Here is a 229,885-nt window from a genome sequence, read left to right on the forward strand (position 1 = left end):
CCCCGGACCTGCCGTTTCAGGCACGGTCCGGGTCGAGCGATTTCAGCGCTTCTTGGGAGAAGCGGCCTCTGCACTCTTGATCTGCGTGGTGAAGGTCGAAACCGGGGTCGCCGCCGGCTTGGACTTGTCCTGCTTCGGCTTTCTTACTTCGCGGTTCGAACGCTGTTGGCCTTTAGCCATGATGTGCTTTCCTTTTTCGGGGTGTTTGCAGGAGCCGTCGTCCGGGCGGATGCCTTGCTGCGGCTGGGATCAATATCCGTTTCTGCGATGCAGCGATCAAAGCTCTCGCTCTCGAAGCGGACGCGGTACTGGCGGCTTCCCCCGGTCTCGGGAAGGGTCGCGAGCACCTTGCAGGAGCCATTGCTGCGGGCGAGGCGGACGGGGCCATCTTTCAGCGTCACTGTGTCGCCGATGGAATACAGGTGTCTGGTCATGGGGATCTCCTGCAGCTGGGAGGCTGCGGTCGGGACAGACATCCTTGTGACTTGCGGGTCGGACAAAACGTCCCGCCGGTCTAAAGGAGCCTGCCGTTATACGAGGCATTGCGGCCGGACCAATTGGTCCAGACTGCGAATATGGGGTCGAGGAGAAGGTCGGTGATGTCCGGAGCCCGAAATTCCGTCCTTGCGGATGGGGCACTTGCAGACGGACACGCATCAGCGTTCATGGAATACAGCCTGTCAGATTGCCGGGAAAATACAAGCTATTTCTGGTAAACGGGCTACAGCCGCACCTGTGCTTGCACCCGGTCAGATGCGTCATTACTTTGCCGCCGAAGATGAACGAGGCTCAGATACGATGCAGTTTCAGGGTACCGCAGACTATGTGGCAGACAAGGATCTGATGATTGCGGTCAATGCCGCGATCCGGCTGGAGCGGCCTTTGCTCGTCAAGGGAGAACCGGGAACCGGCAAGACCGAGCTTGCCCGACAGGTGGCCGCGGCGCTCGGGCTCGATATGCTGGAGTGGAACGTCAAATCGACCACCAAGGCGCAGCAGGGGCTCTATGAGTATGATGCCGTCTCGCGCCTGCGCGACAGCCAGCTCGGGGATGAGCGTGTCAATGACGTGAAGAACTACATCCGCAAGGGCAAGCTCTGGCAGGCTTTTGCCACTGACACAAAATGCGTGCTGTTGATCGACGAGATCGACAAGGCGGATATCGAGTTTCCCAACGATCTGCTGCAGGAACTCGACCGGATGGAGTTCCACGTCTACGAGACCGGGGAGACGGTCAGCGCAAAGATCCGGCCGATCGTCATCATCACCTCGAACAACGAGAAGGAACTGCCGGACGCCTTCCTGCGGCGCTGCTTCTTCCACTACATCCGCTTCCCCGAGGCAGAGACGCTGGAGCGGATCGTCGAGGTTCACTATCCCGGGATCAAGAAGACGTTGTTGCGCAACGCGCTGACCCAGTTTTACGAGATCCGCGAGACCCCTGGGCTGAAGAAGAAGCCGTCCACCTCGGAGGCGCTAGACTGGATCCGGTTGCTCGTCGCCGAGGACGTCGACCCAGCCGATCTGCGCGGTGAGGCGAAGAATGCCTTGCCGAAGCTGCATGGCGCGCTTCTGAAGAACGAGCAGGATGTGCATCTGTTCGAGCGCCTCGCCTTCATGGCTCGCCGGGATCGCTGAGTTCGCGGCTGCGCGGAGACGCTGAGAGCCGCGGTAGTGTAAATTCGCACAAACGAAAAAAGCCCCGCAAGCGGGGCTTTCTGGAAGAATGGAACGCAGTTTACTCGGCAGCGTCGGCGGAGTCCGCGTTGAGCTGCCCGTATTTTTCTTCGCCGATCTTGGAGAGAAGCTCGAGTTGGGTCTCGAGGAAATCGATATGGCCTTCCTCGTCGATCAACAGCTGTTCGAAGATCTTCATCGAGACGTAGTCGCCTGCCTGATAACAGATGTCGCGCGAGGCCTTGTAGGAGGTGCGGGCGTCGTATTCGCCGGCGAGGTCAGCTTCGAGCACTTCCTTGACATTCTGGCCGATGCGCAGCGGTGCAACCGTCTGGAGGTTGGGGTGACCTTCGAGGAAGATGATCCGATCGATGATCTTGTCGGCGTGCTGCATTTCCTCGATCGACTCGGCCCGCTCCTTCTTGGCGAGCTTCGTGTAGCCCCAATCGTTCAGCAGGCGGTAGTGCAGCCAGTACTGATTGACCGCACCGAGCTCGAGGAACAGCGCTTCGTTGAGCCGTTCAATGACCTTCGGATCACCCTTCATGATGTTCGTCCCTTGTATGAATTGAATGACGCAACTCTAGCGCCAGCGCTGTCGCCTGTCGAGCCTTTTTTAGAAGTATTCTAATTCTTGGCGGTGACGCGCAGGTTTCAGCGACCGGATCGACAGCGCAGATTCCCATCTGCATGGTGTCTGAGAACTGGGGCGTGACGGGTAGGGAAATGGTTCTGGCGGCCTAGGTGGGCAGCCGATGCCGATGCAGGCGTCTCAGCCGGCAGCGTGTCGGGCCGTCAGTGTTGCCTGGCGCCGTTCGGCCAGCGCTGCCTTCTGCTCCTCGTGGAACTGCTTGAGGCGTTCCATGAAGTTGATGACCTTGGTTTCTTCGGTCTGACGAAGGGCGTGATATTCTTCGGTGGTGCGAATGATCAGGTCGACGACATTCGGAAAACAGCCGCAGCAGCGGCCACGCTTGTTCATGGCGTGGTAAACCTTGCCCGGAACAATCAACTGCCAACAGTCTTCGTCCAGCATCTCGTTGATGACTGACTTGATGTCTTTGTCGGTGATGTAATTGCAGCTGCAGACCAGCATGGACGGGGCACTCGTCAAACATGACATTCACTGTCGCCTTTGTCGTAAACCAGATGGCCTTTGTCAAGAAAAATCGCGGATAGGGCATCAGATGTGATCGCTCCTCGAGGTGTCGTACCGTCAATGGAAGTTGCGTCCTTTCGGCATCAGGTCCGCCATGGCGCTGCGGCGAGGATGGCCGGGCGGAGGGGCGGCCGGCGGAGGGAGACGCGGGACCTTTTCCCGTTTCGCCTGTCGCTGATCGACGCCCGGGCGACGAACTTCATCCGCATGGGCGAGCGTGTCGAAGGTCTTGAGCTCTTCGAGCAGCAGACCGAGCCTGGAGCTTGCGTCGACCAGATGGTCTGCGACCACATGGATGACGCCATGCGCCTTCTGCAGGCGTCCGCGCAGGGCGACCAGCCGCGCGCCCATGACGATCGGCCGGTAACGTTCGAACACCTTCGGCCAGACAATGACATTGGCTGTGCCCGTCTCGTCCTCCAGCGTCATGAAGATGACACCCTTTGCCGAACCCGGCCGTTGGCGGACAAGGACTAGGCCTGCAATCTCAACCTTGGCGCCATGGGAAAGACCTTCGAGATCGGTTGCCGATTTGAGGCCGGCCCGCTGCATGGCCTGGCGGAGGAATGAAACGGGATGTGCCTTCAGGGAGAAGGTCAGGCTGCGGTAATCACTCAAGACCTCTTCGCCCGGCAACATGCGGGGGAGGATCATTTCGGCCTCGTGCTGCAGATTTTCCTGTGGGGCTGCCTCGAAGAGCGGCAGGACTTCGACGGCCGCCTCTCCATCCAGGGCCCGAGCCGCCCAGAGTGCCTCGCGACGCGACAAGCCAAGAGAGGAAAAGCAGTCGGCATCGGCGAGTTTCTCGATGACGGGGCGGGCAAGTCGTGTGCGCAGCCATAAGTCGCGAACGGAATCATAACCCGCACCCCGTCTTGCAACGAGGATATCCATGGCCTCCTTCGGTATGCCCTTGATCTGGCGAAATCCGATGCGAACTGCCTTATTCGACCTGATGACGCCGGCCATGGACCGATGACGGCTGGCGATGCGGGCGGGATCGAAATCGTCCGCCTCTTCCCCTTCTAGCAGGCAGTCCCAGGTCGAGTGGTTGATGTCGACCGGGCGAATATCGACGCCGTGATCACGGGCATCGCGCACGAGCTGGGCGGGGGCGTAAAAGCCCATGGGCTGTGAATTCAGGATCGCGGCACAGAAGACATCCGGATAGAAGGCCTTGAACCAGCAGGAGACATAGACGAGCAGGGCGAAGGAGGCGGCATGGCTTTCGGGGAAGCCGTATTCGCCGAAGCCTTCGATCTGGCTGAAGCAGCGGGCGGCGAACTCAGGATCGTAGCCATTGGTCACCATTCCCTCGATCATGCGTTTCTGGAAGCTGGAGACCTGGCCGGTGCGGCGAAAGGTAGCCATGGCACGGCGCAGCTTGTCGGCTTCTCCCGGGGTGAAGCCGGCAGCGGTAATGGCGATCTGCATCGCCTGTTCCTGGAAAAGGGGCACACCCAGCGTGCGCTCCAGCACGGTGCGCAGTTCATCGCTCGGATAGTCGATCGGCCGGCCGGCCAGCAGGTCTTCGCGCCGCTTCAGGTAAGGATGGACCATGTTGCCCTGGATAGGGCCTGGCCGGACGATCGCCACCTCGATGACCAGATCATAGAACTTGCGCGGCTTCAGCCGCGGCAGCATGCTCATCTGGGCGCGGCTTTCGATCTGGAAGACGCCGATCGTGTCGGCGCGGCAGATCATGTCATAGACTTCAGGGCGCTGGTCTTCGTTAATCGAGGCGAGTGTCTCCTCGACGCCATAATGGGCGGACAGCAGCTTGAAGGCCTTGGCGAGGCAGGTGAGCATGCCAAGCGCCAGGACATCGATCTTCAGGATCTTCAACGTGTCGAGATCGTCCTTGTCCCATTCAACCATGTAGCGTCCGTCAGCCGTGTTCATGATCGGAACGACCTCGTCGAGGCGGTCGCGGGTGATGACGAAGCCGCCGACATGCTGGGAGAGATGGCGGGGAAAGCCCTGCAAGGCCTGGGCGTAATCAAGCACGCGCCGGGTCGTGGCATCCTTGAGGTCGAGGCCGGCAGCCTTTGCCTGCTCCTCGGTGAAATCGCTGGTCCACCAGCCCCAGATCGAACCGGCAAGGGCGGACTGCACATCCTCGGACATGCCGAAGGCCTTTGCCACTTCGCGGCCTGCGGAACGGGCGCGATAGCTGATGACGGCCGCTGTCAGGGCGGCATGCTGGCGACCATAGGTTTCGTAGATGAAGCGGATCACATCCTCCCGCTTCTCATGCTCGAAATCGACATCGATATCCGGCGGCTCGTCGCGTTCCGTCGAGATGAAGCGGTCGAACAGCAGCGTCGTCTTCTGCGGGTCGACTTCCGTGATGCCGAGGCAGAAACAGACGGCAGAATTGGCGGCCGAGCCCCGGCCCTGGCAGAGAATGCCTGCCTCCCTGGCGTGGCAGACGATCCGGTAGACGGTCAGGAAGTAGGGTTCGTAGCGCTTCTCCGCGATAAGCTTCAGTTCGTAGTCGAGGAGACCGAGGACCTTTTGTGGAATGCCCTCCGGATAGCGGTTGCGCGCGCCTTCATAGGTCAGCCGCCGGAGGGCCAGAGGCGGGGGTTCTCCGTCGAAGATCTCATCGGGGTACTGGTGCGACAATTCATCGAGAGAAAACTGAAGCCGGCTAAAGAAGTTGATATTGTTGTCCAGGGCCTCCGGCCAGGCCCTCAGCAGCCGGGCCATTTCCTCTGGGCTTTTCAGGTGTCGTTCGGCATGCGCGTGCAGGCGGAGCCCGGCTTCGGCAATCGTCACATGTTCGCGGATTGCGACGACCACATCGGCAACCGGCTTGCGATCCGGGGCGTGGTAAAGAGCGTCGTTGGTGGCGATCAGGGGAAGACCGAGCCGTTTCGAAATCCCACTCAGCTCCGCGAAATTCCTCTGGTCGGCGCCATCATGACGGGGAACGAGGGCGAGATACAGACGATCCGCCAGGCGAGGGCGGAGAGAGGCGAGCCGGTTTTCGAAGGTTTCGACATCGGCATGGCTCGACAACGGGGGTGGCATGGCGATGAACAGAAGATCCTCGCACCATGCCAGAAGATCCTTTTCCCATAGCGTGCAACCCCCCTTTTTCGAGCGCAGATTTCCCTCGCTCAGCAAACGACAGAGATTGCCCCATCCCTTGCGGTTCAAGGGATAGGCGAGAAGTTCAGGCGTTTCGTCGTCGAAGATGAGGCGGGCGCCGGGGCGGAATTCGAGACCATTCAATTTTGCAGCGGCATGCAGACGGACAACACCGGCGACCGTGTTGCGATCGGCGAGGCCAAGGCCCGACAGGCCCAGAAGCAGCGCTCGTTCCACCAGTTCCTCGGCATGGGATGCGCCGTCGAGGAAGGAGAAATTGCTGCGCAATCCGATTTCGTAAAACCTCTGCATCGTCACGGATCCTGCCTCACGCGAAGAAGCCCTGAAGGAACCAGCTCGGCGTCACGGTCCGCCGCTCATAAAGACCCTCGCGATACAGCCAGAAGCGCTGGCCGTCGCTATCTTCGATGCGGAAATAATCGCGTGGCGGAGCATCCTCGCCATCGGACCACCATTCCGGCGCCAGGCGCTCCGGACCTTCGGCCCTGAGGATACGCCGTTGCACACGGCGCCAGCGAAAGCTGGCCGGTGGACCATCCGGGACCACGGACATGACCTCGACCTCTTCAGGTCGATGGAGGAGGCGCAAGGGACGCAGGGCGCGCGCCGATCTCGCCGCCGTCCGGGATCGAGGCAAAGAGAGATCTGCTGCCTTGAGCGCATCGGCGGCCGGGGCATGTACCGATGCTCTCTCCGGCCAGTGGCTGGCCAGCGGCACGGGCAGGCGAAGCGCCCGTTCTCCCAGGCGGGCGGCCACCTGATCGAGGAAGCGTGTGAGATCTTCGCCGCCGTCCTCCTCGTCGGCAAGAGCGGACTGGCGGACTTCAAAGGCCTCGCTCAGGAGGACATTGAGACGCACGAGCTCGAAGCCGAAACCGGCATCGAGTTCGTCATGGATGACGGAAAGGCGTTCCTCGAACAGGGCCCGGATGCGGCCCGGATCACGCAAGGGGGCGGAGGCCCCGACCTCGATCCGAAAGACCTTGCCATCGACCCGGAAGACCAGAAGTTCGAACAGCCGGCCCCCTTCGCCACGGGCTTCAAGCGAGGTTTTCAAGCCCGCAGCCAGGCGGCCCGCGAGATCGAGGACCTGATCTTCGGTCATGATCGGTTCTGCGAGACGCCTTTCGGCCGACAAAAGCGGCAGATGGCGTCGCGGCGAAATGGGCTCTCCCTCGCGTCCGAGCGCCTGATCGAGACGCAGAATCGGACCCGCACCGAAGCGGCGGGTGATCGGTGCGCGCGGGGCGGCGAGAAGATCCCCTGTTGTCTTCAAGCCGACCCGGGCGAGATTCATGACGATCTGCGGTTCGAGCCGGAGAGCCGCGATCGGCAGGGGAGCGAGTGCGGCTGCAGCCTCGCATGGTGCGACGCGCCTGGGGCCGTCAAAACGGCTGCAGGCACGGGCGAGGCCAGGGGTCGGGCCGACCGCGATCTTGACCGCAAGGCCGAAGGCGGTCATGCGGCGATCAACGTCCTCGATCAGCCTTTCCTCGCCGCCGAAGAGATGGGCGCAGCCGGTGATATCCAGCATCAGTCCGTCATCGCCGTCGAGCGCCACCAGCGGCGTGTAGCGGTCACACCAGTCGGCGATGGCATCAAGAAGAGTGCGGTCGGCGGCCGGATCCGCTTCGATCACGTCGAGGTCTGCACAGATGGCGCGGGCTTCCGCCAGTCCTTGTCCGATCCGCAGGCCGTAGCCTTCCGCCATGTCATCCAGTGCGGTGATCCGCATGGCATTGGCGGAACGGCCGGCGCAGGCCAGTGGTGCCCGGTCAGGATGCGCGGTCGAGCCGGGGTGCAAACGCCACGAGAGACCCCAGCGCCGCCGGGCGATGCGGTCGGTCGGGAGCCTTGGGAAAAAGAGCGACAGAATGCGGCGATCCGAGGCTTGCGGGTTCTGACTGTTCGAAAAGTTGAAGGCGGCGGTCATCGGAATTCCACTCCAGAATGAGTTCGGGCGAGCCCGGAATGCGGGATTTCTCAGGGGTTATGCGAAAGACTGGTGACCCGATGCTGCCGCCCAGCAGGGACCCGTCGGCGAGAGATCGCGCCGCCGCCGGCGCGGGTTCGACAAACAGGCGAAGAAGGGCGCTTGACGCCTCTTCTTCGCCCGCCTGGCGGAGGATCAATAGTCTGCCACCGGTGGCGCGCGCCTTGAGGCTCAAGCGCCGGCTCTCGGTGAGGCCGAATTTCTTCGGATTGCCCTGTACTTCCAGGAGCACGGTGGAAAAGGCCCGGGAGGCAAGGGCTGCCTCGGCCAGCCAGAGCGCGTCCTCGACCCTGCGAGGCAGGGCATGCACCAAGGCGGTCGACGACAGGCCGAAATCGAGGAGGCCAGGGCCATAGGCGAGACCCGCTTCCCGGACGACCTGGGGATCGGCGATGAAGAGGAGGCGCTGCCTCTGCCTCTGGTTTTTCTCCGCCGCCATCAGAGCAAGCGCCACTCCGAAACCGGTCACGGTTCCCGCCTGTTGCAGCCTCTGTCCCCTCACTTCGATCAACGTTCCTAGGGCGAGGCTGTCACCCACAATGCTGCCGAAGAGATCCTGGTGTTCGAGCCTTTCATTCACAGCCCTCTGTTTCGTTTCCGGGCCCGTAGTCTGGACCGTCAGACGCGCGGCATGGTCGGGCTTTCCCTCGATCCGGGCAATCGCCTCTCGCAAGGCAAAAAGCGTCTCGCGCGCCTGAGGGCTCTCGCCCATGACGATGTCTCCTGATGAATTGTTCTCTATTTGTTCCTATGGATTCCAGAGCTTCATAAAAGAGTCAACCGGATTCAGATGAGAATTTATTCCTTGGTTGAATTCACTCTCGAAATACCGTCGCAAACATCCTATATCTCCGGGCAGTAAGGAGTATTCATGGCCCGCATAGACCAGAGCGAGGATTGGCGCGAACGACACGCCCCGACGATCAGCACATTCGAGTCGCTGGCGATCGAGGCTTATGGGCACCTGCCGCAGGAGTTCCGCGACCTGAGCCGCGATCTCATCATCGAGATCGCCGATTTTCCGACCGATGAAGTGTTCGAGGATATGGCGCTCGAGACGCCCTTCGACCTGCTCGGCCTGTTCGAAGGACGCGGGATTTCCGAGCGTTTTTCGATGGAAACCGGCATGATGCCGAACCGCATCATCCTCTATCGCCGCCCTATCCTCGACTACTGGGCCGAAAACGAGGAAACGCTGGGCGATATCATCACCCATGTGCTGATCCATGAGATCGGCCATCATTTCGGCCTCTCCGATGATGACATGGAGCGGATCGAGGAAAGCGCCGAAGAGGCCGCCGCTGCTGAGCGGTAAAGCCAGGTTTTTGCTTTTGTGACGGAATGAGCCCTGGACGGCCCGGCAAGAAACGGGTGGGCCGGGCATATCCCGATTGCCTATGACCGACCTCCATTCAAGGAGGTTCTCATCATGCAAACACTTAACGGCCAAGTCGCGATCATCACCGGTGCTTCATCGGGTATCGGGCTGGCGACAGCACGTCTTTTCGCTCAACATGGGGCTGCTGTCGTCCTCAATTCACGGGGTGCAGATGCGCTCGAAAATGCCGCCGTCGAGATCCGGCAGGCTGGCGGGACGGTTGTTGCCGTGGCCGGTGACGTCGCTCTTCCAGAAACGCATGCACGGCTCGTGGATACGGCCCTGCAGCGTTTTGGCCGGCTCGATATCGCCATCAACAATGCCGGTACCGTTGGACGGATTGCGCCTCTCGCTTCTCTCGAGCCCAATGACTGGCATGATGTGCTCACGGGCAATCTCACCTCGGCCTTTCTCGCGGCCCGCGCCCAGATCCCAGCCATGCAGGCGCGTGGAGGGGGTGCGTTGGTGTTTGTCTCCAGCTTCGTTGGCACAAGCGTCGGTCTGCCTGGAATGTCTGCCTATGGTGCGGCCAAGGCGGGGCTGATGGGGCTCGTCAAAGGGATTACGGCCGATTATGCCGCCGAAGGCATCCGAGCCAACGCCTTGCTGCCTGGTGGAACGGATACGGCCATGGCTGGCGATCAGGCTCAAAAGGATTGGGCTGCTTCGCTGCATGCGCTGAAGCGGATCGCACGGCCGGAGGAAATCGCGGCTGCAGCTCTTTTCCTTGCTGGTCCCATGGGCAGTTTCGTTGCGGGGTCTGCCCTTTACGCCGATGGCGGCAACGCCGCCGTCAAATAAGCGGTCAGTGCCCCGATTGTGCCATGCCTCACGCGCTTTGCCCGAAGCGGGCCCGGTAGGCGGCGGGGCTGGTTTGCAGTCGGGTGCGGAAATGATGGCGTAGGGTCGCCGGTGTGCCGAAGCCCGATGCGACCGCGATGTCGTCGAGTGACAGGCTTGCCCTGCGCTCCAGTAAGTCACAGGCGTGGCGCAGCCGGCGGGTTAGCAGGAATTCGCCGGGGCTGTGACCTGTCAGGTCGCGGAAGCGGCGCTGGAAGGTCCGGCTGCTCATCCCGGCCCGTGCTGCCATTTCGGCCAGTGTCACCTCGCGCTGCAGATTGGCCTCGATCCAGTCGATCAGCGGCCCCATCCGCTGTCCTTCGCGTTCCTGCGGTACCGGCCTCTCGATAAACTGCGCCTGTCCGCCTTCCCGATGCGGCGGGACCACAAGGCGGCGGGCAACGCTGTTGGCGGCATCCGCGCCGAAATCGCGGCGGACGACATGCAGGCACAAATCGATGCCCGCAGCACTGCCTGCAGCCGTCAGGATCTGACCCTCGTCGACATAGAGTACATCGGGATCGAGATGGATTTCGGGATGCCTTTGCAAAATTGTGTCGGCATAGCGCCAGTGGGTCGTGGCTTTCCGGCCGTCAAGCAGCCCGGTCGCGGCCAGCACCGCTACGCCGGAGCACAGCGACATCAGACGCGCACCCCGGGCATGTGCTGCCCGCAGCGCCTCGATCAAGGAGGCCGGAACAGGCTCATCGATCCCGCGCCAGCCTGGCACGACGATCAGATCTGCTTCCTTGAGGAGTTTCAGTCCACCTGAAGCGCTGACCGTCAGGCCGCCAGCAGCGCGCAGAGGGCCCTGCTCGATCGCCGCCGTTGCGTGACGATACCAGCCCTCTCCCATTTCCGGTCGCGCAAGGCCGAAGACCTCAACGGCAACCCCGAATTCGAAGGTGCAAAGGCCGTCATAGGCGAGCGTTACGACGCGTGGTCCTTTAAGCGGCGAGGATGTGAAAGGCGATGCCGATGTCATTGGCGTGATCTTTACGCATGTTGTCATTCACGCCAGTTTTCCGAATTCCCGGAAAAAGGCAAGGTCTAGTAATCAACGACCGAACAGGAGCCTGCCATGCCAAGCCTCGTCAGTGAAATTCCCGCCGCCGATCCGGCCCTTGTCGCTCAGCATTATCAGGCGCGGCTCGCCTTCGAGACCGACTGCTGGGATGTGCATGAGGTGATGAGCCGCGGCGAGGCGGACTTCGTGCTTCTCGACGTGCGCGGACCGAAGCTTTACGAAAGGGGGCATGTGCCCGGCGCGATCAACCTGCCGCATGGCAAGATGACCGAGCGGAAGATGGCGGAATGGCCCGAAGATACGCTGTTCGTCGTCTATTGCGCCGGACCGCATTGCAACGGTACCGACCGCGCAGCGCTTCGGCTTGCGCGGCTCGGGTGTCGGGTCAAGGTGATGATCGGCGGCATGGCCGGCTGGGCGGATGAAGGGTTTGAGATCGCAACCGGCGCCTGAGCCGACCGGGTCGTGTTTCACCCCGCCAGATGGGCGAACTCGGCGACGACCTCTTCGTAAACCCGGCGCTTGAAGGGCACGATGAGACCAGGCAGGTCCTGCATCGGTTTCCAGTCCCAGGCGTCGAATTCCGCTTCGTGCCCACCGGGCGGTGGGTTGATGGCGATCTCGCTTTCGTCTCCTTCGAAGCGGAAGGCGAACCAGCGCTGGGTCTGGCCGCGGAACTTGCCGCGCAGGCCAATCCCGATCAAATGCGCCGGCAGGTCGTAATTGATCCAACGGCCGGCTTCGGCGAGCAGGGAGACGGATTTCATGCCGGTCTCCTCATAAAGCTCGCGCATGGCGGCCGGTAGCGGATCTTCGCCCGGATCGATCCCACCCTGCGGCATCTGCCAGAGCTGGGGCGAACCGTCATATTCCGAATTGCCTTCGGAAAGGCGGCGTCCCGCCCAGACGAGACCCTCGCGGTTCAACACCATGATCCCGACACAGGGGCGATAGGGCAGATCTTCAGCCTTCACCTGGGGCTTGGTCGATTGGGGCTCGGTCATGATATCCTCAGGGGCTGTTGTCGTTGGCGAGCACCGAAACGCCGACGAATTCGATGCCGCGGGCGACTGCTTCATTACGCCATTCGGCGACCGCTGCAATGGTCTCGTCAAAAGCCGCACCGACGCCGATCGCCTGGCCGTTGCGCCGCGCAATACGCTCCAGTTCGTCGAGCTTCGCCAGGATCGCCTGGCGATCCACCTGCGCGTCGATCATCACGTCCGCATAGGCATGCGGGAAGCCGATCGCCTTGGCGAAATCACCCGACAGCGAGCGCGCGGTGGAGCCGTCGTCGAGGAACATCAGCCCGCGCTTGCCGATATCGCGCATGACAGGGTCCATGGCCTTGTCGTCGGCGAGGAAGCGGGCGCCCATATAGTTCATGATGCCGGTGTAGTTGGTGATCTGCGCCATGGCCTGGTGCAGGTTGGCGATATTGGTCGCTGCCGTCTTCTCGGCCAGCAACGCGCCGCGCCCCGGATCGTTGGCCGGATAATCGAAGGGCTCCATCGGCACCTGAAGAACGATCTCGTGTCCCTTGCGGCGCGCCTCCTGCATCCAGCGCTGCAGGCTGTTGCCCGTTGCGGCGAAAGCGAGGGTGATGTCCTCGGGCAGTTCGCGGATCGCCTTCTGGCTGCCGGTCTGGCTGAGACCGATGCCGCCAATGACGATCGCGATCCGTGTGCCGCGTGCGCCGGACCAGGGTCTTGCATAGAAATCGACGGGGCGGAGGCCGGAAGTAGACACGACAGGAAGTTCGCCCGCATCGGTGAGTTCGATCAGGTCTTCATTGGGCTGGCCGGCCAGTCGCGGATCCTGGGTCGATGCGCTGCCGATGATTACCGGCCCCTGTCGACCCGTCGGGCTGAAGGTCGTGACGACATTGCCGTCTGCGGTGGTGGTGCGGCGGAGCACGGCTCCGTCGTTCGGACCGCTCCTGACGATGCCGGCTGCCTCATTCTGCGGTTCACTGCTTGCCGGGGTGTCTGGTGCCTGGGCCGTTTCCGGTGGTGCAGGGGCGAGATTGATCGGCGGGACCATGCGCAGGTTTGCCGGGGACAGGGCCGTCCATGCGGAAAAGCCTGCAAGGGAGACGACGGCAAGAACAGCCGCAAGGCTGGACAAAGCAGAGCTGCCTTTGCCCGGCTTCTTGTCCTTGCGCTCCTGACCGAGCGGTGCATGAAGATCCATGCGATACTTCCAGTGATGTCGGCAGTCCGGATACAGAAAGACCGCCCGCGCATCTGTGATACGCGGGCGGTCAGATCAGATGCTTACTGCAGAGCGGCCTTCTGCGGATCGGCGGGGAAGGCCGGATCGGTCTTCACGCCACGCAGCAGATCGAGTGCATGGTTGAGCTGGACGTCGTCCTTGGCTTCCGGCGGCACGTAGGCAACCGAGCCGGAGCCTTCCTCGTTCTCGTTCTGGCCCTTGATGTGGCCTGGAAGAGAGGATTCGCCTTCGGTCCGCACCTTGCCCTGGAGCTCTTCCGGAAGCGGCTGCTCGACCTTGATGTCGGGCTCGATGCCGGTTCCCTGGATCGAACTGCCGGAGGGTGTGTAATAGAGTGCCGTTGTCAGGCGCAGTGCGCCCTTGTCGCCCATCGGGATGATGGTCTGCACGGAACCCTTGCCGAAGGAGCGGGTGCCGAGCACGGTCGCACGCTTCAGATCCTGCAGCGCGCCGGCCACGATTTCCGATGCCGATGCCGAACCGCCATTGATCAGTACAACCACCGGCTTGCCGTCGGTCAGATCGCCTGCGGTGGCGTTGAAGCGGCGGGTATCCTGCGGATCGCGCGAACGGGTCGAAACCACCTCGCCACGCTCCAGGAAGGCGTCGGAGACGTAGATTGCCTGATCGAGCAGGCCGCCCGGGTTGAGACGCAGGTCAAGGACATAGCCCTTCAACTTGTCTTCCGGGACTTCCTTCTTGATCTTCTCGATCGCCGCTTCCAGATCGTCATAGGTCTTCTCGGTAAACGAGATGACGCGCAGATAACCGACATCGCCCTCGACGCGCGACTTGACGGCGCGGATCGCAATGATCTCGCGGGTCACGGTGATGTCCAACGGCTTGTCGGCACCCTCGCGCAGGATGGTCAGCTTGATCGGGGTGTTGACCGCCCCACGCATCTTTTCGACAGCTTCCTCGAGCTTCAGGCCGCGCACGCTTTCGCCGTTGATTTCGGAGATGAAGTCGCCAGCGAGAATGCCGGCCTTGGAGCCGGGCGTGTCGTCGATCGGCGTGATGACCTTGACGAGTTCTTCCTCCATCGTGACTTCGATGCCGATGCCGCCGAATTCACCGCGCGTCTGGGTCTGCATGTCGGCCGCATCCTTGGCGTTCATGTAGACGGAGTGCGGATCCAGCGAGGTCAGCATGCCGTTGATGGCACTTTCAACCAGCTTGTTCTCGTCCGGCGGTGTCACGTATTGGGCGCGAATGCGCTCAAAGACATCGCCGAAGATCGACAGTTCACGATAGGTGGAATTGCCCGCAGCCTGCGCCGGAACACCCGCCGAATAAATGACGCTCATCGCGGTTGCGCCCATCAATGCGCCGACGAGGAGAAGAGAGACCCTACGTATCATTCTGTGCCTTTCCAGAATCGCCTCCGACCCACCAGGGACGGGAATCAACCGGTTTACCGTCTTTCCGAAGTTCAATGTAAAGCGTCGGCCGATCGGTTTCCAGCGCCAATACTGTCGCGCTTGCTACTCTTTTCTCACCCATGGTCGCCAGAGGCTCCCCAGAGAGGACGAACTTGCCTTGGCTCGTGCTGATCCGGTCCATGCCAGACAGCACCATATGATAGCCGTCGCCCGTATTCAGAATGATCATCTGGCCGTAGCTTCGGAAATTTCCAGCAAACACTACCCATGCATCGGCCGGTGCGGTCACCAGCGACCCGGGCTGTGAGGCAATGACGATGCCCTGCGCCTGGTGGCCTGTCCCGTCCGGATCGCCGAACTGTCGCAGGGTTTCGCCGGCAACCGGCAAGTCCAGTTTCTGCTTCAGCTCAGAGAACGGATATGCTGGCGCAATGCGGTTTTTATCGGGCAGTCCAGACTGAGCGAGCTCCAGCGCGCGGGCTCTCTGCTCCTCGCTCATCTGGCTGCGCCTTGCCTCTTCGGCGCGTGCAAGTTCTGCCGCCTGGCGCACCGAAGTTATCTCGCTTTCGAGTGACCGGATCAGGGCCTCCATCGTCGAGGCACGTTCGGCAAGTGCCTCCGATTGCTTGCGTTCTGCCTGCAGCTGCAGCGAATTCGTGCGGGCGAGCCGATCGTTTTCGACGACGAGAAGATCCATCCGCCGCTCTTCTTCCTGGCGGTTGGCGATGGCCGCGACGAGGCTGTCCATCTCCTGCTTCCCCGCATTCCTGAGCGCGATCAACTCTTCGAGATCGGCGGCCAGCTTGTCCGTCTCGTGGCGAATGCCGGGGACGACCGCACCCAGAAGGATCGCTGTGCGGACGGAGCCGAGTGCGTCCTCGGGGCTGACCAGCAGGGCCGGCGGCGGATTGCGGCCCATCCGCTGGAGAGCGGCCAGGACCTCCGCCAGCGTCGCCCGACGCTCCCGGAAGGAGCCACGGATCTCATCCTCACGAAGGCCGATATCAGCGAGCCGCTTCTCGCCCTGGTTGATCTGATTTTCGATGTCCTTGCGGCGTTTGGCCGATTCGATCAGCGCCGTCTTCAGGCTCTCCGAGGTCTTTTCCAGCTCTGCGATGCTGTTCTCAAGTTCGGTCGCCTTTTCTTCCGACAGCTTCATGCTGGCGGCGATTTCCTGCAACTCCGAGCTCACCTGATCGCGTTTGGAACGCAGTTCGAGGGCTGGATCAGGCGCCGGATCCGGTATGATACGGTCACCCGTTGCTGCCGGCGCCGGCGGCAGCGCGCCAGTGGTGGTATCAGCATCCGCAGGCGTGTTCTGTTGCGCATGGGTCGGAAGCGGGGATGCCGACGCCAGGAGTGCCGCCAGAACAAAGGCCGCCGCCAAGCCAACCTTGCGGCGGCTGCCGTCGATCAGACGTGCATTGTCATTGGCTGCAGTGGGCAAAGGCTTCATCCGGTTCGGCGGGAAAATACGCTGATTTGCGAACAAGGCAAAGGTATGCCGCGCCGATCGTGATCGGCGCCTCAAACGCGGTGATAGGGATGTCCCGTCAGGATGGTAACGGCCCGGTAAAGCTGCTCGGCAATCAGGATGCGGACCAGCTGATGTGGCCAGGTCAGTTTGCCAAGATTGAGGACGAGGCGTGCACGATCACGCAGGTCCGGGTCGATGCCATCGGCGCCGCCGATGACGAAGGCCATGTCGCGCTGGCCGTTGTCGGCAGCGTCGCCGACGAATTTCGCAAATTCGGCGCTGTCAAAGGCCTTGCCGCGCTCGTCGAGGACGACGATCAGCGCGCCGTCAGGGATCTGGCGGGAAAGCTCCTGGGCTTCCTCGCGCTTTCTCGTGTCGGCATTGCCGGCGCGGCTTTCATTCAGCTCCACGGAGCGCGTGAATTCCAGGCCGCATTGCGGTCCGGCCTTGGCGAAACGGTCCAGATAGCGGGACGCGAGTTCCTTCTCCGGACCGGCTTTCAGCCGGCCCACGGCATAGATGCCAATTTTCATGCGGGCAGTCCCAGTTTCAGGTCACAAAACCATCTCTATCGGCAGGAAGTGACCCGCCGTGTCAATCCGGCTTCGGGACCGTCCTTGAAGACGGCCGGCCGTTTTCAGTGCAGGCGATCCCCGATATCCGGCGTGGCCCACATCCTTTCCAGGTTGTAGACCTCACGAATTTCGGGTCGGAACACATGCACGATGATGTCTCCCGTGTCGATCAGGACCCAATCTCCATTCTCAAGGCCTTCGACGCGGGCGGAACCCAGGCCTTCGTCCTTCAGGTCGGAAATGAGGTGTTCGCTGATCGCCGAGACATGACGGTTCGAGCGTCCGGATACGACCACCATGTAGTCGCCCAGCGCCGATTTTCCGGCAATGTCGATAGAGACGATGTCTTCTGCTTTCGAGTCCTCGAGGCTTGCGAGGACCAGCTCAAGCGCACGGGCTGCAGCATCGGCGCCACGTTCCATGCTCTTCGGGATAGCGCGGGAGGCGCGTCCCTTGGTGTGTACTGTTGTCAGAGTTCGTCCTTTCCTTGGCAAAACAGAACAGCACGTCTGCGATTCTCATAACTTCGATCGCAGACAAAAGGTGGCATCGATCCATTAAACTTTCAAGGCATGGTCGCAGATGCGGGGGCTTTGCGTCGTCATTGTCGCACGGTGCCGGCGGCCGCTCGGATCGCCGACGAGCTCAGCGTCGAACGTGGCCCATGAATGAAGGTCCAGGCCGGCGCCCGCTTCTGCCACAGCACGCCAGCATCCTCCTCATCGACACGCGCATAGTCGAAGGTGCGGGCCATCTTCGAGGAGAGATAGGCGAGCGTCGAGCCGGGTCGGTCGATCACGGCGATCGGGAAGGTGGTGGCGATCTTCTGCCAGCGCTGCCAGCGATGGAAACCGGCGAGATTGTCGGCCCCCATGATCCAGATGAAATGGGCATGTGGATTGCGAGTGCGGATGAACTCGAGCGTGCGTGCGGTGTAACTCGTACCGAGCGATTTCTCGAAGGCGGTGACCTTGATGCGCGGATCCGTGGCCAACTGCTCGCACGCCTTCAGGCGCTCTGCGAGAGGCATCAGCTCCGTTCGGCTCTTCAACGGGTTGCCCGGTGTCACAAGCCACCAGAGCTGGTCAAGACCAAGGCGACGCAAAGCGATCTCTGCGACCAGCAGGTGTCCCGGATGCGGCGGGTTGAAGGAACCGCCGAAGAGGCCGATCACCATGCCGCGCTCGACATGCGGCATCACGAGATGGCGATGGGCGAGCGCCGTTTCCGCCACGTCAGGGACGGACCTGGCCGGTGCCGCGGACGCGGTACTTGAAGGATGTCAGCTGCTCGACGCCCACGGGCCCGCGCGCATGCATCTTTCCGGTCGCGATGCCGATCTCGGCGCCCATGCCGAATTCGCCGCCATCAGCGAACTGGGTTGATGCGTTGTGCAGCAGGATGGCGGAATCGATCTCGTTGAAGAAGCGTTCGACGACGGCGGGGTCTTCTGCAATCACGGCTTCGGTGTGGTTCGACGAATAGCGAGCGATATGATCGATCGCACCACCAATGCCGTCGACAATGGCAACGGAAATGATCGCGTCGAGATATTCCGTGCGCCAGTCCTCCTCCGTTGCCGGCTTGAGGCCTGGCATGACCCGGAGCACTGTCGCGGAGGCGCGGACTTCGCAGCCCGCTTCGGTCAGCGCCTCGATCAGGGGCTGCAGATGGGTACCGATTGCGGCGCTGTCGATCAGCAGGGTTTCAGCCGAACCGCAGATGCCGGTGCGGCGCATCTTGGCGTTGACGACGATCTTCTTCGCCATCTCCAGATCGGCGGAGCCGTCGACATAGACGTGGCAGAGACCTTCGAGATGGGCAAAGACCGGGACGCGTGCTTCCTGCTGTACGCGCGCGACGAGGCTTTTTCCCCCGCGCGGCACAATCACGTCGATCGATCCTTCGAGGCCGGATAACAGCGCGCCGACGGCGGCACGATCCGTGGTCGGCACAAGCTGAATGGCGTCAGCGGGCAGGCCGGCGGAGAGAAGTCCCTTGACCAGGCAGGCATGGATAGCGCGCGATGAATTGGCCGAATCCGAGCCGCCGCGCAGGATCACGGCATTGCCTGCCTTCAGGCAAAGGGCTCCGGCATCGGCCGTCACGTTGGGGCGGCTTTCGTAAATCACGCCGATGACGCCAAGCGGCGTGCGCACGCGCTCAATATGCAGACCGTTCGGACGGTCCCATTCGGTGATGACAGTGCCGACGGGGTCGGGCAGTTCGGCGATCTCGCGCATCGACCGGGCGATCGCGGCGATACGATCAGAATTCAAGGTGAGCCGGTCGATGAAGGATGCGGCAAGGCCCGATTCTGCCGCATTCTTGAGGTCGATCGTATTGGCCGCGAGGATGTCGGACTCGGCCGTCATCAAGGCGTCGGCCATTGCGAGAAGTGCCCGGTTCTTCGCTTCGGTCGATGCGATCGCCAGTGGTCTTGCTGCCGCGCGGGCGCGGCGGCCGATGTCGAGCATCAGGCCTTCGACGGAGTTCTGGTTCGACACGGTATCATGCATGGGCGGCATCCTTCCGGTCACCGGCTGCGGCTTCGCGCTGGCCGAGTTCGGTCATGACGAGGTCGTCGCGATGGATCATCGCAGCGCGACCGGCATAACCAAGGATATTCTCGATCTCGTTGGATTTGCGGCCGCAGATGCGGCGCGCCTCATCGGCGTCGTAACCCGCCAGACCGCGGGCGATCTCGCGACCCTCGATCGTGACGATCGAAACCGTATCGCCGCGATGGAAGGCGCCGGAGACGGAGCGGACACCGGCCGGGAGCAGGCTCTTGCCCGAGCGCAGCGCGCCTTCGGCGCCGTTGTCGACCTGAAGCGTGCCCGCCGGCTGGAGTTGACCTGCGATCCAGGTCTTGCGTGCCGTAACGGGCGACTTGGATGCCGCAAACCAGGAATGGCGGGCTCCATTCTCGATCGATGACAGCGGGTTCATCGTCTTGCCGGAAGCGATGATCATGGCGCAGCCAGCGCTGGTTGCGATCTTGCCGGCATCGATCTTGGTGCGCATGCCTCCACGGGAGAGCTCGGATGCAGCCCCTCCGGCCATGGCTTCGATGGCGGGTGTGATTTCCTCGATCGTGTCGAGAAACTGCGCCTCAGGATCGAGGTGCGGCGGGGCGGTATAGAGGCCGTCGATATCGGAGAGCAGCACAAGCAGGTCGGCGCCGGCCATGGTGGCTACGCGAGCGGCAAGGCGGTCGTTATCGCCGTAGCGGATTTCGGTGGTGGCGACCGTGTCGTTCTCGTTGATGATCGGTATGGCGCCGATCTTCAAGAGCTGGCTGAGGGTGGCGCGGGCGTTCAGGTAACGCCGGCGTTCCTCGGTGTCGCCGAGCGTCAGCAGGATCTGACCAGCGACGATCTGGTGGCGAGACAGGCTTTCCGACCAGTGGCGGGCAAGCGCGATCTGGCCGACGGCAGCACAGGCCTGGCTCTCCTCAAGCTTGAGGGCACCGGAGGGCATGTCGAGCACGGTGCGGCCGAGCGCAATCGCGCCCGAGGAGACGACGAGAACGTCGGTCCCACGGGCTTTCAGAGCTGCGATATCGTCACAGATTGCATCGAGCCATTGCTTGCGAATTCCGGAGCCGCGATCGACCAGAAGGGCGGATCCGATCTTGATGACGACCCGCTTGACGCGGGAGAGCGAGCGGAGCCGGGTGGACATCAATCGTCGCCTTCTCCGTCGAAACCGGTTTCCAGATTTCCGTCGTCATCCCGCTTGCGGCGGTTCTTCTCGCGCTTTTCGGGCAGGGGCTGGTTACCCTGGGCAGCGACGATGATATCGCGCAGGGCACGCAGCGCATCGGTCATGCCCTTGCCGGTTATGGCGGAGAGCAGGAGCGGTGTCTGGCCGCAGGCCTTCTTCAGTTCCGCCGCTTTCTTCTTCAGTTCCGCTTCGTCGAAGACGTCGATCTGCGAGAGGGCAACGATTTCCGGCTTGTCATCCAGGCCTCCGCCATAGGCATCAAGCTCGTAGCGCACCGTCTTATAAGCCTTGCCGACCTCTTCTTCCTGGGCGGAAACGAGATGCAGGAGGACACGGGTGCGCTCGACATGGCCGAGGAAACGGTCGCCGATGCCGACACCTTCATGGGCGCCTTCGATCAGGCCCGGAATGTCGGCCAAGATGAACTCCCGCTCATCGACGGTTGCAACGCCGAGGTTGGGGTGCAGCGTTGTGAAGGGATAGTTGGCGATCTTCGGCCGAGCACGGGTGACGGATGCCAGGAATGTGGACTTGCCGGCATTGGGCAGGCCGACGAGACCGGCATCGGCGATCAGCTTCAGCCGCAGCCAGACGGTCTTTTCTTCACCTTCGAGGCCCGGATTGGCCCAGTCCGGCGCCTGGTTGGTCGCGGTCTTGAAATGGGCGTTGCCGAAGCCGCCATTGCCGCCCTTGGCGATGCGGAAACGCTGGCCCTCGACCGTCATGTCGACGATCAGGGTCTCGTTGTCTTCCTCGAAGATCTGGGTGCCGACAGGCACCTTGAGTGTCACGTCTTCGCCGTTTGCGCCCGTGCGGTTGCGGCCCATGCCGTGGGTGCCGGTCTTCGCCTTGAAATGCTGCTGGAAGCGAAAGTCGATGAGGGTGTTCAGGCCGTTGACGGCCTCGACCCAGACGTCACCGCCCCTGCCGCCGTCGCCGCCGTCAGGTCCGCCGAATTCGATGAACTTTTCGCGCCGAAATGAGACAGCACCGCCGCCGCCGTCGCCCGAGCGAATATATACCTTAGCCTCGTCGAGAAATTTCATCTTGCTGCCGTCAATTCTTCTGTCAGGTTCTGCGCGGAGAGTTGCGGCCATCGATATAGCCGCTTGGCGCGGAGGTCAAAGAGTATCGTGAAGTTCGTCAGCTACAACATCCAGTATGGTTTCGGCCAGGATGGGCGTTTTGACCCTGATCGGATCGCCGACAGCATCCGCGATGCGGACGTGATTGCGCTGCAGGAGGTGACCCGTGGCTATAGCCGGAACGGTTACGCCGATCTGGTAGAGACCTTTTCCGCATTGTTTCCAGACTACTTTACATCCTTCGGTCCGGCTTGCGACGTGCTGGTCGATCACGCGATAACCGACGGTCGCCTCCGTGAGCGGCGTTTCCAGTTCGGCAACATGGTGCTGTCGCGCTTTCCGATCCGGGCCAGCCGCAACCTGCTCCTGCCGCGCAACCGGACCTTCGACAAGCTCAATCTGCAGCGGGGGGCGCTGGAGGCCGTCATCGAGGCACCTGATAGGGCGCTGCGGGTCTATTCCGTCCATTTGGATCATGTTTCCCCGGACGAGCGGCTGGCGCAGATCGCCTATCTCAAGGAACGTGTCTGTGGCTACCTGTCTGAGGGCGGGGCGCTCACTGGCGCCATCGAATTCGCCGTCACTGATCCGCCGTTGCCGGAGGATTTTCTTGTCATGGGTGACTTCAACATGGAGCCGGAAAGCCCTGAATACATCGCCATGGTCGGGCGAAACGACGCCTATTATGGACGTGCGCCGAGAGCGGGCTATCCTGTCGATGTCGAAGCTCAACTCAAATCGCGGCCTGCGGATGGCTATAGCTGGATCAGCGAGGACGGATCGCGGCGCATGCATCTCGATTACTGCTTCGTCAGCGGCGGGCTCGTCGATCGGCTGACGGGCTGCCATGTGGATCGGTCCGCCGTCGGATCTGACCATTTCCCGGTCTGGGTCGAACTGGCGGAAGGTTGAACTCCGGGCGACTGGCGCCCGGAGCATTGTTGGCTATATAAGTCTCCTGCGGGCGGCGAAGTCTGGCTGGGCGAGGCGGAATTCGACCAGCGGCGCCATGGCGTTGCGCGCCTTGGAGAACACGTCACTCACGCCGACCGTGCGGAAGCCGCGGGCTTCCAGCAATCGGAGCGATGCCGGGTTGTCGGCAAAGGCGCCGCCGAAGATTTCGGCACTGCCCATGCGCCGGAAGAAGCGGTCAAGGGCAGCCTCGACGGCCTCGGACATCAGGCCGCGTCCCCAGTAGAAGCGATTCAACCAGTAGCCGATGTGCCAAAGGCCATGGCGGAGCTCCAGGGAGACCACGCCCACATGGACGCCATCGAGCGTGATCGCGAAGTGCCAGTCTGGCTTCAGGCCTGACGTCACCATGTTCAACCAGTCGCGTCCGTCCTCGCGATCGTAGGGAACCGGCACGCGCGTCAGCATGCGGGCGATTGCGAAATCACTCAGCGAATTCGCAATCGCTTCCGCGTCCTGCATGCGATGCGGACGAAGCACCAGGCGATCCGTTTCGATGACCGGGCAGGGTCCGGGCATGGACGTTTCGAGCACCGGTCTTTCTGCAACAAGCGCGCTCATCGCATTTCCCCCCAGCTCTTCAGGGACAGCCAGGTCTTGCGGTCAAGCCGGTACCATTCGACCGGGACTGTTCCGCCCATGGCGAGGTTGCCGACCATGCCTGTTCCCTGGAACTGGAAGCCGCACTTCTGGATGACGCGGCGCGAGGCAATGTTCGTCACCCGGCAGCGCGCATCGATGCGGCTCACCCATTCACGGGTGCGGAAGGCCATGTCGATCAGTGCATGGGCCGCTTCCGTGGCGTAACCCTTGTTCCAGTAGGGTTCCCCCAGCCAGTAACCCATTTCCAGGATGGTATCGTCGGCCGGATTGGGTTCCAGCGCGCAGCAACCGAGGAACTCGCCGTTGTCCGCTTTGGTGATGGCATAGACGCACTTGCCGATCTCGCCGATATTCGTGCGTCGCACGAAGTCGGCCGCGTCTTTTGCCGTGTAGGGATGCGGCATGCGCGCCACCATGGTGGCGATGGCGGCGTTGTTGGCGAGATGGGCAAGGGCGTCGATGTCTTCGATGTGGGGTGCGCGCAGGACGAGCCTTTGCGACAATAAGACAGGGCAATCGCTCCTCGGCCGATCGGGCCTTGGCTGCTCTTCGGGTGACCGTGATTGGTCATCCCTCAACATCAGACTTTGCATGGTTCAGTCTCCTTCGTTGGACAAGAAAAAAGGGGAGATGGCGCCCCATCTCCCCTTTTTTCTAGACTGAACCTGGTGCGGTCAGCCGGGTCGATGAGACGCCGGCTGTTAAACGCTACCGGCTTTATTCTGCTGCTTCGGCTTTCGGCATTACGGACACGTATACCTTGCCGTTCGCCTTGGTACGGTAGTTCACATTGCCAGCCGTGAGTGCAAAGAGGGTATGATCCTTGCCCATGCCGACGTTTGCGTCCGGATGCCACTGGGTGCCGCGCTGACGCACGATGATGTTGCCCGGAATGACGACTTCGCCACCGAACTTCTTCACGCCGAGGCGCTTGGAATTGGAATCGCGACCGTTGCGCGAGGAACCGCCAGCTTTTTTGTGTGCCATTGGATTGCTCCTTTAAACCTAGTTATCAGCGTTTCAGGCTGCGACGATGTCGGTGATGCGCACCACGGTGTGGTGCTGACGATGGCCGCGCGAACGCTTGGAGTTCTGACGACGACGCTTCTTGAAGGCGATGACCTTCTTTCCGCGGGTCTGTTCGACCACTTCGGCCGTAACCTTGGCGCCGGCCACGAAGGGCGCGCCGATGGTTGCGGTTTCGCCTTCGCCGACGACGAGGATCTCGGTGAATTCGATGGTTGCGCCAGCTTCGGCTTCCAGCTTTTCGATGGTCAGCACGTCGTTGGCGTTAACGCGGTACTGCTTACCGCCGGTCTTGATGACTGCGAACATTTTTTATCCTTTCATGTTCGTTCCGGCTCTCCCCTTGCGAGGGGCCGTCTTTTTGCCAGTCGGAGGAGCAGGATGTTGATCCCGCCGGTTCACTTCGCAGATCGCGAAGAACGAAAGGCGCACGTCACGCACGCTTTTAGTCGAGCGTCGCATACGTGAGGCCCTGCGGGGTGTCAAGACAAAAGCCGGAAAAACCGTCACATTCGCTCTTGCATGGGGGGTGAGTTGCCGCTATGAGACAGCCCGCGCCATCGAGCGCCGACCAATGTGACCGGAGAGGTGGCTGAGTGGTCGAAAGCACCGCACTCGAAATGCGGCATACTCGCAAGGGTATCGTGGGTTCGAATCCCACCCTCTCCGCCAAGTTGTATAGACACTCGCTACCAGCTTTTACAGCGCCTTGAATTTAAAGGCAATTCCCCGGTTCTTCACGAACCGTTACGGAGGTAATGGCAATGCGAGTAGCGCAAGATGTACACGTTACGGTATCGCGTCCGGTAACGAATCACGACGATCTCTCAACCTCAACCAGCGGCCATCCCGATGCCTATCGGCAGGGTAGCCCGGGTCCTTATCTGACGCGCTCAGGCTCCGTTTACATTTTTCAGATTAGGGTGCCCCGAGACCTTGCAGGCGATGTGAAGCCGAGCCCGATCCGGATCAGCATCGGGCCATGCCTGCATCGTCGGGCGCGCATTGTTGCTGATCTTCTCGCGGCAAGAGCTCGTTTGATGTTCGAAGAGCGGAGGGCAATGGCGTTGAGCAATGAAGATAAGGAAAATGATCCGCCGCCCCCGAGCGAACTCGAACTTGCGACCTGGCTCGGCCAGGTCAAGGGGGAGCTTGAGGTTCTCTCATTCTTCTTTCGCCAGCCTGTTGCCCCCATCACTCTTGAGGATCAGAGCAAGTTCGCCGGGATCCGGGATCTGGTTCAAATCAGCCAGCAACTCGGCGCAAGGGAGCGTGGCGAGCCCTATTCGCCGATCGTCGTGGAAAACGAAGAGGCATTGCGTCGGGCTGCTGCCGCAAAATTCAATGTTGAAGATGCTTCGTCAACGCCAACTCCGGATGCCCCGTTTGCGCCCGCGCAGATGGAACCAGCTCCAGTGCTGGAGGAGGGTAAACAAACTTCGCAGATCGTTAAGCCAGTCGAAGTTGAGCCTGTGGCTTCCGTCGCGGGTGGCATCGAGGTGTCTACACAAGAGCCGAACTTAACCCCCGAAACAAAATCGGCCGCCTTGTCAAACACGACGTCTTTGACGGGACAAGCTGACTTGCCTTCAGCTCAGCTGGCTACTCACAGTGTTTCCCGGACCGAGAAAATTCCCCTTGATGAACATGGGATGCCGATCTCTCTCGACAAACTGGACAGAAGGTTTGTTCACCGCGCACCCTCGGATGTACCCGAATTCAGCGTAGTTGCGCATCAGTATATCCAGAGCCGGATCGATGAACAGGGCGGATATGAAGGTCGGAATATCACAACCGCGAAAATGCGAATTCAAGTTTTTCTCGATCTCATCGGGGACCACCCGGCTGACCGATACAGCGGCGTGGATCTCCAGGCGTTCGTCAATCTTATGGCGCATTGGCCGGGGGATCCAAAAGAACGGCTCGAAAACGAAAGCCCATTCGACACCCTTGAACGCTCCAAGAGAACTAATTTGAAGCCGCTTGCGGATAAAACTTTGCGCGAAGGTTATTTGGCCGTTGTGAAGGCTGCTCTTCGGTCAGGGATGACCAAATGGGGCTACCCCGATCCGTTTTCTCGGGTGTCGTTGCGCTACTCGAAGGGCCACCGCAAATCCAAGCCAACCGTGCCTTTGAGTTCCATGCAGCTCAATGGCATTTTCCTTGAAGGCGTAAAAACTGGTTACATCGATAACACGCTGTTGCCATTGCTTGGACATCTGACCGGTCGTCGTATCGGGTTGCTCACATATTTGAAGGGTAGCGACATCCGCGAAAAGTTTGAAAATGTGTGGATCGCTGAAACCGACGGTATCGTCGAAGTCGATGGCGTCTGGAAGCGAGTGCCGTATAAGACTGGAGACAGCCTTAACTACTTCGTGCTTCACGATTTCCTACGGGAAATTGGCTTCATCGACTGGGCCAAGCGTAGGGGTGATCAATTCCTATTTCCGGATCTCATGCGTTTGACGGATCCCGCCGGTAGAGCATCCACTTATATGCAACGCTTGTTTGAAAAGGCTGGAATCGAAAAGGGCAGGCGCGAAGTCTTCCATTCGCTCCGGAGCGGGAAGATTGATGATATGCGGTCCAAAAAAATCGACGATCGCGCACGCAAAATGCAAGTAGGGCATGCATTGGGCGACGACGAGCACTCGAATTACGGTTCACGTGTCATCACTGAAGACCATGCGTTCGAAATTGCATTTGCGCCACTTAACGAGCGCGTCGATTACACTGTCTTCAAGGACCTCGATTTTGACAGGCTTGCTCTGAACCGACGCATGAAAGGGCATCGACAGCCCGTCGTCGAAAAGGCGGAAACGGTGCGCAAGTGTTCGGTAAAGAAAAAATCCTAAGACTGGTTTCAGGTCCGCATATTGGGCATGGACGCTTAGCCAAGCTTCACTGTGTGTTCCGGTTTTCTTGTTGGGGGTTGCGTTTCGGGTGCCGGCAGGGTGCATCGCTGAGAGTTCGCAATCCTGGACCGTTAAATACTCTTCTGCATCGATGGATGCAGAAGAGTCTGGCTCAGATTTCAGGATTGGCGCTAGAGCGCGCTTGGCTCAAGCTTTCCATCGTTAATCTGTCCCTCCCGAGATAGACGCTGATCAGGACACCGGCCCTCGAAAATCGATTCTTGGATAAACGCCGTTACACGGAGTAACGGGGGGAATAGATGCGATTGAATGGGTACGCCGTTTACGCGGACAGACTTGCGCGACCAATGGGCCGGTCGACAGCACAAAGTGCTGTCGACTCTTGGTAGCTAGATCATACACCGAGATGGCGTTTTGGCCTGAAGGGTGAAAGCGCAGGATCATATTTTTTGGCAAGCTCCCAGAAGACCTGCTCGGTTTCGTGTTCGCTGAATCCCTGCTGCACCAATTCCGTCAGCAAAGAGTCGCACACCTTGCTGAGTGCTTTCTCGGGACGCAGACGCCCCTTGGCCGCAGTGATCATCTGCCACAGCAGCACGCGTGCCAAGTCATCACGATTTGGGCGTCGCTTTTCCCGGGATAGTTTGCGCAAATTGCTCTGTCTCCTGGCCTGATTTTCCAGCTTCTGTTTTCTCGATTTTCTCATAGTCTTCTCCTGCTTGGTTGAGCCATGAGTGTTGTCGGCGCTGATGCAAGAGACAAACGGCGTGATGTTTCGCCGGCCGACGAGCGCATACGTTTCCTGCAATGTTGGCACTCCGGAAAGCGTTCTTGAGGTCAGACTGTTCTAAGCGAAACGCCCCTGCATGCAGTGCTCCACGTTCAATACTCTGTGTGATGAAATAAATCTTCGATTTCAGTTTAAAATCCATTCTATCATTACATTACTGAACTAATGATAATTATATATGAGTTATATAGTTTGACATTTATCCATTTATAGTCTAGTATGGATTATCAATATTGTAATTTCACTTATTGATTTGAATTATGGAGATGAAGAATGAAGTATAAAGTTTACGCCCAGCGCCTGAGCACAGAGGTAATGGAGCTTCCCGCTACGGATAAGTCGGAAGCCCTTAAGCTGGTCGCCGAGAAGGTTATTGAGGCAGGCGATAGCGACGTGATCCGTGTCGCGACGGTTGATGCTGACGGATGCGTCTACAGTCAGATGATACCAGAATTGCGATGGAGCGACTTTGAGTCGCGCGGCCCACAAGAGGGAAGCGAAGTGTCGCAAATCGCCAGCCAGTTCCGCTTACAGCTCGTCAAGAGCTTGAAGATCATCGATAAGGTTGCGTGCGACTTCTATTCGCTCCCCGACCTCGCAGCCGAGAGTAACTGCACCGAAGATGAGGCTCTCTCACATGTTGATATTGAAGATGAATATCGCACGCTGAATTGGCTTATCGAGATTGCGCGAAAAGCGCTCGATCTACCGGAATATCGTTTTGTCCCATCTTCAGAAGCCATCTCGGAAGGGCTGAACGACGAGGCCGACTACGAGGAAGACTGCGACTGGTGTGGTCCCAAGCGACTGGATAGTATCTTTCCTGCACGCTTCTACCGCAATCTACCCCAATCGCATCCCGACGCATGTAAGCAGACGGAGCCCGCCTGAGTTGACTAAGAGGATCCAGTGAAAATCCCTGGATCCTCCTCCCGCAAGTTACCCTGGAGAATTTAAGCCGAACTCTGTCGTTCTGAGCCGCAAGGACACCGTTTGTTGCACGATAGTGGAGTTTTCAGCGATCTGTTTTGGGTCGACGTAACCATGAGTATGGTCAAGGTGAAGACACACTGCCCAGTATCTGATGTGCCGAGCACGGATACCCGCGTTCACCAGCCGATAGCCGAACTCATGGTCCTCAGAGCCGTAGCCCATACGTTCATCGAACCCGCCGACAGCTATAGCATCAGCTCGCCAACAGGATGAGTTGTTGCCATTAAAGCGAGCGGTCGAGGGCGAAATCCTATTCAGTAGTCCATCCACACCCCAGGCGGCTCTTTCAGCTTTGTGGGATATCTGCGAACTACTTCATTGCCATTCTTGTCAAAGGCCTTTCCAGAGAGGATGTCTTGCTCGTTCAGCAAAAGACTCGTCGGCATTGGAAGCTTGCAATATGCGCCCGACAGAAACGTACGCGGTTTTGCATGGCGGGTATCTGTCCATCAAATCAACAGCAATGGGAGGTGCTCCGAGCATAGAAGGTCCAACATCCTCTTTGTCTCACCGAGGCTTGCATCAGGCCATCCGCTTTCTGGAAGCTTCATCTTCCACGTCCAAATCGCCGATGTGAGTCTCTGATCGGCCGAAGCACGTGACAGAAACCTTGACCGCTACCGGCTTCACCAGAACCTGAGTGAGTTCTGTCTATAGTCGAACGTCGTTTGCGCAGGAATCGCCGAATCCTAGATAGGAATCGACTAATCCGCATTCCGAATCGCATCAGCGTAAATTGAGATGATTTGACCTGAGTTGCCCGTAACGCTTTTCAATTCGACTTGATGTGCAGGCGACTTTGGTCGAGTTGGCTGCGAGGTATGTGACCTTGATATAGGTTTCTGAAAATTGAAGGTAGTTTCTCGATGATAGCTGCCACGTCCATCACGCCCCCTCAAATTCCTCGAAGATCTGTTGCGTCAGCGTACAGCTGGCACACATGCTCTCCCCGGCATGTGTCACGCGGTGACAGCAGGAATCGATTTTACGGAGTTTGGACACGAAAATTCTCAACCCGGAATCGCGGAATCGGCGTCTGGCAACGCCGATCTGGCGTTTAGAATCGAAGGGACGCCAATCAGAATCGCGAACACAGATCACGCCGTGACAGGATCTGCCTTCCGCGCTCCTTAAGCCAGAGCCAGCGCTTTCTGGAACTCTTCTCCCGACATGACGCCGATGTCTGCCAACTGTCTGGCAATAGCGGTCAGTGCCGTCTTGTGCCGCGTCAGCATTTCCATCGCCATGGCCTCGGCACGCTTGAGCCGAGCGTCAACCCGGTTTCGAAGCTCGGCGTCGTAGAGCAACTGCTGCTGCGCCTGTTCGGGCGAGACGTAGATCAGCGGATTAACATCGGAGAAGCCAAGCTGTGTTTCGGCCGCCAGCATCAGCCGCGTCGCCCGGGCCAGATCGCTGTTCGGGTCACCACCCGATCCAGCGAGTGTCTCGCCGAAGACCACTTGCTCAGCAGTCCTGCCTGCCAGAGAAGCCGCACAGGTGCGCATGAGCCAGTCGTCATTCTGTGGCCTGTCGTGGAAAGGCGTAAACTCGACTTGGCCGAAGCTTTGAATTGACCCGTTGAGGCTCCCACCAACCGTGACGGCGTAGACCGTTCCCGTCTCTAAAAGCGTGTAAGCCATGGCATGCCCGACTTCATGCACGGCAAGCCGATAGCGATGATCGTCAGTGAGCCTGATTCGAGACGCCATCAGCGCCGTCTCGATATCGGCCCAGGTGATGGGCCGCTGTTCACGTCTCGTCTTCTGTCGTAGTTCGCGCACCAGCCGTTCGATATCCGCTCCGGTTCTGCCACAGGCCAACAGCGCCAGCCGGGACAGTGGCGCGAGATGCAGTTTCTGATCGGTGGAGTGGTGGCTGAATCCATTTGCATATTCACTCATGCTGGAATCCTCCCGTCACCTGTCGCCTTTGCGTTCACTCGACTTTGCTGGGCACTGGATTTGGTCGCCTCCGGCTCAGCCTTGTCATCCACTTGAGCGACGCCGGACTTGTCTGGCTTCGGAGCCGTCTCGATGACTTTCGCGAGATCTGCTCCAAGATGGTGTGCGAGAATGCCAGTGAGTGCCTCGATATCCGGCCGTGGGATTTGGACATGCCGCTCCAGTCGCCCTGATCGCAGGAGTGCTGGATCTAGCTTGTCCGGCAGGTTGGTGGCGGCCACGATAATCACGCCTTCGGTCTTTGCAGCACCGTCGATCAGTTCAAGGACGCGGTTGATCAGTGACGACCAATAGTCATCGTGACCCTTATGGCCTCGGCTATCGCCAGACGCGCGTGATCCGAGATTGTCGATCTCGTCGATGAACAGGATCGCTGGCCGATGCTCGGTCGCAACCGTGAAGGCGGCATTGATCAATTTCAGTACTTCGCCAAGATAGCTTGCTTCAAGCCATCGAGCGACAGAGGTTGCAAGCAGCGGCACCTGTAACGTGTTGCAGAGCGCATTAGCAAAGGTGGTCTTGCCTGTTCCAGGTGGACCGGAGAGAAGCAGTCGGCTGCTCAGCTCACTCCAGTCCAGCAAACCCTGACGCCAGAGATCCAGATCGAGTTTGAGACCGGCCGCCCAGTCAGATGCCTCGCCATAGCCGCTGAGCGTCTCGACCCGCAGAACGGCCTCGGCGTCCGCAGGCTGCGGGCGGATGACCTCGACCGGAGCGGAACCAGTGCTCTTGCGTTTCTCTTCAGGCTTTGCACCCGATCGCCATTCCGGAACGCTCGAACTCTTTCTGCGGTTGGATGACCCGTCGGAGCCTTCGCCATCACCACTCTCCAGATCTGATGCGCGTTCTTCCCTGAGAGCCTCGAATGCGGAAATGATTTCCGCATTGGATCGCCCTGGACGGACGATGAGTGCGAGGTCATTGAGATGCAGATGATCGAGTGTCAGACCCTTCTCCTGCATCAGTTCGAGTGAATGTTTCGGCGCAATGCCGCAGCAGATCTGCAAAAGCTCTGCCAGCAGGGTGTGATCAAGGCCATCGGCCTCAAGCACAAGGTCAGCAGCATGCATGATGATTTCAGGCAGGTCCTGGTTCGTCTGATCGACCAGCAGAATGGGCGGTGGAGGCTCGCTGTTGATCGCGTCACTGAGGGCCCTGCCGAGGGCTCGATCAGAGACTTTGTGAACTTCGCTGCCCGCAATCGTCTTGATCCGCTTGCGCATTTTCCCTGGCCGTCGGTCGCCGTAGTCGCAGATCCCGGCGAGACGTACGAGTTCCTCAAGCTTCATACATGAGGGGGTGATCAGCCCGTCCTCGAGCGAACGGCCACAATGTCGCTGGAAGCCCGGGACTGGGATGCGCATCACGATGAACGGGTCCGGGCGGCGCAGGATCGCCCGCAGCGCCTCCCATCCGCCAGGGTGTGATCCGACAGCCCGGGCAATCAGCAGAGCCACCGCGACGGGTGCTGCTTTTGGAAGTGGCAGTTGTTCACGAAGAACAGCCAGTGCCTCACGCTCGGATGCGGCCCGGCGCTCAAGCTCTGTATCGAATGCTGACGAAGATACTAATGACGACGTCGACGACACCAGGGCGTCTCGAACGGGTGCGGCGGACGGCTGCTGAGACTGCCAAGCTTCTGCAAGGGAATCGCGGTGCCGGTCGGCATGGCCGAGCCTGCGTGACAGGATCTCCCGGCCTTGACTCCCAAGCGACAACAGATGCGTCAGCTCAACCGTCGGAGCCCAGCGGCTGATCAAGGTGGGGCCGGCACTGCTGCCGGCGTCATAAGCGAGTTCATCAAGCAGACCTGCGACAGCTGCATGCTGATAGAGGTCGAGAACAGCAAGACGCCGAATGCGGCGCAGGAGGTATCGCGTCACGCGATCAGTGAGGATCTCCATCATGCCTTCTCCTCGACCGTTGGCTTCGGCCCTTTGCCTTCGAGCCAGTCGCGGACCATCAGCCCTGTCGGATCGCCTGCTGCGCAGAGCTTTTCCAGATCCTTACGGATCATGACGGGAAGGCTCTTCAACGCGATCGGCCGTTTGCGTGTCCAGTGAATGGCCTGGCGCACAATGAAGGCCGGATCCACTGGAAGGTTCACGGTCTGCCGCTTCTTGAAGGCCCGGTAGGGGATGCAATTCTCGGGCGACGAGTTGCCGGGACGGGCCATCAGCGCCTCGAAGGACTGTCGGGCTCGAGATACCTTCTTCGGCGCTGTCGAAGCCAGGGGCACGGGAGGATGAGCTGTCGGAGCTGTCGTCTCCGTTCCCGATTTGGGCACAGAGGCGGGACGGATGGGGAAGGGAATGATGGTCGCAGATGGTTGTTTCGACATGACGTGTTTCCTCTGCCGCAGCATCTGAGATGCGCGGTCGCAATGACAGAATGAACGGATGGATGAATTGGGGAGACGGCCGGCGCCGGCCGGCCGATAACTCGGCCTAGCTCAGCGCCTGTGGCCGAACGCTCGGCAGACTGGCAAACCCGATGCGGATCTCAGGTCGCTCGCCAGCTCCTGAGCCCGCCACGCCAACTATTCGATCGTCACGACCAGACAGACAGCGGTCAACAGGCGCATGTCGCTTTGTGTCAGCCCAAGGCATGGCCCCTGCCCGACGCTCGTCCTCGGTCAGGTCTCGGGCTTGAGCATAGTGTTGCAGGGCCTCACGCCAGACCTGCTCGACCGCGGTCTGGAACGAGCGACGCAGATAGGCAATCGCTTTGCCCGCACCATCGACCCCAAGAAGGTGATCGAGATCGCTGACGGGCCAGATACCGGTGCTGGGGTCGCGACTGGCGTTTTGGGCGTCGAGGATGACAACGTGAACCGCTTCAACACTGAGCCGGTGGTGCTCTTGATAAAGCAGGTCGGGCACCGTGAGAGCTGCAGCGAGCATCCGCTTCTTCAGTTCCTGCAGGCGCACAGCATCGTAGGAGCTGAGGCTGCGCTTGACGTCGACAACATGTGCGATCTTGGTGACGCGGCTTACGATGATCATGTCGGGCGTGTAGCCCCGCCGACCACCGCTATCGGCATCGAGTGTTAATGACGCGTAATGGCGAGGATCGTTGCGCTCGACGACATCGAGAGCCGCCTTGCTGACTGGCAGGCGAATGTTCTCTGTCAGCACGACAAGTTCGGGATTAAGCCCCGCGATCATTTGAATACCACGCTCGATCAGGCGGCCTTCGGCCGCCGGCAGACCGCGCAGCAGGCTGGAAACGTCGGAAAGCCCCGACGAAAGCGCGTCCATCAGAGCGGCCGAGCCGAAGCTCGATGTCAGCACCTGATGGCACAGGCCATCAAGCAGCGGATGCAGCACATCCGGATTGACGGCACATGGATAGGTTGGTGCGGAAGCCGCACCGGAAACGGTGTTGGTCATGTTATGTATCCTGTTGTTGCGCGACATGAGGGCAACGTTCATGGTCCGGCTGAGGACGCCATCCGGCGCGCTCGACCACTACGAATGCCAGCGAATGTCAGAATTGTTCGTTCAGGCCTGCGGAAACGCAGACGGTGAGCCGGAGCCAGCAACGGCAAAAAGCCTAGTTGCAAGGCCACGATCTGAACGAGGATCAACAGGATCCATGAGGGGGAGTGCTTCCATCACGGAAGCGAAGCGGTTAAGGGTCTTCATAGCCCAAGTCCTTGTCACTAAGGTTGCGGGTCAGGCCCTCGTTTGGTGTTCCTAGCACCAGCGGGGGCCGCTTAAGTTCCGGAGATCGTTTATTTATCCGGCACAGCCCAGACTTAGCCCGGAGATAGCTCGCCGACAAGATGAATAGAACACATCCGGAACAAAGAGCTCCGGTATGGTTAATTTAAATTTCTGAAGTTCGGAACAAGCACGCATAACTCCGAATAGCGTGAAAATCGGTACGCGGTGAGGTTTCTGTTGTCGAATGGGCGCATGATCGTGTATCGGCTGATTGCAAGAACACACGCGGCGACAACAAGTACCAAGGTTGACGAAATTGACTAAGAAAGCACTGATTAGCGGCGTTACAGGACAGGATGGCGCCTATCTTGCCGAACTCCTCCTCTCAAAGGGCTACGAGGTCTGGGGTGTGAAACGCCGATCATCGTCTTTCAATACCGGGCGCATCGATCATCTGTACAAAGACGTACACGAGTCTGAAACCAAGTTCCGACTTGTCTATGGCGACATGACAGATTCCACAAATCTTATCCGGATCATTCAAGAAGTACAGCCGGATGAGATCTACAATCTTGCAGCGCAAAGCCACGTCCAGGTTAGCTTTGACACGCCGGAATATACGGCAAACGCGGACGCAATTGGTACGTTGCGCATGCTCGAAGCAATCCGTTTGCTGAAGCTTGCAGACAAGACTCGCTTCTACCAAGCCTCAACATCAGAGCTTTACGGTAAAGTGCAGGAGACGCCGCAGAAGGAAACTACCCCCTTCTATCCGCGTAGCCCTTATGCTGTCGCCAAACTCTATGCCTATTGGATCACAGTGAACTACCGCGAGGCTTACGGCATGCACGCCTCGAACGGAATCCTGTTCAACCACGAAAGCCCGATCCGCGGCGAGACCTTCGTGACCCGCAAGATCACCCGCGCCGTGGCGGCAATCGAGCTGGGTCAGCAGAAGAGCCTCTATCTCGGCAACCTCGATGCCAAACGCGACTGGGGCCATGCCCGCGATTACGTGGAAGGCATGTGGCGGATCATGCAGCAGGACGAGTCGGACGATTACGTTCTGGCGACGGGCGAAACCCATTCCGTGCGTGAATTCGTGGAACTGGCCTTCGGCGAATTGGGCCGCACCATCGTCTGGGAGGGCGAGGGCGTGGACGAGGTTGGCCTCGACGGCAAGACCGGCGCCGAGCTGGTGAAGATCGACCCGCGTTACTTCCGCCCGACTGAGGTGGACCTGCTGCTGGGAGATCCTTCCAAGGCAAAGGCCAAGCTGGGCTGGCAGCACACGACGCCGTTCCGTGACCTTGTGAAGGAAATGGTGGCGAGCGATCTGGAAGAGGCCCGCCGCCATGCGGGAAGCCAGCCGGCCGGGGTTTGATCCATGGCACGGATCTTCATCACCGGCGCATCCGGCATGGTTGGCCGCAACCTGCTGGATGAGCTTGCAGGCACCGGACATGAGGTGCTGGCGCCGTCCAGCGCCAGCGTCAACCTGCTGGATCAGGCGGCGCTTCTGGCTTGGCTTCAGGCAAACCGGCCGGATGTGATCGTGCATTGCGCCGGTCATGTCGGCGGCATTCAGGCCAATATCCGCGAGCCCGTCGCATTCCTTACGCGCAATCTGGCGATGGGGCAGAACCTGCTTCTGGCCGCCCGCGAGGCCAGGGTGAACACCGTGCTGAACCTCGGCAGTTCCTGCATGTATCCGCGCAACAGCCCGGATGCCTTGCATGAGGAAGACGTGCTGAGCGGCACGTTGGAGTCGACCAACGAGGGCTATGCGCTGGCCAAATGCGTCACGGCGCGCCTGTGCAGCTATCTGCGCAAGGAAGAGCCGGAGCTGCAGTACAAGACGCTGATCCCCTGCAACCTGTATGGCCGCTACGACAAGTTCGACCCGAAGGTCTCGCATCTGGTGCCGGCGGTGATCCGCAAGCTGCATGTGGCGCGGCTGACCGGCCAGCGCGAGGTGGATATCTGGGGTGACGGTACGGCCCGGCGCGAGTTCATGTTTGCGGGCGATCTGGCGCAGGCGATCCTGTTCTTTTTGGACCGTATCGAGGCGCTGCCAGGTGACCTGAACATCGGCGTTGGCACAGACCTGTCCGTGCGTGACTACTATGAAGCTGCTGCCGATGTCATCGGCTATGATGGCAGCTTCGTGTTTGATACATCCCGGCCTGTCGGCATGATGCGCAAGCTGCTGGATGTCTCCCGTCAGCTTGAACTTGGCTGGACTGCGCGCACGGACCTGCGCGAAGGCATCCGCCGGACCTATGAGTATTTCCTGAAACTGGATGACGCAAATGACCTATCCGCTGGCTAATTCGAGCTGGGACGAAGAAGAATACGCCGCGATCCGCAGCGTGACGGAATCGGGCATGTTCTCGATGGGTCCGCGTGTGGCCGAGTTCGAGCAGGCCTTTGCGGACTGGTGCGGCAGCAAGTACTGCGTAATGGTCAATTCCGGCTCCTCCGCCAATCTGGTGATGGTGGGTGCCCTGCGCTACCGCAAGGAAGCGGCGCTGTTGCCGGGGGCGGAAGTCATAGTGCCGGCCGTGTCTTGGAGCACTACCTATTATCCGCTCTACCAGTACGGCCTGAAGCTGCGCTTCGTGGACGTGGACATCAACACGCTCAACTATGACCTCGACCAACTGGCGCGGGCCATCACCCCGCAGACGCGGGCGATCATGGTGGTGAACCTGCTCGGAAACCCGAATGATTTTGCCCGCATCCGCCAAATCATCGGTGACCGGCAGATCGACATCATCGAGGACAACTGTGAGTCCATGGGTGCCACCTTCGAGGGTCGACAGGCGGGTACGCATGGCATCATGGGCACCTTCAGCGCCTTCTTCAGCCACCACATTTCCACCATGGAAGGTGGCATGGTGGTAACCGATGACGAGGAGCTGTACCACATCCTGCTGGCGTTGCGCGCCCATGGCTGGACACGAAACCTGCCGAAGGAAAACCGGATCACCACGCCGAAAAGCGATGACGCCTTTACCGAATCCTTCCGCTTCGTGCTGCCGGGCTACAACCTGCGCCCGCTGGAAATGAGCGGCGCCATCGGTCTTGCGCAGCTGCGCAAGCTGCCGAATCTCGTTGCCGAGCGCCGCAAGAATGCGGAAGGCTTCAAGGCGGTGCTGGCGGACTTCCCCTTCCTGCGCACCCAACAGGAGATTGGCGAAAGCAGCTGGTTCGGCTTTTCGATGCTGGTCGCGCCGAACGCGCCCCTCACCCGTCAGGACCTGATTGCCGCCTTTAACCGCCACAAAATTGATGTGCGCCCGATCGTAGCGGGCAATTTTGCCAAGAACGAAGTGCTGAAGTGGTTCGACTACTCCATCAGCGGCAACCTGCCGAATGCTGCGATCATCGACGGTTCAGGCCTGTTCATCGGCAATCATCACTATCCGCTGGATCAGGAATTTGCCCTGCTGCGGCAAGCAATTAATGATGCAGTGGAAACGGCGGTCAAAAGCTAACCAGCCCACAGTGCGCGATAATCCTGTGTGCATACGCTGTTCTAGTGATGGCTAATGCAGGTTGGGCAGCATCAACAAAACGCTTCCCCCAAGTATCATAACCCAACTGTTCGGCATGCACGAATGATCTTCATGTCATCTGCAGCCGAACGAAAGCAGAGAAGACGGCGATGGAGTGGCTCGGGACAATTAGACCGCGGATGGCCCAGACATAGCATCGACGGCATTACGCCCGCGCAAGAGTGGGTATACAGTAGATGGGGCATGACCTTGCCCCCAAGTTTTATCCAGTTTTGAGTTCGCTCCGGCGGTTTTGTGTTGCTGTATTCAGGGCGGTAGCGGCGTGTTGCGGTGCGGAGCCATTCCGGCTGCGCAGCACCGCATCACGTCGCGGATTGATAGTCTGAGCGAACTCGGCCGGTGTCAGCCAGCCGAGGCCGGAATGTGGTCGATGATCGTTGTAGTCGCTACGCCAGCTTGAGAGCGCTGATCGGGCATGGCTCAATGACGAGAAGAGCGTCTCGTTCAGGAGTTCATCCCGCAGTCGGCCATTGAAGCTTTCGATGAAGGCGTTCTGGATCGGCTTACCCGGCGCGATGTAGTGCCATTCCACCTTGACCTGGTCTGTCCATTGCAGGATCGCGTTGCTGGTGAACTCGCTACCATTGTCGCTGACAATCATCTTCGGCTTGCCGAGCTCCTCGATGATCCGGTCCAGTTCACGAGCAACGCGCAGACCGGAAAGGGATGTGTCGGCGACAAGACCCAGGCATTCCCTGGTGCAATCATCGACGGTCGTCAGCACCCGGAACCTGCGGCCATCGGTGAGTTGATCCGACACAAAGTCCAGCGACCAGCGATCATTGGCCGTCATCGGGACCAGCATCGGTGCACGTGTGCCGATCGCTCGCTTGCGGCCGCCGCGCTTGCGCACCGTCAGCTTCTCCTCCCGATACAGCCGGAAGAGTTTCTTGTGGTTCACATGGTGCCCCTCGCGTTTGAACAGCACGTGGATGCGTCTATAGCCAAAGCGACGGCGCTCATGCGCCAATGCTTTCATTCGCTCGCGAAGACGATCATCGTCGCTGCGCCTGGTTTCGTAACGGACCGTCATTCGGCAAAAGCCGCTGGCTTTACACGCCCGCCGTTCGCTCATCTGGTGGTGATCCATCAGATACACGACAGCTTTCCGCCTTGCTGCGGGCGTCACCACTTCTTTCCCAACAGGTCCTTCAAAGCCGCATTGTCGAGCATCGCGTCAGCCAGAAGCCGCTTCAGCTTCGCGTTCTCGTCCTCAAGTGTCTTCAACCTCTTGGCTTCGGACACGTCCATGCCGCCGAATTTGGCCTTCCATTTATAGATGCTCGCATCGCTGACGCCGTGCTTGCGGCAAAGCTCCGAGACCGGCGTGCCCGCCTCGTGCTCCTTCAGAATGCCGATAATCTGTTCGTCCGTGAAACGGTTGCGCTTCATTCCCTGGTCCTCTCAATAGGCCAGAGCTTACTTCAAAATGGATTAGTTCAGCGGGGCAAGGTCAGGCAGACACCCTTTAAACAGGTTGCTCCCGAATCGAAATAACACCGAAGTTAGTGGAACAATGTCGCCTTCGGCCCCGCTGGTACCCAAACAGCTCCATAGGGACCTCATCGTGCGCTGCGCCTAAGCTGCAACCCTAATCGCTTAAAGTTCTTTGCTCTGCTCTTCAACGACCCTTTTATAAAACGCTAACATCTCGGCCTCGAGCAAGACATGTGAAAACTCTACAGTGGCCCGCATCCGGCCTGAGCTCCCAAGCTTGTTTGCCAAGTCTGGGTCATCCAACAGAGTTTCAAGTTTCGTTGTTAGATCATTGACATCACCAGGTTCGAAAAGAAGGCCAGTTTTTTGGTCAACAATTGCATCGCAAATGCCGTAAATGCGCGAGCCGATCGTTGGTAGGCCCACCGCCGCTGCCTCGATCAAAACCAACCCGAACCCCTCGCGATAGCTCGGTAGGCACAAAATATCGGACGCAGCCATGTATCGTTCAGGGCTCTTGGTATGACCTACGAAACGCAGGCGGTCTCTATGTGACGCGCATATCTGCTCTAGCACGGGGCGCATAGCCTCCTCATCCGGTCCGACAAAGAGGAGATAGCAATCAGGATGATGCACGACCGCCCGACTGAAAGCGTTCGCGAGATCTAATATGCCTTTATCAACTGTGAATCGGCCTACGAATATTACGACCCTGCTATCAACCCCTATTGAAAGCTCTTCGCGCACTTCAGCGCGCCAAGAGCTATCTGGTTTAAACCTAGCTAGATCCACCCCGCATATTGAACCGTTTGCGAGCATTTCTAATTCGGTGATGGCCACAATGTTCTGCTCGCTAAGAAACTCTGCCTCAGATCGGCTGACCACGAGTAGATGCGTGGAGCAAAGCGCCATTAGTTTGTCCAGTGACTTGAGCAGCAATCTCCAGAGACCCCTGCGAGTGATCCAGACCTCGCCTTGAAAAGTGTGGACCCTCGCAGGCACCCGCGCCGCCCAAGCGGCAACCATCCCCAGCAAACCTGTCTTCGGAGACAATGTGTGGACCACGTCAAATCGCTCGCGTAAGAAAAGCAAAAATAATCTAACCAGCGCAACCATATCACGGTACAAAGAAACCTGACGTTCGAACGGTAGCGAAATAACCCTTACCGACTCGCCAATATCTAAGGACGCGGATCCGTCAGTCAGATTAGTGACTATCGTTAGTTCGTAGTATTTTGAAATTTTTTGGATATGTCCCTGCAAAAAGAACTGTATCGTAAGTGGACTGGCGACAACCCAGCAGACTTTCGGCTTACGAGACTTCATCATACCCACCATTGCAAAGCGCGGAAGAACTGCGACGCTGTACCAGCCAAACAAAAACTATGAAGGCGCAACATACACCGTAATACATAATCGTTTGCGTCAGACCCAACCCAAAGCTAGCTACCGTTTGGGCCGCCATCATACCCCAGAAGCTCGCAAGATATGTGTTCTGAGTAAACTGAACAACCATCCGTTCCGACTTGATTGCCAAGAAAGTGAGCGCTGAGCTTCCGAGAAATACGAAAAATAATGATCCTGTATAATAAAAGAAAGCGAACGCTCCAGGGATGCTCGCATACTGAATATGCTCTAGTTCCGCCGCGCTCAGCTTCGTTTTGGTGATCTCAGATGTAAAGAAATCCAACTTGCCCTGCTCCCGACGATCCGCAGCGGCTGTTGTTAGTAGGTCGTATCCCTTGTTGGGATATCCAACCACGGCCATTACACCTTCTAGCCCTACCCAGCGATCCACGATTAGAAACGGAACACGCTCCAGGGGGGTTAGTAGAGATGTTTCATCGGATACCGCGGAAGGGTCAGGTGCGTAATACCGGGTTTCCATGACTGATCGTAAACTTGCCACTAGGACCACGACCCACACAAGAAAGATTAATGGAACCAGATAAGCTCGCTTACTGACAGGCAACCGAAATGTGCATAGATTCCAAATGTATGGCACAGTGTGGAAAATAAACGCGGCGCGGCTGAGCGAAGATGTTGCAGAACTGTATCCCTCTAATAGAATAACGAAGAAGCCCACCAACCAGTTTTTTCTCATACGATGGTCCCATCCGACTATCGTGAGCACGCAAGCAATTAAGCCGAATCCCAATACCCAGGCAGCCAATCCACCGAACGGCCAAGGTAACACAAGTCGGGCAGCGTTTCCGGACTGCGATACACCGAGTGTGCTATTCAGATGCGGCAAAGCGACTACAGCGATGCACATCAGTGTCCATAAAGGGATTCGGACTGTGGGGTACCATGACGGTGGATTCGGCAAAGAAGTGGGGTTCGGTGAGCTTGATAGATGCTTAGCGAGGGCCATTTTGGTGGTGAATACGGCTAGCGCGCCTACGATAGCCACCGACAAAACCTCGTTCCACGAAGAAGCTGAATCGTCGAAGAGCCCCGTCGGCTCTAGATAGGGATATTGGAAAAACTCGTGCAAAGCTAACTTTGCCCAAAATCCAAGGGTTAAAAAAGCCACCAGGAAAAAGTAGGAAAAGCCGATTGGCCGAAAAATACAATCGACCGCGATTATAAAGAAAACAATTGAGAACAAAATGTATAGTTCATGCGATCCCTTAAAACTTTCAATTGAAATTGCCGTAATTGTGACCCATGAGAGCACAGAAAATACGAAAATAACTTTCCAATAACGATTGATGATTTGCATATGCATAGTCCTAAGGCAACCAAGTTACGTTTTTATTTTCCTGTACTGCTCAATCTGATCTGTAAAATCTATCAATAATTGCTATGAGTTATATTTAACAAAGAATCATAGTATAGACTATAATTCTTGCTGTTGACAAATTCTTTTCCTGCTTCACGAATTTTATTTATATCTTTGGCGCTAATTGACTTTACATATTTATCCATGTCAAGCCATGAGGCGAACTGGCGACAATCTATGTAGGCGTCATCAGGTATCAATGTGTTGATGTCGGTAGCTCCAAGATATAAAGGGACGCATCCAGCATAAAAACAATCGAAGATCTTTTCGGTAACATATCCTTCCATCGCCATGTTTTCGAAGCAAAGGCTAAATTTGTATTTCGCGAGGACATCGTATTTAGATTCGCATGCGCCTCGATAAACTGACATTAACTTTTTATAATTCATCCAATATGGTGGCCACATTGAACGATGAGACCACCAATCCGACCAACCTCGCCCATACAGGTCGACATTTTGTAGAGGTGCCAGCGCCGCCATGGCGGCGATTCGCGTGCTATATAGTTCCCGACTAAACGATCGAGGTAGATGATTTCCGTTTATTACGACGATCCGTTCGAGGCGCTCTTCCTCGCTCCAGGATGGTTGCAAAACGTCATTGAACGGCTGAGGCCAATAGAATTTCCGCAGTTTGGAGCGGTCGACACCTTTGAGTGAGTATCCATCTCCGTGCACATTGTGCAAATATACGCATTCAAAATACTTTGTGATTTCGGGGAGGGCTTTGTAAAGTCGTGGAGCAACGGCGGGCGGCTCCATGATGATAAAACCTGCCAGCTTGATATTATTGTTCCCGATTAGTTGACGGTAATTTTTGAGCATCCCAAGGGAAAAATAGCTATCGACCTTGTCGATTTTCGAATTCTCTTTCCAAGAATCGAAGGTATGGATGTCCACACCTTGCAAATTCAGTTGCGCGCGCAGACGAGCGAACGGCAGCAAGGTTCCATCTCGATTTAATCTCTTATCATCTATATCGAATAGTTTATCGCCATAGTAGTCCGGATACGAAGGATCGATGTATATAGCCATATATGTTTTGACCTTTATAGAGCCGCGTTCACTTGCCGGCGAGCTGCTTCATGCTCGCGACCAATGTCTTTCCCAGCGAATGCCAGCCTAGTGCTGTGAAAAATTGGATGGAGGTTCCTGCGATGAAAGTTGATGCGCCTCTGTAGTCCTTAAATGCGGCACGAACTGCGTCTACGGACATTATTCCGCGAGTTAGCGCGCGGGCTTGGGCAGGTTCGCCGGCTAGATAGAGGTTGACCGCCCTAATGATCCGATCCGTACGCGCAAGTCGCTCAGCGTACCGGTGGTCTTCGCATGTAAGATTTGCCTGGACCTCGGGCAGAGCCAGGTAGTGATCCAGCACTAGAAACAAGTCTGCACGATGGACACGGGATCGTAGCGCAAGTGAGCCTTGTGAACGACTTATTCGGTAATCGATCAATCTTTGCGGCAGGATTCCGATTTTACATTTCTGGAGAATCCGAAACCATACATCTAGATCCGCACTAGTCTTGAACTCAGCACCCCTCCATTCCCTAATGTGGTCAGCGTACACATCTGACCGAACCAACGCGCTGGGACATATAAAGAAGTTTGAGTGCCGCAGTACAAGGCGAAATATGCTCTGGAAATCGTAGAGATTGTTGGCTGTTTGACTGCGCTCGGGAAGGCCGTAGCGTCCGATTTCCTGTCCCTCTTCATCAATCAAATTAGCATTCACAAAAACAGCGCCAGCATCTGAATTCGTTTCCAGGAAGGCTACTTGTTGCTCAACCATTTGGGAGCTGTACACATCATCCGCATGGTAGATTGCTGTGTAAGCCCCTGAAGAAAGCTTAATGCATCGGGTGAAATTTTCTTCGGCCGGTACGTTTTCCGTGTGCTCAAGGACGGTGATTCGCGGATCTTGAAACGATCGGGCGATTTCTACAGTGTCGTCTGTGGATGCGTTATCCACCACAACGATCTCCAGGTTGCGATGCGACTGATTAACGATCGAGTCTAGCGTCTTACGGAAGTGAGCTGCCGCGTTGTAGGTCGGGATGCAGATACGCACTAACGCCGATGAGTTAGGCATTTGCCAATCCCATTTGCTGAAACGCTTTCTCGAACCGTCGCTTGAATGTATGCTCGCGTAACGTACGCCGATAGCCGGCCTCTGCGATCGAGTTTCTTAGATCGTCATGTTTCAAATAAAAGCGTACCTTGTTTAATAAATCGTCAGGATCTGTATATATTACGACCTCTTTATCTATCTCATAGCAGTTCGGAAGCCCTTCGACATAATATGAAAGTTGAAACCCCCCGCAGCCGGCAACTTCAAATAGCCGCGCTTTCAACTGTTCGCCAATTTTGTGACTTCTCACGCTGCTCGCAAACGCCCTTGGTGAGGAGATGAGATACCGTAAATCCCACGAGGCAGAGTTAGATAGATTTAGGTTTATTTTACTCCGGTTAAAAACATCTATCATATCACTTTGGCTTACCTCGCCTGATTTCCAGCGGAATCCAGCAGCGTAGACTTTGACGCCCGCTTTTCTGAGCCTTTCAATGAGCCAAGCTCTCCAAGGATGCCAAGTACCAACAAAGGACACGTCGTATTCCTTTTTCGTGTCAGGATCTCGCCTAAAGAGCGATTCATTACACCCGAAGGGAAAATGCAGGCATGTTCCTGATATATTCTGATCGTATTTCAAGCGTGCGTGTGGGTCAGGGGAGGAGAAAAAGTCAAAATATTTCGCCCAATGATGAGAGTATTCAACTCTCCAGGTATCATCGTGGAAGAAACAGAATGTCTTTGTGATTCGCCTTACATATTCGATCGTTTGTTCGTAAAACTGGTCGGTGTACAAAGAGAAAATTGCTAGATCGGGGCGGAATTCTTCAGCTTTCTTTCGTAAGGCGAAATTCATTGTTTCTTTGCCGTTCTTTCGAACGAGATCCATGTAGTCGAAAACCTCTACCTCATGCCCCATTTCCACAAGAGTATGCCAGAAATTGAAGTATTCGTATGACTTCTCTCGTTTTGGATCACCATAGGCGTGCATCATACAGCATAGGAGTATTTTCATTGTTTGGTCCCGTCGACAGTTCGAACTACTAGATGGTGGCGGAGCAACAAGAATTGGAGCGCAGCAAAAACTGCCCCGGTTAGCCCAACGGTGGCCATCTGCTGCATAAGGCTCTCCGAACCTACTACGCCCCGTATCGCATAACCGGCGGTCACAAGCATCGTTGCCATCAACAGCCCCCGCCAGACAGCTTTCGACGAGAGGATGGGGCCGGACTGATGGATAAGGGAGAGCTGCATGGCGGTCAGGCCAGCTAAACCAGACAGTGTTATAGCGGCGCCGGCGCCTAACAACCCCCAGCTTGGGACCATGCTCATACACAAGACCAGCGAGAGCGCAGCCCCTATGGCGCTTGGGACAATTAGTGCCCGAGTGTTCATCCTGACGTGTGCTGCAAGCGTGTATACACCAAATAGCGCCCGTGAGGCCTCGACCAACGCGCCCCAGACTACGAAACTCGCGGCGGGATAGAAGCGTTCGCCCAATAGCAGTCGGGTCAATTCGGGTGCTAAGCCGACAACCAGCGCAGCGGTGACAAGAAGCGGTGGTACTATTGTTGAGGCGTATAACGACCATGCTTCATTCCGCTTTACCCCTGACACGGAATTAGCGTCTCGAAACAGTTTTGGTTGAAGGTAAGCCGTTAAAACTGACTCCACACCTGAAATGATGCCGACACTCACTGTAAAGCCTGCAACGAACAGGCCCAATTGATCGAGTCCGACCCAGTTACTTACTATGTAACGATATCCTTGTGATTGCACCCATCCCAGGCCGGCCGATACTGCTACCGGCCAAGCAAAACCATACAGTAAAACAAAGTGTGCGCGGCCAGGCTTTTTCTGCTTTGAAGAAGCGTTTCTTTTGTTTTTTTTCACCAGTAGGATTGCCCCCACTGCCGCAAGAGCGGCTTGGCCAATTATCAATCCGAGGAGCCAATGGTGCGCTAGGGGGCCGTATAATTCGACAAATACTAAGGCAAAGGCGAATCCGACAACCAGCGTTAAAATGGACAAAACTAGAAAAAGGTAGCTATATCCCAATAGATTTAAAGACGGGATTACAGTTTGATTTGCGGTATTTGCGATTAGTGAAACGCATACAACAAAAGTCAGTAAAAATCCATTCACTCCAAATTCTATGCCTGAAAAACCAATGATGATCGGTAAGGAAATTGCCGGAAATAAAGACACAATAATAATGTAAAAGCAGTAGTATAAGAGGTATGTATTTGCAAAGCCACTATTGCTCCACGCGTGCAAGCGGCGATTTATGAATGTTCCAATCGGATTTATGAGGAACATCGAGTAAAAAGCAACTGTGGCAACGATGAGCGCGATCTTTCCCATTTCTTCGGGAGAAAGCAGCGATGTCGCAGCCCGCAGCATTAGAAGGGAAATTACTAATTGCGCGGACCGTCCAGCGAGAATGCCAATCAGAACCAATTTGCGACCATTTCTATGGCTCCTTCGTCCGCCTGAAACCATGCGAGTCTGATTGCACAATCCTGCAGCTCATCATGCAATGATATGTAGTGGATGATGATGATCGGTATCTGGTTTCGTACTAGCTACGACCACGTTGAAATGCAAGTCGCCAACTAGTTGCGGGATCAGCGGATCTAGAGCGCCAGGGCGAGGTGCGGAACGGACAGAGCCCATTTCCATGCCGTATATTGTGGTTTGCTTGCGTTAGGCGATAGAGCGCGCAGTGACCGGTCTTCGGGCGGGGTCAGAGGGCTGATGGGGCTCCTTTAACTGCAGGATCTCAAGACTTTGACATTTTACGGATACGATCTAGGGTGATGTGGAGCCAGTGCGGGATGTTGTCGTCTAGCCGGTGATCAACCTTCTCCTCAAAATTCGGACTTTCGGGCGAAAAGCCGCGAAACTAGAATCTCGAATCGCAGTCGGTGCTGGCGATTGGCGGCGATTTGCATTACTGACGCGTGGATCGATTTTCGGGATCCATGTCGGGCCATTCATCAATGCTTGTAAAACGAACATGCGACATCGCCGGCGTACTTCTGGCACTGATTGTATTTGCCGTGCCAATGGCAGTGATTGCGCTTTGTGTGCGTGCCACATCCCACGGGCCCACATTGTATTGGTCTCAGCGCGTGGGTCGTGGCAATCGCCTCTTCCTGATGCCTAAGTTCCGAACAATGCGAACTGACACCCCCGAGGTGGCGACCCATCTTCTCGAAGATGCATCACGATATCTTACCCCGATTGGCAGCTTTTTAAGAAAAACTAGTTTGGACGAACTTCCGCAACTTTGGTGCATCCTAAAGGGCGACATGAGCTTCGTAGGGCCCCGACCAGCGCTGTTTAATCAAGATGACCTTGTCCGGGCGAGAACGGTTCATGGTGTGCATTTGCTGTTGCCGGGGCTGACAGGCTGGGCCCAAGTGAATGGACGAGACGATTTAGCTGTTCCGGACAAGGTCGCGCTAGACGTCGAGTATCTTAAACGTCAGAACTTTCTTTTCGACTTGCACATTCTAGGGGTGACGGCCCTGAAGGTTGTGGGCGGTACCGGCGTCCGACATTAGTAGGTGAATGGCAGGATTATGCTAGCTTCTGAGTGGACCAACAAAACCTTGGTCAAAAACATAAGAGAACGGATCATCAGGACACCTCGGCTGTGGAAGAGGGTCGCCATGATCAGCATCGACATTGTGGCTTTGGTGATTGCCCTCTGGGCAAGTTATGCCATTCGCCTGTCGGTCTGGATGCCGGCGCTAACAAGCGAAAGATTGATTCTCGCTGCTTTGGCGCCACTTGTTGCAATTCCCATATTCATCAGGTTGGGTCTTTATCGTTCGGTGATCCGCTATCTGCCAGAGGCAGCCATGTGGACTATCATCAAGGCAATGCTGATCGCCACGACAAGCTGGGTGATCATCGTTTTCCTGATGGAGATGGCGGGCCAAGGCATCGTGCCCCGATCCGTTCCGTTTCTCTTCTTCATTCTCGGAACACTATTAATTGGCGCCGTGCGTTTCGCTGCCAAGTGGATCCTAGTCTCGGGTACCGGTCTTCGCCGCAACGAAGAACCGATCTTCATCTACGGAGCAGGACCCGCGGCTGCCCAACTTGCGCAGGCCCTAAGAGGTCACGGGAATCGTTATGTAATGGGGCTGATCGATGACGACCCGGCCAATCATGGGCGGGATATCGGCGGCTACCGTGTTCTTCCGTCCAGCGATCTTCCATCATTAATCGATCGCTATGGCATCAAAGAAATCGTTGTTAGCATGTCGTCCATACCTATGGACAACCGGCAGGCCGTGCTTGGGCAAGTGACGGGGCTTGGAGTTAAGGTGCGAAGCCTCCCAGCAATAGCCGATATCGTGGACGGCCGCTACATTGTGAGTCAGATACGCGAGATAGAAATCGACGAGCTGCTCGGGCGCTCATTCGTTCCGGCTGAAACGGAGTTGCTGGATCAGGCGCTTGCTGGCAAGATTGTGATGGTTACGGGTGCCGGCGGCTCGATCGGCTCTGAGTTGTGCCGCCTTATAATCCGGCGGAAACCAGAAAAACTAATCCTCTTTGAGGCAAGTGAATACGCGCTCTACCGTATCGAACAGGAATTATCAGCACTAGGAAGCCACACGGCAGTTCCAGTCCTTGGCTCGGTGACAGATGCCAAGTCAGTGGAACGAGCAATTCGAACCCACAAGGTACAAGTGCTTTATCATGCAGCGGCCCACAAGCATGTTCCGCTAGTTGAGGCAAACGTGCTTGAAGGAATACGCAATAACGTTTTTGGTACGTTAACCGTCGCGAAGATCGCTGCTGCGCAAAAAATTGAAAGCTTTGTCCTGATTTCGTCCGACAAGGCCGTTCGACCGACCAATGTTATGGGAGCAACAAAGCGTTGGGCTGAACTCGTTGTACGCCAAATGGCTATCGAGGCTCGATCAAAGCCAGAGAAGCAAATTTTTTGCGCCGTCCGCTTCGGAAACGTCATCGGATCGAACGGTTCTGTCGTGCCACTATTCAAGCAGCAGATCGCCCGAGGGGGGCCGGTGACGATTACCGATCCGGAAATGACGCGTTATTTCATGGCCATTCCGGAAGCTGCAGAGCTTATAGTACAGGCCGGCGCCCTTTCGGCTGGAGGCGACGTGTTCCTGCTAGACATGGGGGAGCCCGTACGCATTGGAGACCTAGCGGAAAACATGATCCGACTGGCAGGTTTCAACGTTAGAGATGCCGATAGTCCGGACAGCGGCATCGCAATCGAGGTAATCGGGAAACGGCCCGGAGAAAAACTATTCGAAGAATTGTTCTACGATCGCAATAACGCCCAACCTACCCGTCACCCGAAAATTATGCGTGCTGACTCCACAGGGATCGCTAATTACGACATCGCCAGTTGGTTGCGAGCGTTGGAACAAGCGGTTGCGGCCGACGACGAAGATCATGCACGACAGCTCTTGTTCGGACTAATTTCAACAGATGAAACCTCATGTCACGCCGTTCAAGCCCCTGACTGACAGCCTAGCCTTTTGGTTACATAAGACGCCGCCGACGCGTGTGGCGTACAAGAGATAAAACAGGATACCTTCGTGCGCTCTCCAGCAATGAGGCGCCGATGGAAGCCGTTGCTCGGAAGTTTCTGTGGGGCAGATCCGGCTCGATCACTTCGATCAGGATTTATGAGAGGCCATGCTGTTTGGTCTGATCTTATGTGGCATGCACAGACTGGCGGAAGAGTACCGGATGCTGGTGGCTCATTGATTGACGTGTCATGGTAAAGCGGAGAGATGCGCGGCATACAGTTGAAAGCCGGCGTACCGATGGGTTATGAGTTGGCATAACACCGCAGTGCCCAAAAATTCCGTGTCGCTCACAGGCTCGGATGAAGTGATAGCTGGAAATGCCAAAAATTACATTACCTTCAGGTCGTACTTTTGAGATGCTCCAAGGTCAATCCTTACTGGCCGCTGCAGAGGTTGCGGGTGTAAAGCTGCCTTATAGCTGTATGAAGGGGCGTTGTAGTAGCTGTAGGTGTAAGATCGACGGCAAATCAATAGCGCTCATGGATGAGGTAGGACTAAGCGCAGAAGAGCGAGCCGAAGGTTGGGTACTGGCGTGCGCCCGATCGCCGCTTGATTCGGCGTCCGTTGACATTCAAGAATTGACTGATCTGGAGTTGGTTCCGCCGCGCTTGGTGGCTACGAAAATTGACTCTTTGGAAAAGCTCTCGCGCACCGTGTTGAGAATCCGGCTGCGAACGCCACCTAGTACCGTCTTCGGTTTCGCTCCCGGGCAGTACGTAGATGTGGTCGGGCCGAATGGTATCCGGCGAAGCTACTCTCTGGCGAACGGCACGGGCAGTGGCCGACTAGAATTACATGTCCGCTACGTTGAGGATGGCGAGATGAGTAATTATTGGTTTGAAAGGGCTCAGCTAAACGATCTACTTCGGATTGAGGGCCCCAAGGGTACCTTCATCCTCCGCCATAAACCTGGCGACCGGGTGGTTTTCCTGGCGACAGGCACCGGAATCGCGCCAATAAAATCTATGCTCGAGGAAATCGCGGCGTTACCACAACTGAAGCGCCCCCAGTCGGTCTCGGTGTATTGGGGGGGGAGAACCATCCAAGATCTTTATTGGGATCCGCGAGAAGCATTCCACGATGCGCTATATGTGCCAACCCTGTCGAGGGCCGAACGTGAATGGACGGGCGTGCGCGGGTACGTTCAGGACGCAGTGCTCAATTCGGTGGGAGCTTGGGACAACGTTCAGGTCTATGCGTGCGGTTCCAGCAAGATGGTTCAGGATGCACGGAAGGCACTCACGGGGGCGGGCCTGCACAATGGATCATTCTACAGCGACGCATTTGTCGCATCAACCTAGCAGAGAGTTGAGCATGAAAGCTGTGATACTGGCCGGAGGTTTCGGAACGAGACTTGCCGAAGAAACATCAATACGTCCGAAGCCCATGGTCGAGATTGGGGGGCGACCTATACTTTGGCATATAATGAAAATATATTCGCACTATGGAATAAATGATTTTATCATATGCTGCGGGTACAAAAGTTATATTATTAAGGAGTATTTCGCTAATTATTTTTTGCATATGTCCGACGTGACGTTTGATATGACCACAAATGAAATGCATGTCCATAACCGTCGAGCAGAGCCGTGGAGAGTGACTCTCGTTGATACTGGCGATACATCCATGACCGGGGGTCGTCTTCGGAGGGTGAAGGAGCATGTGGAAGGAGATGATGCGTTCTGCTTCACTTATGGTGACGGAGTTAGCGACATAGACATCGGCGCTTCGATCGAGTTTCACCGTAAACACGGCCGAGCAGCAACGCTAATGGCGACATATCCTCCTGGCCGATTTGGCCTGTTGGAGACTATATCTGACGAAGTGACAACATTCAGAGAAAAGCCAAAAGGCGAAGCTGGGCAGATAAATGGTGGTTTTTTTGTCCTCAGCCCGAAGGTCTTTGATTATCTGATAGACGACGCGACAGTTTGGGAGCGCGAACCACTGATGCAATTGGCTGAAGCGCGTGAGCTGATGGCTTTCCACCATGACGGTTTTTGGCAACCCATGGATACGCTGAGAGACAAGCAGTTACTTGACGATCTGTGGATGTCAGGAAAGGCTCCTTGGAAAAAATGGGCATGAATCTGTTGAATCCAAATCAAAATTTTTGGTCCGGCAAGCGGATATTAGTGACTGGACATACAGGCTTTAAAGGCGGTTGGTTGACTTCGTGGCTTCTGGCGCTTGGCTCTGATGTTTGTGGGTTTTCCTTACCGCCACCAACGGCGCCGTCATTCTTCAATGAGGTAGGGTTAGCGAACAGGCTGCGCAGTGAACTCGGTGATATCCGAGAGCTCGAGCAGTTGTTGTCTGTCATGGTGTCCCATAGGCCAGAGATTATTTTTCACTTAGCTGCGCAACCGCTTGTTCGTAGATCTTACGCAGATCCGATCGAAACTTATTCAACCAACGTAATGGGAACAATCAATGTCTTTGAGGGTGCAAGACGGGCTGGCAGCGTTCGAGCGATAGTTAACGTAACCTCCGACAAGTGCTACGAAAACCGCGAATGGATGTGGGGGTACAGAGAGACCGATCCGATGGGCGGTCATGATCCCTATAGCAACAGTAAGGGATGTTCGGAACTCATTACTGGCGCGTACCGCCAGTCGTTTTTCCGAGATGAGGGTATCGCGATAGCATCCGCGCGAGCCGGCAACGTAATAGGTGGAGGGGATTGGTCCGAAGATCGTCTGGTGCCAGATGCACTGCGCGCGTTCGAGCAATTGAAGTCAGTTGTATTGCGCAACCCTATGTCGGTCCGGCCCTGGCAGCATGTTCTGGAGCCGCTATCAGGCTATTTGGCGTTAGCCGAACGGCTTTACGAAGGAGACTACACCTTTGCGGATGGGTGGAACTTTGGTCCGAGCGATGAAGGTGCCAAATCTGTTTCCTGGATCGTGGATCGGCTTGCTCAAGCGTGGGGCCTGCAAAGCATCACGCCCTGGATAGCGGACACGCAGCACCAACCTCACGAAGCAAATATGCTGCGATTAGATATCACGAAAGCGCGGAGCTTGTTGGCTTGGCAGCCAAGGTGGGATCTCGATACCGCACTGAACAAAATAGTTGGCTGGCACAGGGCTTGGCAGGCAGGTGCAAATATGGCTGAGTGGTCCTTGAACGAAATTCGCGAATATCAGCACACAGTGCCCTAACGGAAGATTACATGATTAGACAGAACTCAAACGCCTCCGAGCGCTCGCAAGATGTGATCCGAGAGGAAATTTCTCAGCTAGTCAAAGAGTTTGCAGCTATCGCTTACGCGCCCCAGCGTTTTCAGCCTGGGGTAACGCCGGTGCCTGTCTCAGGAAAAGTTCTTGGTGAGGGTGAGCTTCAGAATATGGTGGAGGCTAGCCTTGACGGGTGGCTTACCACGGGAAGGTTCAATGAGCTGTTTGAACGACGTTTGGCAGAATATCTCGGCGTTCAGTACGTTTTGACGGTAAATTCTGGATCTTCCGCTAATCTGGTGGCGTTTTCAACGTTGACGTCACCGAAACTCGGGGAAAGGGCGATTCAAAAAGGCGACGAAGTCATAGGTGTTGCTGCCGGATTTCCTACTACGGTAAACCCGATTATTCAATTTGGCGCAGTCCCAGTCTTCGTCGATGTGGATCTCTCTACTCATAACATTGATGCCGGCAAGATAGAGGCGGCAATTACTTCCAAAACCAAAGCGATTATGCTTGCTCATTCGTTGGGAAATCCGTTTAATATCGCCGCTGTAACCGCCATCTGCAAGAAGTATAACCTTTGGTTGGTCGAAGACTGCTGTGATGCTTTAGGCGCGACCTATAATGGCAAGATGGTCGGGACCTTTGGCGATATTTCGACACTCAGCTTCTATCCTGCGCATCATATAACAATGGGCGAAGGAGGCGCGGTTTTCACAAACAATTCTGTTCTGAAGCAGATCGCTGAGTCATTTCGTGACTGGGGACGTGACTGTTATTGCCCACCCGGGCGCGATAACACGTGCGGGAAGCGCTTTTGTTGGAAATTGGGTGGATTGCCAGAGGGGTATGATCATAAATACATTTACAGTCACTTAGGCTACAATCTGAAGATTACAGATATGCAAGCTGCTTGCGCACTAGCGCAGATGGATAGGCTAGACGACTTCATCAATAAACGACGTGAGAATTTTCTCTACCTCTACCAGAGACTACAGAGCTGTTCGAACTTTCTGCATCTTCCATCAGCTACGCCCAACTCTGAGCCATCTTGGTTTGGCTTTCCAGTAGTGTTGAAAGAGAGTTGTGGCGTTCGGCGTGTCGATCTTCTGAATTTTTTGGATCAGAACAAAATTGGAACGCGCCTACTTTTTGCGGGTAACCTCACCAAGCAACCATACATGCAGGGTCAGGTATATCGGATCTCAGGTGAGTTAAATAACACTGACTTGGTGATGGATCAGACATTTTGGTTGGGTGTCTTTCCAGGGCTCGATAGCGTTCATCTAGACTTCGTGGCAGACAAGATCGAAGAGTTCTTTGGAGTTGGCTTTTGATAAACCGCCAAATAGGTCGCGCGCAAACCAGAAATATAGAATACAATGCTGCGCGTTTACGCGCGACCATTCTGAAGATGGCCTACGCCGGCTCGACCGTCCACGTCGCTTGCGCGTTTTCGATAGTGGAGTTGCTGGCCGTGCTTTTCAGGGAGCACCTTCATTATCCAAATAACGACCCGAATGCGGTTGAGAGGGATTACCTGGTGCTTAGCAAAGGGCACGGAGTGATGGCGCAATATGCCTGCATGTATGAGCGCGGCTGGCTCACCTCCGATCAAATTGAAGGCTACTTTGCTGATGGAAGCGATTTGAAGGGGCTTTCTGATTCACGTATTCCAGGGTTAGAAGTAACTTCGGGCTCTCTTGGCCACGGCTTCTCTGTGGGAGTCGGGGTTGCGATGGGTATTAAGCGGCTTGGGGCAGACCAAAAGGTTTACACGATCGTTGGAGACGGCGAGATGAACGAGGGGCCGATATGGGAAGGCGCACTCGTCGCAGCACATCACAGACTTGATAATCTAATGCTAATCGTTGATAAGAATGGGTTCCAAGCAATGGGAACCACCGACGATGTGCTGTCGCTCGGAGATTTGGCGGCGAAGTTAGCTAGTTTTGGATTTGATGTGGTGAACGCCGATGGACATGACGAGCTAGCGATAGATTCGGCACTTCGCGCCCTGTGGAATAATGGCAGCTCTCAGCCCAAGGCATTGATAGCCCATACAATAAAGGGAAAAGGAGTCTCCTTTATGGAGGCTGACAACCGTTGGCACTACACTCGACTCAACGAGCAAACGTTCGCGGAAGCACTAGCTGAACTTGGGCAGGTTTGAGTTTATGAGGGAAGCGCTGTCTACCTCCTTAGTGCGTTTGGCGCAGAAAGATAATAAGCTTTTGGTTCTTACTGGGGACCATGGTTATGCTTTGTTTGACGAGTTTCGTAGAGTTTGCCCCAATCAATACATAAATGCAGGAATTGCTGAGCAAAACATGATCGGCATGGCCGCTGGGCTGGCGCGTTTAGGCTTTCGCCCATTTGTATATGGGTTAGCGGCTTTTGTACCTGTGCGGGTCATAGAGCAGATAAAGCTGGATGTGGCGCATGATGAGCTACCTGTTGTCTTTCTAGGCGATGGCGCCGGTTTCGTGTATAGCCATCTGGGGACCAGTCATCAATCGACAGAAGATATAGCCTGCACCCGGGCAATTCCCAACCTTCAGGTTTTATCTCCCGCCGATCGATATGAGATGAACGCATGCATGGATTATTCTTACAAGGTTGCCCGCCCAGTATACATTCGCATCGGCAAATCTGACCGAGGAGATGTGCATTCGGAGAAATTACACGTTTTCACCCCGGGTGGCATAATTCTAGTCCGGCAAGGCCGCACGGATCGGCCGGGAATAATCGCGACTGGATCAATGGTCTATACCGCTATGCAGGTAGCCGAAGCCTACGACGGGTCGGTCTGGAGCGCGCCATTTGTAAAGCCGCTGAGCAATAATTTGGTGGTCGACGCTGCAAAGAAAACAACAGGATTAATAACCTTAGAGGAGCACACCCGACTGGGCGGTCTCGGAAGTGCTGTGGCTGAGATTACAGCTGATGAATTCCCGACACGCGTGCTGCGTATAGGCGTTAACGATCAGTTTTCTCAACACTGCGGATCCTATGACTATCTGCTTAGGGAACACCGTATTGATGTTGATTCTGTGCGGAAAAAAGTGCTTTCGAGTTTCAATTTATAGTTCTAATGTTTTAGCGTAGATTTGTATATTAAATTGCCGATCGGTAGGATTACGTGGCCACTTTCGAAATCTTTGAACAGGATATTGAACGGTGCCATCACATTATTGGCATGGACGTTTGGCGGACATTAGCCGGAAAGAAAATATTCTTCACCGGGGGGACCGGATTTGTCGGAAAGTGGATGCTGGGTGCTCTTCTAGACGCGGATGAACGGCTTTCGCTAGATTGTAAAATTACACTTCTCAGCCGAAATCCGGAAAATTTCTTCGCTGAATGGCCCGAACTCAGTCGTAGATTAAACTGCATCCCGGGGGATGTCCGAAATTTTGCGTTGCCCGTTGATGCAGTAGACCTCGTTGTTCATGCGGCAACCGATGTTGCGAGTGCCAGATCGCCCGATCAGATATTCGACGACTGCGTCGATGGTACGCGTAGAGTGCTCGACCTGATTTCTGGTTGCGGGGCGAAAAGGGCGCTGCTGGTAAGCTCCGGCGCAGTATATGGCCCCTTTCCGCAGGGAATGAGCCATGTGTCTGAAAAGTACCTGGGTGGCCCGGATACACTTGCCGCGGCCTCGGCCTACGCTGAGGGCAAACGGGTCTCGGAGTGGCTTATGGCTCGCGCGACTGGTCATGGAGTGGAAGTCGCGATTGCTCGCTTATTCGCGGTCGTTGGTCCTCATTTGCCATTAGATAAGCACTTTGCGATCGGAAACTTTATCGCCGCTGCGTTAGCTAATAAGGCCTTCAGTATCTCAGGTGACGGTACACCGAGACGGAGCTATCTTTATGCTGCAGATATGGCTGCGTGGTTGTGGGTGGTGGCTCTACGTGGCCAATCCGGCACGGCGTACAACGTCGGCAGCGAAGACAGTATATCAATATATGACCTTGCGAAAAGGGTGGCCTATATTGCTGGCTCTGATGGAGAAGTAGAATGCGCCGAGAGAATTAGTGGCACGCTGGTTCAACATTATGTTCCAGATGTAACACTCGCTAAAAAAGATCTGTGCTTACAAGAGCCACTAGATCTGAATGAAGCTATATCGCGAACAATCCGCTGGTATCGAGAAAGACAACAGAAGTGACTGCGTTGGGGCTTATACAGTAGACTCTAAAGAAATCTGCTGGTCTTAAACATCAGGACGTCTAGACATGCTGGACGTCCGCCATCCGACACAGACGTTGGTCTAATCGCCTCGCAGAAGCTCCTCTAAATGCCGATACGATTGCGCTGTTCGGCTTCGCGAGCGCTCAGTCGCTCCTCGTGTTGCTCCGATGTCTCATCCTACAGTCTGCTGCGAGTGAACCTCAACTCCGGCCGAATTCGTCGACCAGACGGATGATGTCGTCCTCGCCGAGATAAGAGCCGGTCTGGACCTCGATCACTTCCAGGCGGATCTTGCCGGGATTGGCGAGGCGGTGGACCGAGCCCTGCGGGATGTAAATAGACTGGTTCTCGTGCAGGACGGTCACCTTGTCGTCGATCGTCACTTCTGCCGTGCCCTTGACGCAGACCCAGTGTTCGGCGCGGTGGTGATGCTTCTGCAGCGACAGCTTCTTTTCCGGATGGACGAAGAGACGCTTGACCTGGAAGCGATCGCCATTGAGGATCGACGTATAGCCGCCCCAGGGGCGAAGCGCCGTCGGGTGGTTTTCGGTCAGATGCGCCGTTTCCTTGTCGGCGGCGAGCATCTTGACGAGATTGCCGACATCCTGGGCCCGGTCGAGGCGACCGACATAGACGGCGTCCTCCGAGGCAATGACGGCGACGCCCTCCATGCCCTGGACCGCGAGATGAGCGTTGCGCGACATGATCAGCGAATTGGTGGTGTCGGCGACGGTGGCATTGCCGTTGACCACGTTACCGTTCTCGTCCCCGCCCGCGAGCTTCCAGATTGCATCCCAGCTGCCGAGATCCGACCAGGTGATGGGGGAGGGCACCACAGCTGCGTTCGGCGTCTTTTCCATGACCGCGTAGTCGATCGAGATGCTCGGGCTCTCACCGAAGCTCTCGGCGTCGAGGCGGGTGAAGTCGAGATCGCCCTTCGCCTTTTCGATCGAGGTCCGGACGGCCGCGAGAACTTCGGGTGCCAGCGTCTCAAGCTCCGCAATCATGTGGCCGGCGGAGAAGACAAACATGCCGGAGTTCCAGGCATAGTTGCCGCTCACCAGCATCTTTTCGGCGACCTCTGCCTTCGGCTTTTCGACGAAGCGCGTGACCTTGTTCACCCCATTGCCGAGGTCGTCGCCGATCTCGATATAGCCGTAGCCGGTTGCGGGCTCGGTCGGCGTGATGCCGAAGGTGACGATCTTGCCGTCGCGCGCCGCACGGGCCGCCTTTTGCACGCAGCCGCGATAGGTATCATCGACGGTGATCTCGTGGTCGGACGGCAGGATCTGGATCAGCGTGTCGCTGCCATGGCGCTCAGCGACGATGACGGCTGCAGCAGCCACGGCGGCTGCCGTGTTGCGTGCCTCGGGCTCCAGAATGATGCCGTCGAGCGCGATACCGATCTCGCGTGCCTGTTCGGCGACGAGGAAGCGGAAATCCTCATTGGTCACGATGACAGGGGCTTCATAGATCGTCGCGTCGGAGACGCGGGCAAGCGTCTTCTGCAGCAAGGTTTCTTCGCCCAGGAAGCGGATGAACTGCTTCGCAGCGGCTGCGCGCGACAGCGGCCAAAGCCGCGTTCCCTTGCCGCCGGCCATGATGACCGGCACGATCTTGATGCTCATGTTTCTATGCCTTGGTGTTGGGTTGTGCTGGTTGTGTCGTGCTGCGAGGAGGGGTGGCTATCGCAAGGCTTGCATGGAAACCAGCGTCTCGCGGGCGACGGCATTCCACGTTCTCAGTTTCGGCCTCGCCTCGTTGATACGTTTCCGAAGCTCATGCTGGAATTCGATGTTCGTCTCCAGCTCTTCTATGATCTGTGCAAGACGAGATGCATCATCAGGTTCAAAGTAAAGCGCCAGGTCCCCGCAGACTTCTCGCAGAGCCTCAGCGGTGGAGCAGACTGCAGGCGTGCCGCACCATAGTGCTTCGCCGGCCGGTAGGCCCCAGCCTTCAAGCTTGCTCGGCATTACCAGGGCGAGGGTGCCTTTGTAGAGTCGTACAAGGTCGGTCTGGTTTGGGTTATCGATGAAGATTAGCTTGTCCTGAATGCCCAAAAATTCTTGTCTCGATGCATAGCGACGCAGGCGCTTTCTGTGTGAGCCGGCGATCACGAGCTGCGGCACGGGCTTGCCGTTCGCATGCAGTTGCCGCAGGGCCTCCAACACGACCTCGATGTTCTTTCGACCGAGATTAAGCGCAACTGTCAGGATATAGGGTTCTGTCGGTACAGATACCTCCGGCGGTTCGGTTCCATCAGGACAGTGGTGGACAAGTTGCACCACACTGACGGTGCCGCGCGGTTTCGGCAGCATGCCGCTTTCGACAAAGCTTTTGAGCTCTTTGGCGGTGAAGTTCGAGTTCGTCAGAATCTGACTGGCCTGCCCGATCAGGAAGCGGTTGTCGGCCAGGAAGTTCTGGTCGAGCTTGCGAAAGCGTTTTGTCGCCCCATCATGAAGTGGCATGAAATCATGCAGCAAGGGCACGATGGTCGCTCTTGATCCTCTCTCACGGAGCACCCTCACCATGTCCACGATCAGTTTCGGCCGTGCTGCGGAGAAGAAGATGCCGCTTTCGATTGCGACGGGCTTCAGATATCCGGCGTGTTTAAGCCAACTGGCCCTGTTTTTCTTTGGCGTCGCGCTGTTCAGGAGGCGGAAGATGATTGGCAGGATGGGGTTTTTGCCGAAAAACGACCTCACCCATTTCTGGCCCACGTCCTTCGGTAGATCGAACTCTGCGCTCCCGTCTTGTCGCTTCTGCCAGTTGACTTCGTAGAATTGCTGCATGCCAAAGGAGAAGACGACGAAGCGAATGTCTTCTCTCAGCAGAGCCGCTTCCCGACCGATTTCGTGGACCGTGCGGGCGATCCCGTAGTACTGCGTGCGCTTGCCCGATGTGGAGAGCAGCGCCTCGGTCAGGTCGAAGTAAAGAGGGCCGGTCATGTCTCTGCCCTTTCCTGCATGCTGTTCGACAGAGCATAGAGCACACCGCAGAGGAGGCAGAAATAATGCGTGTAGAATTTCAGATTCAGAAATGAATCGAACATCATCGCAATCGCCCAGAAGAGTGACACTCCTGTTGTCAGGAGTAATCTGTCGGCAGTCGACAGACCCTTGGAAACAAACCAAGGGATCGCAAGGAAGATCAGACCGAGCGTAAGCTGCAGCACTCCGCCGGTTACGAGCCAGGTGAGATACTGATTGTGATTATGCTCATAACCGTAAGTCGCATGTATCAGCTTTTGGAGATAGAGAGAGCCATGGCCGAAGACAGGTCTCTCCTTGATTGCTTCAACCGACGTCTTCCACATGGCGAGCCGGTGGCCGATCGCATCATCATTGGTGACTTCTGTGGATTGGTTCGCCTCGGACGTTGATACAACAGCTGGCTCGGGGGCTTGTGGAATTTGCGACGTCGTCGGCTCAGGCTCCGATTGCGCTGGCACCGGTTGTGTCGGTGCAGTTTCCTCGCCAGCTGTCGTAAACTGCGAGGTTAACGTGCCCAAGGTCTCGAATGTCGATGAGAAACGGCTGGCTGGTCCGCAATCCGTTGCAAACCCGATCAGAGCGGAAACCACTGCCCCCGCGACTGCTGCTGAGGCCAGATGATACCAGCGTGGGATCCCCTTGCTCAAGCTGGGCAGGAAGCTCAGGATTAACAGAACGCCAAAAACGCCAACTTGCGCCACGGCCACGCCGCGGGAGCCTGTATAGGTCGTCGAGACGATGACACTAAGAGCAAGCAAGCCGACCCGAAGCCAGCGCTCGCGATTGCCAAGCCTTTCCCACCCGACCAGACAGATAAACGTCAGTGTCGAGAACAGGAGAGCAGGGATGAAAGGCCAGGGCGCCAGTCCCCTTACACGACAATGTTCCCGGATGCCGGCAAACATCATATAAGTCAAAACGGCGAAACAGGCGATGAGAAGCCATGGCATCAGTTTCCGAAACTGAGACGCCAAGTTTTTGATCTGCAGGCTTCGCACCAGGCCGACGGCCAGCATGGCGATCGCGATGGAATAGGATTCAAGGCTTGGATTGACCGGGCGTGGGTCTGAAGCTTCAAGTCCTGTGAAGAAGAAAAGGGCGAAGATGCTATATGCGAAGTAGATCCCGAACGGTGCCAAGAGCGTCCAGATCGGCACGTGATAGTGTCTGTTCTTGAGCGCATGCAGCAAGAAAGGGATGGGGAGAACGCCGGCGACGACCAACAGAGGCGTCACCTTGCTGCCGAGAAACAATGCGACGGCAAGCCCAGTGAGAAACAGGAAGTCTGAGGCTTGCCACAAGCGGTCAATATGGGTCTTCATGGTTCCGTTCCAAGTTTCTAAAGGCTCTAGGACGAGAGGGCCAGTTGTTCTGCCGGCTCGAAACGTCCTGTCACACTTGCTCAAGCGCGAAGTGCATAGGCCAGTCTTACAAGATCATCCCGTAGCCTTCGGGCATAGGTCTCGAGGCGTTTCCATTTCGGGAATTTGACGGAGCGATAGATGTCGCGTGTCGCAATTGTCGTGCCGCCGCGCGCTATGTTCGCCACATTCTTTCGTGTCGTGTAAACTAGTGCACCATGGTCCCAGCCACGTTCGAGGGCCGCGTCCCAAGGGTAGCGCATGACCGTCAGGTGTTTGATCAGGAGCGCGGCCCCCCGGCGAGACACCGCATAACAGGCCGATGAACCGAGCGGACCATGAATGGCGCGACCGATCTCGTCGCCTAGACTTGATGTGTTGGTCATTTGAAAGCCGACGACCCGGTGGTTGAAGAATTTGATCACGTCGGCATCCGGAACCGCTTCAAATGCCGCATGTACGCGATCTTTGAGGTCTGCACTCAGTTCCACATCATCTTCGATGATAAGGGCGATATCGTTGGTCGTTGTGAGCAATACGTGGAGGGCCCTGATATGGCTCCTATAGCAGCCATACTCGCCGGCGAGCATCAGGCGACCCGTGTTGCGCCGGAATGCGGCATCGTCGACTGCCTCCCGCTCTGCTTCCGCTGTCAACTTGCCATCGACTGCCGAGACGCGGGTGAGGGACAAGCCTAGTGCGCTGGCGCGATCTGCCAGGATTTCCCAGCGGTCGGCTGATCGATCCAGATTGATCGCAAAGATTTCGAGCTTCATCCGATTTCGTTCCGCTGGCGGTTAACCCGCTCACTTAACGGTGCAGGTTTGTCGCTCGGTAGCATCTGAGCGCCGATGCAGCAACAGGCTGCGCTGACCAAGATCGGGCGTCATCTGATGAATGGGTCGGCAAAACGAAACAGCGTCAAATCCAGGCGAGTGCCGCCAGTGTTTCGCCGGTCGCTACCGAGGCAGAGGCTGCGTTTGCTCGCCCCCCAATTTGCGGATTTCCACCTGGCGGAGAGTGGGTCGGTATCGTGCGCGGTACACCTTCGTGTACACCTTGGTGTAGCGCTACTCTCCCTTTTGATATAAGGACTTAGCCAAGCGCCTGAAAACGCTGGTAGCGCTTGGCCACCTGGTGGAGAGTCCCACCATCACTCACTGTGCAACAATCCCTCGATCAATTGCACAAGCTCGTTGCCAGCCAGTTCCAGATCACCACTGTTGTCGATGTTGATGACTTTCAGATCTGTGGGGAGGGGGGCAGTGGTTCGGGTGAGGCGGGCTTCGATTTCCGTGGTCGTCTCGCGCCCGCGGGCAGCGAGGCGCTTTGCGAGAACGTCGGCGCGTGCGGTCACGTTGACCACCACGAGATTGGGGAAGGCCGCGTGGACGCTTGCAAGAGCCGAGCGGGATCCGTTGACGATCAAGGTGCGTCCTTGAGCGAGGTCCGTACGGACATCGAGCGGAATGCCGTAGCCAAGGCCGTGGGCGTTCCAGCTCACGGCAAATGCTCCGGAGCTGACGAGCCGATCGAACGTTTCGGGGCTGACAGCGTCATGGACTTCGCCGCCGGTGTCTTCGGGGCGCGTAATGGTCCGTCGCACAAAGCGGACGTCATCCCGGTCGGTGAAGTGTCGGCGGGCAATGTCCAGGAGGCTGTCCTTGCCCACCCCGCTCGGGCCGACGACGACGACGAGAGTTCCGGTGGCTTTCTCCAAAGATGCGTTTGCTACGGCATGCGTCATCATGCGACCCGCCGCCCTTCTCGCCACACGGCGCGGATCACCGGTACGCCTTCGTCACGGCGCACACGCACGAGATCTGCGCGAAGGCCCGTGGCGATCCGCCCCCGGTCGTCAAGGCTCACCGTCCGCGCCGGCGTCGCCGTCACCATGGCGATCGCCTGGGGCAGAGAGATGCCGTCTATCTCATCGGCCAGCACGAAGCTCGCATGCAGCAGGCTCAGCGGCACGTAATCGGACGAGAGGACGTCGAGCACACCGCGCTTGGCAAGATCACGGGCTGCGATGTTGCCGGAATGCGACTTGCCGCGGACGACGTTGGGGGCGCCCATCAGCACGCTCATGCCTGATTGGTGCGAGGCTTCCGCGGCTTCGATGCTGGTCGGGAATTCGGCGAGCTTGACGCCATGACCCTTGGCTTCCTCGACATGGGCGAGCGTCGCGTCGTCATGGCTTGCGACCGTAATCCCGCGCTCGGCGCAGGACCTCGCGAGAGTGTCGCGATGCAGGGCTGAGTAACGCTCGGAGAGCGAAAGCCGGATTTCGACGAAGCGGGCGAACTGCTCGTCGGTCAGGCCGCGTTTGGTCTTGTAGTAGAGTGTGTACTGTTCCATCGTCTGGAACTGACGCTGGCCCGGGGAATGGTCCATCAGCGAGACGAGACGCACATGCGGATCGTTCTCGAAGTCGGCGAAATGCTCGAGCACGTTGTCGGAGGCAACTTCGCAGCGCAGGTGGATCAGGTGCTCCGCCCGCAGCCGGTCGTCGCGTTCGGCCGCCTGTATGGCATCCGCCATGTCGCGCATCTCGCCCTTGTCGAAGCCGCCGTCCTCGTCGGAGCCCATGCGCAGGCAATCGAAGACAGTGGTGATGCCCGAGGTGACGATCTGCGCATCATGGGCCTGAATGGCCGAGGTCATGTGCCAGCGCACGCCGGGGCGGGGGGAATAATGCGATTCCAGGTGATCGGTGTGAAGCTCGACCAGGCCGGGGATCAGATAATCGCCGCCGAAGTCCTCGCCGCTGCGGCTCGCGCCTTCGTCGATCGCGGCAACACGACCGTCACGGATCACCACGCTGCCGTCGACAATCCGGTCTTCGAGAACGATGCGGGCATTGGAAAAGATCTGTTCGGACATGGGGTCAGCCGTTTTGTTGGGCGGCCTTTAAGGGCAGCCATGAATGGACAAGGAAGGGGGCGCCGCGCTCGGGCTCAACAAACAGCGCGAGGCCATCGATCCGGAGGGGGCGGCCGTTGAATTCGGCGAAGCGGAGGTTGAGCACATTGGCCATGGCAGGCGACTGGGCGTCGGATACAGGCCCGGTCAACGTCATGTGGAAACGGAACTCGTCGAAGACGTAAGGGTAGCCCCACCGCATCAGGTTTTCGCGCTGGCGCGGAGGCAGGCTGTCCGGCTTGCGCCTTTCGATATCTGCCTGCGAGAGCGGCGCGCGGAAGGGCTCGAATGCCTCGACGACACTGGCAGCGAACGTCTGCAGAGGCGCATGCTGCCGTTCCGGAACCAGGGCGAAGAACGGCCCAAGCTGGCCGATGATAACGGAGGGGACTTCCAAGGACGCCGTTTTCGCGGTGAACGCGGCAAACTCGGCAAGCAAATCGGCTTCGCTCACGCCTTCGGCCAGGTGAAAGGGCGCCTTGAGCGTCGCGTGAAAGCCGTATCGCCGGGGATCGGCCGTCAGGGCATCCAGTTCTTCGGCCGGAAAATCCGTTTCGGCCGTTCTTGGATGTTCAATCCCGGTGAAGGCATCGCGTCCCAGCCAAGCCGCTGCCGTCTGGCTCAGCGGTGCGTCGGCGCAGGGTGCGAAGTATAGGGCGTAACGCAAGGGTATGTCTTTCGTGTGTAGTGGCGCGGAAACGAACCCCGCGCCCTAAGAATCAGTGGCGGCTCTTTCCTATCAGGCGTGAGCGCAGGCTATTGGAGATGGCATCGAAAATGAACACCACGATCAGGATCAGGAGCACCATGTAGGCGACATTTTCCCAGTCGGAATTGGTGCGCATGGCTTCCCAGAGTTTGAGGCCGATGCCACCTGCGCCGACCGCGCCGATGATGGTTGCCGATCGTGTGTTCGATTCCCAGAAATAGAGGGCCTGGGAAGCGAAAACCGGCATCACCTGCGGCAATACACCGAAGCGCTGGACGGCCGCTGCCGGCGCTCCGACCGACTTCACCCCTTCGCGCTGCTTGTCGTCGATGTTCTCCAGCGCCTCGGCATAAAGCTTGCCGAGCGTGCCGGTGTCGGTGACGAAGATTGCCGAGATGCCGGCAAGCGGCCCAGGGCCAAAGGCGCGGGTGAAGAACAGCGCCCAGATCAGCATGTCGACCGACCGGACGAAGTCGAAGAAGCGCTTGGTGATCTGGTTCACCGGTCGATTGCGGGTGATGTTGCGCGCTGCAATGAAGGAGAGCGGGAAGGCGACCAGCATGGCGAGCAGCGTACCCATGAAGGCCATGACGATGGTCTGCAAGAGCTTGGTCCAGACGTCCAGATGCTGCCAGGAGGCATTGTAGAGGATGTTGTTCCAGGCGAGTGCCAGGTTGCTCATCTTCGGATCGATGCGTTCGCCGGATGTTATTGTCTGCCAGACTTCACCCGAAGAGAGACCGAAGAAGGGCGAGTTGGTATCAAAGATGAAATTCTCCCAGCCGAAGAACCGCTTGCGGACGCGGACGCGATCCGAGGAGACGTCGAGCCAGCCGGCCGAGCCGAAATAGGCGATCACGCGGCCGCCTTCGAGGCGCTGCTCCACCCAGTCGGGACGTGCGCCTTCGACCGTCACGGTGTCCCTCTTCGGATCGAGCAACAGGGTCACTGTTTCTTCGCCGCGAACAAGTGTGACGCGATCACCGGCAATGTCGATACGGGCCGTGCCGGAGAGTGCCACCTGTGCTTCGGTGATCACTTCCTCGGAGGTTGCTTGAGCTGCGGCGACATTGGTCTCGATGCTCGCGGCCCCAGTTGATGCCTGCGGCGTGGGAGACGTCATGAAACTGAAGGTCGAGCTCGGCGTGGAGGTCGCCGGGGCCGGCGCCGCGGCTGCAGGGGCCTGCGGCTCGGCCCGGGTGATCGTTTCGCGTTTCGTCTCGATCCAGTCCGGGTTCGGGTTTGGTCCGATGGGATCGAAGCGCGGATAATTGATCGTCAACGCTCCGTCGCGGTCGATTTCGAATTCCGGGCGTATCTCGTAAGAGACCCAGTCGGCAAGGTAGTTGCCGGCTATGCCCCAATTGGCCTCCGACATCGTTTTGCCAATGGCGAAGAACCACCAGCAAAAGAGGAAGTAAAAGGCCAGGATGCCGAGCGAAGCCGGAATGCGATAGCGTTGCCAGAGGCTGCGCTCCAGCACCTGCGGATAGCGTTCGGCCAGACGGTTCAGTTCGGCAGCGTTCATCATGGACATCGAAACCTCACGTGACCGACTGGAAAGACTGCTCGCCGACGAGCTTGCGGCGCAGCCATGCGGAGAACTGGTCGACGGCGATGACTGTCGACAAAAGGAGAAGGATGATTGCGAGGGTCTTTGCCTCGTGGCCCTGACCGATCGACAGGCGCAGGGCTTCGCCGATGCCGCCGCCGCCGACAGCGCCGATGATCGTGGAGGCGCGCACGTTGATTTCTATGCGCAGCAGGAAGTAGCTCATGAAGTTCGGCATGACCTGAGGCGTGATGGCAAACCAGACGCGCTCGAACCAGTTGGCGCCGACGGCTCGCAGCCCTTCGTCAGGCCGCATGTCGGCATTCTCGATCACTTCGAAGAACATCTTGCCGAGTGCGCCGATGGTGTGGATCGTCACCGCGATGATCGCAGGGATGGGACCAAGCGAAAGGATGGCCAGGAAGAAGCCTGCAATGACCACTTCCGGAAAGGCGCGCAGGATCTCCATGAAACGACGAACCGGCCAGCGGATCCAGGCGCTCGGCATGGTGTTCTTGGCTGCAAGGAAGGCAAGTGCATAGCCGAAGATCATCGCGATCACGGTGGACAGGAGCGCGATATTCACCGTCTCCAGCATCTTGTGGAAGTATTCGGGGATGTAGAGGCTGTCGGTGATGTAGAACCGACCCTCCGGATAATTGTATTTCAAGCTGCCGTCGTCATAGGGGGAGGGCAGGTCGAACAGGGCCCGCCATATCTCCCAACCGTCGCGGGGGACGAGTTCGCCCACGAAGTCAAAAAGGTAGGGCAGGCGGTCGAAGAACTTGCCGGCATTGGTGTCGTTGGCGAACCAGAGCGAACCGGTCACGGCGAGGAGCAGGATCACGGCGCCAAGGCCGGTATAGATGCGCCGTTTCGCCGCCAGTTCCTGCCAATGGCGCTCGACGACCGCGCCGCGCTCGCTCAGGGTGGGCTGTGTCGCCGTCATGGCCATCACCGCAAATCCTTTGGAAAAGACTTCAAGGAAAGACCGCCGGCGGTGTCCCGGCCGGCGGTCCTATTGGTTTCGTCAGCGATCAGCCGCCGATGGTTGCCTTGCGGGCATCGATGATCGGCTTGTAGAAGTCGACGGTGACGTCGGTGTAGCCCTTGAAATCGCCGCCCTGGACAGCCGAGAAGCAGGCCGGGTCGGAGGTCGGCAGTTCCATCATGAACTGCTTGAACTTCATCTTCATGTCCTCGTTCATCGAGGTGCGAACGACGATCGGGCCGTTCGGGATCAGCGGGGACTTCCAGACTTCGACGAGGTCGTCCATGTTCAGGACACCCTTGTCGACCATCTTGCGCAGGTTGCCAGAAGAGTAACCGTCCTTGAAATCGCCAACGCCCGAACCCCAGGTGGTGCCGACGTCGAAGGTGCCCTTGACGACTTCGAGAACCAGGTTCTCATGGCCGCCGCCGAAGCCGGTGGAGGCGACGACCTGATCAACCGGAGCGCCGAGGGCTTCCGGCAGGGTGACGAGGGGGACGAGATAGCCGGAGGTCGAGTCCGCATCGGCATAGCCGAGCTTCTTGCCCTTGATGTCTTCGATCTTGGTGATGCCCGAATCCTTGCGGGCAACCATGATCGAGTAGTAGCCGCTGGAACCGTCGGTCTGGACGGTGGTCAGGATCGGCTCGACGGCGTCTTCCTTGGCGAGGTAGACCTTGGCGAAGGCCGAGGCGCCGAGTTCGGCGTAATCGAGCGTGCCGCCGAGCAGGCCCTGAACGACGCCATCATAATCGGCGGCCGGGAAGAGCGAGACCTTCTCGACGCCGAGAGCGGCCGGGAGCTTTTCGGTCATGCACTGGAAATTGCGCAGACGGTCGGCTTCGTTTTCGCCGCCGAGAATACCGATGCGGAATTCCTTGAGGTCTTCGGCATGGACGCCGGAAGCCAGAGCAACGAGAGCCGCCGTGGCGAGCAGGGTCTTCTTCAACATGAGTGCATCTCCTGTTTCGTAGGATGAGGGAGTGTCTTTCGGTATTGCCCTTGTCGCAGGGCCAGCGATCTTCGTGGCTCAGGCCTCGGCTACGGCGAGAGGGCGCAGGCCAGCGGATGGGATCTTGCGTTGTTCGTTGTCCTGATGCGCAATGTTGATGCTCGTCGAGGTCATCGTTTCATCGATGCCGGCACCATGCTGGTCGGCGCCGTAGATTTCGTGCACTGCCTCGGCCGTGAGTTCTGCCGGCGTGCCGTCGAAGACGACGCGGCCCCGCGCCATGCCGATGATGCGCTCGCAGTAGTTGCGGGCCGTATCGAGCGTGTGCAGGTTGGTCATGACGGTGATGCCTTCGCGCTCGTTGATGTCGCGCAGCGCATCCATGACGATCTTGGCGTTCAACGGGTCGAGCGAGGCGATCGGCTCGTCGGCGAGGATCATCTTCGGTGACTGCATCAGGGCACGGGCGATCGCCACGCGCTGCTGCTGGCCACCGGAAAGCGTTCCGGCTGCCTGCAGGGCTGTCTGCTCGATGCCGAGCCGCTCGAGGGCGGCGATTGCCATCAGGCGCTCTTCGCGGGTGAAGACGTTGAGGATCGAAAGGGCTGTCGACCGATGGTTCAGGCGGCCAAGCAGTACATTCGTCAGCACGTCGAGACGTGGCACGAGGTTGAACTGCTGGAAGATCATGGCGCAGTCGCGCTGCCAATTGCGCAGGGCCGTGCCATGAAGATTGGAGATCTCGAGATCGTCAAAACGGATGCTGCCCGAGGTTGGGTCGACCAGGCGGTTGATCATGCGCAGCAGTGTCGACTTGCCGGCGCCCGAACGGCCGATCACACCAACCATCTGGCCGGCGGGGATCTCGAGGGTCACCGAGTCCACGGCCTTGGTTGTCCCGAACTGGCGGGTGAGATTGTCCAGCCTGAAGAGCATTATCTTTCCTTCGCCGTCATTGATTGCGGTGCTGGGAATGCAGTAACGCGGGTCCGTGAAGCCGGAATGTCAGATTTGTGTAGGATTTGTTAAACTGTGTAAGTCTCTGAAAAATTTGCGATTAGGCGTATTTTTCGAGGAAAGCTTCAGTGTCCATGTGACGAAAATCGTCGAGTGCGGCGAACAGCCGGTCGTGATCCCAGTCCCACCACGCGAGCGCCTGCATCCGTTCGGCAACTGACTTTGGAAATCGTTCACGGATGAGCCTGGCCGGGACTCCACCGACGATTGTGTAGGGGGCTACATCTCGTGACACGACGGCGCCGGCGCCAATCACCGCACCGTCGCCAATGGTGACGCCTGGCAAGACGGTTGCCCCGTGACCGATCCAGACGTCATGGCCGATCACGACGCGGTTTTCGCGACGCCAGGCGAAGAAGTCGTGATCGTTCTCGGCGCCGTCGAAATAGTCTGCCGCGCGATAGGTGAAGTGGTGCAGCGTCGGGCGCCAGGTCGGATGGTTGGTGGCGTTGATGCGCACGGCAGCCGCGATGTTGGCAAACTTGCCGACCGTCGCACACCAGATTGAGCCGTCCTGCATGATGTAGGAGTAGTCGCCCATTTCGACTTCATCCAACCGGCAGCGATCGGCGACTTCCGTATAGCGGCCAAGCGTCGAATTCACGACGCGTGCGGTGTCGTGGACGAGGGGTTCGAGCCCGAGCTTCTTCGTCATGCGGCGGCCTTTCGCGGCGAAAACAGCATGACATCGAGGATCCGGTCGGCCACGGCTTCGCGGACTTCCTCATCGTGGAAGATGCCGAGCAGTGCGACGCCTGCCTCTTTCTTGGCGCGGATCATCGAGACGACCACGGCCCGGTTGGCCGCGTCGAGCGAGGCTGTCGGTTCATCGAGCAGCAGCACGGCATGGTCGGTGATGAAGCCGCGGGCGATGTTGACGCGCTGCTGTTCGCCACCGGAGAAGGTGGAGGGCGGCAGTTGCCAGAGATCGCGCGGCAAATTTAGCCGGCTTAGGAGTTCGCTCGCGCGTTCGCGCGCTTCGTCTACAGATATACCGCGTGCAACGAGCGGTTCAGCCACCACGTCGAGTGTCGAGACACGCGGGACGGTGCGCAGGAACTGGCTGACATAACCCAGCGTGCCACGGCGGACTTCAAGCACCGTGCGCGGGTCGGCGCTGGCAAGGTCAACGATGCGGCCGCCGTGATTGACCAGGATCTGGCCCTGGTCGACGGCGTAGTTGCCGTAGAGCATCTTGAGGATCGAGCTCTTGCCGATGCCAGAGGGGCCGCCGAGCACGACACATTCTCCGGATGCGACAGAGAAGGAGACGTTGGAGACGACCGGCAGGACGAGCCCGCCGCGCAGATGCATGGTGAAGCTTTTCGCGACTTCCGAAACGATGAGGGGCGTGGCCATTGATATCTCCGTCAGACCTGCAGTATCGAGGATACGAGCAGCTGAGTGTAGGGTTCGCGCGGGTCGTCGAGGACGCGGTCGGTCAGGCCGTGTTCGATGACATGGCCGTCCTTCATCACCATCATCCGGTGGGACAGCAGGCGGGCGACCGCGAGGTCATGGGTAACGACGACGGCCGAGAGGCCGAGGTCGTTGACGAGGCCGCGGACGAGATCGAGCAGGCGGGCCTGGACCGAGACATCGAGGCCACCGGTCGGCTCGTCCATGAAGACCAGACGCGGGCCGGTGACGAGATTGCGCGCAATCTGCAGACGCTGGCGCATGCCGCCGGAGAAGGCGCGCGGCTGGTCGTCGATACGATCGGTCGAGATCTCGACGCGCTCCAGCCATTCGCTCGCCGTCTGGCGGATGCGGCCATAGTGGCGATCGCCGACGGCCATCAGGCGTTCACCGACATTGGCGCCGGCAGAGACCGTCATGCGAAGACCATCGGCGGGGTTCTGGTGCACGAAGCCCCAGTCCGTGCGCATCAGGAAGCGGCGTTCGGCTTCACCCATGTGATAGAGCTCGCGGTACTGGCCGTCGCGCATGTGGTAATCGACGCTGCCGGTCGTCGGCATCAGCCGGGTCGAGAGGCAGTTCAGAAGCGTGGTCTTGCCCGAGCCGCTTTCGCCGACGATGGCGAGCACTTCGCCCGGCCAGAGATCAAAGGAGACGTTCGAGCAGCCGATCCGGCTGCCGTAGAACTTGGAGAGGTTGCGAACTTTCAGAAGCGGCTGGTCGCTCATTCGGCGGCCTCCTTATTCTTCGCGAGCATTTCGCCGACATGGCCCTCGGCCTGGCGCGTCTCGCAATGGTCGGTATCGGAGCAGACGAACATCCGGCCGCCCTTGTCGTCGAGTACAACCTCGTCGAGATAGACGTTGTGGGCGCCGCAGAGCGCGCAGGGCTTGTCGAATGTCTGGATCTCGAAGGGGTGATCCTCGAAGTCGAGGCTGACGACTTCAGTGAAGGGCGGGACCGCATAGATGCGTTTCTCGCGGCCGGCGCCGAAGAGCTGAAGCGCCTCCGACATGTGCATCTTGGGATTGTCGAACTTCGGCGTCGGCGACGGGTCCATGACGTAGCGGCCCTCGACCTTCACCGGATAGGCATAGGTCGTTGCGATGCGGCCGTGCCTGGCGATGTCTTCGTAGAGCTTCACATGCATTAGGCCGTATTCTTCCAGCGCATGCATCTTGCGGGTCTCGGTCTCGCGCGGTTCGAGGAAACGCAGCGGTTCCGGGATCGGCACCTGGTAGACCAGCACCTGGCCTTCCCTCAGCTTTTCTTCGGGAATGCGGTGACGAGTCTGGATGATCGTCGCTTCGCTGGTCTTGGTGGTGACGGCGACGTCTGCGACCTTCTGGAAGAAGGCGCGGATGGACACGGCATTTGTCGTGTCGTCAGCGCCCTGATCAATGACCTTCAGCGTGTCGTCGCGGCCAATGATCGAGGCTGTCACCTGCACGCCGCCGGTGCCCCAACCATAGGGCATCGGCATTTCCCGGCTTGCAAACGGCACCTGATAGCCGGGGATGGCGATCGCTTTCAGGATCGCGCGGCGGATCATGCGCTTGGTCTGTTCGTCCAGATAGGCGAAATTGTAAGTTGCGAGTTCGGTTGCCGGGGCGGTCATTCTGCGGCCTCCTTCAGGTCGGTCTGTTCGGTTCGGCTCGCCTCGTGCTTGGTCCGCATGCGGCGGACGAGATCGAGCTCGGCCTGGAAATCGACGTAGTGCGGCAGCTTCAGGTGCTCGACGAAACCGGTCGCCTGGACGTTGTCGCAATGGGAAATGACGAATTCCTCGTCCTGGGCGGGGGCGACCACATCCTCGCCGAATTCGTCGGTTCGGAGCGCCCGATCCACCAGCGACATGGACATGGCCTTGCGTTCGCTCTGGCCGAAGACGAGGCCATAGCCGCGGGTGAATTGCGGCGGAGCCTTGGCCGAACCCTTGAACTGGTTGACCATCTGGCATTCGGTGACGCGGATCTCGCCGAGTGAAACCGCAAAGCCGAGTTCCGGCACGTCGAATTCGACTTCGACCAGCCCCATGCGGATTTCGCCGACGAAGGGATGGGTGCGGCCATAGCCGCGCTGGGTCGAATAGCCGAGTGCCAGAAGGAAGCCTTCGTCGCCGCGGGCAAGCGCCTGCAGACGCAGGTCGCGGGGCATCGGAAATTCCATCGGCTCGCGGGTGATGTCGCCTGCGATATGATCCTCGGGCATCTCGCCATCCGGCTCGATCAGGCCTTCGCTATCGAGGATATCAGAGACCCGCATGACTGGATCGAGACCTTCCTCGCGCTGCTCGCCCATATCCACCGTCTCGTCATCGAGCAGCGAGGGATCGAGCAGGCGATGGGTATAGTCGAAGGTGGGCCCCAGCAGCTGTCCGCCGGGCAGATCCTTGTAGGTGGCGGAGACACGGCGCTCGACGCGCATCTCGGCCGTTTCGATCGGACGAGACGTGCCGAAGCGCGGCAGCGTTGTGCGGTAGGCGCGCAGGAGGAAGATTGCCTCGATCATGTCGCCGCGCGACTGCTTCAGGGCGAGGGCTGCGAGCGTGCAGTCGTAGAGCGAGGCCTCGGCCATGACCCGGTCGACGGCGAGACCGAGCTGGGCCACGATCTGATCGATCGTCACCGACGGCAGCGACCTGTCACCCCGGCGGCGGTCGGCGAGCAGCTTGTGGGCGTTGGCGATGGCTTTTTCGCCACCCTTGACGGCTACATACATGGCTCAGGCCTCCATCTCACGGATCTTGGTCGTGCGCGGCAGCGCGATGAAACGGCGACCCGCGGTCAGCACCATGTCGACACCGCGCGGGAACAGGGCACCATTGTCCGCCCATTGGCGCAGGAAGGTTTCGGGCAGACCTTTCGGAGCGATGACGGCGGTGTCGCGAATTCCGGGGCCTGACAGTTGCAGAGGCTTGCCGCCCTCGAGCGATGGGACCTCGACGACCAGCGTCGTCGAACGATCAGGGTATTCCTGGGTTCCCAGCGCAAATTGTGTCAGCGACGGGACCGGCGCGCCTGCTTCGACGAAGGCGAACTTGGCATCCGTCTTTGTGGACGTCAGGCTGGCGCCGGTGTGGAAGCCGATCCAGCCTGAAAGGGCGGACTTGGCGAGAACAGGCGTGACCCAGATCGGCGTGTCGTGGTCGCACAGAGTCAGCAGCAGGGCGCCAGCCGCGATACCGAGCGGGGCGGGTGGTGCAACTGCCACGTCGACCACACCGACGCTGCCGGGGCGGGCCATTGCGTCCATGATGCTGCGGAAGACCGTCTGGGCATGGGTAACGGCATCCGGGAAACCGCCGTCGAGGCTTTCAGTCACTTCGAGCATCAGTCTTCTCCGCGAACCATGGTGAAGAAATCGACCTTCGTGGCGGCCGTTTCGGTTTCGAGCTTTGCGGCTTCCGCCGCGACGCGTGCTTCGAGCGGTGCCAGGAGGCGTGTTTCAGCCAGGGCTCGGCCGGCTTCGTCCTGCGCCAGCGCGTCGAGCACGGCCGAAAGCTGTGCTGACTTGCGGTCAGTGCCCAGGCGGTAACCATGACCGATGCGTCCGTCTGCGAGCCGCACGCTTGCCCGGCTGACCGTCGCTTCGCCGAGGTTGAAGGGCGCGCCGCCACCGCCGATCCGGCCCTTGACCATCACGAGACCAGTTTCGGGTCCGCGCAGGGCGGTGTAGACCGGTGCCGGGTCGAAGGCGGTGAGGGCGTCTTGAAGTTCGGCGAGCGTGGCCCTGGCAAGCAGATCGACGATCCGCTTCCTGGCGGTCTGGGCGCCGCGATCGATGTCGGTGGCTTTTTCCATTGTCAGTCCTCGAAATGTCTAGTAATATAGACAACCATACAAGTTACTTTATGAGTAACGCGTGGTCGTGACAAGCTTGTGACAGGGGGCGGTGTTTCCGTGATGCAGAGACAGAAGGGCGTGGCCCTTTGGCGCCAGATTTCCGATCGGATCCGCGCCAATATCCTGACAGGTCTCTATGACAAGACGGGCATGGTGCCGGCGGAAACGGCGCTGGCGGAGGAATTCGGCGTCAACCGCCACACGGTGCGCGCGGCACTGGCGGCGCTTGCGCAGGAGGGCATCGTGCGCGCGGCCCAAGGGCGCGGCACGATGATTACCCAGCGTGACAAGTTCGACTTTCCGATCGGGAGGCGTACCCGCTTCAGCGAAGGCATTGGCGAGCAGGCGCGGGATCTCAAGGGGATCCTGCTGTCGTCCGCTCGCGAAATTGCCTCCGCCGATCTCGTCAAGCGCCTGAAACTCAATCCAGGCGACGAGGTCTTGCGGCTCGATGGCATCAGAAAGGCCGACGGTCGTGCCGTCTCACGGTCAACCATGTGGTTTCCGGCAGAGCGGTTTGCTGGCATCGACACGGCATTTGCCGAAACGGGTTCGATCACCCGGGCGCTCTCTCGCTGTGGTGTCGATGACTACGTCCGTGAGGTCACCGAGATCTCGGCCGTCCACGCAGAGCCTGATGACGTCGTTCATCTCGAGTTGACGCCGGGTGCGATCGTACTGGTGACCCGTGCGCTGAATACCGATCCGGCAGGCTGCCCGATTCAGTATGCGGTCACCCGTTTCCCGGCAGATCGCGTTCAGTTCACGATCCGAAACTGAGCTGAGGCCGACCGCTGGCCGACCTCAGCCAGGTCTTCAGGATCCAGCCGCCTGGTAAGCCGCGAGCACGGCGGCTATCTGGTCCGGGCTCAAGTAGTTGGACTGTGTCGTCGTGATCGCCTGAAGCTGCGCCGACGTCATGTTGGAAATCTGACTGACTGTCAGCCCGGGGATCGCCTGCTGACTGATGGCTGCCAGATCCTCGGTCGAGAAGGTCCGCAGGTTGTTCGCACCCATCGCCGTCAATTGTGCCGAACTGAGCCCCGCGACCTGTGCTGGCGTCAAGGCTTCCGCCTGGGCGGCCGTGAGGGCGCTGACCTGGGCCACGCTCAGACCGCCAATCGCCTTGGGATCCATGGCCGAGATCTGGTCCGTCGTCAGCCAGCCGACCCTGTCCGTTCCCAGTGTTGCCAGTTGGACGGCGTTCATCGCCCCGATCTGTGCCGTCGTCATGGCACCGATCTGATCCTGGGTCATCGCTCGAAGCTGGTGATAGCTCAGCGCCGCCACCTGACCCGTTGTCAGGGACGCGATCTGCTCTGGCTGCAGGGTGGCAAACACTGTCGGCGAGAGCCCTCCTACCGCGCTCGGCGAGAGGGCCGCAATGTCGGCGGAGGTCAGTGTTTCGAGTGCTGTCGGACTGAATGCCGACAACTGGGTCGCATTCAAGGCACCGAACTGCGCCGAAGTCATCGCGTCGATCTGGCTGGCGGTCAGCGTTGCGATCTGCGCCGTGCTCAAGCCGGCGATGGCCTTGGTTGAAATGGCTGCGATCTGGGTGGCGGACAGACCGGAAATGGTTCCTGCCGAAAGCGAGGCGATCTGTGTCGCCGTCAGGGCTCCGATCTGGGTCGGGGTCATGACGCCAAGCTGATCCGGACGCAGGGCGTTCAATTGGTCGAAGGTCAAGGCGCCGATCTGGGCGGCGGTAAGAACACCGATCTGCTCCTGGCTGAGGCCCGCGATGTTGGCTGCCGACAGGCCGGGAAACGCTGTGGGGGCAATCGCGGCGAGTTCGGCGTTGGAGAAGGTCGCCAGCTGTGCCGACGAAAGTGCTCCGATCTGCGTCGAGGTGAGCGCGGCAATCTGGGCCTGGCTCATGATTTCGATCTGCGTGGTCGACATCGAGGCGATCTGTGTCGCCGTCAGGCCAGGGATCGCCTTGACCGTCAGTGCCGCGATCTTTTCGCTCGTCAGAGTGGCCAGGGCGTCGTTGGTCAATGCGGCGACCTGAGTGGCGCTCAATGCTGCGATCTGGGTATTGGACAGGAGCGTGACCTGCTGGGGCGTCATCGCGCCGATCTGTGCCGGGGTCAGTCCCCCGATCTGTGCGGCCGTCAAGGCGCTGATCTGATCCGCTCCCAGACCGGCGATCTGCTGCGTGGTCAGCCCGGCAATGCCGGTTGCACTGATCGCGGCAAGTTTCGTGGCCGGCAGGTTGCTCAGCTGGGTCGGCGTCAGGGCGGCCACTTGTGTGGCCGTCAGGGCACCTATCTGTGCGGTGGTCAGGGCTTCGATCTGGATTGTCGACAGGGCCGCGATCTGGGTCGTCGAGAGCGCGGCAATCGCGGCCGTGCTGAGGCCTGCGATCTGATCCGGCGTCAGGGCGCCCAAGGCCGCCGTCGTCAACGCTGTCGCCTGCGTTGCGCCGAAGCCTGCCAGCTGTTTTGCACTCATGGCGTCAAGCTGGGTTGGCGTCAGGGCTGCGACCTGGTCCGTGCTCAGGGCGCCCAGTTGTGCCGGGGTCATGGCGGCAATCTGGTCAATGCTGAGCGCCGCGATGGTCTCTGCATCGAGGCTGCTCAACGCAGTCGTGTTGATGGCTGCGATTTCTACCGGCAGGAAGGCGAGGATGTCTGCCTTGCGCATCGCGCCAAGCTGGCTTGCCGTGAGGCCCGAGATTTGGGTCGCCGTCATGGCATCGATCTGATCGGCGGACATGGCCGCGATCTGTTCGTTGCTCAGAGACGCGATGCTGCGCGCGGAGAGGCTGGCAATCTGCTCGCGTGAAAGCGATGCGATGTTGCTCGGTGAAAGGGCCGCGATTTGCGCGGAGGTCACGGCCTGCAGCTGGGTGGAAGTCAATGATGCAAGCTGCGTGGGCGTGAAGGCGACCAGTTGCTCGCTTTTCATGGCGGAAATCTGAGCCGTGGTCAGCCTTGCGATCTGCTCGAGGCTCAAACCGTCGATCTTGTCCGCGGAAATCGATGAGATGGCGCTGGCGGAGATCGACGCAATTTCGGTCGGAAGGAAGGCTGCAAGCTGCTCCTTGGACAGGGCGCCGATCTGCGGCCCGCTCATCCGTGAAATCTGTGCCGCGGTGAGACCATCGATCTGGCTGTCGTTCAGCGCGGTGATCTGATCGGTCGTCAATCCGCTGATCGAGGTCGGTGAGACCGCAGCAAGCTGCGACGGTGACCAGACCTTCACAGCGTCGACCGACAGTGCCGACAGCTGCGCCGCCGTCAAGGCGGTGATCTGACTGTTGGTCATCGATTCGGTCTGGAACGCCGTCAGGCCGGAGACCTGGTCGGCCTTGAGGCCTCTGATCTGGGTGACAGTCAAGGCGGCGATTTGGGCCGGTGCGAGCGACGCCAGATTCTCCGATGTCAGACCGGTGATCGCCTTTGCGCTAATGGCTGCGATCTTCGCCGGGCTCATCGCCTCAATGGCCTCTTGCGGCAATGCTGCGATCTGAGTGGCATTCATCGCGCCGATCTGGCTGGTGCTCAATGCGTCCAGCTGATCCATCGACAGCTCGCCAATCTGCTCGGCCGTCAGACCGGCGATGGCGCGCGTGCTTAAGGCTGCGATCTGTTCGTCCGAAAAGCCCGTGATGACGTTCTCGGGCATGGCGGCGAGCTGTGGACCTGTCAGGCCGCGAATCTGCGTTGGCGTGAGGCCCGCGATCTGGTCTGCCGTGAAGGCTGCGACCTGCGTGGTCTTCAGCGCCGTGATCTGCGAGCTCGACATTGCCCCAATCTGACCAGGGGTCAGGGCGGAGATCTGCGAAGGCGTAAGGCCCGTGACGGCAGACGAACTCAACGCACCGATCTGGGCAGCCGAAAGACCAGCGACCTTGTCGCTCGACAGGCTTCCGATCTGGGTTGCGGTCATGGCCGCGATCTGAGAGGTGCTGAGCCCCTTGAGCTGATCGACACTCATCGCGCCGAGTTGCTCGGCATTCAGGCCAGCGACGGCCTTTGGTGTGAGTGCTGCGATCTGTGTTGCGGTAAAGCCCGCGACGGTCGCTGGCGGCATGGCTGCGATCTGTGTCGCGCTGAGCGCCCTGATCTGGGTTGCGGTGAGTGCAGCCAGCTGCTCTTCGCTGAAGGCTGACATCTGGGTGCGGGTGAGAGCGGCAATCTGAGCGCCGGTGAGGCTCGCCATCTGATCCGGCGACAAAGCCGCGATCTGGTCTACCGAAAGACCCGACATGGCGCGTGGATTGATCGCTGCAATCTGGCTTGTCGAAAAATTGGCCACCTGTTCGGTACTAAACGCGGGCAGTTGCTTCGAGGTCAGCGTTGCCATCTGCGCCGTGGTCAACGCACCGACCTTTTCATTGCCAAGACCTGCAATCTGCGTGGTCGAGAGGCCAGTCATCGCGCGCGGCGAAATGGCCGCGACTTGCGTCGCGGAGAGCGCGCCAAGCTGGTCGGATGTCAGTGCTGCAACCTGGGTTGCACTCAGGGCCGCCATCTGCTGGTTCGAAAAGGCGCCGACCTGTTGGGGCGTGAGTGCTGCGATCTGGGTTGGCGTGAGCGTTGCGATCTGGTTCGGTTTCAAGGCCGCGATCTGGGTCGTGCTGAACCCGGCCAGTCTCTCGGCAGATTGCCCGCGCAAGGCAGCCGTGTTGATCGCCGCCATGTCTTCCGGCGAAAACGTCGCGAGGTCTTCCGCGCTGAAAGCGCTCAGTTGCGTTGCGGTCAATCTGGCGACCTGTGCGGGGGTCAAGGCTTCGGACTGCTCGGAAGACAACCCGCCGAGCTGGCTTGCCGACATCGCCGCGATCTGCGAGGCGACCAGACTTGAAACATCTTCAGTCGACAGGGCGGTGATCTGGTCCAGCGTCAGGCCGGTGATCGAACGGGGCGCGATTGCCTTCAACTGCGACGTCGACAGGCCTGCGACGGCTTCCGTCTGCAGCGCTGAGATCTGGGACGACGTCAGGGCGCCTACCTGCGTGCTCGACAGCTGGCTGATTTCGTCGTCTGACCAGGAGCTAACCGTCGAGTTGGGGAGCGCCCGGATCTGGGCTGGGCTGAGCAGGGAAATCGACGTCATCGCTATCGGCCTCTTGTTCTGAAACGAATGTGCTCAAATGTGTTCCACCGGTTGGCATGCAGCCGATCGAGGCAATGCGTCTCAACCTTTTCAACACCTTCCGGCACAAAGTCTTGTCTGGCGGGTCTGAGGACATCGCGCAGGACCACCTGCTTTTAAGCCGCAAGGCTTGCCTGAGCCTGTGCTTCCACACCTCCCGGTTGGTTGTCGCCGGCAGGCGTCCGAGGCGCGAAGCCGAGGCCGGCATCGTCCAGAATTGTCATAGATCAAGGCGAGAGGCCTATCATGACGACATTCTCCCGCACGTCAGCAGATGCAGTACCCGCAAGGGCTGCCGAGGCCATTCTTCAGCGGGCCTGTTCGAGAATCGAAATGCGCAGAGGACTGGGATGAACGACAGAACCGCAGATTTTATGCCGCATGCCCTGCCGCCGCAGGTGGTGCTCCAGGCGATGGATACGGATGTCGCGGGGCTCGGGGCAGAGGAGGCCAAGCGAAGGCTGGAGGTCCATGGTGCCAATCGTCTGCCTGCAGCGCCAAAGCGCAGCCCCGTCGTCCGCTTTCTGTCGCAGTTCCACAATGTCCTGATTTATGTCCTGCTGGCTTCCGCAGCGGTCACAGGTTTCATGCAGCACTGGATCGATACGGGCGTCATCCTCGCGGTCGTCTTCGGCAATGCCGTCGTCGGTTATCTGCAGGAAGGTCGTGCCGAAGATGCGATGAATGCGATCAGGGTCATGCTGGCGCCGCATGCCGCGGTGCTTCGTGACGGCCGCCGGACTTCGGTCGATGCCGCCGATCTCGTGCCGGGAGACATCGTGCTGGTCGAGGCCGGCGATCGCGTTCCCGCGGATCTGCGACTGCTGGAAGCGCGAAGCCTGAAGGCCGAGGAGGCGGCCCTGACGGGTGAATCGGTGCCTGTCGACAAGACCGGCGAAGCCGTCTCGGCCGATTCCGTTCTGGGTGATCGCAGTTCGATGCTGTTCAGCGGAACGCTGGTTGCCACGGGGACGGGCAAGGGTGTCGTGGTCGCGACTGGCATGGCAACGGAGATCGGCAAGATCAGCGGGATGCTGGAGGCCGTCGAGTCTCTCTCGACGCCGCTCGTTCGGCAGATGGATGTCTTTGCGCGCTGGCTTACCCTCTTCATCCTCATCATATCGGGCATGCTGCTCGCCTACGGGCTGGTTGTCAGGCATCTTCCTTTCGATGAACTGTTCATGACCATTGTCGGTCTTGCCGTCGCAGCGATCCCCGAAGGTCTCCCGGCGGTCATGACGATCACACTTGCCGTCGGTGTCCAGGCGATGGCTGGTCGCCATGCGATCGTCCGACGGCTGCCGGCGATCGAGACACTGGGTTCGGTGTCCGTGATCTGCACGGACAAGACTGGTACGCTGACGCGCAATGAAATGGTCGTGGCAAGCCTCGTGGCTGCGCGCCATGTCTATGCAGTTGATGGAGAAGGCTACGCACCGGAAGGTTCCGTCCGCTGGAACGACGCCGATGTCGATCCGCAAGACCACGCCGTTCTCTCCGAATTCGCGCGTGCCGCCGGGCTCTGCAATGACGCCGTGCTGCATTCGGCTGATGGCGCCTGGCGCGTGGAAGGCGACCCCATGGAAGGGGCCTTGATGGCGCTTGCGGGCAAGATCACCGGTGGCGGCAGTGATCCCTTCACCGCAGGTTGGCGACGGATCGATGCCATCCCCTTCGATGCCGCGCATCGCTACATGGCCGTTCTTCACGTCGATGACGAGAACAACAGGCATGTCCATGTAAAGGGTGCGCCAGAGGCCGTTTTCGAGCTTTGCGCCACCCAGCGCATGCCGGATGGCTCGTCGGCAGCGCTCGACGCGCCATACTGGGAACAGATGGTCGAGGTTCTTGCCGCTGAAGGGCAGCGCGTGCTCGCTGTTGCCGTCGGCGCTCCACCAAGCGGCGGGGCGCATCTTGTCCAGGCCGAGCTTCCCGGCACGCTGACGCTGATCGGCCTGGTGGGCCTGATCGATCCGCCGCGCCCGGAAGCGATTGTCGCTGTGGCCGACTGCCATCAGGCGGGCATCCGGGTGAAGATGATCACTGGCGACCATGCTGCGACTGCCCGGGCGATCGCCGGAATGATCGGGTTGAAGAACACCGATCGGGTGCTGACCGGAGCGGATCTCGACCGCATGGACGATGTCACGCTATCGCTTGCCGCCGCCGAGACCGATATCTTTGCTCGAACTTCGCCGGCTCACAAGTTGCGGCTGGTCACCGCGCTCCAGTCCCTGGGCTTGACGGTCGCGATGACCGGTGACGGTGTCAACGATGCGCCGGCCCTCAAGCGGGCCGATGCAGGGATCGCGATGGGCGTGAAGGGCAGCGAAGCGGCGAAGGAAGCCGCCGAGCTGGTTCTGGCGGACGACAACTTCGCCTCTATTGCCGCCGCCGTTCGTGAGGGGCGCACCGTCTACGACAACATCAAGAAAGTGATCAGTTGGACCCTGCCGACGAATGCTGGCGAAGCGGGAACTATCATCGTCGCGCTCTTTGCCGGCCTGGCGCTCCCGGTCACGGCCGTCCAGATCCTTTGGATCAATCTGGTCACGGCGACTACGCTCGGATTGGCGCTTGCCTTCGAGCCATCGGAAGAGGGTACCATGCGGCGACCACCGCGCCGGCGGGACGAGCCGCTTTTGACCGGCGACCTCATCTGGCATGTTCTGCTCGTTTCCGTGCTCTTTGCCGCTGCGGTTTTCGGAATTTTCTTCTACGCCCTGGACAGGGGTTATCCGATTGAGCTCGCACGCACGATGGCGATGAACACCCTGGTCGTCATGGAAATCTTCCACGTCTTCTTCATCCGCAATATCTACGGAACATCGCTCACCTGGCAGGCCGTGCGCGGGACGAAGGTCGTCTGGATCTGCGTGATCTCCGTATCGGTTGCCCAGTTCGCCGTCACTTATCTGCCCTTCATGCAATCCCTGTTCGGGACGCAGAGCGTTCCCCTGCAGGACGGGTTGCTGATCGTCGGGATCGGGGCCGTGTTCTTCGCTCTGGTGGAAATCGAAAAGCAGATGCGTTTGGCATTCCGCAATCTGGGCTGACGCTCGTCCCGGTGCATCAAGCGCGACAGGTCATCGGGCGGCGACAGTTGCTTCCTTTAGGAAGTGCCGCCCGAGGTGGCCGACCCCATCCTGTATGTCTGCTTCGATTGCGGCCGAAAGCGCATCAGGATCCCTTGCGCGGATCGCGTCCAGTGCCTCGGCATGCCGGTCAATTCGGTAGTTTTCTTCCAGCTTGGCCGTGGCCAGGCGCATGAACGGGCCGAGACGTAACCAGACGGATTCCGTCAGATCGAGAATGACACCACTCGCTCCGGGCTCGTAGAGCGTACGATGGAAAAGAAAGTTGAGTTCCGTCGAGCGCAGCAGATCGTTCGCCGCATAGGCGTCGTCGATCGCGGTATCGATCACCTGCAGACGTTCGAGCCGTTCGGCGTCGATATGCGGCAAGGCCCTGGTCGCTGCCAGTGTCTCGAGCGCGATGCGGGCGGCAATGATCTCCTCGAATTTGGAAAGCGTCATTTCCGGCACGCGCACGCGGCGATTGTCGAGATATTCCAGGGCTCCGTCGGCCACGAGACGATGCAGCGCTTCGCGCACCGGCATGGCACTGACGGCCAGATCTTCGGCCACACCGTTGATGGTGATCGGCAGGCCTGGAGCGACCGCGCCTGACATCACACGGCTGCGCAAGGTCCGGTAGACCCGCTGCTTCAACGATTTCTCTGCCTTGCCTTCTTCAAATGCCATGGTTCAGATCGAGATCCCGCCTTTTCGCTGCTATCGTGGTCAGGGCGCGCCGAATAGCCGTGCACCCTCTTGAAATTTGATCAAACTAGCATTTGGTATAGATGGACGGAGTGCAAGGCCCAAAGGCCGTTCTTTTCGCATGTTTCAGGAAGCCCACATGACCGCCAAGACAATCGGCATTCTCGTTACGGGTCACTCACCCGCCGAACTCGCGAGCGAGTATGGCAATTACGCCGATATGTTCGCCGCGCTGCTGGGCGATTTCGACTTCTCGTTCAAGCGCTACTTCGTCGTTGACGGCGAGTTCCCGCAAAGTCCGACCGAGGTCGACGGATGGCTGCTGACCGGCTCCAAGTTCGGCGTCTACGAGGATCATGAATGGATCCGCAAGCTTGAGGACTTCATTCGCCAGGTGCATGCGGCCAAGGTGCCCATGGTCGGGATCTGTTTTGGACATCAGGTGATGGCCAAGGCACTCGGTGGGCATGTCGAGAAGTTCAAGGGGGGCTGGTCTGCCGGTCCGGTGACCTACAAGCGCTCCGATACGGGCGAAGAGCAGGTGCTGCTTGCCTGGCATCAGGACCAGGTCATCAAGGTACCCGAGGGAGCCGAAGTCGTCGGCAAGACCGACACCTGCGAGAACGCCGTCATCCGCTACGGCGATTGGGGTCTCTCCTATCAGCCGCATCCGGAGTTTTCGCCGCGCTTCTTCGAGGGACTGGCGGAGGCCCGCAAGGCTGCCATCCCCGAGCCGCTCTTCGAGAAGGTGAAGAAGGTCGACGTTCCGATCGCGACGGACCGCATCGCTCAGGAAATCGGCGAATTTCTCGGGCGCGACCGCTGACCTTGGTCAGCTGGTCCGTCCAGCGTCCCAGCTTTCCTTGATGAAGGCCTCGAAGAAGTCCGAGAAGGTCGCGACCCTCAGCGGCAGCTGTTCGTAAGGCGGGTAGTAGAGCGTCAGCCAGATTTCCGGTGTGCTCCAGTCGGGGAGCACCTGGACCAGTCGACCGGCATGCAGATCCTCTTCAACGATGAAACGCGGCAGAAGGGCGATGCCCTCGCCTGCGACAGCGAGCCGGCAGAGGAAGTCTCCGTTGTTGATCGAGAAACGGCCCTTGGCTTCAATCGTTCTCGTCTGCCCTGGCCGGCTGAGTGCCCAGGTCTCCGTCTTCAGCTGATCGTGATAGCTCAGGCATTCTAGCCCGCTCAGGTCCTCGGGCATAACAGGCATGCCATGGCGGGCGATGAAGGAGGGCGCGGCGACCAGCAGCCGAGGCACGGGGCGGATCTTGCGCCAGATCGTCGACTTGTCGGTCGGCGGACCGGAAATGCGGATCGCGAGGTCGTAGTTCTCCTCAACGATGTCGATGAAGCGGTCCGAGAGTTCGATCGCGACGCTGGTGCGTGGATGAATGATTGCAAACTGTGACAGGACCGTCGGCAGGACTTTCATGCCGAGCGACATCGGGGCCGAGACGCGAAGCGAACCGGCGGTCACTTTCTGCAGATCCCGGGTTTCCTCCGTGGCGCGGGCGAGGCCCTGGACCAGCGGTGCAACACGCGCGGCATAGGCGGCACCCGCCGAGGTCAGCGATACCTTGCGCGTGGTGCGCAGCAAAAGCTGGACGCCGAGCTGTTCCTCCAAGCTAGAGATCGTGCGCGTGACCGAGGCGGGTGTCATGCCGAGCAGGCGGGCTGCGGCGCTGAAGCTGCTCTGGCTGGCAACCGTCAGGAACGTTCTGATCGCTTCGAGCTCGCCCATCTGATTATTGCTCCCAGTGAAATAATATCCGCAACATTACAACTGTTCACATCAGAAAAGCCATGGCCCATATTCCGTTCAACAGAACAAGGCCGGCGCGAGTGCCGGGAAAGGATCAGAGCCATGCTTACCCAGATCAAAGGCCTGCATCACGTTACCTCCATGGCTGCGGATGCCCAGGAAAACAACGACTTTTTCACCAAGACGCTTGGCCTTCGCCGGGTCAAGAAGACCGTCAACTTCGACGCGCCGGATGTCTATCACCTCTACTACGGCGACGAAGTCGGCAATGCCGGATCGGTCATGACCTATTTTCCGTTTGCCAATATGGGCAAAGGTGGTCGCGGTGCCGGCGAAGTGTCGGAGACCGTCTTCTCCGTGCCGAAGGGCACGCTCGGCTTCTGGCAGGAGCGCCTGTCGAAGGAAGGCGTGAAGCAGCTCGGTTCCTATTCGCTGTTCGGTGAAAATCGTCTGCGCTTTGCCGGTCCCGATGGCGATGGCTTTGCTCTTGCCGAAGTCGATGGCGACAGCCGCGTGCCGTTTGCCGGCCCGGTTGCGGTCTCGGAAGGCATTCATGGCTTCCGCGGTGTGACCATGCGGCTGCGCGACGAAGGTGCGACGGGTGAACTCCTGAAGTTCATGGGCTACCAGCCCGTCGACGGCCAAGGTGACTTCGTGCGCTACGCAGTCCCCGGCGGTAATGGGGCCGACTATATCGATCTCGAAGTTCTGCCGGGTGCATCGCATGCCCAGCAGGGCGCCGGATCGGTTCACCATGTTGCCTTTGCCGTTGAAGACCGCGCCGCCCAGCTCGAGGTGCGCAAGGCGCTGCTCGACACGGGATATCAGGTCACGCCTGTTATCGACCGCGATTACTTCTGGGCGATCTATTTCCGCACACCGGGTGGTGTGCTGTTCGAAATCGCCACGAACGAACCTGGCTTCAACCGTGACGAAGATACCGCACATCTCGGTGAGGCGCTCAAGCTGCCGACCCGCTATCAGCAGTATCGTTCGCAGATCGAAGCCCATCTGACCCCGATCCAGGACTGAACGCATAGCGGGGCGATGCCTGACGGCGTCGCCCCTGTTGCGGAGGAACCAATATGGTACTCGATAGCTACATCCACCTCTACCAGGCGCCGCAGGGTGCCGCACCGCTGGTCTTCACATTCCACGGCACCGGCGGCGACGAGCATCAGTTTCCCGGGCTCGTGAACCGGATCCTGCCCGAGGCCGGGATCGTCTCGCCACGCGGCGACGTGTCGGAATACGGGGCCGCCCGCTTCTTCAAGCGCACCGGTGAAGGGGTCTATGACATGGCCGATCTCGCAGCGAGAACGGCGAAGATGGCGGCCTTCATCCGCGCTCACAAGGAGAAGAACCCGGATCGACCGATCTACGGGCTCGGTTATTCGAACGGCGCCAATATCTTGGCTTCGGTCCTGTTCGAGGCCCCTGATCTCTTTGATCGCGTGATCCTGATGCATCCGCTGATCCCCTTCGATCCGCCGTTACAGCCGGGGCTTGGCTCCCTTTCGGCGCTGGTCACGGCAGGACAGCGCGACCCGATCTGCCCGCTGCCGCTCACAGAGCGTCTGGTCTCCTACTTCGAGGCGCAAGGGGTGTCTGTCGAAACCTTCCTGCATCAGGGCGGCCACGAGGTTTCGCAAGGCGAGGTCGATGCGATCGCGGCCTTCCTTAAGAAGCCCTGATATCATGCACACGAAACACAAAAGGCCCGCACACAAGCTGCGGGCCTTTTTTTGTCTCGACTATCAGCCGATCTGGATCAGCGCCTTGATCAGGCCGGATTTCTCCCGCGCCCAGCGCGGCAGGTCTTCCGCCAGGTCGCTAAGCGTCGTGCGATGCGTGATCAGCTGGTCGATCGGCACAAGCCCGTCCGCAATCGACTTGCGGACATGATCGAAATCGACGCGGGTCGCGTTGCGGCTGCCGATCAGCATCATCTCGCGCTTGTGGAATTCGGGGTCGGAGAAGGTGATGTCCTCCTTCACCACGCTGACCAGCACCAGGCTTCCGCCGTGGGCGACAAAGCGGAAGGCGCGTTCCATCGAGGGGCGATAGCCGGTGGCATCGAAGACCACATCGAAGCCGTCTCCACCGGTCAATTCCGCGACCGCAGACTCGAGGCTGTCATCGGCGATCAGCCCTGATGTGAAGCCGAGGCGATCGGCTGCCATCCTCAGGCGTTCCTGGCTGGTATCGAGGAGGGTTACCTCGTGGCCAGCGATACGTGCGAAGATCGCCGTGCCGAGGCCGATGGGACCGGCGCCGATAACCAGTGCTTTTGAGCCTGCGGGAGCCATGGAGCGACGCACGGCATGCGCGCCGATGGCCAGAAATTCGACGGTGGCCGCCGCTTCCGGGGAAAGGTCGTCAGCGGGATAAAGGTTGCCCGAGGGTACCGTGATCTCCTCGCACATTGCGCCATCTGTGTGCACACCGAGCACGCGAATGTTGGTGCAGCAATTGGGCTTGTCCTTGCGGCAGGCGATGCAGGTGCCGCAGGCGATGTAGGGATTGACGATGACCCTCGTGCCGGTCGGCAGATCGACCCCCTCTCCAGCCTCCACGACGGTTGCCGAGATCTCGTGGCCCATGACGCGAGGGTATTCGAGGAACGGGTGCTTGCCTTCAAAGATGTGGTAGTCGGTCCCGCAGATGCCGACATGGCTGATGGCAATGCGGGCTTCGCCTGCTTTAGGACGTGGCGCCGGATCGTGATCGACGATTTCGAGACGGCCCGGTTCGACACATAATGCGGCCTTCATGCTTGTTCCTCTTGGCTGCCCGGCAAGGTTTGACGAAAAAAAGGGGATGCCATTCGCGGCACCCCCACCTTGGGAAATTCTCAGCGGCTGCCGCGGCGGCGCAGCTGGTCGAAATAGACGATCAGGATTATCAGGGCGCCGGTGATGATGCGCTGCCAGAAGGAGTTCACGTTCATCAGGTTGGCGCCGTTGTTGATCGTCGCCAGAATGAAGGCGCCGAGCAGCGGGCCCTGGACTGAGCCGACGGCGCCGAAGAGGCTGGTGCCGCCGATGACCGAGGAGGCGATTGCCTGCAGTTCCCAGCCTTCCGCCTGGGTGGCGTTGCCGATCCCGATGCGCGAGGCAAGCAGGATGCCGACGAATGCCGCACAGGTTGAAGACAGGATATAGGCCATGTAGATCGTGCGGTTCACGTTGACGCCAGACAGGCGTGCCGCCTCGCTGTTGGAGCCGACCGCGAAAAGATAGCGGCCCCAGCGGCTCAGGTGGAGGAAGATATAGGCCGGCACGGCGACGACTATGACCATCCAGAACAGGCTCGGTACCCCGAGGAAGTCGGCACGGGCGAAGTTGGTGAAGGCCTCGTTGGAGATCGAGATCGTCGAGCCGTTGGTGATCAATAGGCCGATACCGCGCAGCGAGGTGAGGGTTGCGAGCGTGATGATGAAGGCGGGAAGACCCATGCGTACGATGCCGAAGGCGTGGAAGCTTCCGATCGCCACACCCATCAGGAGGGTGAGGATGATCGCCAGCCAGACCGGTAGGCCGGCGGCCAGCAGCCAGGCGAGGATGACGCTGGCAAAACCGACGACTGCGCCGACCGAAAGGTCGATGCCGGCGGTGATGATGACGAAGGTCTGACCGACGGCGAGGATTGCTGTCATCGAACCCTGTCGCAGCAGATTGCTGATGTTGTTCGGCGTCCAGAAGCTGTTGGTGGCAAAGCCGAGGAGCAGCCACAGGAAGAGCAGGAGGCCGAGCAGCGTGAGGCTGAAGAGGATGCTCATGCCCCTCTTCGGTGCGACCTTGGTCTCGGTGGTGTCGGTGCTCATCTTTGTCCTCCCAGTCGTCTTTTCATATCGGTGTTTTCGGGGATCTCGTCTCAGACGCCGATCGCCTCGGTCAGCACGTCTTCATGCGATGCGGTTCGATAGTCATGGCTCGCCACCAGTTTCCCCTGACGGAAGACATGCAGTCGGTCGGCCAGTTCGTAGACCTCGGGCAGATAGGACGAGATCAGGATGATGCCTGCACCCTGCTTCAGGAGTTCTGCGAAGAGGCGATAGATCTCCGCCTTGGTGCCGACGTCGACGCCGACGGTCGGCTCATCAAAGATGAAGAGGCGCGCGCCATGGCTCAGCCACTTGCCGATGACGATCTTCTGCTGGTTGCCGCCGGACATGGCAGACGCTAGAACTGCCCGGGTCGGCGTCTTGATCTTCAGGTCGTTGATCTGCTTGTCGGCGTTTCCGGCTTCCAGCTTCGGACTGATGGTGAGGCCACGGCTCAGGCGGCCAAAGACCGGCAGGTTGATGTTGAGGCCGATCGGCAGATTGAGGCAAAGGCCCTGATCGCGGCGGCTTTCGGGGGCGAGCGCAATGCCTAGGTCCATGGCCTTGCGCTCGGTGTCGATGACGACCTTCTTGCCGTCCCAGAAGACTTCGCCTGCTATCAGTTTGTGACGGCCGTAGAGGCCGAGCGCAAATTCGCTCCGACCGGCACCGATCAGGCCATAGAGGCCGACGATTTCGCCCGAGCGGACCGAGAGCGAGACATCCGAGAAACCCGGTCCGGAAAGGCCCTTCGCCTCAAGTATGGTGGCGCCGATCGGCAGCTTTTCCTTGTGGTAGATCTGCTCGATCGAACGGTTGATCATCAGTGAGATAAGTTCGGCGTCGTTGGTCTCCCCGATCAGGCGGGTGCCGACATGGGTGCCGTCGCGCAGGACCGAGACGCGGTCGGCGAGCTCGAAGACCTCTTCCATGCGGTGGCTGATATAGACGATCGTCACGCCTTCCGATTGCAGGCGGCGGATGAGGCGGAAGAGCTGGGCAGATTCCTGACGCGTCAGGTAGGCCGTCGGTTCGTCGAAGATTATGAAACGGATACCGCGCATCGCTGCTTTGGCGGTGGCGATCAGCTGCTGTTGACCGATCGTCAGGTTGCCGAGGATCTCGCCGGCGGGAAGATTGAAACCGAGGTCGTCGAGGACGTTTTGCGCAGCCTGCGTCATGGCGCGCTGGCGCATGATTCCACCTGATGACATCTCGTCGCCGAGGAACATGTTGGCTGCGACGGAGAGATGCGAGCAGAGAACGACTTCCTGGTGCACGGCATTGATGCCGCGCTGGATCGCCTCGTTGGGGGTCGCGAGCGCAACCGGCTTGCCGCACCAACGTATTTCGCCCGAAGTGCGTGGAATGACACCGGTCAGAAGCTTGATGAGCGTGGATTTGCCGGCACCGTTTTCGCCGACGATGGCGTGAATCTCTCCGGCGAGGAAACTCACGGTCGCGGGCTTAAGGGCCTCGACGGCACCATACTTCTTCTGCAGGCCGATGAGCTCGAGGATCGGCGTTCCCGGCGGGATGCGATCGGTCTCCAGCAGTTCCGGCGCGTCATCGTGCCGGTGGCTCACATCGTGCAGCGAAGTCATATCATTCCTCCCGTAAATCAGTGGAAGCGGCCGACGCCTCCCGCGTCTGCTGTTTCCGGTTCGGCACGCGCGACGAGCGCCGCGCGTGCCGAAGTCTTGATCAGTTGACCTTCGGGTTCAGAAGGGCGTCGATCTTCGGGTCGGCCATATTGGCCTGGGTCACGAGGTTGGCACCGGTATCGACGAAGGTTTCGACCTTCTCGCCCTTGGAGACGGCGAGTGCCGTCTTCACGCCGTCATAGCCCATGCGATAGGGATCCTGGACGACGAGGCCGGCGAGCACGCCTTCCTTGAGGAAGCCGACGGTCTTCTCATCCGAGTCGAAGCCGATGACCTTGATCTTGTCGCCGAGCTTGTTTTCGGCGATCGCCTGGCCGACGCCCTGCGCCATGATCAGGTTCGAGGCGAAGACGCCAACGATGTTCGGGTTGGCGGTGATCAGGTCGGTCATCATGTTGAGGCCGGTCGTGGCCTGACCATCAGCAAACCGGTCAACCACCACGGTGATGCCCGGATACTTGGTCTTCATCTGGTCGAGGAAGCCTTCACGGCGCTGGTCGAGCGAACCGACGCCCGGCAGACTGGTGATGATGGCGACTTCGCCTTCTTCCTTGCCGGTCGCGGCCTTGATGGCGGCTGCCAGGCCGTCAGCTGCAATGCGGCCACCCTGGACGTTGTCGGTGGTCAAGAACGATGTGAAGGCCTGGGAATCCGCACCAGAGTCGATGCCGATGATCGGAACCGCCTTGGCGGCTTCATCGATCGGCTTGCCGAGGGCCTTGAACTCGGTCGGCGAGATGACGACTGCGGCCGGGCTTCCAGCGACTGCGTTCTCCAGGATGCTAATCTGACCGTTGATGTCGGATTCCGACTGAGCGCCGAGTTCAGGCACGTTGACGCCGAGGTCCTTGCCGGCCTGACGGGCGCCGGCGAGCACGATCTGCCAGTAGAAGGACGTGGTGTCCTTGACGATGATCGGAATGGTCACGTCCTGTGCAAAGGAAGCGGCCGGCATCATTGAGGTCATCATTGCAGCGCCTGCAATACCCATCAGGGCGCGGCGAGTCATGCTCTTCAGAATGGTCATTTGGGTTCTCCTCTCAACGCGTCCTGTTCCTCCGGTGAGATCGATCCGCAGAACGCAACCAGATCGATCTTTTATCGATAAAAAACATTTTATCGAGCACGCTACTCCAGCATTCTGGAGAATGCAAGCGGGCAAAAATGAGCTCCTCCAAACTCGATTTTGCCTTGAAATCCAAGGCTTCCGGGGTCTCCTCAGACCCGATGAACCTCTTCCGGATACACGACACCCTTCTTCAGGATGACGTTGCCGTAGATCCGCAATTCCGTCGTCGCAACGATGTATGCTGCTGTCTGTGCGCGCTCATAGAAGGCGAAGCGCTCAAGGCTTTCCAGCTGGACGTCGCCGGCCAGTCTCGTGATCACCGACTGGAATTCGGCGCAGATTTCCGGAACCGCATGCGGATCGCCGACGACCTGCATGCGCCAGGCCGAATCGTCCACGAACTGATCGAGCGGCATATGGGCGAGGATCGCTTCGAGGATCTCGACGGCACCGACGCCGTCTGCCCTGATAACTGGGGGACCCACTGTGCTTGCCGGAAAGTTGCCGTCGGCGATGACGACCTCGTCGCCATGACCCATAGTCGCAATGGCGTGCAGCAGGTCAGGTCCCAGCAGAGGATGGATGCCCTTCAGCATAGTGCGCTCCTATTCCCTGACAGGCGCATCGCCGAGTGGCGGTGCGACCAGCGTATGTTCCTCGAAGGGAGCAAAGGCGGAAGCCGGCAGTTCCTCTGATGTCAGCGCCATGTTGCGATGAAGGCTTTCCGGCTTTGCCGTGCCGATGATGACAGAGGCAACGGCCGGATGGTGCAGCGGGAACTGCATGGCAAACTGGGCGAGCGGCTTACCGGCCTGCTTCGCCAGGTCTTCCATCGCGCGCACCTTGTCGAGCACTTCGTCGGTTGCTGGGGTGTAGTCGAAATGCGCGCCCGGAACGGCTCCTGTCGCCAGAATGCCCGAATTGAACACGCCGCCGGCGGTGATCGAGGTGCCACGCTTTTCGCAGAGCGGCAGCAGTTCCTCGACGGCGGAGCGATCGAGCAGCGAATAGCGCCCGGCCATCAGGATGACGTCGATATCGATGTCCGCCATCATCTCCAGGCAGGCGGGTACCTCGTTGACGCCGAGACCGAAGGCCTTGATGGCGCCAGAGGATTTGAGTTCGTCGAGCGCCTTGTAACCGCCATCACGGAGCTGCTTCACATAGCGATCGTTGGCCTCGCGGCCATGTGTGTAAACGCCGATATCGTGGACATAGAGAATGTCGATGCGGTTGAGGCCGAGGCGGGCATAGCTGAAATCGACCGAACGCATGATGCCGTCATAGCTGTAGTCGTAGACCAGCTTGAAGGGGAGCGGATCGACGAAGCCGACATTCGGGATCTGGTCCTTTGGTACTGGTGCTAGCAGACGTCCAACCTTGGTCGAGAGCACATAGCTGTCTTCCGGCTTGTCGCGCAGGAAGTCGCCGACATAACGCTCGGCCTGGCCAAAGCCGTAATGCGGCGCCGTATCGAAATAGCGGATGCCGTGATCCCAGGCCGCCTGCAGCGTGCCGATGCCGACATCACGCGGGCAGGGGCGGTAGAGGCCACCAAGCGGGGCCGTGCCGAAGGAGTATTCGGTCACTTCGAGGGCGGTCTTGCCGATGCGTCTCGTCTTCATGCTGATATCCGGATCCCAGTTGTCGAGGTCAGAGCGTGGCACCGAGGTGCCACGGCACGAATTCGTTGTCGCCGTAGCCGAAGAGCTCGCTCTTGGTCTTCTGGCCCGAGGCGGTCTCGATGATCAGGTCGAAGATGTCGCGGCCAAGCCCGGAGACGCTGGCATCACCCGTGGCAATGACGCCGCAATCGATGTCCATGTCCTCTTCCATCGACTTGTAGAGCGCGGTGTTGCTCGTCAGCTTGATGGAGGGCACGGGACGCGAGCCGAAGCAGGAGCCGCGGCCGGTGGTGAAGGCAATCACATTGGCGCCGCCTGCCACCTGGCCGGTCGCCGAGACAGGATCGTAGCCGGGCGTGTCCATGAAAACGAGGCCGTGCTCGGTGACGCGTTCCGCGTAATTGTAAACGGCGGTCAGCGGCGAGCGTCCGCCCTTGGCGACCGCACCGAGCGACTTTTCGAGAATGGTGGTGAGGCCGCCCTTCTTGTTGCCGGGCGAGGGATTGTTGTCGAGGGAGGCGCCGTGCTGGGCGACATAAGCCTCCCACCAGGAGATCAGCCCGTCGAGCTTGACTGCGACCTCTTCGTTCACGGCGCGGCTGCGCAGCAGATGTTCGGCGCCATAAATCTCCGAGGTTTCGGAGAGGATCGCCGTGCCGCCGGCGCCGGCCAGAATGTCGACAGCGACGCCGAGTGCCGGATTTGCGGTAATGCCCGAAAGGCCATCCGAGCCGCCGCATTGCAGGCCGACGATGATTTCGCTGACGGAGATCGGTTCGCGGCGCATCGTGCCGACTTCGGCTGCGATTTCCTTGAGAATCGAAAGGGCGTTTTCGACCGCGCGACGCGAGCCGCCGGCATCCTGGATGTTGAAGTGACGCTTGGAGGCGCCGGCGCCGCTCTGGCCGTACAGGGTGAGCTGATTGACCTCGCAGCCGAGACCGACCATCAGCACGCCGCCAAAATTCACGTGTCTTGTGTAGCCGGCTATCGTTCTGTGCAACGTGCGCATGCCGTCGCCGGTCGAGCTCATGCCGCAGCCCTGATCATGGACGATCGGCACGAAGCCGTCGATGCCCTCGTAATGCGGCAGGATAGTGCGGTTCGCGGCATCCGCGATCGCCCGACAGACGGTGGTGGAACAGTTCACGCTGGCGATGATGCCGATATAGTTGCGGGTGGCAGCGCGTCCGTCGGCGCGGCGATAGCCCATGAAGGTGCGGCCCTTGTCGGCAGCCGTCGCCGTTTCGGGCTGGGCGAGGCCGCTGACCGAGAGGCGATCTTCATCGAAGGCGAGATTGTGGGAATGGACGTGGTCGCCGGCTGCAATGTCCGTGGTCGCCCGGCCGATCGCCTGGGCATATTTGACGACAGGCTCGCCTTTGTGGATGGCTCGAACCGCCACCTTGTGGCCGGGATCAATTTTCGCCGCTGCCGGCGCGCCGCCCGGCAGGACATGCCCGGCGTCGATTGCAACAGTGGTCACGGCAACATTGTCGTCCCGCGACAGCAGGATACAGGCTGGTTTCGACACCCGATGTTTCTCCCATGCGTCCGGCGATACCGGATCCTGTGTTTTGTCTTTTATCGGCAATAGACAGTTTCTCGTCAATGGGTATGATATCGATAAAGAACAATTTGCTCCAGCTCGGAGCGGGAGGAACACAAACCCTTGTCGAAGGAGAGGAAGGCCGCCGCAATCGGTGGTTTTCATTGCGCGGGTTCGCATCTTGCGCCAAGAGGCAAAAGACCGAAGCGCCAGATAACATCAACCAGGCAGATCCATGGCCAAGCAGAACACCGTCTTCAAGGATGCTTACAACCGCACGCTGAAGCTGATCGAGGAAACGGATACGTTGCCCTCGGAGCCGGAGCTCGGCGGTCTGTTAAGCGTCAGCCGGACCACAGTGCGGGCCGTCCTGACGCGTCTCGGTGAGGTCGGGCTGGTGGCCTGGGACAAGCGGTCGAAGACGGTGTTGCGACGGCCGGTCGAGAACGACTATTTCCCCGACGAGGAGACGAACTCGTTGTCGGAGATCATCGAGCGAAGCTTCATGCGCCGGATCCTTGCCGGTGGTGCACAGCCGGGCATGCAGATCAACGAGCTGGAACTGGCCCGCGAGATCGGCATTGGAACGACCAGCGTGCGGGAATTCCTTATCCGCTTCAGCCGCTTCGGGCTGATCGAGAAACGGCCGAACAGCCATTGGGTGCTGAAGGGCTTTACCCGTGAGTTTGCGCTCGAACTCACCGAAGTCCGCGAGATGTTCGAACTGCGCTCTGCGGCTGCTTTCGTCCATCTGGCGGCGGATCATCCGGCCTGGGCGGAGTTGAAGACCGTCGAGGCACAGCACCATGCATTGTTGGCCGAGATCGACACCCGCTATACGGAGTTTTCGGAGCTCGACGAGCGGTTCCACCTGCTCGTCCAGAAGGCCTCGAGTAACCGCTTCATCATCGATTTCTACGACATCATCGCGATCGTCTTCCACTACCACTACCAGTGGAACAAGACGAATGCGCGGGCGCGCAACCAGCGAGCGCTGGAAGAGCATCTCGACTATATCAGCGCGCTCTTTTCCCGCGATCCGGCGGCGATCCAGAAGGCCTGCCGGCAGCACCTGAAATCGGCGCGCGAAACATTGCTGCAATCCATCCAGGAGCCTGCCTGAGCCATGACGACGCCCATCCTGCAATTCGGCACGAGCCGATTTCTCCAGGCGCATGCCGATCTCTTCGTCAGCGAAGCCATGGAGGCCGATAAGGCGCTTGGGCCGATCACCATTGTGCAGACATCGGGTGATCCGGCACGCGCCGGGCGCATCGGTGCGCTGTCGGCGCCGGAGGGCTTTCCGGTGATCATCCGGGGGCTGGTGGAGGGGCAGCCTGTCGAGCGAGAGCTCAGGGTACGATCCGTGACGCGGTCGCTCTCGACCTCCAGCGACTGGGTCGAGGTCAGGCGGGTTTTCGTCGAAGAGGCGAGAGTTGTGCTGAGCAATACCGGAGACAAGGGGTACGCCCTCGTCGAGGGGGACAGTGTCGACGGGGTTCCGCAGTCCTTCCCGATGAAACTTCTGGCGCTGCTCAAGGCACGCTACGAGGCCGGCGCGATGCCGTTGACGATATTGCCCTGCGAGTTGATCTCGCGAAATGGCGAGGTGCTGCGGGACCTCATCGTCGATCTTGCGAGCCGCCATGTTCCCGACGCGACCTTCGTGTCCTGGCTTTCGGAGCGGGTCATCTGGGGCAACACGCTGGTCGATCGCATCGTGTCCGAACCGATCGAGCCGGCGGGGGCGATCGCGGAGCCCTATGCGATCTGGGCGATCGAACGCCAGGCAGGGCTGACGCTGCCCTGCGAGCATCCCTGCATCAAGCTCGTTGACGACCTGACGCCTGATGAGCGGCTGAAGCTGCATATCCTCAACCTTGGCCATACTGTGTTGGCCGATCGCTGGCTGAAGGACAGTCGCCCCGGCGGGGAATGCGTGAAAGATATTCTTGCCGATCCCGCGATCCGGTCGGAACTCGAGTTGATCTACCGGGAAGAGGTTGTCCCTGGTTTTCGCCGGCATGGTCTTGGCGACGAGGCCGAGGCCTATGTCGCGACCACGCTCGAGCGTTTTCTCAATCCCTATCTGGACCACAGATTGTGCGATATCGCTGGCAACCACGCAGAAAAGATCGTCCGCCGCATCATCGGTTTCAAGGACTGGTGCCCTGACGTCGCCATGCCGAAGCTTTCGGCGATTGCCGCTCGATAACGGGATGGCTGCTTAGGTCGGCGGCGCCCCTTTCGAGCGCATGCGACGACGGAAGGCGGTCGGCTTTTCGACAAAACGCTGGCTGAAGGCCTCGTAGAAGCGAGAGACCGATCCGAAGCCGCTTTCGAAGGCGACGTCGGTGATCGAGAGGTCGGTCGAGATCAGCAGGGACTGTGCGGTGTCGAGGCGGTGGCGCACGATCGCCTGGTTGATCGTGTGGCCCACGGCGCGCTTGAAGATCGACATTGCGTAGTTCGGGTGAAGGCCCACCGCATTGCCCACGTCATCTGCGGAGATGTTTTCGAGCGCATGTTCGGCGATGAAGCGCAGCATGCGCTCGATGTGTTCGACGCGCTCGCTGTCATTGGCGCTGAAGCTGGCAATCGCCGAGCCTTCTTCGCGCAGATCCCGCCAGCCGTCCCGTTCGATCCTGAGAACGCGTGCCGTCAATTCGTTGCGCACGATTTCGGTCAGGTTCTCGTCGCCTGCCAGAAGTTCCTCGCGCCAGCGCTGAAAGATATCACGGTCCCAGGAACGGATCTCAAGCGCTTCGATCATCGCGCCGCGAAAGACGGCATCGCGGAAACGGCTCAGATTGGCGAGGCCGAGGAAGACCGACATCGGCACGTAGAGGCAGACGAAGCGTGTGCCTTCCTGTCTGTCGATCACTTGATGCGGGATCATGCCCCAGAAGAGGCAAAGGCGACCCTCGTCCACCGTCAATTCACGGCCATCGAACCAGTAGGTCATGTGGCCCGATAGAACGAAGTTGAGCTCGATCTGGCTGTGCATGTGCGGGCCTGCCATCCGCTGGACCGTCAGATTTTCGCCAGCACAAAACCGGTGATCGCCGAAGATGACGAGCGGGTGTCGCGGGTCATGATCCGGATGGACCGGGACGGACTCGTCCTCCAGAAGCGGCTTCACATGTTCCAAATCTTAGGATCCCGGAAAAGTTCGGTGAAAACTCGGTAGATTATTACGGGTTTGAATCGGATGATCAAGCAGAGCTGAGAAATCCGCTCCGGTGGGATCCGGGGCTAGAGCTCCGGAAATGCCATGCATAACGGTCATAGGGAGGAAAACATGACCTTTTTCAAAAGCCTGAGCGCGATCGCTCTGGGTGCAGTCCTGCTGTCGTCCACCGCGTTTGCCGGTGAAATCACCCTCAACTCGAACCATTCCGACCCGGCGCCGAAAAAGGCGATCGAGGATCTGATCGCGGATTTCCAGGCGGCCAATCCCGACATCACGGTCAAGTGGAACAATTTCGACCACGAGGGCTACAAGTCCGCGATCCGCAACTTCCTGACCGCCGACGCGCCTGACGTCGTTTCCTGGTTCGCCGGCAACCGCATGGAGCCCTTCGTCAAGGCGGGTCTCTTCGAAGACGTGACCGACGTATGGGAAGCCAATGGCCTCAACGACCAGCTGAAGTCCGCTGCACCTTCGATGACCATCGACGGCAAGAAGTGGGGCGTTCCCTATACCTATTACCAGTGGGGTATCTATTACCGTAAGGATATCTTCGCCGAGCAGGGTATCGAGCCGCCGAAGACCTGGGCCGAGTTCCTGGCGGCCAGCGAAAAGCTGAAGTCGGCCGGCATCACCCCGATCACCATCGGCACCAAGGCACTCTGGCCGACGGGCGGCTGGTTCGACTATCTGAACCTGCGCGTCAATGGCTACGAATTCCACATGGAGCTGACCTCGGGCAAGGTTCCCTACACCGACCCGCGTGTGAAGGCTGTGTTCGAAAAGTGGGGCGAACTGGTCAAGGCCGGCTACTTCAATGAAAACCATGCCGCGATCGACTGGCAGGATGCAATCCCGCAGATGGTCCAGGGCAAGGCTGCCATGTATCTGATGGGCAACTTCGCCGTTGCCACGATGAAGGACGGCGGACTGAAGGAAGAGCAGATCGGCTTCATGCAGTTCCCGGAAATCACTGCCGGCATTCCGATGGCAGAGGAAGCGCCGACCGACACCTTCCACATCCCGTCGGGTGCGAAGAACAAGGAAGATGCGAAGAAGTTCCTCGCCTTCGTTGCTTCGCCGGCTGCGCAGTCGAAGATGAATGCCACGCTTGGCCAGCTGCCGGTCAACAACCAGTCGGAAAAGCCGGCTGATCCGTTCCTGCAGGCCGGTTTCGAGATGCTGTCCAACGCCTATGCGCTGGCGCAGTTCTACGATCGTGACGCCGATGCCGAAATGGCAAAGGCCGGCATGGAAGGCTTCCAGGAATTCATGGTCAAGCCTGAGCGTCTGGACGCCATACTGGAGCGCCTCGAAAAGGTTCGCGCCCGCGTCTACAAGTAAGCCATAGAGCTCCCTGCGCCGGGTGCTGTGGGTCTCCCTGGGCCCATGGCATCCGGTTGCCGTTCCCATTCCTCAGAGGTGCCGCCATGAGCAACACCGTTTCCCCGGCTTCCGGTTTCTGGAAGCGCAATCAGCAGACGCTCGCGCCGCTTCTTTTCCTCGCGCCCGGCATGCTGATGTTCGTGATCTATGTTCTGGTCCCGATCTTTCAGTCGATCTGGATCAGCTTCCACGACTGGGACGGCCTGGGCGCAATGACATGGATCGGCGTGGGCAATTACGTCGAATTGCTTGATGACGATTCCTTCTACGTCTCGCTCGAAAACAATCTCATCTGGCTGGTTCTCTATCTTCTTGCGATCCCGGCGGGCCTTGCAGTTGCCCTGTTCCTCAACCAGACGGTCACCGGAATCCGGCTCTACAAGTCGCTCTTCTTCTTCCCCTTCGTGATCAGCCAGGTGGTTGTCGGCCTGATGTTCACCTGGTTCTACGCGCCCGACTTCGGTCTGTTCTCCAAGCTCTTGGAAATGGTCACCGGCGAACAATTCGCCGTGCTCGCCGACGAGCGCTTCGTGACCTATGGTATCATCGTCGCCGGTCTCTGGCCGCAGACGGCCTACTGCATGATCCTCTACCTGACGGGTCTCAACAACATCAATCCAGAGCAGGTCGAAGCTGCCCGCATGGATGGCGCCAAGGGCCTGAAACTGCTGTGGTACGTCATCCTGCCGCAACTCGCACCGGCCACCTTCATTGCCATGGTTGTGACCGTCATCGGCTCGCTGCGCTCCTTCGACCTCGTCTCCATCATGACCGCTGGCGGTCCCTACGGATCGAGCCAGGTGCTGTCCTACTTCATGTATGAGCAGGCTCTGTCCGAATACGGCTTCCGCATGGGTTACGGGGCTTCGATCGCGGTCGTGCTGTTCCTTATCATGATGGTCTTCATCTCGCTCTTCATCGTCCGCATGCTCGCCCAGGAAAGGAACGCCTGATGTTCCCCACTCCGATCCAGAAGGCCTCGCCCTTTGCGCAGACGGCCTATAAGATCCTGCTGCCGGTGGCGCTCGTCCTCTGGCTGTTGCCCTTGATCGGCGTTGCGATCACCTCGGTTCGTCCGGCCGGCGACTTGGCTGCCGGCAACTACTTTGGCATTCCTTCCGGCTTTGCCGGTTTCGAGAACTATTCGGCCGTCTTCAACAACTCGCCGATCGGCTACTACATCCTGAATTCGTTCAAGGTGACGATCCCGACGGTGATCGGCGCGGTGGCGCTCTCCTGCCTCACCGGCTTTGCGCTGGCGGTCTATAAGTTCAAGGGCAATCTCGTCCTGTTCTTCATGTTCGTCGCCGGCAACTTCATCCCGTTCCAGATCCTGATGGTTCCGGTCCGCGACATGACGCTCAGGGCCGGTCTCTACGACACGACCATGGGTCTCGTGCTCTTCCATGTCGCCTTCCAGACCGGCTTCTGCACGCTGTTCATGCGCAATTTCATCAAGGGCTTGCCCTTTGCGCTGATCGAATCGGCGCGGGTCGAGGGTGTCTCCGAATGGCGGATTTTCCGCTACATCGTGCTGCCACTGATGCGTCCGGCGATCGCTGCCTTGTCCGTTCTGATCTTCACCTTCGTCTGGAACGACTACTTCTGGGCAACCGTGCTCGTGCAGGGCCAGCATGCCATGCCGGTGACAGCAGGTCTCTATTCGCTGAACGGCCAGTGGGTTGCCGCCTGGCATCTCGTATCTGCCGGTTCGATCGTGGCAGCGCTGCCGCCGGTCGCCATGTTCTTCCTCATGCAGCGCCACTTCATTGCCGGCCTCACACTCGGAGCGACCAAGGGATGAGTGAAATCGTCATCATCGATTCAGGCCAGCTGGCGCTGAGCCTCCGCCTGCCGGCGCTTGGCATGCCGGAGATCCTGTCCTTCGGCGCGGAACCCGTCGAAGCCGATCCGCTGTTCGAGATCGAGCGTTCCAGCCGGGTCAACGGCATGGACATTGCCGTGCCCTCGAATGTGCTCCTGCCGACGGGCGGCATGGGCTTCTTCGGCTGGCCGGCAATTGCAGGTCACCGCGGGGGCCGTGACTTCGTGGCGCAGTTCGGCGGCTGGACGGTCCTTCGCGACGGCAATCAGACGGTGCTGAAAGCTATAGATTCCGTCGCAAAGCTCGGCATTGCCATCACGCTCACCGCGCATGCGTCAGGCCTGATCTCGATGGCGACGGAGTTAAGCAATCTCGGCGACGCGGATTATCAGCTTGATCGCTGCATGGCGGCGACCGTCCTGGCGCCAGCCGGCGATGTGCAGGTGATGAGCTTCACCGGCATCTGGGGGCGCGAGTTCCAGACGCGGCGCGAGCTTCTCGGCAACGGTACCTGGATCCAGGAAAGCCGGCGTGGACGCACCTCGCATGATCGCTTCCCGATGCTGTTCATCGAAAGCGAGGCCCAAATCTTCGGCGTGACGCTTGGCTTCAGCGGCAACCATCAGATGGTCATCGACCGCACCGATGACGGTCAGCGGCTGGTGCATCTCGGCGAACTCTTCGAACCTGGCGAAATCGTTCTGAAGCCGGGCGAAAGCTATCGCAGTCCGGTCGCTTATGCCGGAGCCGACAGCCAAGACTTCCATGCCTTTGTCCGTGACGAGCTGACCCAATGGCCCGGCGGCAAGATGACTCCGCGCCCGGTGACGCTGAACACCTGGGAAGGCAACTACTTCGACCACCGGATGGACAGCCTGAAGGCGCAAGCGACCGCGACAGCCGAACTTGGCATCGAGCGATTCGTGCTCGACGACGGCTGGTTCGGCAAGCGCGACAACGACACCACGAGCCTCGGCGACTGGGATATCGATGCGCGCAAATATCCCGATGGCCTGAAGCCGCTGGTCGATCATGTCACCGGGCTCGGCATGCAGTTCGGCATCTGGTTCGAGCCTGAGATGGTGAACCCGGTTTCGGAGCTCTACAAGGCGCATCCCGACTGGGCGCTGACGATCGAGGGCCGTCCGGTCCTCGAATCGCGCACCCAGCTGGTGCTGGATCTGACGCGTCCCGAAGTCTCCGACTATCTCTTCGGCAAGATCGACGCGGTGCTGTCCAACCATGCCGTCTCCTACATCAAGTGGGACATGAACCGAGATCTGACGCATGCGGCCGGTCGCGACGGCAAGGCGAAGACTGCCGCCCAGACGCGTGCCGTCTATGCGCTGATGGACCGCATTCGTGCCGCTCATTCCAATGTCGAAATCGAAAGCTGCGCTTCCGGTGGCGGACGCATCGATTACGGCGCCTTGAAGCGCACCCATCGCGTCTGGACGTCCGATTGCACGGATGCGCTGGAACGGCTGGAAATCCAGCGCGGCGCTTCGGTCTTCGTGCCGCCGGAAATTCTCGGCAGTCACATCTCGGCCTCGCCGAACCATCAGACAGGTCGTCGCCACACGCTTGCCTTCCGGGCGCTCGTGGCCATCGCCTATCATCTCGGGGTGGAGCTCAACCCGCTCGAACTCACCGATGAAGAGCGCGACGAACTCAAGGTCTATATCGAGACCTACAAGCGGCTGCGCGATCTCTTCCATGCACCGGGCGCCAGCTTCCGAATGGAGCCGCTCGACGGTCGCTATGTCTGGGGTGCGGCTTCGGCCGAGAAGATCGTGGTCATCGTCGCCCAGGGACCGCAGATGGTGGGCGAACAGCCAGCACCTCTGCGTCTGCCCGATGAGGTCACCCAGTTCGGTGGCCGGTGGCGGATCAAGACCGTGCTGCCGGCAGAACCGCAATTCATCCGTATCTCCGATGGCCAGAAAGCGCTGCTTTCCGGTGCCGTCACCTTCGCGCTTTCCAGTGCCGGACTTGCCGGCCTGCCGCTGCCGATGCTGACGCCCGAAAGCGCTCTTCTCCTCGAACTCGAACCGATCAAGGGAGGCAAGACCCATGGCTGACGTAAGCCTGCGTGGCGTCAAGAAACAGTTCGGCGCGCTCAGCGTCATCAAGGGTGTGGATCTCGACGTCAAGGACGGTGAGTTCTGCGTCTTCGTCGGCCCATCGGGCTGCGGCAAGTCCACGCTTCTGCGCATGATCGCCGGCCTGGAAGACATTACCGCAGGTGCTCTGTCGATCGCTGGCCAGGACATGACCAGCATCGGCCCGTCCGAGCGCGGTGTTGCCATGGTTTTCCAGTCCTATGCGCTTTACCCGCACATGACGGTCGAGGAAAACATTGGTTTCGGCCTGAAGATGACAGGACATCCGAAGACCGAAATCGCGGAACGCACCGCCGTTGCCGCGAAGATGCTGCAGCTCGAGCCGCTTTTGCAGCGCAAGCCTGGCCAGCTTTCGGGCGGTCAGCGCCAGCGCGTGGCGATCGGTCGTGCGATCGTGCGCAATCCGGAAGTCTTCCTGTTCGACGAACCGCTGTCCAACCTTGATGCAGCGCTCCGCGTCCAGATGCGCACGGAGCTTTCCAAGCTGCATCAGGACCTCAAGGCGACGATGATCTACGTCACGCATGACCAGGTCGAGGCCATGACCATGGCCGACAAGATCGTCGTGCTCTCGGCAGGCCAGATCGAGCAGGTTGGTTCGCCGCTCGAGCTTTACCATCGCCCGAACAATCTCTTCGTTGCCGGCTTCATCGGCTCGCCGAAGATGAATTTCCTCAAGGTTCAGGCTTCGACCGCCGATGGTGCTGCCGTGGTGCGTCTGCCTGGCGCCGACATCTCGATCCCGACGCATGGTGCGAGCGTTCCGGCCGGGGAGCTGACCTTCGGCCTGCGTCCCGAGCATATCGACGCGACCGGCAAGGGCGATGTCGTGATCGAAGCGACCGTTAAGCTCGCCGAATATCTGGGTTCGGAGACGCTGTTCTTCGTCACACTCGCCGACGGCTCGGAGCTTTCAGTGAAGGCCGACGGCCTGGCCAGCGAGAAGCCCGGCCAGACGCTGCGCCTCGGCATCAATGCCAAGGCCTGCCATCTGTTCGACAAGGACGGCAAGGCCGTCATCAATGGGGATCTGACACGATAATGCTGGGCGTCTGCTACTATCCGGAACACTGGGACGAAAGCCGGTGGCGAACCGACGCGCGCCGGATGCGCGAACTCGGCATTTCGTTCGTGCGTATCGGTGAGTTTGCCTGGTCTCGTCTTGAGCCCTCGCGCGGCAGTTTCACCTTCGAATGGCTCGACCGGGCGATCGACGTGCTTCACGAAGCGGGCCTCAAGGTCGTGCTCGGTACGCCCACTGCGACCCCGCCCAAGTGGCTGGTGGACGAATGCCCCGATATCATTCCCTATGACGAACAGGGTCGTCCGCGCGGCTTCGGTTCGCGTCGCCATTACACCTTCTCGTCGGAGACCTGGTGGAAGGAAAGCGCCCGGATCGTCGAGATCGTCGCCAAGCGCTACGGGACCCATCCCGGCATCGTCGGCTGGCAGACTGATAATGAATATGGCTGCCATGACACGACCCTCTCGTGGGGCCCTGAAGATCTGAAGAGCTTCAAGCGCTGGCTACGCCTGCGCTACCAGTCGACCGATCAGCTCAACGAAGCCTGGGGTTCGGTCTTCTGGTCGATGGAGCTGACCAGTTTCGACGACGTGGCCCTGCCGAACCTGACGGTGACCGAACCGAACCCGGCGACGCGTCTCGACTTCTGGCGCTTCCATTCAGACCAGGTCGCAGCTTACGACCAGATGCAGTGCGAGATCATCCGCAAGCATTCGCCGGATCGCTGGATCACGCATAACTTCATGGGTTTCGTTTCCGATTTCGACCACTTCAAGGTGGGCGACAATCTCGATCTCGCCTCCTGGGACAGCTATCCGATCGGTTTCGTCGAGAAGTTCCCCTTCACGGAAGACGAGCGCAATCGCTGGGCCGAAACCTCGCATCCCGATATCGCGCCCTATCACCACGATCTCTACCGCGCCGTCGGCAAGGGCCGCTTCTGGGTGATGGAGCAGCAGCCGGGGCCGGTGAACTGGGCGCCGTGGAACCCCGTGCCGAAGCCCGGCATGGTGCGGCTCTGGACATGGGAGGCGCTGGCGCATGGGGCTGACGTCGTCAGCTATTTCCGTTGGCGCCAGGCACCGTTTGCGCAGGAACAGATGCATGCAGGTCTGAACCTGCCCGGGCTCGACGAATGGTCGCCGGGCGGCCGCGAAGCCGTGCAGGTCTCGGAGGAGCTGGCCGCCCTCGGCGCGCTTCCCGAAACGAGCCAGGCACCCGTAGCGCTGGTCTTCGACTATCAGAGCTATTGGTCGACGATGATCCAGCCGCAGGGCAAGGATTTCCGCTACGAGGAACTCTGCTTCCGCTGGTATGAGGCCCTTCGCCATCTTGGTCTGAACGTCGATTTCGTCCGTCCTGGTGCCTCGCTTGAGGGCTATCCGCTGGTCGTGGTGCCCTGCATGACGGAAGTGACCGAAGCGGCACGGGCCGAGCTTGAGAAGGCTGGGGGTGTCGTCGTGATCGGCGCCCGCACGGGTTCGCGCGACCGCAATTTCCGCATCCCTGAAAACCTGCCGCCGGGTCCGCTGGGCGCACTCACGGGCAATCGTGTCATCCAGGTCTCCTCCATGCGTCCGGGTCTCTCGGATGGCGTCTCCGGTGCAGTTTCGGGGCATGCGATCCGTTGGCGCGAATATGTGGAGACCTCGACCTCGGTGCTGGCGACCTTCGAAAACGGCGATCCGGCTCTGACCGAGAAGGGCAATGTACTCTATCTCGCCTGCTGGGCGGATGCTGGTCTCCTGGCCGAGGTGCTCGAGCTTGCAACGAAGAAGGCTGATATTCCGACAATCCGGGTTCCAGATTCGATCCGTATCCGTCGCCGCGGCGATCTCGTCTTCGCCTTCAACTACGGAATGGAAGACTGGACGCTCCCTGAAGGCGCCGATCCGGTGCTTGGCGAGAGCGTGCTGAAACCGCAGGCTGTCGCCGCCTGGCGCGGGTGATCCCGAATGTTTCAAAGGGCCGGCGTCACGCCGGCCCTGTTCATTTGCCGGTACCGATTTCCGGAACTCATCCATGGCTCACCGGTTTGACCCTCGACATCAGCAACGAGGAGATGACCCATGGCCGATTATCCGACGCCCCCATTTTCGCAGAAGAAAGTCCCGATGCCGGGCCGCACCTCGGACATGAATCCTAGGCCTGATCATGGCGAAGAAAGCTACAAGGGGTCCGGCAAGCTCGAAGGGCTTAAGGCGATCATCACCGGCGGCGACAGCGGGATCGGTCGGGCGGTGGCAATCGCCTATGCACGCGAAGGCGCCGATGTGCTGATCTCCTATATCGAGGAGGACGAGGACGCGCAGGATACCGCCCGTTGGGTGGAAAAGGCGGGGCGCAAGGCCGTGCTGGTCCGAGGGGATATTCAAAACGCTGATCATTGCCGAGAAATCGTGGACACGGCGGTTCGTGAACTCGGCGGCGTCGATATTGTTGTCAACAATGCCGCCCACCAGGCCACCTTCGACGACATCACCGAGATCCCCGACGAGGAGTGGGAGCTGACGTTCCGCGTCAATATCCACGCCATGTTCTATCTGACCAAGGCAGCAGTTCCGCACATGAAGAATGGTGGGTCGATCATCAATACTGCCTCGATCAACTCGGACAGTCCCAGCCCGCACCTCCTCGCCTATGCGACCACCAAGGGCGCGATCCAGAACTTCACGGCTGGGCTCGCACAAATGCTGGCGGAAAAGAATATCCGCGCCAATGCGGTAGCTCCTGGGCCGATCTGGACGCCGCTCATCCCCTCGACCATGCCGGAAGAGAAGGTCAAGAACTTCGGCAAACAGGTGCCGATGAAGCGGCCTGGGCAACCGGCGGAATTGCAGACAGCCTATGTGATGCTGGCAGACCCGCTGTCGAGTTACGTGTCCGGCGCGACGATCGCTGTCACAGGTGGGAAGCCTATAATCTAAGTCGGCCTTGCCTTTGGCGCGCGGCGTGGCAAGTTGCGCGCCATGAACAAAGTGATCCTGATCGTTCTCGACGGGCTGCGTTACGATGCGGCCCGTACCTGTCTCGGCTACATGGAAGGTCTCGTGGCTGCGGGCCGCGCCGATGTGCGCAAGCTGATCTGCGAGCTACCCGCCATGTCACGGCCGCTTTATGAAACCTTGCTGACAGGCCGCAAGCCGGTGGACCACGGCGTGGTCAGCAATGGCGTGGTGCGGCGCTCGGTGGGGGACAATCTCTTCGCGCGGGTTCGGGCACAGGGTGGTGTGACGGGTGCGGCCGCCTATCACTGGGTATCCGAGCTCTATGTGTCCTGCCCCTTCGACCGCAATCGCGATCGCATTCTGGTCGATGGCACTGGAGATATTACACACGGCCTGTTCTACTGGGACGACGCTTATCCAGACAGCCATCTCTTCGCCGATGCCGAATGGCTGATCCGCGCCAAGGCGCCGGACTTCCTCCTGCTCCATCCGATGAATGTCGATGATGCCGGCCATAAACATGGTGGCAACAGCGTCGGGTACCGAAATGCAGCGCGCCTGCAGGGTGATTTGCTTGCACGGCATCTGCCTGATTGGGTCGAGGCCGGTTACACGGTGATCGTCACCGCCGATCACGGCATGGGTGACGACGGCAATCATGCAGGTCCGACCCCAGAGGAGACCGAAGTGCCGTTTTATACGGTCGGATTCCGGCTTGGTCTCGATGTTGCGCTCAAGCAAACCGAGATTGCGGGGCTGATTTGCCGGCTTATGGACATCGATCCCGGCGCGATGCCGGCTTTCGACGGCGCCATCGAACGCCTCTGAGACAATCTGTGCCTGATCCGGTCTGGCTGCCTGCCGTAGTGGGTAGCACAGACCTGCAGGAGTTTTCAGATGACCGACTTTTCCGGAATGACGTCCCTCAATCCCGGCTACCGTGCGCTCGTGCTTGGGGCAAGTGGCGGTATTGGCGGCGCCTTTGCCGCTGCGATCAAGGCCGATCCGAATTGTGGCAGTGTGATCGAACTGTCGCGCAGCGTTGACGGGTTCGACATCACGGATGATGCGTCTGTCGCCGCTGCGGCTGCGCGACTTTCGGAAGCGGGCTTCAAGTTCGACCTGATCCTCTGCGCAACGGGTGCGCTCGTGATCAATGGCAATGGTCCGGAGAAGACGATCAAGGCGATCCAGGGTGACGTCATGGCTGCGCAATTCGCGCTCAACGCGATCGGCCCGGCCCTGGCGCTCAAACACTTCGCGCAGCTTCTCTCCAATGAAGGCAAGAGCGTTTTTGCGACGCTTTCGGCACGGGTCGGCTCGATCGGCGACAACAAGCTTGGCGGCTGGATCTCCTACCGCTCCGCAAAATCGGCGCTGAACCAGATCACCCGCACATGTGCTATCGAAATCGCTCGTCTTCGACCGAAGAGCGTTGTGGTGGCGCTGCATCCGGGTTCCGTTGATACCGGCTTTTCCGGCGGTTTCTCCAAGACGCATGACAAGATCCAGCCGGCAGACAGTGTCGCCATGATGCTCTCGGTCCTTGATGGGCTGGAGCCGGCACAGACCGGTGGCTTCTTTGCCTATGACGGCCAGCCGATCGAATGGTGAAGGCATCGCGCATCCATCTCGTTCTCGGCGATCAGCTCAGTCACTCGCTGTCAGCACTTGCCGATGCCGATCCTGAAACCTCGCTCGTGTTGATGGCGGAAGTCATGAGCGAGGCGACTTATGTGAAGCATCACAAGAAGAAGATCGCCTTTCTGTTTTCCGCCATGCGGCACTTTGCCGAGGAGTTGAGAGAAAAGGGTCTTGCCGTCCGTTATGTCACTCTGGACGATCCTCAGAACACGCGGAGCCTGAAAGGCGAACTTGCCCGCACTCTTGCCGACACCGGCGCAGCCTCCGTCGTCGTGACGGAATGCGGGGAGTGGCGTCTGGCGGACGAGATGCGCGGATGGGAAGCGTCCCTCGGTGTGCCGGTCGAGATCCGGGAAGATGATCGCTTTCTCTGTTCGATCGAGGACTTCCGGGAATGGCGCAAAGGCCGCAAGCAGCTGCGCATGGAGTATTTCTATCGCGACATGCGCAGGCGTCACCGGGTGCTGCTGGAGGGCGAGGAGCCTGTCGGCGGCAAGTGGAATTTCGATGCCGAGAACCGCAAGCCACCGGCGGAAGGGTTGAAGGGACCAAAGCGGATCAGCCACCGAAAGGATACGATCACGAAGTCCGTTCTGGACTTGGTCGAAGAGCGCTTCACCGGCCACATGGGCTCGCTCGCCAGCTTTCATTTTGCAGTGACTGCTGCCCAGGCGGAGATGGAGCTTCAGCAGTTCATCGACGAGATCCTGCCCACTTTCGGCGACTATCAGGACGCGATGGTGAAGGGCGAGCCTTATCTCTACCACTCGCTGATCTCATCCTACGTCAATGCCGGCCTTCTCATGCCGATTGACGTCATCCGGCGAGCGGAAGCGGCGTGGTTCGAGGGGCGGGCGCCGCTCAATGCCGTCGAGGGCTTTATCCGGCAGATCCTCGGTTGGCGCGAATATGTGCGCGGTATCTACTGGACCGAGATGCCCGACTATGCCGGCCTCAATCATCTTGTTGCGTCGCGTCCCCTGCCGCAGATGTACTGGACGGCGAAGACCGACATGGCCTGCATGCGGGGTGCGGTCGGCGACACGATCGAACACGCCTATTCGCATCATATCCAGCGGCTGATGGTGACTGGCAACTTTGCCATGCTGGCCGGGATCGATCCGGTGCAAGTCTGCGACTGGTATCTTGCCGTCTATTCCGATGCCTATGAGTGGGTTGAACTGCCGAACACACTCGGCATGGCGCTTTATGGCGATGGCGGGATCATGGCGAGCAAGCCCTATGCTGCGAGCGGCAAATACATCGACCGGATGAGCAATTTCTGCGGCGGCTGTCGCTACGATCCAAAGCTGACGACGGGATCGAAGGCCTGTCCGTTCAATGCGCTTTACTGGGATTTCCTCGACCGCAACACAGAGAAGCTCGCGCGCAATCCGCGGCTTTCCAACATGTATGCGACCTGGCGGCGCATGGATCCCTTCAAGCAGGACGCCATCCGCAAGCACGCCACTGAGGTGCTGGACAGACTCGATAGCCTCTGAACGGCTTCGAGAGCCTCAGATTGCCGGGCTTGGCTCTTCCTTCAGAAGGCCACTGGTGCGCAGGAGTGAGGTGAAGCGACCACCGAGCGCGCTCAGCTGATCGTAATTGCCCATCTCGATCACCTGGCCATGGTCGAGGAAGACGACAAGGTCGGCTTCGCGAATGGTCGAGAGGCGGTGGGCGATGATGAAGGTGGTGCGGTTCTTTCTGAGCCGGTCGATTGCCTGTTTGACGCGGGCTTCCGTTTCGACGTCAAGCGCGCTGGTGGCTTCGTCGAGCACGAGGATCGGGGCGTTCTTGAGGATCGCACGAGCAATGGCAATACGCTGGCGTTCGCCGCCTGACAGACGGTTGCCGCGCTCGCCGACATGGGTGTCGTAGCCGATCATGCGGCTTTCAATGAAGTCTGTAGCGGCGGCTGCTTCGGCCGCCTGGATGATTTCCTCCTCGGTCGCGTCCTCGCGACCAAGGCGGATATTCTCCTTGATCGAACGGTTCAGCAGGCCTGCATCCTGGAAAACAGTCGCGATCGAGTGGCGCAGCGACTTCCTGGTCACCTTGGCGATGTCCTGGCCGTCGATCAGGATCTGACCCGACTGGGGATCATAGACGCGCTGCAGGAGGTTTATGAGCGTGGTCTTGCCGGCGCCCGTTGGACCGACGATGGCAACCGTCTGGCCAGCGCGGGCATGGAAGGAAATATCGCGCACGCCCTGGGTGGTGGAGGCGAAATCGAAGGAAACATTGCGGAATTCCACATCGCCGCGAACCGGCTCCAGGTCGGCTGAACCTGCGCGCTCCTCGCGTTCCTGCACGGCGTCCTCAAGCTTGTAAAAGTCTTCGAGTTTAGATCGCGCTTCGAAGATCTGGTTCACGAAGGCGATCATCTGATCGAGACGGGAGATCAAGAGGGTGGCAAAGCCCGTGAAGGCGATGATGTCGCCTACCGTCAATTCGCCTCGCTGAACCAGCAGTGTGCCGATTACGAGGATGACGAGCATGGAGAGTGTCGAAGCGATGCGGTTCAGGGCGCCTGCCAGCGCCCACCAGTCGAGGACCGGATACTGAGCGGAGAGCAGCTTGGTCGTGTATTCTTTCAGCGCGCGCGTCTCCGCCTCGATGCGGTTGTAGCTGTGCAGGACCGAGACGTTGCTGATCGAGTCGCTCACATGGGAAAAGACCGTGTGATAGTGGCTCTCCACCGAGGCCTGGCCTTCCTTGGTCCTGTTCATCACTGTCTTGCCGATGATGACATAGAGGACAGCCAGGATGATCAGGACCGATGTGAGCCGCACGTCCATCGAAAAGGCGGTCGGGATCAACAAGGCCAATGCAACAGCTGTCGCCAGATGGGTTCGCATGAATTCCAGCCATAGCCCGAACAGCGTCTCACCCGCGCGCAACAGCGTATGCAGGGCATTCGAGGTGCCGCGCGTGTGGTGCCAGCTGAGCGGCATGGAAATGATCTTGCCGAATGATTCGGTCAGCAGATCCGCGCGGCGGCCATGGGCCAGTCGATCGGCCTGGCGCGCGACAAGCACATAGGCGACCGTGTTGAATACGCCGAAGCAGCCCCAGGCGATCAGGATTCCCGTGGCGTCCCGCTTTTCCGAGATCGCATCAATGATGCGACCGAAAAGAATGGGCTCGAGGATCGTAATGACAGCGAGAACGACGTTCGCAGCGACGACGAGTGAAACTCGTAACTTGTAACTTGCAAGGTATTTCAGGGCCTTGAAATAAACTTGTAGCAGGGACAACTGGGTTCACCTTTGCCTGATGTCGCGAAACTCGCCGAATTTTCCGCTCGCGCAGTCCGCCAGCCAGAAAGGATGCCTAATGCGACAGCCATGCCGCCGCAAGATCCCACCCATGCCAGACAGCGCTTCGTGGTCGGGCGAAGCTAGAATTCCGCACGCCGCCATAGGTTTCCAATAACCCATTTTGACGGTAAACGTTCAAATTGCTTCGCGTGGCCGAAAAAGCCGTCGCTCGTGGCTTTTTAATGGTAATTTTAGTAGCGCATTTTGGAGAGACTTTGTGAATATCAACCAATTGCTGCATTTCCTTGTCATCGTCGATGAATGCCGATCGGCAGCCGAGGTTGTTTCGGAGCTGGAGAAACTGGTTCGAGGCTATGGCTTCGAGTATTACGGGGTTGTTCGCCAGCCGAAGCCGGACGAGAACCCGATGAACCTCGTCCTGACCGGCCACTGGCCCGAGGGTTGGCCGCAGCTCTATATCGCTAAGAAATACGTTCTGATCGATCCGACGATCCGCTATCTCGGACAGGCCCATGCCGGGTTCCGCTGGCGCGACGCGCTGCACGCTTTCCGTGCCGATCCGCATCGCAAGCGGATGGAGCGCATGCTTGGAGACAGCCTGCGTTTCGGCCTGGCGGATGGCTACATCTTCCCCGTTCATGGGCGAACAGGCCTGCTCGGCAATATGACGGTCGGGGGACGTCCGGTCGATCTTTCGCCAACTGAGATCGCGCTTTTCGATGCGGTGGCGAAGAAGGCCTACTGGCGTCTGCTCGAGTTCAAGCATGCGAACGAGACAGAGGCTGCCAAGCCGATCGATACGCGGATGACGCGCCGCGAAATGGAAGTGCTGAACTATCTGGCAGATGGGCTGACGTCCAACGAGATCAGCAAGATCCTGAAGATCTCCAACCATACGGTCGACTGGTACATGAACGGTATTCAGGACAAACTGAATGCGAAAAATCGCCAGCATGTCGTGGCTTTGTCGTTCCGTCTCGGCCTGGTGACCTGAGAAGGGACGGAATCTTCTCGAGGTCGGCCAAGGCAAATTGAACTTCCTAAAACAACGCGCTATGACTTTTCTTCGCAGGTGCACAATGCCCTGGCATATCGTTTTGGGGAGATCGAATTGCCAATATCCAAGATCCTTGTCGCCAACCGTTCGGAAATCGCGATCCGCGTCTTTCGCGCCGCCAACGAGCTCGGTCTGAAAACGGTCGCCATCTGGGCCGAGGAAGACAAACTCGCGCTGCACCGCTTCAAGGCGGATGAAAGTTACCAGGTTGGCCGCGGTCCGCATCTGGAGAGGGATCTTGGCCCGATCGAAAGCTATCTGTCGATCGATGAGATCATCCGCGTTGCCAAGCTGTCGGGCGCCGATGCCATTCACCCGGGCTACGGCCTCCTGTCGGAAAGTCCCGAATTCGTGGATGCCTGCAACGATGCCGGTCTGATTTTCATCGGCCCGAAAAGCGATACGATGCGCCAGCTCGGCAACAAGGTTGCCGCCCGCAATCTCGCCATCAGCGTCGGCGTGCCGGTCGTACCCGCCACCAATCCGTTGCCGGACGACGAGGCCGAGATCCATCGGCTTGCTGCGGAGATCGGTTATCCCGTCATGCTCAAGGCCTCCTGGGGCGGTGGCGGTCGTGGCATGCGCGCCATTCGCGATCCGAAGGACCTGCTGCGTGAGGTAACGGAAGGCAAGCGCGAGGCCATGGCCGCGTTCGGCAAGGACGAGGTCTATCTCGAGAAGCTCGTGGAGCGTGCGCGCCACGTCGAGAGCCAGGTGCTCGGCGACACGCATGGCAATGTCGTGCATCTCTTCGAACGTGACTGCTCGATCCAGCGCCGCAACCAGAAGGTCGTCGAGCGGGCGCCAGCGCCCTATCTCAACGAAGCGCAGCGCCAGGAGCTGGCCGACTACTCGCTGCGGATTGCCAAGGCGACCAGCTATATCGGCGCCGGCACAGTCGAATATCTAATGGATGCCGACACCGGAAAATTCTACTTCATCGAGGTCAACCCGCGCATCCAGGTCGAGCACACGGTCACAGAAGTCGTGACCGGCATCGATATCGTCAAGGCACAGATCCACATCCTCGATGGCCACGCGATCGGGACGCCGGAATCGGGCGTGCCCAAGCAGGCTGACATCCGCCTCAACGGCCACGCGCTGCAGTGCCGCATCACCACCGAGGATCCGGAACAGAACTTCATTCCCGACTATGGCCGCATCACCGCCTATCGTTCGGCTGCCGGTTTCGGCATTCGTCTCGATGGTGGTACTGCCTATTCGGGTGCGATCATCACCCGCTACTATGATCCGCTGCTGGTCAAGGTAACGGCGTCGGGCAGCACGCCGCAGGAAGCGATCAGCCGCATGGACCGCGCGCTGCGCGAGTTCCGCATCCGTGGTGTTGCCACCAACTTGACCTTCCTCGAAGCGATCATCGGCCATCCGAGCTTCCGCGACAATTCCTACACGACCCGTTTCATCGATACGACGCCGGAACTCTTCCAGCAGGTGAAGCGTCAGGACCGTGCGACGAAGCTTCTCACCTATCTCGCTGATGTGACTGTCAACGGCCATCCGGAAGTAAAGGGTCGTCCCAAGCCGCCGGCGGATGCCGCCGAGCCGGTCGTTCCCTATATCGACGCCGATATCAAGCCGGGCACAAAGCAGTTGCTCGACGAGCTCGGACCGAAGAAATTCGGCGACTGGATGCGCAACGAAAAGCGCATCCTGATGACCGACACGACCATGCGTGACGGCCACCAGTCGCTGCTGGCGACGCGTGTCCGCACACATGATATCGCGAGGATCGCGGATACCTATGCGCGGGCGCTGCCGAACCTGTTCTCGCTCGAGTGCTGGGGTGGCGCGACCTTCGACGTCTCGATGCGCTTCCTGACCGAAGATCCGTGGGAGCGTCTCGCTCTCGTGCGTGAAGGCGCGCCGAACCTGCTCCTGCAGATGCTGCTGCGCGGCGCGAACGGCGTCGGCTACAAGAACTATCCCGACAACGTGGTGAAGTATTTCGTCCGCCAGGCGGCCAAGGGCGGGATCGACCTCTTCCGCGTCTTCGACTGCCTGAACTGGGTCGACAACATGCGGGTGTCGATGGATGCCGTCATCGAGGAGAACAAGCTCTGCGAGGCGGTGATCTGCTACACCGGCGATCTCCTCAACTCGGCGCGTCCGAAGTATGACCTCAAGTACTATACCGCGCTTGCCGCGGAGCTGGAAAAGGCCGGGGCGCATATCATCGCGGTCAAGGACATGGCGGGCCTGTTGAAGCCTGCCGCCGCCAAGGTGCTGTTCAAGGCCCTGCGCGAAGAGACGGGTCTGCCGATCCATTTCCACACCCATGACACCTCCGGCATTGCGGCTGCGACTGTGCTCGCCGCTGTTGAGGCCGGCGTCGATGCGGTCGATGCCGCCATGGACGCCTTCTCGGGCAATACCTCGCAGCCGTGCCTTGGCTCGATCGTCGAGGCCCTGCGCGGCTCCGAACGCGATCCAGGTCTCGATCCGCACTGGATCCGTCGTCTGTCCTTCTACTGGGAAGCCGTGCGCACGCAGTATGCGGCCTTCGAGAGCGACCTCAAGGGGCCGGCTTCGGAAGTCTATCTGCACGAAATGCCGGGTGGCCAGTTCACCAACCTCAAGGAACAGGCCCGTTCGCTCGGTCTTGAGACCCGCTGGCATGAAGTCGCCCAGGCCTATGCCGACGCCAACCAGATGTTCGGCGACATCGTCAAGGTAACGCCGTCGTCCAAGGTCGTCGGTGACATGGCGCTGATGATGGTGAGCCAGGATCTTTCTGTGGCCGAGGTCGAAAACCCCGCCAAGGACATCGCTTTCCCTGATTCGGTTGTCTCGATGCTGAAGGGCGATCTCGGTCAGCCTCCAGGCGGTTGGCCGGAAGCGCTGCAGAAGAAGGTGCTGAAGGGCGAGGAGCCCTATACGGCCGTGCCGGGCTCGCTTCTGCCGCCGGCTGATCTGGACGCCGAGCGCAAGGTGATCGAGGAGAAGCTTGGTCGTGAGGTCAGCGACTTCGAATTTGCCTCGTATCTTATGTATCCGAAGGTCTTCACCGATTACGCGCTTGCGGCCGACATGTATGGTCCGGTCTCGGTCATTCCGACGCCGCAGTATTTCTATGGCCTGCCTGCCGGCGAGGAACTGTTCCTCGACCTCGAAAAGGGCAAGACGCTTGTCATCGTCAATCAGGCGCTTGGCCATACCGACGACAAGGGTATGGTGACCGTGTTCTTCGAACTGAACGGGCAGCCACGCCGTATCAAGGTGCCGGATCGGGCCCATGGAGCTTCAGGCAGCGCCGTCCGCCGCAAGGCGGAAACCGGCAATACCGCGCAGCTCGGTGCGCCGATGCCGGGCGTCATTTCGCAGGTTTCCGTCTCTGCCGGCCAGACGGTCAAGTCTGGCGACGTCTTGCTTTCGATCGAAGCGATGAAGATGGAAACGGCGCTGCATGCCGACCGCGACGGGACGATTGCGGAAGTGCTGGTGCGGATTGGTGACCAGATCGACGCCAAGGATTTGCTGATCGTGTACTCGGCCTGACGGCCGGCACCATTGCGAAACAGCAAAGAGGCCCCGCCAGCGCTGGCGGGGCCTCTTTCGTTTGCTGCATTGGCTGCCTATTCGGCTGCCTTGATCTTCGGCTTGCGCGCCGGTTTCTTGGCCGGCGGCGGTGCAGGCGGTAGATCCTCACTGGTTGCCTGCAGCTTGCCATCGAGGGTCACATCGTAGCCTTCTGCGGTCCGTGTGACGGCGACAGCGACCTTTCGACCATCGACGTCGACCTTGGCCTTGAAGCCTTCCCAATGTTCGGGCAGGGCAGGGTTCACGACAAGCTCGCCGTCCTTGCGACGGATGCCGAGGAAGCCTTCGACCGCGAAACGATAGAGCCAGCCTGCAGATCCCGTGTACCAGGTCCAACCACCGCGTCCGGCATAGCCGTCGCCGCCATAGATATCGGCCGCAACGACGTAAGGCTCGACGCGATAACGCTCTGCCTCGTCTGCCGTTTTCGCGTGATTGATCGGGTTCAACATTTCGAAGACGCGCCAGGCATCGGCGAGACGACCGGCCTGGACCAGGGACAGGCCGAGCCAGATCGCCGCATGGGTATACTGGCCGCCGTTTTCACGCACGCCAGGCGGGTAGGCGCCAATGTAGCCCGGATCGATTTCGGGTTTTTCGAAAGCCGGCGTGAAGAGGCGGACGATGCCATTCTCTGCGTCTACAAGCTTCGAGACGGCGGAATCGAGTGCCTTTCCGGTATGGGCGGGATCTCCCATTCCGGACAGAACGCTCCAGGACTGGGCGATGGAGTCGATCTGGCACTGGCGTGAACCATTCGAACCGAGCGGCGAGCCGTCGTCGAAATAGCCACGACGATAATGCTCTCCGTCCCAGCCTACCGTTTCCAGGGCAGCCTTGAGCTTCGCAACATGCTCGCTCCAGCGGGCACTGCGGTCTCGATCGCCACGCTTGTCCGCCTGCAGCCTGAAGCGTTCCAATGTGGCGGCAAGCAACCAGCCAAGCCAGACACTTTCGCCACGGCCTTCGATCCCGACGCGGTTCATGCCGTCGTTCCAATCGCCACCGAGGATCAAGGGCAGGCCGTGTTCGCCGGTGCGGGCAATGGCGAGGTCGAGCGCGCGAGCCGCGTGCTCATAGAGATCTGCCGTTTCAGCGGCGGTATTGGGCAGGAAGAAGCTGTCATGCTGACCCTGCGTAAGCTGCGGTCCGTCGAGGAACGGGATCTGTTCCGACAGGATCGCCTGGTCACCCGTCGCCGAGACATACTGGTCGACTGCATAGGCGAGCCAGACGACGTCGTCGGAGATCATGGTGCGGACACCCGCGCCTGTCTGCGGCAGCCACCAATGTTGCACGTCCCCTTCTACGAACTGACGCGCAGCGGCATTCAGGATCTGGCGACGGGCGAGCTGTGGTTCCACCGTCAGGAATGCCAGCGTGTCCTGCAACTGGTCACGGAAGCCGTAAGCGCCGCTTGCCTGGTAGAAGCCGGCCCGCCCGAAAATCCGGCAGGCAAGCGCTTGGTAGGGCAGCCAGCGATTGACGAGGTTGTCGAATGCCTTGTCGCCGGTCTCCACCGAGAGCTTGCCGGTGAAGCCTGTCCAGAAGTCGCGGTTGGCCTTGAGGACCGTCTCGAACCCTGAGCCGCGAACCGTCTTCACAAGATCGACTGCGGCTTCCGCTGTCTCGGTTTCACCGAGCAGGAAGGTCATGTCGCGCGACTGACCGGGAGCAAGCTCGACATCGAAGGCAATTGCCGCACAAGGGTCGCTTTCGCTCTCGATCGAGCCCGTAAGACCCGAGGCACGGACTACGGCCTGTGGCAGCTTGATCGTGCCGTTGCGACCGATGAATTCGCGCCGGCTGGCCGTATAGCCATCAGGCTGTTCCGGTCCAGCCAGGAAGGCGAAGCGGCCCGGATAGTTGATGTCATACGGATTGGAGGCAAGCAGTGCCCCAGTCTCCTCATCGAAGCTCGACAGAATGAAGGGGGCGGTGCGGGCGGGATTGTTGCCGAGGACCCATTCTGCGTAGCCATAGATGCGGAACTTGCGTGGCTCCGGGCTCGCGTTCTTCAGCCGGATCTTCGTGAGCTTCACCGGGCGCTCGCGATCCACAGTCTGGGTCAGTTCGATCTCGAGATCGCCATGCTGGCTGACGAAGGTTGAGTAACCCATGCCATGGCGTGTCTCGAAGGTGGCCGCAGGATCGGTGTTCAGCGCGCTGACGGTCGCATAGGCGCGTCCGCTGCCAAGATCGGTGACGTAGAAGGCCTCGCCCGGACGGTTTACCACGGGATCGTTGGTCCAGGGCGTTACCTGGTAGTCGCGCGAGTTCTGGCTCCAGGTGAAGCCGGCCCCTTCGGCCGACACGTGGAAGCCGAAGTTCTCGTTGGCGATGACGTTGATCCACGGCTGCGGCGTTGCCGCAGATCCGTCAAGACGCACGACATACTCCGAACCGTCTTTCGAGAAACCGCCGAAGCCGTTCCAGAAGTCGAGGTCGGAACCGTCGATCACGCGGCCCGTTTTGGCGGGAGTCGACTGTACGGGCGGCAAGCCTGCCCATTCGAGCTCACCATCGATCGTGCGCGGAGTGGCGAAGAGCGAGACGGCGCGGTTCACCTGGTCGACGATCTTGCCGTTGCGGGTGTGGAGTACAACGCGGGCGGCTGCCAGGACTGCAAGTGTCGAGCCCTCGTCCTGCAGGTCGTCGCGGACCGTGAACACATGCTGGCGACCGCCGGGCAGGCGGTGGCGCAGATTGTCCGCCATCTGGTCGAGCGCATGCTGCATGTCCTGCGCATAGGAGGTCGCGCGCTCGTTAATGATCGCGAGATCGGCCACGACGCCGCGGCGACGCAGATATTCCAGTGCACTCATCGCCTCGCGGGCGATGTCCATGTCCATGTCGTCGTTGATGCGCAGCGCAAAGATCGGGAAGTCGCCCGAAATCGCCATGGGCCACAGCGCCGACTGCGACCTCAGCCCCTTGCGGACCGTTTCGGGATCCGCACGCAGGTGATTGTCGGGATAGGTCAGGTAACGGCCCAGATGCTGGAAGGCAGCCGCCTGCTGTGAGGTGATGCCGATGTGGCGAAGCTCGACCTGGGCACGCGTCCAGGCATGGATGAGCTCGTGGCTGAAGGCATCCGGATGACGGTAGCGTTCGATCGCCTGATCGATTTCCTCGCGGTTCGGGGCTGCCATGGTCCAGAAGATCACCTGGACCTTCTTGCCAGCCGGCACGCGCACCACGCGGCGGAGGCTGAGGATCGGATCGAGCGTAAATCCTTCCGAGCCGGAGAGGTTGGCGCCGGGGTCAAAGGCGGCTGCCTCGCCGAGGCTGCGGCCACGACCGAGGAACTTGCGGCGGTCGGTTTCGAATTCCGTCGGGCGACCCTGGCCCGCGCTGTCGACCACCAGATGGGCAACGCAGATATCCGGGTCGGACGGGCTGCGCTTGTTGCGCTCGGCGCGGATCACGTCGCGGCGACGACCGAATTCGGTCTTGACGAACATGCGCGAGAAGAGCGGATGGGCGTTGTCGCTATCCTCGTAGGCCAGCACCGGCTCGGTGTAGGACGTGACCTCGATGTAGCGGTCTTCCGTGCCGGTGTTCAGGATCGTCAGTCTGCGGCCTTCGGCATCATGCTCGGTGCCGACGATGCATTCGACCGAGGTCGAGATGTCGCCGACGGTCTTGAAGAATTCCGCCTTGTCGTCGCCGAAGATGACCTTGGTCTTTTCGTCTTCTGCGCGGCGCGGCGCCGATGTCGCCGACCACCACTCATTGGTGGCGGTATCGCGCAGGAAGAGGAACGTGCCCCAGCGGTCTTCGGTCGTGTCGGGTTTCCAGCGGGTGACGGACTGACCGTTCCAGCGCGAGAATCCGGAGCCGGTGGCCGTCATCATCACAGAATAGTGGCCATTCGAAAGGAAGACGACTTCGCGGTCCTTGGTCGCGGGATCCTCGATCGTGCGGACTTCGGCGCGCAGAAGGTCCGCCTGGCCCTTGCCCGGGGTCTGTGGCTCGTATTTCGCGCTCATGACCGGGATTTCTCGGGGCGTCTTCTCCTGCAGGAGAAGTTCTGCCGCTTCGATCACCGGATCGGCGTGGAAGAGCGCGCGCAGGCGGCCGTTGAAGGCGACATTGGCGATGGCTGCGATCGACATGCCATGATGGTGGGCATAGTAGTTGTAGACGACAGCGCATTTCTTGCCGTCCGGCAGGCGCGTCGGGGTGAAGTCGACCGCGTCGTGGAAACCGTAAGCCCCCAGCGCGCCGAGCTTGCGCAGGCGTTTGAGGTTTTCAAGCGCTGCCTCGGGGTAATACTGGCTTGCCAGGATCGAGGCATAGGGTGCCACAACGGCGTTCTGGCCGAGGCCGCGTTTCAGGCCGAGTGTCGGCACACCGAAGTTGGTGTACTGATAGTTCATCTCGTGGTCGCGGGCATTGAATGCTGCTTCCGAAATGCCCCAGGGGATGTTCAGCCGGCGGCCGTGGTTCATCTGTTCGATGACCACGAGATTGTTCGTCTGGTTGAGAATGCCACCCTGTCGCTCCTGCATGACGAGCGGCGGCATCAGATACTCGAACATCGAGCCCGACCAGGAGATCAGCGCAGCGCGGGCACCGATCGGCACGACCTGGCGACCGAGGCGATACCAGTGTTCCGTCGGCAGATCACCCTTGGCAATCGCAAACAGGCTGGTCAGACGGCATTCCGACGCGAGCAGGTCGTAGCAGGCCTCGTCCAGTTCGCGGGCGTCGACGCGATAACCGATCGACAGCAGGCGACGCTCCGGTCGGAAGAGGAAGGTGAAATCCATCGAGAAGGCGAGGTTGCGGGCGCGCTCGGAGAGCTGGCTCAGGCGCTGGCGCAGCGGATCGATGTTCGAGAGGTCGAAGGCGGTGTCGGCAATGTGGGCTTCGCAAACCGACACCAGCGATTCCGTCCAGCGAACGACTTCCGCACTCGCCTCCGAGCGAATTTCGTGGTGGAGATTTGCCGCCAGTTTTTGTGCGTCACGCGCCAGCACGGCAAGATTGATGATGCGGATCGAGGCGAATTCATGCTCGCGCTTGACGGCGGCAAGCGCCGTGTTGAAGCCGATGATGCGTTCCTCAAGACGACGACGGAGCGGACGCACCGTCTTTCGGTCGTCCGGCAGCTCGCCGAGGACTTCGAGCAGGATGCCGCCGACATCGCCGATGCCGTCGAAATTGCCCTGAAGGTGTGCGGACGGCGCCTCCGCCCATTCGCGGCAGGCCGAGGAGATCGCGATCAGATGGCCGGCGAGATTGCCGCTGTCGACCGCCGAAATATACTTCGGGCCAAGCGTGTTGAGCGTGTCCGTGTAGTACCAGTTGTAGAGATGGCCACGATACTTCTCCATCCGTTCGACGGTGGAGATCGTTTGCTCCATGCGCTCAATGGTCTGTTCGAAGCTCAGCCAGCCGAAATGGCGAGCGGAGACGACGGAGAGCAGATAGACGCCGATATTGGTCGGCGAGGTGCGATGGGCGATCAGCGGTTCCGGCGTTTCCTGGAAATTGTCCGGGGGCAGATAGTTGTCGCCGGCGGTCGTGAAGGTCTCGTAGTAGCGCCAGGTGCGGCGAGCGATCTTGCGCAGTTCGTACGAGACGTTTTCTGGAACCTCGAGGCTGTCTTCCGTTTCGGCAGACTGGCTGACATACCAGGCGAGTAGAGGCGACAGGACCCAGAGGAAGGCGAACGGAAGGCCGATCAGATAGCCATAGCCGCCGGGTATGGCCGCGACGCCGACCGAGAGGATGGCGAGGATCGGCGCATGGCGCATGTTCTCGTAATATGAGGCGATCGAGCCCTGGGCTGCCGACTGGACGCTGGCGGCCGTGCGCCATTCGAGCAGCAGCTTGCGGCTCACCAGCATGCGGTAAAGCGAGCGGGCGATGGCATCGGCCATCATGCAGGCATTGTCGGCGATGAAGACGATGCGGAGCGCGACCTGGGCGTTGATCGAGCGGACTTCCGACCACAGCGTCTGGAAATGCGCGGCCGGCACGATATCGGTCTGACGCGGGACGATGCCCGACAAAAGCGATAGGGTCGGGGCGACGAAGAGGCTGAAGATCAGAAGCAGCTGCCAGATGGTGGCGCCCACCGGCTCCATGGTGGCCCAGCCGAGAACCGAGGCGGCATACCAGGCAATCGGGGTCAGCGAGCGGCGCAGGTTGTCGACCATCTTCCAGCGGCCGAGGCTGGTGATGCCGCGGCTGGTATCGCCGATATAGGGGATGAGCTGCCAATCGCCGCGGGCCCAGCGATGCTGGCGCGAGATCTCGACCTCGTATCGGGTCGGAAAGTCTTCGACCAGCTCGACGTCGGTGACAAGCGCGCAGCGGGCGAAGGAACCTTCGAGCAAGTCGTGGCTGAGCACGCTGTTCTCGTCGATGCGGCCCTTGATCGCCGTCTCGAAGGCGTCGACGTCGTAAAGGCCCTTGCCAGTGAAGGTGCCTTCGGCGGTGATGTCCTGATAGACGTCGGAGACCGTGAAGACATAAGGGTCGAGGCCGCGGTTCATCGAGAAGATGCGCTGGAAGACCGAGGCATCCTTGCCAGTGGTCAGAGAGGGCGTGACGCGCGGCTGCAGGACGCCGTAGCCGCTGATCACGCGGCCTGTCTTCTCGTCATGCACCGGACGATTGATCGGATGGTGCATCTTGCCGACGAGCTTGGTGACGGCGTCGCGCATCAGGCGCGTGTCGGCATCGAGCGTCATCACGTAACGCACGTTTTCCGGCACCATATTGGCGCCCGGGAGATAGGAGGTGTCGCGATCGCCGCGCAGCAGCATGTTCAGCTCGTGCAGCTTGCCACGCTTGCGCTCCCAGCCCATCCAGCAGCCTTCGGCCTCGTTGTAAAGGCGACGACGATGCAAGAGGTAGAAGCGGTTCCTGCCGCCGAAATCGTAGCGACCATTGAGCTGGGCGAGTTCGCGTTTGGCGTAATCGAGGACCTCCAGATCGGCAGGGGTCTCTTCCGTCTGGCTGTCCTTCCAGTCGCTCAAGAGCGCGAAATAAATCTCGCCATGCGGGTTGGTCAGGTAGTGGACTTCGAGATTGCGGATGAGTTCGTCGACGTCGTCACGCTTGGTGATCATGCAGGGCACGACGACGAGGGTGCGTGCTTCCTCGGGAATGCCCTGCTTGAACTCGTAGCCGGTCAGGCGGAACGGTTTGACGAAGAAGGTGACAAGCGTGTTGAACAGTCCCGTCGCGCCTTCGGAAACCGGCAGCGAGACCAGGACCAGCAGGACCATGATGAGCGAGGTCGGCAGGCCGGCCTGATTAAGGAAGTAACCGATAACCGCTAGGGCTGCGACGGTGAGCGCAATGACGGGGATTGCGATGGAGAGCCAGTTCAGGCGCTTTATGCCGTCGGTCAGGATCCGGGAGAGAGGCTGGCTGTAGCCGATGGCGTTTTCCAGCTCGGTCCGTCTGTTGCCGACGAGATAGCTTCCAACATCGAGCTGTCCATCGGGTCCCGCCGATTGTGTCGCCAGATCGATCGCCGTCTGGGCAATCTCGATCTCGCTCTGGTCGCAGCGACGCGCCAGCCTTTCGATCGTGTTGCGATAGGCGTTGCGCGAGCCGAAATCGAGTTCGCGGTAATCGGTGTGCTGGCCGAGGACCCGGTCGACATGGCTGACCTCTTCGACCCAGACCGACCATTCCTTGTCGTCGATCTCGCGCAGGCCCCGCACGATGTTGCCCATCGTAACGTTGCCGGAGGAGAGACGGTTGTGTTCGGCGTCCATCGCCTCCTGGGCGGTGCGGCCGGCCGCTTCCAGTCGGCTTTCCAGCCATTCGACGGCAAAGCTCGTGTTCTGCGAGCCATTGCGCAGGCGGTACAGGAACTGTGTCGCGAAGGTGTTGTCGTCAGCCAGCTGCTCGATCTGGCTGAGATAGGTCGCGGCCGCCACAGGATCGTTGAGACGGATGATCTCGTCGGCGACCTCGTTGGCCCGGCGACGCATCCGGCGGGAGCGATCGACGCGGGTTGCGATGCGTCGGAGATTTTCGATGAGCACGAAGCGCGCGATCGACGGCAGTGCCCAGAGTTCACCGATCTCCAGCGTCCGGTGCTGCTGGTAGCCCTCGACAAGGGCCGTCATGCTTTCCTGGCTGACGGTCGAGTGGGTATGCGCGACGTAGAGCCATGCCATCGCCATTGTCCGCGGGATTTCACGGCTTCCCACCTTCATCGTCGGCAGCTGGCGATAGAACTTCTTCGGGAAGTCGCGGCGAACTTCCTGGATCGCTTCTTCGATGATGTAGTGGTTGTCGAGCAGCCACTCGGCCGCAGGCGTGATCGTGGCCCCGGCTTCGACGTCAGCCGCCGTTGCGCGATAGACGCGCAGGATCTCGCGCTCGTTTTCCTTGTGCCGGGCGAAGAAGTCGAAGTCCAGCAGGCCGGGTAGTTCATCGACGCCGTTCAGCGCCAGAGAAGCGGCGCTTTCCCGCAATTCCTCGATCGTAAAATAGGCAGATCGTATGGAATCGTTATGGTCGATCTGCTTGGTTTCGAGGTCGCGCGATGGGACATGCAGCGTCATGAAAAATTGGTTCTCGGTTCGATGGTTCAATAGAAAGCCGTTGTGGTCCGACCGTCCGGTCTTCGCCGCCGCGCCTCATTGCACAAAATTGGGTTGTTGACCAACAATCGAGGCAGAAAGAGGCCGTAATACGACGGCTAACAGAGGCGGTTGAACTCTCTTTGCGACTTTCGCATCCTGGCAGGTGAGTTGGCGTTTTTATGCCTTATTTCAAGCGGCTGGCCAAGGGGCTTGATCGCAGCCGCCGAGCATCGATCAAGCAGGTCGAAACTTCGCAGGTCAGCGATTTGTCGGTGAGGTTACCAGATCGCGAACGCGACGCGTACCGGATGCTTGTTTGCGATGCGGGTCTCATCGCTCAGTCCGCACCTCTCAAGGACAATCCGCCCAGCAGAGCCTCGACGGCATCCAGTGCGATCTGCGGCAAACGTCCCTCGTCGAAGAGGTCACTTGCGAGCGAATTCTCAAGCCACAAACCGTCGATGAGGCCGTTGATCGCGACCGCGAGATGCCGGACTTCGGAGAAGGGCGGGTTGTGCCGTCGCGCCGCCAAGACGGCTCCAACAAGGTCTTCGAGTATGCCGATGAAGACCAGATAGTTTTCTCGATGGATGCGGGCGAGTTCCTCGTCCGATCGCACCCGACCGATGAACGCTGCCCAGAGGGACAGTGCTTTCGGATCGGCAATCGGTGGGCTGACATTGGCAACGATGAAGTCGTGCAGGCGCCGCTGCGGGTTCGCCCCGGCTTCCGCCATGGCATCGACGGCGGAGCCGGTCATTCCTGCCAGCATTTCGCGATAGGCCGCCTGGACCATTTCGTCCTTGCCGGAGAAATAATGACGGATCAAACCGCCGGTCACGCCGGCTCTGGCGGCGATGTCGCGGACGGTCGCGCCTTCCAGGCCATGTTCGGAAACGCTATCCAAGGTCGCCGCTATCAGATCCTTCCGGCGCTCGGCTTCACCGGCACGCTGGAACGTGCGTCGTGTCATGGTGGTCTCTCCGGCACGGATAGGGCAGCAGATTTTCGTCAGCGATGGACGTCTTTTTATACGGTTGAACAACTGGCCGGCAAGTGCCACAGTCTGCGCTTTCATGCTCATGCCCAGACGACCGAAAGGTAATTTCCATGACGATCCACGCGCCCAATGTGATGGCTGAAGTGCTTGCGACGCGGCATCATCTGCATCGGTTTCCGGAGATCGGCCTGTCGGAGTTCAAGACGTCGGATTATGTCGCCGAACAACTGACCGCTTTCGGCTATGAGGTGACGCGCGGGCTTGCCAAGACCGGTGTGGTCGCGACACTCAGGAACGGGTCGAGCGAGCGAAGCATCGGCATTCGAGCCGACTTCGACGCTCTGCCGATCCTCGAAGAGACCGGTCTTCCCTATGCCAGCGAGATACCGGGCGTGATGCATGCCTGTGGCCATGATGGTCATACCGCAATGCTGCTCGGTGCGGCGAAGATCCTCGCCGAACGGCGGAATTTCGATGGTGTCATTCACCTGATATTCCAGCCAGCCGAAGAGAATTTCGGCGGAGCCCGGATCATGATCGAGGATGGCCTCTTCGATCGCTTCCCCTGCGATGCAGTTTTCGCGCTGCATAACGATCCGGAGATCCCGTTCGGCCATATCGCGCTCCGGGAAGGGCCGATCATGGCTGCCGTCGACGAGTGCAAGATCACCGTCAACGGCCGTGGTGGTCACGGGGCCGAACCGCAATCGACGGCCGATCCCATTGTGTGTGGCGCGTCCATCGTCATGGCGCTGCAGACGATCGTGTCGCGCAACATCCACCCGCTCGATCCGACCGTCATCACCGTCGGCGGGTTCCATGCGGGTGCGGCGAGCAATGTCATTCCGGAGCGGGCGGAGATGGTGCTGTCGATCCGCTCCTTCGATCCCAAGGTCCGCGACCAGCTCGAGCAGCGCATTCGGGCGGTGGCCGAAGGTCAGGCGGCGAGTTACGGCATGGGCGTGACCATCGACTATGAGCGGGGATACGACCCGACCATCAACCACAAGGCCGAAACCGATTTCGTCCGCGATCTCGCGGTGAGCTTTGCTGGACAGGACAAGGTCTATGACCTGCCGCGCCCGATGATGGGGAGCGAGGATTTCGCCTACATGCTCGCCAAGCGCCCGGGCAGCTACTTCTTCCTCGGCACGCAACGGACACCCAACGATCCGCCGCTGCACCACCCACGCTATGACTTCAACGACGATATCCTGCCCGTCGGGACCACCCTCTGGGTGGAGCTTGCAGAGCGCTATCTCTCGAGGTCCTGAGCGGGCATTTTGCGCCGCTGGGCAAAGAGAATGATCAGGCCTGCGCCGGCGATCAGTACGGCGCCGGCCCAGACATTCGGTCCCGGGATGTCTCCCCATATCGCGTAGCCAAGCGCGAAGGCCCAGACAAGCGCCGTGTATTCCAGGGGCGCAATCACCGAGATCGGCGCGCGGCGCAGCGCCTCGAAAAAGCTCATCTGACCAAGACCGCCGATGAAGCCGACGGCCAGCAACAGGATCTGCGTCGGACCGCTTGGGGTTGTCCAGGAGAGGATGGCCATGGGTGTCGTCAGGGCCAGGAAGAAGACATTCGTCATCGTCATCTGAACCATGCTGCTGGCGCTCTTGCTGGTGGTTCTGAGCAGCGTCGTGGCGATCGCCCAGCAGACGGCGGCGATGAGGGCGAGGTAGACGGGCCAGCCGGTCGCAAGGCCTGTCGGATTGCTGGCGACGACCACGCCTACGAAGCCGGTGACGACGGCAATCCAGCTGCTCATGGGAACCCGTTCGCCCAGAATGGGGATGGCGAGCAGGATCGCTGCGATCGGTGCGGCGAAGTAGAGTGTCGTGAGATCGGCGAGCGGCAGGTGCTTTGCCGCGTTGAAATAACAGAGCCAGGCGGCGAGCAGGAAAAGACTGCGCAGCATCATCGGGCGAAGCGCCGGCGACGTCACCGTCTCCCGCGCGAGTGAGCGGCCACCGAGGATGCAACAGCCAAGCAGGATCGCAATACTGCGGCAAAACAGGATCTGCCAGACGGTTGTCGTTTCCACGAGCAACTTGATCATGGCGTCGTGCATGGCAAAGAAGAGATAGGCGAGACTGGAGAGCAGGATGCCAGCGCCAACGGCGGTTTTCACGGAAGCGTCTTTCGGGTCGGGCGGCGCAAGCAGATGGCCGCAAGGACTATCTGTGTCAGACGCCGGCTCGTCCCTGTCAATCCCCGTTCAGAACTCCCGACAATGTTGTCATGCGAAACAAAAATTTACAGTTGGGACGCGCGGGACATGTTGTCGTTTAAATCGATTTAATTACAGTGCGCCCGACTATGGGAGCAGGACATGAATGACATAGCCCACACCATCACTTCGCCGGCCGAACCAGCGCCGATCGTCACCAGGGAGAGGGCCGCTGTCGCCCTGCTTTTCTTCCTGAATGGCCTCGTCATCGGAGCCTGGGCGCCGAAAATTCCGTTCTTCTCAGAGGCGCTCGGCTTGTCTGAGCTGATGCTCGGTGTCATGATCTTCGTCTTCGGCGTCGGTTCTCTGGTGCTGATGCCGATCGCCGGCATGCAGATCGCCCGCTATGGCTCGCGGCGGGTCGTGGAGGTGACCACGCTCCTGTTCATCCCGACCATCGTGCTCGTCACGCTGGTCGACAATATCTGGACCGGTGCCGTTGCGATCTTCCTGTTCGGTGGCCTGACTGGGGCCATGGATGTGGCGATGAATGCCAATGCCGTTGCGGTCGAGCGCAACATGCGCCGTTCGATCATGTCCTCCTGTCACGCTTTCTGGAGCCTTGGTGGGCTCTGCGGTGCGGCGACCGGCGGTTTTCTGATTGCCTCGCTTGGTGTCACCGGTCACGTGCTGCTTCTGGCAGCCGTCTGCATCGTTCTCTTTCTTGTCGCCCGCCCGATGATCCTCTCGGACGCGCCGCATCCGAGTGACGAGCCGGCCAAGGCCAAGCTGCCGATGACGCCGCTGCCCTGGCTGATCGGCACGATCGCGCTGTTCTGCATGATCCCTGAGGGCACCGTGCTTGACTGGAGCGCGCTCTACCTGCGCAACGAGCTGAATGCTTCGACCGAGATGTCGGGCTTCGCCTTCGCGGCCTTCTCCCTCACCATGGCGGTCTGCCGCTTTGCGGGCGATTTCATCCGTGACCGCTTCGGTGCCGTGAATACACTGCGCTTCTGCGGTGTGGCTGCGATCATCGGGCTTGTCATGGCGGGCCAGTCTTCCAGCGTGACCTTTGCGCTTATCGGCTTTGCCATCACCGGAATCGGGATCTCGAACATGGTGCCGATCGCGTTTTCGGCGGGCGGCAACATTCCGGGGCTTGCACCCGGTGTTGGCCTCTCGGTCGTCACCACCATGGGCTATTCCGGCATCCTCTTTGCGCCATCGCTGATCGGGTTTGTGGCCGAGCACACGTCGCTGTCGAGTGTCTACACAGCGATCCCAGCGCTGCTGATCGTGGTTCTGGCTCTCTCCAGGCTCGCGCGTCATGCGGACCGGGCGACAGGTCACTGAAAGATGTGGGGACGTCGCTTTGGACAGACTTGCGCACGCGGGCATGTGAACGCGTAAAGGCGTCTTTCAGTTGACAAGCGATCGGCTTTGATCCACCTCCATGGCGATTGAGGCTTGCAGAGAAACAGCCATGACCGCACCCCTGATCCCGCCCGCCGATGCCTTTGACCCCAAACCGCGCCGTTCGTCGGTCGCGGTGGAAGTGGGTGGCGTCATCATCGGTGGTGGAGCTCCTGTCGTCGTTCAGTCGATGACCAATACCGATACCGCAGATGTCGATGCGACCGTTGCCCAGGTTGCTGCCCTCTACAAGGCAGGCTCCGAGGTCGTCCGCATCACCGTCGACCGTGACGAGAGTGCCGCTGCCGTTCCAAAAATCCGCGAGCGCCTGCTCCGGCTCGGCATGGACGTGCCGCTGATCGGCGATTTTCATTACATCGGCCACAAGCTGCTCGCCGATCACCCGGCCTGCGCCGAGGCGCTCGCCAAGTATCGCATCAATCCCGGCAATGTCGGCTTCAAGGACAAGAAGGACAAGCAGTTCGCCGAGATCGTCGAGATGGCGATCCGTTACGACAAGCCTGTCCGCATTGGGGTCAACTGGGGTTCGCTCGATCAGGAGCTCTTGACCCGGCTTATGGACGAGAACGCGGCCAATGGTTCGCCGCTTTCGGCGCGCCAGGTGACGCGTGAGGCGATCGTGCAATCCGCGCTCCTGTCGGCCGAGCTTGCCGAAGAGATTGGCTTGCCCCGTAACCGCATCATTCTCTCGGCCAAGGTCAGCCAGGTGCAGGACCTGATCGCCGTCTATTCGATGCTCGCCGAGCGCTCGAACCATGCTCTGCATTTGGGGCTTACCGAGGCCGGCATGGGCTCGAAGGGCATCGTCGCCTCGTCCGCGGCCATGGGCTACGTGCTGCAGCATGGTATCGGTGATACGGTTCGCGTGTCGCTCACCCCGGAACCGAATGGTGATCGGACCCGTGAAGTCCAGGTTGCCCAGGAACTGCTGCAAGTCATGGGCTTCCGTCAGTTCGTGCCTGTTGTCGCGGCCTGTCCGGGTTGCGGTCGCACGACCTCGACCGTCTTCCAGGAGCTCGCTCAGAAAATCCAGGACGACCTGCGCAAGAACATGCCGGTCTGGCGTGAAAAGTATCCGGGTGTCGAGGGCCTGAACGTTGCGGTCATGGGCTGCATCGTCAATGGTCCTGGCGAAAGCAAGCATGCCGATATCGGCATCTCGCTTCCGGGCACCGGTGAAAACCCGGCGGCTCCCGTGTTCATCGACGGCGAGAAGGCGATGACCCTGCGCGGCCCGAACATCGCAGCCGATTTCGAGGCGCTGGTGGCAGACTATATCGAGAAGCGATACGGTCAGAAGTCGGCGGCTGAGTGAGCTTGCTGGCCAACTTTTTGTTGCCGCAATTTCACGGTTGACGGATTATCAGCCGAATCCTGGAGGGACACCGAGCATGATCAAGAAGTTCGCCATTCTCGCGCTGTGCGCGACCTATCTGAGTGCCTGCACCACGACCGACCCCTATACGGGGCAGCAGAAGGTGTCCAACACGGCGGGCGGCGCGGCGCTGGGCGCTGCCGTTGGCGCGCTCGGTGGCCTCGCTGTCGGCGGTTCGCCGGAAGGCCGCCGCAACGCAGCCCTCATCGGTGCCGGTATCGGTGCGCTGGCGGGTGGTGCCATTGGCAATTACATGGACCAGCAGGAAGCCGAACTGCGCGCCCAGCTGCAGGGAACCGGGATCTCGGTCACCCGCGTCGGCGATCGCATCATCCTGAACATGCCGTCGAACATCACGTTCAACACCGATCAGGATGCGGTCATGCCGCAGTTCTACCCGACCCTGAACTCGGTTGCGATCGTGCTGCGCAAGTTCGACCGGACGCTGATCGATATCAACGGTCACACCGATTCGACCGGCAGCCAGGCCTATAACCAGGGTCTGTCCGAGCGCCGCGCCATGTCGGTTGCCGGCTATCTCAACAGCCAGGGCGTCGACCCGCGTCGTGTTTCGGCTGTCGGCTTCGGCCCGAACCAGCCGATTGCATCCAACGCGACACCGGACGGCCGTGCGCAGAACCGTCGCGTGGAAATCCAGATCTCGCCGCTGACCCAGGGCTGATCTGCGATCCAAACACTTGCAAGAGGCGCCGCAACCCATGCGGCGCCTTTTTCGTTTCAGCGGAAGGTCAGCATCTTCACGCCTGCGGTCGCGAACAGGACCGCGAGCGTTCCATCGATGTAGCGACGCGCCGCGCGGTAGATGCGCAGTGCCCCGGGCGTCGAGAACAGCAATGCGTAGCCCATGAAGACAATGAAGCCGGTCACAAGGCAGCCGCAGACGATGATCGCAACGGCAACCGGTGTGGCATTGGCCGGCAGGCCGAGGGAGATGATGGCAAGCCAGGCAAAGATCGCCTTGGGGTTCGTCAGGTGGATCGCATAGCCCATCAGAAAAGTGCGTTTCAGGCTCGAAGCGGCCTTGGTCAGGGAAAGCGGGTCAATGCTGCTCGCGGCGGAGCGGAAGGCGCGCCAGGCGAGGTAAAGCAGGTAGAGCCCGCCGAGGATGCGCATCAGGATCAGTGCCTGTGCATATTGCGACAGGATGGCGGCCAACCCCAATGATGCTGCGATTGCCCAAGTCATGGACCCGCAAAAGATGCCTGCCGCAATCGTCAGGCCATGCCTCCGTCCCTGGCCAAGTGAGGCGGAAGCGATCGCCATGGTGGCCGGGCCGGGGCTCAAGACCGCCACGAGGTAGACGAGATAGGCGGTCACGACCTGAGGCCAGTGTTGCAGGATTTCAGTCACAGGCACGCTCCGGTTCTCACTAAAGTTGCAGGAGCGTAGCGCTTTCCGACGCGGACGACACGTCAGATGATTTGATCGATCGCGTCCATAAACTGATGGCATTCCTCTGTCGTGCCGATGGTCACGCGGAGGAAGTCCGAAATGCGCGGCTTGTTGAAGTGGCGAACGAGGACCGCTCGCTCACGCAGACCTTTTTGCAGATCGGCACCCTGATGCGCCGGATGGCGGGCGAAGACGAAGTTGGTCGACGACGGCAGGACCTCGAAGCCACGGGCCTCGAGCGCCGTTGTCACCATATCGCGGTTGGCGATGATCTTGCCGCGGGCCTCATCGAACCAGGCTTCGTCCTCGATCGCGGCCTTGGCGGCGGCCTGGGCGAGCATGTCGACGGGATAGGAGTTGAAGCTGTCCTTCATCCGCTCCAGCGCCTCGATCAGCGGCCGCTGGCCGAGCGCAAAGCCGACCCGCAGGCCTGCGAGCGAGCGGGATTTCGAGAAGGTCTGGACAACGAGCAAGTTCTCGTAGCGCGGAATCAGCGAAGCTGCCGTCTCTGCGCCGAAATCGATATAGGCCTCGTCGATCACCACGACCTGATCAGGGTGCGAGGCGACCAGCTTTTCGATCTCAGACAGCGGGAGAGCGATGCCGGTCGGGGCGTTGGGATTGGCAAGGATGATTGCACCGCAAGGGCGGTCGTAATCGCCGATACGCACGCGCAGGCCCTCGTCCAGCGGGATCTCCTCGACCTTGACCTCAAAGAGACGGGCATAGGTCTTGTAGAAGCTGTAGGTGATGTCGGGATGGAGGAGCGGCGCGTCGTGCTTCAGCAGGCCTGCGAAGGTGAAGGCCAGCACTTCATCAGAGCCGTTGCCGACGAAAACCTCGTCCATGGTCAGGTCGAAGCGCTTCGCGATGGCCTCGCGCAGGGCCGTGGACGCCGGATCGGGATAAAGGCGCAGACGCTCACCGGAAGTGGCTGCGATCGCGTCCAGCACCTTTTGCGAGGGCCCGTAGGGGCTCTCATTGGTGTTGAGCTTGACCAGACCCGGGATCTTCGGCTGTTCGCCGGCGACATAGGGTTCCAGTGCGTGGACGGCGGACGACCAGAAACGGCTCATGCTATTTCTTCCTGTAGGCGATGAAATGGGCGGCTTCCTTGAGCGGCTCGGCCTGTTCGCCGTAGGGCTCAAGCAGTGCGTTGGCTTCTGCGACCAGCCGGTCGAGTTCGGCGCGGGCCCAGTCGGTGCCCTTGAGGCCGACCAGCGTCGCCTTGCCCTTGGCCGCGTCCTTGCCTGTTGCCTTGCCAAGGGTGGCGGCATCCGAGGTAATGTCGAGCAGATCGTCGGCCAGCTGGAAGGCGCGGCCGATGATTTCGCCAAAGCGGCGCAGGCGATCGCGGTCTTCCGCCAGGCGACCGGCGATGATGGCGCCTGCCTCACAGGCAAACCGCAGTAGCGCGCCCGTCTTCATGGCCTGCAGCGTCACGATGCCTGCTTCGTCGGGCTGATCCGTCTCGGCAGCGAGATCAAGCATCTGGCCACCAGCCATGCCGCCGATTCCGGCTGCTCGTGAGAGCTCGAGGACCAGGGCGAGTTTGGCTGTGTCGGGCAGGGGTGTTTCCGGTGAAGCGATGATGTCGAAGGCGTAGGTCAGCAGACCGTCACCGGCGAGGATCGCGGTTGCTTCGTCATACTGTCTGTGAACCGTCGGCTTGCCGCGGCGCAGGTCGTCGTCGTCCATGGCGGGCAGATCGTCATGGACGAGCGAATAGCTATGCAGGCATTCGAGCGCACAGCCGACCTGAAGCGCTGCCTCTTCGCTTCCGCCGAAAAGGCGTGCCGCCTGCATCACCAGATAAGGCCGAAGGCGCTTGCCGCCGTTCAGGGCGCCGTAATGCATGGCCTCGATCAGCCGCCGGGGGCGAGCGACTTCCGCCGAACGCGGCGTCGCGTCCAGCAGGATGTCCAGCCTCGCCTCGACGAGTGTGGCGTGGGCGTTCAGGCTTTTTTCAAAGGCATCGGCGCTTTTGGTCATTCCGGCTATTTGGCACGCTACCCCTGGTCAGGCAACGGGAAATTGAGCCGGGGAAAGAGGCGGAAGCGCGCACCCAGACTGGTCATTTGCCAAGAGGGCGGCTATGAGGGGCCATCATCGATCACGGACCCCACTTCATTGACACTGGAAGTCGAGGCATTGGAGCAAGACGAGAAGTTTGCGCCCGAGAAGAAGCGGCGGCGTCGGCCCCGGATCGTCCGGGCCGTGCTCATTGCACTCTTCATCTTCCTCGCCGCGCCCTACCTCCTCATTCTGCTCTACCGGCTGGATTTCGTCCGGCCTGTCTCGACGCTGATGCTGGCGGATCTCGCCACCTTGCAGGGCTATGATCGTCGCTGGGTGGACTTCGAGGATATCTCCCCGAATGTCGTTCGCGCCGTCATGATGTCCGAGGATGGCCAGTACTGCAATCACGGCGGGGTGGACTGGGCCCAGCTACAGTCCGTGATCGACGACGCAATGGCGGGTGAGGCGACGCGCGGCGCCAGCACGATCCCCATGCAGACCGCGAAAAACCTTTTCCTCTGGAACGGGCGCTCTTTCATTCGCAAGGGCCTCGAACTGCCCCTGGCGCTGGTGCTGGATGCTGCCTGGCCGAAGGAGCGGACGATGGAGATTTATCTCAATATCGCCGAGTGGGGTCCGGGTATCTACGGCATCGAAGCGGCTGCGCAGCATCACTTCAAGACGTCGGCCGCGAAGCTCAGTCGCCAGCAGGCGGCCCTTCTCGCCGTCTCCCTCCCAAATCCGATCGATCGTGTCGCGAGCAAGCCGGGGCCGGGTCTGAGGCGTCTGGCCGGGGTCGTCGATCGTCGTGCGCGCGCCTCGGGTGACTACATCACCTGTCTTTATGGCTGAGATCAGAAGCTTTCGTTGGTCGAAACCACTCCCACGCGTCTAGGATCGGTTCTCGACAACGCGGAGCGCGCCATGGACGACTTGATCCTCTATATCGCCAACAAGAACTATTCCTCCTGGTCGTTTCGACCCTGGATCGCGATGACGGCCGCCGGTATACCATTTCGCGAAGAACTGATCCCCTTCGGACCGGGTGCCACGCATCCTCAGTTCCGTGAGCTTTCGCCGACGGGCAAGGTGCCTGTGCTGCATCACGGCTCTGTCCGTGTCTGGGAATCGCTCGCCATCATCGAATATGTCGCCGAGCTCTATCCCTATGCCGGGCTCTGGCCTGCGGATCGGGAGAGCCGCTCGCTGGCCCGCTCCATCTCGATGGAAATGCTGTCCGGGTTCCGGGTCTTGCGTGGCGCTTGCCCGATGAACCTGCGGCGGCCCGTCAAGGCGATCTCGTTGCCCGAGGGGGTGGCGGCCGATGTCGCCCGCATCGAGACGATCTGGCGGGAGATGCGGAAACGGTCGGGCGGGCCCTTCCTGTTCGGCGCCTTTTCCGCGGCGGATGCCATGTTCGCGCCTGTCGTGAATCGCTTTGCAGCCTACGATCTGGTAGGAGATGCAGAGACGACCGCCTATATGGATGCCATGCGAGCGCATCCGGCCTGGCGTAGCTGGGAGACGGCGGCACTTGCTGAACCCTGGATCGTGCCCGAAGACGAGGCCTGAGCGGGCCTCGGTTAGATTCGAAAAAAGTGGCCCGGGGTCTGGTCAAACCGACTTCGGGCATGTATAAGCCCGCCAAATTCCGAGTTCGAGACGTGTTCTGTCCGGTCTCATCGAGGCCGAATAAACCCGTCTTGCCCGTCACGTGGAGTAACGAAAATGGCTGTACCAAAAAGAAAAACAAGCCCGTCCAAGCGCGGTATGCGCCGCTCTGCTGACGCGCTGAAGGCATCGACTTATGTCGAAGACAAGAACTCCGGCGAACTGCGCCGCCCGCACCATATCGATCTGAAGACCGGTATGTATCGCGGCCGTCAGGTTCTGACGCCGAAGGAAAGCGCATAATTCCTGCGCTTTGACTGACTAGTTTGAATGGCCGGCGCTTGCGCCGGCCTTTTCATTTGTCATTTGGCATAGTTAAATTGCGCCGCGCCCGCCGCGGAGCCGGACGGGATCGCAGTGCAAGGAAGGATTCCGCATGCTGATTGCCGTGCCGCTGATGATCGTTCCCTTCATCTTCTACAACGCCGTGATGCTCGGAAGCGGGATTGCCGCCTTCTCGACAGTGATCATGACCGTGCCGATGCTGTCGGGTGCCGTCTGGACGATGACGCTCGGCGATCTCGTCATCCTGTCGGCGCTGATCGCCCTGTTTTTCGAGGTGTTGAAAGCGACGCTGAGTACCCGGGGGTCGCTGATGAACCACATGTTTTCCATGGTGGTCTTTATCGGCTTTCTCGTCGAATTCCTGCTCGTGCGCGACGCAGCAACGCAGCTGTTCTTCAGCCTGATGGTCATCGCCTTCATCGATGTCGTTGCAGGCTTCACGATCTCCAATCGGGCCGCCGGACGGGACGTCTCGATCGGGCTCTGATCCCCAATATGAAAAAGGCCCCTTCCGGGGCCTCGCTCTTCAAAGATTGTCGAGTTTGTTCTGCAGGGAGCGCAACTGCTCCTTCAACTCGTCGATATCCTTGGCTTCCGCCTTCTTGGTTTCCTTGGCTGGCTGCTGGCCACCGAGGAAGGGCGAGAACATCTGCATGGCCTGCTGGAACATATCGGTGTTGCGTTTGACCTGCTCCTCCATCAGCTGGATCGGCATCTGCAGGTTCTTGGACAGTGGATGGTCACCGAAGGCCTTGGTCATCTGCTCGCGCATCTGGGTCTGCTGTTCGGTGAAGGCTTTCATCGAATGCTCGAGGAAGCTCGGGACGACCATCTGCATCTGATCGCCATAGTAGCTGATGAGCTGGCGCAGGAAGGAGATCGGCAGCAAGGTATTGCCGGTCTTGGATTCCTGTTCGAAGATGATCTGGGTCAGGACGGAATGCGTGATGTCGTCACCGGACTTGGCATCCTGCACAACGAAATCCTCGCCCTTCTTGACCATCTTGGCGAGGTCCTCAAGGGTGACGTAGGTGCTGGTCCCGGTATTGTAGAGGCGTCGATTGGCGTACTTCTTGATAACGATTTCGCCATCGGCTTTGGCCATTTCTGTCTCCTAACCCGTCGTTTTTCGATTGTTTTTGCTCTTCCCGAAGTCAAGTGTAAGCGCAAATTCAGTCCGGTGACAATCTCTTTGTGCGATGCAGGATCGGCATTTGACGAAAGACAGGAAAGCGCAACCAAAGAACGAGAATGTCGGGCTTATCTTGTTTGACACCGGCGGCAGTCTTTGTCAGTTTCTCCTCAATCACAAAACCCGAGGAGACCTCCATGAGCACCCCGTCCATCGTTATCGCGAGCGCTGCCAGAACCCCGGTCGGATCTTTCAACGGGGCGTTGTCATCCGTCGCAGCGCATGATCTCGGCGCCATCGCCATCAAGGCCGTGCTGGAGCGCGCCGGCGTGGAGGCGGGTGAAGTCGACGAAGTCATTCTCGGGCAGATCCTTACCGCAGGGCAGGGTCAGAACCCGGCTCGCCAGGCAGCGATGAAGGCCGGTATTCCGCAGGAGGCGACAGCCTGGGGTCTCAATCAGCTCTGCGGTTCCGGCTTGCGTGCCGTCGCCATCGGCATGCAGCAGATCGCGACAGGCGACGCGAGGATCATCATTGCCGGCGGGCAGGAATCGATGTCGATGGCGCCGCACTGCGCGCACCTGCGCAACGGCACAAAAATGGGCGACCTGAAGATGGTCGACACCATGATCAAGGACGGCCTTACCGATGCCTTCTACGGATATCACATGGGCACGACCGCGGAAAATGTTGCCCGGCAGTGGCAGCTGACCCGTGACGAACAGGACGCCTTTGCGGTCGCTTCGCAGAACAAGGCGGAGGCCGCCCAGGTTGCCGGCCGTTTCAAGGACGAAATCGTTCCTGTCATCGTGCCCGGCCGCAAGGGCGACGTCACTGTCGATCAGGATGAGTACATCCGCATCGGTGCGACGCTCGAAAGCATGCAGAAGCTGAAACCCGCCTTCGACAAGGAAGGCACGGTCACCGCCGGCAACGCATCCGGTATCAATGATGGTGCGGCGGTCGCCCTGCTGATGACCGAGGCCGAGGCTTCGCGTCGTGGTATCGCGCCGCTCGCCCGTGTCGTCTCTTGGGCAACCGCAGGTGTCGATCCGAAGATCATGGGCACTGGCCCAATCCCGGCTTCGCGCAAGGCGCTTGAGAAGGCCGGCTGGAAGATTTCCGATCTCGACCTCGTTGAAGCCAACGAAGCCTTTGCCGCACAGGCCTGCGCCGTGAACAAGGATCTCGGCTGGGATACCTCGATCGTGAACGTCAATGGTGGCGCAATCGCGATCGGCCATCCGGTCGGCGCGTCCGGCGCCCGCATTCTCAACACGCTGCTGTTCGAGATGAAGCGTCGCGGCGCCAAGAAGGGCCTCGCCACGCTGTGCATCGGCGGTGGCATGGGTGTTGCCATGTGCCTCGAGGCATTCTGATCCGGCCTCTTCGAATGGCGGCCGTTCGCCCTTGACCCGACGAATTTCCATCCCGGCTCTTGGCCGGGATGGGCAAGTCATGCCGTTGCGACGGGAACGCGACGGTGATCCAGATGGGAACCCATAGAAGAAGAACGGGGAGGACAGCATGAGCAGAGTGGCTTTGGTAACCGGTGGCACGCGCGGCATTGGTGCTGCGATTTCGGTCGCCTTGAAGAATGCAGGCTACAAGGTCGCGGCGAACTTCGCCGGCAATGAAGAGAAGGCCAAGGCCTTCGAAGCCGAGACCGGCATTCCCGTGTTTAAATGGGATGTCTCCAATTACCAGGCCTGCGTCGACGGTATCGCTGCGGTTGAGGCTGCACTCGGTCCGGTGGAGGTGCTCGTCAACAATGCCGGCATCACCCGCGACGCGATGTTCCACAAGATGACGCCTGAGCAGTGGGGCGAGGTGATCAACACCAATCTCACCGGTCTCTTTAACATGACCCACCCGGTCTGGACCGGCATGCGTGACCGCAGCTTCGGTCGTGTCATCAACATCTCCTCGATCAACGGCCAGAAGGGCCAGATGGGGCAGGCCAACTATTCTGCGGCGAAGGCCGGCGATCTCGGTTTCACCAAGGCGCTCGCCCAGGAAGGAGCCGCCAAGGGCATCACCGTCAATGCCATCTGCCCGGGCTATATCGGGACTGAGATGGTGCGCGCCATCCCGGAAAAGGTGTTGAACGAGCGGATCATTCCACAGATCCCGGTCGGTCGTCTCGGCGAGCCCGAAGAAATCGCCCGTTGTGTCGTGTTCCTTGCCTCCGACGATGCAGGCTTCATCACCGGATCGACGATTTCCGCGAATGGTGGGCAGTTTTTCGTCTGAATTACGATGAGGTTTCGACTTCAAGGCCGGCCTTGCGCCGGCCTTGTTCGTTCCTGGGAAGCGCCATGATCCAATCGGCCGTCGATATCGCGCAATTTGCCGAGCGCCTGACAAAAGCTTGGTCGCGTGAGACCTCCAGCCTTTGGTCATCGGACAATCCGGCAAGGGGCCAGTGTGGTGTCACCAGCCTTGTTGTTCAGGACCTGTTTGGCGGCCAGATCTTAAAGACGCCCCTTCAGCAGGGGCCGCACTTCTACAACCTGATTGCCGGTCGCCGCTTCGACTTCACGACAGTCCAGTTCGCTGAGCCGATCGACTACGAGGATCTGCCCTCGGACCTGGAAGAAGCGATGTCCGATACTAATGCGGTACAGTATCGCGCCTTGCGCGGAAGGCTCGGACTTCCCGTTAATGATTGAACTCAGCAGCTGCGTGCGAAATTCTTAATATCCACCGCTGCATATGGTTAACTGATTGTTATTCCACCATATATAGCAGTGAACAAACCGGGAAGACCAATGAGTCCGCGATTCGTCGTCTATTCGTTCCGGCTTTGGTCGACAGGTTAATGCAGGGCACGAAAAAGCCGCCGAACCCTGGGGATCGGCGGCTTTTGTGCAATATGCCTGTTAGCGGCAGCGTGCTTCGTAGGTCTCGCCGTAGCGGTTGCGGTAGACGCAGTAGCCGCGGCGTTCCTGCGAATTGCCGATAAGGGCGCCAGCAACGCCACCTACGCCTGCACCGATGGCTGCGCCACGAACATTGCCGGTCGCCACACCACCGATGACGGCGCCGGAAGCTGCGCCGATGCCGGCACCACGTTCGGTCGCCGTGCAGCCGGCGAGAGGTGCGATCAATGCGAGTGCCAGAAGGGTCTTTTTCATCGTCCTATACCTTTTCTCGTCGAGTTGGAGTTCAGTTCAGGTCAAATGCGACCCATCAACATCAGGATGATGAGGATGAGCAGTACGAGCCCCAGTCCCCCCGACGGACCGTAGCCCCAGCCGCGGCTATAGCCCCAGCTTGGCAGAGCGCCGACAAGAAGCAGAATTAGAATGACGATAAGGATGGTACTCATTTGGACCCTCTCCTGAGCCTGGATGAAAAACAGTTTGTTGTGCCGTCTGAACGCGAGCCGAGACGGTTTGTTCCGTTCGGCGAAGACGTAGACCCATCAGACGGAACAGATCAGCTGCGGGCTTCCCGGCTTGCGAGGTCATGTGGCGCGGCCGCTTCTCCTCGATCGTGGCCATGCCATCGACGAAAGCGCTGATGACCCCTGCCGTCAGGGTCTGGTGCTCGACCATCGGCAGATGACCGCAATTTCTCAGAAGAACCGTCTGCACCTGGGGCAAGAGCTTCGATACCCGTAACTGATGCGCCGAAGGAACGATGGCGTCCTCGGCTCCGACGATATTGAGCACCGGCCGCCGGATCTCGGATAGATCGCCGACCAGGCTTGTTGCCGACATGAAGCGAATGCAGGCTGCGATGTCCTCGGGCCGGGCTTGCTGCAACTGCAACCGCACTTCTTCCATGGCCGCCACGGCGCGTTCGTTTTGCCAGGGACAACCTTTGTCGAAGACGCATTCTATCGATCCCCAGCGGAATTGCTCGCTGGTGGAGATCCAGCGCCGGAAGAACTGGCGAAACAGGAGAGGGCCAATGCGTGGTACTCGCAACAACTTGGCTGGAAGTCGTTCCTGGCCTTCGAAACGACCGCAGGCAAAGGCGCCGATCAGAACGATGGACTTCACGAGTTCCGGGTAATGCCGGGCGATCAGGAGAGACACGAAGCCGCCGGTCGAATGGCCGATCAGCGTCACCGGCCTGCCGCCGAAGTCTCGCTGGATCGCTTCGGCGTAGGCGGAAGCGACGGCTTCGGGCGTTATCGCCTGGCCTGGCTCCGTTAGTTTCCAGGGATGATGTCCTGGCAGGGCGTAAGCGGCACTGCGCGCCCTTCGCACGACGTCTGGGGAATAGGTGCGCCAGAAGGACGGGGCCATGACCATGCCGTGAATCAGGACAAAGTCCTGCGGCAGGTCGTTAGCTCCAATCCATTCGGCAGGCGGCGGGGACAGTGTCATCAGGTTTCACCTCGGCGGCGCAACGTGAAGCTGTTCGCAATTGTTCCATCTCCGTGTCGTCGTCTCTCGGTGCAGCTCCTTGAGGTCCAGCGTTAACGTAATCCCGCTGCGCTCCTGATTGCGGCTCAAGAACAAAGCCTGAATCTGCCGGAGTCATCGATTCGTCGCTGATTCGTTCTCAGCCTGTTCCGGGTGTGCAAGGCTCTGATCGGACTCAGCTTTCTGCCGAATTCTGGGATGAATGCATCAAGCGCCTTGCCTTTACCCTCCTTCGTCGCCATGTGTTGGCCGAGGGTGCCGGTGTGCGGAAAAGCGCGGTCCCGACTAGCGGAGCGGTCTTTGAATACGCAACCCATGATCCTGAGTGGCCGCGGCGTCAGTGCTGTGCTGGGGCCAACCAATACCGGCAAGACCCATTTTGCCATCGAACGCATGGTCGCGCACGGGTCGGGCATCATTGGTCTGCCGCTGAGATTGCTTGCCCGTGAGGTCTACACGCGCGTGGTCGAGCGTGTCGGTGCACAAAACGTTGCACTCGTGACCGGTGAGGAGAAAATCAGCCCGCCGAAAGCGCGCTTCTCCGTTTGCACGGTCGAGGCGATGCCGCGCGAAACCAAGGCGGCCTTCGTTGCCATCGACGAGATTCAGCTCGCGGGCGATCTGGAGCGCGGGCATATCTTCACCGATCGTCTGCTGCATCTGAGGGGGCGCGAGGAAACCCTGCTTCTCGGTTCGGCGACGATGAAGTCGATCCTCATTCAGCTCTTGCCCGGGATCACCATCGTCGAACGACCCCGCCTGTCGCAGCTTTTCTATGCAGGCCAGAAGAAGATCACACGTCTGCCGCAGCGGACAGCCATCGTCGCGTTTTCCGCGGAAGAAGTTTATGCGATTGCCGAGCTGATCCGCCGCCAACGGGGCGGGGCGGCTGTCGTGTTGGGTGCGCTCAGCCCACGGACGCGCAATGCCCAGGTCGGTCTCTACCAGGAAGGCGATGTCGAATACCTCGTGGCGACCGATGCCATCGGCATGGGTCTCAACCTCGACGTCGACCATGTCGCCTTTGCGCAGGATCGAAAGTTCGACGGCTATCAGTTTCGCAACCTCAATCCGGGCGAGCTTGGCCAGATCGCGGGTCGTGCCGGGCGTCACATCAAGGATGGCACGTTCGGTGTGACCGGACGGGTGGCTCCCTTCGATGAAGAGCTGGTCGACCGGCTGCAAACGCATCAATTCGATTCCGTCAAAGTTTTGCAATGGCGGACTGAAAAATTCGATTTCTCGTCGATTGCTGGCCTGCAGAGAAGCCTCGATGCGGTGCCGCGTGTCGAAGGATTGACGCGCGCGCTGCCGGCGACGGATCAGCAGGCGCTGGAGTATCTTTCGCGCTATCCCGAGATCGCCGACATCACCAATCGACCCGAGCGGGTGGAAAAACTCTGGGAAGCCTGCGCGCTGCCCGACTATCGGCGCATTACGCCTGCACAGCATGCTGATCTGATTCAGAGTCTGTATTTTGATTTGGTCAGGCGGGGCACCGTCAACGAGGACTTTCTCGCCGAGCAGGTGCGCCGAGCCGATCGCACCGACGGCGAAATCGATACGCTGTCGGCGCGGATCGCGCAGATCAGAACGTGGACTTATGTGTCGAACCGGCCCGGCTGGCTTGCCGATCCGACACACTGGCAAGAAAAGACGCGGGAAATCGAAGACCGATTGTCCGATGCGTTACATGAACGGTTGACGAAACGCTTTGTTGATCGCAGGACATCTGTGCTCATGAAGCGCTTGAGAGAGAATGCGATGTTGGAAGCTGAAATCAGTGTGAACGGCGATGTCTTCGTGGAAGGCCATGCCATGGGACAACTTGCGGGGTTCCGGTTCACGCCGATCTCCGGCATGGAGGGCCCGGACGCGAAGGCCGTTCAGGCGGCCGCCTACAAGGCGCTAGCGCTGGAATTCGAGGCGCGCGCGGCGCGCCTGCACGCTTCCGGCAATAATGATCTTGCCATCGGCTCGGACGGTCTCGTTCGCTGGCTGGGCGATCCGGTTGCGCGTCTGATCGGGACGGACCACATCCTGCATCCCCGTGTCATCCTGCTGGCCGATGAACAGCTGACCGGCATGGCCCGGGATCACGTTGCCGCCCGCATCGAACGTTTCGTCAATCACCATATCTCGACGGTCCTGAAGCCGCTCGACGATCTGTCGCGCGCCGAAGACCTGCAGGGCCTTGCCAAGGGTCTGGCCTTCCAGCTGGTCGAAAACCTGGGCGTTCTGTTCCGCCGTGATGTCGCAGATGACGTCAAGACCCTAGATCAGGATGGCCGCGCATCGATGCGCCGTTATGGTGTGCGCTTCGGTGCCTACCACATCTTCATGCCGGCCCTTCTCAAGCCGGCGCCGGCAGAACTTATCACGCTCCTTTGGGCGCTGAAACATGACGGTCTGGACAAGCCGGGTTACGGCGATCTGATCCCGGTATTGGCTGCCGGCCGCACCTCCGTCGTCACCGATCCGAGCTATGAGCGCATGTTCTACAAGCTCGCCGGCTTCCGGTTCCTCGGCAAGCGTGCAGTGCGTATCGACATCCTCGAGCGTCTCGCCGACCTCATTCGTCCGCTCCTGCAGTGGAAGCCGGGTTCGCCGGCGCGTCCGGACGGTGCATATGATGGTCGTCGCTTCACCACGACGACTGCCATGCTGTCGATCCTCGGTGCGACCCCTGATGATATGGAAGAGATCCTGAAGGGTCTCGGCTACCGTGCGGATAGCGTTTCTGCCGAAGAAGCGGCCGCGTTCCTTGCGGCGCATAGTGGCTCGGCCCCCACGGAGGCCGCAGCTGCCGAAAAGAGCGAAGACGACAGCGTCGACGATGCCGATCAGGCTGGTGAAACGGCAAGCGAAGGCGAAGCCCCTGCGGCCGTTGCCGAAGAGCAGCCCGCGGCAGCAGCGGAAGATGTCGCCTCGGCGGAGCAATCTGCTGAAGCCACCGAGCCGAAGCCGGTACTCCTCTGGCGTCCAGGTGGCCGCAGCGACAACCAGCGTGGGACGGGCCGCCCCGGCGGCGATCGTCGTCCGCAGGGTCAGCGCAACCAGGCGCCACGTGAAGGCGGCGAGGCTGGTGGCGAGAAGCGTGGCGAAGGTCGCCGTGACGATCGGCGCTCGGACAATCGTGGCGAGCGTCGTGACGACAATCGCGGCAAGTTTGCCGGCAAGGGCGACCGCCAGGATCGTGGCGACCGCAAGGACCGTGGTCCGCGGCCGGAGCGCGACAACAACAAGTCGCAGCCAGCACGCTTCGAGGCGAAGCCACCGCGCAAGGAGAAGCCGCTCGATCCGGATTCGCCCTTCGCCAAACTCGCGGCTCTCAAGGAACAGCTGAAGAAGTAATGGACGACAAGCAGCCACCAAGCGGTTCGCGCCAGCGCATCGACAAGTGGCTGTTCTTCGCCCGTGTGGCAAAGTCACGCAGCCTCGCGCAAGAGCGGGTGGCTGCGGGCCATGTCAGCGTAAATGGGCAGAAGGTTCGTCAACCCAGTCATCAGCTCAAGGTCGGCGACCGTCTTGATATCGCCATGCCCGAGCGTGACCTGGTGCTGGTCGTGAAGTTGCCGGGTGAGAGGCGTGGTCCCTACCAGGAAGCGAGGCTCCTCTATGAGGATCTCACGCCGCCGCCCGAGAAGAAGCCCTTCAGTCCATCCGAGCCGGGCGTCCGAGCCCCAGGCGCGGGCCGGCCGACCAAGAAGGAGCGACGGGCGCTGGATGATCTGCGCGGCGAGCCGGATTGGTCTGCTGATTAGAAAATTTCTACAAAGGCGCCCGAATTGAGGGTGTTTATCCTTGCCTTGGCAGGGATTCCGCATTAGCTCACTTGCCGTCCGACAGAAATTTCCGGTAGGGCGCGGGCCGTTCCAAACGGGGTAGTATTCCCGTCAGAACCACCCACGTTCGTCTTTCTCCTGCCGTTCGAGAACGCCATCCTGGAGTGCCGCATGACCTATATCGTCACCGATAACTGCATTCGCTGCAAATACACCGATTGTGTCGAGGTCTGCCCTGTCGATTGCTTCTATGAGGGCGAAAACTTCCTCGTCATTCACCCGGACGAGTGCATCGATTGCGGCGTGTGCGAGCCGGAATGTCCTGCCGAGGCGATCAAGCCCGACACGGAGCCGGGGCTGGACAAATGGCTGAAGATCAATGCGGAATACGCAAAGATCTGGCCGAACATCACGGTCAAGAAGGAACCGATGCCGGAAGCCAAGGAAATGGATGGCGTCGATGGCAAGTTCGAGCAGTTCTTCTCGGACAAGCCGGGCTCCGGCGACTGAGGCCTTTCGGCGCGGCGTCGTGAGATGGAAGCCTGCCCAAAATTCCATCACTTGGCTGCGGATTCGCCGTTGCGTGCGCCATGATTGTGGCGCACTGCACTAAAATATTGATTTCCTCGTCTTTTTGTGATAGCGTCTCGGAACTGTTCCACTTTGCGGCATAGCTATGCCCTGAACCATCACGAAAGCAAACTCACTACCGCGCGATATACGTGACATCGGCGACACTTTTGTGTCGTGTCTCAGTCGCGACGAGGGTGGCGTTTGATTGTGTCGCGGACTGGATCAGGATGACAAGTCTCGCAACCTTGTCGTCTCATCCGGGCCTGACCGACCCGGCGCCGGCATCACGCCGGGAGCAAAACAGGGAGTATTTGAATAGAATGACGACCCAGCAGAAGAAGACTTCCTCGGCACGCCACGGCTTCAAGACCGGCGAGTCGATCGTATACCCGGCCCATGGCGTGGGTACCATCACCACCATCGAAGAGCAAGAAGTCGCCGGCATGAAGCTCGAGCTTTTTGTCATCGATTTCGAAAAGGACAAGATGCGTCTGAAGGTTCCGGTTGCCAAGGCCGTGAGCATCGGAATGCGCAAGCTGTCCGAGACAGATTTTGTCGATCGCGCGCTGAAGGTGGTTCAGGGCAAGGCTCGCGTGAAGCGTACCATGTGGTCGCGTCGCGCTCAGGAATATGATGCCAAGATCAATTCCGGTGACCTGATCTCCATCGCTGAAGTCGTTCGCGACCTCTATCGTGCCGAGAACCAGCCGGAGCAGTCCTACTCCGAGCGTCAGCTCTATGAAGCTGCTCTCGATCGCATGGCACGTGAAATCGCTGCCGTGAACAAGATGTCCGAGACGGAGGCCGTTCGCCTTGTCGAGGTCAACCTTGCCAAGGGTCCCAAGCGCGGCAAGACGATCGAAGAAGACGATACACAGGAAGAAGCGGCGTAAACCGCTTCGACTTTTGGTCATGAAAAAACCTCCGGCGAAATCCGGAGGTTTTTTTGTGCCTGCCGTCGGCCGAAGTCGATTGCCAGGCAAAGAAAAACCCCGCCGAAGCGGGGTTTCCCAGAGCCTGCCTTTAACCGTCAGTTCCGGTTTCCAAGGAAACGCAGGAGGAACAGGAAGAGGTTGATGAAGTCGAGGTAGAGACGCAGAGCGCCCATGATGGCGTTGCGGCCAGCCATCTCGCTCGAATTGCTCTCGTGATAGGACTCCTTGATCGACTGCGTGTCATAGGCGGTGAGACCGGCAAAGATCAGTACGCCGATCACTGAGATCGCGAAGTCGAGGGCCGAGGAGGCCATGAACAGGTTGACCAGCGAGGCGATGATCAGGCCGAAGAGACCCATCATCAGGAACGAGCCCATGGCCGACAGGTCACGCTTGGTGGTGTAGCCATAGAGCGACAGGGCACCGAACGAGGCGGCCGTGACGAAGAAGGTCTGCACGATGCTTGCGCCCGTGTAGATCAGGAAGATCGACGACAGCGACAGGCCCATCATTGCGGCATAGACCCAGAAGGTCGTCTGCGCGGCTGCGACGCTCATCTTGTGGATCCTGAAGCTCAGGAAGAAGACCATGGCGACCGGTGCCAGGATGACCACCCACTTCAGCGGGCTCAGGAAGATCGCCTGGCCGAAAGCCGTGAGTTCGCCGCCGGAAACCGCCAACTGAAAGGTTGCAAAGGCTGCGATACCGGTGATGGCGAGGCCCAATGCCATCAGGTTGTAGACCTTCAGCATATAGGCGCGCAGACCTTCGTCGATCATCGTGGCCGACTGGGTCTGACCCTGACGGCTCTGATAGTTGCGAAGTTCGGACATGTTTTCCTCTCTCAAAGCTTCGATATTGGACAGCAGAGCCCGGATGGCTCCCGCGCCGCTGCGAAGCCCAGCATGCGTGCTTTCAATATGAGAGGTTCCCCCGTCCACGACAAGGGCCACAATCTTAAATCGCGGTAATACTGCGGGCGGCGGGGTCTTGCCCGCCGCATCCGACCTTAAAGCTCGCGAAGGACAGGGGCTGCCTTCTGACCGAGGATGCGCCAGGTTCCGGCCAGACCGATACCGATCGTGACCACCAGCGCGATCACGAGGGTCATCGCTGCGACATCGGGCAGGAAGTTGGACGGCAGCTTCATGATCTGGCTGAGCACGAACCAGGCGATCCCGCCACCGGCTACGAGCGCAAAGAGCGCCGTGGCCGCGCCAAGCAGCATGTATTCGTAGGTGAAGGCGCGGATCAGCATGGCGCGGGTCGCCCCCAGCGTCTTCAGGATGACTGCATCATGGGTGCGTGCCCGGTTGCCGGCTGCCAGTGCACCCGACAGAACCAGGACGGACGCAATCAGCGCGATGGCAGCGGCCGCACGGATCGCCGTTGCCAGCTGTCCGACGAGGCGATCGACGACATCGAGGGCGTCCTTCACCCTGACGGTCGTGATTGTCGGGAACTGTTGTGTGACCGAGCGCAGGATCGAGGCTTCCTCCGCGGAGGTCGCGTCCTGGTCGATCAGCGTCGCCAGCCAGGCATGAGGGGCGCCGGCGAAGGTGTTCGGCGAGAACACCATGACGAAATTCATCGACAGGCTTTCCCATTCGACGGTGCGGAAATTGGCGATCTTCGCCGTGATGTTGCGGCCGAGGACATTGATGGTGATCGTGTCGCCAATCTTCAGGCCGAGCTCGCGCCCTTCCTGCTCTGCAAAGGAGACGAGCGGCTCCCCGGTGTAGCCGTCCGCCCACCATTCACCCTCGGTGACGGTGCTGTTTTCCGGTATGTTCTTCGCATAGGTCAGACCACGGTCGCCGCGCAAAACCCAGCGGCCTTCCGGCGGCACCTCGACCTTGGCGACATCGGTGCCGTTGAGCTCGACGATACGGCCGCGCAACATCGGTACCTCGATCAGCTTGCCTTCGGGTGCCATGCCTTCGACGAGATTGCGGAAGCCGTCAATCTCACCGCTCTGGATGTCGACGAAGAAGAAGTTCGGTGCCCGCTCCGGCAGGTTGCCGGTCAGCTCACGTCGCAGGTTGCCATCGATCAGCGCGAGCGCCACGAGCAGGCTGAGGCCAAGGCCGAGCGACAGTGTGACTGCAGGGGTCAGGGCGCCGGGGCGGTGGATATTGCCGACGGCAAGCCTCAAGGCTGCGGAATGGATCGGAGGGCTGCGCTTCGCAAGCCAGGCGATGCCCATGGCAACCACACGGAGCAGCACGAAGCCTGCCGCCATGGCGGCCAGGAAGATCGTCGCGATCCGCCGTTGCTCCGAGGTGAAGATGGCAAGCGCCGCCAGGGCGCCGAGCGCCAACGCCATGGCAAGCAGGTATGGCCAGGACGGAAGGCCCGAAGCTTCGAAGCCCTGCTCGCGGAACAGGGCCGTCGCCGGCACCTTGCGGGCATGGCCAAGCGGCAGGATGGCAAAGGCAAAGGTGACCAGCATGCCGAAGACGGCCGCCAGAAGAAGTGCGCGCGGATAAAGTGTTGCTTCGGCGGAGATCGGCAGGATGCCGGAGAGATAATTTGCGACGATTGGTGGGGCGATTGCACCGAGCACGAGGCCGGCGAGGATACCCACGGATGCCACCAGAGTGATCTGGATCAGGTAGACCATGACAACGACCGAGGCCGGTGCGCCGACGCATTTCAGAGTGGCGATGACGGTTCGTTTGGAATCGAGGAAGGCGCGAACGGCATTGGCGACGCCGACCCCGCCGACCACAAGCGCCGTGAGGCCGACCAGAGTCAGGAACTGCGAGAAGCGCTCGACATTCTCCGTCAGGGCGGGAGCCGCCCGATCACTGCTGCGGATCGACCATCCTGCCGTCGGATGCTCGGCTTGAGCGCGCTCGCGAATGGCATCTGCCGTCGGTGCGGGCTCGTTATAGCGGATTTTGTAGGCGTGTTCGACGAGGCTGCCGGTCGCCACTAGGCCGCTTGTGAAGAGGCCTTCGCGGCTGGTCAGGAAGCGCGGGGCAAAGCCGAAACCGTCAGAGATCGAATCTGGCTCTGTGACGATCGTGCCGTTGATCCGGAACCGAGCATTGCCGACGAGCAATTCGTCGCCGACCTTCATGTTCATGCGTTCAAGCAGAAGAGGGGCGACAACCGCGCCATAGGCGCCATTGTCCGCAACGAGCAATTCGGAAAGCGGCTGGTCAGGGGCGGCGATCAGTCTGCCATAGAGCGGATAGGCTTCATCAACCGCCTTGATTTCGACCAGTGACTGATCCGATCCGTCCGGCAGGCGGGCCATGGAGCGCAGATTGGTGGTGACGGAGACCGTGCCGAAGCCTTCGAGGAATGCCAGTTCGTCCGAGGTCGCCTCGCGATTGTCGAGTTCGAAACGAACGTCGCCAGCCAGAAGCGTCCGTCCTTCCGAGGAGATGGCATTGGTGATTGCTGTCGATACGGAGTTCACGGCTGCGATCGCACCGGTTCCCAGCGCAATGCAGGCGAGGAAGATGTAGAAGCCACTTAGGCCGCCACGCAGTTCGCGCAGGGCGATACGGAAGGCAATGGACAGACGCGTGCCGAAGGATGTCATGCGGACACCGAAGCGAGACGGGTCTGCTCGGTTCGGCTGTCTCCGGCGATGCGGCCGGATGCCACCTTGATCTGCCGGGTGCAGCGGGCGGCAAGCGCCGTATCGTGGGTGACGAGGATCAGTGTCATGCCGCGTTCCTGCTGCTTGGAAAACAGAAGGTCAGCGATCTGGCGGCCGGTCTCTGTGTCGAGATTGCCGGTCGGCTCATCGGCGATTAGGACAGCGGGAGACGGCGCGAGCGCTCGGGCGATCGCCACGCGCTGCTGTTCACCACCGGAGAGCTGGCCCGGATAATGGCTAAGGCGCTCCCCGAGGCCGACGGACTCCAGTTCCTTGCGTGCTATGTCGAAGGCGCCCTTCACATTGGCGAGTTCCAGGGGAACTGCGACGTTCTCGAGCGCCGTCATGTTGGCGATCAGATGGAAGGACTGGAAGACGATGCCGATGTTCTTGCCGCGGAAATCGGCGAGCCGGTCTTCACTCAGGGTGTGAAGCGGCGTGTTGCGAACGTGGATCTCGCCGCTGTCGAGGCGTTCGAGGCCGGCCAGCACCATCAGAAGCGTCGACTTGCCGGAGCCGGATGGCCCGACGATGCCCACGGCTTCACTTTCAGCGATCGAAAGATCGATGCTCTTCAAGACGTGAACGGATGCTGCGGCGTTGCCAAGGGTGAGATCGGCGCTTTTCAGTTCGATGATGCTGTTTCTCACACTCATCCATCCTATATCTGCGGGACTGAAGCTTCGCCGCACTGCGGCATTCTTGCCAATCTAGGGAAGCCACCATGACATTTAAAGCAGTGCTCCTTCATTTCGCCGTGATCCTGCTGGCCACCTTTGCCGGTCCGCGGATTGCTGCGGCCGAACCGCTCCAGCTAGTGGGCCTCGGTGACAGCCTGATGGCAGGCTATCAATTGCCACAGGAAGACGCTTTGCCGGCCCAGCTGCAGCGCGAGCTTGTGGCCAAGGGACATGACGTCGTGATCAGCAATGCCGGCGTTTCTGGCGATACGACCTCCGGCGGTCTTTCTCGCGTCGACTGGTCGGTGCCGGAGGGGACCGACGGCGTCATCCTCGAACTGGGCGCCAACGACGCACTGCGCGGTATTCCGCCGGAGCAGACCGAGAAGAACCTGGAGCAGATCATTATCCGGCTGAAAGAGCGGGATATCCCGATCCTGCTCGTGGGTATGCTGGCGCCGCCGAATATGGGTGATGACTACGGCAAGAGGTTCAATGCGATCTATCCACGGCTTGCCGAAAAACATGGTCTGCCGCTCTACCCCTTCGTGCTCGACGGCGTGATCACCGAACGCAGCCTGCTGCTCGAGGACGGGATGCACCCGAACACGGAAGGCCTGAAGCTTATGGCAGAACGCATCCTGCCTCTCGCCGAATCTTGGGTGGCAGGCATCAAGGGGCAGTCAAACTAAACGCTTGCGCCTGATGTCATTGCATGATTCGCTGTGAGCACCTGCAAAAGATTCGGGGAGCGCTCCATGCCGAGATTGTTCACTGCCCTCGAAATTCCGCGCAGCGCTGCAATGAGCCTTTCATTGCTGCGCGGTGGCCTCCCCGGGGCTCGCTGGATCGATGTGGAGAATTACCACATCACGCTGCGCTTCATCGGTGATGTGGACGGCCGAACGGCAGACGAAGTCGTCGACAGGCTCGACCGGATCGACCGCCCCGAATTCTCCCTGACCCTGAATGGTATCGGTTCCTTTGGTTCAAAGAAGCCGCATTCGATCTGGGCAGGCGTCTCTCCTGCGCCCGAACTCTTCGCGCTGCAGAGCGAGATCGAGCGCATCTGCCAGCGCATCGGCTTGCCGCCGGACCCACGCAAGTTCACCCCGCACGTGACACTTGCCCGCTTGAAGGCCTCGCGCGTCGAGGATGTCGTTCACTACCTGAGCGGCCGTGGCAACTTCCATACCATGCCATTTTGCGTTGGACGCTTCGTGCTCCTGTCGTCCCGGGAATCCGTCGGCGGCGGTCCCTATCTCACCGAGGAGATCTTCCCTCTCTACGAGACGGGTGGTTACTCGAATTTCGAGACGACCGCGCAGCAGCCCGAAAAAAGCATGCTGTAGACCCGCTCGAAATCTTCAGTTTCACCGTAGTAGGGGTCGGGCACATCTTCTTGCCTCCCGAATGCGAGCTCGGCGAAGAGATGCAGGGCAGCTGTCGCGTCCTGCGGCCGAAGCGTTTGCAGGCTTGCCAGGTTGCTTCTGTCCATCGCGACCACCAGATCGAACCGGCCGAAGTCCTGTGGCTGCACCTGACGGGCGCGCTGCCGGGAGATGTCGATCCCGTTTGCCGCCGCGGCCTTGATCGACCGGCGATCCGGCGGATTTCCGACGTGCCAGTTGCCAACTCCGGCCGAAGCGATCACGGGCTTTTCGCTGGTCCCTGCGGCAAGGTGGCGGTAGATTCCTTCCGCCAGCGGTGACCGGCAAATGTTGCCCAGGCAGACGAAGAGAATGGATGGTGCCGGCATCGGTTGATCCAGAAGGAGGAGTTTCAGCATGAAATACGAGAAACTGGATACGACGTCCATCGCAGCGCGGTTGGAGGAGTTGCATGGCTGGGCGCTGGGGCGTGATGGTGCCGCGATCGAAAAACACTTCGTCTTCCGCGATTTTCGCCAGGCCTTTGGCTTTATGGCGGAATGTGCGCTGGCTGCGGAAAAGCTCGATCACCACCCGGAATGGTTCAATGTCTATAAAAAGGTCGATGTGACCCTCACGACCCATTCTGCCGGCGGTGTGACGGAACTCGATTTCAAGCTCGCCGTTCTCATGGAACTGGCAGCTGCCCGGAACGGATGACGGTGATTGAAGTTGCAGGCTGCCATTCACATATGATTGATCGGGTCCGAACGAAAGGATCGATGGGCTATGGATGACGTGAAGATCGGTGAGATCCTGCTTCCCGGCGACGAGGAAACCCAGGAGCGACAGGAAGCGAAGGTTCGTAGCCGTTTTTGGCCAACCTTCAAAAAGGCTGCCCGACAGATACCGTTTTCGCGGGATCTTGTGGCCGCTTACTACTGTGCCACTGATCGCGAAACGCCCTTTCGTGTCAGGGGTATCCTGTTGGCGGCTTTGGGCTATTTCGTCCTGCCGATCGATGTCGTGCCAGATATTCTCGCGGTTGTCGGCTTCACCGATGACATCGCGGTACTCACCACGGCGATCGCCCTGATCAACAGGCATATCAAGGATCGCCACTATGAGGCAGCCGACGTCGTCCTGGCGGACAAGGAGAGGCGGGCCTGAACTTTGCCACAGGCTGCCTTGATGCCCAAAGCAGCCCAACTCTTGCCTTTTTCTTTCCTTCTACATCATCGGCAGGACCGAGGTCCCAAAACCGTTTTTTGCCGGATTTCGGGGCGCTAGACGGTATGCCGACACCGAATGTGACAACAAGGCGTGCGTCGTTCACCGTTTGGTAAGGTAAATTAAGTCAAACTGAACACAGGTTTTGACGATGAGCGCCCGGTCTTTTGGCTGGGTGATGGATGGAAACAACCGGCAGGAAGACATGTTCGTAAGAAGTAGCGTAACCGCACTGGCAATCCTCCTGGCGAGCAGCGGGCTCGCCAACGCGCAATCGCCCACGCGAATCGAGCAGTTCAGGGCCTGGGGTGCCTACTCCTACAAGTCGAATGGCGGCACCGTGTGCTACGTGCTTTCCGTTCCGACGGCCAAGGAGCCGGCGAGTGTCAATCATGGCGACATCTTCTTTGTCGTCTCGCAGCGCCCGGGTCAGAACATCTCGTATGAGCCACAGGCCATGATGGGGTACCCGATGAAGGGCGACTCCAAGGTGAATGTGACGATCGACAACAAGAATTTCGTGCTGTTCGTCAAGGACAGCTCGGCATGGGTCGAAAACGCAGCCGAAGAACCGGCACTCGTTGCCGCCATGAAGGGCGGCTCGACCATGACCGTCAAGGCGACGTCGGCTCGTGGCACGGCCACAAGCTACACCTACTCGCTTTCGGGGATCTCTGCCGCGCTGCAGAAGATCGAGAACTGCAGGTAAGCCTGCATTGCATGTTTGGTTTGGGGAAGGCCGGCGCAACATCGCCGGCCTCCTTCATTTCTGCATGACCGCCCTTCGTGAGGTCGGGGTGACGGAAGGCAAAAAAGCTGCTATTGGCCGCTGCAAACGAAAGCGATGGGGCCGTTCCCCTGTTCGCAAGGTCCACGAATCCATATCTGCCAGCCGGGAAAGCGCTCCATCCGAGCGTCCTTGTCCTGTGGTCCAGAGGTCCAGACGATGACTGTCACCGTGACGCTTCCAGAGCGTAGCCAGACTGCGGCCCCGCTTCGCCCGGCCGCTTCCCTTGAGAAACCGAGCCTCATCGGCCTCGATCGTGAAGCCTTGGGCGCTGCTCTGCGGGACAAGGGTGTGCCCGAGAAGCAGATCAAGATGCGCGTGGCGCAGATCTGGAACTGGCTCTACGTTCGCGGCATCTCCGACTTCGATCACATGGCGAATGTCTCCAAGGACATGCGTGAAATGCTGAAGACGCATTTCACGATCGCGCGCCCGGAAATTGTCGAGGAGCAGGTGTCCAACGACGGCACTCGCAAGTGGCTGCTGCGCTTTCCTCCGCGCGGTGCCGGCCGTCCGGTCGAGGTGGAAAGCGTCTATATCCCGGAAGAAGGACGCGGTACGCTCTGTATCTCGAGCCAGGTCGGCTGCACGCTGACCTGTTCCTTCTGTCACACCGGCACCCAGAAGCTGGTGCGCAACCTGACGGCCGAGGAAATCCTCTCGCAGCTTCTGCTTGCCCGTGACCGTCTCGGCGATTTCCCGGACCGTGAAATTCCCGTCGGCACGATGATGCCGTCGAGCGATCGCAAGATCACCAACATCGTCATGATGGGCATGGGCGAGCCGCTTTACAATTTCGAAGAGGTGAAGAAGGCGCTGCTGATCGCGACTGATGGCGACGGCCTGTCGCTGTCCAAGCGTCGCGTCACGCTGTCGACTTCCGGCGTCGTACCGGAGATCTACCGGACCGGCGAAGAGATCGGCGTGATGCTGGCGATCTCGCTGCATGCCGTGCGCGATGAGCTCCGCGACATGCTGGTGCCGATCAACAAGAAGTATCCGCTGAAGGAGCTGATCGAAGCCTGTCGCAACTATCCGGGCTTGTCGAATGCCCGCCGCATCACCTTCGAATATGTGATGCTGAAGGACGTCAACGACAGCCTCGAGGATGCCAAGGGGCTGATCCAGTTGCTCAAGGGCGTGCCGGCGAAGATCAATCTCATCCCGTTCAATCCCTGGCCCGGCACCAATTACCAGTGCTCGGACTGGGCGCAGATCGAGAAATTCGCGGACTTCATCAATCAGGCCGGTTTTGCCTCGCCGATCCGCACACCGCGTGGCCGCGATATTCTTGCTGCCTGTGGTCAGCTGAAAACGGAATCGGAGCGCATGCGCAAGACCGAGCGTCTGGCGTTTGAAGCGATGATGATCGCCAATCACGGCGAAGACGACGATTGAGGGTGAGGCGGGACGGTTGTCCCGCTTTCGATCCTACTTGGCCTGCGTCATGAAGATCTTCACCGCGAAGATCGAGAAGACGCCGGCGAAGGTATAGTCGATGCCACGCAGCACCTTGCGGTTCGTCTGCAGCCAGCTCGACATGAAATCCGCTCCATAGACGATGCCGACGCCGATCGGCAGCGACAGGATGATAGACCACATGCCGAGGAAGATCAGCTTGCCCGTCACGTTTGGGTCGGTGGCGGTGACGAATTGCGGCAGGAAGGTCATGAAGAAGATGATGACCTTGGGGTTCAGGAGATTGACCCAGAGCCCGTTCAGGAAGGCGCCCTTCTTCGAGACGACCGCATCACCATCCGCCTTGATGACGAAGTTCGAGCCGTGCCTGACAGCCTGCAGAGCGAGCCAGAGCAGATAGGCAGCTCCCCCGGTCTTCAGGAGCATAAATGCCGTCGGCGAGGCGACAATGAGGGCCGAAATGCCGAAGGCGACCAGCATGGTGTGGATCGAGATCCCGAAGCTGGTTCCGGCGAGCGTCATCAGGCCAATCGTCCGACCGTCGCGTAGGGAGCGGCTGATCCACAGCGTCATGTCGGGACCGGGCGTGATCGCTAGCAGCAGAAGTGCAAGACTGAAGGCAAGAAAGACGGGAAGGCTCGGGATAAAATCCATTGATGTCACCGCATGTCGAAGCACCCGCGACCTGCGGGTGCTTCATCCTTAGCGGCCTTCATCTACCTTGCCAATCAGCCTTTCGGGACGGAGAGATAGGTCTTGAAGGCGTCAGCATAATCGGGATGCCAACGCGACAGCGGCGGCCGGTTCTCGATGATGTCACCGGCAGCCCAGGCGATGCGCTTCTCGTCCAGCGCGCGGTTCACATCGTTATCCGGGCAGAGAATATAGAAGTCGCCACTGACAAGGCTTTCCAGCATGAACTCGACAGTCTCTTCCGGCGTCCATGCGCCGGACGGCTTCTCGGTGCGGCCGTTCGCCGTCAGGCCCGTGAAGACGAAGCCGGGGATCAGCAGGTGGGCGGTAACATTGCAGTCCGGCGTGTTGCGCAGCTCGTGCTGAAGCGCTTCGGTGAAAGCTTTCACGCCGGCCTTCGAGATATTGTAGGCCGGGTCGCCCGGGGGCGTCGTGATGCCCTGCTTGGAGCCTGTGTTGATGATGAGGGCCGCATCCTTGTGGGCGACCATGCCCGGGCCGAAGGTGCGGGTGCCATTGATGACGGCCATCAGGTTGACGCCGAGCACATTGTCCCAGTTGGCTTGCGGACCGAACAGCGCACTGCCCGGCTGGATACCCGCATTGTTCATCAGCACATGCACGCGTCCGAAACGCTGGATGACGGCGCGCTCCAGCGCTTCGAGTTCGTCCAGTTTCGACACATCTGTGCCTATTGCAACGACATCCGTGTCACCACTAGCGGAAAGTGCTGCAACCTCCAGGGCTGCCGCGGCCAGCTGGTCGCCTTCGAGGTCAACCAGAACGACGCAGAGACCCATGCCAGCAAATGCCTTGGCGGTGGCGAGGCCGATGCCCGAGGCGGCGCCGGTGATGACGGCGACATGACCTTTTTCGAGCGCGGGATGCTGGGTCGTCATGGCGAACTCCTTCAGAACCTGTAGTGTTGTGGCTGGTCGCGATATGGTACCCTGCCCTGACATCGTCAACGTGACAGCGCTCGATGGAGGCAATGCTGCCCATGAACAAGTTTACGACCGTCACGGTCTCGGGGGAACTGGCGGAGTTCATCGAAGCCAAAATTTCTGCTGGAGATTATGCCTCGGAAGCCGAGGTCATTGAGGCTGCCCTCGCATTGCTGCGCGATGAGGTGGATGGCCTGGCCGCTATCCAGGCTGCTATCGATGAGGGTGAGGCCTCTGGTCAGCCGCAGCCGTTTGACTTTGATGAGTTCATCGATCGCAAGCCTCGCCGCTCCGCCGCCGAATGAAGCCCCTGATTGTTTCGCCGCGGGCTGCTCACGACCTCGACGCGCTCTTCGACTACACCGAAGAGCGTTGGGGTTTGGATCAGGCGATTGCATACACGCTTGGGATCAGGCGCAACCTTCAAGAAATCTGCGAGGGACGACGCTATGGCCGGAAAATTCCCGGACTTAGGTAAGCCTATCTCAGCGTAGCGTATCAATCCCACTACCTCATCTATCGAGAGACGTCGCATTCCATAGTGCTGATCCGGATCCTTCACCGGCGCATGAATATCGGTCGCCATCTCTAACCCAGTTGCCTCCCGCCCTTGCACGTCAGCGGAATCTCGCTAAAAGTGCCGCCATTCTTGATCCAGGCGGGGTTTGAGCCTCGCTCCTTCCAGACGGAACATCGACATGGCACTCCCCAAAGACGTGAAGAAAGTCGTCCTCGCTTATTCCGGCGGTCTCGACACCTCGATCATCCTGAAATGGCTCCAGACCGAACTCGGTGCTGAAGTCGTGACCTTCACCGCCGATCTCGGCCAGGGCGAAGAGCTCGAGCCGGCCCGCAAGAAGGCCGAGATGCTCGGTATCAAGGAGATCTTCATCGAGGACGTGCGCGAAGAGTTCGTGCGTGATTTCGTCTTCCCGATGTTCCGCGCCAATGCCGTCTATGAAGGCGTCTACCTGCTCGGCACTTCGATCGCCCGTCCGCTGATCTCCAAGCACCTGATCGACATCGCCAAGAAGACCGGCGCCGATGCCATCGCCCACGGCGCGACCGGCAAGGGCAATGACCAGGTTCGTTTCGAACTCTCGGCCTATGCGCTGAACCCCGACATCAAGATCATCGCACCCTGGCGCGACTGGGCGTTCAAGAGCCGCACCGATCTGCTCGCCTTCGCCGAGCAGAACCAGATCCCTGTTGCCAAGGACAAGAAGGGCGAAGCGCCGTTCTCCGTCGATGCCAATCTCTTGCACTCCTCGTCCGAGGGCAAGGTTCTCGAGGATCCGTCCGTCGAAGCGCCGGAATACGTGCATATGCGCACGATCTCGCCGGAAGCCGCACCGGACAAGGCCACGATCATCAAGGTCGGCTTCGAAAAGGGTGATGCCGTCTCGATCAATGGCGTCCGTATGAGCCCGGCCACGCTCTTGGCTGAACTCAACACCTATGGCCGTGACAACGGTATCGGCCGTCTCGACCTCGTCGAGAACCGCTTCGTCGGTATGAAGTCGCGCGGCGTCTACGAGACCCCCGGCGGCACGATCCTTCTTTCGGCACACCGTGCGATCGAATCGATCACGCTCGACCGTGGTGCAGCCCACCTCAAGGACGAGATCATGCCGCGTTACGCCGAGCTGATCTATTACGGCTTCTGGTTCTCGCCGGAGCGCGAAATGCTGCAGGCTCTCATCGACAAGAGCCAGGAGCATGTCGAAGGCGAAGTGACGCTGAAGCTCTACAAGGGCAATGTCATGGTCATCGGCCGTGAATCGACGAAGTCGCTCTATTCCGACCAGCTCGTCACCTTCGAAGACGACCAGGGCGCCTACGACCAGAAGGACGCCGCCGGCTTCATCAAGCTGAACGCGCTTCGGCTGCGCACGCTCGCCAAGCGCAATCTCGGCAAATAAGCCAGTTCAGACATTCAAGATCGCCCGTCTCCCCCTCGGGGGAGGCGGGCTTTTTCATGCCTTGCGTTCGAGGTGGCGGAGCCAGAAGAAACCGGCGACAGCGCTCAGTTCCATGAAGGGTATGATGATGCCGAAGGCGGTCAAGGGATCGCCGATCGATGCGGCGATAACCCCGCCGGCAAAGCCTGCGCTCATCTGCAGGAAACCGGTTAAGGCGGATGCCGATCCCGCAATATGCGGGAAGGGAGCCATGCTCGTCATCACGACATGGGGGCTCAGGAAGGCCAGACCGAAGGTGCAGACGGCCACCGGGGCCATGACGGAAAGGAAGAAGGGCGGCACGAATGCGACCGAAAGCGCCATGATGACAGCGCCCAGGCCGCAGAGGGCTATGCCGATCCGAGACGCCGTCAGCCCCGAAATCTTTCGGGAGACGAGTTTCAGGGTGAGCGATCCTGCGAGGTATGCGCCTGATTGCATCAGCATGCCCAAACCAAACGCGGTCGGTGTCAGGCCGACCTCGTTGATCAGGACGAAGGGCAACATGGTCGACTGCGCATAGAGCGCGCCGATAGTGCCACTCAGGACGAGCGATGCTGCGAGGAAGCGGGCATTGCGGGCGACCTCGATATAGTTGCGCCACAACCGGCTGGGCCGCAAACGACCCATGTCCGGGACGATTGTTTCCCGGAGCAGAAACACCGTGAAGGCCATCGCCACCAGGCCGAAGGCGACCATCAGCAGGAAAACCGCATTCCAGCCGAAAGCGGCGAGCGTCAGCCCGCCGAGGGTTGGCCCCATGGCCGGGCCCACCGCGAGAAAGATGCCGATCGTGTTGAGAATGCGGGAGGCATCCGCGCCGGTGTAGAGGTCTCGAACGATCGCGCGCCCGACGACAACGCCGACGGAAGCGCCGATGCCCTGAACGAGGCGCGCGGCGAGGATGAACTCGACGCTGGGGGCCAGCGTCGCGAGAAGTGATCCAACGAGATAGATTGCCAGAAAGATCAACGTCGCCTTCTTGCGTCCGAGCGCATCAGCGAGGGGGCCTGCGACCAGCTGGGCAAGCGCGAATCCGGCAAAGAACATCGAGAGGCTGAGTTTGATTGCTGCATCGGTCGTGCCGAAGGCGCGTACCAGCTCTGGCATGGCCGGTGTGTAGATGGCCATGGAGATTGGGCCGAGCGTGGTCAGGAAAGCACCGAGGAAGGTGGTGCGACGCTCGCTCATGCGCATCGGTGTCATCAGAACTCGTCCGGAATCAAGAAGAAAGGCGCCACTGCGGCGCCTCCTGCTGATGACTTAGTGCGATTGTGGTCCGGGATCGAGTGCCAATTGTCGCTTCCTGCGCGATCAGGTCGATTTCGAAAAGAAATCCAGAACCTTCGAATAGGAGCCCGCCATGTCCATGTCGCCGATCATCTCGGCAAGCGACTGCTGTGTCCGGTAGTATTCAGCATAGTCGAAATGGGAGTCGTCGGTCAGTGTGGACAGATCCATCATCTTGCCGTTGCGATCGACGATCTGCAAGGGCAGCTCCGTCGAGAGTTCGCGATAGGTGTCGGCGTCGATCTCTTCCCGCTGAAAGCTCTCCGACGCAATCTCGCGCAAGCGGCGGGGCGTCATGTTGGCGAAGACCGACAACGCCTCTTCGAAAACCTCGGTTTCTTTCGAGACCGCTACCTGCGGCGAAAGCTCGGGTAGGCCGACATTGGATTGCGGGCTGCTTTCTTTGACGCGAAGGGAGGATGCGCCTACCGGTTGGATCGGAAAGATTTCCATGGCCGTGACCGTCCTTTCATAGGATATATCGATCTATGTTCTTATTCGAAACTACGTCAATCAGCGCCTGAACCCGTGGTGGAAAAATTCTGCCTTGTTCACCGATTTTTGCGTGCTCACCCATATGTTGCCGGGATAACATGGAGGAAAATCAGTGCTTCGCTCCTTTGCAGCGCGAAGCTTCAGGAGGTTTTCGCATGGTCCAGTCGTATGTTTTCAATCCCGCCGTCACCGAGTGGCAGGGGCCGCATGGCCTGCCGCAGTTCGAGAAGGTTGGCGACAACGACTATGCGCCGGCCTTTGACGCGGCGCTGAAAGAGCATGACGCAGAAATCGATGCGATCGCGAACAATCCTGAACCGGTGACTTTCGCGAACACGATCGTTGCGCTGGAAATCGCGGGCGACGCGCTCTCCCGTGTGTCGGCCCTGTTCTGGAACCGTGCCGGTGCCCATACCAATCCCGACATCCAGGCTCTGGAGCGCGAGATCGCGCCGAAGATGTCGCGCCACTATTCGAAGATCGGCATGAACGCGGCGCTGTTCCGCCGCATCGATGACCTCTGGACACGCCAGGCGGATCTCGGGCTGACGGTTGAGCAGACCCGCGTTCTGGAACGCCACTGGAAGGGCTTCGTGAAAGCGGGTGCCAAGTTGCCGAAGGCCGAGCAGGAGCGTCTGGCGGCGATCAACGAAAGGCTCGCGAGCCTCGGTGCCAGTTTCGGCCAGAACGTCCTCGCCGACGAATCGTCGTGGACCCTGCCACTTGTCGGCGAGGAGGATCTCGCTGGTATCCCCGCCTTCCTGCGCGATGCCATGGCGTCTGCGGCTGCCGCCCATGGCGGCGGACACAGCCATGTGGTGACACTGTCGCGGTCGATCATCGAGCCCTTCCTCACCTTCTCCGAACGTCGCGACCTGCGCGAGATCGCCTTCAAGGCGTGGACCTCGCGCGGCATCAATGGCGGGGCAACGGACAACCGGGAAATCGTCAAGGAAACCCTGGCTCTCAGGGCAGAGAAGGCGGCTCTGCTCGGCTACAAGGACTTTGCCTCCTACAAGCTCGACAACACGATGGCGAAGACACCGGAAGCGGTGAACGGTCTCCTGATGCAGGTCTGGGAAAAAGCGGTCTCTCAGGCGCGCGCCGAAGAGGCCGAGCTTGCCGCCTTGATTGCTGAAGAGGGAAAGAACCATGACGTCGCGCCTTGGGACTGGCGCCACTACGCCGAAAAGCTCCGGGCACAGAAGTTCAATTTTTCCGAAACCGAACTGAAGCCCTATCTGCAACTCGAAAAGATCATCGAGGCCTGCTTCGACGTCGCGGGCCGCATCTTCGGCATCCGCGCCGTGCCGCTTGCCAATGTCGTTGGCTATCATCCGGATGTGCGGGTCTTCGAGATCCGCGACCGGAACGACAAGCTGGTGGCGCTTTTCCTCGGTGACTATTTCGCCCGTTCATCGAAGCGCTCGGGTGCCTGGATGAGCAGTTTCCAGGCGCAGCACCGGCTGCCGCTGAAGAACGGCCGCCAGGGTGAGCTGCCGATTATCTACAATGTCTGCAATTTCGCCAAGCCCGAAGCCGGCAAACCGGCGCTGCTGTCACTCGACGATGCCCGCACACTCTTCCACGAATTCGGCCACGCCGCGCATGGCATGTTGTCGGATGTCACCTATCCTTCTGTCTCGGGCACGGGCGTATCACGAGACTTCGTCGAACTGCCGTCGCAGCTCTACGAACACTGGCTGACGGTGCCGCAAATCCTCAAGACCTATGCGGTCCACTACCAGACCGGCGAACCGATGCCGCAGGCATTGCTCGACAAGGTGCTCGCCGCCCGAACCTTCAACGCGGGCTTCAACACCGTCGAATTCACCTCGTCGGCGCTGGTTGATATGGCCTTCCACACACGCGGGGCGGTCGAAGACCCGATTGTGGTGCAGGCCGAGGTGCTCGAGAAGATCGGCATGCCCGCTTCGATCGTCATGCGCCACGCCACGCCGCACTTCCAGCATGTGTTTTCCGGTGACGGCTATTCTGCCGGCTACTATTCCTACATGTGGTCGGAAGTCCTCGATGCCGACGCCTTCTCGGCCTTCGAGGAGACCGGCGATCCCTTCGATCCGGAGATGGCATCGAAGCTCAAGACCCACATTTATGCCTCGGGTGGATCGGTCGATCCGGAGGATGCCTACAAGGCATTCCGCGGCAAGCTGCCAAGCCCGGAGGCGATGCTGAAGAAGAAAGGGCTTGCCGCTTAAGGCTTGCAGTGCATCCGAATTTGCCGTCGGCGGTAACCATCGCCGGCGCATCGGGCGTTTCCCCCTTTCGCAAATGCAAAAAACAAGGTATGAGCGCGCCAAAGTAAATCGGCGCCACTCTCCCGTATTGCGCCCCAGCTATCAGAGATCACAAACATGAAAATGCGCAACATCGCGATTATCGCGCACGTCGACCATGGAAAAACGACCCTTGTGGACGAGCTTCTGAAGCAGTCGGGGTCCTTCCGTGAGAACCAGCGCACCGCCGAGCGCATGATGGATTCGAACGACCTCGAAAAGGAACGTGGCATCACGATCCTGGCCAAGGCGACTTCGATCGAGTGGAAGGGTCACCGCATCAACATCGTCGATACGCCCGGTCACGCCGACTTCGGCGGTGAAGTTGAGCGTATCCTCTCGATGGTGGACGGCGCGATCGTTCTGGTCGACTCCTCGGAAGGCCCGATGCCGCAGACCAAGTTCGTCGTCGGCAAGGCGCTGAAGGTCGGTCTTCGCCCGATCGTCGCGATCAACAAGATCGACCGTCCGGACGGCCGCCACGAAGAAGTCATCAACGAAGTCTTCGACCTCTTCGCCAATCTTGATGCGACCGACGATCAGCTCGACTTCCCGATCCTGTACGGCTCTGGTCGCGATGGCTGGATGAACGTGAACCCGGAAGGTCCGAAGGATGCCGGTCTCGCGCCGCTTCTCGACCTCGTGCTCGAGCATGTTCCGGAGCCTAACGTCGAAGAAGGCCCGTTCCGCATGATCGGAACGCTTCTCGAAGCCAACCCCTTCCTCGGTCGCATCATAACCGGTCGTATCGCTTCCGGCTCGATCAAGCCGAACCAGGCTGTCAAGGTTCTCGCCCAGGATGGCAAGACCGTTGAAACCGGCCGTATTTCGAAGATCCTCGCGTTCCGCGGCATCGAGCGCCAGCCGATCGAAGAAGCCCATGCTGGTGACATCGTCGCCATCGCCGGCCTTTCGAAGGGCACGGTTGCTGATACGTTCTGCGATCCGTCGATCACCGAAGCCATGACGGCACAGCCGATCGATCCGCCGACCGTCACCATGTCCTTCCTCGTCAATGACAGCCCGCTTGCCGGCACGGAAGGTGACAAGGTCACGAGCCGCGTCATCCGCGATCGCCTGTTCAAGGAAGCTGAAGGCAATGTCGCTCTGAAGATCGAAGAATCCGACGGCAAGGATTCCTTCTTCGTGTCGGGCCGTGGCGAATTGCAGCTCGCCGTTCTCATCGAGACCATGCGTCGCGAAGGCTTCGAGCTTGCCGTTTCGCGTCCGCGCGTCGTCATGCACAAGGACGAGAGCGGCCAGACTATGGAGCCGATCGAAGAAGTCGTGATCGACGTCGATGAAGAGCATTCCGGTGTCGTCGTTCAGAAGATGTCCGAGCGCAAGGCTGAAATGGTCGAGCTTCGCCCGTCCGGCGGCAGCCGCGTTCGTCTGCGCTTCTACGCACCGACCCGTGGCCTGATCGGCTACCAGTCGGAACTCCTGACCGATACGCGCGGCACGGCGATCATGAACCGCCTGTTCCACGACTACCAGCCTTACAAGGGTGCGATCACCGGTCGCGTCAACGGCGTTCTGCTGTCCAACCAGTCGGGTGAAGCTGTTGCCTACGCGATGTTCAACCTGGAAGACCGCGGCCCGATGATCATCGAGCCAGGTGAAAAGGTTTATGCCGGCATGATCATCGGCATCCACACGCGTGACAACGACCTCGAAGTCAACGTTCTCAAGGGCAAGCAGTTGACCAACATCCGCTCTGCCGGCAAGGACGAAGCCGTCAAGCTGACCCCGCCGATCCGCATGACGCTCGATCGTGCGCTCTCCTGGATCCAGGACGACGAGCTGATGGAAGTCACGCCGAAGTCGATCCGCCTGCGCAAGATGTTCCTCGATGCGAACGATCGCAAGCGCATGGAAAAGTCCAAGGCTGCCATCTGAGGCGCAAGTCTCTGAAAATATGTTTCGTTTTGAAACCCCGGTCCAAAAGGCCGGGGTTTTGTTTGTGCATCCTCCGCCTTCCGCCTTGCGAGTAATCTTAAAAAAGCGTTAAATTTTCTCGTTGGGCCGATGCAGGTCCAGGCTCCGCGTCTCATCAGGAGGCGCGCCAGAGTGGGTTTACGTTATGAAGACGTTGTCGATCGACATGCGCTTGGCAGGCCCCGGTGATGCCGCCGCGATCGCGGATGCTCATCGCAATGCCTGGATGCACGCCTATTCCGGTATCATTCCCTATCGTGCGCTGACCCGTATGGTCGAGCGCCGCGGCGAAAGCTGGTGGCGCAAGGCAACGCGCGGCCCCGCCACGATCCTTGTTGCCGAAGTGGCGGGTCAAGTCGCTGGTTATGCTTCCCTCGGCTACAACAGAGCGCGCGTCTTGCCGCATGAGGGCGAGATCTATGAGTTGTATCTCCGGCCCGAATATCAGGGTATCGGGCTCGGTTACCAGCTGTTCCACGAGGCGCGGCGGATTTTGAAATCGCTGGGCTGCAACGGCATGGTCGTCTGGTGCCTTGAAGACAGCGAGATTGCCGCAAATTTCTTCCGGACGAACGGCGGTACGGATGCCGTCGAGGGGATGGAAGACTTCGACGACGTGCACCTGAAGAAGCTTGGCTTCATCTGGAACTGACCGCGTTTGCCTCAGTCAACGACGTAACCCTCGGGCCAACTGAAGGTGCGCTCACTGGTCAGGTCGCCGCGCTTGCCATACCATTCCGGTGGCTGCATGCCGCAGTCGAAAGTGTCAGCAATATCGTCTGCCACCTGTCTGGCCACCCTGTTTGCGTCGGCGGTCGCCTTCGCATCCACCATCCCGACGAAGCAGGAGCCCGGATAGGCTGCCGTTCCGACGCGAGAAATGACAAGAACCTGGCCTGTGCTTTCCGGGCTGGGTGATCCGCTGGGTCCCGGGTTTTCGATGAACCAGCGCAAGATTGCCGCCACCGGCGTGCCCGTCCCATTGAGTCGCCACTCGATCTTCGTATTGACCCGGTTGAAGGCAGAAAAGCTCTCGAAGGCGCCCTCGATGAGTTCCCGATCGACCTTGCCGAAGATCACGCTCTGCCGAAGGTCGCCCTCCTTGAAGTAGACGGGAAACTCGCCGTAACCATCGCACTTCAGCGATACGCCCATCGGGTCCTCTGCCAATGTCTCACAGGCATCGAGGTCAAGATCCGTATAGCTGCTGTCGTTTGCGGGAGCGGGGCTCGCAAGTGTCAGGACGGTCAGAAGCGACAGGCCCGCCATCACTCCATTCTTCTTGTTCATGCTGTCTGCACTCCCCGTCTTTTGGCGTCGTGCCCGGTGACCTGCGACTCAGCCGAAAGCCGTGTTGCATTGCGCCATAATTCGCATTAGGTAGCGCAGGAATTCAACACTCTACGGGGTCCAATAATATGCGTATTGATGCAATTGCCATCGGCAAGAACCCGCCGGAAGACATCAACGTCATCGTCGAAGTTCCTGTCGGCGGCCAGCCGATCAAGTATGAGATGGACAAGGACGCCGGCACGCTGGTCGTCGACCGCTTCCTCTACACCCCGATGACCTATCCGGGCAATTACGGCTTCGTACCGCACACGCTCTGCAAGGACGGCGACCCGCTCGACGTTCTGATCTGCAACACGCGCCCGCTCGTTCCGGGCTGCGTCATCAATGTTCGCCCGATCGGCGTGATGATGATGGAAGACGATGGCGGCATGGACGAGAAGATCCTCGCCGTGCCGGTACCGAAGCTGACGCGTCGCTATGACAAGATCACCAACTACACGGATCTTCCGGAAATCACGCTGAAGCAGATCCAGCACTTCTTCGAGCACTACAAGGATCTGGAGCCCGGCAAGTGGGTCAAGATCGGCGACTGGATGGATGTCGATGCTGCCAAGCAGATCATTCTGGACTCGATCCAGCGCGCCAAGGACGAAGGCAAGTAAGTTCTCAGGCGGACGCGAGAGCGTCTAACCGCGATTTCAAATCCTCCGGGTCGCCCTCGATCCGGAGGATTTTTTGTCTTGAGGTTTCGCCGGAGACGACTGTTATCGTCGATTTCGGGACCTTCAAGGATTTCGAGAGCAGGGCGACAAGGGCCTTGTTGGCCTTGCCCTTTTCGGGCACGGCGGTCACGCGGGCCTTCAGATGTGCGAGGCCGTCGGCGGTGACCTCCACCCCGTCAAACGCATCGCGCCCGCCGTTCGGTGTCAGCCGGACGGCGGGCAGGAGATGGTCATGGCCTAAACGGTAGGGGCTTGTCACGCCACCAGCGGGTAGATGCTGTTCCAGAGGAACGAACGCAGGAAGAAGATGATCAGCAGCAGGACAATCGGCGAAATGTCGATACCGCCGAGATCCGGCATGAAGCGGCGGATCGGGCGGAGGGCCGGTTCGGTGACGTTGTGGAGGAACTGTCCAAGCGTCGCCACGAATCGATTGCTGGAGTTGATCACGTTGAAGGCGTAGAGCCAGGAGAAGATCGCACTGCCGATCAGAATCCAGGTAAAGATGCTCAGGGCAAGGTCGATCGTCTGAAACAGTGCGTACATTCAGGTCTCCATTTCTCGGTTGCGCAACATATGCGTTGCGCTATTTCGTGTCAATTCTGTTTCCCATTGATTTCATTGGGAAATTTGAGATTTCGCGTCGATGTCGCACACTCTCATGATGGTTAGTTCTCAGCGTGAACATATCATCAGCCAGTTAACGATCGACTTTGTTCCCCGCATGTAGTTTCGATGTCGTCAGTTTCCAACGATCTGGATCTGTTCGATCTGCAAGGCGAATGATCATTCTGCCTGCGCAGAGAACCTGTAGCTGACTATCGACGCTTTGCCGTAGCGCGGTGGTTCCGCTGCCAACATTAAATAACGAAACATCTGGACAGAGAGCATCTGCAAAACCGAAGGCAAAGCGTCCATCGGCATATGGCAAATCGCATAGGCTGATCGCGGCAGAGTGAGGTGCCCAGCGCTTCGGATCGGAAACAGCGGTGCGTCGCCCTTGTTCAGCTTATCATCGGGCAAGAAGGTGACTTCGATCGGCTTTCCCGCAAGCTTCTCGGGCGCAAGGAAGTTGCCGGAGACCACAAGATGCCGGTAGTCCTCGTAAGGAGCGCCCTTCAGGGTGTTCTTTGACACGGAAAAGAAGAAGTCCCAGTTCCAGGATGTGATCTCAACGGTGTAGCGCACGTCGTCGGCAGTTATGCGCGTCTTCTTTCGTTTGGCGCGAGGCTTTGTTTTTTCCTTCATGCGTTCACCCTCAACTCTTGGCTCGCCCTTTTGGCGGTCGGCTGTATCCCGGACATAGGAAACAAATCGGGAAAGGAATTGGCATGTCTCATTTGAAGGCCCTCAAGCTTACCTCAGCAGTTCCGGCTCGTGCATCCGCAGATCCCGTTCTCCGCGCACGCGAAAAGGTAGCGGCCGCGTTGGTGGAGCAGAAGCAGATGGCCGAAGCAAAGATTGCGGGTCGGATTTTCGCACCCACGCACGTCGTTCGGAAGAAGAACGCCGAAGGACAGCGTGTCGAGGTGGAAACCCTCAAGCGCGTCCGTCAGGGCTGGTTCGCTGACGAAGGCGGCAAGGTGTTCTTCTCGCTGCGCTATGCTGGCAAGTCGGTTGAATTCGCCCAGGGCAAGAACGCAATCGAGGTCGGTGAGCTGGCCGCGTTGCCCAAGATCATTGATACGCTTGTCGAGGCTGTGCGGGCTGGCGAACTCGACGCTCAGCTGACCATGGCTGCTGCTGAACGCGGCAAGCTGCTGCGCAAGTCCGCGTAAGCGAACGCTTGCAAAACTGCATCTTGAAAGCCATCGGATCATACTGATCCGATGGCTTTCAACCTTCTGGGGGGATGGTTTGGAAGGCTGGGGAAGCCGCCATAGAGCCCCCGGGAAACGCGTGGACGCCGGGATGCGACGCTGACAAGCAAACGGCCATAAACGCGCTGGAAGACGTGCGTACGCGTCTTGCTGACGTGCTTTAACGCTGCCCAGTGTTGCTGGTGCAGCCACGCCACGCTTGCTCCTGATGAAGGTAGCTCGCTCAGAATTCAATTTCATCCAAATTTAACTATGATTGTGTCAGTCTCCGTTGAAATCATTCGTGAAAATACAATAGCTCGAGTTTTATGAGTAGCATACATACCAACCATTCTTCGATCGCAGCACTTCAAAACCTTCGCTCCGTCAGTTCCCGCATGAGCGACACACAACAGCAGATCTCATCTGGCCTTCGTGTCGGTCAGGCAGCCGATGACGCCGCCTACTGGTCCATCGCAACGACGATGCGCTCGGAGAACCTTGCATTATCTGCGGTATCCGACAGCATCGGACTAGGACGCGCAATCCTCGATACGACCTACGCCGGAATGGAGCAGGTTCTCGACTATTTCCACGAGTTCAAGAACCTGCTGGTCATGGCAAAAGACCAGCTCCCAGCAGTGACGAACGGGACCTGGTACGATTACGAGCGAGACAGCGTCTATGACGGCACAGCGCTAGGCAAACTTGACCTACAGATGCGGGAGTTGTTCGACGCCATGACCGACACCATTGCGGCGTCAAGCTTCAATGGCGTCAATCTTCTTCAAGTCGAGAAAGGTGGTCGCAGTCTTGCGGAGAGTGTCAGCTTCGTAACCGGCATCCAGGGATCAACGATCCTGACCACCGACGTCCAGCTCAAGGACGTTGTGTTGATCAACTATAATCGAACCGGCGACTTTTACGACAACCAGCCGGGCGCGGAAGAGCAGGGAATTCTGGACGGGAAGGTCGATATCGTCACCTATGAGCTTTTCGCGACATACTTTAGCAGCTCCACCGGAAAGGTTGAACGCAACGGCGACCACTACATCATCCGGAACGGCTTGTGGAACTACAACAACACCCCTCCGTTTTCGTCGCAACCGTTGGAGACCTACTTCGACGACTTCATGAACGGGGTCGAAGGGAAGATCGAAAAGCTGACGCAGGCAATGGCAACGGTCGGCTCGCTCCAAACCCGTATGGCCATACAGGACAAGTTCGTTACCCTGCTTTCGGACCATGTCGAGAGCGGGATAGGCCGCCTGGTGGACGCAGACATGAACGAAGCCTCTACGCGGCTCAAGGCACTACAGACCCAAGAGCAGTTGTCGGTCCAGGCTCTTTCGATTGCCAACACGAGTGCCGACGTGATCCTCTCACTATTCCGGCAGTGACCGCGATCAAGGGCGCGCACAAAGCCTCTCAGGCAGCCCTTGGACGCGCGTATCAATTGGAACGCAATCACGTCCTGCCCCACGCGACAAACGCGCTAGACGGGCTCCTGTACGTCTTGTTGACAGCTTCAATTGGTCCGCATGCCTTTGCCAATTGGGCCGGACACTCAGCCGCTTGCCCTTGATCCGCCACGGGTGCAGACACGGGTTGTTGGAAGGCTAGGTGCCGTGTGACTGTGGAGGGGTGAGGTCAAGTTGTCAGGACAGGGACCGGACGAACGCTCAAAGGCAGCTTCGCCTCAGTTCGGAATAGCCCAGCAGCTCTTACGCACCAAGCGTCCGAATTCGAGCCTTCTGCTGGACCTGATCATCGACGGGAAGCCTCTGCGCCGTCGATACCATTCGCCGAAATACTGGGCTGCCCTTTTTCATTTCGCGGTCACTGAGGATCGCGAAGTCATAGTTCGAGAAATGGATTTGCGCGGCAGGTTCACGAAACTGTTTCCGCCGAGCCTGATGGGTCAACTTCGCTGGTTCGAAAAGTACCACGGCGAATGCCCGCCGGTCGCACGTCTATTCGATCCAGATGGGACAGCCGACATCCGCCTGCTGCGGTCTGCTGCAGGGGGGCTCGCGGTAGACGTAATTCACAACCTGAAGCCTGACGGGTATGCCCGGGATACCCTATGGCTGGCTGATGTCATGAGCCTGAGACCGCTGTGCGGCATCAACCTTATCCGCGATAGACCGAGGCGGAGCTGTTGATACTGACGTACCCCGGCGCATACGGCCGTAGAAGCAGACTGTTGAAACCGTTGCGACCCTCGAATATGAGCGATTTCAAGACGCGACGAAAGTAAGCGGTCCGCGTCGAAGCTCACTGAATACATGAGGAAATGGATCGTGCCGTCCCCTGCAAACCGCCTTTATCTTGCCCTCGCGGAGCTTCGCCACCATTGGCGTAACTTCCCTGTCGCACATATGATGCTGTTCCTTGAGGTAGCGCGCAACGATCTTGAGAAGCACGGGTGGGGCGTACTCGAAATTGGTGAACGGCTCGACATCACGCAAGCGACCGTATCTCGGGGAATTGTTGACCTTTCAGCTCGCACTGTTCCGTCCGGGGGCACCGAACCTATCGATCTTGTAACGACTGAGGCGGATCCAAAGGATCACCGGAAGCGGATACCGGTACTGACGGCTAAGGGGCGCAGGGTTTACGACAAACTCATACGCATCATGGATGAATAGGACCAGTCACTTCAGCCCCCTCGGCGGGCACGTATCCGTTCGCCATAGGCCAAAATGCGCTGCACGCGCTCGGACAGTGTCTCAAGTCCTGTAGTGCTGACAGGAGGTGAACCAGTGGTCTGTGTAAGAGGCTGCAAGACCGCGGGCAAAGCGGCGTGAGTGGGCTCAAGCTCGGTGTCATCAGTCCAGTTAGTATCTAGTATATTATTATTATACCTTACACCATCTGTTCGAACAAACAGAGCATCAAAGTCAACATCACAAATCCCACGAATACTCGACTTGTTTCCATCTGAGAGATGTTTACGACGGTCAGACATGGTCTTCCCTTTGACCATTCCCACCGTGGTGACTGTTGAGTTCGCCGATACCGCGCTCTTTCCCTGAGCTGATTTTGGTCCCATCACAAAGCGCAGCGACTGAAAGCCGCTTAGTTCCGACCGCAGCCATTCCGCGTATGCCCGAATGTCCTCATGTGGCCACCACATCCGCGCCTCTTCGCATTCGAGCTCTGCCTTTTCAGCTGCCACATAGTCCAAGGGATCGTCCATCGGACGAGCGTCTTCAATGCGGAACTTCATGCTGTATCGGGTGAGATTCTTGATGTTGATGTTCACACGTCGGTTTGGATTTAGTGGCCGGATATCCACCTGATACGGCGCCGTATGGCCATCCTTTCGCAAGGCCTTCGCGATCTCCTGCTCGGTCAAGTCGCCTTTGTTAACGATGGCGTGGAGGTGAGGAAGCCAAACCGTGGTATCGTCGGCAGCATCAGCTGGAAAATCAAGCTGTGCCAGGGCAAGCTTGGTGTTTCGTCCTGCTGCGTCCAGCTCGCCGCGTTTCATTCTCCCCATCTCCCAAAAACCGACCAGAACGAACTTGTCCCAGCGAGCGTCCAAGGAGCGTTGCCGTTCAACAAAGTTTCGCAGCCGACGCTTCTCCTTTTCGATCACCTCGGTCACGTCGGTCAGGTCTAAACGAGCCGGTAGGAGGATTGTCGCAAACGCCAAGTCCTCGTTGGTCGCATCCTTGAATGTCTCCCTGATTGCCTGTTTGGTCTGCTTACCACGCGCCCGCATGAAGCAGCGTGGGCAGAGGGGCATGCCGCAATAAAACACGTTGTTCCACTCGTCGACCTCGCCACACCGCTTCATCCTTGGCACCAATGGGTGATTATCACCGAGTGCATCCATGACTATCGCACGCTGTTCGTGATGCTTGGGCGACAGCCACTCCAATCGCCGCCGAACCCGCTGTGGGAACTGACGTGTGGACATAAGGGCGGCTCGGACTTCATCAATCTTTTTCTTCATTGGAAACTCCTAAAGTATGGCGGCCTGCTATTTATAAAGTAGCCTAATGCCGCCACCGTCGGAAAATAAATATAAAAAACAGGAGGATGGCGGGAATGAAGATCACTGAGCTTTATGAGGGTTTGCACGCGTGTTCGCTCGCACGATCCCAAGTCGAATTTTCTAGGATCTGGCTCGGTCGCAGCGACCGATACTATTCGTACCTGGTCGCAACACAGCGGGAGCCCGGTATTGCGGCGCTCCTCGCCGTGCTTTGGCGACTGGAGCGCCTCCAGGCTCTAGGCACTCATGCCGCCGACGCAGTCGACAGAATTGTCGACCAACTCCGTCGCCACATCGAGCTACGATCCATCAGAAGCCGCCGATCAAGACGACTGCCCCCTCAGGGCCGCGTATAGTGCGTCGCCCGTGAAAAAGCGGGCTCCAACTTGGTCGGCAATCGTGGTCGCCTCGGCCTGCCACTCCGGCTGTAGCGCCCGGCCAAGTGCCGCACGCATGAACGCGACGAGTTGCAATTTGCAACGTTGGTAGTCGGCTTCGCTTTCCGTCCACTCGCTCGGATAAAGCACTTCCGCCGGATACATTTCCGCATACGAGAGCCTGTTTGGTGCGATGGGCATGGCCCCGCACAGCAGCCCCTCATACATCGCGATACCGAGGGTTTCTTGCAGACTGCACGAGAATACCGCAGCGGCCTCGACCAGCAGGGCGTGATACTCTTCCTTGGAGAGGCGTTGCTCCTGGCAAACCCGAAACTCAAATTCCGGGAACTCGTTGCCGAGATCGCGAAAGATCTCAACCTGTTTCTCTGGAGCCAGGCGGTGCGGAAACAGAACCAGCTTCCGCTTGGGATGCTTCTGCCTTTGGCCCAGCACGTTCGTGAGATACTCCATCGGCCATCCAGCTTGGAGAACCTTGCCATCCGGTGCGTAGACATGAACCTCCCTGTAGAGGTCAATATGGAAACGGGTCGCGAAGACATTCGCATCTATGGCCTCGAAGATCGACCGTTCGAAGGGGCGCAGCCAAGGCGTATCCCCAAGTCGCCCTAGGAAGTCATGCGGATCATGGGAGCCCGCATGATGCAGGCCGACTATGCGGACAGGTATACTGAGGAGATCGCTTGTGTAGCGGGTCGCGATGACACCGAAATGCCAGGCGTCCGTGAACAAGAATGTGTCGCCGGCTGCCACTTGCCCACTTTGGAACAGGCGTCCGATTTCCGCGCATTGTTCCCCTTTGAAAACGTTCGTTCCGGCGAAATCCAGGAATGCACCCGGAGAAGTGACTTGGTGGTCGTGAGCGCCATGCACGATTTTCACGCGTTCGTTGGGGTATGCCTGCCGGATTTGCTCCGGCAGGTTAGAAGCCCACTCAGTGGTGTAGCGCTGTTCGTGTCGCTCCAGGCCGACGATGTGAATGGTCATGCCGCGATCCTCCGGCCACTGCCAACGCTCAAGGCGAGCCAGATCAAGAACGTTGCGAGGAGCTTCGCGACGATCCCCACAGCCAGGCTATGCGGGTCGAGGATGCCCAGCGCTAAGAAGAAGACGGCAGTATCCACCGGCACGGCCACCAGCGATGACAGCAGAATGCGCTGCTTCAGGGGCCGCCTTGTCGCCGTAAACACGGCCCAGTCGGCGATCTCCGAGATGACGAAAGCGGTGACACTGGCTGCGGCAATCGTAGGACCTGCAAGCCCATAGGTTGCCAATGCTGCCGCCGCCATGACGGGAAGGATGAGGTGGCCGACGGCCTGCTGCGCCAAGTCTCTCAGGATGAAAACAAAGCCGAAGACGAGGATGGCCGGTGGGATCGAGGTGCCAGCGACGGGCATCATCGGCAGCCACACCATCAGTAGGTTGCTGAGCAGGATGACTGCGAAATAAGCTGCGGGCCAGCCCAGCTTTGCGCGAAGAGCGACGAGTTGGCGAAGGGTTTTGTTCAGAGTACGCATTACATTTCTCCTTGCCGCGATGCGGCGGTTAAAGACCGAGGGATCTATCGTCCGTCAGGCTTGTGTTGCGGCTCTTGTGAGCCAGGCTATCGAGCAGCATGTGTTGCTGCCGGATCAGGGTCATGGGGCGCTCGCTGACGAGCACCTCGCGAATGAAATCGGTGAGGTCGATGAGCAGAATTGGCAGGTGTTGCCGCGCCTGCCGCAGAGGCAGTCGCAGCGCGTTCACAGCGGCAGCGACGGCGTCGGTTTGGATCCAGACGTTGTGCGCGGCGAGCAGGGCATGGGACAGGTCATCCCAAACAGCACCTTGTCCCGCAGGTCTGACATTCAGGTCTCCGAGTGTGAGACGGTCTGCAAAAGGACTACTGACGGGCCATGGTTGATGGCTGCCAACAAAGGACCGACACTCGGGCATCGGCACGGCCTGCACGGTGATCCCATTCTGGGAGCGTGTTGGTTCCCGCAGCGCGCGTTTGTAGCGTCCCGCCAATAGGAACGGCGTCGCCGTGTCGAACGAGACGAGAATGTTCGCATCGATGGTCGCACGCAGGGCGTCTTGGATAGCCGTCAACGCGCAAGCAATCTCGGGGCTTCCCACGCCAAGGAAATGCAAGAAGGCACCCGGCTTGATCAGCTTCTCGTCCCGCATCCTTACGAGCAGGTTGAGCACAATCGAAAAGTGCGTCCGGGTCGCGCCAGCAAACGCCCAGTCTTCGAGGGCATAGTCGCCAAAACGTCTGGGATCGTTCAGGAACTTGATATTTTCATACCATCCAAGCGCCTGTGCGCGGCTCAATCCTTGAATGACATTCAACAACCGTGTGCGGCCGGGCCTGCGGTTTGAGATCGCATACTTGCCATTGGCCAGCGTGAAGTCGAAGCACTCGCGTGCGGTCTTGAGCTTGCTCTTCGGGTTCTGGATTGATGACGTCGGACCATCAAGGATTGGTGCGGCATCGAACTGCTCGCAGTAGCGAAGGAGTTCGTACATAATCGCCTCGGAGCACTCTTCGGCCCCGGTCGAGATTTGATAACCGCCGCTATCGATCAATCCGCTGGTCAGCGTCGCGTCTCGCCGACCTACCATCGGGTCGCGATTTTTGACCCCGCAAAACGCAGACTGCAGAAAGTGGTCCAGCGTTAACAGGCCGCCACCATTCAACAGATCTAGGTCCGCCGCCGACAAACGCTGGCCCGTCCGTGCGGACACGTCATGTCGGCCTATGGCTTGTGAGTACCACGGCTGAATTGCTGCACGATAGCGAGCGCCATCGTGGCTCGGCGGCTGATAGGTCCGCGCGACCATTGGTCTTCTCCAAAAATGTTTGAAAGTTGGGGACCGCGCTTAGCGGTCCGTGCTGTTCACAGCAAGAAAGAGATGAAGCTGCCCGTTGATGACGCGACCCTCAAAGGTGAACTGGTCACCGCTGAGGCACTCAGGGACATCCACGATCAGGACCAGTTGCCTGACGCCCTCAGAACAAGTTTTGACTGTCGCAGCCGAAGCAGACACCACGGGTCGCTTTGCGACGCCACCGCTCGAAACCGCAGCGTCGATTGGTGGCCCTGATCTTGCAGGATCAGCCGCATCCACCGAGCCTGGCGCAACATCCGCTGTTCCTTCCGGAGCAACATCGCTCGGACGGGGCTTCGATACCTGCTGATCGACTTTTCGACGCTCTCTTGCCAACGTAATGAGCTTATCGCAACTGGATGTGGACGCTAACGCCAGAACTTCGTGAAACGTGCCAAAAGAGGGAGCAACGCCGTTGTCCGTGCAGAGGATCTGGAGCCCAGCCAACGCTGTCGCTGCTCGCGAAACCTCGGCTTTGTCCATATGAGCGTCAGTCACTTGAGACGTCAGAAATCGGACGACGGCAGCGTTCAATGCCTGTTCGTTGGCAGTATTGGTGGCAATTGCCACCCCACTATCCGACATCAGTTTTTCGAGGTAGCCCTCTATCTTCGCGGCCTCTGCTATCCAGCAAGCAGCCCGCGACAGAAACTGAAGCTTCGACTTTCGAACCAGCGATCCGACGATCAGTTCTGCTCGCGCACCATCTTTGCGGATGTGTTGGGCGACCTTTTCAATCTGATCTTCGGTGACTGTCGTATAAGCAGCACCGATGTCCGATCCAAACGGTGCAGAGCCGTTGACGATCGCTACAAGGTCGTGGATGTCCGAAGCTGTCGGTTCAAACTCGGCTGCGGCAGCCGTCTGTTTGGTGTCGTGATCTTCCATAAGCGAAAATGCCTCCTTTAGTTGCGAATTGGAGGCAATTGTGACGCGGTTCATCGCATTCGAAACGCGAGGGCAAGTCTGCCAAGACGTTGATACGGAAGAGGAATTTAAGGTTTTATTTTCGGCGCTTTTTTCTGGTGTGCTTTTGCAGCCGAATTCGATCGTAAAGCTCCGCGATTTTTCGGACATCTGCCGCTTTGACCGAATACTCTTCTCCGGCTGCATTATAGTTGGCAGCCATTATGCACGCAGCAAGGATGTGAAGATCGGCGTAGATCGTCCAAGCTGGCTGGCCTATGAATTTATCAGCGCCAGAGCGCTTCTTAAACTCTTCGGCTTCATCAGGATAATGGGTCTGCTGATGTTTGAGAAATGCAATCAGCTTGTCCATGGCGCGTAAGCCCGGGTCGAGATCCTTGGCGGTCCAGTTGCGCCACCACTGGTAAAGCGTGCTGTCCCTCACATCGAGCGCAGTGGAGAACAATGCGTTCTGGTTATGATAGGCCGTGTGGAGGTCGTCGAACATCCTTGCGGGATCGCCGCCCTTCAAGCTGGCAAGAACACGGCGAAGTTCCGGCGAATAGGTCTGGGCTTCGTCTGGCAATTCGTCAGAGCCCGAAAACAAGCCCTCAAGATCCTGCTTGGCCTGATCTGAGATCTCGTCAACATGTTGCGCGACCTGCTGCGGGCTCATGCCTTTGCCGTTGACCTTGAGCGCGTGCGCGACCAAGCCCGACTGCATATCAAAATCGCGATGGGCTAGCTTGTAGATTAGGGCCTGGTCCCGACTTACGATGGTGGACGTTTTCTCAAGCCGTCCATCAGGCATAGCCGCCATGATCGGCCAAGCATTCTCGAACGCCTCTTGTATCGAGCGTGTGATGTTGTCGGTCGTGTCACGGAGCAGACGGTTCCTCGGTCTACGAGCTTTGCGAACCTCATCAATGCCCGCTGTGGATGCCTTTGATTTCCGTGCCATTTCACGCCTCCCTCAACTGGGGGCAATTCTTCGATGCTGCCGCTAAACCAAGCCTTAAAACATCCGTCTCAATGTCGGGTCGTAGACGTTGCAATTTGCAACGTGGGAAACGAAGGGTGAACGAGTGACGGATTTCGCGGCGTACATTGTCAGTTTTCGCCCTGCTGATCCAACGGACCGATCACTCAGGCTTACAAATCTAATGCGGCAAATCACCTGGTGGCAGGCAAAAACTTCGGTGCCGATCAATCTGTTCGCGTCAGGATGGACGGAAGCCGAATTCGAGCGGCATCCGGTCATGAGAGACTTTGGAAAGGGTGCAGGAAAGATCATTTTCTTGCCATCTCAAAGCCTGGTGATGAACAGGCACGCCTGTTTGTCTGCGTTCTACGAAAGCAGTTTCAGCTGGGGTGTCATGATGGATGACGACGCGATCCTTTATGACACCGATCATAATTGCGGACCTCACCTTTTCGATGAAATGTCGAGAAATGGCGTCCATGCCTATGACGGGGTGGATGTGTTCTTCCCCATCGATCCCCGAAAGCAGCCCTTCACCAGAAGGTGGGAAGCCGATCCCGATCTCTACGGCAAACATCATGTGTTCAATAGAGACTTGGACTTGAAAGGGAGCATGTTCGTGGTCCGCAATTTCCAGAAAGAGGGACGGGCTCCGGTCTACCCTGATCCAAACTTCGCTCTGCATGGCGAAGACACGCTCTTCGCGCTCACCTGTGTAGCTCAAGGCTATACGGTGATGCGCTGCTGGAACATCGTTTTAAAGGAACTTCCGGGGCCGAGTTTCTTTGGCGACAACCGGATTGCAGCCATGAAAGCCGGAAACGAAGAGCTTGCGCGGCGCTTTGCTCATCTTGGACTGAATATGCGTCCCGATAGCCATCTTCTGGATAGACGGGATTTTCAGGAATCCCTTTGGAGGGAAAAACCAAAAAAAGCCGTCGTACGAAAGAGCGCATGATGGCAGTTTAAATTATTCTAGGTTGCAGGCATACATGAGGAGCCGACTATGCTGGTATACGCGAATAGCTTCGTTTTACAGCCGGAAGGAGGCTGCCATTCGATTATTCAGAGTATCGCAGCTTGGGTAGGCGATAAGCGGAGCTTCCCAGTAGATCCGGTTAAGCTGGCAAGTGGAATTAGAGAACTCAAGTTCACGGACGGTGCGGCAGTCAGTTCGCGGGCCACCGTCGATGCCAATGGAGACCCGCATTATCCCTACTACTTCTGCGCCAGATTGACCCATGGTCAGGAGGGCGTGCCCGGTCGGAGATGGATTACGGAAATTGGCTTAAAGCAGGATACGTACGACGCTCCTGTAAAGTGCTCTGTGTTGCTCGAAACCAGTGAGGTAAGTGCGAAAGTCGTGGCTCCGATCCAGGTCACTAGGCCTCGGATCGTTCAAACACTGATCGAAAAATGCAGACCGGCCAGTGACACACCCAGTCTTTCAGTGCTCCAGCTTACCGAGCATAACGCCGCTGGGTTCGCTTATGGGATCGAACACCGATCGAGAAGATATCCGCTCATCCTAATAAGCGGAAATCGGGATGGCATTTTTCCGATACTACCAGAAAGATTAAGATCGCTCACTGTCGGATTGGCTCAGGTTGTAGAAATCCCTCATGAAGCCGATACGTTCAAGATGCAAGCGATGCTGGGACGTCGGTACATTTCGTTCGGTGGAGCCATAAACATTATTTTCCCACCGAGGGTAAGTGGGGATGGGCTATTCTGCAAAACGGTCTTACTCCGACCGGACCGCATTGAGGAGCTGGCATCAGCTGGGACCACCGCCGAAGCGGAAGTTATGGCGACAATCACTCACTTCACCAATCTTCCAAATTCTTGGCAGCACACCTCGAGCGACATTGTCGGACAAGCTATCCTGGCAAAGCGGTTAGAGAAGGCGGTATCGGAAGCCGCTGCTTCGGGCGACGTCAGCATTTATGAAGAATTGCTGCAGGAAGCTGCGGAAAAAATGCTATCTAAAGACGATCAAATACAATCTCTGCGCGAAGACCTTGAGGAAGCCGGTGCCAGATTGGATTACGCGGAGGCGCAGACAGACGCTCTTAAGCACGCACTAAGTGGTGTCCAGTCCCGCACTAGCGATCCCTCGGATCAGATCTCAGAGACGGTCGCCCCACTGCGGGAAGTGTTGAGGACGGCCCTCAATCAAACCCCTACCTTGGAGCAGGCGGTGAGGCTCATTGGGGGGCTGTATTCTGATCGTATCATCGTGCTGGACTGTGCTTACGCATCGGCTAGAGATTCTGATCGGAGCGGCTTTGTACACGGATATCGTGCGCTTCAACTGCTTCGAACACTCGCTGAGGAGTATTGGGAGGCGCTTACCAGCGGCAGCGGTGACCAGAAAGCCCGGGCAGCATTCGGCAATGCTTTCGCGGCCAAGGAAGCCGAAACGCTCAGCAAGGGTGGACGTGACGCTCGCACGTTTCGATACATGGGGCGCGATATGCTCATGGAGAAGCACCTCAAAATCGGCATCAAAGATAGCTTCGCCGAGACGCTTCGCGTACATTTTGAGTGGCTACCGGAAGAGCAGAAGATTGTCATCGGTCACTGCGGAAAGCATCTTAATTTCTAAAGTGCATAGCAGGCGGCAGGCCATACCGACGCAGATTGGGTGGTTCACGGGGAGCAGGCCTCCGTGAACACTTTGCTTGTATCAGCCCAAAGCTGTAGGCACTGAGAGATCGAACATTTCTAGTCGGAATTGCTGATCTGTGAAGTTCGGCCTTCGTCCACCGCTAGTGAACTGAAGAGTACTCAATCTCAATGAACCGTCCCAGACTGCGCAGATGGGCGACAATATCGAGAAGAAGGTGATCGCGATCCCCGTATCGGTCACAGATTTCCTGCACCTCCCCAGCCACCCGGTCGACATCTTCCTCGGGCAAGTCGATCTCCGCGAAAACGTACATATCGTGCCCTACCGCACTAATCGGGCAGCCGGTGGCAATGACCTCAGCAACGAATTGGGGGATCTGGTCTTTGCGCATCTTGGCACAACCTCGGATGTTTGCAATAAATCAGTTTAGCCCGGAATGGTGGTGATTGAACCCGGCAAAATTATGGGCAAATGCTGGGTATCGATAGGCGGCTGGAGTGGGCATGTTGGGGAAGTGGATTGGACGGGTTTTGGTCGCGGGCGTCGTTGGCTTTGCAGGGTACGCAGGTTGGGACTACTACAAGGCCGGCTTCCACTACCTGCCAGACCTGCCTCCAGGCGCGTTCCCGATATCATTCACATCCGGACTAAAGGCGGTAATCGTTGATATCCCCGATGAGCGGGAGACCCGCCGCTATTTCGGCTTTCCTCTTCAAGTGCCTTACTATCTGGAAGACGTTTGGAGCTTCTGCCGTCGTCCGACCGAGGAAGAACTTGCTGACGCCGAGAAGTTCATTGCTGATCGCAATATGCCGGGCGAGCGTTTCGAGGCGGTCTGCAAAATCCAAGCTGATAAAGATACTGTTGTCCGAGGGCTGATCTCCAGCGTTCCCCGTCTTTAGTCCCCTTCTATCTCGTCTTCCCGGATGCCACACCAGACATCTGCTGCCGGGACTATAACCTCACGGGGTTGGATCAAGATGGTGTATCGACCGAAAAGCCGCTGCACGATACACGCGGTAATGTCTTTGCGGGCCCGGTCTCGTGCTTCCGCGTCCACTCCTGCCCAATCACGTGCAACGCTATCTGATACGCCCAGCAACACATCGGCGACGTGTCGCGCGATACGGCTGCGAATAACCCGCTCGCCGTCCCTGTTGAAAGCCAGCGTGATACATATGTTCGCAACTATCTCATCCGCAATGCTCGGGACCAGATAGAGATCACGGCGACGGCTTCGACCGCGTCCAGCGAAGGCACGAACGGTTGTTGGTCGCAAGCATGCCAGGGCTATGCCGACATGAAGGCCGAGTGTCTGAAGCGGATCTCTTTGCATTGAAGCGGTGACCTTTGGCAGAGCGAGAGGATGTCGTTCTCATTATGTTCTCTCGTGCCTCAAGGTCAACAACTGCCTTCGTCACCCTAACGAGAACGTCAGAGTGGTGGCGGTTCACAAGCTCGAAATCACAGAAGCTCGACGGCAGCCTTCATCATCTCGTCGCGAACGTCGATGTAACGCTGTGTGGTCGTGAGGTTCCGGTGGCCTGCCAAAGTCATTATGACCTTGGGGCTGACCCCGGAATGCGCGAGCCTCGTGATGAACCAGCGTCTGCCACTATGCGACGTCGCTCCGTCGATCCCAGCTTGCCGGTAGATCTGTCCCATTAATTGGCAGAGCGTATTCGCGGAAAAAGCCGTCTGTTTCTGCGTCAACAGTAGTGGGTCACCTGGACTGTGAGTATTACTCCAGCCGGTCTTGTAGCGCTCGATCTCCCGGCGCAGTTTCTCATTGATGAAGACGGTCCGAGCATGGCCGCCTTTGGTGATGGCAGCACTGAGGCGCAGTTGTTCACGGACATTGCCGTCGGCATCGAAGACGTCGTGCAACGTCAAGGCCGCGATTTCCCCCACGCGCAAACCGGTAAGATGCGACAGCATCACCGCGAGCCGGTTTCTCGGCGCGTGCTTCATCTGCGCTATGACCGCCATCACACGTTTGAATTCCGTCTCCGTCAAAACCTTTGCCTGCTTCACCAACGAACCTCACGAAAGACTGCGTTTTCCTACCTTTCGTTATGTTGCCAGTCGTGAAGAAGGGCGAGCGCTCAGGTGGGGGCTGGGAAGTCGCTGCAAAATCAAGGCTTCAGCGGCGTCAGCCGGGCACATGTCAGAAAATGTGCATTTTATGAGGTGTGGCTCGAGACGCTTTATGTCACGCTTAGCCCGGCGGCCAAATCCGATCACCACGCCACACATGGCCTCAAAGTCTGGCTAAGCTACATGCTCCTACGCAACCTCAACGGCACTGCGACCGGTTCCCGAGGAGCCCCGAGCACGATTTCGACATTACGTGATCGTCACATCTGATCGTGTACCCACCATTTACGATCTGAGCTAACTGGCGGCCGTCAAGCGAAATTCCCTCGAGTGTATGAGCTGGGTTTCTCGCACATTGTTCGAAGAATGCCGTCAGATTTGGAGAGATAAGAGCCGTCCAGCGATCTGGTTCTTTAGTACTCTCAGCAGGCCGAAGCTCGCAGGCCGATGCCGCTGCTTCAGCAGGCTCTTTAGTTCCGGCATGAAACAAGAAACACGCATCATCATCTGTTACAGCTCGATCTAGCTTACGGACTCCTGCGAAAACGCCGACACATGCGGAGAAGCAACGCGCCCCCCTGAACAGCCTCAAAGTTACGTTTTCGTGTTCCGCGAACACCCGTACTATCTCTTCGGCGCCGGTCCCCGTGCCACCTGGGCTGTCGATAAACACGGTGATGGATGGCTCTTCGGAGCTGTCAATGAGACTGTCCAGTTTTCTCGCCATGCTCTTGCTTATGGCTCCGTTCAGATAGATTTCGTTGGGGTTGAGGCCATACTTAGCTTCGAAGCTGTATTCTTGTTCGTAATGGGCCAAGCCATGTTTGGCGGCTACCCAGAGCAATCCTGCCAAAGGAATGCAAAATGCGGCACAAATGACCTGCAACACGCGTGTCTCGCGATCCAAGAAATTCTCCTAGGATTTCCGAATGAAATAAAAGTGCCCCGCGGCTGAGCCGCGAGGCAAAGGTCATGATTCAACAGAAGTTAAGTTCTGTCGTGCACCTGCGCGGTAGGCGCAATCCGCTTTGCAGCGTCGACGCCACCCTGTGCAGACTGCTTGGAAGTATAGACTTCCGAGTGGCATATGGTTTCGCCATTGCCCCCCTTAAGGCGCCAAAAATAGCCACCAGAGCTTGCGCGGAGAATCTCGAACATTGTTTGTTTGCCCTCCTTGGGGCGAGAATCTAACCCGGCCGAAGCATCCGGGTTGTTGATTTTTAAGGAGGGGGCCGCTACGATACGTTTGCTTAGGACGTCCTAGCGGGCTTCGGCCCCGGGTATCGGAAGTCGGCTGGTTTACGAGACCAGTCGGTTTTCCATCCATGATGCCTTTGGAGTCAGATACGGCCCCTTAGGTGGCAGCTCATCCAGGCTTGCAGCGATAAGATCTGGAAACCGACTTCCGTCTTTGATTTCAGCAATCCTGCCCTGATTGAGTCCAAAGAAAGCTGCGATGTCATGGTGGCGATCGCCACGATTAATCATTCCCTTGATGAGGGATGCATCGCTTTCCGAAATTGAAAGGCCGCTCGGCCTCGCTCTTGTCTTCATTTATTTCTCCGTTTTGGTCCAACCCTCGGACTGTGAGTCCGATTGGGCCAGAATGCCAGAGATTTTCCGGATGTCAACGGCATATTTTCTAAATCCTGCTGACAGTATTCGAATACGGTAGATGGCGACGATATAAATTCGTTGACTTCGTAGCCGAATACGGCGAATATGTGCGTCATGATTAGCAAAAATGATAGACCCGATCGAGAGCTTCGCCTTGGTGATGTAGCCAGGCTATTCGCCGGCGCCAGCACCTCACGGAGCGAAAACCCGGATGGAATCCCTTTTGCAGTGGTGGGCGTCCGCCACTTGGATGACGGACTGGTCACGCCCCTGGCGGAACTAGACATAATGTCGTTCTCCTCAGAGGCTCGCGCTCTACCTTTTCAGTTGCAGGAGGGAGATGTTCTAATCACCGGCCGCGGGACCGTGCTAAAATTTGGCATCGTTGGCACTGAGACGGCTGGGGCTATTGCTAGTGGGAACATCATAATTGTGCGCCCCGCCCCGCCCGTTCGCGGCGAGGTGCTGTTTGCAATCCTGTCTAGTGAGGGTTTCCGGCCGAAGATCGAGGTGCTCCAACGTGGCGCGACCACTCTGTTATCATTGTCGCCAAAAGATCTCGCAAAACTCGAGATCAGTTTGCCTCCGTTTGAGGAGCAGGACCTAATCTCCGAATTTGTACGGGCGTCATTAGCCACGTATTCAGCTGCCATTCGAGCTGCGACTGCTCGTCGCACGTTAGCGCGTAGCGTTTTAAACACGCGCCTATTTGGAACAAAGAAGAAAGACTGATTATGGCCAAACTCACCCGCTCGGAACTCGAAAGTCATCTCTGGAAATCCGCCGACATTCTACGCGGCTCTATCGATAGTTCCGACTACAAGATCTACATTTTTGGCTTTCTGTTTCTGAAGCGACTGTCTGATCGTTTCGAAGAAGAAGCCAAGGAGGCTATGCGGCAGGGTCTACCGGAAGATGTCGCCTACAGCGACCCGGACGAGCACGAGTTCTTTCTGGTTGAGCGTGCGCGCTGGTCGTCGATCAAGAAGCTGACGACAGGCATTGGCGACCACCTGAACAAAGCATGCGCCGCGATTGAGGACGCCAATCCCTCGATTGAAGGCGTGTTGGCCAATATCGACTTCAATTCCGAATCGCGGCTTGGCGATGCCAAGAACCGTGAAGGTGTTTTGTCGCGTCTGATCGATCACTTCTCGCGCATCGACCTGTCCAATGCCTCGCTGTCTGAGCCGGATATGCTTGGTCGCGCCTATGAATATCTGATCGACAAGTTCGCAGACGACGCGGGCAAGAAGGGTGGCGAGTTCTATACCCCCCATCATGTGGTGCGGCTGATTGTCGAGTTGCTAGATCCCCAGCCCGGCATGCGCGTCAGCGATCCCACATGCGGCTCAGGCGGGATGCTGGTTCAGGTCGCAGAGCATGTGGCGAAGCTCGAAGGCAAACGGCTGGGCGAAGCGCTCAACATCACGCTTCACGGTCAGGAAAAGAACCTTGGCACATGGGCCATCGCCAAGATGAACCTGCTGCTGCATGGGCTTCGCGATGCGCGAATTGAAAAGGGCGATACGATCCGCAATCCGCGCCTGCTCGATCAAGACGGCAATCTCTTCCTCTACGATCGTGTCATCGCCAACCCGCCTTTTTCGCTGGATAGCTGGGGCGCGGAGGACGTTTCAGGCGACACTGAGAAGAAGGGCCATAACCGCTTCATCTATGGTATTCCCCCGAAGAACATGGGCGATCTGGCCTTTGTTCAACACATGGTGGCGACGCTCAACGCAACGGGTGTATGCGGCGTGGTGATGCCGCATGGCGTGCTGTTCCGTGGCTCCGGCGACGGCCGCATTCGCGAGGCGATGCTGAACGCCGATCTATTTGAGGCGATCATCGGCCTGCCAGAAAACCTCTTCGCGGGCACCGGCATTCCAGCGACCGTTTTGATCCTCAACAAGGCGAAAGCGCCGCAGCGTAAAGGCAAGGTGCTGTTCATTCACGGCGCTAAGAAATTTGAGGAGAAGCCCAAGAAGAACATCTTAGGTGAGGGCGATATCAGCGACATCCGTGAAGCCTTCCACGCGTGGAGGGACGAGGACCGCTTTTGCCGTGTCGTGGATATGAAAGAAATCGAGGAGAACGATTTCAACCTTAACATCTCCCGCTACATCGACACGCTTGAGCCGGAAAAGCCGATCGACGTGAAAGTTGAGCTTGGCAAACTCTGGGCCGCTGAGCAGGCACGCGACGAAGCCGCCGCGCGCATGAATGCCCTTCTCAAGGAGATGGGTTATGTTGGGTGATACGAAACGATTGCGTGGGCTGATCATTGAACGGTCGCAGCGCTTGCGCGAAGGCGAAGTGTTGCCCGTTGTGAGCGTAACTAATCACAACGGTATTCAGCTGGCTTCGGAGACGTTTTCCCGGCAAGTCTACAGCCGCGAGTTGATTAATTATAAGATTATCAAGCCTGGCTGGTACGCCTTTAATCCATCAAGGGTGAATGTCGGTTCTTTAGCCCGAAACGATCTAGGATATGACGTTTGCGCATCACCGATGTACACGGTTTTTGAATGTATCTCTCCGGAACTGGACGCAGACTATCTGAATGCTTTCCTGACAAGCTCGAGATTCACTGAGCGGGTAGCAGCCAATCTGCAAGGTTCGGTTCGGGATGCGCTCAGCTTTGACGCACTTCAGACATTTCCGATCCATCTTCCCCCAATCTACGAGCAACGTGCCGTCGCCGAGGTTTTGAGTAAGGTTGAGGGTACAATCACCAAGACGGAGTCGCTGATTACTGCGCTCATCGACGCGAAGCATGCCACTATGCGGGAAATTCTGACGCGTGGCATTCGACGCGAGAAGGCGCAGATGAAGCCGTTACCGGCGCGCTGGGTCCTTGGGCGCGTGGCCGAGGGCGTCACGCATATCCCGTCAGATTGGGAACTCGTGACGCTGACTAAAGTTGCTAAGCTCGAAAGTGGCCACACACCCGACCGAAAGGAGCCGACCTATTGGGACGGCAACATCCCTTGGATATCACTGCAGGATGCCAATGCACTCACCAAAGTGACTATATCTGAAAGCGCGGAAACCATTGGGCCTTTGGGTTTGGCCAACTCATCAGCACGCATGCTGCCGTCGGGAACTGTTGTGCTTCAGCGAACTGCAAACGTTGGTCTTGCTTCGGTTATGGGGCGTGAGATGTGTACCAGTCAGCATTTCGCGAACTGGATCTGCGGAAACAAGCTTGATCCCTATTACCTTCAGCAGGTCTTTCGACATATGTCGCGTGAGTGGGGGCGTCTCGTCGCTGGGAGCGTCCTGCCTGACATCTACATGGGAACCTTCAAGGCATTGCAAATCCTTCTCCCTCCGTTGGAGGAGCAGAAGATAATCGGCGAGGTTGGCGTCGCCTTCGACTTGAGGATTGAAGAGGAGCGAGGCACGTTGGCGGCCCTAAAGGATAATCGCGCGGCTCTCGCCCAGGAACTTCTCTCCGGTCGCATCAGCCTTCCCGATAGCGTTATTGCGCGGCATCGTGACAAAGCCGAGCAGGCAGCATGAGCGAAACTAACGAGCAGCTTGAGCGCGATTGGGTAGAGGAGCCGGCGACTGACCTGTTACGGGTGCTGTTCGACTATAAGCCCTTGTCCACGGAAGATGTGCGGCGGTTGCGTGACGGGCTGGCTACGGAGCCGGTTCTGACGGTTCGCTTGAGCGAATGTCTAAAGCGCCTTAACCCTTGGCTTGGCGACGACGGCGTTCGCCGGGCTGTGGCGGCTGTCACGCGCGTCACCGCCGTAGATTTGATGGAGGCCAACGAGAGCGCCTATACGGCTCTCACCTATGGCGTGACGGCCCCTCACACTGAAGGCGGCAGACGACAGGACCGAAATGTGCGGTTCTTCGATTTCGATGATCCATCCGCCAACACGTTCGAGTTCGCCCGACAAGTCGCCATCAAGGGCGCGCGTCAGGACATCATCCCCGATATCGTGGTCTACGTGAACGGCCTTCCGCTCGCGGCCATCGAATGCAAATCGCCGTCATTGGCCGACCCTATGAGCGAGGCGATCCGCCAGTTCCGACGTTATGAAAGCCGTGATGAATTTGCCGGGCTTGGCGCTCCCCGCCTGTTCGAGACGGCGCAGATTTCCATCGCATTAGCGCGCGATGTGGCAAAGTACGGCACGACGCTGACGCCAGCTCGCCAGTGGGCCGAATGGAAAGACCCCTATCCGCTCACGCTCGATGCGTTGTCGGCGCAATTGGGTCGAACGCCAACCGGGCAAGATATTTTGCTCGCTGGGCTTCTCGCTCCGGCCAATCTGCTCGATCTCATCCGCAACTTCGTCATGTTCGAAACCATCGACGGGCGGCGCATTAAGAAGCTGGCGCGCTATCAGCAGTTTGTTGCCGTCGGCAAGGCCATTGAGCGCATCCGGACCGCGCCCAATCCGCAGCGCCGTGGCGGCGTCATCCACCATACCCAAGGCTCCGGTAAGTCGCTAACTATGGTGTTTCTGGCGACCAAGTTGCGTCGCCTGCCCGAAGCCGAAAATCCGACAATTGTCATAGTCACGGATCGAAACGACCTTGACGACCAGATTACCGGACAATTCCAGCGCTCAGGCTTTGCCAATCCCATACAGGCCGAAAGCGGAGACGCGCTGCGTAAGGCTCTATCGGGCGGCGCTGGAACAACCGTTCTGACGACCGTCCATAAGTTTCACAGCGCCGTGCCGAAACACTCGCCGGTCATTTCTAAGGCGCGGAACGTCTTCGTCATGGTTGATGAAGCGCACCGTACGCAATATGGCGCGCTTGCCGCCCGGATGCGCGCCGGCCTACCCGATGCCTGCATGATAGCCTTCACCGGCACGCCCATCGACAAGAGGGACCGTAGCACGCGTGAGGTGTTCGGCGACTACCTGCACCGCTACCTGATCGACCAGGCTGTGAAGGATGGAGCGACCGTCCCGATCTACTACGAGATGCGCGATGCGGAACTTCGGATCGACGGGCGCGATCTAGAACGGGATATTCGGGCCACTTTCCCGGAACTATCTGACGACGAGATTGAAAAGCTGAAGCGCGGCATGCGACTTCAAGAGAAATTGGCCGGAGCGCGGGTTCGTGTTGAGGCCATCGCTGGGGATATTCTCGCGCATTATCGAAACACTATCGAACCGAATGGTTTCAAAGCCCAAATAGTGACGGTCAGCCGAGACGTCGCCGTTACCTACGTCGAAGCTCTGCGGCAGCTCGGTGCTCCAGAATGCGCGCTGATCATGTCCGCATCCAATAATGACAGCGCCCGGCTGCAAGCCCATCACCTTTCCAAGCGTGACCGCGATACCTTGATTGGTCGGTTCAAAAAGCGCGACGATCCGCTAAAAATCTTGGTCGTGTGCGATATGCTGCTGACCGGTTTTGACGCCCCGGTAGAGCAGGTTCTGTACCTCGATGCCCCTCTGCGGGAGCATACGCTTTTGCAGGCCATCGCCCGCGTGAACCGGACCGCTGACGGTAAGACCTATGGGATGGTCGTTGACTATTGGGGTGACAACCGACGCATATCCGATGCCTTGGATATGTTCTCGGACGAAGACGGCATAGCCAGTGCTCTTCGTCCACTGTCCGAAAAAGTCCAGCTTCTTGAAAGTCGGCACCGAGCGGCCACTCGCCTCTTCGAAGGTATTGGCCGCGAGGACGATACGACGTGCGTCGAGCTGCTGCGCCCCGACGACATCCGCGCCAAATTCGAACTCGACTTCCTGCGCTTTGCCGAGGCCATGGACATGGTATTGCCTGAGCCAAAGGCATTGGAAGAACCCTATCCCTCCGACCTGAAACGGCTATCGCGCATCCGCGTTCTCGCCCGCCGCGCCTATCATGAGGAGCCGTTCGACCCGAAGGACTACGGCGCGAAAGTCGGCGAGATCATCACCAGTCATCTCTCGGTGACGGGGGTCGAACAGTTGCTGGTGAAGTTTGACATTCTCGATCCTGCCTTCCGTCCGCATTTGGAAAGTCTTCGTTCTAGCGATGCCAAGGCGGCAGAGATCGAGCACGCAATTCGCCAGGAAATCCACGTCCACCGCGACGAAAATCCCACGGCCTACACTTCTCTCTGGGAACAGTTAGAGAAAATCGTCAACGACAGGCGGGAGGCTCGCATTTCTGCCGCCAGCGGGTTGACCCAGCTTGAAGCAATGGTGGGCCAAGCTGCGGATATTCGTTCAGGTATGGGGGGCAGAAGTGACGGCCTCACCGGAACGGCTGCCGCCATCCTGCCCTTCATTGACATCGACCTGCCAGATGCTGAGCGCTCCCGGAGCGCTGCCGGTATCACCAAGGCGCTCGAAGAATATGCCGAAGTCGTTGACTGGCACCAAAAGGAGGACGTGCAGAGACAGATGCGTCGATCCATCAAGGAGCAGTTGCGCAGCTTGGGACTGGATTCGCATAAGGTCGAAGCCACGACTGCAAAGATCATGGATGTCGCCCGTGCGAGGTACGCGGGATGACGGACGCCGCTCAGCATTCCATCGTCTTTGGCGGAGAAACGTTTGCGTTCCAGATCGAGCGAACAGCGCGCCGAAAAACCGTGGCGATATCTGTTGGCTTCGATGGGGTGCGCGTGCTCGCACCGCCAGACCTAGATGATGACCGCGTCCTTGGCATCGTTCGCAAGAAAGGGGCTTGGCTGCTTCGCAAACAGGCGGCTTATCGAGAACTTGGTGGCCAGCCGGTTGCCAAGGAGTTTGTGAGCGGCGAGACGTTCCACTATCTCGGCCGCCAGTATCGCTTGAAGCTCATTCCAGATGAAACCGCTGTTGTAACCCGAATTGCAGCGAGAGGTTCGACACTCATCGCGCCGGTTCTGCCGAACGGACATGCATCCGTGCAGCGCACCGCTGTCCGCAGCGGGCTCAGGCATTGGTATCGAGCCCATGCGATTCAGCATTTTCCCGTCCGTGCACGATTGATCGCAGAGACGCTTGGCATTCCGACACCAATTGTCAAAGTCGTCGACCAGTCCAAACGCTGGGGAAGTTGCGACGCACGGGGACGCATCCGCCTAAACTGGCGCTTGGTCATGGCACCGATGGCATTGGTCGATTACGTTGTTGCCCACGAGGCTTGTCACGTTCTTGAGCACAATCATTCACGGCGATTTTGGCGCTCTTTGGAAACGATCATGCCGGACTACGAGGATCGTTTGAGACGGTTGGACAAGATGGGGCATTTATTCGTCTGGTGACGTGTGAAAAAAGCATAGTCCATATGAGGCTGCTCAAGAATTGAGATCTAGACCTATGGCCTTACGCTGCCGCTTCCAGGTGCCCCATCTTGGTATCCGGTTAGCGGCATCCAGCGCTGACTAAGCCTTTGAAACTGGTTTATTTTTTTCTCTGGCCTGCTTTGTAATCTTCGCAATCAGCGCCGCGCGCTCCCGGAAATCTTCGGGGTCAGATCCGTTTGATGATGGCACTCGCGCGAAATGTTCAGCCCTAAGGCTTCCACCATATACTAGCGTAGATTTCTTCCTATTAGGTTTTCCCTTAGCAGTTTTTTCGTACCAGCGATGTGGTGCGATACTGCGCCCAATAAGTGGCTCAAGATCCACTTTGTCGACAAGCTCTCCGTTTTGAGCGAACTTGTAGGCTCTCAAGCCGCCCGCAATAATAACAGTTGCCGTGCGGGTCTCGAAGTCGCAATCGATGAAGTCGATTGTTCGTTGCAGCGCTTGTGATAGCCGCGATCGGCTTTCGTAGATCTCTAAATCGTCTGCATGTCCCCAGGATCTCCGTTCAATCGCAAGTCGCAATGCAACCTCAGACGCGTCTTGCTCCCCGCTGCTGATTTCGCCAATTTCCTCGTTCAGTTCATGAATTCTGTCTTGAAGCTCTTGTTCCTCGCTCTTTCGCTTCGTCAACTCTCTAAGAATATCCTGCCGCACGGCCGGTACATCGGACATCTCTGCGATATCAATAAGGTTCCTGATTTTCGTTTTGTGCTGTTGCATTCTCGTCTGAGCTTCACCGATCAACGCGTTCAATTCTTGCACCCGAGAAAGCGGTGAGCGGCGCAGGAGTTGGGCGTCCAGATGAAATTCAGGAACGTTGTCAAGTACTGCAGTTTCTAGGAGATCGTAGCGAAAATTACCTTTGCTCGCGCAACCTCCACCTCGATAGGAATTGTCGCAACAGACATAGCGCTGGGGTTTGCCCTTGTATCCGCCGTTTCGCATCCGAAGGCGGGCTCCGCAGTGAGTGCAGCGCAGTAACTCCCCAAGCATGTTCGACATCTTTTTGCCCTTCCGACCATTGCTGATCGGTCGTCTCCGTCGGTTGGTTTGTACGCGCCAGAATAGGTCTTCGGGGACCGCTGCCGGCAGATATCCTAGGAGCGGCTGTCCAAAGGGCACTCGTTTTCCGTCGATCATCTCAGTAGGTTGATACGTTCCTATCACAGCTTCATTGCGAATGAGAGCGCTGACGTAACCCTGCTGCCACAGGCCTGATCCGCGAAAGGTCCGAGTTTGCGTGGAGTTCAGCTGTGCGGCTATGGCAACCTGCCCTAGGCCGCTGTCCGCCAGATCGAACACCCGTCTAACGGTTTCAGCGTGCTCGTTGAGGCGGTACTCAAAGTGGCCGGGTGCAGTCTCGACTGTGTCGATCCAGCTGAACATTCGTCCCGAGAAGCGACCAATACCTCTAGAGGCATTCTCACGTTGCTTTGCGTGTGCGGCCTTTACACGCTTTGATTTCTGCGTGCTCTCTTCGTGAGCGCGACTCATGATTGCCAGTGACATCATGAGCTGGGTAAAATTGTCGTCAACGCTGGTCTGCGAGTAGGCTTGGCCGTCCGCTAGCGTGACGACAGTTATCCCAGCGTTTATGAGTTCAATGAAGGGTGGAATGGCGAACCGCACTTGTTGTCGGGAAAGCCTGTCTAGGCTTTCAACGAGGAGATAAGATCCAGCCTGCACCTCGCCCGTTTTGACCATGGCGAGGAATTTGCCTAACGCGCCCGACTTGAGATTGTCGCCGGCCCAAGCGCTAACCCCGATATCTTGCAGTGAGGCGTCAAGGATTAGATTATGAGCTTTGGCGTAGGCCTCGCTGAGCTCCAGTTGCCTGCGCCTGCTATCGCCTCGCAACTGCTGCTTCGAACTCATGCGAACGTAGGAATAGGCAATAGGCCTAGCGCTGTTAATCATCTCGCACCCTCAAGCTGAGAAGTCAGTCTAAGGGGAACACGTTTTACGCCGAGTTACCGTGTCTCGACGAAATAGCGCAAAACATATTTCCGTGTTGACAGTGATGTAGACATTGGCGACTTAACGGACAAGTGGATGGGGCCCACGCAATCCGAATCATGTTTAACGGCGGGCCTGTCCGCAGCTTAAGGTCACTTCGATGCACCCGTCCTCGGCCGATGATCGTTTCGCCGCGTTTCGGCATTCCTCCTACACGCGTTTCTTCTTTGCCCGCTTCCTGGGAGCCTTCGCCACCCAGATCCTCAGCGTCTCCGTCGGCTGGCAGATGTATGACATGACGGGCAATGTCTTCTATCTCGGTCTGATCGGTCTGGTGCAATTCCTGCCGTCACTGCTCCTGATCCTTGTCACCGGTTCCGTCGCCGACCGCTATAACCGCCGGGCCATCGTCTCGATCTGCATGATCGTCAGCGCCATCTGCGCCGGAGCGCTGCTTGGGCTGACCATCGCCGATGCCTTCGAGCCGACGATCGTATTTGCCATCCTCGTCGTCTTCGGCATCGAGCGCGCCTTTGCAGCGCCCGCCGTGCAGTCGCTTGCGCCCAACCTGGTGCCGCAGAAGGATCTCTCCAACGCGGTCGCCTGGAATTCGTCCTCCTGGCAGACAGCGTCGATCGTCGGCCCCGTGGCCGGTGGTCTGCTCTACGGAGCGAGCCCTGTTGTCGCTTATTCCGTGTCCTTTGCTTTCTTCGCGGCCGCGGCCATCCTGGTTTTCCTGGTCAAGCGTCCGCCGCAGCGGAAGTCGGAGAAGGCCGTCAGCCTCGACACCCTGTTTGCTGGCTTCCGTTTCATCTTCGGTGAGAAGGTGGTGCTGGGTGCGATCTCGCTCGACCTCTTCGCGGTCCTGCTCGGCGGAGCCGTGGCGCTGATGCCGGTCTTTGCGCGTGACATTCTCGATCTCGGCCCCTGGGGGCTCGGTCTCCTGCGCGCCGCACCCGGGATCGGCGCCATCATCGTTGCCATCGCGCTGGCGACCTTCCCGATCCGTCACAATGCCGGGATCTTTATGTTCATCGGTGTTGCGCTGTTCGGGGCCGGCACGATCGTCTTTGGGTTGTCCGAATATGCGTGGCTTTCGATCCTCGCCTTGATGCTGATGGGTGCCGCCGACATGGCGTCCGTCTATGTGCGTGAGACGCTGATCGCTCTCTGGACTCCAGACGAGGTGCGTGGCCGGGTCAATGCCGTCAACATGGTCTTTGTCGGAGCTTCCAACGAGCTCGGCGAATTCCGCGCCGGCACCATGGCGCATTTCATCGGGCCTGTGCCAGCTGTCGTGATCGGTGGTTTCGGCACGCTCGCCGTTGCGGCCGTCTGGGCGCTCGGTTTCCCGCAGCTGCGCAAGATCGACAGTCTCGAAGTGCCGGAGCGTCAGGAGGCGCGCTGATCACGCTCGAAGATCAGGTCGAGGAAATCCGAAAGCCAGGCGCGCAAGGGGGCGTCGAAGATCATCCGGCCTTCCAGATGTTCCCGGCCTTGCTGGGCATTCGGTAGCACGAATCGATGTGCACCATGGACGACCCAGCGGTGCATCATGGCGCGGGTCAGTTCGGCATGGAACTGCACGGCCCAGGCGTTTTCGCCATAGCGGAAGGCCTGGTTCGGGTAGATATCCCCGCTCGCGAGCAATTTTGCACCATTGGGCAGGCTGAAACCCTCGCGATGGAAGTGATAGACCATCTTCGGCCAATGCATCAGCAGGCGGCCATGCTCCGTCGGCCGGATCGGATACCAGCCGATCTCGGTGCGTTCCTCGCGGTCGGCCTCCACCTTGCCGCCGAGATGGCGGACCAGCATCTGGGCGCCGAGGCAGATGCCGAGGAACGGCTTGTTTTCCTTGAGCGGGACATCGAGCCAGTTGATTTCGGTCTTGATGTAATCGTCGGGATCATTGGCACTCATTGGCCCGCCGAAGACGACGGCGCCAGCGTGGTTCCTCAGGCTCTTCGGCAAGTCTTCGCCGAGCACCGGGCGGCGGATGTCGAGCGGGTAACCCTTTTCTTCCAACATCTGGCCGACCCGGCCGGGGCTTGAGCGTTCCTGATGCAGGACGATCAGGACAGGCAGCTTGCGATCGCGTGAACGCGACCGTTCCTCACGTGGCATCGTCGATTGCTCCAAGACCCGCACGTTCGGCTGCTTCCTGCCGCTGGACGATGCGTTCACGCCCGGAGACACCGAGCAGATCGGCAACCCGCCAGATCGCGTGGTCTTCCATTTCGCTGCGGGTGCCATCGGCATAGACAATGTCCCAGAGGATGCCCACGAGGTGCTGGCGCTCATCTTCATTCAGCTGGCGCTTCAGCTCTGTGGTGAAGCGATAGTAGTCGACCGCCTCGCTTTCCGCGTCCTGACCGGCTTCGATCAAGGCGTCGAGGGCGCTATCTTCAAGCCCGTATTCTTCTTTCAGGATTTCCCGCAGTTTCATCCGCTCGGTATCGCGCACGACGCCGTCTGCCTCCATGACCTGAAGACAGAGGGCAGCGACGGCGATCCGGGGATCGTCGGGGGCGAAGACCGCCTTGGGGCGGTCCTGCATCACGGATTGGAAGAAGGCTTGCAAGCGGTCGAGCATGCGGATCCCGTCAGAAGAGTTTCAGGCGCGTTTTGGCTTCGGGTGCGGCGAGCGCCGGATCCTTGACCCCGGGGTCATCGGGCGGCCGGCCGAAGAATGGCTCGACCACAGCTGGCTCCTGCGCAGCGGCAGTGGCCTCTCTGGATGCGATCACCGCAGGTTTCTCCGGCTTTGTCGCTTTGGCCGGAGGTGCCTCCGGTTCGATTGCTTTTGCTTGAGGCTCGGCATCGATCACCCGGGCTTCCGGTTGCACTATTTTCGGCTTTGCCGTCTCGAACTGAGGTTCGGGCTGCGCAGGCGCTTCGGTCCTTGCAACAGGTGGCAGGGAGGCAAGTGCCTTTTCGCCTTCGGAGACGCTGCCTTCTTCGATCGGGCCGGCCAGTTGGTCGAAGGGTGTCTTCCATTCGAAGGCATCGAGACGACCGGTGACCGGCGATATCGGCATCCAGCGTTCAGAGACATGGCCGTCGGCCACCCAGGCGGGGTCGCGCGGCGCCTTCAGGGCCTGGCCCATCCAATGACGGATACGGCCCTGGTCGCCGGTTTCGGCCTCTTCAATATCCGCAAGGAGCAGATAGACCCGTTCGCGCGAAGCGATACGGGCAGCAGCTTCCGCCTTTGTCCGAGCCTTCTTGAAATCCTGGGCATCGAGCGCTGCCTCGGCGACAACAAGCAACGACTCGTAATTGTTCGGCTTCAGGGCCTCAAGCTTCTCCGCCTTCTTCAGACGATCGACGGCGCTGTCACCGCTGCGCGCCCGCACATAGGCCCGGGCAATTTCCGGGTGCGGTTCGATCTTCCAGACCTGTTCCAGCGTGTGTGACGCCTTGCGGAGGTTGTCTTCGCGCATATAGGCCTTGGCGGCCACGATCGCAGCCGGGACGAGACCCTTGGCGAGCTTCAGTGCCTTCAACGCGCTGTCGCGTGCGCCCGCCGGTTCGGCTTCGAGCTGGTCCTCGGCCTTTGCGGTCAAAAGCACGGCCTTCAGACGTTCGGCCTCATGGCGTTCCAGGACATGGGCGATCTTCTGCTGGTCGAGCAGTCGGATCGCATCGTCCCAGTGCCCGGCGCGGCAGCGGTGTTCGAGCGTCGCCTTGGCCGCCCAGGGCAGGTAGGGAGCAGCTTCCGCTGCGGTTTCGGCATATTGCCGGGCTGCCTCATGGGCCCCCAGACGATTTGCCTCGACATAAAGGCCGCGTAGGCCCAGCTCTCGGGTCTCCGGATCTTCGGACATCTCCTGGAACAGCCGGCGGGCCTCGTCATGGCGGCCTTCGATCAGAGCGGCCTGGGCATCCAGCACGCGGATCAGGGGCTCCTGATCCGCGCGTATCAGGCTTCTGGCGCGGGCGCTCATCTTGCGGGCCAGGATCGCGTTTCCAGCACCTGCGGCAATCAGACCGGTGGAGAGCGCCTGATAGCCGCGGTCGCGCTTGCGGGCGCGGAAGAAGCGGCGAACAGAGTGAGGCGAAGTCCAGAGCGTGCGCAGCAGCCACCAGGTCACCATGATCACGGCGACGAGCCCGACGAGCGCCGTCACGGCGACTATGAGATCGGTATTGTACTGTTGACCTTCCCAGATCAGCGAGATTTCGCCGGGACGATCCGCGATCCAGGAGAAGCCGAAGCCGAGCGCCAGGATGAAACCGAAGAAGAAGAGGACCTTGAGGATGGTTGTCATGCGTCAGCCTCCGTTTCCGGCCACGGTCTGAGACAGCGCCGCGGCTACCCGCTCCTCGGCCTCGATCCGGTTCTTAAGAGTTGTCGCAAACTCCGATGAGGCCGCCTTTCCGGCTTCAGGCAGTGTTTCCCATTCCAGGGCCGCGCCCTTGAGGTCGCCATTCTGCAGCTTGTTTTCAACGCGCGCGACGATGGCCTCCGGCGTATCGCCCTCTACATTGCCGACGGGCCTTACCTTGACCAGCGAGCGGGCGCTCGCCATCAGGCGATCGGTCCAGCCTTCGCCTTGCTCCGGCTGGTGGATGGCGGCGAGGATCTCTTCCGCCACCTGGTTGAACTGCCGTGTCAGATCCGATCGAGACGGTACGCCGTTGCTTGCAAGCGGTGTGAGTGCGGCAACCGCCGGATCCTCGGGCGAAACGCTTTTCAAGGCGTCTAGCTCCGACAGGAACGGGCCGCCGCGATCGATTGCGGTCTTCAAACCGGAAAGGGCGATGGCACGCGCCATTTCAACGTCGCTGCGTGGTTCGTCCAGCTTGCGCTCGGCTTCATCAAGTCGCGTGGCGCTCTGGTCGAGCGCCTGCTTGTTGCTGGCGATTTCCGCACGCAGGGACTCGATCGCCTGTTCAGCAGCGACCAGCTGCGTCTTGAGTGCTTCGACAGCGGCGGCATCGGCGGTCGGCTCGGAGCCCGCATTGGCGACGCTGGTTTCAAGCGCTGTTATCCGCTCGGCAAGTGCAGGGTCGGTGGCGGGCGCCGCGGGTTGTGCCGCCAGGCGCGCGACTTCGGCCTTCAACGCGTCAAGCTCTGCCGTGTCCACGGCTGGAGCCTGGACCGCCTGTTCCGGGCCCAGGCCGGGAACGATCCCGGCATATTGCATGCTGCCGGCCAGAGCGAGTGCCACGAGGCCGCCGAAGATGCCGGAGGCAACCAGGGTCGAGGTCGGAGGGGACTGGCGAACCGGTTCCCGGCTGGTGGTTGTCTCGCTTTTCGCTGCCGTTTCAGCACGCGTTTCCGTGTCATCGACAGGGGCGGTTTCAGCCGTCCGCTCCGGCGTGGGCGTCCAGGGATCTGCTGGCGTTTCAGGGGGAGCGTCGTTCGAAGCCGTGGCACTTGCGGTCGGCTCGTCGGGCACGGCAGACGAGGCAGGGGTATCCGATCGCAGAGCATCGGCCTCGGCATTGCCGGAATCCGCGGCGGACTTGGTTTCCTCAGCGGTCAGGTCGATTGTCACCGGATCATCGGTGGCTTTCGATCGACGGGGTGGCTTTCCGGAAACCATGGCAACCTCTTCATTTCGCGCGTGTGATTAAACCTAGTCAGTCCTCAAGGCGAAGGGAAGGCCCGAGGTTCCATTTCACGCGGCACTGCATCAAAGCAGAAGAAGGAGCAGATCCTCGCGAGGTTCCATAGGCCAACGGCTTCTGGCGTGAAAATCTGCCGGCAGGGTGTCTGCAATCTTTTCACTCAGGCAGAGAAAGCGTGTCCGCGGCCAGTCGAGCACTTCGCTCGTTCGGTCGTGCAGCTCCCCGAGACGCCTTGCCGTTTCGGAGGAGTAGACCAGAATTGCTTCCGGCATCGGGGTGAGCTTGTCGATTACCGCGGTGTCGGGATAGGTGGACGGAACCATCCGGTAACATTCTCGTACGTCCACCATGCGTCCCGCCTCTCGCAGCTTGGCTTCGAAGTCTGGAGAGCGTGGAGTTCCCGTCAAATAGAGGATCGATGCGCCCGGATGTTGGTTCGACTTCGCGATGAGCAGTCCAGCCAGGGAGTGTCCGTCACCGTCGGCAACCGAAACATCCTTGAAACCGGCCTCTCTTGCTGCACGGGCCGTGGCGCGACCGACGGCGAAGAGGGGCGGAGCCAGGAAGGGACGTCTTGCATTGTCCGGAAGCGTTTTCAGCACGCGCATCGCTTCGGCACTGGTCACGGCAAGGAAACCTGCGTCGGGCGCGGGAGGGGAGGCGAGTGCCTCGGGCTGTTGCATCGCCTGCATCAGGGGCAGGAGCACGGGCTCATGACCACGGCGTTCGAGTTCGGCGGCGGTTCTGGCCGAGGCCGGCTCCGGACGCGTCACGAGAACGCGCATGCCTCAATTCCAGCTATCGAAGAAGTCGCTGCCGGCCTTGCTGCGAACTGTGCCGCCGGCTCTCGCGCCGAGTACGGCAGCCTCTGTCCGGCTTCCCTCGATCTCCACGTCATGCCAGCGGCTTCCGTCGGGCGTCAGGATCATGCCGGCAAAGCGGATTGCGTCGCCCTGCACCGTTGCAAGGCCTGCAATCGGCGTTCGGCAGGAGCCATCGAGCGCGCCGAGAAAGGCGCGTTCGCAGCTGACAGCGTCAAAGGTATCGTGGTCATTGATCGCTTCGAGCAGGTCGTTGACCCTTGCATCGCCGATGCGGCTCTCGATGCAAATCGCGCCCTGCGCCGGTGCCGGGGGAAAGTCGCTCGGGTCGAGCAGTTCGGTCGGGATCTCGGGCTTGCCGAGACGGCGCAGGCCGGCATAGGCGAGCAGCGTCGCATCCACTTCGCCATCGGCAAGCTTGCGCAGGCGGGTGTCGACCAGGCCGCGGAAGGTGATCACGTTGATATCTGGGCGGATGCGGCGGATGAGGGCCTGGCGACGCAGCGAAGACGAGCCGACGGTTGCCCCTTCCGGCAGCTCCTTCAGCGTCGGAGCGGTGCGGCCAACGACGGCATCACGAACATCTTCGCGCGGCAGGAAGGCCGAGAGGAAAAGCCCTTCCGGCAGCTTGGTCGGCATGTCCTTGGAGGAATGCACCGCGAAGTCGAGATCGCCCGAGAGAAGTTGATCCTCCAGCTCCTCGGTGAACAGTCCCTTGCCGCCGATTTCGGACAGCGCACGATCTGTGATCCGGTCGCCCTTGGTGGAGAGCACCACGATCTCGAACATCTCCTCCGGTAGCCCATGGGCGACCATGAGGCGCGCGCGTGTCTCCGAAGCCTGGGCGAGAGCGAGCGGGCTGCCCCGCGTGCCGATGCGGAAAGGTTTTGTTTGCATCCGAACTTGTCCGTTGTTACCGACAGATTTCGTAGACCGGTTTCTCGGCGACCGCAATCAATGAACAGGCTCCATGACATCCAAACTGCGCATCCTCGGCATCGAAACGAGCTGTGACGAGACGGCAGCGGCCGTCGTTACGCGGCTTTCTGACGGCTCGGCCGTCACCGAGGCGGATGTCGTATTGAGCCAGCTCGACGAGCACAGCGCCTATGGTGGCGTGGTGCCGGAGATTGCCGCCCGCGCCCATGTCGATGCGTTGGACACGCTGATCGAGGAAGCGCTCAAGCGCGCGAGCATCACGCTCGCCGAAGTCGATGCGATCGCCGCCACGTCCGGTCCCGGCCTGATTGGCGGCCTGCTTGTGGGGTTGATGACCGGCAAGGCGATTGCGCGCGCAACGGGCAAGCCGCTTTATGCCGTCAACCATCTCGAAGGCCATGCGCTGACGGCGCGCCTGACGGATGGCGTTCCCTTCCCATACCTCATGCTGCTTGTTTCCGGTGGTCATACGCAGCTCGTTCTGGTCAAGGGCGTCGGAGACTACGAGCGCTGGGGCACGACGATTGACGATGCTCTCGGCGAGGCCTTCGACAAGACAGCGAAGCTGCTCGGTCTTCCCTATCCTGGGGGGCCGGCTGTCGAGCGGGCCGCAGCCACGGGCAACCCCAAGCGCTTTGCCTTTCCCCGGCCTTTGGTCGGCGAGGCGCGTCTCGACTTTTCGTTTTCGGGCCTCAAAACCGCCGTGCGTCAGGCGGCAGAAGGCATCGCGCCTGTCACCGATCAGGACATTGCCGATATCTGCGCCTCCTTCCAGCATGCCATTTCGCGCACGCTGAAGGATCGCATCGGCCGTGGCCTGCAGCGCTTCAAGGAAACATTCCCCGAAGTGGCCGAGCCCGCGCTGGTCGTCGCCGGCGGTGTGGCTGCCAACAAGGAAGTACGCCAGACGCTCGACACACTCTGCGGCGAGCATTGCTTCCGCTTCGTCGCGCCGCCGCATCATCTGTGCACCGACAATGCCGTCATGATCGCCTGGGCAGGCCTGGAGCGCATGGCGCTCGGCATGCCCTCGGATGATCTTGCCGTCGCACCCCGCTCGCGCTGGCCGCTGGACCAGGATGCCAAAGCCTTGCTTGCCTACGGCAAGCGGGGAGCCAAGGCATGAGCGGGATGCAGCGTATCGCCGTGATCGGCGCCGGTGCCTTCGGCACGGCGCTTGCGGCCGTGGTGGCGCAGACGGGCAGGGCGGAAGCCCTTTTGGTCGGTCGCGATGCCTCGGTCATGGCTGATCTCGCTGCAAGCCGAATCCATGAGGCTGCCTTGCCGGGCATTCAGTTGCCTAAATCGCTGTCCTTTTCCGCACGGCCGGAAGATCTCGGCGAGGCCGATATCGTGCTCTTCGCCATGCCGTCCCAGGCGCAGATCGCGGCTGCAGAATCCTTTGGGCCACACCTGAAGCCGGGCGTGCCGGTCGTCATCTGCGCCAAGGGGATCGAGAAGCAGAGCTCACGTCTGCTCACCGACGTGCTGGAAACGGCTCTTCCCGGCCATCCGATCGCCATGCTTTCTGGTCCCGGCTTTGCGGCTGATATCGCCAAAGGCTTGCCGACGGCCATGGCGATCGCTGCAGAGGACCTGTTCCTTGCCGAACAACTCGCCAAGGCGATCTCCGGCCAGACCTTCCGTCTTTATGCATCGGACGACCGGATCGGTGTGCAGCTCGGCGGCGCGCTGAAGAACGTACTCGCCATTGCCTGCGGCATCGTCGAGGGCATGGGGCTTGGTGATTCGGCACGGGCAGCCCTGATCGCCCGTGGCCTTGCTGAGATGTCGAGACTGGTCGATGCGATGGGCGGGCGAGGCGATACGGTGCGGGGTCTGTCAGGCCTCGGTGACCTAGTGCTGACCGCGACCAGCCACCAGTCCCGCAATCTGCGCTTCGGTATTGCGCTCGGCAAGGGCGAACCCATAGGCTCCCAGCAGGGATCGCTCGTGGAGGGTGCCTTTGCGGCTGCGGTCGCTGCACGCCTCGCCGAAGGTCACCAGATCGAGATGCCGATCACGGAAGCCGTTGCCGCGATCATCGATGGCAGACTGGACATCCCGACCGCGATCACCCAACTGATGTCGCGACCGATCACCACCGAATAAGAGACCCTTGAGGAGAGAAAAGATGCTGTTTGCCGTCATCTGCGCCGACAAGCCTGGACACCTGAACCTTCGGATGGAAACGCGTCCGCCGCATGTCGAGTGGCTGAACGGGCTCAATGCCGCCGGCCAGTTGAAGATCGCCGGCCCGTTCCTCGACGCGGACGGCAAGCCCTGCGGCTCGATGCTGATCATCGCAGCCGACGACATCGAGGCCGCCAAGGCGCTGGCAGCACAAGACCCCTATGCCAAGGCCGGCCTGTTCGAGACTGTTGAGATCAAGCCCTATAACTGGGTCTTCAACAATCCGGAGGCGTGAACGGCATGGCATTCTGGCTCTACAAGTCCGAACCCTTCAAGTGGTCCTGGGAAATGCAGAAGGCCAAGGGCGATGTCGGGGAAGAGTGGACCGGCGTTCGCAATTATCTCGCGCGCAACAACATGCGGGCGATGAAGATCGGCGACAAGGGCTTTTTCTACCATTCCAACGAGGGTCTGGAAGTCGTCGGGATCGTCGAAGTCTGTGCGCTCTCTCATCCGGATTCGACCGCCGAGGGGGATGCCCGCTGGGACTGCGTCGACATCCGCGCCGTCTGCGACATGCCGAAGCCGGTCAGTCTTAAGGATGTGAAGGCAAACGAGAAACTGTCGAAGATGGCGCTTGTTACCTCTATGCGGCTCTCGGTCCAGCCGGTGACGGACGACGAATATTTCGAGGTCTGCCGCATGGGCGGTCTCGACAATCCGCCCGTCTGATCTCCTCGTGAAGACAGATCCTGATCGATTCATCCTCGAAAACACCAGCGTGTTGTCTCCGCCGCATGTGCCGGAGATACGTCTGCACCTTGCAAGCGAGGTGCATGATCTCTGGATGAAAACCGAGGAGGATCTGGAAGCGATCGGTCTGCCGCCGCCGTTCTGGGCCTTTGCCTGGGCGGGCGGCCAGGGGCTCGCGCGCTACATCCTCGATCATCCGGAAACGGTGAGGGGGAAACGCGTTCTCGATTTTGCCAGCGGTTCGGGAATGGTGGCGATTGCAGCTGCCCTTTCGGGTGCAGCCGCCGTGGTGGCCGCCGATATCGATCCCTGGGCGAAATGTGCGGTGCGGCTGAATGCCGCTCTCAATGGCGTGAGCATCGATTTCACCAATGACGACCTGATCGGCCGATCCGTCGATGTCGACGTGATCCTTGCCGGCGATGTCTTTTATGAGAGCGATTTTGCCAAGGCGCTGGTCGCCTGGTTCAGCGCCACTGCGAAGGATGGATGTCTCGTCCTGGTCGGAGATCCCGGACGCAGCTATCGCCCGATTGATAATCTCGAGCCGCTGGCGACCTATGAGGTGCCTGTCACGCGCGTTCTGGAAGACAGCGAGATCAAGAAGACGACCGTCTGGCAATTTCTCTAGTTTCTTGGCCGGATCACGCAGACACCGGCCTCGAACGAGCAGGCCTCATCCGGATTTTCGGTAGAAATTTCAATGATTTTTGCCTTGGGCGCACGATAGGCAATGACTTGCGGCCTCAAGCCCCTGTCGATGGCGAGGAACACCCCGTTGCCCTTGATGCGCAGCCCCGAGACGCTGCCAACGAAGGTGCCGATGCCGGGGATGACAGACGGAAGACCGTTGCTGCCGATCACCGCCTGGCCCTGGGATTTGTAATGGCCATGGCCTCGGTCATGCCGCTCCCCGGCGAGGCCGACATCGGCGGTGGAGATGAGCGCGATGGCCGCAGCTGTCAAAACGGAACCATACTTTAGCATGCGGCAACCTCCGGGACGCAGTTAACAAATCGTTAACCCCAACATGCCGCAACTGGTTGCTAAAGTCATCCATCTCAACGCTTTTTTCGTATGGAAGAATGCGGTTCGCATGGACGCTAAAGGTCTGTTCACGCGAATCGATTAAATTGAAATCGTCAAGCGAATGTGCTTGTCGTCCGGGGTTTCGAGGATTAAACGTCCCCCTGATGCAATGCCACAAACGTTATGACGCATTGCAAACAATATGTCCGGACTCTCGGACCGCATCGAGACGCCGCGAGGTTTAGATGGCGAATGTGACTAAAAACCGGCCTCTGTCGCCGCACCTGCAAATCTACAAGCCTATCCCCACAATGATCATGTCGATCCTGCACCGTATCACCGGTGCGGCGCTTTATTTCGGCACGATCCTCGTGGCTTGGTGGCTTGTGGCAGCCTCAACGGGCGCCGAATACTTCGAGTGGGTCAGCTGGTTCATGGGAACCATCATCGGCCGCCTGATCCTGTTCGGCTATACCTGGGCACTCATCCATCACATGCTCGGCGGTCTGCGCCACCTGATGTGGGATGTCGGCTACGGCTTCGACAAGCATTTCTCCACGAAGCTCGCCAAAGCAAACATCATCGCATCCGTCGTCCTGACGATCCTCGTCTGGGTCGTTGCCTATATCATTCGCACCTGAGGCACCATTCCATGGATATGCGCACTCCGCTCGGCAAGGTCCGCGGTCTCGGCTCGGCCAAGGAAGGCACCGAGCATTTCTGGCGCCAGCGCGTCACGGCCGTCGCCAACATTCCTCTGATCCTCTTCTTCGTCGGCTTTCTGGTCATGTACAACGGCCAGCCCTATGCCGAAGTGGTTGGCGCATTGTCGCACCCGCTTGTTGCCGTCGTCATGGCTCTGGTCGTGCTGTCGGCACTGATCCATATGAAGCTGGGCATGCAGGTGATCATCGAGGACTATGTCCATGCCGATATCGCCAAGCTTTTGCTTCTGATGCTGAACACGTTCTTTGCAATCCTGATCGGTGGCCTCTGTCTTTTCGCCATCTTGAAGATCGCATTCGTAGGGTAAATCAACATGGCAACCATTCATAACTTCGCCCAGACCGGCAAGGCCTACACCTATGTTGACCATTCCTACGACGTCGTGGTCGTCGGTGCCGGTGGCGCCGGACTGCGCGCGACGCTCGGCATGGCCGAACAGGGCTTCAAGACGGCTTGCATCACCAAGGTTTTCCCGACCCGTTCGCACACGGTCGCAGCACAGGGCGGTATCGCCGCCTCGCTGAACAACATGACGCCCGACTGCTGGCAGTGGCACCTTTACGACACCGTCAAGGGTTCCGACTGGCTCGGCGACGTTGACGCCATGCAGTATCTCGCCATGGAAGCGCCGAAGGCGGTCTATGAGCTCGAGCATTACGGCGTGCCCTTCTCACGTAACGAGGAAGGCAAGATCTATCAGCGCCCCTTCGGCGGTCACATGCAGAACTATGGCGAAGGCCCGCCGGTACAGCGCACCTGTGCTGCCGCCGACCGTACCGGCCACGCCATCCTGCACACGCTCTACGGCCAGTCGCTGCGCAACAATGCCGAGTTCTTCATCGAGTATTTCGCGCTCGACCTGATCATGTCTGATGATGGCAGCCGCTGCACCGGCGTCGTTGCCTGGAACCTCGACGACGGCACCATCCATCGCTTCTCCGCGAAGATGGTCGTGCTCGCGACCGGCGGCTATGGCCGTGCCTATTTCTCTGCAACGTCCGCTCACACCTGCACCGGTGACGGCGGCGGCATGATCGCCCGCGCGGGCCTTCCGCTGCAGGACATGGAATTCGTCCAGTTCCACCCGACCGGTATCTACGGCGCCGGCTGTCTGATCACCGAAGGCGCACGCGGCGAAGGTGGTTACCTCGTCAACTCTGAAGGCGAGCGCTTCATGGAGCGCTATGCTCCTTCGGCGAAGGATCTCGCCTCGCGTGACGTTGTCTCGCGCTGCATGACGATGGAAATCCGTGAAGGCCGCGGCGTCGGCAAGAATAAGGACCACATCTTCCTGCATCTCGATCACCTCGATCCGGCCGTCCTGCACGAGCGCCTGCCGGGCATTTCGGAATCGGCGAAGATCTTCGCCGGCGTTGACGTGACCCGCGAGCCGATCCCGGTTCTGCCGACGGTTCACTACAACATGGGCGGCATTCCGACGAATTACTGGGGCGAAGTGCTGAATGCCGACTCCAACAATCCGGAACGCATCATTCCGGGCCTGATGGCTGTCGGTGAAGCCGGTTGCGCCTCGGTGCACGGTGCGAACCGTCTCGGCTCCAACTCGCTGATCGACCTCGTGGTCTTCGGTCGTGCGGCTGCGATCCGGGCTGCTGAGGTCATCGACCGCACGTCGCCGATCCCGGCGCTGAATGTTGCCGCCTGCGACAAGATCATGGATCGCTTCGACAACACGCGTCACGCTTCGGGTCAGACCCCGACCGCTGTGCTGCGCGACAAGATGCAGCGCGCCATGCAGGACGATGCGGCCGTGTTCCGCACGCAGGAATCGCTCGAAAGCGGTTGCAATCGTCTGTCTGCGATCTGGAAGGAACTGCCGGACATCAAGGTCACCGACCGTTCTATGATCTGGAACTCGGACCTGGTCGAGACGCTCGAACTGCACAACCTGATGGCCAATGCGATCACCACGGTCTATGGCGCCGAGGCTCGCAAGGAGAGCCGTGGTTCGCATGCTCGAGAAGACTACACGTCCGGTCCGTATGGCGGTCGCGACGACGAGAACTGGCGCAAGCATACGCTGGCCTGGGTCTCGGAAGCGGGTGACGTCAAGCTCGACTACCGCCCTGTCCATACCGAGCTCATCGCTGAAGGCATCGATCCCAAGAAGATCGCGCCCAAGGCTCGCGTCTACTGATTTGAGGACCTCATCATGGTAGAACTCGCTCTCCCCAAGAATTCCCAGGTCACCGAAGGCAAGGTCTGGCCGAAGCCGGCCGGTGCCAAGAACGTTCGCGAATACCGGGTCTATCGCTGGAGCCCGGATGACGGCGCCAATCCGCGCATCGATACCTATTACATCGATGTCGACGATTGCGGCCCGATGGTTCTGGACGGCCTTCTCTACATCAAGAACAATATCGACCCGACGCTGACGCTGCGTCGTTCCTGTCGTGAAGGCATCTGCGGCTCGTGCGCGATGAACATCGACGGCACGAATACGCTCGCCTGCACCAAGGGCATGGATGAGGTGAATGGGACCGTTAAGGTCTATCCGCTGCCGCATATGCCTGTGGTCAAGGATCTGGTGCCTGATCTCTCGAACTTCTACGCCCAGCATCGTTCGATCGAGCCTTGGCTGCAAACGGTCTCCCCGCCTCCGGCGAAGGAATGGAAGCAGAGCCACGAGGATCGCCAGAAGCTCGACGGTCTGTACGAGTGCATTCTCTGCGCCTGCTGCTCGACCTCCTGTCCGAGCTACTGGTGGAACGGCGACCGTTATCTCGGTCCGGCCGTGCTGCTGCAGGCCTATCGCTGGCTGATCGACAGCCGCGATGAAGCGACCGGCGAGCGCCTCGACAATCTCGAGGATCCCTTCCGCCTCTATCGCTGCCACACGATCATGAACTGCGCCCAGGCCTGCCCGAAGGGTCTGAACCCTGCCAAGGCGATTGCCGAGATCAAGAAGATGATGGTCGAGCGTCGCGCCTGAGCCACATTGTCAAAAGAATGAGAGGCCGCCCGGGAACCGTTTCGGGCGGCCTTAATTTATCCTTATAGTGCCGGCTATCGATCGAACGTGATATGGAACTTGATTAACCATATTCGCGTAACATATCTAAAACTCAGTTGTACGGCAGGTTGCGGCAAAGGTCGCGAGAGCGGGAGTATAATGATGAAATTCAGCCATGCAGTCACCGGAGCAGCCATCCTTCTGGCGCTCGCGGGGTGCCAGCGTACATCCTACAGCAACATGAATGCTGCCAACAGCGCCCTGCCTCCGCTGCAGGCCCAGCCGGTTCCATCAGTGCAGTCCGGCCAGCTTCCTCCTCCAGGTGCGACGGATCCCAACCAGTTTCCCGCTGCGCCCGCGACGACTGCGGCGGCCGTGGGAACGGCGGTCGCACCGGCAACCGCGCTTGACGTCACCAAGGAATCGATGGTCGGCAACTGGCGCGTCCAGAGCGCTGGCGCAAGCTGCGACATGTTCCTGACGCTCACCAATCTCGGCAGCGGCTCGCGTGGCGGCACCCGCGGTTGCGCCGGCGAACTCACGGCGATGGGTTCCTGGGAAGTGTCAGGTAAGTCGGTTGTCCTCAAGGACCGCAACGGCAACACCATCGGCAGCCTCTACAAGACGGCCGACGCCCGGTTCGACGGCAGCACCGCGTCCGGCCAGCCGGTCAGCCTGAGCCGCTGAACCTCCTCTTATACCTGCGGTGGCCCGCTCGGGGCCACCCTCCCGGCGGGACATTTTCTCCATGCAGCCAGTTCCTGACTACGGCTTAAGCGTCGTCGAGCAATTGCGCGCGATGACAGAGTCGGGAACACTTCAGCCCGACCGCTACCAGTTTGGCGTTGCCGAAAAGCTCGACCGGATCCTGACGGAGCTGAAGGCGCGCAAGCCGGCGGCCAAGAAGAGTGCGCTCGGCTGGATGTTTGCCCGGGCACGCAAGCCAGAGATCCCGATCAAGGGTCTCTATATCCATGGCAGCGTCGGCCGCGGCAAGACCATGCTCATGGACCTGTTCTTCCGGCTTGCACCCATCGAGAAGAAGCGCCGCGCGCATTTTCACGAGTTCATGGCCGATGTGCATGCCCGTATCCATGCCCACCGCCAGAAACTGAAGGCCGGCGAGACCAAGCAGGCCGATCCCGTGCCGCCTGTGGCGGAAGCGCTTCGCGAAGAGGCGCAGCTTCTCTGCTTCGACGAATTCACGGTGACCGACATCGCTGATGCGATGATCCTGGCGCGGCTCTTCACCGAGCTTTTTGCGCGGGGTTGCACGCTTGTGGCGACGTCGAATGTCGAGCCGGACAACCTCTATCGTGATGGGCTGAACCGTGGGCTATTCCTGCCCTTCGTCGATCTGCTGAAAAAGAACGTCGATGTCTCGACGCTCGATTCTCCCACAGACTACCGTCTCGAAAAGATGGAGAGCCTACCGGTTTACATTGCGCCCCTCGATGACGCACCGAAGATGATGGACATCGCCTGGAAGCGTGTGACCGAGGGCGCTCCCGAGGTGCCTACATCAATCGAGATGAAGGGCAGGGCCATCGAGATCCCGCGGGCCGCCGGTCGGGCTGCGCGCTTCAGCTTTCACGATCTCTGCGAGCGACCACTCGGCGCATCCGATTATCTGGCGATCGCCAAGCGTTTCGACATCGTCTTCGTTGAGGGTATCCCGCATCTCGGCCCAGAAAAACGGAATGAGACGAAACGCTTCATCATTCTGATCGATGCGCTCTACGACTCCAGTGTTCGGCTGTTCGCCTCTGCCGTTGCGATGCCGGAAACTTTGCTCACGGAGAAGAAGGGCACCGAAGGCTTTGAATTTGATCGAACAGTTTCGCGTCTCTTCGAAATGCGGAGCGCAGATTATCTGGAGCTGCACCAGTCAAAACGTCAAAATCATGACGGCTCGGTGACATAATATTTGACGTTTACGTAAGAATTTTATGTTCTAACCGATTGAAATTGATACACCGAAAATTATCGTTTGCGGTTTAGACCCTTTGGAGCTATGCGGTTTGTCCACAAGGGCAGGCTAACACTCGCCCTCGGCCTTGGTCGCGGATCCAAAAGGAAGTCTACAATGGCGCGCAAGAAGATCGCTCTTATCGGTTCTGGAATGATTGGTGGAACGCTGGCGCATCTCGCCAGTCTGAAGGAACTGGGCGACATCGTCCTGTTCGACATTGCTGACGGCATCCCGCAGGGCAAGGGTCTCGACATTGCCCAGTCCGGTCCCGTCGAAGGCTTCAATGCCAAGCTTTCCGGCGCGAGCGATTACGCCGCCATCGAAGGTGCTGACGTCTGCATCGTGACTGCCGGTGTTGCCCGCAAGCCGGGCATGAGCCGCGATGACCTGCTCGGTATCAACCTCAAGGTCATGGAACAGGTTGGCGCCGGCATCAAGAAGTATGCCCCGAACGCCTTCGTCATCTGCATCACCAACCCGCTCGACGCGATGGTCTGGGCCCTGCAGAAGTTCTCGGGCCTCCCGACCAACAAGGTCGTCGGCATGGCCGGCGTTCTCGACTCTGGTCGTTTCCGCCACTTCCTGTCTGAAGAATTCAACGTTTCCGTCCAGGACGTCACCGCCTTCGTACTCGGCGGCCACGGCGACACCATGGTGCCGCTCGCTCGTTACTCGACCGTTGGCGGCATCCCGCTGACCGACCTCGTGAAGATGGGCTGGGTCACCAAGGAACGCCTCGAAGAAATCATCCAGCGCACCCGTGACGGTGGCGCCGAAATCGTCGGTCTGCTGAAGACCGGCTCGGCCTACTATGCACCGGCTGCTTCCGCCATCGAAATGGCCGAGTCCTACCTCAAGGACAAGAAGCGCGTTCTGCCCTGCGCCGCCTACCTCACCGGCCAGTACGGCGTGAAGGACATGTATGTCGGCGTACCGGTCGTCATCGGTGAAGGCGGCGTCGAGCGCATCATCGAAATCGACCTGAACAAGGCCGAAGAAGAAGCCTTCCAGAAGTCTGTCGGCGCCGTTGCCGGCCTCTGCGAAGCCTGCATCAACATCGCGCCGGCTCTCAAGTAATTGCCATTTCGCCCAAAACAGGGACACGACAATGAACATTCATGAATATCAGGCCAAGGCTCTTCTGAAGAGCTTTGGTGCACCGGTCGCCGAAGGTGTGGCCATCTTCTCCGCAGAAGAAGCCGAAGCCGCCGCAAAGCAGCTTCCTGGCCCGCTCTACGTGGTCAAGAGCCAGATCCATGCTGGCGGCCGCGGCAAGGGCAAGTTCAAGGAACTGTCGCCGGACGCCAAGGGCGGCGTACGCCTCGCTTTCTCGATCGACGAAGCCAAGAGCCACGCCAAGGAAATGTTCGGCAACACGCTGGTGACTGCCCAGACCGGCGACGCCGGCAAGCAGGTCAACCGTCTCTACATCGAAGACGGTGCCGACATCGCTCGCGAACTCTACTGCTCGCTGCTCGTCGACCGCTCGGTCGGCCAGGTTGCCTTCGTCGTTTCGACCGAAGGCGGCATGGACATCGAAGCCGTTGCCCATGACACGCCGGAGAAGATCCACACGATCGCCATCGATCCGCTGACGGGCGTGACGGACGCGGATGTTGCTGCCATCTCCAAGGCCCTGGAGCTTTCGGGTGCGGCTGCCGAAGACGCCAAGGCGCTCTTCCCGATCCTCTACAAGGCCTTCGTCGAGAAGGACATGGCCCTGCTCGAAGTCAACCCGCTGATCGTCATGAAGAATGACCATCTGCGCGTGCTCGACGCCAAGATGTCCTTCGACGGCAATGCGCTGTTCCGCCATGACGACGTCAAGGCGCTGCGCGACGAGACCGAAGAAGACGCCAAGGAAATCGAAGCCTCCAAGTGGGACCTCGCTTACGTGGCCCTCGACGGCAATATCGGCTGCATGGTCAATGGTGCCGGTCTCGCCATGGCGACGATGGACATCATCAAGCTTTACGGCAAAGAGCCGGCAAACTTCTGCGACGTCGGCGGTGGCGCTGGCAAGGAGAAGGTCGCGGCTGCCTTCAAGATCATCACCGCTGACCCGAAGGTCGAGGGCATCCTCGTCAACATCTTCGGCGGCATCATGAAGTGCGACGTCATCGCGGAAGGCGTTGTTGCCGCCGTGCAGGAAGTCGGCCTGAAGGTTCCGCTCGTCGTGCGCCTCGAAGGCACCAATGTCGAACTTGGCAAGAAGATCCTGAACGAATCCGGCCTCGCGATCACCGCGGCCGACGATCTGGACGACGCTGCCAAGAAGATCGTCGCGGCGATCAACGGCTAATCTGAGGAACCTATTCGATGTCAATTCTTGTAAACAAGAACACCAAGGTCCTCGTTCAGGGCCTGACCGGCAAGACCGGCACCTTTCACACCGAACAGGCGCTCGCCTACTACGGCACGCAGATGGTCGGCGGTATCCATCCGAAAAAGGGTGGCGAAAACTGGACCGGCTCCAAGGGTGAAACCCTGCCGATCTTCGCGACCGTTGCCGAAGCCAAGGAAAAGACCGGTGCAGATGCATCCGTGATCTACGTTCCGCCGGCCGGTGCAGCCGACGCCATCATTGAGGCGATCGACGCCGAGATCCCGTTCATCACCTGCATCACCGAGGGTATCCCGGTCATGGACATGGTGCGGGTCAAGGCCAAGCTCGACAAGTCCAAGTCGCGCCTGCTCGGCCCGAACTGCCCGGGTATCCTGACGCCGGAAGAGTGCAAGATCGGCATCATGCCGGGCTCGATCTTCCGCAAGGGTTCGGTCGGTATCGTCTCGCGCTCGGGAACATTGACCTATGAAGCCGTGTTCCAGACCTCGAACGAAGGTCTCGGCCAGACGACCGCTGTTGGTATCGGCGGCGACCCGGTCAAGGGTACTGAATTCATCGACGTGCTCGAGATGTTCCTGGCCGACCCGGCCACGACCTCGATCATCATGATCGGCGAAATCGGCGGCTCGGCTGAAGAAGATGCAGCCCAGTTCCTGATCGACGAAGCCAAGAAGGGCCGCAAGAAGCCGATGGCCGGCTTCATCGCAGGCCGGACTGCTCCGAAGGGCCGCACCATGGGCCATGCCGGTGCTGTCGTATCCGGCGGCAAGGGCGACGCCGAATCGAAGATCGAAGCCATGGAAGCCGCCGGCATCAAGGTTTCGCCTTCGCCGGCACGTCTGGGCAAGACCCTGGTCGAAGTCCTCAAGGGCTGAGATCTGACGAAAATCAAGCCAGGCGAAGGGTTGGTCCGCCAATCCTTCGCCTGGACTTCGCATATCTGAGACGATTCGCAATTTTTGACGATCGCGAGCGGCAGGCCGGGCATCCGGCCATCAATTCTAGTCGGGAGGCGAGCCGAGAGGTTCGCAAAACACCATGGGTAGGCAAGAAGCCAACGAGCAGTTTCTGATCACGTCCTTCCTGGACGGATCGAATGCGGCCTATATCGAGCAGCTTTACGCGCGTTACGAGGAGGATCCCTCGTCGGTTTCCGACGAGTGGCAGGCCTTCTTCAAGGCGCTGGCCGACAATCCGACCGATGTGAAGAAGGCCGCCAAGGGCGCCTCCTGGCAGCGCAAGAACTGGCCGATCGCTGAAGGCGGCGAGCTCGTCAACGCGCTCGACGGCAATTGGGGCGTGGTCGAAAAGGTCATCGAAAAGAAGGTTCAGGCCAAGGCAGAAGCGACCGCCGCTTCGACCGGAAAGTCTGTTTCGGAATCTGAAGTCCTGCAGGCAACGCGCGATTCCGTCCGCGCCATCATGATGATCCGTGCATACCGCATGCGCGGTCACCTGCATGCCAAGCTCGACCCACTCGGTCTCGCCGCTCCGGTTGATGACTACAACGAGCTTTCGCCGACCGCTTACGGCTTCACCGAAGCCGATTACAGCCGCAAGATCTTCATCGACAACGTGCTGGGTCTGGAATACGCCACGATCCCCCAGATGCTCGACATCCTGCAGCGCACCTATTGCTCGACGCTCGGCGTCGAATTCATGCACATCTCCAATCCGGAAGAAAAAGCCTGGATCCAGGAGCGTATCGAAGGCCCCGGCAAGGGTGTCGAATTCACGCCGAACGGCAAGAAGGCCATTCTGCAGAAGCTGATCGAAGCCGAGGGCTTCGAGCAGTTCATCGACGTCAAGTACAAGGGCACCAAGCGCTTCGGCCTCGACGGTGGTGAATCGCTGATCCCGGCGCTTGAGCAGATCATCAAGCGCGGTGGCCAGGAAGGTCTCGAGCAGGTTGTTCTCGGCATGGCCCATCGCGGTCGTCTGAACGTCCTGACCAACGTCATGCACAAGCCGCATCGTGCGGTCTTCCACGAATTCAAAGGTGGTTCCTTCAAGCCCGACGAAGTCGAAGGTTCCGGCGACGTGAAGTATCACCTCGGCGCTTCCTCCGACCGCGAGTTCGACGGCAACAAGGTTCACCTGTCGCTGACGGCCAACCCGTCGCACCTGGAAATCGTCAACCCGGTCGTCATGGGCAAGGCCCGCGCCAAGCAGGACCAGCTCGCCAAGATCTGGGAAGGCGATGTCATTCCGCTGAAGGAGCGCGCCAAGGTTCTGCCGCTTCTCCTGCATGGTGATGCAGCTTTTGCCGGCCAGGGTGTGACTGCGGAAATTCTCGGCCTGTCTGGCCTGCGCGGCCACCGCGTGGCCGGCACGCTGCACGTGATCATCAACAACCAGATCGGTTTCACCACCAATCCGGCTTTCTCGCGTTCGTCGCCCTATCCGTCCGACGTCGCCAAGATGATCGAAGCGCCGATCTTCCACGTCAACGGTGACGATCCGGAAGCCGTCGTCTATGCGGCGAAGGTTGCGACCGAATACCGTATGAAGTTCCACAAGCCTGTCGTCGTCGACATGTTCTGCTACCGCCGCTTCGGTCACAACGAAGGCGACGAGCCGAGCTTCACCCAGCCGAAGATGTACAAGGAAATCCGCGCTCACAAGACGGTGGTCAACATCTATGGCGAGCGTCTGATCGCCGAAGGTCTGATCACCGAGGGCGAACTCGAGAAGATGAAGGCCGACTGGCGCGCCCATCTCGAGCAGGAGTTCGAGGCAGGCCAGAGCTACAAGCCGAACAAGGCCGACTGGCTTGATGGCGCATGGTCGGGTCTCCGGACTGCCGACAATGCCGACGAGCAGCGTCGCGGCAAGACCGCCGTGCCGATGAAGCAGCTCAAGGAGATCGGCCGCAAGCTGTCGACCATTCCAGAAGGCTTCAAGGCACACCGCACGATCCAGCGCTTTATGGAAAACCGGGCGCAGATGATCGAGACCGGCGAAGGCATCGACTGGGCCATGGGCGAAGCACTCGCCTTCGGTTCGCTCTGCCTCGACGGCCACAAGATCCGTCTGTCCGGCCAGGATTGCGAACGCGGCACCTTCTCACAGCGCCACTCGGTTCTCTACGATCAGGAGACCGAAGACCGCTACATCCCGCTCGCCAATCTGGCGCCGAACCAGGCCCGCTACGAAGTCATCAACTCGATGCTGTCGGAAGAGGCTGTCCTTGGTTTCGAATACGGCTATTCGTTGGCCCGTCCGAACGCGCTGACCCTCTGGGAAGCCCAGTTCGGCGATTTCGCCAACGGTGCGCAGGTCGTCTTCGACCAGTTCATCTCGTCTGGTGAACGCAAGTGGCTGCGCATGTCCGGTCTCGTCTGCCTTCTGCCGCATGGCTATGAAGGTCAGGGTCCGGAGCACTCGTCGGCGCGCCTCGAGCGCTGGCTGCAGATGTGCGCTGAAGACAATATGCAGGTCGCAAACGTCACGACGCCGTCGAACTACTTCCACATTCTGCGCCGTCAGATGAAGCGTGACTTCCGCAAGCCGCTGATCATGATGACGCCGAAGTCGCTGCTGCGCCACAAGCGTGCCACGTCGAGCCTTGCCGAGATGGCTGGTGAATCCTCGTTCCACCGCCTGCTGTGGGACGATGCCGAAGTCATCAAGGACGGTCCGATCAAGCTGCAGAAGGATGCGAAGATCCGTCGCGTCGTCATGTGTTCCGGCAAGGTCTATTACGATCTTCTGGAAGAGCGCGAAAAGCGCGGCATCGACGACATCTACCTGCTGCGCATCGAACAGCTCTATCCGTTCCCGGCCAAGGCGCTCATCAACGAGCTCTCGCGCTTCCGCAATGCGGAGATGGTCTGGTGCCAGGAAGAGCCAAAGAACATGGGCGCCTGGTCGTTCATCGATCCGTATCTGGAATGGGTGCTTGCCCATATCGACGCCAAGTACCAGCGCGTGCGCTACACCGGTCGTCCGGCTGCTGCCTCGCCGGCAACCGGCCTGATGTCCAAGCACCTTGCCCAGCTCGAAGCCTTCCTCGAGGACGCACTGGGCGGTTGATCCGCCCAGTCACTCCCTCGCAGACCGAAACGTTCTCTGACCAACGGAATTGAGATCATGGCCACTGAAATCCGCGTACCCACCCTCGGCGAATCCGTCAGCGAAGCCACTATTGGCACCTGGTTCAAGAAGGTCGGTGACACCGTCAAGGCCGACGAGCCCCTCGTCGAACTGGAAACCGACAAGGTGACTGTCGAAGTCCCGTCGCCGGTCTCGGGCGTTCTGACTGAAATCGTCGCCCAGAACGGCGAAACCGTCGGTCTCGGCGCGCTGCTCGGCCAGATCGCTGAAGGTGCTGCCGGTTCTGCTGGTGCAGCTGCTCCGGCCCCTGCCGCCGCACCGGCTCCTGCTGCAGCCCCTGCTCCGGCGACCGCTGCTCCGGCTGCTCCCTCGGCCATGCCGGCTGCTCCGGCCGCCGCCAAGCTCGCTGCCGACAACAACATCGCGACCGCTGATGTCGACGGTTCCGGCAAGCGTGGCCAGGTGCTGAAGGGCGACGTGATCGCCGCCATCGCCAAGGGTACGGCTGCTCCGGCTGTTGCCGCAGCCCCTGCTGCTCCGCGTCCGGCCTCTTCCGGCGACGACGCATCGCGCGAAGAGCGCGTGAAGATGACCCGCCTGCGCCAGACGATCGCCAAGCGCCTCAAGGACGCCCAGAACACGGCTGCCATGCTGACCACCTATAACGAGGTGGACATGTCGGCCGTGATGGCCCTGCGCAACCGCTACAAGGACATCTTCGAGAAGAAGCACGGCGTGAAGCTCGGCTTCATGGGCTTCTTCACCAAGGCCGTCACGCATGCGCTGAAGGAACTGCCGGCCGTTAACGCCGAAATCGACGGCACCGACATCATCTACAAGAACTACTGCCACATCGGCGTTGCCGTCGGCACGGACAAGGGCCTAGTCGTTCCGATCGTGCGCGATGCCGACCAGATGTCGATTGCCGAAATCGAGAAGGATATCGGTCGTCTCGGCAAGGCTGCCCGTGATGGTCAGCTGTCGATGGCCGACATGCAGGGCGGTACCTTCACCATCTCGAATGGCGGCGTCTACGGCTCGCTGATGTCCTCGCCGATCCTGAATGCACCGCAGTCGGGTATCCTCGGCATGCACAAGATCCAGGAGCGTCCGGTTGTTGTCGGCGGCCAGATCGTCATCCGTCCGATGATGTATCTCGCGCTCTCCTACGATCACCGCATCGTCGACGGCAAGGAAGCGGTCACCTTCCTCGTTCGCGTCAAGGAAAGCCTCGAGGATCCGGAACGCCTGGTTCTCGACCTCTAAGGAAAACGCACGATGGAGCCGGTATCCGCTTCCGCCTCTCCGCTCGTCCTGCTCCTTGCCTGGAGCGTGGTCCTGCTGGTGGCGCATGTTCTCCTTCAGGGCATGCTGGCCACCAAGGAGCTGGGCACGGAGTGGAATGCCGGCCCGCGTGACGACAACAAGCAGCCGGCGAGCAAGCTCGCCGGGCGCGCCGCACGGGCGTCATCGAATTTCCGCGAGACCTATCCCGCCTTCGTGGCCCTTGCCGCTGGGTTGCTGTTCACCGGTGAGACCTCGGGCCTCGGCCTGACCGGTGCCATCGTCTGGTTTGTCGGGCGCATCGTCTATTATCCGCTCTACCTGGCAGGTATTCCCTATATCCGCTCGATCGTCTGGACTGGCGCCATGGCCGGCCTCGGCTTGATGTTCCTCGCACTGGCGTTTTGAGGTGAGGCATGGGCGCGTCGTCGAGAGCAATGGTTCTTCTTGCCGCGCTCGCGCTGTCTGATGCGGCTATGGCCGCCGATTGCCGGATTGAAAAAGCCACCTACCGCGAAGCCGAAACCGGCGTCGAGCTGGTCTTTGCTGCTGCCAGCGGCGAGAATACGCCTGTTTCCCACGGGTTCAGCACCGAAATAAGCACATTCAAGCTCGATGGTCACGTCATGTTCGATCCCGAAATCGAGCGTCCCATCGGCATGCTGATGAACAATTGCCCCGAGGGCGACGTAACCGGGGCAACGATTGCTGCCTGCACCGTCTGGAAGGGCATCGTCTACGGGATCGACGAGGCGACCGGCCATGTCGATCTCCTGCCGCCGGAAGGCGCCGACGCGCCCGATGCACTTCTCCTGCCCGGCTTTGGTCCTTCCATCCTTTCGTCTGCTGTCGGCAAGGGGATGAACAGCGCGCCCTGGGATGTCTTCGAGTTCAAGGGCTGCGCCTCATGACCACCCGTCCCATCCTTCTCGTCACCGGCGGCAGTCGTGGCATCGGTGCTGCCGTCTCCCGCAAGGCAGCCGCGCAGGGTTACGACCTCCTAATCAACTATCGCTCGGACCAGACTGCTGCCGAGGCCGTTGCGGCCGATTGCCGAAAGCATGGCGCCAAGGCAGAGATCGTGCAGGGTGATACCGCCACCGAAGAGGGCATCGCCGCGATCTTCGCCGCCGCCGATCTCCTTGGACCGCTCCATGGTCTGGTCAACAATGCCGGCGTGGTCGACGTCACGGCGCGGGTCGAGGAATTCGACCGGGCGCGGCTCGACCGGATGTTTGCCGTCAACGTCATCGGCAAGATCCGCTGTGCCACGGAAGCGGTGAAGCGCATGTCGACGAAACATGGCGGGCAGGGTGGCGTGATCGTCAACATCTCGTCCATGGCCGCCGTGATCGGCAGTTCGGGCCAGTATGTCGACTATGCCGCCGCCAAGGCCGCCGTCGATACCTTTACTGTGGGCTTGTCCCGCGAAGTCGCGACCGAGGGCATCCGGGTCAATGCCATCAGGCCCGGGATCATCGATACCGAAATTCATGCATCCGGCGGATTGCCGGACAGGGCGCGCGATCTGGCGCCCATCGTTCCGATGCAAAGGCCCGGAACGGCCGACGAAGTGGCCGACAGCGTTCTTTATCTCCTCTCGCCTCAGGCATCCTATGTCACGGGTGCCCTCTTGAATGTCAGCGGCGGTCGGTAACCGTCGAAAACGAAGGAAGCTTCCCATGTCTTATGATGTCATCGTTATCGGCTCCGGCCCCGGCGGCTATGTCTGCGCCATCAAGGCGGCCCAGCTCGGCATGAAGGTTGCCGTGGTCGAAAAGCGCGCGACCTATGGCGGCACCTGCCTCAACATCGGCTGCATCCCCTCCAAGGCCCTGCTGCACGCCTCGGAAGTCTTCCACCACGCCGCCCATGGCATGGCCGATCTCGGTGTCGAAGTCGGTGCGCCGACATTGAACCTCGGCAAGATGATGGCGCACAAGGACGCGACCGTGAAGTCGAACGTCGAAGGCGTCGCTTTCCTGTTCAAGAAGAACAAGATCGACGGCATCCAGGGCACCGGCAAGATCCTTTCGGCCGGCAAGGTTGAAGTCACCAACGACGCGGGCGAAGTCCAGGTCCTGGAAACCAAGAACATCGTTATCGCCACCGGTTCCGACGTCGCCGGCATTCCGGGTGTTGCCGTCGAAATCGACGAAAAGGTGATCGTGTCCTCGACCGGCGGCATTGCGCTTGAAAAGGTCCCGGCCAAGATGATCGTCGTCGGCGGCGGTGTCATCGGCCTCGAGCTCGGCTCGGTCTGGTCGCGCCTTGGCGCCAAGGTCACCGTCATCGAGTATCTCGACACGATCCTCGGCGGCATGGACGCCGAAGTCTCCAAGCAGTTCCAGCGCATTCTTGCCAAGCAGGGCATGGAATTCAATCTCGGCGCCAAGGTTACCGGTGTCGTGAAGTCGGGTGAGGGTGCTAAGGTCACGTTCGAGCCGGTCAAGGGCGGCGAAGCCCAGACGCTCGACGCGGACGTCGTGCTCGTCGCCACCGGCCGCAAGCCCTACACCGCAGGCCTCGGTCTCGAAGAAGCGGGCGTTGCGCTCGACAATCGTGGTCGCGTCGAAATCGACGGCCACTATCGCACCAATGTCGCCGGCATCTTTGCGATCGGTGACGTGGTCAAGGGGCCGATGCTTGCTCACAAGGCCGAAGACGAAGGCGTGGCGCTTGCCGAAATCCTCGCCGGCCAGCATGGCCATGTGAACTACGAGGTCATCCCCGGCGTCGTCTACACCCAGCCGGAAGTCGCTTCCGTCGGCAAGACCGAGGAAGAGCTCAAGGCCGCAGGCGTCGCGTACAAGGTCGGCAAGTTCCCGTTCACGGCCAATGGCCGTGCGCGCGCCATGCAGGCCATGGACGGCTTTGTGAAGGTTCTGGCCGACAAGGACACGGACCGCGTTCTCGGCGTTCACATCATCGGCCTCGGCGCTGGCGAAATGATCCACGAAGCTGCCGTGCTCATGGAATTCGGTGGTTCGTCGGAAGATCTGGGCCGCACCTGCCACGCCCACCCGACCATGTCGGAAGCCGTGAAGGAGGCCGCACTCGCGACCTTCTTCAAGCCGCTGCACATGTAAGGCGTCAGACCTAACATAGGTCAATTATTATATTTCGGTAAGGTTGAAGGCCGTCGCTTGTACCCCAGGCGGCGGCCTTTATCATGTGTGGTCAGTGCCTCCCTTTGCTGCTCCCGAAAGGCAAGACCATGGCCCATGTCGCACCCGCCTCCTATTCCATCCCACAGAAGGCCCTTCACTGGCTGATGGCCCTGCTCATTCTCTTCAATCTCATCTTCTCTGATGCGATGGAGGAGGTGGCTGAAGCCTATGAACGTGGGGAGGTCCCTTCACCCGACGACCTGACCTTCGCCAATATCCATGCCTATGTCGGGATTGCCGTTCTGTGTCTCGGGCTTGTGCGCCTGGTGATCCGCTTCACCCGAGGTGCGCCGCCGGCGCCGGCTGAGGAGCCGCCGGTCCTGGCAGTCGCTGCGAAGCTGGCGCATGGTACCTTCTATGCCTTGTTCTTCCTTATCCCGCTCAGTGGCATCGGCGCCTACTACTTCGGCAACGAAACCGCAGGCTTCGTGCATGGCGGCCCGCTGAAGAGCCTCATGTGGCTTTTGATCGCAGTGCACATCCTGGCGCTTCTGGTACACCAGTTCTACTGGAAGACGCCGGTTGCCACCCGCATGACGCGGGGGTGATCGCCAAGGGGGACAGTATGGGTGTTGTGGTCGAACAGCGTGTCGTGCTCCCGCATCCTGACCTTGCCAATGCCGATTGGGCCGACAGCTACAGTGTCCGCCTCGATCGAAACGATCTCGTTCCGATGGAGGTTGCGAGCGAGCTCATGGGGCGGGCGCCGCGCTGGGTTGGCGCTCTGCTCAAGATCCGGAACCTGATCGTCGGTCTCTTCGGCTTGAAATCAGCAGAGTTAGAGTTGACCGGTCAGGATCGCATCGGCGGCTTTCCGGTTCTGGCGCAGGATGAACAGCATGTGCTGCTTGGCTTCAACGATAAGCATCTCGACTTCAGGATCATCGTCGCCGTGGAGCCGGAGGGCGCCCGTCATCAGCATGTGTCGCTGACGACGCTCGTCAAGCGGCACAATCTGTTCGGCCGGATCTACATCCTCTTCGTCACGCCGTTCCACAAGCTGATCGTGAAGACCTTCCTGAAGCGCTTTGCCGCTTCGAAAGACCCTAGCCGTCGATCCGCGTAACGGTGTAGCCCTGGCCGCGCAGCAATTCGACCAGACCTTCTTCGCCCGGCAGATGCAGCGCGCCGACGGCGATAAAGGCGTTTCCTTTTTCCAGGTGCTGCTTGCTACCTTCGGCCATGACCAGGTTGCGATCTCGGACGATGCGGGTCTCGAAAGCGGCGTAGGCGCTCTCGTCTTCACCGGCGGCGGTGGGGGCGACGACTTTCAGCAAGGGCATGGTCATGCCGATGTCACCGGCGAGATAGAGCTCCGTCATGGTTTCAATGACGTCCTCCATCTTGTCGCCGAGTTCGATCGTTTCGATCAACGCCTTGAAATGAAAATCGACCGGTAGGTCGGCCATGGCTTCCAGCTGCTCGACCAGCGTTTCAAGGCCGGCAACCGGCTTCTCCGCAGCCACGGCATCTTCGGCGATCTTCTTGTCCAGGAAGGAGGCGCCGGCTGCCTTGCGGGAAAGTTCGCATGCCGGGAGCGCCACGAAGCTCGCCAGGATCCATGGCTTCATCTTGGCGACGGCACCTAGCGCCAGGCCACGCTGCTTCAGCCCGGCTTCCAATCGCTGGAGTTCTTCAGCGTCAAGATGGTCCTTCACCGACTTGCCATCGGTGAACATTGTCAGTTCGGGATGCATGAGCAGCGAAGCGGCGGCCTTCTGCTCGTCGAGGATCTCGTCTGATTCGATGACGACCACATCTGCGGCTGCAGCCGCTTCGCGGGCGCCGTTCGGCATGGTCAGAACGCGGGGATCGGTGACATGCATGGTGCCGAGCAGGTAGGAGGGCTGCAGGCCTGCCCTCTCAACCTTCCAGAAGATCCCCTGGCCATTCGGTATTTTGGCGGCTTCGGCGCGGATCTTCGCGAGCTCTTCCGGCTTTTCCTTTTCCATCGCCACGAGCAGGTTCTCGCCATGGCAGGCGACATCGGAAGCGCGCGCCGGGCTGACTGCAAGGAGGGTGGCGAGCAGGAGGACGACGAGGGCGAGCGGCAGCACGCCTGCGATCCAGAGACCGATTTCAGACGGCGAAAGGCGCGGCAGGTGCGGCCGCAGCGAGAAAAGGCGATGCGCGTTCATGTCGTCTCCTGTCAGAAGTCCGGAGAATAGAAGCGATCGCCCTCACGTTCGATTAAGGATCTTGGTTAACGCGGGTGCGATCGAGACACGTCAGGCGCGGGGATGGGCGCGATCGTAGATGTCCAAAAGCCGTGCGCTGTCGACACCGGTGTAGATCTGTGTGGTCGAGAGGCTCGCATGGCCGAGCAGCTCCTGGATCGTCCTCAAGTCGCCGCCGCTGCCGAGAAGATGGGTCGCGAAGGAGTGGCGCAGGGCATGGGGTGTGGCTGAATCCGGCAGGCCAAGTGCCGAGCGCAGCTTCTGCATCTCGCGTTGGATGATTGCTGGCTGAAGCGGGCCGCCCCGGGCGCCTCGGAAAAGCGGAGCGCCGGGTTCCAGATGATAGGGGCAGAGCTTGTAGTAGTTTTCCACGGCCTCCATGACGACGGGAAGCAGCGGCACCAGTCGCATCTTGCCGCCCTTTCCGGTGATGCGCAGGCTGGTCGGCCGGTTTTGGAAGACGTCGGGTGTCAACCCCAATGCCTCCGAGATGCGCAGCCCGCAGCCGTAGAGCAGGGAAAGCACGGCCGCGTCGCGTGCCGCGATCCAGGGCTCCTCGTTCATCTGCGTATCGACCGCGACGACGGCCAAAGCCTGACGTCCACTCAGCGGCTTGGGCAGGGATTTCGGCTGTTTCGGCGAGCGGATCGCACTCGCACCTGCGGCATTGACCAGACCCTTGCGTTCCAGATGACGGAGGAAGGAGCGCAGCCCCGCCAGATGGCGGCCGAGCGTGCGGGCGCCAGCTCCTTCCTTGCGGCGAGAGGCAAGGAAGCCGCGCATGTCGGCCGGCCTCAAGGCCTTGATGTCGTCGATCTTCACGGTGCCACCGACATGGGCGGACAAAAACTGCAGGAATTGCCGGGTGTCGCGTTCATAGGCATCGAGCGTATTGGCCGACAGCCGGCGCTCAGCGCCCAGGCTCTCCAGCCAGTTGGCACGTTCGCCAAGAAGTTTTTCGTCTGCCGGGATCAATTGGGCGCCTTTTGCGTTTTTGAGTGTTGACCACCCGGCTCACGATGGCGCGGGAGGGTTAACGAAAGACGAATATCGGGGCTGTCATGACCGGATCACAAATCGCTGCCAGAACCCCTCTGGAACTCTGGCGAGGTAAATGCTGATGCGCCGCTCTCCCGTCTCCACTTTCGCGAGCGTCACCGGCACCCTGTCGCTCCTGTCTCACGGGCGCCCCGGACATATCGTCGACACGCTGATCGCCGAGCGCGGTCAGAAGCTCGTCGAGCATCCCCTTTGGCCCGTCATGCGACCCTTTCTTTATAGCGTGCTGCGCTATGACAAAGCGATCCAGTTCGCCAATGATGTCGCTAATCTTCCGGGTCCGCAGGTCTTTGACTACCTGAGCGCTGCGCTGCGTCTCGAGATCCAGGTGCGGCATGCCGACCGCATGCCCCCATCCGGCGGCTTCATCCTGGTCAGCAACCATCCGACGGGGATCGCCGACGGGGTGGCGATGTATGATCTGCTCAAGGATCGCCGTCCCGACATGACCTTCTATGCCAACCGCGATGCGGTCAGGGTCAATCCGCGTCTCGCCGAGATCATCATTCCGGTCGAATGGCGCGAGGAGCACAAGTCGAAGCTGAAGGCGCGGGAAACGCTGAAGCTCACCACGCGGGCCGTGGAAGAGGGCAGGGCGACCATCCTCTTTCCCTCGGGCCGCATCGCCTACTGGGACGAGGGCAAGCTCAACGAGCGGCCCTGGAAGACGTCTGCGATTTCGCTTGCGCGCAAATACAATCTGCCGATTCTGCCGGTGAACATGAAGGCGCGCAATTCCGGCCTGTTCTACTGGTTCGCCCGCTGGTCGACAGAACTGCGCGACATGACCGTCTTCTACGAGCTTCTCAACAAGCGCGGCGGTCGCTTCGATTTAACCGTCGGCAATCTGATTCCGGTCGAGGCTCTCGACGGCGATCCCGCCGAGGTGACCAAGGCGCTGGAAGACTTCACGGTCCATCGGCTGCCGGCCGATCCCGACCGCAGTTTCCGCTGATCTCTCCCCTTACATAAAGCCTGTTTTCTTTCCGATCCTCAGGGGGCAAGTTGCAGCCCGATGAAGGACGATTCGAAAAGCCTGTTCGGAGAACTGTTCGAAACACCGCGCCGCAAGGTGGTGCCGGTGCTCGTTCCCATGCCAGCACCAACGGCCTACAGCTACGCGGTGCCCGATGAGCTGACAGTTGAGCCGGGCGCGATCGTGCAGGTGCCGCTTGGGCCGCGACAGGTGATCGGTGTGGTCTGGGACGGCGGCGAGGGCACATCAGTTGATCCGAAGAAGCTCAGGGAAATCACCAAGGTCTTCGACTGCCCACCGCTCGACCAGGACATGCGTACCTTCCTCGACTGGGTGGCTGCCTACACGCTCTCTCCACCGGGTTATGTGGCCCGCATGGCGCTTCGGGCGCCTGCCGCCTTCGATCCCGAACCGATGATCGAGGGGCTGCGCTATGCCGGATATGAGCCGGAGCGTCTGACGCCTGCGCGCCAGAAGGTTCTGGAGATGGCGGCGGACGGTCTCTCCTGGACCAAGAGCGGGCTTGCTCATGCGAGCGGCGTCTCGACCAGCGTCATCGACGGTCTCGTCAAGCAGGGCGTGTTCGAGCAGGTCTTCTTGCCGCCGCCGCCGCTGGTTGCGGCTCCCGATCCTGATTATGCAGAGAACCGTCTCGCGGGTCCGCAGAAGGACGCTGCCGAAGAGATCCTCGACAGTCTGCGCAAGGGTGGCTTTGCCGTTTCCCTGATCGATGGCGTGACAGGCTCCGGCAAGACGGAGGTCTATTTCGAGGCGATTGCCGAGACGCTGAAACAGGGCAAGCAGGTGCTGATCCTGCTGCCGGAAATCGCGCTCACTGCCAACTTCCTCGAGCGCTTCCAGGATCGCTTCGGCTCCAAGCCCGGGGAATGGCATTCGGATCTCGCGACGCGCACGCGCGAAAAGGTCTGGCGTCAGGTCGCGACCGGCGAGATCCGGGTTGTCGCCGGTGCGCGTTCGGCGCTCTTCCTGCCTTTCGAGAACCTTGGGCTCATCATCGTCGACGAAGAGCATGACCCCGCCTTCAAGCAGGAGGACCGCGTCTTCTATAACGCGCGGGACATGGCCGTCGTCCGGGCGCGCATCGCGAACTTCCCGGTCGTGCTCGTCTCGGCCACGCCGTCGGTTGAAAGTCAGGTGAACTGTATCGCCGGCCGCTATACCCGCATCCATCTGCCGACCCGCTTTGCCGATGCCGCGATGCCGGATCTGCACCTCATCGACATGCGGCGTGCGCCGCCCGAACGGGGCGGCTTTCTGTCGCCGATCCTGTTGCGATCCGTTGGCAAGGCGGTGGAGCGCGGTGAACAGGCGCTGCTCTTCCTCAATCGACGGGGATATGCGCCGCTGACCCTCTGCCGCGTCTGCGGTCACCGCTTCCAGTGCCCGCAATGTTCGAGCTGGCTTGTCGAGCATCGGTTCCGCGGCCAGATCCAGTGCCACCAGTGCGGCTATCATGAGCCGACGCCGAACGCCTGCCCGGAATGCGGGACACTCGATCATCTGGTCGCCTGCGGCCCGGGGGTCGAGCGCATCGCCGAAGAGGTGGAGAAACACTTTCCCGATGCGCGGACGCTGGTGCTCTCGTCGGATATCGGCGGGGTCAAGCGATTGCGGCTCGAACTCGAGGCGATCGCCAATGGCGAGGCCGACATCGTCATTGGTACGCAGCTCGTGGCGAAGGGGCATAATTTCCCGCTGATGACGCTGGTCGGCATCATCGATGCCGATATCGGTCTGTCGAATGGCGATCCGCGTGCTGCCGAACGGACATTCCAGCTGCTCTCGCAGGTGACGGGTCGTGCCGGCCGTACCGGGCGCAAGAGCCTTGGTCTGTTGCAGACGTTCCAGCCTCAGCATCCCGTCATGCAGGCGATCATCTCGGGTGATGCCGCCGCCTTCTATGAGCGCGAAATACTGGAGCGCGAGCGGGCGCAACTGCCGCCTTTCGGTCGTCTCGTTTCGATTATCGTCTCGGCCGATAGCCGCGCCGAGGCCGAGGGGCATGCGCGCGGGCTGCGACAGGCTGCGCCCCATGAAAGCGGCATCATGATCCTCGGTCCTGCCGAAGCGCCTCTTGCGCTCATCCGTGGTCGCCATCGCTTCCGACTGCTCGTCCATGGCCGCCGCAACAGCGACATGCAGGCCTTCGTCCGAAGCATGCTTGAGCGCGGGCCGAAAGAACGACGGTCGATCCAGGTGCAGGTGGATGTCGATCCGCAGAGCTTCCTTTGAGCTGATCGGTAAAGATTGC

Annotated in this window: 206 protein-coding genes and 1 tRNA gene; 102 read left to right on the top strand and 105 right to left on the bottom strand. The window is 59.6% G+C overall.

Annotation, left to right across the window (positions count from 1 at the left end):
• Positions 1 to 42 precede the first annotated feature (42 nt).
• Together IP85_RS22410 and IP85_RS13645 are read right to left on the bottom strand one after the other, a co-directional pair.
• Positions 43 to 180 (bottom strand): hypothetical protein, encoded by a 138-nt coding sequence (locus IP85_RS22410; protein ID WP_171901578.1) that lies wholly within the window; start codon positions 178 to 180, stop codon positions 43 to 45.
• Positions 144 to 434: a hypothetical protein gene (locus tag IP85_RS13645; protein WP_054150233.1), complete on the bottom strand. Its 291-nt coding sequence runs from the start codon at positions 432 to 434 to the stop codon at positions 144 to 146. The genes IP85_RS22410 and IP85_RS13645 overlap by 37 nt, the downstream gene beginning before the upstream one ends.
• 364 nt (positions 435 to 798) lie before the next feature.
• Between IP85_RS13645 and IP85_RS13650 the strand changes: the two genes are divergently transcribed.
• Complete coding sequence (locus IP85_RS13650; RefSeq protein ID WP_054150234.1) at positions 799 to 1,638, top strand: MoxR family ATPase; 840 nt, start codon at positions 799 to 801, stop codon at positions 1,636 to 1,638.
• A gap of 100 nt (positions 1,639 to 1,738) precedes the next feature.
• Here the strand turns inward: IP85_RS13650 and bfr are convergent, their stop codons facing one another.
• The 5 genes from bfr to IP85_RS22555 form a co-directional block, all read right to left on the bottom strand.
• A complete protein-coding gene (bfr, locus tag IP85_RS13655) occupies positions 1,739 to 2,224 on the bottom strand; it encodes a bacterioferritin (protein ID WP_054150235.1) in 486 nt (161 codons plus the stop codon).
• A 225-nt stretch (positions 2,225 to 2,449) separates the two neighbouring features.
• Positions 2,450 to 2,773, bottom strand: a complete 324-nt coding sequence (locus IP85_RS13660) for a (2Fe-2S)-binding protein (protein WP_054150236.1) — start codon at positions 2,771 to 2,773, stop codon at positions 2,450 to 2,452.
• A gap of 120 nt (positions 2,774 to 2,893) precedes the next feature.
• Positions 2,894 to 6,244 carry an error-prone DNA polymerase gene (locus tag IP85_RS13665; protein ID WP_054150237.1) on the bottom strand — a complete coding sequence of 1,117 codons (3,351 nt, stop codon included), beginning with the start codon at positions 6,242 to 6,244 and terminating at the stop codon, positions 2,894 to 2,896.
• A 16-nt stretch (positions 6,245 to 6,260) separates the two neighbouring features.
• Positions 6,261 to 7,829: a DNA polymerase Y family protein gene (locus IP85_RS13670; protein WP_280949606.1), complete on the bottom strand. Its 1,569-nt coding sequence runs from the start codon at positions 7,827 to 7,829 to the stop codon at positions 6,261 to 6,263.
• Positions 7,729 to 8,658: a hypothetical protein gene (locus IP85_RS22555; protein WP_054150239.1), complete on the bottom strand. Its 930-nt coding sequence runs from the start codon at positions 8,656 to 8,658 to the stop codon at positions 7,729 to 7,731. Before IP85_RS22555 ends, IP85_RS13670 begins: the two co-directional genes overlap by 101 nt.
• A 159-nt stretch (positions 8,659 to 8,817) precedes the next feature.
• Here IP85_RS22555 and IP85_RS13680 point away from each other — a divergent pair, with 159 nt between their 5' ends.
• Both IP85_RS13680 and IP85_RS13685 read left to right on the top strand, forming a co-directional pair.
• Positions 8,818 to 9,261 (top strand): metallopeptidase family protein, encoded by a 444-nt coding sequence (locus tag IP85_RS13680; protein ID WP_054150240.1) that lies wholly within the window; start codon positions 8,818 to 8,820, stop codon positions 9,259 to 9,261.
• 114 nt (positions 9,262 to 9,375) lie between these two features.
• Positions 9,376 to 10,125 (top strand): SDR family oxidoreductase, encoded by a 750-nt coding sequence (locus IP85_RS13685; RefSeq protein ID WP_054150241.1) that lies wholly within the window; start codon positions 9,376 to 9,378, stop codon positions 10,123 to 10,125.
• A 28-nt stretch (positions 10,126 to 10,153) separates the two neighbouring features.
• Here IP85_RS13685 and ftrA read toward each other — a convergent pair whose 3' ends face one another.
• Positions 10,154 to 11,176, bottom strand: a complete 1,023-nt coding sequence (gene ftrA, locus IP85_RS13690) for a transcriptional regulator FtrA (RefSeq protein ID WP_054150242.1) — start codon at positions 11,174 to 11,176, stop codon at positions 10,154 to 10,156.
• 69 nt (positions 11,177 to 11,245) lie between these two features.
• Here ftrA and IP85_RS13695 point away from each other — a divergent pair, with 69 nt between their 5' ends.
• Positions 11,246 to 11,644 carry a rhodanese-like domain-containing protein gene (locus IP85_RS13695; RefSeq protein WP_054150243.1) on the top strand — a complete coding sequence of 133 codons (399 nt, stop codon included), beginning with the start codon at positions 11,246 to 11,248 and terminating at the stop codon, positions 11,642 to 11,644.
• A 17-nt stretch (positions 11,645 to 11,661) separates the two neighbouring features.
• Here the strand turns inward: IP85_RS13695 and IP85_RS13700 are convergent, their stop codons facing one another.
• The 10 genes from IP85_RS13700 to obgE form a co-directional block, all read right to left on the bottom strand.
• Positions 11,662 to 12,195, bottom strand: coding sequence for an RNA pyrophosphohydrolase (locus IP85_RS13700; protein ID WP_054150244.1), 534 nt, complete (start codon positions 12,193 to 12,195; stop codon positions 11,662 to 11,664).
• Positions 12,196 to 12,202: 7 nt separating this feature from the next.
• Positions 12,203 to 13,384 (bottom strand): divergent polysaccharide deacetylase family protein, encoded by a 1,182-nt coding sequence (locus tag IP85_RS13705; RefSeq protein WP_054150245.1) that lies wholly within the window; start codon positions 13,382 to 13,384, stop codon positions 12,203 to 12,205.
• An 83-nt stretch (positions 13,385 to 13,467) separates the two neighbouring features.
• Positions 13,468 to 14,787 carry a S41 family peptidase gene (locus IP85_RS13710; protein WP_054150246.1) on the bottom strand — a complete coding sequence of 440 codons (1,320 nt, stop codon included), beginning with the start codon at positions 14,785 to 14,787 and terminating at the stop codon, positions 13,468 to 13,470.
• Positions 14,777 to 16,264: a murein hydrolase activator EnvC gene (locus IP85_RS13715; RefSeq protein ID WP_245280869.1), complete on the bottom strand. Its 1,488-nt coding sequence runs from the start codon at positions 16,262 to 16,264 to the stop codon at positions 14,777 to 14,779. Before IP85_RS13715 ends, IP85_RS13710 begins: the two co-directional genes overlap by 11 nt.
• Positions 16,265 to 16,335: 71 nt before the next feature.
• Positions 16,336 to 16,818 (bottom strand): 23S rRNA (pseudouridine(1915)-N(3))-methyltransferase RlmH, encoded by a 483-nt coding sequence (gene rlmH, locus IP85_RS13720; RefSeq protein WP_006724334.1) that lies wholly within the window; start codon positions 16,816 to 16,818, stop codon positions 16,336 to 16,338.
• Between the two features lie 104 nt (positions 16,819 to 16,922).
• Positions 16,923 to 17,282 carry a ribosome silencing factor gene (gene rsfS, locus IP85_RS13725; RefSeq protein ID WP_245280870.1) on the bottom strand — a complete coding sequence of 120 codons (360 nt, stop codon included), beginning with the start codon at positions 17,280 to 17,282 and terminating at the stop codon, positions 16,923 to 16,925.
• A 179-nt stretch (positions 17,283 to 17,461) separates the two neighbouring features.
• Positions 17,462 to 18,058 (bottom strand): nicotinate-nucleotide adenylyltransferase, encoded by a 597-nt coding sequence (locus tag IP85_RS13730; RefSeq protein ID WP_054150429.1) that lies wholly within the window; start codon positions 18,056 to 18,058, stop codon positions 17,462 to 17,464.
• 37 nt (positions 18,059 to 18,095) lie between these two features.
• Positions 18,096 to 19,379 (bottom strand): glutamate-5-semialdehyde dehydrogenase, encoded by a 1,284-nt coding sequence (locus IP85_RS13735; RefSeq protein ID WP_054150248.1) that lies wholly within the window; start codon positions 19,377 to 19,379, stop codon positions 18,096 to 18,098.
• Positions 19,372 to 20,547, bottom strand: a complete 1,176-nt coding sequence (gene proB / locus IP85_RS13740) for a glutamate 5-kinase (RefSeq protein WP_054150249.1) — start codon at positions 20,545 to 20,547, stop codon at positions 19,372 to 19,374. The genes IP85_RS13735 and proB overlap by 8 nt, the downstream gene beginning before the upstream one ends.
• A complete protein-coding gene (gene obgE / locus IP85_RS13745) occupies positions 20,547 to 21,635 on the bottom strand; it encodes a GTPase ObgE (protein WP_054150250.1) in 1,089 nt (362 codons plus the stop codon). The genes proB and obgE overlap by 1 nt, the downstream gene beginning before the upstream one ends.
• An 87-nt stretch (positions 21,636 to 21,722) precedes the next feature.
• Between obgE and IP85_RS13750 the strand changes: the two genes are divergently transcribed.
• The gene (locus IP85_RS13750; RefSeq protein WP_054150251.1) at positions 21,723 to 22,586 is read left to right on the top strand and encodes an endonuclease/exonuclease/phosphatase family protein; all 864 of its coding nucleotides are present in this window, start codon (positions 21,723 to 21,725) and stop codon (positions 22,584 to 22,586) included.
• Positions 22,587 to 22,619: 33 nt separating this feature from the next.
• On the opposite strand, the gene IP85_RS13755 is transcribed toward IP85_RS13750, so the two are convergent.
• The 4 genes from IP85_RS13755 to rplU all read right to left on the bottom strand — a co-directional run bounded on the left by IP85_RS13755 (position 22,620) and on the right by rplU (position 24,584).
• On the bottom strand, positions 22,620 to 23,207 hold the full coding sequence (locus IP85_RS13755) for a GNAT family N-acetyltransferase (protein WP_054150252.1): 588 nt from the start codon (positions 23,205 to 23,207) through the stop codon (positions 22,620 to 22,622).
• Positions 23,204 to 23,842: a GNAT family protein gene (locus IP85_RS13760; RefSeq protein ID WP_054150253.1), complete on the bottom strand. Its 639-nt coding sequence runs from the start codon at positions 23,840 to 23,842 to the stop codon at positions 23,204 to 23,206. The genes IP85_RS13755 and IP85_RS13760 overlap by 4 nt, the downstream gene beginning before the upstream one ends.
• A gap of 124 nt (positions 23,843 to 23,966) precedes the next feature.
• Positions 23,967 to 24,236 carry a 50S ribosomal protein L27 gene (gene rpmA / locus IP85_RS13765; RefSeq protein ID WP_006724343.1) on the bottom strand — a complete coding sequence of 90 codons (270 nt, stop codon included), beginning with the start codon at positions 24,234 to 24,236 and terminating at the stop codon, positions 23,967 to 23,969.
• A 33-nt stretch (positions 24,237 to 24,269) separates the two neighbouring features.
• Positions 24,270 to 24,584: a 50S ribosomal protein L21 gene (gene rplU / locus IP85_RS13770; RefSeq protein ID WP_054150254.1), complete on the bottom strand. Its 315-nt coding sequence runs from the start codon at positions 24,582 to 24,584 to the stop codon at positions 24,270 to 24,272.
• A 273-nt stretch (positions 24,585 to 24,857) separates the two neighbouring features.
• On the opposite strand from rplU, the gene IP85_RS13775 reads away from it, so the two are divergent.
• Together IP85_RS13775 and IP85_RS13780 are read left to right on the top strand one after the other, a co-directional pair.
• Positions 24,858 to 24,947: transfer RNA gene (locus IP85_RS13775), tRNA-Ser, on the top strand.
• Between the two features lie 92 nt (positions 24,948 to 25,039).
• Positions 25,040 to 27,133 (top strand): hypothetical protein, encoded by a 2,094-nt coding sequence (locus tag IP85_RS13780; protein WP_156322897.1) that lies wholly within the window; start codon positions 25,040 to 25,042, stop codon positions 27,131 to 27,133.
• A gap of 415 nt (positions 27,134 to 27,548) precedes the next feature.
• On the opposite strand, the gene IP85_RS13785 is transcribed toward IP85_RS13780, so the two are convergent.
• Positions 27,549 to 27,962: a hypothetical protein gene (locus IP85_RS13785; protein WP_156322899.1), complete on the bottom strand. Its 414-nt coding sequence runs from the start codon at positions 27,960 to 27,962 to the stop codon at positions 27,549 to 27,551.
• A 255-nt stretch (positions 27,963 to 28,217) separates the two neighbouring features.
• Here IP85_RS13785 and IP85_RS13790 point away from each other — a divergent pair, with 255 nt between their 5' ends.
• Complete coding sequence (locus tag IP85_RS13790) at positions 28,218 to 28,835, top strand: hypothetical protein (RefSeq protein ID WP_054150257.1); 618 nt, start codon at positions 28,218 to 28,220, stop codon at positions 28,833 to 28,835.
• Between the two features lie 1,232 nt (positions 28,836 to 30,067).
• Here IP85_RS13790 and IP85_RS13795 read toward each other — a convergent pair.
• The 4 genes from IP85_RS13795 to IP85_RS13810 all read right to left on the bottom strand — a co-directional run bounded on the left by IP85_RS13795 (position 30,068) and on the right by IP85_RS13810 (position 34,290).
• The gene (locus tag IP85_RS13795; protein ID WP_054150258.1) at positions 30,068 to 30,838 is read right to left on the bottom strand and encodes a hypothetical protein; all 771 of its coding nucleotides are present in this window, start codon (positions 30,836 to 30,838) and stop codon (positions 30,068 to 30,070) included.
• Complete coding sequence (locus tag IP85_RS13800; protein WP_082347703.1) at positions 30,835 to 32,805, bottom strand: ATP-binding protein; 1,971 nt, start codon at positions 32,803 to 32,805, stop codon at positions 30,835 to 30,837. Before IP85_RS13800 ends, IP85_RS13795 begins: the two co-directional genes overlap by 4 nt.
• Positions 32,802 to 33,239, bottom strand: a complete 438-nt coding sequence (locus IP85_RS22205) for a hypothetical protein (RefSeq protein ID WP_156322901.1) — start codon at positions 33,237 to 33,239, stop codon at positions 32,802 to 32,804. Before IP85_RS22205 ends, IP85_RS13800 begins: the two co-directional genes overlap by 4 nt.
• Positions 33,240 to 33,345: 106 nt before the next feature.
• On the bottom strand, positions 33,346 to 34,290 hold the full coding sequence (locus IP85_RS13810; protein WP_054150261.1) for a hypothetical protein: 945 nt from the start codon (positions 34,288 to 34,290) through the stop codon (positions 33,346 to 33,348).
• A gap of 592 nt (positions 34,291 to 34,882) precedes the next feature.
• Here IP85_RS13810 and gmd point away from each other — a divergent pair.
• Genes gmd through IP85_RS13825 form a run of 3 tightly spaced genes read left to right on the top strand, consistent with a single transcriptional unit; the run spans position 34,883 to position 38,066 of the window.
• The gene (gmd, locus tag IP85_RS13815) at positions 34,883 to 35,950 is read left to right on the top strand and encodes a GDP-mannose 4,6-dehydratase (RefSeq protein ID WP_054150262.1); all 1,068 of its coding nucleotides are present in this window, start codon (positions 34,883 to 34,885) and stop codon (positions 35,948 to 35,950) included.
• A 3-nt stretch (positions 35,951 to 35,953) separates the two neighbouring features.
• A complete protein-coding gene (locus IP85_RS13820) occupies positions 35,954 to 36,898 on the top strand; it encodes a GDP-L-fucose synthase (RefSeq protein WP_054150263.1) in 945 nt (314 codons plus the stop codon).
• Positions 36,879 to 38,066 carry a DegT/DnrJ/EryC1/StrS family aminotransferase gene (locus IP85_RS13825; protein ID WP_054150264.1) on the top strand — a complete coding sequence of 396 codons (1,188 nt, stop codon included), beginning with the start codon at positions 36,879 to 36,881 and terminating at the stop codon, positions 38,064 to 38,066. The genes IP85_RS13820 and IP85_RS13825 overlap by 20 nt, the downstream gene beginning before the upstream one ends.
• A gap of 283 nt (positions 38,067 to 38,349) precedes the next feature.
• Here IP85_RS13825 and IP85_RS13830 read toward each other — a convergent pair.
• The 7 genes from IP85_RS13830 to IP85_RS22420 form a co-directional block, all read right to left on the bottom strand.
• Positions 38,350 to 39,539 (bottom strand): IS3 family transposase gene (locus IP85_RS13830; protein WP_156322903.1). Its coding sequence is split into 2 segments (ribosomal slippage): positions 38,350 to 39,290 and positions 39,290 to 39,539, totalling 1,191 coding nucleotides; the frame shifts between segments, so codons are not numbered across the junction.
• 207 nt (positions 39,540 to 39,746) lie between these two features.
• Positions 39,747 to 40,910, bottom strand: a complete 1,164-nt coding sequence (locus IP85_RS13840; protein WP_197278014.1) for a glycosyltransferase — start codon at positions 40,908 to 40,910, stop codon at positions 39,747 to 39,749.
• Positions 40,897 to 42,309: a hypothetical protein gene (locus IP85_RS13845; RefSeq protein ID WP_156322905.1), complete on the bottom strand. Its 1,413-nt coding sequence runs from the start codon at positions 42,307 to 42,309 to the stop codon at positions 40,897 to 40,899. Before IP85_RS13845 ends, IP85_RS13840 begins: the two co-directional genes overlap by 14 nt.
• 71 nt (positions 42,310 to 42,380) lie before the next feature.
• A complete protein-coding gene (locus IP85_RS13850; protein ID WP_054150268.1) occupies positions 42,381 to 43,403 on the bottom strand; it encodes a glycosyltransferase family 10 in 1,023 nt (340 codons plus the stop codon).
• A 28-nt stretch (positions 43,404 to 43,431) separates the two neighbouring features.
• A complete protein-coding gene (locus IP85_RS13855; RefSeq protein WP_054150269.1) occupies positions 43,432 to 44,460 on the bottom strand; it encodes a glycosyltransferase in 1,029 nt (342 codons plus the stop codon).
• Complete coding sequence (locus IP85_RS22415) at positions 44,453 to 45,454, bottom strand: glycosyltransferase (protein WP_197278015.1); 1,002 nt, start codon at positions 45,452 to 45,454, stop codon at positions 44,453 to 44,455. Before IP85_RS22415 ends, IP85_RS13855 begins: the two co-directional genes overlap by 8 nt.
• The gene (locus IP85_RS22420; protein ID WP_054150271.1) at positions 45,451 to 46,899 is read right to left on the bottom strand and encodes a hypothetical protein; all 1,449 of its coding nucleotides are present in this window, start codon (positions 46,897 to 46,899) and stop codon (positions 45,451 to 45,453) included. The genes IP85_RS22415 and IP85_RS22420 overlap by 4 nt, the downstream gene beginning before the upstream one ends.
• Before the next feature lie 542 nt (positions 46,900 to 47,441).
• Here IP85_RS22420 and IP85_RS13870 point away from each other — a divergent pair.
• The 9 genes from IP85_RS13870 to IP85_RS13910 all read left to right on the top strand — a co-directional run bounded on the left by IP85_RS13870 (position 47,442) and on the right by IP85_RS13910 (position 57,386).
• Positions 47,442 to 48,008, top strand: coding sequence for a sugar transferase (locus tag IP85_RS13870; protein WP_054150272.1), 567 nt, complete (start codon positions 47,442 to 47,444; stop codon positions 48,006 to 48,008).
• Between the two features lie 18 nt (positions 48,009 to 48,026).
• Positions 48,027 to 49,961 (top strand): nucleoside-diphosphate sugar epimerase/dehydratase, encoded by a 1,935-nt coding sequence (locus IP85_RS13875; RefSeq protein WP_054150273.1) that lies wholly within the window; start codon positions 48,027 to 48,029, stop codon positions 49,959 to 49,961.
• Positions 49,962 to 50,344: 383 nt separating this feature from the next.
• On the top strand, positions 50,345 to 51,328 hold the full coding sequence (locus IP85_RS13880) for an FAD-binding oxidoreductase (RefSeq protein ID WP_082347709.1): 984 nt from the start codon (positions 50,345 to 50,347) through the stop codon (positions 51,326 to 51,328).
• A 13-nt stretch (positions 51,329 to 51,341) separates the two neighbouring features.
• Positions 51,342 to 52,115: a glucose-1-phosphate cytidylyltransferase gene (rfbF, locus tag IP85_RS13885; RefSeq protein ID WP_054150275.1), complete on the top strand. Its 774-nt coding sequence runs from the start codon at positions 51,342 to 51,344 to the stop codon at positions 52,113 to 52,115.
• Positions 52,106 to 53,191, top strand: coding sequence for a CDP-glucose 4,6-dehydratase (gene rfbG, locus IP85_RS13890; protein WP_054150276.1), 1,086 nt, complete (start codon positions 52,106 to 52,108; stop codon positions 53,189 to 53,191). Before rfbF ends, rfbG begins: the two co-directional genes overlap by 10 nt.
• 11 nt (positions 53,192 to 53,202) lie before the next feature.
• Positions 53,203 to 54,546, top strand: a complete 1,344-nt coding sequence (gene rfbH / locus IP85_RS13895) for a lipopolysaccharide biosynthesis protein RfbH (protein ID WP_054150277.1) — start codon at positions 53,203 to 53,205, stop codon at positions 54,544 to 54,546.
• Positions 54,543 to 55,382 (top strand): transketolase, encoded by an 840-nt coding sequence (locus IP85_RS13900; RefSeq protein ID WP_197278016.1) that lies wholly within the window; start codon positions 54,543 to 54,545, stop codon positions 55,380 to 55,382. The genes rfbH and IP85_RS13900 overlap by 4 nt, the downstream gene beginning before the upstream one ends.
• A 4-nt stretch (positions 55,383 to 55,386) precedes the next feature.
• The gene (locus IP85_RS13905) at positions 55,387 to 56,298 is read left to right on the top strand and encodes a transketolase C-terminal domain-containing protein (RefSeq protein ID WP_054150431.1); all 912 of its coding nucleotides are present in this window, start codon (positions 55,387 to 55,389) and stop codon (positions 56,296 to 56,298) included.
• A 53-nt stretch (positions 56,299 to 56,351) separates the two neighbouring features.
• On the top strand, positions 56,352 to 57,386 hold the full coding sequence (locus tag IP85_RS13910; protein WP_156322907.1) for an NAD-dependent epimerase/dehydratase family protein: 1,035 nt from the start codon (positions 56,352 to 56,354) through the stop codon (positions 57,384 to 57,386).
• A gap of 223 nt (positions 57,387 to 57,609) precedes the next feature.
• On the opposite strand, the gene IP85_RS13915 is transcribed toward IP85_RS13910, so the two are convergent.
• The 18 genes from IP85_RS13915 to phnG all read right to left on the bottom strand — a co-directional run bounded on the left by IP85_RS13915 (position 57,610) and on the right by phnG (position 75,128).
• A complete protein-coding gene (locus IP85_RS13915) occupies positions 57,610 to 59,037 on the bottom strand; it encodes a mannose-1-phosphate guanylyltransferase/mannose-6-phosphate isomerase (protein WP_054150279.1) in 1,428 nt (475 codons plus the stop codon).
• A 57-nt stretch (positions 59,038 to 59,094) separates the two neighbouring features.
• Complete coding sequence (locus IP85_RS13920; protein WP_054150280.1) at positions 59,095 to 60,357, bottom strand: glycosyltransferase family 1 protein; 1,263 nt, start codon at positions 60,355 to 60,357, stop codon at positions 59,095 to 59,097.
• A complete protein-coding gene (locus IP85_RS13925) occupies positions 60,354 to 61,724 on the bottom strand; it encodes an O-antigen ligase family protein (RefSeq protein WP_054150281.1) in 1,371 nt (456 codons plus the stop codon). Before IP85_RS13925 ends, IP85_RS13920 begins: the two co-directional genes overlap by 4 nt.
• Positions 61,725 to 61,804: 80 nt before the next feature.
• A complete protein-coding gene (locus IP85_RS13930) occupies positions 61,805 to 62,539 on the bottom strand; it encodes a glycosyltransferase family 25 protein (protein ID WP_054150282.1) in 735 nt (244 codons plus the stop codon).
• 377 nt (positions 62,540 to 62,916) lie between these two features.
• A complete protein-coding gene (phnN, locus tag IP85_RS13935; protein ID WP_082347729.1) occupies positions 62,917 to 63,510 on the bottom strand; it encodes a phosphonate metabolism protein/1,5-bisphosphokinase (PRPP-forming) PhnN in 594 nt (197 codons plus the stop codon).
• Positions 63,510 to 64,646 carry an alpha-D-ribose 1-methylphosphonate 5-triphosphate diphosphatase gene (locus tag IP85_RS13940; RefSeq protein ID WP_054150284.1) on the bottom strand — a complete coding sequence of 379 codons (1,137 nt, stop codon included), beginning with the start codon at positions 64,644 to 64,646 and terminating at the stop codon, positions 63,510 to 63,512. The genes phnN and IP85_RS13940 overlap by 1 nt, the downstream gene beginning before the upstream one ends.
• 4 nt (positions 64,647 to 64,650) lie before the next feature.
• Entirely contained in the window at positions 64,651 to 65,352 is a 702-nt protein-coding gene (locus IP85_RS13945) for a DUF1045 domain-containing protein (protein WP_054150285.1), read from the bottom strand.
• Between the two features lie 52 nt (positions 65,353 to 65,404).
• Positions 65,405 to 66,931, bottom strand: coding sequence for a phosphonate ABC transporter, permease protein PhnE (phnE, locus tag IP85_RS13950; RefSeq protein ID WP_054150286.1), 1,527 nt, complete (start codon positions 66,929 to 66,931; stop codon positions 65,405 to 65,407).
• A 7-nt stretch (positions 66,932 to 66,938) separates the two neighbouring features.
• Entirely contained in the window at positions 66,939 to 67,901 is a 963-nt protein-coding gene (gene phnE / locus IP85_RS13955) for a phosphonate ABC transporter, permease protein PhnE (RefSeq protein ID WP_054150287.1), read from the bottom strand.
• An 82-nt stretch (positions 67,902 to 67,983) separates the two neighbouring features.
• Positions 67,984 to 68,889 (bottom strand): phosphonate ABC transporter substrate-binding protein, encoded by a 906-nt coding sequence (gene phnD / locus IP85_RS13960; RefSeq protein ID WP_054150288.1) that lies wholly within the window; start codon positions 68,887 to 68,889, stop codon positions 67,984 to 67,986.
• Positions 68,890 to 68,967: 78 nt separating this feature from the next.
• On the bottom strand, positions 68,968 to 69,825 hold the full coding sequence (gene phnC / locus IP85_RS13965) for a phosphonate ABC transporter ATP-binding protein (RefSeq protein WP_054150289.1): 858 nt from the start codon (positions 69,823 to 69,825) through the stop codon (positions 68,968 to 68,970).
• Positions 69,826 to 69,946: 121 nt separating this feature from the next.
• Complete coding sequence (locus IP85_RS13970) at positions 69,947 to 70,561, bottom strand: DapH/DapD/GlmU-related protein (protein ID WP_054150290.1); 615 nt, start codon at positions 70,559 to 70,561, stop codon at positions 69,947 to 69,949.
• On the bottom strand, positions 70,558 to 71,265 hold the full coding sequence (gene phnL / locus IP85_RS13975) for a phosphonate C-P lyase system protein PhnL (protein WP_054150291.1): 708 nt from the start codon (positions 71,263 to 71,265) through the stop codon (positions 70,558 to 70,560). The genes IP85_RS13970 and phnL overlap by 4 nt, the downstream gene beginning before the upstream one ends.
• Positions 71,266 to 71,276: 11 nt before the next feature.
• Complete coding sequence (gene phnK, locus IP85_RS13980; RefSeq protein WP_054150292.1) at positions 71,277 to 72,053, bottom strand: phosphonate C-P lyase system protein PhnK; 777 nt, start codon at positions 72,051 to 72,053, stop codon at positions 71,277 to 71,279.
• Positions 72,050 to 72,943, bottom strand: coding sequence for an alpha-D-ribose 1-methylphosphonate 5-phosphate C-P-lyase PhnJ (locus IP85_RS13985; protein ID WP_054150293.1), 894 nt, complete (start codon positions 72,941 to 72,943; stop codon positions 72,050 to 72,052). The genes phnK and IP85_RS13985 overlap by 4 nt, the downstream gene beginning before the upstream one ends.
• Positions 72,940 to 74,046: a carbon-phosphorus lyase complex subunit PhnI gene (locus tag IP85_RS13990; protein WP_054150294.1), complete on the bottom strand. Its 1,107-nt coding sequence runs from the start codon at positions 74,044 to 74,046 to the stop codon at positions 72,940 to 72,942. The genes IP85_RS13985 and IP85_RS13990 overlap by 4 nt, the downstream gene beginning before the upstream one ends.
• Positions 74,047 to 74,049: 3 nt before the next feature.
• Positions 74,050 to 74,658: a phosphonate C-P lyase system protein PhnH gene (gene phnH, locus IP85_RS13995; RefSeq protein WP_054150295.1), complete on the bottom strand. Its 609-nt coding sequence runs from the start codon at positions 74,656 to 74,658 to the stop codon at positions 74,050 to 74,052.
• Entirely contained in the window at positions 74,658 to 75,128 is a 471-nt protein-coding gene (phnG, locus tag IP85_RS14000) for a phosphonate C-P lyase system protein PhnG (RefSeq protein ID WP_054150296.1), read from the bottom strand. Before phnG ends, phnH begins: the two co-directional genes overlap by 1 nt.
• Positions 75,129 to 75,230: 102 nt before the next feature.
• Between phnG and phnF the strand changes: the two genes are divergently transcribed.
• The gene (gene phnF / locus IP85_RS14005) at positions 75,231 to 75,950 is read left to right on the top strand and encodes a phosphonate metabolism transcriptional regulator PhnF (protein ID WP_054150297.1); all 720 of its coding nucleotides are present in this window, start codon (positions 75,231 to 75,233) and stop codon (positions 75,948 to 75,950) included.
• Between the two features lie 36 nt (positions 75,951 to 75,986).
• Here the strand turns inward: phnF and IP85_RS14010 are convergent, their stop codons facing one another.
• Positions 75,987 to 80,237 carry a hypothetical protein gene (locus IP85_RS14010; RefSeq protein ID WP_054150298.1) on the bottom strand — a complete coding sequence of 1,417 codons (4,251 nt, stop codon included), beginning with the start codon at positions 80,235 to 80,237 and terminating at the stop codon, positions 75,987 to 75,989.
• Between the two features lie 389 nt (positions 80,238 to 80,626).
• Here IP85_RS14010 and IP85_RS14015 point away from each other — a divergent pair, with 389 nt between their 5' ends.
• The gene (locus IP85_RS14015; RefSeq protein WP_054150299.1) at positions 80,627 to 83,332 is read left to right on the top strand and encodes a cation-transporting P-type ATPase; all 2,706 of its coding nucleotides are present in this window, start codon (positions 80,627 to 80,629) and stop codon (positions 83,330 to 83,332) included.
• Positions 83,333 to 83,362: 30 nt separating this feature from the next.
• Here the strand turns inward: IP85_RS14015 and IP85_RS14020 are convergent, their stop codons facing one another.
• Entirely contained in the window at positions 83,363 to 84,040 is a 678-nt protein-coding gene (locus IP85_RS14020; protein ID WP_054150300.1) for a GntR family transcriptional regulator, read from the bottom strand.
• A 157-nt stretch (positions 84,041 to 84,197) separates the two neighbouring features.
• Between IP85_RS14020 and IP85_RS14025 the strand changes: the two genes are divergently transcribed.
• Positions 84,198 to 84,884 (top strand): type 1 glutamine amidotransferase, encoded by a 687-nt coding sequence (locus IP85_RS14025; RefSeq protein WP_054150301.1) that lies wholly within the window; start codon positions 84,198 to 84,200, stop codon positions 84,882 to 84,884.
• 6 nt (positions 84,885 to 84,890) lie between these two features.
• Here the strand turns inward: IP85_RS14025 and IP85_RS14030 are convergent, their stop codons facing one another.
• A complete protein-coding gene (locus tag IP85_RS14030; RefSeq protein WP_054150302.1) occupies positions 84,891 to 85,802 on the bottom strand; it encodes a LysR family transcriptional regulator in 912 nt (303 codons plus the stop codon).
• 123 nt (positions 85,803 to 85,925) lie between these two features.
• Between IP85_RS14030 and IP85_RS14035 the strand changes: the two genes are divergently transcribed.
• Complete coding sequence (locus IP85_RS14035) at positions 85,926 to 86,855, top strand: ring-cleaving dioxygenase (RefSeq protein ID WP_054150303.1); 930 nt, start codon at positions 85,926 to 85,928, stop codon at positions 86,853 to 86,855.
• A gap of 53 nt (positions 86,856 to 86,908) precedes the next feature.
• A complete protein-coding gene (locus IP85_RS14040; protein ID WP_054150304.1) occupies positions 86,909 to 87,517 on the top strand; it encodes an alpha/beta hydrolase in 609 nt (202 codons plus the stop codon).
• A 63-nt stretch (positions 87,518 to 87,580) separates the two neighbouring features.
• Here IP85_RS14040 and IP85_RS14045 read toward each other — a convergent pair whose 3' ends face one another.
• The 7 genes from IP85_RS14045 to IP85_RS14075 form a co-directional block, all read right to left on the bottom strand.
• Positions 87,581 to 88,597, bottom strand: a complete 1,017-nt coding sequence (locus IP85_RS14045) for a zinc-binding alcohol dehydrogenase family protein (RefSeq protein ID WP_054150305.1) — start codon at positions 88,595 to 88,597, stop codon at positions 87,581 to 87,583.
• A gap of 80 nt (positions 88,598 to 88,677) precedes the next feature.
• Complete coding sequence (locus tag IP85_RS14050; RefSeq protein WP_054150306.1) at positions 88,678 to 89,649, bottom strand: ABC transporter permease; 972 nt, start codon at positions 89,647 to 89,649, stop codon at positions 88,678 to 88,680.
• Between the two features lie 50 nt (positions 89,650 to 89,699).
• Positions 89,700 to 91,253: a sugar ABC transporter ATP-binding protein gene (locus tag IP85_RS14055; protein ID WP_054150307.1), complete on the bottom strand. Its 1,554-nt coding sequence runs from the start codon at positions 91,251 to 91,253 to the stop codon at positions 89,700 to 89,702.
• Between the two features lie 100 nt (positions 91,254 to 91,353).
• Positions 91,354 to 92,340, bottom strand: coding sequence for an ABC transporter substrate-binding protein (locus IP85_RS14060; RefSeq protein ID WP_054150308.1), 987 nt, complete (start codon positions 92,338 to 92,340; stop codon positions 91,354 to 91,356).
• 191 nt (positions 92,341 to 92,531) lie between these two features.
• Complete coding sequence (locus IP85_RS14065) at positions 92,532 to 92,978, bottom strand: RbsD/FucU domain-containing protein (protein WP_054150309.1); 447 nt, start codon at positions 92,976 to 92,978, stop codon at positions 92,532 to 92,534.
• A gap of 9 nt (positions 92,979 to 92,987) precedes the next feature.
• The gene (locus IP85_RS14070) at positions 92,988 to 94,007 is read right to left on the bottom strand and encodes an aldo/keto reductase (RefSeq protein ID WP_054150310.1); all 1,020 of its coding nucleotides are present in this window, start codon (positions 94,005 to 94,007) and stop codon (positions 92,988 to 92,990) included.
• Between the two features lie 28 nt (positions 94,008 to 94,035).
• A complete protein-coding gene (locus IP85_RS14075; RefSeq protein WP_054150311.1) occupies positions 94,036 to 95,541 on the bottom strand; it encodes an altronate dehydratase family protein in 1,506 nt (501 codons plus the stop codon).
• Between the two features lie 250 nt (positions 95,542 to 95,791).
• Here IP85_RS14075 and IP85_RS14080 point away from each other — a divergent pair, with 250 nt between their 5' ends.
• Both IP85_RS14080 and IP85_RS14085 read left to right on the top strand, forming a co-directional pair.
• Positions 95,792 to 96,679 carry a GntR family transcriptional regulator gene (locus tag IP85_RS14080; RefSeq protein WP_054150312.1) on the top strand — a complete coding sequence of 296 codons (888 nt, stop codon included), beginning with the start codon at positions 95,792 to 95,794 and terminating at the stop codon, positions 96,677 to 96,679.
• 3 nt (positions 96,680 to 96,682) lie between these two features.
• Positions 96,683 to 97,771 (top strand): D-mannonate oxidoreductase, encoded by a 1,089-nt coding sequence (locus IP85_RS14085; RefSeq protein ID WP_054150313.1) that lies wholly within the window; start codon positions 96,683 to 96,685, stop codon positions 97,769 to 97,771.
• Between the two features lie 12 nt (positions 97,772 to 97,783).
• Here the strand turns inward: IP85_RS14085 and IP85_RS14090 are convergent, their stop codons facing one another.
• On the bottom strand, positions 97,784 to 98,707 hold the full coding sequence (locus tag IP85_RS14090) for a helix-turn-helix domain-containing protein (RefSeq protein ID WP_054150314.1): 924 nt from the start codon (positions 98,705 to 98,707) through the stop codon (positions 97,784 to 97,786).
• Between the two features lie 150 nt (positions 98,708 to 98,857).
• On the opposite strand from IP85_RS14090, the gene IP85_RS14095 reads away from it, so the two are divergent.
• The 10 genes from IP85_RS14095 (at position 98,858) to IP85_RS14140 (ending at position 111,198) form a co-directional block, all read left to right on the top strand.
• Entirely contained in the window at positions 98,858 to 100,090 is a 1,233-nt protein-coding gene (locus tag IP85_RS14095) for an extracellular solute-binding protein (RefSeq protein ID WP_054150315.1), read from the top strand.
• Between the two features lie 86 nt (positions 100,091 to 100,176).
• Complete coding sequence (locus IP85_RS14100) at positions 100,177 to 101,085, top strand: sugar ABC transporter permease (protein WP_054150316.1); 909 nt, start codon at positions 100,177 to 100,179, stop codon at positions 101,083 to 101,085.
• Positions 101,085 to 101,936, top strand: coding sequence for a carbohydrate ABC transporter permease (locus IP85_RS14105; RefSeq protein ID WP_054150317.1), 852 nt, complete (start codon positions 101,085 to 101,087; stop codon positions 101,934 to 101,936). Before IP85_RS14100 ends, IP85_RS14105 begins: the two co-directional genes overlap by 1 nt.
• The gene (locus tag IP85_RS14110) at positions 101,933 to 104,038 is read left to right on the top strand and encodes an alpha-galactosidase (protein WP_054150318.1); all 2,106 of its coding nucleotides are present in this window, start codon (positions 101,933 to 101,935) and stop codon (positions 104,036 to 104,038) included. Before IP85_RS14105 ends, IP85_RS14110 begins: the two co-directional genes overlap by 4 nt.
• Complete coding sequence (gene ugpC, locus IP85_RS14115; RefSeq protein ID WP_054150319.1) at positions 104,031 to 105,122, top strand: sn-glycerol-3-phosphate ABC transporter ATP-binding protein UgpC; 1,092 nt, start codon at positions 104,031 to 104,033, stop codon at positions 105,120 to 105,122. The genes IP85_RS14110 and ugpC overlap by 8 nt, the downstream gene beginning before the upstream one ends.
• A complete protein-coding gene (locus IP85_RS14120; protein ID WP_054150320.1) occupies positions 105,122 to 107,053 on the top strand; it encodes a beta-galactosidase in 1,932 nt (643 codons plus the stop codon). The genes ugpC and IP85_RS14120 overlap by 1 nt, the downstream gene beginning before the upstream one ends.
• Before the next feature lie 120 nt (positions 107,054 to 107,173).
• Positions 107,174 to 108,031 carry an SDR family oxidoreductase gene (locus tag IP85_RS14125; RefSeq protein ID WP_054150321.1) on the top strand — a complete coding sequence of 286 codons (858 nt, stop codon included), beginning with the start codon at positions 107,174 to 107,176 and terminating at the stop codon, positions 108,029 to 108,031.
• Positions 108,032 to 108,073: 42 nt separating this feature from the next.
• Complete coding sequence (locus IP85_RS14130; RefSeq protein ID WP_054150322.1) at positions 108,074 to 108,880, top strand: alkaline phosphatase family protein; 807 nt, start codon at positions 108,074 to 108,076, stop codon at positions 108,878 to 108,880.
• A gap of 69 nt (positions 108,881 to 108,949) precedes the next feature.
• Complete coding sequence (locus IP85_RS14135; RefSeq protein WP_082347711.1) at positions 108,950 to 109,666, top strand: SDR family oxidoreductase; 717 nt, start codon at positions 108,950 to 108,952, stop codon at positions 109,664 to 109,666.
• Positions 109,660 to 111,198, top strand: coding sequence for a cryptochrome/photolyase family protein (locus IP85_RS14140; RefSeq protein WP_054150323.1), 1,539 nt, complete (start codon positions 109,660 to 109,662; stop codon positions 111,196 to 111,198). Before IP85_RS14135 ends, IP85_RS14140 begins: the two co-directional genes overlap by 7 nt.
• A 15-nt stretch (positions 111,199 to 111,213) precedes the next feature.
• Here IP85_RS14140 and IP85_RS14145 read toward each other — a convergent pair whose 3' ends face one another.
• A complete protein-coding gene (locus IP85_RS14145; protein WP_054150324.1) occupies positions 111,214 to 112,959 on the bottom strand; it encodes a glucan ABC transporter ATP-binding protein/ permease in 1,746 nt (581 codons plus the stop codon).
• A gap of 280 nt (positions 112,960 to 113,239) precedes the next feature.
• Between IP85_RS14145 and IP85_RS14150 the strand changes: the two genes are divergently transcribed.
• Together IP85_RS14150 and pyc are read left to right on the top strand one after the other, a co-directional pair.
• Positions 113,240 to 113,977 carry a LuxR family transcriptional regulator gene (locus IP85_RS14150; RefSeq protein ID WP_054150325.1) on the top strand — a complete coding sequence of 246 codons (738 nt, stop codon included), beginning with the start codon at positions 113,240 to 113,242 and terminating at the stop codon, positions 113,975 to 113,977.
• Positions 113,978 to 114,094: 117 nt separating this feature from the next.
• The gene (gene pyc / locus IP85_RS14155) at positions 114,095 to 117,556 is read left to right on the top strand and encodes a pyruvate carboxylase (RefSeq protein WP_054150326.1); all 3,462 of its coding nucleotides are present in this window, start codon (positions 114,095 to 114,097) and stop codon (positions 117,554 to 117,556) included.
• 77 nt (positions 117,557 to 117,633) lie between these two features.
• Here the strand turns inward: pyc and IP85_RS14160 are convergent, their stop codons facing one another.
• Together IP85_RS14160 and IP85_RS14165 are read right to left on the bottom strand one after the other, a co-directional pair.
• Positions 117,634 to 126,141: a glucoamylase family protein gene (locus IP85_RS14160; RefSeq protein ID WP_054150327.1), complete on the bottom strand. Its 8,508-nt coding sequence runs from the start codon at positions 126,139 to 126,141 to the stop codon at positions 117,634 to 117,636.
• 358 nt (positions 126,142 to 126,499) lie between these two features.
• Positions 126,500 to 127,135, bottom strand: a complete 636-nt coding sequence (locus IP85_RS14165) for a TetR family transcriptional regulator C-terminal domain-containing protein (protein WP_054150328.1) — start codon at positions 127,133 to 127,135, stop codon at positions 126,500 to 126,502.
• A gap of 137 nt (positions 127,136 to 127,272) precedes the next feature.
• On the opposite strand from IP85_RS14165, the gene IP85_RS14170 reads away from it, so the two are divergent.
• A complete protein-coding gene (locus IP85_RS14170; protein ID WP_197278017.1) occupies positions 127,273 to 128,436 on the top strand; it encodes a M20 aminoacylase family protein in 1,164 nt (387 codons plus the stop codon).
• Here the strand turns inward: IP85_RS14170 and IP85_RS14175 are convergent.
• Positions 128,418 to 129,296: a DMT family transporter gene (locus IP85_RS14175; protein WP_054150329.1), complete on the bottom strand. Its 879-nt coding sequence runs from the start codon at positions 129,294 to 129,296 to the stop codon at positions 128,418 to 128,420. The genes IP85_RS14170 and IP85_RS14175 overlap by 19 nt on opposite strands.
• Positions 129,297 to 129,497: 201 nt before the next feature.
• On the opposite strand from IP85_RS14175, the gene IP85_RS14180 reads away from it, so the two are divergent.
• The 3 genes from IP85_RS14180 (at position 129,498) to IP85_RS14190 (ending at position 132,829) form a co-directional block, all read left to right on the top strand.
• On the top strand, positions 129,498 to 130,691 hold the full coding sequence (locus tag IP85_RS14180; RefSeq protein WP_054150330.1) for an MFS transporter: 1,194 nt from the start codon (positions 129,498 to 129,500) through the stop codon (positions 130,689 to 130,691).
• Positions 130,692 to 130,821: 130 nt separating this feature from the next.
• Complete coding sequence (ispG, locus tag IP85_RS14185) at positions 130,822 to 132,087, top strand: flavodoxin-dependent (E)-4-hydroxy-3-methylbut-2-enyl-diphosphate synthase (RefSeq protein WP_054150331.1); 1,266 nt, start codon at positions 130,822 to 130,824, stop codon at positions 132,085 to 132,087.
• A 76-nt stretch (positions 132,088 to 132,163) separates the two neighbouring features.
• Complete coding sequence (locus tag IP85_RS14190; protein ID WP_054150332.1) at positions 132,164 to 132,829, top strand: OmpA family protein; 666 nt, start codon at positions 132,164 to 132,166, stop codon at positions 132,827 to 132,829.
• A gap of 56 nt (positions 132,830 to 132,885) precedes the next feature.
• Here the strand turns inward: IP85_RS14190 and IP85_RS14195 are convergent, their stop codons facing one another.
• From IP85_RS14195 to IP85_RS14205, 3 genes are all read right to left on the bottom strand, one after another.
• Positions 132,886 to 133,518: a LysE family translocator gene (locus IP85_RS14195; protein WP_054150434.1), complete on the bottom strand. Its 633-nt coding sequence runs from the start codon at positions 133,516 to 133,518 to the stop codon at positions 132,886 to 132,888.
• Positions 133,519 to 133,580: 62 nt separating this feature from the next.
• Entirely contained in the window at positions 133,581 to 134,636 is a 1,056-nt protein-coding gene (hisC, locus tag IP85_RS14200; RefSeq protein ID WP_054150333.1) for a histidinol-phosphate transaminase, read from the bottom strand.
• 1 nt (position 134,637) lies between these two features.
• Positions 134,638 to 135,552, bottom strand: coding sequence for a polyprenyl synthetase family protein (locus IP85_RS14205; protein WP_054150334.1), 915 nt, complete (start codon positions 135,550 to 135,552; stop codon positions 134,638 to 134,640).
• A gap of 213 nt (positions 135,553 to 135,765) precedes the next feature.
• Between IP85_RS14205 and mtgA the strand changes: the two genes are divergently transcribed.
• The 4 genes from mtgA to IP85_RS14225 all read left to right on the top strand — a co-directional run bounded on the left by mtgA (position 135,766) and on the right by IP85_RS14225 (position 138,022).
• Positions 135,766 to 136,431 carry a monofunctional biosynthetic peptidoglycan transglycosylase gene (gene mtgA, locus IP85_RS14210; RefSeq protein WP_245280874.1) on the top strand — a complete coding sequence of 222 codons (666 nt, stop codon included), beginning with the start codon at positions 135,766 to 135,768 and terminating at the stop codon, positions 136,429 to 136,431.
• Positions 136,432 to 136,503: 72 nt separating this feature from the next.
• The gene (locus tag IP85_RS14215; RefSeq protein WP_054150336.1) at positions 136,504 to 137,151 is read left to right on the top strand and encodes a glutathione S-transferase family protein; all 648 of its coding nucleotides are present in this window, start codon (positions 136,504 to 136,506) and stop codon (positions 137,149 to 137,151) included.
• A gap of 156 nt (positions 137,152 to 137,307) precedes the next feature.
• Positions 137,308 to 137,493, top strand: coding sequence for a 50S ribosomal protein L32 (gene rpmF / locus IP85_RS14220; RefSeq protein WP_006724402.1), 186 nt, complete (start codon positions 137,308 to 137,310; stop codon positions 137,491 to 137,493).
• A gap of 133 nt (positions 137,494 to 137,626) precedes the next feature.
• Positions 137,627 to 138,022: a hypothetical protein gene (locus IP85_RS14225; RefSeq protein ID WP_054150337.1), complete on the top strand. Its 396-nt coding sequence runs from the start codon at positions 137,627 to 137,629 to the stop codon at positions 138,020 to 138,022.
• A gap of 39 nt (positions 138,023 to 138,061) precedes the next feature.
• On the opposite strand, the gene phaR is transcribed toward IP85_RS14225, so the two are convergent.
• A complete protein-coding gene (phaR, locus tag IP85_RS14230; RefSeq protein WP_054150338.1) occupies positions 138,062 to 138,640 on the bottom strand; it encodes a polyhydroxyalkanoate synthesis repressor PhaR in 579 nt (192 codons plus the stop codon).
• A gap of 224 nt (positions 138,641 to 138,864) precedes the next feature.
• Here phaR and IP85_RS14235 point away from each other — a divergent pair, with 224 nt between their 5' ends.
• From IP85_RS14235 to IP85_RS14245, 3 genes are all read left to right on the top strand, one after another.
• On the top strand, positions 138,865 to 140,046 hold the full coding sequence (locus IP85_RS14235) for an acetyl-CoA C-acetyltransferase (protein ID WP_054150339.1): 1,182 nt from the start codon (positions 138,865 to 138,867) through the stop codon (positions 140,044 to 140,046).
• Between the two features lie 148 nt (positions 140,047 to 140,194).
• Positions 140,195 to 140,920: a beta-ketoacyl-ACP reductase gene (locus tag IP85_RS14240; protein WP_054150340.1), complete on the top strand. Its 726-nt coding sequence runs from the start codon at positions 140,195 to 140,197 to the stop codon at positions 140,918 to 140,920.
• Positions 140,921 to 140,985: 65 nt separating this feature from the next.
• The gene (locus IP85_RS14245) at positions 140,986 to 141,339 is read left to right on the top strand and encodes a hypothetical protein (RefSeq protein WP_054150341.1); all 354 of its coding nucleotides are present in this window, start codon (positions 140,986 to 140,988) and stop codon (positions 141,337 to 141,339) included.
• Between the two features lie 210 nt (positions 141,340 to 141,549).
• On the opposite strand, the gene IP85_RS14250 is transcribed toward IP85_RS14245, so the two are convergent.
• Genes IP85_RS14250 through IP85_RS14255 form a run of 3 tightly spaced genes read right to left on the bottom strand, consistent with a single transcriptional unit; the run spans position 141,550 to position 143,007 of the window.
• Positions 141,550 to 141,804, bottom strand: a complete 255-nt coding sequence (locus IP85_RS14250) for a glycine zipper domain-containing protein (RefSeq protein WP_054150342.1) — start codon at positions 141,802 to 141,804, stop codon at positions 141,550 to 141,552.
• Between the two features lie 41 nt (positions 141,805 to 141,845).
• Positions 141,846 to 141,998, bottom strand: coding sequence for a DUF3309 family protein (locus tag IP85_RS21985; RefSeq protein ID WP_076396891.1), 153 nt, complete (start codon positions 141,996 to 141,998; stop codon positions 141,846 to 141,848).
• The gene (locus IP85_RS14255; protein WP_054150343.1) at positions 141,931 to 143,007 is read right to left on the bottom strand and encodes an alpha/beta hydrolase; all 1,077 of its coding nucleotides are present in this window, start codon (positions 143,005 to 143,007) and stop codon (positions 141,931 to 141,933) included. The genes IP85_RS21985 and IP85_RS14255 overlap by 68 nt, the downstream gene beginning before the upstream one ends.
• Positions 143,008 to 143,361: 354 nt before the next feature.
• Here IP85_RS14255 and IP85_RS14260 point away from each other — a divergent pair, with 354 nt between their 5' ends.
• The 4 genes from IP85_RS14260 (at position 143,362) to IP85_RS14275 (ending at position 148,297) form a co-directional block, all read left to right on the top strand.
• Positions 143,362 to 146,400, top strand: coding sequence for a helicase-related protein (locus tag IP85_RS14260; protein WP_054150344.1), 3,039 nt, complete (start codon positions 143,362 to 143,364; stop codon positions 146,398 to 146,400).
• A complete protein-coding gene (locus tag IP85_RS14265; RefSeq protein WP_054150345.1) occupies positions 146,400 to 146,810 on the top strand; it encodes an RNA-binding S4 domain-containing protein in 411 nt (136 codons plus the stop codon). Before IP85_RS14260 ends, IP85_RS14265 begins: the two co-directional genes overlap by 1 nt.
• Before the next feature lie 192 nt (positions 146,811 to 147,002).
• Complete coding sequence (gene fdxA, locus IP85_RS14270; protein ID WP_054150346.1) at positions 147,003 to 147,341, top strand: ferredoxin FdxA; 339 nt, start codon at positions 147,003 to 147,005, stop codon at positions 147,339 to 147,341.
• Positions 147,342 to 147,724: 383 nt separating this feature from the next.
• Positions 147,725 to 148,297: a CarD family transcriptional regulator gene (locus tag IP85_RS14275; protein ID WP_054150347.1), complete on the top strand. Its 573-nt coding sequence runs from the start codon at positions 147,725 to 147,727 to the stop codon at positions 148,295 to 148,297.
• A 137-nt stretch (positions 148,298 to 148,434) separates the two neighbouring features.
• Here the strand turns inward: IP85_RS14275 and IP85_RS14280 are convergent, their stop codons facing one another.
• The 3 genes from IP85_RS14280 to IP85_RS14290 all read right to left on the bottom strand — a co-directional run bounded on the left by IP85_RS14280 (position 148,435) and on the right by IP85_RS14290 (position 152,605).
• Positions 148,435 to 149,172: a Bax inhibitor-1/YccA family protein gene (locus tag IP85_RS14280; protein WP_054150348.1), complete on the bottom strand. Its 738-nt coding sequence runs from the start codon at positions 149,170 to 149,172 to the stop codon at positions 148,435 to 148,437.
• A 176-nt stretch (positions 149,173 to 149,348) separates the two neighbouring features.
• A complete protein-coding gene (locus tag IP85_RS14285; RefSeq protein ID WP_054150349.1) occupies positions 149,349 to 151,895 on the bottom strand; it encodes an ABC transporter permease in 2,547 nt (848 codons plus the stop codon).
• Positions 151,892 to 152,605: an ABC transporter ATP-binding protein gene (locus IP85_RS14290; protein ID WP_150127478.1), complete on the bottom strand. Its 714-nt coding sequence runs from the start codon at positions 152,603 to 152,605 to the stop codon at positions 151,892 to 151,894. The genes IP85_RS14285 and IP85_RS14290 overlap by 4 nt, the downstream gene beginning before the upstream one ends.
• Positions 152,606 to 152,679: 74 nt before the next feature.
• Here IP85_RS14290 and IP85_RS14295 point away from each other — a divergent pair, with 74 nt between their 5' ends.
• Entirely contained in the window at positions 152,680 to 153,327 is a 648-nt protein-coding gene (locus IP85_RS14295; protein WP_054150351.1) for an arylesterase, read from the top strand.
• Between the two features lie 66 nt (positions 153,328 to 153,393).
• Positions 153,394 to 153,987, top strand: coding sequence for an RNA 2',3'-cyclic phosphodiesterase (gene thpR, locus IP85_RS14300; RefSeq protein ID WP_054150352.1), 594 nt, complete (start codon positions 153,394 to 153,396; stop codon positions 153,985 to 153,987).
• Here the strand turns inward: thpR and IP85_RS14305 are convergent.
• Positions 153,936 to 154,394 carry a low molecular weight protein-tyrosine-phosphatase gene (locus IP85_RS14305; RefSeq protein ID WP_054150435.1) on the bottom strand — a complete coding sequence of 153 codons (459 nt, stop codon included), beginning with the start codon at positions 154,392 to 154,394 and terminating at the stop codon, positions 153,936 to 153,938. The genes thpR and IP85_RS14305 overlap by 52 nt on opposite strands.
• 28 nt (positions 154,395 to 154,422) lie before the next feature.
• Between IP85_RS14305 and IP85_RS14310 the strand changes: the two genes are divergently transcribed.
• The 4 genes from IP85_RS14310 to rlmN all read left to right on the top strand — a co-directional run bounded on the left by IP85_RS14310 (position 154,423) and on the right by rlmN (position 157,420).
• Positions 154,423 to 154,725 (top strand): 4a-hydroxytetrahydrobiopterin dehydratase, encoded by a 303-nt coding sequence (locus tag IP85_RS14310; RefSeq protein WP_054150353.1) that lies wholly within the window; start codon positions 154,423 to 154,425, stop codon positions 154,723 to 154,725.
• A 69-nt stretch (positions 154,726 to 154,794) separates the two neighbouring features.
• Entirely contained in the window at positions 154,795 to 155,175 is a 381-nt protein-coding gene (locus IP85_RS14315) for a YkvA family protein (protein ID WP_054150354.1), read from the top strand.
• A 265-nt stretch (positions 155,176 to 155,440) separates the two neighbouring features.
• Positions 155,441 to 155,944, top strand: a complete 504-nt coding sequence (locus IP85_RS14320; protein WP_054150436.1) for an invasion associated locus B family protein — start codon at positions 155,441 to 155,443, stop codon at positions 155,942 to 155,944.
• Positions 155,945 to 156,181: 237 nt separating this feature from the next.
• Positions 156,182 to 157,420: a 23S rRNA (adenine(2503)-C(2))-methyltransferase RlmN gene (gene rlmN / locus IP85_RS14325; protein WP_156322909.1), complete on the top strand. Its 1,239-nt coding sequence runs from the start codon at positions 156,182 to 156,184 to the stop codon at positions 157,418 to 157,420.
• A gap of 33 nt (positions 157,421 to 157,453) precedes the next feature.
• On the opposite strand, the gene IP85_RS14330 is transcribed toward rlmN, so the two are convergent.
• Together IP85_RS14330 and IP85_RS14335 are read right to left on the bottom strand one after the other, a co-directional pair.
• Entirely contained in the window at positions 157,454 to 158,095 is a 642-nt protein-coding gene (locus IP85_RS14330) for a LysE family translocator (protein ID WP_054150355.1), read from the bottom strand.
• Positions 158,096 to 158,169: 74 nt separating this feature from the next.
• On the bottom strand, positions 158,170 to 159,033 hold the full coding sequence (locus IP85_RS14335; RefSeq protein WP_054150356.1) for an SDR family NAD(P)-dependent oxidoreductase: 864 nt from the start codon (positions 159,031 to 159,033) through the stop codon (positions 158,170 to 158,172).
• Positions 159,034 to 159,134: 101 nt separating this feature from the next.
• Between IP85_RS14335 and IP85_RS14340 the strand changes: the two genes are divergently transcribed.
• Both IP85_RS14340 and IP85_RS14345 read left to right on the top strand, forming a co-directional pair.
• Positions 159,135 to 159,383, top strand: coding sequence for a type II toxin-antitoxin system ParD family antitoxin (locus tag IP85_RS14340; RefSeq protein ID WP_054150438.1), 249 nt, complete (start codon positions 159,135 to 159,137; stop codon positions 159,381 to 159,383).
• 393 nt (positions 159,384 to 159,776) lie between these two features.
• Positions 159,777 to 161,000, top strand: coding sequence for an argininosuccinate synthase (locus IP85_RS14345; RefSeq protein ID WP_054150357.1), 1,224 nt, complete (start codon positions 159,777 to 159,779; stop codon positions 160,998 to 161,000).
• A gap of 54 nt (positions 161,001 to 161,054) precedes the next feature.
• Here the strand turns inward: IP85_RS14345 and IP85_RS14350 are convergent, their stop codons facing one another.
• Together IP85_RS14350 and IP85_RS14355 are read right to left on the bottom strand one after the other, a co-directional pair.
• On the bottom strand, positions 161,055 to 162,245 hold the full coding sequence (locus tag IP85_RS14350) for a multidrug effflux MFS transporter (protein ID WP_054150358.1): 1,191 nt from the start codon (positions 162,243 to 162,245) through the stop codon (positions 161,055 to 161,057).
• A gap of 108 nt (positions 162,246 to 162,353) precedes the next feature.
• Positions 162,354 to 162,782, bottom strand: coding sequence for a hypothetical protein (locus IP85_RS14355; RefSeq protein WP_054150359.1), 429 nt, complete (start codon positions 162,780 to 162,782; stop codon positions 162,354 to 162,356).
• 197 nt (positions 162,783 to 162,979) lie between these two features.
• On the opposite strand from IP85_RS14355, the gene IP85_RS14360 reads away from it, so the two are divergent.
• From IP85_RS14360 to IP85_RS14370, 3 genes are all read left to right on the top strand, one after another.
• Complete coding sequence (locus tag IP85_RS14360) at positions 162,980 to 165,043, top strand: M3 family metallopeptidase (protein WP_054150360.1); 2,064 nt, start codon at positions 162,980 to 162,982, stop codon at positions 165,041 to 165,043.
• A gap of 156 nt (positions 165,044 to 165,199) precedes the next feature.
• On the top strand, positions 165,200 to 167,020 hold the full coding sequence (gene typA, locus IP85_RS14365) for a translational GTPase TypA (RefSeq protein ID WP_054150361.1): 1,821 nt from the start codon (positions 165,200 to 165,202) through the stop codon (positions 167,018 to 167,020).
• A 184-nt stretch (positions 167,021 to 167,204) separates the two neighbouring features.
• Positions 167,205 to 167,711: a GNAT family N-acetyltransferase gene (locus IP85_RS14370; RefSeq protein WP_054150362.1), complete on the top strand. Its 507-nt coding sequence runs from the start codon at positions 167,205 to 167,207 to the stop codon at positions 167,709 to 167,711.
• An 11-nt stretch (positions 167,712 to 167,722) separates the two neighbouring features.
• Here IP85_RS14370 and IP85_RS14375 read toward each other — a convergent pair whose 3' ends face one another.
• Positions 167,723 to 168,349 carry a hypothetical protein gene (locus tag IP85_RS14375; RefSeq protein ID WP_054150363.1) on the bottom strand — a complete coding sequence of 209 codons (627 nt, stop codon included), beginning with the start codon at positions 168,347 to 168,349 and terminating at the stop codon, positions 167,723 to 167,725.
• A gap of 128 nt (positions 168,350 to 168,477) precedes the next feature.
• Here IP85_RS14375 and ppa point away from each other — a divergent pair, with 128 nt between their 5' ends.
• Positions 168,478 to 169,014 (top strand): inorganic diphosphatase, encoded by a 537-nt coding sequence (gene ppa, locus IP85_RS14380; RefSeq protein WP_054150364.1) that lies wholly within the window; start codon positions 168,478 to 168,480, stop codon positions 169,012 to 169,014.
• Positions 169,015 to 169,018: 4 nt separating this feature from the next.
• Here the strand turns inward: ppa and IP85_RS14385 are convergent, their stop codons facing one another.
• From IP85_RS14385 to IP85_RS14395, 3 genes are all read right to left on the bottom strand, one after another.
• A complete protein-coding gene (locus IP85_RS14385) occupies positions 169,019 to 169,333 on the bottom strand; it encodes a DUF167 domain-containing protein (protein WP_054150365.1) in 315 nt (104 codons plus the stop codon).
• On the bottom strand, positions 169,330 to 169,620 hold the full coding sequence (locus IP85_RS14390; protein ID WP_054150366.1) for a YggT family protein: 291 nt from the start codon (positions 169,618 to 169,620) through the stop codon (positions 169,330 to 169,332). The genes IP85_RS14385 and IP85_RS14390 overlap by 4 nt, the downstream gene beginning before the upstream one ends.
• Positions 169,621 to 169,860: 240 nt before the next feature.
• Positions 169,861 to 170,322 carry a hypothetical protein gene (locus IP85_RS14395; protein WP_054150367.1) on the bottom strand — a complete coding sequence of 154 codons (462 nt, stop codon included), beginning with the start codon at positions 170,320 to 170,322 and terminating at the stop codon, positions 169,861 to 169,863.
• Positions 170,323 to 170,405: 83 nt separating this feature from the next.
• Between IP85_RS14395 and IP85_RS14400 the strand changes: the two genes are divergently transcribed.
• Positions 170,406 to 170,852 carry a DUF6641 family protein gene (locus IP85_RS14400; RefSeq protein ID WP_054150368.1) on the top strand — a complete coding sequence of 149 codons (447 nt, stop codon included), beginning with the start codon at positions 170,406 to 170,408 and terminating at the stop codon, positions 170,850 to 170,852.
• Between the two features lie 350 nt (positions 170,853 to 171,202).
• Positions 171,203 to 172,273 carry a flagellin gene (locus IP85_RS22425; protein WP_082347717.1) on the top strand — a complete coding sequence of 357 codons (1,071 nt, stop codon included), beginning with the start codon at positions 171,203 to 171,205 and terminating at the stop codon, positions 172,271 to 172,273.
• 1,262 nt (positions 172,274 to 173,535) lie between these two features.
• On the opposite strand, the gene IP85_RS14420 is transcribed toward IP85_RS22425, so the two are convergent.
• The 6 genes from IP85_RS14420 to IP85_RS14445 form a co-directional block, all read right to left on the bottom strand.
• Complete coding sequence (locus IP85_RS14420) at positions 173,536 to 174,837, bottom strand: hypothetical protein (RefSeq protein WP_054150372.1); 1,302 nt, start codon at positions 174,835 to 174,837, stop codon at positions 173,536 to 173,538.
• Between the two features lie 365 nt (positions 174,838 to 175,202).
• Complete coding sequence (locus IP85_RS14425; protein WP_054150373.1) at positions 175,203 to 176,264, bottom strand: glycosyltransferase; 1,062 nt, start codon at positions 176,262 to 176,264, stop codon at positions 175,203 to 175,205.
• Entirely contained in the window at positions 176,261 to 176,794 is a 534-nt protein-coding gene (locus IP85_RS14430; RefSeq protein WP_054150374.1) for a hypothetical protein, read from the bottom strand. The genes IP85_RS14425 and IP85_RS14430 overlap by 4 nt, the downstream gene beginning before the upstream one ends.
• A 28-nt stretch (positions 176,795 to 176,822) precedes the next feature.
• The gene (locus IP85_RS14435) at positions 176,823 to 178,103 is read right to left on the bottom strand and encodes a hypothetical protein (RefSeq protein WP_054150375.1); all 1,281 of its coding nucleotides are present in this window, start codon (positions 178,101 to 178,103) and stop codon (positions 176,823 to 176,825) included.
• Between the two features lie 39 nt (positions 178,104 to 178,142).
• Complete coding sequence (locus IP85_RS14440) at positions 178,143 to 179,228, bottom strand: hypothetical protein (RefSeq protein ID WP_197278018.1); 1,086 nt, start codon at positions 179,226 to 179,228, stop codon at positions 178,143 to 178,145.
• The gene (locus IP85_RS14445; protein WP_054150377.1) at positions 179,155 to 180,018 is read right to left on the bottom strand and encodes a hypothetical protein; all 864 of its coding nucleotides are present in this window, start codon (positions 180,016 to 180,018) and stop codon (positions 179,155 to 179,157) included. The genes IP85_RS14440 and IP85_RS14445 overlap by 74 nt, the downstream gene beginning before the upstream one ends.
• Before the next feature lie 124 nt (positions 180,019 to 180,142).
• Between IP85_RS14445 and IP85_RS14450 the strand changes: the two genes are divergently transcribed.
• From IP85_RS14450 to IP85_RS14465, 4 genes are all read left to right on the top strand, one after another.
• Entirely contained in the window at positions 180,143 to 180,997 is an 855-nt protein-coding gene (locus tag IP85_RS14450; RefSeq protein ID WP_054150378.1) for a hypothetical protein, read from the top strand.
• Positions 180,998 to 181,045: 48 nt separating this feature from the next.
• Positions 181,046 to 182,647, top strand: coding sequence for a hypothetical protein (locus IP85_RS14455; RefSeq protein ID WP_054150379.1), 1,602 nt, complete (start codon positions 181,046 to 181,048; stop codon positions 182,645 to 182,647).
• Between the two features lie 214 nt (positions 182,648 to 182,861).
• The gene (locus tag IP85_RS22680) at positions 182,862 to 183,101 is read left to right on the top strand and encodes a hypothetical protein (protein WP_156322911.1); all 240 of its coding nucleotides are present in this window, start codon (positions 182,862 to 182,864) and stop codon (positions 183,099 to 183,101) included.
• 73 nt (positions 183,102 to 183,174) lie between these two features.
• Positions 183,175 to 183,573, top strand: a complete 399-nt coding sequence (locus IP85_RS14465; RefSeq protein WP_054150381.1) for a hypothetical protein — start codon at positions 183,175 to 183,177, stop codon at positions 183,571 to 183,573.
• A gap of 562 nt (positions 183,574 to 184,135) precedes the next feature.
• Here the strand turns inward: IP85_RS14465 and IP85_RS14475 are convergent.
• The 3 genes from IP85_RS14475 to IP85_RS14485 form a co-directional block, all read right to left on the bottom strand.
• Positions 184,136 to 184,705, bottom strand: coding sequence for a site-specific integrase (locus IP85_RS14475; RefSeq protein WP_054150439.1), 570 nt, complete (start codon positions 184,703 to 184,705; stop codon positions 184,136 to 184,138).
• A gap of 262 nt (positions 184,706 to 184,967) precedes the next feature.
• The gene (locus tag IP85_RS14480) at positions 184,968 to 185,675 is read right to left on the bottom strand and encodes a hypothetical protein (protein ID WP_054150383.1); all 708 of its coding nucleotides are present in this window, start codon (positions 185,673 to 185,675) and stop codon (positions 184,968 to 184,970) included.
• 392 nt (positions 185,676 to 186,067) lie between these two features.
• The gene (locus IP85_RS14485) at positions 186,068 to 186,322 is read right to left on the bottom strand and encodes a hypothetical protein (protein WP_054150384.1); all 255 of its coding nucleotides are present in this window, start codon (positions 186,320 to 186,322) and stop codon (positions 186,068 to 186,070) included.
• Positions 186,323 to 186,499: 177 nt separating this feature from the next.
• Here IP85_RS14485 and IP85_RS14490 point away from each other — a divergent pair, with 177 nt between their 5' ends.
• Genes IP85_RS14490 through IP85_RS14510 form a run of 5 tightly spaced genes read left to right on the top strand, consistent with a single transcriptional unit; the run spans position 186,500 to position 193,616 of the window.
• On the top strand, positions 186,500 to 187,117 hold the full coding sequence (locus IP85_RS14490) for a restriction endonuclease subunit S (RefSeq protein WP_245280872.1): 618 nt from the start codon (positions 186,500 to 186,502) through the stop codon (positions 187,115 to 187,117).
• 2 nt (positions 187,118 to 187,119) lie between these two features.
• Positions 187,120 to 188,646 (top strand): class I SAM-dependent DNA methyltransferase, encoded by a 1,527-nt coding sequence (locus IP85_RS14495; RefSeq protein WP_054150386.1) that lies wholly within the window; start codon positions 187,120 to 187,122, stop codon positions 188,644 to 188,646.
• Positions 188,636 to 189,913, top strand: coding sequence for a restriction endonuclease subunit S (locus IP85_RS14500; RefSeq protein WP_054150387.1), 1,278 nt, complete (start codon positions 188,636 to 188,638; stop codon positions 189,911 to 189,913). The genes IP85_RS14495 and IP85_RS14500 overlap by 11 nt, the downstream gene beginning before the upstream one ends.
• Positions 189,910 to 192,879, top strand: coding sequence for a type I restriction endonuclease subunit R (locus IP85_RS14505; RefSeq protein WP_054150388.1), 2,970 nt, complete (start codon positions 189,910 to 189,912; stop codon positions 192,877 to 192,879). Before IP85_RS14500 ends, IP85_RS14505 begins: the two co-directional genes overlap by 4 nt.
• Complete coding sequence (locus IP85_RS14510) at positions 192,876 to 193,616, top strand: SprT family zinc-dependent metalloprotease (protein WP_054150389.1); 741 nt, start codon at positions 192,876 to 192,878, stop codon at positions 193,614 to 193,616. Before IP85_RS14505 ends, IP85_RS14510 begins: the two co-directional genes overlap by 4 nt.
• Positions 193,617 to 193,736: 120 nt before the next feature.
• Here IP85_RS14510 and IP85_RS14515 read toward each other — a convergent pair whose 3' ends face one another.
• The gene (locus tag IP85_RS14515; RefSeq protein WP_054150390.1) at positions 193,737 to 195,578 is read right to left on the bottom strand and encodes a recombinase family protein; all 1,842 of its coding nucleotides are present in this window, start codon (positions 195,576 to 195,578) and stop codon (positions 193,737 to 193,739) included.
• A gap of 199 nt (positions 195,579 to 195,777) precedes the next feature.
• On the opposite strand from IP85_RS14515, the gene IP85_RS14520 reads away from it, so the two are divergent.
• Positions 195,778 to 197,025: an MFS transporter gene (locus tag IP85_RS14520; RefSeq protein WP_054150391.1), complete on the top strand. Its 1,248-nt coding sequence runs from the start codon at positions 195,778 to 195,780 to the stop codon at positions 197,023 to 197,025.
• Here the strand turns inward: IP85_RS14520 and IP85_RS14525 are convergent.
• The 6 genes from IP85_RS14525 to hemC all read right to left on the bottom strand — a co-directional run bounded on the left by IP85_RS14525 (position 197,010) and on the right by hemC (position 202,915).
• The gene (locus tag IP85_RS14525) at positions 197,010 to 197,744 is read right to left on the bottom strand and encodes a glutamine amidotransferase (RefSeq protein WP_054150392.1); all 735 of its coding nucleotides are present in this window, start codon (positions 197,742 to 197,744) and stop codon (positions 197,010 to 197,012) included. The genes IP85_RS14520 and IP85_RS14525 overlap by 16 nt on opposite strands.
• Positions 197,734 to 198,213, bottom strand: a complete 480-nt coding sequence (locus IP85_RS14530) for a TerB family tellurite resistance protein (RefSeq protein WP_054150393.1) — start codon at positions 198,211 to 198,213, stop codon at positions 197,734 to 197,736. Before IP85_RS14530 ends, IP85_RS14525 begins: the two co-directional genes overlap by 11 nt.
• Positions 198,214 to 198,223: 10 nt before the next feature.
• Positions 198,224 to 199,891 carry a heme biosynthesis protein HemY gene (locus tag IP85_RS14535; protein WP_082347723.1) on the bottom strand — a complete coding sequence of 556 codons (1,668 nt, stop codon included), beginning with the start codon at positions 199,889 to 199,891 and terminating at the stop codon, positions 198,224 to 198,226.
• A gap of 3 nt (positions 199,892 to 199,894) precedes the next feature.
• Positions 199,895 to 201,172, bottom strand: coding sequence for a mitofilin family membrane protein (locus tag IP85_RS14540; RefSeq protein ID WP_054150394.1), 1,278 nt, complete (start codon positions 201,170 to 201,172; stop codon positions 199,895 to 199,897).
• Positions 201,173 to 201,262: 90 nt separating this feature from the next.
• Positions 201,263 to 201,982 (bottom strand): uroporphyrinogen-III synthase, encoded by a 720-nt coding sequence (locus IP85_RS14545; protein ID WP_054150395.1) that lies wholly within the window; start codon positions 201,980 to 201,982, stop codon positions 201,263 to 201,265.
• Between the two features lie 3 nt (positions 201,983 to 201,985).
• Positions 201,986 to 202,915, bottom strand: coding sequence for a hydroxymethylbilane synthase (gene hemC, locus IP85_RS14550; RefSeq protein WP_054150396.1), 930 nt, complete (start codon positions 202,913 to 202,915; stop codon positions 201,986 to 201,988).
• 73 nt (positions 202,916 to 202,988) lie between these two features.
• On the opposite strand from hemC, the gene tsaD reads away from it, so the two are divergent.
• Genes tsaD through IP85_RS14575 form a run of 5 tightly spaced genes read left to right on the top strand, consistent with a single transcriptional unit; the run spans position 202,989 to position 206,474 of the window.
• Positions 202,989 to 204,083 (top strand): tRNA (adenosine(37)-N6)-threonylcarbamoyltransferase complex transferase subunit TsaD, encoded by a 1,095-nt coding sequence (gene tsaD / locus IP85_RS14555; protein ID WP_054150397.1) that lies wholly within the window; start codon positions 202,989 to 202,991, stop codon positions 204,081 to 204,083.
• Complete coding sequence (locus IP85_RS14560; protein ID WP_054150398.1) at positions 204,080 to 205,069, top strand: NAD(P)H-dependent glycerol-3-phosphate dehydrogenase; 990 nt, start codon at positions 204,080 to 204,082, stop codon at positions 205,067 to 205,069. The genes tsaD and IP85_RS14560 overlap by 4 nt, the downstream gene beginning before the upstream one ends.
• 22 nt (positions 205,070 to 205,091) lie before the next feature.
• Positions 205,092 to 205,385 carry a YciI-like protein gene (locus IP85_RS14565; protein WP_054150399.1) on the top strand — a complete coding sequence of 98 codons (294 nt, stop codon included), beginning with the start codon at positions 205,092 to 205,094 and terminating at the stop codon, positions 205,383 to 205,385.
• Between the two features lie 5 nt (positions 205,386 to 205,390).
• Positions 205,391 to 205,822: an EVE domain-containing protein gene (locus tag IP85_RS14570; protein WP_054150400.1), complete on the top strand. Its 432-nt coding sequence runs from the start codon at positions 205,391 to 205,393 to the stop codon at positions 205,820 to 205,822.
• Between the two features lie 7 nt (positions 205,823 to 205,829).
• The gene (locus IP85_RS14575) at positions 205,830 to 206,474 is read left to right on the top strand and encodes a methyltransferase (RefSeq protein ID WP_054150401.1); all 645 of its coding nucleotides are present in this window, start codon (positions 205,830 to 205,832) and stop codon (positions 206,472 to 206,474) included.
• Here IP85_RS14575 and IP85_RS14580 read toward each other — a convergent pair.
• Positions 206,471 to 206,830 (bottom strand): hypothetical protein, encoded by a 360-nt coding sequence (locus tag IP85_RS14580; protein ID WP_054150402.1) that lies wholly within the window; start codon positions 206,828 to 206,830, stop codon positions 206,471 to 206,473. The two genes, IP85_RS14575 and IP85_RS14580, sit on opposite strands and share 4 nt — an antisense overlap.
• Positions 206,831 to 207,117: 287 nt before the next feature.
• Here IP85_RS14580 and sdhC point away from each other — a divergent pair, with 287 nt between their 5' ends.
• The 17 genes from sdhC (at position 207,118) to IP85_RS14665 (ending at position 224,467) form a co-directional block, all read left to right on the top strand.
• A complete protein-coding gene (gene sdhC / locus IP85_RS14585) occupies positions 207,118 to 207,513 on the top strand; it encodes a succinate dehydrogenase, cytochrome b556 subunit (RefSeq protein ID WP_054150403.1) in 396 nt (131 codons plus the stop codon).
• 11 nt (positions 207,514 to 207,524) lie between these two features.
• Positions 207,525 to 207,905 carry a succinate dehydrogenase, hydrophobic membrane anchor protein gene (sdhD, locus tag IP85_RS14590; RefSeq protein WP_054150404.1) on the top strand — a complete coding sequence of 127 codons (381 nt, stop codon included), beginning with the start codon at positions 207,525 to 207,527 and terminating at the stop codon, positions 207,903 to 207,905.
• A 6-nt stretch (positions 207,906 to 207,911) separates the two neighbouring features.
• On the top strand, positions 207,912 to 209,756 hold the full coding sequence (gene sdhA / locus IP85_RS14595) for a succinate dehydrogenase flavoprotein subunit (RefSeq protein WP_054150405.1): 1,845 nt from the start codon (positions 207,912 to 207,914) through the stop codon (positions 209,754 to 209,756).
• Between the two features lie 15 nt (positions 209,757 to 209,771).
• A complete protein-coding gene (locus tag IP85_RS14600) occupies positions 209,772 to 210,551 on the top strand; it encodes a succinate dehydrogenase iron-sulfur subunit (RefSeq protein WP_054150406.1) in 780 nt (259 codons plus the stop codon).
• Between the two features lie 183 nt (positions 210,552 to 210,734).
• Positions 210,735 to 211,259 carry a protease inhibitor Inh/omp19 family protein gene (locus IP85_RS14605; protein WP_054150407.1) on the top strand — a complete coding sequence of 175 codons (525 nt, stop codon included), beginning with the start codon at positions 210,735 to 210,737 and terminating at the stop codon, positions 211,257 to 211,259.
• 61 nt (positions 211,260 to 211,320) lie between these two features.
• Positions 211,321 to 212,496, top strand: coding sequence for a cell division protein ZapE (gene zapE / locus IP85_RS14610; protein WP_054150408.1), 1,176 nt, complete (start codon positions 211,321 to 211,323; stop codon positions 212,494 to 212,496).
• 162 nt (positions 212,497 to 212,658) lie between these two features.
• Complete coding sequence (gene mdh, locus IP85_RS14615) at positions 212,659 to 213,621, top strand: malate dehydrogenase (RefSeq protein WP_054150409.1); 963 nt, start codon at positions 212,659 to 212,661, stop codon at positions 213,619 to 213,621.
• Positions 213,622 to 213,652: 31 nt separating this feature from the next.
• Positions 213,653 to 214,846 carry an ADP-forming succinate--CoA ligase subunit beta gene (gene sucC, locus IP85_RS14620; protein ID WP_054150410.1) on the top strand — a complete coding sequence of 398 codons (1,194 nt, stop codon included), beginning with the start codon at positions 213,653 to 213,655 and terminating at the stop codon, positions 214,844 to 214,846.
• Positions 214,847 to 214,863: 17 nt separating this feature from the next.
• Positions 214,864 to 215,766, top strand: a complete 903-nt coding sequence (gene sucD / locus IP85_RS14625) for a succinate--CoA ligase subunit alpha (protein WP_006724463.1) — start codon at positions 214,864 to 214,866, stop codon at positions 215,764 to 215,766.
• Positions 215,767 to 215,929: 163 nt separating this feature from the next.
• Entirely contained in the window at positions 215,930 to 218,926 is a 2,997-nt protein-coding gene (locus IP85_RS14630) for a 2-oxoglutarate dehydrogenase E1 component (protein ID WP_054150411.1), read from the top strand.
• 57 nt (positions 218,927 to 218,983) lie between these two features.
• Positions 218,984 to 220,213, top strand: a complete 1,230-nt coding sequence (gene odhB, locus IP85_RS14635) for a 2-oxoglutarate dehydrogenase complex dihydrolipoyllysine-residue succinyltransferase (protein WP_054150412.1) — start codon at positions 218,984 to 218,986, stop codon at positions 220,211 to 220,213.
• A 12-nt stretch (positions 220,214 to 220,225) separates the two neighbouring features.
• On the top strand, positions 220,226 to 220,639 hold the full coding sequence (locus IP85_RS14640) for an MAPEG family protein (protein ID WP_054150413.1): 414 nt from the start codon (positions 220,226 to 220,228) through the stop codon (positions 220,637 to 220,639).
• A 29-nt stretch (positions 220,640 to 220,668) separates the two neighbouring features.
• Entirely contained in the window at positions 220,669 to 221,142 is a 474-nt protein-coding gene (locus tag IP85_RS14645; RefSeq protein WP_245280873.1) for a hypothetical protein, read from the top strand.
• Positions 221,139 to 221,888, top strand: coding sequence for an SDR family oxidoreductase (locus IP85_RS14650; protein WP_054150415.1), 750 nt, complete (start codon positions 221,139 to 221,141; stop codon positions 221,886 to 221,888). Before IP85_RS14645 ends, IP85_RS14650 begins: the two co-directional genes overlap by 4 nt.
• 25 nt (positions 221,889 to 221,913) lie before the next feature.
• Entirely contained in the window at positions 221,914 to 223,320 is a 1,407-nt protein-coding gene (gene lpdA, locus IP85_RS14655) for a dihydrolipoyl dehydrogenase (RefSeq protein WP_054150416.1), read from the top strand.
• Positions 223,321 to 223,448: 128 nt separating this feature from the next.
• Complete coding sequence (locus IP85_RS14660) at positions 223,449 to 223,949, top strand: cytochrome b/b6 domain-containing protein (protein WP_054150417.1); 501 nt, start codon at positions 223,449 to 223,451, stop codon at positions 223,947 to 223,949.
• 17 nt (positions 223,950 to 223,966) lie between these two features.
• Complete coding sequence (locus IP85_RS14665) at positions 223,967 to 224,467, top strand: DUF2867 domain-containing protein (protein WP_054150441.1); 501 nt, start codon at positions 223,967 to 223,969, stop codon at positions 224,465 to 224,467.
• Here the strand turns inward: IP85_RS14665 and IP85_RS14670 are convergent.
• Both IP85_RS14670 and IP85_RS14675 read right to left on the bottom strand, forming a co-directional pair.
• Complete coding sequence (locus IP85_RS14670) at positions 224,448 to 225,539, bottom strand: TraB/GumN family protein (protein ID WP_054150418.1); 1,092 nt, start codon at positions 225,537 to 225,539, stop codon at positions 224,448 to 224,450. The genes IP85_RS14665 and IP85_RS14670 overlap by 20 nt on opposite strands.
• A 90-nt stretch (positions 225,540 to 225,629) precedes the next feature.
• Positions 225,630 to 226,553 (bottom strand): tyrosine recombinase XerC, encoded by a 924-nt coding sequence (locus tag IP85_RS14675; protein WP_054150419.1) that lies wholly within the window; start codon positions 226,551 to 226,553, stop codon positions 225,630 to 225,632.
• 139 nt (positions 226,554 to 226,692) lie between these two features.
• Here IP85_RS14675 and IP85_RS14680 point away from each other — a divergent pair, with 139 nt between their 5' ends.
• A complete protein-coding gene (locus tag IP85_RS14680) occupies positions 226,693 to 227,592 on the top strand; it encodes a 1-acyl-sn-glycerol-3-phosphate acyltransferase (RefSeq protein ID WP_197278019.1) in 900 nt (299 codons plus the stop codon).
• A gap of 60 nt (positions 227,593 to 227,652) precedes the next feature.
• Complete coding sequence (locus IP85_RS14685) at positions 227,653 to 229,866, top strand: primosomal protein N' (RefSeq protein WP_054150420.1); 2,214 nt, start codon at positions 227,653 to 227,655, stop codon at positions 229,864 to 229,866.
• The last annotated feature ends 19 nt before the right edge of the window (positions 229,867 to 229,885 follow it).

This window comes from Rhizobium sp. AAP116 (assembly GCF_001295785.1).
In the GTDB taxonomy this organism is placed as follows: domain Bacteria; phylum Pseudomonadota; class Alphaproteobacteria; order Rhizobiales; family Rhizobiaceae; genus Allorhizobium.

Bases quoted from the DNA above. Each gene is read 5' to 3' on its own strand.
- IP85_RS22410 (WP_171901578.1), bottom strand. From the start codon at position 180: ATGGCTAAAGGCCAACAGCGTTCGAACCGCGAAGTAAGAAAGCCGAAG.
- IP85_RS13645 (WP_054150233.1), bottom strand. From the start codon at position 434: ATGACCAGACACCTGTATTCCATCGGCGACACAGTGACGCTGAAAGAT.
- IP85_RS13650 (WP_054150234.1), top strand. From the start codon at position 799: ATGCAGTTTCAGGGTACCGCAGACTATGTGGCAGACAAGGATCTGATG.
- bfr (WP_054150235.1), bottom strand. From the start codon at position 2,224: ATGAAGGGTGATCCGAAGGTCATTGAACGGCTCAACGAAGCGCTGTTC.
- IP85_RS13660 (WP_054150236.1), bottom strand. From the start codon at position 2,773: ATGCTGGTCTGCAGCTGCAATTACATCACCGACAAAGACATCAAGTCA.
- IP85_RS13665 (WP_054150237.1), bottom strand. From the start codon at position 6,244: ATGCAGAGGTTTTACGAAATCGGATTGCGCAGCAATTTCTCCTTCCTC.
- IP85_RS22555 (WP_054150239.1), bottom strand. From the start codon at position 8,658: ATGGGCGAGAGCCCTCAGGCGCGCGAGACGCTTTTTGCCTTGCGAGAG.
- IP85_RS13680 (WP_054150240.1), top strand. From the start codon at position 8,818: ATGGCCCGCATAGACCAGAGCGAGGATTGGCGCGAACGACACGCCCCG.
- IP85_RS13685 (WP_054150241.1), top strand. From the start codon at position 9,376: ATGCAAACACTTAACGGCCAAGTCGCGATCATCACCGGTGCTTCATCG.
- ftrA (WP_054150242.1), bottom strand. From the start codon at position 11,176: ATGACAACATGCGTAAAGATCACGCCAATGACATCGGCATCGCCTTTC.
- IP85_RS13695 (WP_054150243.1), top strand. From the start codon at position 11,246: ATGCCAAGCCTCGTCAGTGAAATTCCCGCCGCCGATCCGGCCCTTGTC.
- IP85_RS13700 (WP_054150244.1), bottom strand. From the start codon at position 12,195: ATGACCGAGCCCCAATCGACCAAGCCCCAGGTGAAGGCTGAAGATCTG.
- IP85_RS13705 (WP_054150245.1), bottom strand. From the start codon at position 13,384: ATGGATCTTCATGCACCGCTCGGTCAGGAGCGCAAGGACAAGAAGCCG.
- IP85_RS13710 (WP_054150246.1), bottom strand. From the start codon at position 14,787: ATGATACGTAGGGTCTCTCTTCTCCTCGTCGGCGCATTGATGGGCGCA.
- IP85_RS13715 (WP_245280869.1), bottom strand. From the start codon at position 16,264: ATGAAGCCTTTGCCCACTGCAGCCAATGACAATGCACGTCTGATCGAC.
- rlmH (WP_006724334.1), bottom strand. From the start codon at position 16,818: ATGAAAATTGGCATCTATGCCGTGGGCCGGCTGAAAGCCGGTCCGGAG.
- rsfS (WP_245280870.1), bottom strand. From the start codon at position 17,282: ATGGAACGTGGCGCCGATGCTGCAGCCCGTGCGCTTGAGCTGGTCCTC.
- IP85_RS13730 (WP_054150429.1), bottom strand. From the start codon at position 18,058: ATGCCGCATGTCGAGCGCGGCATGGTGATCGGCCTCTTCGGCGGTTCC.
- IP85_RS13735 (WP_054150248.1), bottom strand. From the start codon at position 19,379: ATGCATGATACCGTGTCGAACCAGAACTCCGTCGAAGGCCTGATGCTC.
- proB (WP_054150249.1), bottom strand. From the start codon at position 20,547: ATGTCCACCCGGCTCCGCTCGCTCTCCCGCGTCAAGCGGGTCGTCATC.
- obgE (WP_054150250.1), bottom strand. From the start codon at position 21,635: ATGAAATTTCTCGACGAGGCTAAGGTATATATTCGCTCGGGCGACGGC.
- IP85_RS13755 (WP_054150252.1), bottom strand. From the start codon at position 23,207: ATGAGCGCGCTTGTTGCAGAAAGACCGGTGCTCGAAACGTCCATGCCC.
- IP85_RS13760 (WP_054150253.1), bottom strand. From the start codon at position 23,842: ATGCAAAGTCTGATGTTGAGGGATGACCAATCACGGTCACCCGAAGAG.
- rpmA (WP_006724343.1), bottom strand. From the start codon at position 24,236: ATGGCACACAAAAAAGCTGGCGGTTCCTCGCGCAACGGTCGCGATTCC.
- rplU (WP_054150254.1), bottom strand. From the start codon at position 24,584: ATGTTCGCAGTCATCAAGACCGGCGGTAAGCAGTACCGCGTTAACGCC.
- IP85_RS13780 (WP_156322897.1), top strand. From the start codon at position 25,040: ATGCGAGTAGCGCAAGATGTACACGTTACGGTATCGCGTCCGGTAACG.
- IP85_RS13790 (WP_054150257.1), top strand. From the start codon at position 28,218: ATGAAGTATAAAGTTTACGCCCAGCGCCTGAGCACAGAGGTAATGGAG.
- IP85_RS13795 (WP_054150258.1), bottom strand. From the start codon at position 30,838: ATGAGTGAATATGCAAATGGATTCAGCCACCACTCCACCGATCAGAAA.
- IP85_RS13800 (WP_082347703.1), bottom strand. From the start codon at position 32,805: ATGATGGAGATCCTCACTGATCGCGTGACGCGATACCTCCTGCGCCGC.
- IP85_RS22205 (WP_156322901.1), bottom strand. From the start codon at position 33,239: ATGTCGAAACAACCATCTGCGACCATCATTCCCTTCCCCATCCGTCCC.
- IP85_RS13810 (WP_054150261.1), bottom strand. From the start codon at position 34,290: ATGACCAACACCGTTTCCGGTGCGGCTTCCGCACCAACCTATCCATGT.
- IP85_RS13820 (WP_054150263.1), top strand. From the start codon at position 35,954: ATGGCACGGATCTTCATCACCGGCGCATCCGGCATGGTTGGCCGCAAC.
- IP85_RS13825 (WP_054150264.1), top strand. From the start codon at position 36,879: ATGACCTATCCGCTGGCTAATTCGAGCTGGGACGAAGAAGAATACGCC.
- IP85_RS13840 (WP_197278014.1), bottom strand. From the start codon at position 40,910: ATGAAGTCTCGTAAGCCGAAAGTCTGCTGGGTTGTCGCCAGTCCACTT.
- IP85_RS13845 (WP_156322905.1), bottom strand. From the start codon at position 42,309: ATGCAAATCATCAATCGTTATTGGAAAGTTATTTTCGTATTTTCTGTG.
- IP85_RS13850 (WP_054150268.1), bottom strand. From the start codon at position 43,403: ATGGCTATATACATCGATCCTTCGTATCCGGACTACTATGGCGATAAA.
- IP85_RS13855 (WP_054150269.1), bottom strand. From the start codon at position 44,460: ATGCCTAACTCATCGGCGTTAGTGCGTATCTGCATCCCGACCTACAAC.
- IP85_RS22415 (WP_197278015.1), bottom strand. From the start codon at position 45,454: ATGAAAATACTCCTATGCTGTATGATGCACGCCTATGGTGATCCAAAA.
- IP85_RS13870 (WP_054150272.1), top strand. From the start codon at position 47,442: ATGCTTGTAAAACGAACATGCGACATCGCCGGCGTACTTCTGGCACTG.
- IP85_RS13875 (WP_054150273.1), top strand. From the start codon at position 48,027: ATGCTAGCTTCTGAGTGGACCAACAAAACCTTGGTCAAAAACATAAGA.
- IP85_RS13880 (WP_082347709.1), top strand. From the start codon at position 50,345: ATGCCAAAAATTACATTACCTTCAGGTCGTACTTTTGAGATGCTCCAA.
- rfbF (WP_054150275.1), top strand. From the start codon at position 51,342: ATGAAAGCTGTGATACTGGCCGGAGGTTTCGGAACGAGACTTGCCGAA.
- rfbG (WP_054150276.1), top strand. From the start codon at position 52,106: ATGGGCATGAATCTGTTGAATCCAAATCAAAATTTTTGGTCCGGCAAG.
- rfbH (WP_054150277.1), top strand. From the start codon at position 53,203: ATGATTAGACAGAACTCAAACGCCTCCGAGCGCTCGCAAGATGTGATC.
- IP85_RS13905 (WP_054150431.1), top strand. From the start codon at position 55,387: ATGAGGGAAGCGCTGTCTACCTCCTTAGTGCGTTTGGCGCAGAAAGAT.
- IP85_RS13915 (WP_054150279.1), bottom strand. From the start codon at position 59,037: ATGAGCATCAAGATCGTGCCGGTCATCATGGCCGGCGGCAAGGGAACG.
- IP85_RS13920 (WP_054150280.1), bottom strand. From the start codon at position 60,357: ATGACCGGCCCTCTTTACTTCGACCTGACCGAGGCGCTGCTCTCCACA.
- IP85_RS13925 (WP_054150281.1), bottom strand. From the start codon at position 61,724: ATGAAGACCCATATTGACCGCTTGTGGCAAGCCTCAGACTTCCTGTTT.
- IP85_RS13930 (WP_054150282.1), bottom strand. From the start codon at position 62,539: ATGAAGCTCGAAATCTTTGCGATCAATCTGGATCGATCAGCCGACCGC.
- phnN (WP_082347729.1), bottom strand. From the start codon at position 63,510: ATGACGCATGCCGTAGCAAACGCATCTTTGGAGAAAGCCACCGGAACT.
- IP85_RS13940 (WP_054150284.1), bottom strand. From the start codon at position 64,646: ATGTCCGAACAGATCTTTTCCAATGCCCGCATCGTTCTCGAAGACCGG.
- phnE (WP_054150286.1), bottom strand. From the start codon at position 66,931: ATGTCCATGATGAACGCTGCCGAACTGAACCGTCTGGCCGAACGCTAT.
- phnE (WP_054150287.1), bottom strand. From the start codon at position 67,901: ATGGCCATGACGGCGACACAGCCCACCCTGAGCGAGCGCGGCGCGGTC.
- phnD (WP_054150288.1), bottom strand. From the start codon at position 68,889: ATGTTGAAGAAGACCCTGCTCGCCACGGCGGCTCTCGTTGCTCTGGCT.
- phnC (WP_054150289.1), bottom strand. From the start codon at position 69,825: ATGCTCTTCAGGCTGGACAATCTCACCCGCCAGTTCGGGACAACCAAG.
- IP85_RS13970 (WP_054150290.1), bottom strand. From the start codon at position 70,561: ATGACGAAGAAGCTCGGGCTCGAACCCCTCGTCCACGACACCGCACGC.
- phnL (WP_054150291.1), bottom strand. From the start codon at position 71,265: ATGGCCACGCCCCTCATCGTTTCGGAAGTCGCGAAAAGCTTCACCATG.
- phnK (WP_054150292.1), bottom strand. From the start codon at position 72,053: ATGAGCGACCAGCCGCTTCTGAAAGTTCGCAACCTCTCCAAGTTCTAC.
- IP85_RS13985 (WP_054150293.1), bottom strand. From the start codon at position 72,943: ATGACCGCCCCGGCAACCGAACTCGCAACTTACAATTTCGCCTATCTG.
- IP85_RS13990 (WP_054150294.1), bottom strand. From the start codon at position 74,046: ATGTATGTAGCCGTCAAGGGTGGCGAAAAAGCCATCGCCAACGCCCAC.
- phnH (WP_054150295.1), bottom strand. From the start codon at position 74,658: ATGCTCGAAGTGACTGAAAGCCTCGACGGCGGTTTCCCGGATGCCGTT.
- phnG (WP_054150296.1), bottom strand. From the start codon at position 75,128: ATGGAAAAAGCCACCGACATCGATCGCGGCGCCCAGACCGCCAGGAAG.
- phnF (WP_054150297.1), top strand. From the start codon at position 75,231: ATGCAGAGACAGAAGGGCGTGGCCCTTTGGCGCCAGATTTCCGATCGG.
- IP85_RS14010 (WP_054150298.1), bottom strand. From the start codon at position 80,237: ATGACGTCGATTTCCCTGCTCAGCCCAGCCCAGATCCGGGCGCTCCCC.
- IP85_RS14015 (WP_054150299.1), top strand. From the start codon at position 80,627: ATGAACGACAGAACCGCAGATTTTATGCCGCATGCCCTGCCGCCGCAG.
- IP85_RS14020 (WP_054150300.1), bottom strand. From the start codon at position 84,040: ATGGCATTTGAAGAAGGCAAGGCAGAGAAATCGTTGAAGCAGCGGGTC.
- IP85_RS14025 (WP_054150301.1), top strand. From the start codon at position 84,198: ATGACCGCCAAGACAATCGGCATTCTCGTTACGGGTCACTCACCCGCC.
- IP85_RS14030 (WP_054150302.1), bottom strand. From the start codon at position 85,802: ATGGGCGAGCTCGAAGCGATCAGAACGTTCCTGACGGTTGCCAGCCAG.
- IP85_RS14035 (WP_054150303.1), top strand. From the start codon at position 85,926: ATGCTTACCCAGATCAAAGGCCTGCATCACGTTACCTCCATGGCTGCG.
- IP85_RS14040 (WP_054150304.1), top strand. From the start codon at position 86,909: ATGGTACTCGATAGCTACATCCACCTCTACCAGGCGCCGCAGGGTGCC.
- IP85_RS14045 (WP_054150305.1), bottom strand. From the start codon at position 88,597: ATGAAGGCCGCATTATGTGTCGAACCGGGCCGTCTCGAAATCGTCGAT.
- IP85_RS14050 (WP_054150306.1), bottom strand. From the start codon at position 89,649: ATGAGCACCGACACCACCGAGACCAAGGTCGCACCGAAGAGGGGCATG.
- IP85_RS14055 (WP_054150307.1), bottom strand. From the start codon at position 91,253: ATGACTTCGCTGCACGATGTGAGCCACCGGCACGATGACGCGCCGGAA.
- IP85_RS14060 (WP_054150308.1), bottom strand. From the start codon at position 92,340: ATGACCATTCTGAAGAGCATGACTCGCCGCGCCCTGATGGGTATTGCA.
- IP85_RS14065 (WP_054150309.1), bottom strand. From the start codon at position 92,978: ATGCTGAAGGGCATCCATCCTCTGCTGGGACCTGACCTGCTGCACGCC.
- IP85_RS14070 (WP_054150310.1), bottom strand. From the start codon at position 94,007: ATGAAGACGAGACGCATCGGCAAGACCGCCCTCGAAGTGACCGAATAC.
- IP85_RS14080 (WP_054150312.1), top strand. From the start codon at position 95,792: ATGGCCAAGCAGAACACCGTCTTCAAGGATGCTTACAACCGCACGCTG.
- IP85_RS14085 (WP_054150313.1), top strand. From the start codon at position 96,683: ATGACGACGCCCATCCTGCAATTCGGCACGAGCCGATTTCTCCAGGCG.
- IP85_RS14095 (WP_054150315.1), top strand. From the start codon at position 98,858: ATGACCTTTTTCAAAAGCCTGAGCGCGATCGCTCTGGGTGCAGTCCTG.
- IP85_RS14100 (WP_054150316.1), top strand. From the start codon at position 100,177: ATGAGCAACACCGTTTCCCCGGCTTCCGGTTTCTGGAAGCGCAATCAG.
- IP85_RS14105 (WP_054150317.1), top strand. From the start codon at position 101,085: ATGTTCCCCACTCCGATCCAGAAGGCCTCGCCCTTTGCGCAGACGGCC.
- IP85_RS14110 (WP_054150318.1), top strand. From the start codon at position 101,933: ATGAGTGAAATCGTCATCATCGATTCAGGCCAGCTGGCGCTGAGCCTC.
- ugpC (WP_054150319.1), top strand. From the start codon at position 104,031: ATGGCTGACGTAAGCCTGCGTGGCGTCAAGAAACAGTTCGGCGCGCTC.
- IP85_RS14120 (WP_054150320.1), top strand. From the start codon at position 105,122: ATGCTGGGCGTCTGCTACTATCCGGAACACTGGGACGAAAGCCGGTGG.
- IP85_RS14125 (WP_054150321.1), top strand. From the start codon at position 107,174: ATGGCCGATTATCCGACGCCCCCATTTTCGCAGAAGAAAGTCCCGATG.
- IP85_RS14130 (WP_054150322.1), top strand. From the start codon at position 108,074: ATGAACAAAGTGATCCTGATCGTTCTCGACGGGCTGCGTTACGATGCG.
- IP85_RS14135 (WP_082347711.1), top strand. From the start codon at position 108,950: ATGACCGACTTTTCCGGAATGACGTCCCTCAATCCCGGCTACCGTGCG.
- IP85_RS14140 (WP_054150323.1), top strand. From the start codon at position 109,660: ATGGTGAAGGCATCGCGCATCCATCTCGTTCTCGGCGATCAGCTCAGT.
- IP85_RS14160 (WP_054150327.1), bottom strand. From the start codon at position 126,141: ATGACGCTGCATGTCCCATCGCGCGACCTCGAAACCAAGCAGATCGAC.
- IP85_RS14165 (WP_054150328.1), bottom strand. From the start codon at position 127,135: ATGACACGACGCACGTTCCAGCGTGCCGGTGAAGCCGAGCGCCGGAAG.
- IP85_RS14170 (WP_197278017.1), top strand. From the start codon at position 127,273: ATGACGATCCACGCGCCCAATGTGATGGCTGAAGTGCTTGCGACGCGG.
- IP85_RS14180 (WP_054150330.1), top strand. From the start codon at position 129,498: ATGAATGACATAGCCCACACCATCACTTCGCCGGCCGAACCAGCGCCG.
- ispG (WP_054150331.1), top strand. From the start codon at position 130,822: ATGACCGCACCCCTGATCCCGCCCGCCGATGCCTTTGACCCCAAACCG.
- IP85_RS14190 (WP_054150332.1), top strand. From the start codon at position 132,164: ATGATCAAGAAGTTCGCCATTCTCGCGCTGTGCGCGACCTATCTGAGT.
- hisC (WP_054150333.1), bottom strand. From the start codon at position 134,636: ATGAGCCGTTTCTGGTCGTCCGCCGTCCACGCACTGGAACCCTATGTC.
- IP85_RS14205 (WP_054150334.1), bottom strand. From the start codon at position 135,552: ATGACCAAAAGCGCCGATGCCTTTGAAAAAAGCCTGAACGCCCACGCC.
- IP85_RS14215 (WP_054150336.1), top strand. From the start codon at position 136,504: ATGGACGACTTGATCCTCTATATCGCCAACAAGAACTATTCCTCCTGG.
- rpmF (WP_006724402.1), top strand. From the start codon at position 137,308: ATGGCTGTACCAAAAAGAAAAACAAGCCCGTCCAAGCGCGGTATGCGC.
- IP85_RS14225 (WP_054150337.1), top strand. From the start codon at position 137,627: ATGCTGATTGCCGTGCCGCTGATGATCGTTCCCTTCATCTTCTACAAC.
- phaR (WP_054150338.1), bottom strand. From the start codon at position 138,640: ATGGCCAAAGCCGATGGCGAAATCGTTATCAAGAAGTACGCCAATCGA.
- IP85_RS14235 (WP_054150339.1), top strand. From the start codon at position 138,865: ATGAGCACCCCGTCCATCGTTATCGCGAGCGCTGCCAGAACCCCGGTC.
- IP85_RS14240 (WP_054150340.1), top strand. From the start codon at position 140,195: ATGAGCAGAGTGGCTTTGGTAACCGGTGGCACGCGCGGCATTGGTGCT.
- IP85_RS14245 (WP_054150341.1), top strand. From the start codon at position 140,986: ATGATCCAATCGGCCGTCGATATCGCGCAATTTGCCGAGCGCCTGACA.
- IP85_RS14250 (WP_054150342.1), bottom strand. From the start codon at position 141,804: ATGAAAAAGACCCTTCTGGCACTCGCATTGATCGCACCTCTCGCCGGC.
- IP85_RS21985 (WP_076396891.1), bottom strand. From the start codon at position 141,998: ATGAGTACCATCCTTATCGTCATTCTAATTCTGCTTCTTGTCGGCGCT.
- IP85_RS14255 (WP_054150343.1), bottom strand. From the start codon at position 143,007: ATGACACTGTCCCCGCCGCCTGCCGAATGGATTGGAGCTAACGACCTG.
- IP85_RS14260 (WP_054150344.1), top strand. From the start codon at position 143,362: ATGATCCTGAGTGGCCGCGGCGTCAGTGCTGTGCTGGGGCCAACCAAT.
- IP85_RS14265 (WP_054150345.1), top strand. From the start codon at position 146,400: ATGGACGACAAGCAGCCACCAAGCGGTTCGCGCCAGCGCATCGACAAG.
- fdxA (WP_054150346.1), top strand. From the start codon at position 147,003: ATGACCTATATCGTCACCGATAACTGCATTCGCTGCAAATACACCGAT.
- IP85_RS14275 (WP_054150347.1), top strand. From the start codon at position 147,725: ATGACGACCCAGCAGAAGAAGACTTCCTCGGCACGCCACGGCTTCAAG.
- IP85_RS14280 (WP_054150348.1), bottom strand. From the start codon at position 149,172: ATGTCCGAACTTCGCAACTATCAGAGCCGTCAGGGTCAGACCCAGTCG.
- IP85_RS14285 (WP_054150349.1), bottom strand. From the start codon at position 151,895: ATGACATCCTTCGGCACGCGTCTGTCCATTGCCTTCCGTATCGCCCTG.
- IP85_RS14295 (WP_054150351.1), top strand. From the start codon at position 152,680: ATGACATTTAAAGCAGTGCTCCTTCATTTCGCCGTGATCCTGCTGGCC.
- thpR (WP_054150352.1), top strand. From the start codon at position 153,394: ATGCCGAGATTGTTCACTGCCCTCGAAATTCCGCGCAGCGCTGCAATG.
- IP85_RS14305 (WP_054150435.1), bottom strand. From the start codon at position 154,394: ATGCCGGCACCATCCATTCTCTTCGTCTGCCTGGGCAACATTTGCCGG.
- IP85_RS14310 (WP_054150353.1), top strand. From the start codon at position 154,423: ATGAAATACGAGAAACTGGATACGACGTCCATCGCAGCGCGGTTGGAG.
- IP85_RS14315 (WP_054150354.1), top strand. From the start codon at position 154,795: ATGGATGACGTGAAGATCGGTGAGATCCTGCTTCCCGGCGACGAGGAA.
- IP85_RS14320 (WP_054150436.1), top strand. From the start codon at position 155,441: ATGTTCGTAAGAAGTAGCGTAACCGCACTGGCAATCCTCCTGGCGAGC.
- rlmN (WP_156322909.1), top strand. From the start codon at position 156,182: ATGACTGTCACCGTGACGCTTCCAGAGCGTAGCCAGACTGCGGCCCCG.
- IP85_RS14330 (WP_054150355.1), bottom strand. From the start codon at position 158,095: ATGGATTTTATCCCGAGCCTTCCCGTCTTTCTTGCCTTCAGTCTTGCA.
- IP85_RS14335 (WP_054150356.1), bottom strand. From the start codon at position 159,033: ATGACGACCCAGCATCCCGCGCTCGAAAAAGGTCATGTCGCCGTCATC.
- IP85_RS14340 (WP_054150438.1), top strand. From the start codon at position 159,135: ATGAACAAGTTTACGACCGTCACGGTCTCGGGGGAACTGGCGGAGTTC.
- IP85_RS14345 (WP_054150357.1), top strand. From the start codon at position 159,777: ATGGCACTCCCCAAAGACGTGAAGAAAGTCGTCCTCGCTTATTCCGGC.
- IP85_RS14350 (WP_054150358.1), bottom strand. From the start codon at position 162,245: ATGACACCGATGCGCATGAGCGAGCGTCGCACCACCTTCCTCGGTGCT.
- IP85_RS14355 (WP_054150359.1), bottom strand. From the start codon at position 162,782: ATGGAAATCTTTCCGATCCAACCGGTAGGCGCATCCTCCCTTCGCGTC.
- IP85_RS14360 (WP_054150360.1), top strand. From the start codon at position 162,980: ATGGTCCAGTCGTATGTTTTCAATCCCGCCGTCACCGAGTGGCAGGGG.
- typA (WP_054150361.1), top strand. From the start codon at position 165,200: ATGAAAATGCGCAACATCGCGATTATCGCGCACGTCGACCATGGAAAA.
- IP85_RS14370 (WP_054150362.1), top strand. From the start codon at position 167,205: ATGAAGACGTTGTCGATCGACATGCGCTTGGCAGGCCCCGGTGATGCC.
- IP85_RS14375 (WP_054150363.1), bottom strand. From the start codon at position 168,349: ATGAACAAGAAGAATGGAGTGATGGCGGGCCTGTCGCTTCTGACCGTC.
- ppa (WP_054150364.1), top strand. From the start codon at position 168,478: ATGCGTATTGATGCAATTGCCATCGGCAAGAACCCGCCGGAAGACATC.
- IP85_RS14390 (WP_054150366.1), bottom strand. From the start codon at position 169,620: ATGTACGCACTGTTTCAGACGATCGACCTTGCCCTGAGCATCTTTACC.
- IP85_RS14395 (WP_054150367.1), bottom strand. From the start codon at position 170,322: ATGAAGGAAAAAACAAAGCCTCGCGCCAAACGAAAGAAGACGCGCATA.
- IP85_RS14400 (WP_054150368.1), top strand. From the start codon at position 170,406: ATGTCTCATTTGAAGGCCCTCAAGCTTACCTCAGCAGTTCCGGCTCGT.
- IP85_RS22425 (WP_082347717.1), top strand. From the start codon at position 171,203: ATGAGTAGCATACATACCAACCATTCTTCGATCGCAGCACTTCAAAAC.
- IP85_RS14420 (WP_054150372.1), bottom strand. From the start codon at position 174,837: ATGAAGAAAAAGATTGATGAAGTCCGAGCCGCCCTTATGTCCACACGT.
- IP85_RS14425 (WP_054150373.1), bottom strand. From the start codon at position 176,264: ATGACCATTCACATCGTCGGCCTGGAGCGACACGAACAGCGCTACACC.
- IP85_RS14430 (WP_054150374.1), bottom strand. From the start codon at position 176,794: ATGCGTACTCTGAACAAAACCCTTCGCCAACTCGTCGCTCTTCGCGCA.
- IP85_RS14435 (WP_054150375.1), bottom strand. From the start codon at position 178,103: ATGGTCGCGCGGACCTATCAGCCGCCGAGCCACGATGGCGCTCGCTAT.
- IP85_RS14440 (WP_197278018.1), bottom strand. From the start codon at position 179,228: ATGTCCGAAAAATCGCGGAGCTTTACGATCGAATTCGGCTGCAAAAGC.
- IP85_RS14445 (WP_054150377.1), bottom strand. From the start codon at position 180,018: ATGGCACGGAAATCAAAGGCATCCACAGCGGGCATTGATGAGGTTCGC.
- IP85_RS14455 (WP_054150379.1), top strand. From the start codon at position 181,046: ATGCTGGTATACGCGAATAGCTTCGTTTTACAGCCGGAAGGAGGCTGC.
- IP85_RS22680 (WP_156322911.1), top strand. From the start codon at position 182,862: ATGGGCGACAATATCGAGAAGAAGGTGATCGCGATCCCCGTATCGGTC.
- IP85_RS14465 (WP_054150381.1), top strand. From the start codon at position 183,175: ATGTTGGGGAAGTGGATTGGACGGGTTTTGGTCGCGGGCGTCGTTGGC.
- IP85_RS14485 (WP_054150384.1), bottom strand. From the start codon at position 186,322: ATGAAGACAAGAGCGAGGCCGAGCGGCCTTTCAATTTCGGAAAGCGAT.
- IP85_RS14490 (WP_245280872.1), top strand. From the start codon at position 186,500: ATGATTAGCAAAAATGATAGACCCGATCGAGAGCTTCGCCTTGGTGAT.
- IP85_RS14495 (WP_054150386.1), top strand. From the start codon at position 187,120: ATGGCCAAACTCACCCGCTCGGAACTCGAAAGTCATCTCTGGAAATCC.
- IP85_RS14500 (WP_054150387.1), top strand. From the start codon at position 188,636: ATGTTGGGTGATACGAAACGATTGCGTGGGCTGATCATTGAACGGTCG.
- IP85_RS14505 (WP_054150388.1), top strand. From the start codon at position 189,910: ATGAGCGAAACTAACGAGCAGCTTGAGCGCGATTGGGTAGAGGAGCCG.
- IP85_RS14510 (WP_054150389.1), top strand. From the start codon at position 192,876: ATGACGGACGCCGCTCAGCATTCCATCGTCTTTGGCGGAGAAACGTTT.
- IP85_RS14515 (WP_054150390.1), bottom strand. From the start codon at position 195,578: ATGATTAACAGCGCTAGGCCTATTGCCTATTCCTACGTTCGCATGAGT.
- IP85_RS14520 (WP_054150391.1), top strand. From the start codon at position 195,778: ATGCACCCGTCCTCGGCCGATGATCGTTTCGCCGCGTTTCGGCATTCC.
- IP85_RS14525 (WP_054150392.1), bottom strand. From the start codon at position 197,744: ATGCCACGTGAGGAACGGTCGCGTTCACGCGATCGCAAGCTGCCTGTC.
- IP85_RS14530 (WP_054150393.1), bottom strand. From the start codon at position 198,213: ATGCTCGACCGCTTGCAAGCCTTCTTCCAATCCGTGATGCAGGACCGC.
- IP85_RS14535 (WP_082347723.1), bottom strand. From the start codon at position 199,891: ATGACAACCATCCTCAAGGTCCTCTTCTTCTTCGGTTTCATCCTGGCG.
- IP85_RS14540 (WP_054150394.1), bottom strand. From the start codon at position 201,172: ATGGTTTCCGGAAAGCCACCCCGTCGATCGAAAGCCACCGATGATCCG.
- IP85_RS14545 (WP_054150395.1), bottom strand. From the start codon at position 201,982: ATGCGCGTTCTCGTGACGCGTCCGGAGCCGGCCTCGGCCAGAACCGCC.
- hemC (WP_054150396.1), bottom strand. From the start codon at position 202,915: ATGCAAACAAAACCTTTCCGCATCGGCACGCGGGGCAGCCCGCTCGCT.
- tsaD (WP_054150397.1), top strand. From the start codon at position 202,989: ATGACATCCAAACTGCGCATCCTCGGCATCGAAACGAGCTGTGACGAG.
- IP85_RS14560 (WP_054150398.1), top strand. From the start codon at position 204,080: ATGAGCGGGATGCAGCGTATCGCCGTGATCGGCGCCGGTGCCTTCGGC.
- IP85_RS14565 (WP_054150399.1), top strand. From the start codon at position 205,092: ATGCTGTTTGCCGTCATCTGCGCCGACAAGCCTGGACACCTGAACCTT.
- IP85_RS14570 (WP_054150400.1), top strand. From the start codon at position 205,391: ATGGCATTCTGGCTCTACAAGTCCGAACCCTTCAAGTGGTCCTGGGAA.
- IP85_RS14580 (WP_054150402.1), bottom strand. From the start codon at position 206,830: ATGCTAAAGTATGGTTCCGTTTTGACAGCTGCGGCCATCGCGCTCATC.
- sdhC (WP_054150403.1), top strand. From the start codon at position 207,118: ATGGCGAATGTGACTAAAAACCGGCCTCTGTCGCCGCACCTGCAAATC.
- sdhD (WP_054150404.1), top strand. From the start codon at position 207,525: ATGGATATGCGCACTCCGCTCGGCAAGGTCCGCGGTCTCGGCTCGGCC.
- sdhA (WP_054150405.1), top strand. From the start codon at position 207,912: ATGGCAACCATTCATAACTTCGCCCAGACCGGCAAGGCCTACACCTAT.
- IP85_RS14600 (WP_054150406.1), top strand. From the start codon at position 209,772: ATGGTAGAACTCGCTCTCCCCAAGAATTCCCAGGTCACCGAAGGCAAG.
- IP85_RS14605 (WP_054150407.1), top strand. From the start codon at position 210,735: ATGAAATTCAGCCATGCAGTCACCGGAGCAGCCATCCTTCTGGCGCTC.
- zapE (WP_054150408.1), top strand. From the start codon at position 211,321: ATGCAGCCAGTTCCTGACTACGGCTTAAGCGTCGTCGAGCAATTGCGC.
- mdh (WP_054150409.1), top strand. From the start codon at position 212,659: ATGGCGCGCAAGAAGATCGCTCTTATCGGTTCTGGAATGATTGGTGGA.
- sucC (WP_054150410.1), top strand. From the start codon at position 213,653: ATGAACATTCATGAATATCAGGCCAAGGCTCTTCTGAAGAGCTTTGGT.
- sucD (WP_006724463.1), top strand. From the start codon at position 214,864: ATGTCAATTCTTGTAAACAAGAACACCAAGGTCCTCGTTCAGGGCCTG.
- IP85_RS14630 (WP_054150411.1), top strand. From the start codon at position 215,930: ATGGGTAGGCAAGAAGCCAACGAGCAGTTTCTGATCACGTCCTTCCTG.
- odhB (WP_054150412.1), top strand. From the start codon at position 218,984: ATGGCCACTGAAATCCGCGTACCCACCCTCGGCGAATCCGTCAGCGAA.
- IP85_RS14640 (WP_054150413.1), top strand. From the start codon at position 220,226: ATGGAGCCGGTATCCGCTTCCGCCTCTCCGCTCGTCCTGCTCCTTGCC.
- IP85_RS14645 (WP_245280873.1), top strand. From the start codon at position 220,669: ATGGTTCTTCTTGCCGCGCTCGCGCTGTCTGATGCGGCTATGGCCGCC.
- IP85_RS14650 (WP_054150415.1), top strand. From the start codon at position 221,139: ATGACCACCCGTCCCATCCTTCTCGTCACCGGCGGCAGTCGTGGCATC.
- lpdA (WP_054150416.1), top strand. From the start codon at position 221,914: ATGTCTTATGATGTCATCGTTATCGGCTCCGGCCCCGGCGGCTATGTC.
- IP85_RS14660 (WP_054150417.1), top strand. From the start codon at position 223,449: ATGGCCCATGTCGCACCCGCCTCCTATTCCATCCCACAGAAGGCCCTT.
- IP85_RS14665 (WP_054150441.1), top strand. From the start codon at position 223,967: ATGGGTGTTGTGGTCGAACAGCGTGTCGTGCTCCCGCATCCTGACCTT.
- IP85_RS14670 (WP_054150418.1), bottom strand. From the start codon at position 225,539: ATGAACGCGCATCGCCTTTTCTCGCTGCGGCCGCACCTGCCGCGCCTT.
- IP85_RS14680 (WP_197278019.1), top strand. From the start codon at position 226,693: ATGCTGATGCGCCGCTCTCCCGTCTCCACTTTCGCGAGCGTCACCGGC.
- IP85_RS14685 (WP_054150420.1), top strand. From the start codon at position 227,653: ATGAAGGACGATTCGAAAAGCCTGTTCGGAGAACTGTTCGAAACACCG.